We start from the raw sequence: 230,686 nt of genomic DNA on the forward strand, positions 1-230,686 counted from the left end.
CCGGTTATTCCATGGACGATGTGAGAGTCCATTACAATTCAGATAAGCCAGCTCAATTACAAGCTCATGCTTATGCTCAGGGTACTGACATCCATTTGGCCCCTGGACAGGAAAAACATCTACCTCATGAAGCATGGCATGTTGTTCAACAGATGCAAGGAAGAGTAAGGCCGACTATGCAAATGAAAGTCAAACTAAATGTGAACGATGATGCTGGTTTGGAAAAAGAGGCTGATGTTATGGGGGCAAAAGCATACGCGGAAAATCAAACCGGCTTTGTTCAAAGAAAATTAAACAGGACAGTAAAACAGTCAACGACTGTGTTGGGTCAGTGGGTTATACAACGCTTAAAACATGGATTTGACCTATTAAATAAAAGCGATGAAGAATTTAAAAAAATATTCATTGATTGGGTGAAAAATGAGTACACTTTGAGCGAATATACCATTACCTATTACGACTATTACCTTGTGCTAAAGCGAGCGGAAAAACTTGATTTCAACGAAAACGAGATTAACCCGTCCAGTTCCAAGCAGGAATTACTTTCTAAGTTTAGTTCCATTTCTGGGTTTCGTGATGAACCTGTCCACGCCGTACAGGAGGACGTAAGGGGAATACGACACAATAAACGAAAAAAAAACAACGAAAAACGAACTGCATTACTTGGTACCTATGTAGGGAAGGGGAATCGAAAAAATCATGTACCGAGAACATTAGGCGCATTTGTGGAAGAAGCTCCCAACCAAGAAAAAATCGACAGCCGAAAAGAAAAATGGTTGCGCGTTCCGGATGAAGATTGGTCTTCTCTTGTCAATGCCGAATGGGTGAATGCCATGGCGTCACATGGACACAACTTTAAAATTGCATCGCCGCTGTCCGAAGAACAGATGGAGTTGATCCGTACTGCGTTTAAATCCGCGCAGAACGGATCAACTTTCCTGACCGCGTTACGCACTAAATATTATGATAAACAGGTTCGAAAATCCAAAAATCCTCTGTGGGACGATACCCGAGAGGATCATGAAGCCGATGCACCATCAACATTGGCATATGAGATAGCAGGACTCCTGGATGAAGGCAAGTATGAGCTTGACCCCTTGTATGAAGACCGGAAGGGGATGTTAAAAATCCGAAAACGGCAGCATGGTAAAAATGAGGCGAGAAAGCAACAAATGGAGGCCATTTACCACAAGGACTTTTTGGCAATACAGGAATTCAATCAGTTTTGCATTACAAAAATTGAGTCCTTAATAGAGCGGCGATCAAATGGAGACCTGAAGGTATACAATACAGTGAAGGCGGTCCGTACCCAACATTACTCGCAACTGCGCGATCAATGGGTCGCAGCTGCTAAAGTAGCACGGGAAAATAATTTTAAAATCTTTCTGAAAAAACGCAAAATATTGCGAGCATCTTTGATGGCATGGAAGAAGGCTCTAGATATTATACTACTCACAGAGCCTAATGTAAAATCAAAACACAAAAATTTCTTTCATAGATTGCTTTCGGATGCGAAAAAAGAATTGGATAGTTTCGATACCTCAAAGTGGACAAGGTTCTTGAATTCATAAATTGACAGGATAAGTTGAACTATAATACAAGGAGATGTTCCAAATACTTTTAGGACATGCTATAAATGATCTGTATGCATTACAATTCTCTAAAACACTCAAATTGAATCCAATTATATCAATGCTGCTTACAGAAATGCCTTTAATCGAGGTACTGTCTTAAAAAGCAAGTAATTAAATAGGATTTTTCTTATATTCCGGAAGCGAAAAGAGGACTTCAGGCGATTCGTTGCACGGGAGTTTTATCTTGTGTAGCCCCGGCATTAGTTGGGGCTACTGGTATATAGTCTCCTTTGTGTCCAAGCGAAATGAGGAGCTTAGGTTCATCATTGGCTGGAAGTATTGCTTTTGTTCCAAATCTGGATCATAGACTTCATTTTTACGCCAGAGCGTCCAGATCAATATTAGTAATTTTCGTTGGACAGCTACATACGCCTGCATTTTTGTTTTTCCCCGAGCTATCAACCGCTCGTAAAGAGAACTAAAGGGCATTAGCTGGTGTCTAACTACACCAAAAGCGGGCATATGCATAGCCCTTCTTATATGAGCATTTCCCCCACTGGTCGTAGGTTAAGCGCAGCGGTCCTAAGACCTATCATGTGCAAGAGCGTATGCTCGGAATAAGATAAGCAGATGTCTGAAGATACAATGTGCTATTAGTATTTCATGACACCATTTTGTGCTTAAAGAAATGAATTTGAGCGGATGCTACGACCAATTATGAAAAGCAGGCTTTCATACACCCATTAACCAATAAAAACCGTCATTCCTGAATTATGAAGCATAGCGCAATGATATCAGGAATCTCATTGATCAGATAGTACTATCTGAAAAGCCAGATCCCTGCTCTTCACTTCGTTGCGGCCGGGATGACGGTTTGATGATGGTTTATGTTAAAGAATACGCAGTATTTGCTAATTTAAAGAAGTGCAACTAAGCCATCTCTAAGTTACTTTTGCTCCCCAGCCTAGCTTGCTTTCAGTAGCCTCGACATTACTTCGTTATATCTTCTTTGTAATTACTAGGTAGGGAGGTTTCGATTCTAACCATCCAGTCAGCCTCAGCTCGTCTAAGGGTAGACGCTCAGGACTGATTGATGATCTATTTTCCTCAGACAGTAACCTTAATGAAAAAGGGCATCATCCAGAATGTTAAAGTTGCAAAAATAGCTGTTACTATCAGCTCTTAACTTTCAACTAAAGACCATTTTATTATATGAAATAAATATTTCATTTTGATTACATGTAAAATATATAATTATAATAGATTAATGGAGTGGTGAATATAATTGGTAGCACGCTCCGCTACACCCCATCATAATTCCTATTTGATCAGAGCTCATGAAATATACAAATCAGAAAGTGCCATTTTCTCTCATGTTATACTTCTTTTTACTGGCATTAGGTTGTCAAGGCCAGCATTCTAAAGAAGAGAAGTTGTCAGGTTTTAGGTAGTTAATTACTGCAGATAGCTATCCTAATATTGATGCTATCATTGTTTCTCAAAATAATCAGATACTAATTGAAGAGCATTTCAATGTACTGTTCGCATCCGGTAATAGCGGACAGTACATGATGATATTGGAAGAATATAATGCCGTGGTCACTTTTACAGAGAGTAACTATGGTAACTGGAAAGGGAAATTACCGTTAAATATTCCTTTGAAGCATGTTATTCCATTATTAGAAAAAGAAGTATAATACCGCTAATCCTCTGAGGCTTATCGTTATTAACTTTAACTGTTAACATATTAGTAAGGAAAATACAGACAGATCAATATGAGCAAGCATCCTTTACGAACTCAAATAGAAGAAATTGTAGAATTGACTGATAATGAATTTGAATTTGTGCTTAGTCATTTCCAAAAAAAAGTATTCAAAAAGCACCAAATCGTATTGCATGAAGGAGATTTTGCCAGATATGACTTTTTTGTAATTAAAGGACTCATGCGAGTTACTAAGCTGGACACAGAAGGTAAAGAGCATATTTTGCAATTTGGTATGGAAAATTGGTGGATTACTGATGCTGAGGCATTTCACCATAAGACCAAATCCACCTTAGTGGTAGACTGCCTGGAAAATACAGAAGCATATTCATTAACTTTAGAAAACAAGGAGAAACTGAGCCAAGAGCTGTCAAAAATGCAAACCTTTTTTTTGAAGAAAACAACTAATGGGTATATCGCTTTGCAAAAGCGCATTTTATGCTTTTTAACTAGTAATGCTAATGATCGTTATCATAATCTCATTACGCTCTATCCTGGTCTCATGCAGCGGGTACCCAAAGCTATGATAGCATCTTATCTTGGTGTTACACGAGAAACCTTAAGTAGACTTACTAAAGTTGAAGCTTAAAATGTGACATACCTCACCCCAGATTTTTGACAATTGTCCTCTCTATTCAAATTTACTCTTTAGAACTTTGTCGTATGGAAAATCATAATATGATGGCCATTAATGAGCATATTATACTTTTTTAATGCTATGATCAATTTACCTGATGATTGTATGTCGGGCAGTTTTCGCTTGTTGTGATTGCCATCATAAGTTTTAATTAAAAGATAATTTGAGTTTAAAATCTATAATTATGGAATATAGAAATTTAGGTAGTTCAGGGTTAAAAGTGCCTGCCTTAAGTTTGGGTACAGCTACTTTTGGAGGTACTAATGAGTTTTTTCAGCGATGGGGACAAACGGAGGTCAAGGAGGCCACTCGGCTCATTGATATTTGTATTGAAAGAGGGGTTAACTTTTTTGATACAGCCAATGTCTATTCTCAGGGAGATTCAGAAAAAGTATTAGGTAAGGCACTAGAAGGTAAGCGCGATAAAGTGCTTATTTCTACAAAAGCAACCTTTCAAATGGGTGATCAGCCTAATGAAATGGGATCTTCCAGGTATCATTTAATGAACGCGCTAGACGAAAGTTTACAACGACTCAATACTGATTACATCGACTTGTATTTTATGCATGGGTTTGATAGTAATACGCCTATTGAAGAGGCCTTGCGAACTCTTGATGCTATGATTAGTAGTGGTAAAGTAAGGTATATTGGGTGTTCTAATTTTGCCGCATGGCAGTTAATGAAGTCACTGTCTATATCAGATAGGCTTAATCTGGAAAAATATGTTATTTATCAAGGCTATTATTCATTAATAGGTCGCGATTTTGAACAAGAATTGATGCCTCTAATAGAAGATCAAAACATGGGGCTTATGGTGTGGAGTCCTTTGGGGTGGGGAAGATTGACTGGAAAAATAAAGAGAGGGATGGAAACCAAAGATGGCCGAATTAAGTCAGGGGGAGATATAGGAGCACCTCCGGTGGAAGAAAATTTTCTTTTTGATGTGGTAGATTTATTGGAAAAAATAAGTGATGAAACAGGGAAATCAATTCCTCAAATAGCCATTAATTGGGTGCTTCAAAATAAAACGGTTTCTAATGTAGTAATCGGAGCAAGAAATGAAAAGCAGTTGATCTCTAACCTTGACTCAGTGGGCTGGAATTTATCAGAAGAACACCATGATTTACTTAACAAAGTATCAGAACGTACGCCCATTTATCCGCATTGGGTTGGAGCTAGGTAGGAGAGGGCATTGGAAATGAAGTAGCTTTTATATTATCAATCGACCAGGATGGAGAGACCAATTAAATCACATGGCAGGTTAAGTTTATCATTGGCTTTATCCGCTTGGTCTTAAGTCTAGCTATGTGATTTTAATTTTAAACTAAATGAAGTGTTTCTCAGATCGGTAAGCTCTAATGACTTATCATAAATTTCTCTACATACTTATGCCCATCGGTGTAAATATGTAAAAAGCATAGCCCTGATTTAAATTGAGATATTGGCAAACTGGATTCGTAACCTTGTTGTTTGAAGACTGAAGATCCATTGCTATCATAGATTTCAAAAGTGGTGCTGCTCTCGATTAAGGATTGCGGGTATACTTTTATAAAGTCATATGCGGGTGAAGGAAAAAGCTTAACAATGTCTTGTGTTGGAGATACAGATTGCAAATGAGAATAGGCGTATTTTTGATCAAAATCAACTTGTTTTAGTCTGTAAAATACTCGGCTAGGTAGTAATGTAGGGTCAGTATAGCTGTATTCCACTAGTACATTGCTATTACCTTGTCCCTTAATTTTAGCTATGGTCGTGAAGCCTGTTCCATTAAAAGATCTTTGAACTTCAAAATACGCATTATTGAGTTCAGAAAGCGTAGCCCACTCCAGCCTTACACCCTCTTTAGTTTGACTGGCGTTGAAATAGTATAATTCTACAGGAAGAGGATCTATAGTGGCATAATTATACATGATAGGGTTTTCTGTAGAAAGATCATTTTCACTCTTAATAGAGTTTCCCGTAGGAGTTATGCTGCCGCCACGATTTACGGGTGCAGTATAAGCATAGATAAGATTGGAGTAGTTTTCAATATCACCTGCATAGCCAAGAGTGCTTTTAATGATGCTGATTCCATTATTTGTAAATGATGCATTATTGCCTACTTCTAAATCACCTGTTACTACTAATACACCATTTACCAGTAGCGTAAAACTACCATTAAGGTCTAGGTCACCATTTACCCATAAAGTATCTTGAATGATAAGGTCAGAAGTACCACCCATTGATAAATTTCCTTCATTGACTACAGAGCCATTTATTTCAATTTGAATATTACCTGTTACTGAAGTAGTGGGAGGTGTTCCTCCTTGCCAAGTAGCTTCCTCGGACCAAAGACCTGTTTGGTTATTGACTGAACTAAAGGTCTGGCTATAAGTGATGCATGGAGTTAAAAAGAGTAGAATAAAGAAGAGGCGTTTCATGATCTAAATGTGGTTATATAAACTAATAATATAAATATAATTAATTATTAGTTTAAAAATTAAATTATTACAATCCGATTTTACTTCAAGATGCCATTGATGAACTTTAGGGTAGTATCCTGCAAGATGTTATTCTCTTTTGTGTAGTATGGGGCTAAAAATTTAAGTCTTAATTAGACAAACCATAGTCGGTTTGAAAAGCGGCCAGAAGGGAATTTTTAATTGATTGAAGTTGATTTTTAAAGGCATTATACTCTTAAAACTATGATAAAATATAGTTTATAGGGTTATAATTCATTAAATAATTTATATATTGATAATTAATATAGACTATGAATTCAGCATAGGAGTATTAGCTAAACCTAAACCACGTATTACAACATGAAGGATTATCTGTTTATTATTTTAAATGAATATTTGAAAGGGGAAGGTATTTATTTAAATAGTTCCGAGTTAGAATTACAGATCATTAGCCACCCTTCTTACCCCAGTTTACACTCTTTAACTAGTGTTTTGGATCACTTCAACATTGATAATGTCGCTGTTGAGGTGCCCTTAACTATAGAAGTCTTTAATAAATTGCCTCAATCCTTTATAACTTTAATCAAAGTTGATGGAGGACAAGGGTTTGCTATAGTTTCAAAATATAAAGCAGATTTAGTTAAAGTAAGGTATAGCAAGAAGAAAAAGTCTATAGTAAAAATTCACGAATTTCTTGATATCTGGAGTGGAATCGTTGTGGCGGCAGAAACCCATTCTAAACAAGAGGAGAAAAGAAAAAAAATTAAAATTGTCAGGTATTTATAACTTTCTTTTGATTACCTGTGGGGCTCTTATCCTTTCTTTGTTTATGTGGTCAGTTCCTACCTTGGCTCAAGCAACTCACTTTCTTTTATCTGTATTTGGTCTTTTCATAAGTGTTATTGTGGTAAGACAAGAATTGGGATTTATTTCTCAAACCATAAGTAAATTCTGTTCATCTTACAATTCTACCAGTTGTCAGGCAGTGATCAACTCTAGGGGAGCACGAATTTTTAATTATTTCAAACTAAGTGATCTATCTCTTTCTTATTTTGGAGGCGTAACCTTGGCTTGGTTGCTCACCGTACTGTTTGACAACAACGATTCAATACTATTTCTGCTTTCTTTTTTATCTCTCCCAATTACATTTTATTCCATTTATTATCAATATTCTAAAGTAAAGAAATGGTGTTTGTTATGCTTAGGAATTGTTTTGGTGCTATGGTTGCAATCTGTAGTTGCGGTACTTGAAAATATCAATATTTCATTAACCGAGATTAAAGTTGATAACTTACATATTCTTTTGATATCAGCATTTTTATTTACCTCTCTATGGCTTTTATTGAAGCCACTTTTGAAGACATATGTAGATTACAAAAGTTTACAATTGCAATTTTTTAAATTCAAAAGAAATTTTGACTTATTCTACACACAGTATTCTAAAGGTTTACTTATTGATACAGGGATTTTTCACCCATCAGAGATTACCTTAGGGAATGAAAATGCGCCTTTGCAAATAATTTTGGTTACAAATCCAAGATGCCACTTTTGTAAGTCTGCTCATACAGAAGTTAGGAAGATTTTGCAGCAAAATTCAAAAAATATCAGGTTGATAATCAGGTTTAATTTAGGTTCTTTTGATACTACTGATAGTGGATATAAGGTAGCCAGCAGATTGATAGAGTTATATAATAAGGGAGATATTCCTTTATTTTTTGAAGCAATAGATGAAGCCTACGCAGAGGATTCCAGATTGGATGAATGGTTAGGTAAGTGGGGTGGAGCTGTGGATGAAATTGGTATAAGGGTTTTAAACTATCACCAATCTTGGTGCGAAGATAACCTCATCAACTTTACCCCAGCCTTATTTATTAACGGTAGACAATTCCCTAAAGAGTATGATAAAAGTGATCTTTCCTATTTCATAGAAGATCTCATTGAGTGTGAACAAAATAATTCGGTTTTAAGTGAGGGATAATTACAACAATATCTTAGTACTTGATTTAAACCTTAATTAAACTGAAAACTGTAAGATATTTTGGATAAATTTCCTCATTATTCGCAAACAGAAGCTAAAGATTGTGGGCCTACAGCTATTAAAATAATAGCGAAGTATTACGGTAAAACTATCAATACACAACAGTTACGTTCCCTTAGTGAAACAACAAGAGAGGGTAGTAGTCTTCTTGGATTGAGTGAGGCGGTAGAAAATATAGGCTTTCGTTCGATAGGCATAAAACTTTCATTTGATAAACTAAAGGAAGCACCACTACCATGTATTTTACATTGGAACAAAAATCATTATGTAGTTCTATATAAAATCAAAAATCAAACACTATATATTTCTGATCCGGCACATGGTAAATTAAAGTATAGTAAAGAGGATTTTTTAAAACATTGGATAGGTAATAATTCTAATGAATTGACCCAAGAGGGAATTGCCTTAATGGTAGAGCCTACACCTCAATTCTATAAATCAGAATTTAGGGAAGATCAGAAATTTGGATTCAATTTTGTTTTTAAATACCTGATTAAATACAAGAGGTTAGTGATTCAGTTAATTATTGGGTTATTGGCTGGTAGCTTGCTTCAGCTTATTATTCCATTTTTAACTCAAAGTATTGTAGATGTAGGTATTAAGAATAGTAATCTTAATTTTATTTATCTCATTTTAGTGGCACAGCTATTCCTCTTTATGGGTAGAGCTGGTTTGGAGGTGATTAGAGGTTGGATTTTGCTGCATTTGAGTACTCGGATTAATATATCATTAATATCCGATTTCTTCATTAAACTAATGAAATTACCTATTTCTTATTTTGATGTTAGAATGACAGGTGACCTTTTGCAAAGAATTAATGATCATAAGCGAATTGAAAATATTCTAACCACCTCTTCTCTGAACATTCTTTTTTCATTATTTAACCTCATCATTTTTAGTTTTATTCTTGGCTATTACAGCTTACAAATACTAGCTGTTTTTGTATTAGGAAGCTTTTTTTACTTTATCTGGGTTATATTCTTCTTCAAGAAACGAAAGGAATTAGATTATAAAAGATTTTCTGAAATAAGTACAGAGCAGAGCAAAATGATAGAGTTAATTAATGGGATGCAGGAAATTAAGTTACACAATGCGGAAAGGTCTATGAGGTGGGGGTGGGAATATGTTCAGGCCCGTTTATTTAATGTTGCCACAAGAAGCCTCGTTTTAGAGCAAACTCAAAAAGTAGGATCTAATTTAATTAATGAGCTTAAAAATGTTTTAATAACTGTATTGTCAGCTAAATTAGTTATTGACGGAGACATCACATTGGGAATGATGTTAGCTATAAGCTATATTATAGGACAATTGAATGCTCCTATAGCCCTGCTTATAAGTTTTATGAGGGAAGTTCAGGATGCTAAAATTTCATTAGATAGACTGGGAGAAATTCATAATAAAGAAAATGAGGAAGTTGAAAGAGATCAGAAAGTAATTTCAATTCCAGAAAACTCAAATATTTACCTTAAAAATCTATCGTTTAGATATACAGGAGGGGTTAAGCCAGTATTGAAGGATTTGTCATTGGAAATTCCTGCTAATAAAACAACGGCAATAGTAGGTGTATCAGGAAGTGGAAAAACAACCTTGATGAAATTACTACTCCATTTTTACAAACCAGAAACGGGCAAGATCTTAATTGATGATGTGAATTTAGATAATGTCTCTCAAAAGATATGGCGGAGTCATTGTGGTGTTGTAATGCAAGAGGGGTATATATTTAATAATACGATAGCTGGTAACATTGCTGTAGGTGAAGAGGTAGTTGATAAAGAGAAATTGAAGCATGCTACTCAAGTAGCTAATATAACAGATTTTATAGAAGAATTGCCGCTGAATTATAACACCAATATAGGAAATGAAGGTGTTGGACTAAGTACTGGTCAAAAACAAAGGTTACTTATAGCAAGAGCTGTTTATAAAGATCCTAAATTTCTATTTTTTGATGAAGCTACTTCAGCTCTAGATGCTAATAATGAGAAAGTGATCATGGAAAATCTTACTAATTTTTTTGCAAATAAGACAGTTGTAGTCATAGCTCATCGGCTCAGTACAGTCAAAAATGCACATCAAATAGTAGTACTTGATCAGGGAAGGATTGTTGAGCGAGGCAATCATGATCAGCTAGTTAAAAGGAAAGGGAACTATTATAATTTAATTAAGAATCAATTAGATATTGGAGGTTGATTTAGTTGATATTTTGATTAATTAAAAATATATTGTTATACAAATCTTTGTGTCCTCTTATGAGGAAGACATATGCCTTGAGTGTCTTAAAATGTTTAGGGTACTGTATAACACTAACTAATTAATTATGAAGGATTTGTTAAACCTAGGTAAAGTTCTTAGTAAAGAGGAGAAAAAAACAATAACTGGAGGAAGACCGGTATGTTGTTATGATTTTTCACAATGTCCTCCTGTAAATATGGAGGTTTGTTTCATAATATCGGGAGAATGTAATTATTCAGGCGGTTCTGGTCCTGCTTGCTAAAAAGGTTTTACCTATTATTTAAAGCATAGAATTGCCTAATTCTATGCTTTGTTTTTTAATGCTTATTTCTGGAATAAATATATAACTTTTTGATTATCAAGTTCTTTAAATAACTATTAATTTAATGTCAAAAAACGATGATGACATAAACTTAAGAAGTGAGGAAGTACAAGCTATTTTAACAAAGGTCCCCAATTGGATGGTGCTTTGGGGAAATGTTGTTTTTTTAACTATAATTTTACTGCTTCTGATATTTTCTTGGTTTATAAAGTATCCTAATGTTATTAGGGTAGAGGCATTAATAACTACTCAGAGTCCTGTTAATGAATTATACGCTCGATCTTCAGGAAGACTTGATTCTATTCTGGTAAAAGAGGGAGGTATAGTAAGAAAGAATCAGGTCATTGCTGTTATTGAAAATAGTTCTAATTATCTGGATGTTATTAAGTTAAGATCAATAATTGATACTGTAAAAATAAAGAATCAGTCTTTCTCATTTCCAATTGAGCGACTTGAAGATATCTCATTAGGAGATTTGCAATCTAGCTATGCCTTATTTGAGAATATCTACATGCAATATTTGCTGAGCAAAAATTCATATTTTCAACTTGATGAATACTTCTCTGAACATGATCATAAACGTATACAAAATTTATTATCCAGAAAAGAAGATAAACAACCGGAATATTCAAACCATGAAGAGGTTGATCAAATTGAACTTCAATTAAAACTATTGAAAGATGTTATAGAAGCATTTGATAAGCTCAAAAGAGACGTTAAAGAATGGGAATATACATACTTGTTTAAATCTGGAATAAAGGGTAAGATAGTTCATCTAAATTATAATAAAGGCAGTAATGTAGTGAAAACCGGAGACTTATTTTGTAATATCATTCCCTTAGATAATTCAGGATATCTGATCTCACTTAAAGTTCCAGCTTCAGAATTGAACAGTATTGAAGAAGGACAATTAGTAAAGGTCCATTTAACAGGGTATTCTGAAAATGAATATGGCAAAGTAACAGGAAAAGTAATAAGCAATTCTCCAATGCCTGATAAAGAAGGTTATTATGAAGTCTTAGCGACTCTATCAGATTCTAAGGAGATAATAACAACTAAAAATAGGGAAATCAATTATGCACGGGATTTACAAGGTTACGCAGAAATAGTGACCGAAGATTTGAGACTGTCTGATCGTCTCTTCTTCAAGGTAAAGAAGATTCTCAATTGAAAATTTAGGTTTAATTTTAGTTATTCTAATACAGGATCTTACATAATCTTCAATCTAATACACAAAATAAAATAGGGTTAGTAGGTGATTTTATTTGGCAAATTCATAAATTCCATTTTTTTAAGTGTGGTAATTAGGTAGGCGGGGTTCTGGCTGTTAATACCTGAAGGGTAGGGCTAGAGGGGATTTTTAAACTAACTCCTGAATAGAATATGAATATTCCTGCTGATAAGTCCACTAAGCATAAAGGGCAAACTGCTTCAGTATCAGTAGCTCAACAGGGCATCAGGAGTGTACCCACTTTTCAATTGGTAGACAAACGACCTGAAGCAATAGCTCAAAGAAAGATGCAATCTAAGGTCAACGATAGTGCGTTGGTTCAAAAAGCTGTTCAATTTCAGGAAAAGGCCAATAGCAATACTACCTTACAAACACCCCTTCAAAGGAAGGTCAACAAAACAGGGCTACCAGATAACCTAAAATCAGGTATAGAAAGCTTGTCGGGCCATTCTCTGGATGATGTAAAGGTGCATTATAATTCGGGCAAGCCAGCCCAGCTCAATGCACATGCCTATGCTCAGGGCACTGATATTCACTTAGCTTCCGGACAAGAAAGGCATCTACCTCATGAGGCCTGGCACGTGGTGCAGCAAAAGCAGGGCAGAGTGAAACCCACCATGTAAATGAAGAGTGGAGTACCGGTTAATGATGATCAGGCCTTGGAGAAGGAGGCAGATGTGATGGGGCAAAGAGCTCTACAAGCTAAAAGCACCCGTGCGGCTGTTCAGATAGGACCTTTGCAGGTGCAATCTCATTATTCTGTCTCTCCACTGGCGGAGTTAGAATCCGCAGCCATGCTAACCACTAACATGGCTTGGGGGTTGGTTAAAAGTGTGTTGAGACATGAAATGGCTAATGCATCATATTCCACCATAATTAATTCGCTTTTAAAAGCTGGAGATAGTTTCGTGTCTAATAAAATTGTGTCCTGGAGCGGTTTATCAAGCCTGGCTCCGGGTATTAACATGATGATTGTGGCCTCCAAAGCTGCTCTTGCCATGTGGGATAGTCTTTCTGATAATATAAAAACAGGTTTACTCTACGTAATGGGTGTAATGGCGGCTAAAGCTCCAATAATTCGTAGCTATAAAAGCTTGCAGGGTTTTATTGTAAGTGCTGATCAGGGCGAGGTGAGAGGGCAAGTGCAAGGTTGGGTAAATACCGCTCAGACGGGTATGAAATACTTTACGGCACCATTGACATCTTTTTATCAATATCTCACAGGTTCATCTAAAGAAGAGCCTCAACCGGAGGCTGAGGCTGTTAACGATGAGACTGCTCAGGCAGACGATGCTGAAAAATTGATTAACCTTAATTTGCAGGTGATCACACTCATGATTAATAACCTGAAATTGGGTTATGATAAAAAATCTGAATTAGAACAAGAGCAGGGTCAAGGAACGCAGCAGCAAGATCCGGGACTCATTGTTGAGTTTTTTGTGCAGTTAAAATTATTCGGTAGCAATATTCCTGAACGAGCAGGTCAGGAAATGGATCAGCTGTTTTTCCCATTCTCAGGAGAATTTAAATATACGGCTGGCTCACCTATTATCATCAATAATTCGGATAGAACATTATTGGGTAATACACTCGGCCCGGTAAGTATTTATCCTTTGGTAGTGGCCAAAAGTGGAGTGAAAAGTGCTGGACTTAACATTGATAAGTTAATTGTTGGCAATGGAATAGTGATTTTAACTAATGCCAAAGGAGCCATTCAAGATAAATTACTTTCATTAAGTACTGATGCAGAACTGAATATTGGCGGCTATCAACTTAGTGGTTCTATGAGCTTGTTAATGAATGATGGTGCGTTTGAGTCATTATCTATAACCAATGTTAATGAAGCTGGTAATTTTAAACTCAAGGCCTTTAATATTGATAAATCCTATAACGGAGATGCGGCTATTCAAATAGATCAGTTGGATATTATAAAGGATACCTTATCGGTGGCTAATGTTCAAGCTTCAGCAAGTGTGGCACACAAGAAATTTAGCAGTTTTGATTTTTCTATTGAAACCTTCCTTTTGAACCTCTCGGGTAGTAGTATTAATGTGACTGGAGCTTATTTGTCTTATGTTAGGGCTGATCCTGCGCAAGAGATAGATGAAAACATAAAAGGAGGTGCTGCTGAAATTAATGCTAACATAAATGGGGTTAATGTCATCCTTCAGAACCTTTTGGTTGATAAAAATGCCGGGATATATGAGTTTTCTAGTGGGTTAGTCAGATTCCCTGATTTTGATATTTTGGTGGAGCAGGCAGCCCTCAAGAATGGAGGAATAGAGATTACTAAGGCCGCTTTATCAATCCCTAAATATCAACTTGAAGGATCGGTAAACACCTTTACCTGGAATAAGGATGGCCTTGATTTCGAATCAATATCTCTGGCCTTTCCTGGTAAAACGCTGTCACCCATGGAGTCTGTTGTTTTGAGCAACATGAGCATAGAGTTGAAGAAAGGAGGCGGTTATGAACTCATTTTAACTTCAGATATTGCTTTATCACCAGCGGGAGGAGCGCAGGTGATAGGAGCTCAAGGAGTGGCGTTAAATCTATCAAAAGAAGGAATTTCAGGTACTCTCAGTGAGTTAAATGTAAACACCTCTATGTTTGATGTTTTGATAAAAGAGGCTGAATTTAATAAGGAGAGGATTGGAGCCGCTGAAGCAGGGATCAAATTCAAGTCGAAAGAAGAGGGGGGAGAATATGGTAAAATCATGCCTATTTTCGATACTGGCTTGCTGGATTTTCTTAACCTGGGGACCGAACTGAAAGTAAAAAATGCTTATTTCTATAAAGGCAAAGGATTTTCAATTGATGGAGTTTACCCTAACCTAAAGGCGCTAAAATTCAAGCTTTTTGGTTTTGAAGCTACTGCAGACCCTGAAAACAGGTCAATTGCTGTTAAAGGATCGTTAGATTTTCCTGGAACAGGACATCCATTTTGGCCTTTTTCACAAGATATTGCATTTCCTATTTTTATTGGTGTGGCCGGCCATTTTGGTTTGGAGCTGGGAGGATACTTGACCTTAGATATAGATACTACAGTACAGCGAGAAAAAGGTCAGAATAAACCTTATAACTTTAGTGCTACTCCTTCATTTGCAGGAGATCTTTATTTTAAGGTAAGTGCAGGAGCCGAATTAGGTGCAAGGCTGGCTGTAGCTCTACAAGCTAATATTTTCGCTCAAACTAACCTGAGCATCCAGAGTAAAGCAGAACTTCTTGGCTCTTTCATATATGTAGATCGTAAATTTACTCAAGAGAAACCTGTGGAAATGTCATATGAACTGAAAAATATGATTACAGCGGTAGTAGGTGGTGAATTAAAACTAAAGGCATTTCTTTTCTATGATAAACAGTTAACTCAGGTCAAATTCAAAGACTGGGAGCTTGGTGAGTGGGTTAAATCAGGTAAAATAGGATCGTCTGCAGAAGGTGCAAAACTAGAAGATAAGGAGCGTGGAAAGTTCACAAATTCTAGTAATGATTTAATTATAGAAAAGGAAATTATAGAGGGGGCAAGGGCACAAGAGCTCTTGCAGGAGGCTAATTTACAAATTATAGGCAGTGGTGAGGAAAGGGAAAGAATGATTACTAAGCTTACTGTGGATATGTCTAAAGTAGCTCATCAGCTTTTGGTGAAACAAAAGAAGGCTAAACAAGAGTTAATAATAAGTGAAAGTAGGCTGAAGAAAATTCATGGTAAAAATAAAAACATAAATGAAGCAGCATTAAAGAAGCAAGAAGAGATAGACCAGCGAAAAAAGAACGTTGCGAACCATGAAAAAGAACTCAATAAGGTATTAAGTTTAATGAACAATGTAGTGGCTGGCTTGGAAGCAAAGGCTCTGGAGCAGGGAACAGGAAATACAATGAAGAGGATAGAGAGTATCCAGAACGACATTGAAAATATTGATCAGTCAATAAATGAGCCTCATTCTCTGAAAAGCTCAGCGGACATATCAGAAAGACAAGAGACAGAGGCTGAGGATAGTGCTTTAAAGCCAACGCTTTCTTCAATAGTTGTTACCCCAAAAAGATGGGTTGAAATATCTTCTTCTAAATCCATGGGCTTCACTTCAAAACAATCCAAAAGAAATAGAATAATAGTCGTAGACAGGGCTTTGGAGGCATATGAGCAGGTGAGGAATGAGTCGCCCGATAAGCAGCTACCTAAATTGGAAGCTCTACTGTATAAAGTGAATACCTATTTGAAGTCCAGATTTTCTAGTCGCATTCATGCGGCTCAGCTCCTTCAATACCAGGTGGAGCAAGCGATTAAAATGGCTAATGAGAGTAGGTCTAAAAGAACGCACTTGATGGTCTAACTAGTTGTATTTGTCTATTAAATGATGAGTCAGAGGCAAAAGCATAATTGTAGGCAAAACTTTTATGAATGAGCATTAGAATTATAAAAAATATTTATTTAATTAAAATTACATTATATTGTTTGCCACTAACATCTATTCAAATTATTAATGTATAAACATTCTTCTATGCAATTTTATCGAAAACCATACCTGATCTGCTTGATATTTGTTCCTTTGGTGATAGCACTTGGCATTATTGCTGGGAAAAAGACTTTAGATGTTCAGCTCTTTTATACATATTATGTATTAAATAATGTTTATGTTACCATATTGGCATTACTGCTTTTAGTATTTTCAGCAGTCATATATGTCTCGATAATTAAGCATAATTTTAACATCTATACCAAGCTTCACTTGAGTCTTATAATCCCCGGTATATTGTTAATTATGATTCTCATTTCCTTTTTGGCATTGGTAACCGATGGTAGTAATTCTTTAATAGATATTAATACGGGCTACACATTTATTTTATTAGGTGTAATCTCTTTGCTATCAATACTGTTTGGGAATGCACTGTTATTTATTAACTTCATCAAATCTATTAGTAATAGAAATTAGCTTTTCTTAATGCCAAAGGATTCAATTTACAGCCCTCAATTTGTAAGTGAGTTATTTGACTCGATGTCTTCAACTTATGGTTTGACTAACTACATTTCATCCTTTGGATTTACAGATAGATGGAGAAAACAGTGTGTTCAAAAAATAGAATTAAACTCCGGTTCAGGTGTTATTTTTGATTTAACCCGGATTATTCATTAGAATAATCAAAAGGAGGACTAGTAGACGATATGTTCAAGAATATTCCCTCCATCCAGGGTCTTCTTTTGGAGGGTAATGAGATTTTTAAAACCTTTTTATTAGCATGGTTTGCTGTCCAGGCTCCTAATGCAAAGCAATAGGATCTGAGGGTTGATAGGGTTGCTTTTCGATGATGGTTCAACGCAAAATGCCTGAATAAACTCATCAAATTGTAAGCCACCATGATAAAGCGAAAGGAGGCTTCTGTTGCCCAAAAATCTTGTAAACAAAAATTTTCAAGCCCAAAATCTTGTTTCAATTCCTTAATTCTGTTCTCACAATCGGCGCGGGTGTTGTACATGTTCCAAATCTGATCCAGAGGTAAATCCATATTGGTCACATAGCAACTATATCGATAGCCAGGCTGATCTTCAAAAAGTTCCTTGCCTCCTGCATGTGGCCTGATGTCAACTTGCTTTTTTACAATAATGTATCGTCTTGGCTTACCGTTTTCATGACTGAAAACCATCTCGTTCAGCTCTATTCCCTTTGCCAGTTTGACCCAATCTTTAAGCCCCCAAACTTCGCTTTTTACATTGGGGTACATGCGTACAGCCATAATGTAATTGAGGAGTTCTTCATCTAGATATGACATGATTTCTTCGTTGTAAAAACCACTATCGGCCCTTACCAGACCTACTTTTTGTCCTGCCAAGGCGTGCTTAAAGGTTTCTTCCATGAACTCCCTGCAACTACTACTGGCCGCTGTGTTGCCTGGCCTGAGCCATGCATTGGCCACCATTCTGGTTTGACTCACAAAGGCCATCAAGGGGTGATGTGAATTTCTCCCTCTTTTGTTGGGGTTATAACCTTTACTACTCCCTTGTTGATCTCCATATCGAGTGATCACAGTACTATCAAAATCAATGGTGAGTGCTCCTAAACGGAGCTGGTCAAAGAACCATTGTTGAAGCTCTGGAAATACTTCGTTGTTTAGGGATTGAGAGAATTTTCCAAAAAAACGACTGTAGGTACTTTGGCTAGGCATACCATCCCATCCAAAAATTGACTGTAAAACAGTATCATATCTCAACCAGTCACAATGGATGTATCTACTAGCCCCTGTCCAGATACTCAGCCAAAAACTCTCTACGATTTGCTTGGGGTCATACCCTCGGTTAGAACCAGGAGATGGAAGTGCCAGTTCGGCTAATTTTTCTCGTATCCCTACCTGATCGATAAATCGTTTCATTAAACTCATCCCTCCAAAGGGTGTCACTGGCTTGGAGGAATATTCAATGGGTAAAGACCCTATATTTTGAGTAACCATTCTGGTGATTTTTATACCTCATCAAAATCGATCTTTTTACACAATTATCGAAGGATTTTCTAAACTTTTAGTTTTCTAATGCATAATCAGGGTTCAATGGGTAAAGACCCTATATTTTGAGTAACCATTCTGGTGATTTTTATACCTCATCAAAATCGATCTTTTTACACAATTATCGAAGGATTTTATAAACTTTTAGTTTTCTAATGCATAATCAGGGTTTAATGAGTGGCATGGGGGAGCTATGGTCCTCTATTAATAAGTCCTCAATAGATGTCATCGAGATAAATGCTGTTGACATTTCTCCTAAAATGACAAGCATAGCAAAAGGCAACCTTAGTAGAACAAATGGTAAGATTAATTTATTACAGCAGGATGTTTTAAATAATTCTATATCCTCCAATACAGCTGATATTGTAGTTTCATCTTTTGGTCTTAAGACTTTTAACCTGGAGCAACTCACTAAATTAGCCAAAGAAATTAGTAGGATTTTAAAGCCCGGAGCATCATTCTCTTTTGTTGAAATTTCAGTACCTCCCAATCCTTTTTTGCGGTTGTTTTACATGTTCTATTTGAAAGTTATAATTCCTATTATAGGCTTTTTATTTCAAGGTAACTCAGGGGATTATAGGATGTTGGGTATTTATACTTCTAAGTTTAATAACTGTAAAAATTTCCAAAGGGAACTAACTCAGGCAGGACTTGAAGCCAACTATCAAGCACTCTTCTTTGGTTGCGCTACAGTTACTTGGGGTAAGAAAAGTGGAAAGGTTACTGAACCAATTTCTAGTTAGATAGGATTAATATTTCAAAAAATGATAAACAAAAAATCCCCTCCGAACCTGGTTCTGAAGGGGATTTTTGTTGTCTATAGTTGGCTTTAATTGATACTAAGGTAATGCCTTAACTTGAATAGCGGAAGCCTATATCTTTTTGTGCTGATTTAGGTCGTTGAGTAGCGGAATTAGGCGTTAAAGTGTATTGCATGGTCGCGCTTCAACAGACATATTGGCGCAGGATAAGGACATTTGCTGTAATATATTAACTTAAGAGGAGAGGAAATGCAGTAGTGAACCGGCCGATTTAATTGCCAATGCTAGCTGTATATTTAATGAGAGTCCCATTTTTATAGCGATATTTATGCTCAATCACCACTATGAAATGAGCCAAAAAACCTTTAGATTGATCCCCGAAATATAAATAAGTAGCTGGTTTAAGTTTCTTATATGTATGGTTGATGTAAACAGTTGAATGAAAAAATTAAAAATACTATTTTTTGTTCTTCTTCTAATAGAATTAAACGTTCCAACATATGCTCAAAAAGGGTTTGGCGTAATTCTTAAGGCAGGACAGAAATATGAAGATGGGCAGTATAAAAAAGCTTTAAAACTATTAGCCAAAGCTGAAAGAATGGATTATGGATTTTGTGGGAATGCTTGGGAGGGATCTGAAAGGGCAATTAACCTTTTAAGGACAAAGATTTATATTAATCAGGAAAACTATCAATTAGCTCGAAAATGTTTAAATTCCATTGGATTAGAGTATAAGGGAGATAACTTGGATTCTATCCGAATACGAACCTATCAAATGGAATATGGAAAAGACTCTTTGAGCAATATGATTGACCTTTCCTTTAATAATACTAAAGTGGTCTGTCGGGAAAATGATTTTTTTGTAATTATCCCTTTAACCAATGGAGAAAAGATAGAGTTGAAAATCAATCCAATATTCAATTTTGACTTAATTCATATGGATGATGAAAATGAGAAAGTGGCAAAATGGATTGGCAGTTTTAAGGAGTCTGAAAACTACAAATTGATCCAAGAAAGAGACCTACACAGAAGCTCGGTTAAGCCTCATGACGACAATTATTGAAGCTCTGGTCAGTTTGGACCAGATGTAATAAAATTTAAATTATGGCTTCAGACTTTATCTGGTCATTAGCTGTAACTAATAAAATCAATGGCAAAATCAATTGAACAGTTTGAAAAGGAAATCTTCTCAGAAGTTAAAAGTGAAATAATTGCAGATTGGCCCAATAATTTTGTCGTCATTGCTGATTCTGGAGCAGATCCTTATTGTATAGATATAAGTAGTAGCCAAGGAGCTATTTACACCAGTATGCATGGAACAGGAGCATGGGAATTTGAGCAATGTGCTGAGTCTTTTAAAGATTTTCTAAAAGAAATAGTTAAATAGAGTTTTAATTAAAAAGAACGGTCATAGACTGATGTAAGGATGAAGGAAAAATTAAAATGGATGTTCATTACCCAACCTAAGTTGACATACCTTTGAAGTAACTTAAATGCCCAAATAGCCCTAGGTTAAGCTATCGGTTTTGATGGTTTACAAGAGCTATTTGTTTTCAAAGCGATAAAACGCTGGCGCAAGTGTCCACTTATGCCGTTCTAGTAAACAATAAATATCTACATTTTAAATGCAGCCGCGATGCATTTGTTTTGTAGTTTTGTATCGCTATTCATCATGTGAGAAATACGAGCCTTCTTTATGAAATATTTACCCATTGATTTCAATTTAAAATACGGCGCTTTATTAATCTTTTTTCTGGCTTCTTGTACCAGTAAGGAAGAGTATCAGCGCTCTTATACCTGGTCTTCAGTGCAAGTAGACTCTGCCATTGAGGAGTCTGATCACCTGGAAGAGATTATAGCTCCATATAGGGTGAGATTAGACTCTATGATGAATGAAGTAATCGGCTATGCATCTCATGACTTGACGGCAGAAGGACAATACGAATCAGATTTGGGTACATTTGTCACTCAGGTAATATTAAACCAGTCAAGATCTTCCTATAATAAAGACGTTGATTTGTCCATCATGAATCATCATGGTGGCCTTAGAGCGTCTATCAATAAAGGTCCCGTGGAGCTGGGAGAGGTGTATGAAGTAATGCCTTTTGAGAATGAAATGCTACTGTTAGAGGTGCCAGGAGACAGTTTAGTAAAGTTGGTAGAGTTTGTGGGGCAGTCTCATAGTAGTATGATATGGCCCGTGAGCTTTGAAGTGACTAATTCAGGCGTAAAAAACATTAAAGTAAACGGCGAAAAGATCAATTTAGACAAGAATTATACTTTGGCCGTGAGTGACTATCAGGCTAATGGAGGCAGTGGATTTAGTATGTTAAAGCCACTTAAAAGAATAGAAGTAGAGCCAGTAAAACTCAGAGATATGCTAGTGAAGGAAATTAGAGATCTTACCGCTCAGGGCGACACTGTAAAAACTGAAGTGGCTCACCTTATAACTGTTACTAACCCATGAAAAGAAGGCAATTTATTATTCGATCATTGGCGGCTTCGGCCTTAGTTTCTCCTTTTGCTTTAGGTAGTTGTAATTTTGGTTTGAAGGGAAAGAAGCTGACCATACTTCATACTAATGATATGCATTCTCATGTAGATCCGTTTGATGAAGGCAAATACAAAGGGCTGGGAGGGATGGCTGCCCGGGCTACAGCTATTAATAAAATCAGAGCTGCTGAAGACAATGTGATGTTGCTGGATGTTGGCGATGTTTTTCAGGGAACTCCTTACTTCAATATGTTTGGTGGTGAGCTTGAGCTTAAATTAATGAGTGAAATGGGTTATGATGCTACTACCATCGGTAATCATGAGTTTGATAATGGCGTTGATAGCCTCCACACGGTAATGCAGTATGCGGATTTCCCTTATCTGTGTGCTAACTATGATTTTTCGAGAAATAGCATAGGCAAAAGTGTACAGCCTTATAAAATATTTGATAAGCAGGGGTTTAAAGTCGGAGTTTTTGGATTGGGTATAGAGCTGGAAGGACTAGTGAATTCCTCTATGTATGGAAACACGGTATATGAAGACCCCATAGCTGTGGCTAAAGAGATGGTGCAGGAGCTTAAAAAAGCAAAATGTGATTTAATTATATGTCTTTCTCATCTGGGGTATGACTATGGTTCATCACCAAAACCATCAGATAAAGTATTGGCTCAGGAAGTCAGTGAGATAGATGTGATTTTAGGAGGGCATACCCATACATTTATGGAAAAACCTTTGTTACTTACTAACGCCGATGGTTTTACCACTATCATCAATCAAGTAGGTTGGGCAGGGATCAATCTTGGTAGAATTGATGTTGAATTTACCCCCAAAGGAAAAGAGCTGGTGGCATTTTCACCCATTACACTATCTAATAAAATGGTTTAATGGGCTATTTGCTTTATAATAGTAAAAATTCGTGCTAAAGATTCTGATAAAATAGTAATTCTTTCTTTGAATTGATCTTTGGTCAACAGATTCTTCAATAACCTCTCATGGATAAATTAGTTACTATTATATTTTTCTTATTAATTACTTCAATTGGTAACGCTCAAATAGAAGTGAAGGGAACGGTGGTTTCTAACGAGGAGGAAGAGGGTTTAGGTTTGCCTGGAGTGAACGTGGTTGAACTAGGTACACAGAATGGCACTACCACTGATAAGGATGGAAACTTTATTCTTACAGTGACAGATCCAAATGCAACACTAGAAATTTCATTTGTAGGATTCATTACCCAACAGCTTCATTTAAATGGAAAGGATTCAATATTCATTAAGTTAAAGATTGATTGTATCAGAGATTTCTTAGATGCACGTAGTATAAGTGTATATGCCTTATCTGGTATATTCAATACCCCATTGGGTGGGAAATTAGATTTTGCTTTACCATATTTTAGCAAGGGGACTTTAATAACTGGCTTTTCTTATCAGTCGGATCTTGAAGATCTAACTTTCATTAACGGGAAACTTGAATATAAACATTACATTTTCAACTGTGACCTTGATTTTGACTTAAACTGGTATTACAGACACTTAAATCTTATTGACTTCAAGTCTTCTACTAACTCTTTTGAAACCAATTTCAACTATGAGAACTTTAGGTTAATCGTAGGATACAGTCACCTAAACATTGACAATCGAATTACAGATGAAGTCAGGAGCTTTTCAGCGCCTGTGGTTGGTTTAGGAACATGGTTTAATACTGCTCCTTTTCAACTTTTGTTAACAGGTAAAGTGGCTTTATTTGGAAATAGAACTGAAGTGATAGGGCAAGCGACATTTTACACCAAGTACGTTGAATTCTTTGTAAACTATTATCAACTCGATTCGTTTTCCGAACTGACAATTGGAATAGGGAAGGAATTTGCATATTAGCAAATCCATAAAGATCAATATGTCGCTATATAGGGCGCATGTTGTAACCTTACATTTAATGAAACAGAGAACCAAAGCTTTTATAATCCCACTATTTGTAATTCTAATTATACAAGGCTTCTTCTATTTAGTATTAGATATACTTTTTTTATTCGATACAATTGCTGTTAGATTCCAGATCCCAGCATCTATATTACATTTGGCAGCTACATTTATAGTGTATTGGCTCCTTATAAGAGGAAAAAATAGAGAGAGATCCTCTTATTGGATTGTTAGTGGAATAGCAATAATATTCATTTGTCTGAATGCAATTCCGATAAAATTTGATTTTAATATGCCTGATAATGGATTTATTCCTATGTATACTCAGGTGTATCAGACCATTTTAGGATGGCCATTTCCTGTTTTGAGATTATTTTCAGCTGCCATAGAGATTTTTCATAAAGATATGGGACATTATTTAATACATTTTGACCACTTTTTTCTCAATCTTTATTTATTGTCAGTTATAATCGCAATTGCCATTTACGTTATCAATAGATTTAGCAAAAGTCAGCTTTAAAACTTTAGTAGAATTACTTGTAGAGAATACCACTTTTGGGTGTATGCTTGAGCCATTTAATCCTTAGCTAGTACGTACTAAGTGGCACTCTACCGGTAAAAACGTACAATCAGTTATAGTGAATAATGTCTCTTAACCCTTCCTTAAACTCTATTCACCAATAAACTCTCGCATACTTTTTGGCTTAGTACTTCGTTTTCATGACTATCGTATCTAACGGTCATGTTGCCATCAAATGATTCTTTAGCTACTATTTCCAGTTTGGTGCCAAGGAAGAGGGAGCGGTTGTTGAGGTATTCCAATAGGTCCTTTTTTGAATCTAATAATGCACTTAGTGTGTAGTGTTGTCCCTCAGAGCAATCGCTGAGTTTTATTAAATTTTGCTCAACTATTTTGCCGTTTTTATCAGGTATGGGGGAGCCATGCGGATCGAATTTTGGAAAACCCAAAAGCTCATCCATCCGATCGAAGAAGGCTTCTGATTTTACGTGTTCTACCTGTTCGGCTATTTCATGCACGTTTTCCCAGCTAAATCCCATCTGCTCTACCAAATACATTTCTGTCAATCGGTGCTTTCTAATGATCATAGAGGCCATTTTTTTGCCTTTAGGGGTAATGGTAATGGGCTTGTATTTTTCATATTTAAGCCAGCCTCTGGAGTGCATTTTCTTTACCATACTGTTGGCTGTAGGTACACTTACTTTAAGCATAGAGCTTAAATCTGATACCCCAACATTCCCTTTATCATCCGAAAGCTTATATAGCGCCTTTAAATAGTTCTCTTCCGTTTGCGAACCCATTCTCTATATTTTTTGCCAAATGTACGAAATTTGAAAAAATTAATTTGTTAGACTTGTCTAACTTATTATGTTTGTATTATCGATATAAAATTACGTTATGGTTCTAAAAATATTGACAACCACATTAATCCTATGTTTAACTACTTTCTGCTGGTTGCATGTAGCCGCTCAACAGAGAGGGACAATAAGTGGTAAGGTGGTGTCTGAGGCTGGTGCTCCGCTAGAATTTGTTAACGTGGGGCTGGAGGGGACTACTTTAGGCAGCGTGACTGATAAAAATGGGCGTTTCCGTATAGAAAAAGTACCCCAAGGGAAATATAAAGTGCAGGCATCTATGGTGGGGTTTAAGACGGAATCAAAGGATATAGTGCTGTCTGCGGCTGTTTCCATTAATTTTACCATGCAAGAAACCACCCAGGCGCTGGATGAAGTAGTGGTGGTATCGGGCACCATGAAAGAGGTCTCTAAATTGGAGAGTCCCGTGCCGGTAGAAGTATACAGCAAGAAGTTTTTCAAAGCTAATCCTACACCTTCAGTATTTGAGTCATTACAAAATGTGAATGGTGTAAGGCCACAAATTAACTGTAATGTTTGCAATACAGGAGACATTCACATCAATGGTTTAGAAGGGCCATATACCATGGTGCTGATTGATGGTATGCCCATAGTCAGCGGACTTTCTACGGTGTATGGGTTAACTGGTATTCCGCAGTCGCTAATAGAAAGGGTAGAAGTGGTGAAAGGGCCGGCTTCTACGCTGTATGGGTCTGAGGCTGTGGGTGGTTTAATCAACATCATTACTAAAAAGCCAGCCACGGCTCCACGGTTTTCGGCAGATGTGTTTGGCACGACTTGGGGTGAAGTGAATACTGATTTGGGCTTACGCTATTCTCTTTCTGAGAAAACTAATGGGCTATTGGGAGTCAACTATTTTAACTATCAGAATCCTATTGATAATAATAATGATGGGTTTACAGATGTAACGCTTCAAAACAGGATATCTATTTTCAATAAGCTTGATTTTAATAGAAAAAGCAATAAAACATTTTCATTGGCTGGTCGCTATGTTTATGAAGACCGCTGGGGAGGAGAAATGGACTGGGATAAGCAATACCGTGGCGGAAATGAGGTATATGGAGAAAGTATCTATACAAGTAGATGGGAAGTTTTAGGAACTTATCAGCTTCCTGTTTCTGAAATAATAAACTTGCAAATAAGTGCCAATGGTCATAATCAAAACTCTGTTTATGGAGATACCAAATACCTGGCAGACCAATACATCGGGTTTGGTCAGCTGACCTGGAACAAACCCTGAAAGGACATGATATTTTGGTAGGCTTAGCTTATCGTTATACTTATTTTGATGATAATACGACAGCCACGGCTAATAATGCAAGTAGTAATGATCCTTCGATCACCCACTTACCCGGTGTTTTTGTGCAAGATGAAATCATACTAAATGACTACAATAAGCTGCTTTTAGGAGCTCGGTATGATTATAATAGCATTCATGGAAATATATTTTCGCCAAGAATTAATTACAAATGGAATTCTGCAAATAAGAGAAATATTATCAGGCTAAGTGCAGGTAATGGCTACCGTGTGGCCAACGTGTTTACTGAAGATCATGCAGCGCTTACAGGAGCTCGGATGGTGGTGTTTGAAGAGGAACTAAAGCCTGAAACTTCATGGAATGTAAACCTCAATTTGGTGAAGAAAGTGTATACTACTAATCATATTTACATAGGTCTGGATGCCAGTGGCTTTTATACTTATTTCAATAATGCCATTTTACCCGATTATGAAACTAACCCTAACGAGATTATTTATGGCAACTTAGATGGACATGCAGTGTCCAAGGGCGTGTCTTTAAACCTTGATGTGAATTGGACCAATGGCCTGCAAATAAATGCAGGAGGTACACTTATGGATGTTTCAGTTACTAACGATGAAGAAACTTACAGGCAGCTATTCACCGAACGGTTCAGTGGTGTATGGAGCATAGGTTATACTTTTCGAGAATTTGGTTTAACCCTAGATTATACTGGTAATGTGTATGGCCCTATGAGATTACCACTACTGGGTGAGCGAGATGATAGGCCAGAATATTCTGAATGGTATAGCCTACAAAATATTCAGATTACTAAAAGTTATGATAGATGGGAGCTATATGGAGGGGTGAAGAATCTGCTTAATTATACTCCGCCGGCTAATAGTATTGCGCGTTCATTTGATCCTTTTGATAAGGGAGTGGAATTTAATGCAGAAGGGCAGGTGATTCCTACTCCTAGCAACCCCAATGCGTTAACTTTTGATCCATCTTATGTTTACGCGCCAAATCAAGGTATTCGTGGCTTTTTTGGAGTTAGATATACCATCAATTAATGCATGCTGAGAAGTATAGCCATAGCGTTCTGGTTTTCACTTGGTCTTACCTCTGCGGCGCCAGCGCAATCTGTACAATGGACTGCCTTTGAATACCTAGAAGACAGCCTGAGAGCGGAGAAAAGGCCTTTATTGATTTTTATTCATGCAGAATGGTGCAAATATTGCGCTATGCAGGAAAACACTACTTTTAGTGATGAGGCATTGGCAAGTGTGCTTAAAGAAAGCTTTTATTGTTTAAAGTTAGATGCTGAAATTACCGAAGAAATCACATTTTTAGGACGTAAATATCAGTTTCAATCCTCCAGAGGCTATCATCAGTTGGCTGAAATGCTCGGTAGAAAAGAGGGACCTTTAATATTTCCATCTACAATAATCATGAACCAGCAATTGCAAATTATTTATCAGCTGCAGGGCTTGCAGAAAGCTGAAAACCTGCTGGAAGTTGTAGAGACTGTAAGGTAGCATGTATTTAATTGAATTTCAGTGGTTTAATCCTGTTGTTCTGTGCAATAGGGAGTCATTTTAGAGGAATAACCAAGGAGGCTGTATTTATGATGGAAGTATAATCATAAATACAGCCTCTTTTTTAAATTTTGGTGTTACAGCTTTATTTTAATACCTCCATTCATAACAAAACCATCTACCGGAGCATAAATATCTCTGAAAGTGGGGTTGTCTATAGAGCCAGTGTATATGGTGTCAAAAGCAGTTTGGCGAGTGTCCAAGAAGTTTTCAAAGTTCAAGAAAATGGAAAAATGATCACCAATGGTTTTTTCGCTCATTAAGCCAACTATCCAGTAAGATTGGCCGGTGTCACCATCACTTAGCTTTTGAGGACTGTAATAATATGCCTCCACACCTATCCAGAAGTTTTCTTCTTTTTCATACATTAAAACATTGTTCAGCCTATGTTTAGCTACCAGCGGAACCTGTTGCGAATTGTTGTTTTCATGTACGTTAACATCAGCATAAGTATAACCGATAAAGAGCTTAAAATCATGATAAGACAGTCTTATATTAACTTCTACTCCTTTGGTATCAATATACCCCGGAGATTGCTCAAAAGTATACAAGTCTGATCCGGTGGGCTCCAATTGTATGGGATCATTAATGCGAGTATAAAATAATAATAGATTGGTGTTTAGGTCTAGTTCTGATGTAATAGCTGTTTTGTAATTAATGTCAAGATTACTTCCTACGGAGCGTTCAGCATCCAGTTCATTGTTATCGATGGGCATTACATTCTTAAACTGAATGCGTTCAGCCTCTTCTGCAAATATGGTAGGTGTTTTGTAACCTAATCCACCTCCCAGTCTCATGGTTAGCTTATTAATAGGAGTGTACATGATTGAAATCCTTGGTAAAATAAACAGGCCATAATCCGTTTGGTAGTCAGTCCTTAGACCAGTTTCAATAGCTAATTGAGCAAGCGGATTCCAGGTGTTTTGAGCAAAAGCGCCCCACGTGGTTTGTGTGTAATCCAGCGGTTCACCTGTGGTAACATCATTTTGAGTGAACCTATCGGTCCATAGGTTGAGCCCTAAAATCCATTCTGATTTGTCTTGCCACTGATTGTAGTTTATTTCGCTAAAAGAACTGAATTGGGTGCCATCAAAACTATAGGTAGGTACGTTAATAGTTCTATCATAATAATTCAGGCTGTTCTTTACATTTAATTGACTCGCAGGAGAGAATTGATGGCTAAAATGTATTTGGGAAGACACTCTGTCTGTTAAGTTTTCTTCAAAGTATGCATCATCTGAGTTATCTCCTTCTACATAATCCATGTTACCGCCCAGCCTGTCTTCGGTAATGTAATTGAGGCCTATGTTTAGTTCAGTATCATCATTGAGATATAAAAACAACTTGGGGTTGAACGTAAAACGATCAAATTTAGGAATGGCAGTGAGCCCTATATTAGCGGGATCATAGGGTGTGCCTTTGTTATAAGAAGAAAATATAGTGGTTCCTATTTTATCATTCTTTTTGGAGTAAAAGCCGCTTACATCAAGTCCCAAAGCGGAAGTACCATTGGCCATAAAGCTGAGCTCTCTTTCCTCAGTGGGTGTTTTAGAAATCAAGTTAACCAGGCCGGCTATGGCACCACCACCATACAAGGTAGAGCTAGAGCCCTTAATCACCTCTACTTGTTTCAGGTCTAATGGTGCTATTTGCATAAGACTTAACCCTCCTGAAAAACCAGAATAGAGAGGCATGCCATCGCGTAATAATTGGGTGTATTTACCATCTAAGCCTTGTATTCTAATGCTAGAATTATAGCTGGTGGCTGAGGTCTGCTGGGTTTGTATACCAGTACTTTCGTTGAGTAGCATGCGTATATCCCCAGGTTTCATATTGCCTTTTTCAGAGAGTTCTTCACCAGCTATAAACTCCACACGAGTGGGAATATCCTCGATAGTTCTGCTGGAGCGTGTAGAGGAAATGGTGATTTCTTCCATCTCATGAGCTGATGGCGATAGTGATATGGTGTAATCGTTTAATGAATCAGGAATAGGAAAGCTAACTGTGGTAGTTAACGTTTTGTAACCGATATAACTGATTCTAATGTTTTGATTTCCATTAGGAATATCTCTGAATACCACTCTGCCATCGTGGTTGGTGGTGCTTCCTTTAGAAAGATCAGGAAAAAACACAGAAGCTCCAGGTAATGGTTCTTGGTTTTCTTTGTCCTTTACCACTGCCGTGAAGTTATTTTGGGCATAGGTAGATATACAGATAGTACAGAGGAGTACTACAGAAATGATATGGCGTATCATAGTATGGAATTTTTAATAGTAGATAATAAAGGGTAATAGAGTATATTACCTGATTTAAAAGAATGAACGATCTATTATTTAAACCTTGGGAGGCCTGCTGAGTGGTGAGATAAATACTGGAGTGATGTCAGTAAAATAAACCACTTTATGCTCAATTTTCTCTATGTATTGATCAGATAATGAGTGCGATTGACTATTTAAAGTAAAGCCTAAGCATGAACCACAGGTTAAAAATGGAGAGCAAGCAGACTTATCTGCATCTGTTGAGTGTGAGCAATCGTTTACGTGAGAAGTAGAGGGGCAGCATTCATCCTCCTCAGAGCAGCAAGGAAATACTGACAACGAGAGCACGAGTATCACTAATACGTAAAGCATTGATTTCACCTTACAAATATAAAATGGATTTTTAATGAGTCTAATAATTATGACAATTAATGCCATGCAAAAATATATATACAGAGGTTGGTGATAGGAAGAGTAATACAAATGAAATTCCTAGTTATATAATTGATTTTGTTAAAATATACGAAGTATGGTTAAAAAGAATCCTGCTTCAAGAGAGGCGCTAATCATCATTTATGGATATCAAATAGATGAAATGTATCTTCTTATAGATACATTATGTTTCAAATGTCTGGCACAAAAGCTGAATAAAGAGGATTATTGTGCTGATAAATTTATTGAAACCCTATGGAAGAATTAATCAAGTCTGAATACCCTGAAGCAGCCACAGGTGAATATGTAACTAAGAAGTACTTAAATTTTTTAGCTGATGAATATAAATCAGACCTCTCTAAAATGCTCTTTGCCACTTCTTTATGCTCAGATGATATTAATGTATCTACTGATTTCAGAAAGGTATTAACGCGGCCATTTTCTATGGGTGGCATGGGCGGTTTGCCTTACGCTGGTTTTACTGGTATGGTGGCTTATGCCCATCATATTCCTGATAATGGAGATGCATTTATATTTTACGGTCCGCACATAGGTATTACTGATGAAGGGCAGTTAGGCAAAATGAGAAGACCAGGACAAAAAGGGCTTACGAACAGCTGTGGCGCGCTCATGCTGGCCTTAGAGAGAATGCAGCAAACTAATGAAGTGTATATGCCGCATGTGGTGGAGCATGATTACCAGCAAGCGGTATTAGAAAACACTTTGATGCCATTTAAACAAGATATAGTAACGGCAGCTGACCCTAAAAAGGAGATAACAGAAAAGGCCTATTATGTGATCGATAAGCAGATCCACCATCTGGTGAAAATGTCTAAAGGAGAGTTTAAATGTGAAAGGATATTTTTATTAGGAGGTATTATAATTAACACCAGCCCTGAATATTCAGACTATGTAGATATAAGAAATTTTGTGGTATATAACGTAGCCGATTTAGAACAGGTTGACCCCACCTCAATACTTAAGTCAGAGGCCTTTAAGGCATTATGATATCAGCAAAAGGTTGGATTATTTAAGCTGTAAAGTGAGCGTAGCGACAAAAAAAGTGATTATGGAAATTCCTCAATAGATAATATGGATATTGTGGAAATGCCAGTAGATGGTTTTGAATATAATAGTTACTCCCCAAGAAAAAATAGTTATCATGACATTAGCTGAAAGAAAGAACATATTTTTTGGAGTATTAACTCCATATTTAGAAAAGATAGGATACAATTCATACTTAACGGGAGGTGATCCATCATATAACAATAAAGTAAATGAGTATTTAGTTGTTCACTTTTTTTTTAATTTTTACACAAATGGTGGAATAGGATCAAGTGCTTTATTTTTAACTAACTATGACGTAGAAGATCATATTTTAAGTACTGGTATACCAACAAATGAATTAATTCAACAGAGAAAGAAAACAAAGTATCATTTACCAACTGTTGCCTTCAGAGATTTACCAAGTAGCTTAGAAGAAAAGTCGTTAGAAAGTAAAGAAGAGCTAGAAGAATATGCCCATTCTTATATTACCTATTTAGAAAATGAAGGACAGGCCTTTATTGAGAAGTACAGCTACTTACCCAATATTCTTAAGGAAATGGATCGTTTGGAGGCAGAGGGTAAGTATTGGAAGGAAATTTTATCAGGTGGTCCGGAGTATTTATTTAGAGGAGTAATAATATCCAAGTTATGTAATGACCCGAAGTTTGAGGATAAGCAATTATTTGTTGACTCTCTTTTAGGCGATTTAGATGAATGGCAACCCTATTGGCAAAAGTTAAAGGGTATATTGCCTACTATAGAGCCAAAATATAGTCTATAAGGTGTGGGAAGCAAGCCAGTGAATGAAAAACTTGGTGCCTTCTCTGTTGATTTGCGAATATTTATACTTTTAAATCAACTTATAGAAATGCAGGTCATTACAGTTTTGCTGCTGAATAATTTAAAGTGGTCGCGAGACTGCCCCGTAGTCACAGCAACACCCGTGCATCCTAAATTTATAACACCTAAGCAATAAATTAAAAAAGCACTACTCACTTTATCTTTAGTTTGTCTCTTCACCTTCGCAGTAATAAGCAGTATACAGACATTTTATGATGTCTTTGTTTTACAGTTGCTCGGCTGTAATAGCGGCCAAGCTAGATCAATACTGATTGAAGTCAAACAAATATTCAGAGTAACCAAACTAAGGTAATCTCTCAGCTTCAAATTACTAGTCTCATAATGAAATTGTCATTCAAGGTAAAAAAAAACCTCCTTCTATTTCAATATAGAAGGAGGTTTGGATTCAACTCAGTTAATATAATCTATAAGCTGATTAGATGCTATTCAACCAAAAGCTTAAGTGATTTGGTCGCTGTATTAGGGCTCGTAATTTTGATGAAGTAAAGACCTTTTTTCATGTCAGAAACATCAATTACCTCATTCAATGTATTTCCCTGAATGGTGAGAGATTTGACATACTTACCTGACATATCAGTGATGTTAATAACACTGCCTATAAGGTTCTTATTTGCTCTGATAGCTACCGAAGTAGAGGCAGGGTTCGGGTACATTTCATACTTTAACGCACCTGAGGCTTCCAGATCAAAAGAAGATTGATTACCACAAGTAGTAATGTTTTTAGTCAAATCATTGAAACTGTTAGAGCTTCTGGCGCTGGAAGAACCATCATCACAACTTGGCGTATCTGATGAGTTGCTAAAGTAAATGGTATGAGCCTGATCAGTCGAGACGAGTACAAAGTTAGTCCCATCCATTATGGCGTAATAGGAGCCATCCAGCCCATCAAATCCAGAACCAGAAATGGTTATTTGAGGTTCTTCCGCATTAAAGCTTTGAGAAGAAGCAGGGAGTAAGTCTACATACCAGCTCGGTATACCGTTGTTGGTGTTAAATGAGAACTGATATAATCCATTATTAACCAATGACCAGTTGATCATGAACACGGTTATATTGTCAAGATTGGGGCCTCCTTCACCCAGCACATGTACATTTTCATAAGTTCCGATTATAGGAGGTAAAGGATCATCCAGAGGTGCTCCAAAAGTACAATTGTTAGCATTGCAATCCGGATCTTCCTCAAGATTGATGGTTGCAGATACTTCGGTACTTAATTCACCATCGCTTACTGTTAGGGTAACGTTAGCAAAATCCAGATCACTGTAAATATGTGAAACTATCACTCCACTGCCTGTGGTGCCATCACCAAAGTCCCAAGTGTAGGTCAATTCATCCCCATTAGGATCATATGTTTCGGAAGCATCAAAGTCAACTTCAGACCCACCGCAGCGGCCATTGTCACTTTCAAATGAAGGAACTGGAGGAAGGTTAATACCAGTATCAGTACCAAAATCCACATCACTGGTAGAATAAAAGGCTTCTGCGCTTAACGATCGTTGCCAAATGGAATAAATGACGTGTTTACCTGTTCTCACTGGTAGTACCACATCTATATTATCTATAGCAGAAGCACTTCTGGGGCCAGTACGTACCAGAAGCTCCAGACTGTTCCATGTCAGTGGCTGATCCGGAGTCCAGTCTGCTTTTGTGATATACACCTCATAATAGAGGGTTTCATGTGGTGCTGTGTTGGTCCAAGTGACAGTAAATGGTCCTGGAGAGACAGGTGTAGCAATCCAGTCATCCCGGACCTGATCTAGCCCTCCATACTTATCTGGTCGACCAGCACTGGCTAGCTGACCATCAGGGATGATTTGCCGATGCATACCATTGGCATCCATTCTGGCTACTTCATTCCAATCATAAAAGGCCTGAGTGCCATATTCTTCAATAGAAGCAATGCAAGCGGGTGAATCAGGGCTTTGCGGATCTTCTTGATAGCAAATCCACACCCGACTAGCAGGAGAGGTGACCGTACCATGCGCTAAAATATATTGCAATGGTAAGGATACGAGAATCAATAGAATAACAGTGAATACGTTTGTAGTAGTTTTCATATTCTGAGGGTTTAGGTGACGTATAATTATCTTAATATAAGATAGTAATATATCGCTTCTTTAAAAAGTGAAAAAGCTAATTTATCTTGCATTGACCTCTTCCTGATTAGAGCGCTGCGGTAGAGTGCAGCCACCAAAAAAATCCTGCTGATGAGTAAATTGAAAGCCCACTCACTGACACCACTAGCTCGCGAAGCGGCAGTAATACACAGGCTATACTATTGGTTCGCGTAAGCACATGTTGGCAAGCCGTGTTTTACCGCGAGTCTATGACTGTAAAAAACAGTAAGAGCTGACAATGCTTATCTTGCTCATGCCAACATCATAACACTTAATAAAAATTCCTATTCCCAATTTGAATTATTCAAGAAGTATATAAATTTGCGCACCTAACGCTTTACCCAAGGCACATGAATAATTCTTCTTCTGATTTAGAGCAATTAAAGGCTTTTTTTAATTCTATAGCGCCTCTTCCTGATGACGTTTTCGCTGAGGTAATCAAATATGTGAAGAAGAAAGCTTATGAAAAGGGTGAAGCTATTCTCAGTTCAGGTCAGATAGAAACTAGGTCAAATTTTGTTCTTAAAGGGGTGGTGATTCAAAGTATTTTTGATGAAGGAATACCCATTACTCTAAATATTACGTCGGCAGGGCTCGCCTTTAACAGCTTAAAAAGCTATCTGGAAAATGTTCCTTCCGAGGAAACTCATGAGGCTATAACACCTGTAGAGGTACTCTATATTTTGAAGTCTGATCTTGAAATGCTAGCAAAGGCCCATCATGAGTTTTGCTATTTTTTGTTCAAGCTCCATGAAGTGATTTTATTAGACCGGGAAAATCGTATGTTTCTGCTTCAGCATAGACAACCAGGTAAAAGGCTTTTTTTGTTTATGCAAAATGTGGAAAGGGCTAATTATATCCTGGCAGAAACCCCTGATAAATATGTGGCTAGCTATCTTAATATGACCCCTCAGCAATACAGCAAGGAGAAAAAGAAATATTACAGGCAGTTGCATAATGATTAGGGAAGGAAAAGATAATTATAGAGAAGAAGGAGACTTCTAAAAGTAGCTTCCTTTGTTATCTGGAGGTAACTTTTTTGTTTTATAAACTTCGTTTTTTTGTTCGCAAATTGAAGCTTTTACAAAAAACGATGAAACCAACTCTTCTATATTTCATTCTTATAATAAGTGCGTTCACAGCGTTTGGTCAAGCTGAAGAAGTGAGTCCTTTCCTTTTGGATTTACAAAGGCCAGGTAAATTGCCGCAATCTTTGGGGCCTTCCCAACAAGCCTATTTTACATCTGAACAAACGGAAATTCATCAGCTAGATAGTTTGATAACTTACGGTTTAGATGAGCCTGATGGCGAATGGGCTATCCCGTTAAACAGACAGGTATTTGAATATAATGAGGAGCATCAGATAATCTCTAAGGAGCTCTGGAATTGGGATGATAGTAGGAGAGAGGAATATCTAGTAAGCAAAACAGCGTATGCATATTATGATGATGGCTCAGTATCTGAAATCATCTATTCTCTAGCAGCTATTGAAGCAGATGGCTGGATGCCGTCAGAACAAGAAATTTATTACTATAAAGAAGATGGTACCTTAAAAGAATCCCTACAAAAGAACTATGATATCACAGAGGGGTGGATGCTAGTCAATAAAACGGTTTATTTTTATGAAAATGGTCATTTAGGAAGTGAAATTATATATGTCCCAGGTCAGGAGCCCGAAGAAATGGTGGCACATTCAGCCTATCAATATGATTATAGAAGGGAGTATCTTGAGCAAGTCCTTGCCTATAGGTATATTGGTGAAATTTCTATTCCTCTAATGCGCCAAACCTATAATTACGACTATTTTAACAAGCTATTCATGGTTAGAGAGAAGTATTATGACGAAATCTCTGACAGTTGGATCCCTTCTTCTGTAAAAGGCTATTCATATGACGATAATGATGACTTTGTCAGTCATTCTATTGTCAACTACGATCGAGGCAGGGTGCAAGATATGTATAGATCACGGTACCACTTCAATAAAGAAGTATCTTATGATCAGTTGATCATTCCTGATCTTGATCCTATTGAACTTATGGCATTCCATCACTTGGTAACGGATAAAGATGTGTATAAACGAGATCTGAATTCTCAGGAAGAAGTAAAAATCTCAGAGGTGCAATATTTTTATTCCGATCTCACGGCAGAGGACCCCACTGATCCCGTCGACCCAAAGCCTGTCACTGGTCTCTCAGATTCAGTAGACGCCATTGAGGTATTTCCTAATCCTGCATCAGACTATCTACATTTTAACCTACCTACAAATCATAAAGCTTTTTTAAGATTATTGGATAACCATGGCAACCAAGTGCTAAGACAGGAGATTAAAAAGGAGCGGATAGATATCAACCACTTAATTCCTGGTATTTATTTCTATTCTATTTACTGTGGTCATGAAGCCTTAAGAGGGAAGCTGATAAAGCAATAAGGTAGATTAATAATACTTAGCCCCTTACTTCAAGACATATGAAGGCTGTACTAGCTTCATGTAATGTATAAATGCTGAGCTAATTTTGAGATCGAATAAATAGAAATAGAAAGTCAAAACCAAGAACACCCCGAAGCCCTTGAAACATTGAAGAAACTATTGTCTTAGACTGTGATGTTTTGATGAGTATGATAAACATGATTTCAAAAAACTTTTTATATGATTGATCATCAATACAAGTATTCTGAACTTACCGGACAAATTATTGGAGCAGCTATGGAGGTGCACAGTGCCTTGGGAAATGGCTTTCAGGAGGTGATTTATCAACGGGCACTTTCTTATGAGATGGAATTACGCAGGATACTGCATGCACGCGAAGTAGAAATGAGCGTTGTTTACAAAGGATTGCAAGTGGGTACTCGACGAGTAGATTTTTTGGTTAATGAAAAAATCAGTGTTGAAATAAAGGCCCTTACCAAACTAGAAGATGTACATCTAGCCCAAGCCATCAATTATTTAGAAGCCTACAATCTCCAGATAGGGCTACTGATCAACTTTGGTGAGAAAAGATTAAAATTTCTCCGATTAGAAAATAAGAAATATAAACCGTGATAATCTTAAACTGTGATTACCGTGATGACTGTGATGAACATGATAGGAGCTGCAAATCATCACATGACTCCCACAAATCATATACATCATAGTTAAAGACAGTAACGTGTAGAATATCTTAAACTGTGATTCCCGTGATGATTATGATGGCCATGATAGGAGCTGAAAATAATCACATCAATCACACAAATCATATAAATCACAGTTAAGATAGTAACGTGAAGAAAATCTTAAACTGTGATTTCCGAGATGATTGTGATGGCCATGATAGGAACTGCAAATCATCACATGAATCACACCAATCACATACATCACAGTTAAGACAGTAACGAGCAGCATATCTCAAACTATGATTCCCATGATGATTATGATGGCCATGATAGGAACAGCAAATCATCACATGAATCACACAAATCATCTACATCACAGTTAACACAGTAACGTACAGAAAATCTTAAACCATGATTACCGTGATGATTATGATGGCCATGATAGGAACAGCAAATCATCACATGAATCACACCAATCATATACATCACAGTTAAGACAGTAACGAGCAGCATATCTCAAACTATGATTCCCATGATGATTATGATGGCCATGATAGGAACAGCAAATCATCACATGAATCACACAAATCATCTACATCACAGTTAACACAGTAACGTACAGAAAATCTTAAACCATGATTACCGTGATGATTATGATGGCCATGATAGGAACAGCAAATCATCACATGAATCACACCAATCATATACATCACAGTTAACACAGTAACGTACAGAAAATCTTAAACTATGATTACTGTGATTATTATGATGACCATGATAGGAACTGCAAATCATTACATCAATCACACCAATCACATACATCACAGTTAAAGACAGTAACGTACAGAAAATCTTTACCTGTGATTACCGTGATGATTATGATGGCCATGATAGGAGCTGCAAATCATCACATCAATCACACCAATCACATACATCACAGTTAAGACAGTAACGTGAAGAAAATCTTAAACTATGATTTCCGTGATGATTATGATGGCCATGATAGGAGCTGCAAATCATAACATGAATCACACCAATCACATACATCACAGTTAAAGACAAAAACGAGCAGAATATCCTAAACTATCATAATACCCAAAAGCCTGTACATCCTGCATATCCCAAAAATCATGTTCCAGACTTATAAGCTTGCATACCACCTCCAAAAAAGCTAGTTTAAAGGATTTTTTAGGATTATATGAGTAATTTTCATTTTTTAAAGGAGGAATGGCCTTCGGTTTTCAGCAAGATGAAACTGGCTGAAGAGCGAGTTTATAGTGAGCCAGATTCTACGGGTATCAAGTGTCGAGCCGTGTTAGAGCATTGTCTGCTCACCATTTTTCAGCTGGAGCGTATTCGTCTTCCTTATGATCCTACCATTCATAACCTGCTTACCGAACCAGATTTCAAAGCTGAGATTTCTGATCGTTTAATGCTCGATGGGCTGTTTTACGTTAAAAAAATAGGTAATGCCGCTGCGCATGCTCGCTTAGTGAGTAAAGAAGAGGCTAAAAACACCATTCAGTATATGTTTGCCTTCCTGAAATGGTTTGCTCGTAATTATAGTTATCTGGAACCTGACACCCCTGATAATTTTAATTGGAGCTACGTGCCTAAAGCGGGGGCTGAAGACCGTCGTTTAAAGGAGCTCAAAGAGCAAGTGCTGCGTGAAGCTGCCGCTGAAATGGCAGAAATGAAAAAACGGCTGCAGGAATTAGAAGCCAGTGAAGAAGCGGCTCGTGAAGAAGCTGAGGAGAGTGAAGCGGCTTATGAGCTTTTAAAAGCGCAAAGTGAAAAGGCCTTGGCCCAACTCAAGGCCCAAAAGCAAGAAAGACAAGTAACGGTAGATCCGCCTTTTAATGAAGCTCGTACCCGTAAACATTTAATAGATGCTGATTTAAAAGAAGCAGGCTGGGATAACCTGCAAGAAGGTCGAGACCTGGAATTTCCTGTCACTGGCATGCCTATTAATTCACAAAATCCCAAAGGCAATGGTTTTGTAGATTATGTGCTGTGGGATGATAACGGAAAGCCAATGGCTATTATCGAAGCCAAGCGCACGGCCAAACAAGCGGAAGCAGGAAGGCATCAGGCCTTTTTGTATGCCAATTGCCTAGAAAATATGTACGGACAAAGGCCTGTTATTTTCTACACTAACGGTTATGAAACCTACCTGTGGGACGACACCTTTTACAGTGCTCAACGCAGGATTTACGGCTTGTACGATAAGGAAGAGCTACAATGGCTCATTCAGCAACGCAACACAAGAAAAGACATTCGACAGGCCAACATAAATACCGCCATAGCGGGGCGCCCTTACCAAACTGAGGCCCTACAGCGAGTAGCAGAAAATTTTGTTACTGACGGCAAGCATGGCATCCGTGGTGCCAGGCGCAGGGCTTTGCTGGTAATGGCCACCGGTAGTGGTAAAACACGTACAGCAGCTGCTCTGGTAGAGTTACTTATGAAAAATAATTGGGCTAGAAGAATTTTGTTTCTGGCCGATAGAAATGCGTTAGTTACGCAAGCCAAAAAGAGCTTTAATGAACATTTGCCTAATGTTTCGGCCATTGACCTCACCAAAGAAAAGGAAAACGATACCACCCGTTTGGTTTTCAGTACCTACCAAAGCATGATTGTGCGGATAGACAATGCCGTGGAAGGAGAGGAGCGCTTTTATGGCGTCGGCCATTTCGATCTTATCATTTTGGATGAAGCCCACCGCTCTATATATAATCGATATCAGGCCATTTTCGATTATTTCGATGCCTTGATTGTCGGTCTAACTGCTACGCCTAAAAAGCATGTAGATACCAACACCTATGAAATGTTTGGTTGCGAAGATGAAGATCCTACTTTTGAATTCAGCCTGGAGGAAGCCACGCCTACTTATCTTTGTCCATTCAAAGTGAAAGATGTAGGTACCAGATTCCTGAAGGAAGGAGTAAAATACGAGAACCTGTCAGGAGAAGAGCAGAAGCATTATGAAGAGACCTTTACCCATCCGGTAACGGGTCAAATGCCCAGTGAGGCATACTTAGACAGAGCTACGTCTTCTATCACCGAAGAGCAAAAGAAATGGCTTTTTAATAAACACACCGTCAATGAAGTGCTGGATGTGCTCATGACCCAGGGCCTTAAAATTGAAGGAGGAGATAAAATAGGCAGAACAATCATTTTTGCGCTCAATCAAAACCATGCTGATTTTATTGTGAAATGTTTTGAAGAGCGTTACCCAGAAAAACCAGCCGGATTCATTAACACTATTTACAATGGCATTTCGCATGTGCAAACCCTAATTGATAGCTTTTGCGATCCGCACAAAGAAAACTTACCACAGATTGCTGTTTCAGTAGATATGATGGACACCGAAATAGATGCTCCTCGCATACTAAATCTGGTTTTCTTCATGCCTGTAAAATCCTACGCCAAGTTCTGGCAAATGATAGGGCGCGGCACCAGAAAATGTCCAAATATATTCGGTCCCGGTGAAGACAAAACCGAGTTTCTGATTTTTGATATCTGTGATAATTTTGAATTCTTTGGTGAAAACCCTGATGGCATTGAAAGCGGCACGGTGAAGCCCATTACTCAACAAATATTTGAAAGCCGCTTACAGCTTAGTCAGGTGCTGCTTTATAATCCTAGCGATGAGCACATGGAGCTGTCTAAAGCGCTATTAGATATTTTGCATGGCACAATCTTCAGCCTTAACCGTAAACGCTTTCAGGTAGATATGAAATTGCGCTATGTTACGGAGTTTGAAACCAGAGACCGTTGGAATAACCTATCGGACAATGATTTGCACATTATAGAGGAGCATTTGTCAGCCTTGCCCGTGTCTGATGAAGCCAAAGAAGCCACTAAACGTTTTGATTTGCTCATACTGAAGATGCAAATAGCTAACATCAACAAACCCACAGCCGAGGCCTTTTATCACGATCGCTTAATGAAAATAGCACAAAAGCTGAGTCAACTATATGGTGTACCGCAAGTACTAAGAGCTAAGCCGATCATTGAAAAAATGAAACATCCTGATTTCTACAAAGGCCTTACCCAAAAGCGAATGGAGAAGCTGCGGGTGGAAATCAGAGAGTTGGTAAGTCTACTGGAAAACGAAGACGTAAAACCAGTTTATGTCAACTATCAAGACAGTGATCTGCGCGTGGCTGACATTGATGTTTCTAATATTTATAGCGAGGGCTCTACCATGTATAAAATGCGGGTAGAGCGGTTTATTCGTGAGAATAAAACCAATCTAACCATCTCTAAATTAGCCAATAATAAAACTATTACGCAGGCAGAACTTCATGAATTAGAACGTATCTTATTTGACGGATCGGAGCGTGGCAACAAAGAAGATTTCAAGAATATATACGGAGAGCAGCCTTTGGGTAATTTCATTAGGAGCATTATAGGCTTAGATGAGGCGGCAGCCCGAGCCGCCTTTGCTGACTTTTTGCGAGCCGGTACGTTACGGGCTGACCAAATGACCTTCATCAATCAGATCATTAAATACCTTACCGTAAATGGCACCATTGACAAAAAGATGCTTTTTGAGCCACCCTTTACCAATGTCAATGATCAGGGCCTAATTGGTGTGTTTGACGATGGTGAGGCCACCAAAATCATTAGCATTATTAACGAGGTGAATGGTAATGCGGGCGCTGAAGATGGTGCACTAGGAGGGGCGTGATAACCCGCGAGAAAATGTCTTCGGTTGTGGCATGTCTACTATTAGGTATTGAAACTATTATTAGCGAAGTAAAAGGAGGAAGGTTCTTAAGTAACTATAAGTCTTATGAAATTTGAATTGTAGAGCCAAATTTTCGGATTTAGCTGGTTATGAAGATTTGAATGAGATAGCAAAATTGATGTTTTGAATTAGGTGATGACTAGGCGAAGGGTAAATTTTTCCGTGCCACATGCTTCGCTTCCAGGCACGTCCTGAGCGCGTAGAGGACTTTCACCTCTTGGAACACTCATTTTCTTGAGTTATATTCACCATTCCAAGTACGCACAAAACCTGTCAGCATGCGGGTGGATAGTGCTAATAAGAAACGATAGAACTATTAACAAACTTTCGGCTTGGTAGACAGGATAGTGCATCTAAAGCTCGCCTGCGCATAGCCAAGCTGTTGGGTATAATTTCAAGCAATATCAATCAAATGACAAAATTTTTAAAAGTATTAAAGTTTATACTCATACTCTTTTTGAGTATAATTTTTCTAGGATTAATTTTTAATTACGGCTTCCAACTCAAAGAGTATTTTATTGGAAAAGACTATGTGAAATATTGGGAAAACCACCCAAATCAGATAGAACAGGTTGAGCAAAATAAGGAATTTGATTTCAAATTATTAGAGAAAATCGCTTACGACAATGACTTAATCTTATTTGGAGAATCTCATGGAACAAAAGAGGCTCAAAAAATAGACCTTCAGCTAATTAAATACCTAAGTCGAACTGTTGGAATGAAATATCACGTTGTCGAACTGGACTTTAGTCAAGCATATTTTATGAACGAATATTTGAAAACAGGAAATGACTCGTTGGTAAACTATGTTTTAAAAAATTGGAGTGTAGTTGCTGGAAGAAATAATAAAGACTATTATGACAAATGGTATAATTTATTCAAAATCAATCAAGCATTACCTGATACCCAAAAAATTCAAGTAATTGGGGTAGACCAAATAAACGATTTTGTCATTACAAAAGATCATTTGACACGAATATTTGAAAACCTGAAAATCAATAGCGAAATACCTATAGAAAAGAAAAAAATCGTGGAATGGTCAAAAGAGGAACTGCCAAACATCATCGAGAAAAATAAGGATTCTATAGATTCGCTGACTTTAAGCAGCCTTGAGCATATAAAATTCAACTTACAAGAATATTTTGAGAAAACTCGCCCAGAACTAATGTTTGCCAATTTTGAAAAACAATTTGAAAGTCGTGAACTTCAAAATCAAAAAATATACGGTTATTTCGGAATGGCACACGTACTACAAAGCGAAATGAACGGATATGACGATTTTGCGGCAATACTTAAAAAGTCGGAGCTCCCAGTAAAAAATAAAGTATTTTCAATCGTAACTATGTTTTCAGACAGTAAATGGGGCATCCCATCAGAATATTTGCCTGCACCAATACAAGGAGAGAAGAGATTAACAAAAATCCCCATTTCTTATGATAGTCCTACGCTAATGTATTTTTATGGTGTAAACGACCTGAAAAATGTAACCAAAGAAAACACCAACACATTATTTGTTCTCAATAACAAAAAATCGCCATATTCTCAATCATTGAGACTTGTTGACAATTTCGGACTGATCCCAAGAGGAATGGAAATCACATTGAACGAATCCGTTACAACTGATTATTTTGATGCTGTATTTTTAATTCGAAATTCTGATTGGGCAGAACCAAACTGATAAAAAATTATGCCTAGTAGAGTGGCCGGCTCTGACTCCAATTGAGTCAGAGTGCGCCTCTCACTACTCAAAGCATAAGGATCAAAACTTGTTTAATATCTATTCATGAAGCTTAGCATTTCTTTAGTTCCATCACTACCGATGACAACCTTGCACTCCATTTACTTCGATTCCAGGCATGACCCTGGCGCGTAAAGGACTTTCACCTCTTGTAACACTCAAATTCTTGAGCTATATTCACCATTCAAGGCGCATAAAAAATGTAAGTAGCATTAAAACGGTTGCTTACACAGATCGTTGTAGCGCATAAGTACATTAATTTAAATATGAAGCCATTCCTCTTATTTTACCTTTTACTACTGTCAACATCAAGTTTGTGTCAAACCACTATTACAGCAAGAGTGGTGGATAAAACCAACCAAGCGCCAATTAACAAAGCCACCATTGTTTTACTGGGAACAACTACAGGTAGTGTATCAAATTATTTAGGATACTTTCAACTAGATGTTCAACCAGGGGATAAATTAATGATTTCTCATCCAAGTTATGTTCTTAGTGAAATGGCCATACCTGAGAGTGATGCTTTCCTTATTTTGCTTGATCGAAAATACTATAATCTGGGATCTTTATCAATAGATCAATTTTCCATTGATCCATCAAAAACCAAATTAATTGTAGATAGTGAAATAAAAGTGTCTGAAGATTTCGCCCAATATCCATTAGGGTGGCAAAGGTTTTACAGTGACTTTGGAAATTCAATTGTTAGTAATCCACAATTCACAAAACTAGACAGCACTTTCAATTTACATGTGTTGTTTACTGTTACAGAAAAAGGCAACGTTCAAAAGGTTGAAACTCTCAATTCAGATAATGATACAACTGCATTATCAATAATTAAAACATCATTAAAGAAGTTCGATGATTGGATTCCTGCTAAAATACAAGGTATTTCTGTGCCTCAATATTTTGAAATAAACATTTCAAGAAATAAAGAAATTTTTATGATCGTGGAGGAACCGGCAATGCCTATTGGGGGCTTCCAGTCTTTCTATGATTATATAAGATCTAATTTAAACTACCCTTCAGAAGCAATGAGGCTGGGAATTGAAGGCAAAGTGATGATACAATTTGTGGTTGACAAAACGGGAGACTTAACAGAAATTGAAGTTGTTAAAGGCATTGGGGTGGGATGTGACGAGGAAGCTATTAGATTGATTAAAAATAGTCCACATTGGTATCCACCGTATCAAAGAGGGACTGCCGTTAAACAAAGAATAATATTACCAATCACATTTAATCCTGATACTAACAGCCCAAAGAAACGAATATCATTTAATGACTTTATTAATTCACGAATTAGGTATCCCCGTAAAGCTAGGCAAATGAATATTGAGAGCACAGTATATGTTTCATTCAAAATAGATGAGGAGGCAGATGAAATTATTGATGTCACTCCACTGAACGATATCGATGCAGAATTTATGAGCGAAATTAAAGCAGTTTTCAAATCGGTGCCTTCTGACCTAATTAATGAAGAATTGAAATCTTCTCAAATATATATCTTGCCAATAGCCTTTAGGCTTAAAGAATATAACAAAAATAACGAGCCAATAACTCTGCCTGCCGGAAAGCTGTTGTGCGAAATAATTGTAATAGCCAAAGATTCCTATATTCCACCAACTCCAACTTTAAATCTTAACACTAGTTCACAGGAGTATATTAGCGTTGATCAAGCTTTATTCCATAATCCAAATGCACGCAGATTGTCTTTGACTAACAAAGGATTGAATAATCTAAGTGAGAAAATAAAAGAATTCGAAAAACTTGTTTTCTTGGACTTAGAGGGGAACAACCTCACTAATTTACCAGATGAAATTGTACACCTTGATAAACTTGAAGAGTTGTACGTCCCAAATAATAAATTAAATTCCCTGCCCAATCAATTTGATCTGCTCTCCTCATTAAAAGTCATTGGCCTAGCCTATAATAATCTATCTCAGTTTCCAATATCTCTGACTCAGCTTTCTAAACTTGAAGCACTTGATTTAAGTGGAAACAACATAACCTATATTCCACCAGAAATTATCAATCTTAAAAAGTTGAAGATATTGGTTCTTAATCGCAATAACATTACTGAATTGCCCGAGGAAATTTACTCCTTAAAACACTTAGAAAAAGTGTTTCTTGCAGATAACGAATTGACTCAGGAACAATTAGATATAATAAAAGGTAAGTTCAAAAAAACAGAAATTATAATCAATTAGTACGCGCTACAACAAGCGCTAGCAGCCACGTGTCGTACTGCGTTCTGCGGGGTGGTAAAACTCACTCCGCTCACCTATTCATTCTGTAAAGACATCAAATCTTATTTCTGCCACAGTTCTGGTGAGCGATGTGTGCAGCGTAGTTCTTCTTAAATACTAGTGTGAGTTGGGCAGGTTCGCTACTTTAGTGCTATTAGGCTCGGTTCTGGCATACATCTGCTAGCCGGGCGTTAGTGTGCCACGAAGTGGTACAAATCCAATAGGTGAAAATCCTATCAGGGCAATTGTCTGTTCACCCTGAAGAATTATGGACAGTTAGTAATGTGAGTTACTCGCTGAAGCTTCATAATTCAAATAATCAAGCCGTAATGCGGAAGCGTGAACCCGTAATAGCTCCGAGATGGCTAACCTGCAGACTTGGGGAGGGTGTTGACGATCTCGAACCCTGCTATACTGAAAGGATCAACAGTCGAAAGAATTTCAGTAAACTGCCGGAGTAATAGGGATGGCGTGATTATAGATGGATTTGTATTAAACGTGGGAGATCTTCTTAACCCAAGGTTGGCGACCTTAAATGTCCGGATATAAGTATTACGAAGTTTCGGATAGGAAAAGAAGAAGTCGGAGGAGCCCATAGTACCGGTGATGTTTGAGACAACATAACTCAGATTAGGGAAGGGGCTCTACTTTAGCAAAGCTTATAATGGAAAACAGAACTACATGTATTGATGAAAATCTATTAGCACGTCCCTCAGAAAAGGAGGAGCGAGTTCGTGTTTTACAAAGGAAGCTATATGTTCGAGCCAAGAGAGAGAAAGGCTTTAAGGGATATAGTCTTTATGATAAGATTTATCAAGATTATTTTCTAGTTACAGCCTATCATCGAGTTAAAAGCAACTATTCAAAAGGAGTAGGGGTAGATGGCCAAAGCTGTACTTCCATAGAAGAGTCAGGATTAGAGGCCTTTCTACAGGAAATACAGCAGGCATTACAAACCCGTAGTTACCGCAGTAGTGCAGTTCGGCAGGTATTGATACCTAAAGCAGCCAGAGGAGAATATCGAAAATTAGGTATCCCAACGATTAGAGATCGGGTAGTTCAAATGGCCGTGAAAATGGCAATAGAACCCCTATGGGAAGCCGATTTTAGTGAGACGTCCTATGGTTTTCGTCCCAAGAGAAGTGCCAAAGATGCCATAAAGCAAGTAAAGAATAATATCTATGCAGGTCATAAATTCATTTATGATGCAGATCTATCAAACTACTTTGATACGATTCCGCATGGTAAGTTATTCAAGCTACTAAAGCATCGGGTCACAGACAGAGGGATATTAAACCTGTTACAGCAATGGCTGACAGCACCGGTGGAGTTACCGGACGGCACACTACAAAGCAACAAAGAAGGCACACCTCAAGGAGGTGTAATCTCTCCATTGCTATCTAATATTTACCTCCATGCCTTTGATAAGATTGTTAACCATCCGAAAGGAAAGTTTGTCAGGTCAGGCATCCGCATGGTTCGCTATGCAGACGACTGGTTACTGATGGGGAAATGGTACTTCAATGCAGAAATCCTGAGGTACATAGACCAGATTATGATCAATATGGGATTAAGGTTAAATAAGGAAAAAACCAGACTACTTCATATCAATAAAAGTAGTCTGTTCTTCCTGGGTTTCGAATTCCGCAGCATTCCCTCAAAGTTTGCGTGGAATCATCGTAACTATACCAATATACGGCCCAGTATAAAATCCAGAAGTAAGCTGTTTAGAGTACTTAAAGAGTTATTCAGAAGGCGTAAACACTGGACCATACCGTGGATTGTATGGAAGCTTAATCCCTTGCTGCGAGGGTGGTTAAATTACTTCTCTATCAGTAAAGTGAGTCATATCTGGGATACTATCCGAGTGATCAAAGAGCATCTGTCTTACAAGCTGTACAAATGGATGAAAGGCAAAGGTCGGAAAGCGCATAGGAAGCTTCGCCAGCGACCGTATGAAAATCTGGTAAAGTTTTATGGCTTGCTTGATATGGATAAATATGCGCGCATGAAGACCCTCTCGAAAGCTGAATGAAGAATGCTATCGGTAAGCCGTGTGAGGGAAAACTTCATGCACGGTTTGATGAAGGGGGCGCTGATTGTTCTATTTTACTATATTTATAGAAAATTAGAGCTATCAGGCTCTACTCTACGCAACAATGTAAGCACCCCCAAATTAGGACTGTGTAAATGTATAGATTTCTAACAATTATTATTATTGAAATCAGGTGTTAATTGTGGGTAACTCGATAGAGTTATCCACTGTTAACGCCCTCTGTGCATACAGCACCGGACTCAAGTCATTCAGACTTTCATGAGGCCTGAAAAAGTTATAGTCATTCATCCACTTTTCAGTAGCTTCACGCACTTCATTTATATCATCAAAAATATACACATCCAATACATTTCTTCTGAAGGTGCCATTCAGCCTTTCTATGTAGGCATTTTGAGTGGGCTTACCTGGTTGTATATAAATGAAGTCGATTTCGTGCATTTGGCTCCATTCCTTAGTTAATGTTGCAATAAATTCAGGGCCATTATCCATCCTGATCCGCTCAGGTTTGCCTCGACGTTTAATTAAATGGTTTAAAACCCATACTATTTTATTGCTCTTAAGAGAATAGTCAATCTCTATATGTAGCGCTTCCCTGTTAAAATCATCCATTACATTGAAAGATCGAAACTTTCTGCCGTTCAATAGAGCATCACTCATAAAGTCAATAGACCAAGTATGATTGATTACAGGCGGTATCTCCAAAGGCTCTTTCACTCTTGCGGGCAGTCTTTTTTTTGTCTTTCTACGCATACTTAATCCCATGGATTTATAGACTCTATGCACTTTCTTATGATTCCATTGATGCCCCTCATTGCGAAGTCGCCTGAAAGCTTTCCAAAAACCTTCTCTGGGAAACTGCTCTGCTTTTTCTTTTAAAGCAGCCATAATAGGCTCATCATTTTTAATAGATGAATAATAATAGACGGATTTGGCAAGATTTAAAACCCGGCACGCCCTGCTGATGCTGATCGCGTAATTAAATTCCCTTTTTTATTTCCGTAACTAGCTGCTTTTTCTGGCAGGGCTTTAAAGCTTTTTTTCGATGATCTCTTTAGCAAGCTTAAGATCAAGGGCTAATTCCGCATACATGTGTTTAAGCCTGCGATTTTCCTCTTCAAGTTCTTTTAGCTTCCGTAACTCTGAAGCATCCATGCCTCCAAATCGCTGGCGCCACTTGTAGAAGGCTGCCTGACTAACGCCATGCTCACGGCTGATCTCAGCCGCGGTCTTACCTGCATCAAATTCCTTCAAGATGCTGGCAATCTGTTGGGGTGAAAATTTCTTTCGTTTCATAGTGAACAGTTTAAATTTAATTAAATTTTTCTACTTTTAAACTGTCCTATTTTTAGGGGGCCTTACAATTTCTATACTTTTGAATTAAGCTCATGGCCTGAGCTAATAGCGGTATTTCAGCAGTGGTTTTAGTTTTCTGCCTTTTAATTTTTAGCCAAGGCTTATTGTTGATATAATGAATGTTATCAGGAGATAAGTTAACAAAGTCAATATAAGATAAGCCTGTATAGCAGCTGAATAGAAAATAATCCTTCACTACTTCAACTCGCTCTATAGTGAATATATGTTGATGTAGAGTCTGTAGCTCTTTCATTGAAAGAACTTCCCTCTTAGGCCATTGAAAATGGCATTTAAAAGAGGAGAGGGGGTTGCTCTTGATCCAGTCTCTGCGTACAGCATCATTGAGCACTTTCTTAAGCATTCTAATGTATTTCATGGCTGTGTTTGAGCTCAGTTTATGGTTATTACGCAGGTATTGTTCAAAATTGACAGCAAATTGATAATTGATTTCATTAAGACTTAAATTAGATTTTTTGTTATGCAAGAGGAATTTACTCACCTTTTTCTCAAGTACGCAATATTTTGAATATGTGGCCTGGCTTATGCTAGTCCCTATGCAATTTTTCATATCACTATTATGTAGAGTAATTAACTGTTTTAACTCATTCTTTTGTGGTGAGTCATTGTTGCAGAACTTGTTTTTAATATCATGAGGAGTGAGTATTTCATTCTGGATGCTCATTTCTTGATATATTCTAAAAAGCTTAGCTCTCACTTCATCCAGATAATGGTTAATTCTTTGGGCCTTGATGTCATTCCCTTTTACTCTGCATGCTGATTTATTCCACTGAGTAGGATTCACTTTTGTTTTTAAAGAAATTTCAGTTCTTCTACCATTTACAGTGATTCTTGCATATAGAGGCAAATCAGCACAAGCTTTATTTTTTCTGGCCTTGTTGGGCCAAATAAGAATTGAGAATGTTTGAGGTCTTTTCATCGCGTTTGAAATGTTGTAGTGAACAATAAAATATGTCCATTTAGAGCTCAAATTTTAACGGTTATAATTAATTGATATACAGTTAATTATAGCTAATTCGGTTAACAAAAATAAATAAAAAAACTGTTAACCGAATTGTTAACCGAATCAGATGAAAAGGAATGTGTTTCGATGATAGCTTAAAAAGCAAAAAGCCGCTTAAATCATACAATTTAAGCGGCTTTAGTATTATTAGACTCTCGTCTTGCGGTCTGGACGGGACTCGAACCCGCGACCTCCTGCGTGACAGGCAGGCATTCTAACCAGCTGAACTACCAGACCATTTTTTATTTCAAGAAAAAGTCTTAACTTTCTCTTTTGTTTCGTCCCTTTCGTTTAAGGTGTTGCAAATGTATAGTGACCAATCATTATATGCAACATCTGTCGTGAATTTTTTTGTAAAAAATATTGCAATTGTGTTTAATCTATTGATTTTCAGTTAATTAAAATTGAAAATTTATTAGAGGGGGAGAAATAGTGCTTAATAGGCTTTTATATAAGTATATTCCAAAAAGCGTTGGGTTTATCTTGTATTTGAGCTTTTCAGTTATATTTTTGTGCCTTAATTAAAATAATTATGCTGTTGGATTTCGAAAAACCTATCGCAGAACTAGAGGCTAAATTGGAGGGTATGAAAAAAATTGCTCTTGAGAGTGATGTAGATGTAAGTGATGCCGTAAAGTCTCTGGAAACGAAAATAAAGAATCTGAAAAAAGAGACATTCAGTAATTTAACTCGCTGGCAGAGGGTACAGCTATCGCGTCATCCAGATCGCCCGTATACCCTTGACTATATCTATGAAATAGCCGATGACTTTGTAGAATTGCACGGAGATAGAACTGTAAAGGACGATAAGGCTATTGTAGGTGGTTTTGGCTCAGTAAATAAGCAGACATACATGTTTATTGGTCAGCAAAAAGGCCGTAATACCAAACAAAGGCAGTTGAGAAACTTTGGTATGGCTAACCCTGAAGGTTATAGAAAGGCCTTAAGGTTAATGAAGCTGGCTGAGAAATTTAATAAACCTATAGTTACGTTTATAGATACTCCCGGAGCATTTCCTGGTTTAGAGGCTGAGGAGAGAGGTCAGGGCGAGGCTATTGCCAGAAACCTTAAAGAAATGTTTATGCTTAAGGTGCCTGTAATCTGTATAGTAATAGGTGAGGGAGCTTCAGGTGGAGCTTTAGGTATCGCTATTGGTGATAAAGTATTAATGCTGGAAAATACCTGGTATTCTGTAATCTCACCAGAAAACTGCTCTACTATTTTATGGAGAAGCTGGGATTATAAAGAAACAGCGGCTGAGGCAATGCGTGTAAGCTCATATGATATGCTTGATCTTCAGTTGATTGACGGTATTATCAATGAACCTTTGGGCGGAGCTCATGTAGACATGCAAGCTATGGCTAAAGAAGTGAAAAAAGTGATTTTACAACTGACTAAAGAACTATCAGAAATGTCTGATGAAGACAGAATTTCAAAACGTATAGATAAGTTCTGTAGTATGGGCGTAGTAAAGGAATAAAGTATTAAAAATTCCATAAATTTAAAGCCACAGATCAATCAGGTCTGTGGCTTTTGTTTTTTATAAATTTTTAAAATTATGAACCTTCATATAATAGATACCGGATTTTTTAAGCTCGATGGTGGAGCCATGTTTGGAGTAGTGCCTAAAACCTTATGGCAGCGGACTAATCCGGCAGATGAGAACAACCTTTGCAACTGGGCTATGAGGTGTTTACTCATTGAAGATGGAGATAGACTGATACTAATTGATAATGGTATTGGAGATAAGCAAGATGCGAAGTTTTTCAGTCATTATTATTTAAGTGGAGATGCTAGTCTTGACTCTTCTTTAAAAGCTGCTGGCTTTAATCAAAATGATATCACAGATATGTTTTTGACTCACTTGCATTTTGATCATTGTGGTGGTGGTGTAAAATATGATAGTGCCGGTAAGCCTGAATTGGTATTTCCTAATGCCAAATATTGGAGTAATAAAGATCATTGGGAGTGGGCTGTGAAGCCAAATGCCAGAGAAAAGGCCTCTTTCCTTAAAGAAAACCTTTTGCCGATGGAAGAAAGTGGTCATCTGGACTTTGTTGATTTACAAAACCCATCTCAGTTTCCTCAGTTTGATGTACTTACCGCTGATGGACATACTGATAAGCAGATGATACCTAAAATCAAGTATAAAGGGCATACTATTGTTTTTGCTGCTGATTTATTACCATCAATTGGGCATATTCCACTGCCTTATGTTATGGGATATGACACCAGACCATTATTAACTTTAAAAGAAAAAGAAGCCTTTTTAAATGAGGCGGCTGATAATGAATATATTATTTTTATGGAGCATGATCCTGTAAATGAGTGCTGCACCGTGAAGCATACTGAAAAAGGAGTGCGACTGGATAAAACATTTTCTTTAAAAGAGATTCTATAATACAATGAAAGTAGGCCTTGTTCTGTCAGGAGGTGGTGCTAGAGGAATAGCTCACCTTGGTGTAATAAAAGCCCTGGAAGAGGCTGAAATCAATATAGACTTTATAAGTGGAAGTAGCGCCGGCGCCATAGTCGGTGCTATGTACACTTACGGATATCAGGTAGAGCGAATACTGGAGATTGTAAAGAGTATTAAGACTTTCAAGTTTTTGCAGCCCGCCCTTAGCTGGACCGGTATTTTGAAGATGGATGTCATTCGAAAATTTCTTGAACTACATTTAAAAGACGATTTTGAGCATCTAAAAAAGCCATTGTATATAGCCGCAACTAATGTTAATACAGGTAAGACAGAATATTTTAACAAAGGACCATTGTTGAGTGCTATTTGTGCCTCGTCATGTATTCCTGTTTTGTTTGATCCTGTGCTGCATAATAATAAGCTATATATAGATGGAGGTATTTTAAATAACCTGCCTGTAGAGCCCTTGGAAGGAAAGTGTGATATTATTATCGGCTCACATTGTAATCCTATTGATCATGATTTTGACCCTAAAAATGCTAAGCTGGTAATGGAGCGAGCGTTAATGCTGGCTATTACTTGTAATGCCTATAGCAGAAGAAGTGCCTGCGATTATTTTATTGAGCCAAAAGGATTGGAGTCATATAAAGTGCTAGATCTATCAAATATAGATGCGATCTATAAAATAGGTTATGAATGTGCGAAAGAAAAAATTGAGAAAATAAAAACTAAGCTGAAAGAATGAATTTTAAAGAGCAAATTTTAACGGGCATCCCATCAGAATTACCTTCTCCAAAAGGATATGATCCTCAGGTTAATCACGCCCCTAAAAGAAAAGATATTCTTTCAGTAGAAGAAAAAAAGCTCGCCTTAAAAAATGCCTTAAGATATTTTAAACAAGAACATCATAAGGAGTTAATTCCTGAATTTAAGGAAGAGCTGGAAACGTACGGACGAATATATATGTATCGCTTTCGACCTGACTATGATATGTATGCTCGCCCATTAAACGAATACCCTTTTCAATCTGAGCAAGCAGGTGCCATCATGCTCATGATTCAGAATAATCTGAACCCCGCAGTGGCACAACATCCGCATGAGTTAATTACCTATGGTGGTAATGGTGCTGTTTTTCAAAATTGGGCTCAGTATTTATTAACCATGCAGTATCTCGCTACTATGACTGACGAGCAGACCTTGCATATGTATTCTGGGCATCCTATGGGGCTGTTTCCATCTTCAAAAGACGCTCCGCGCGTAGTAGTTACTAATGGCATGATGATTCCTAATTATTCTAAACCAGATGATTGGGAAAAGTATAATGCTCTAGGTGTAACACAATACGGTCAAATGACTGCGGGTTCTTATATGTACATTGGTCCTCAGGGAATTGTGCATGGTACTACCATTACTATTTTAAATGCAGGAAGAAAAATTGCAAAAGATGGATTAGCTGGTAAACTCTTTGTTTCGGCTGGGCTAGGAGGGATGAGTGGTGCTCAGCCTAAAGCAGGTAATATAGCAGGCTGTATATCTGTGGTGGCTGAAGTAAATGAAAAAGCTATTAATACGCGCCATAGTCAGGGTTGGGTAGATGAGAAAGTGTCTGATATTCAGGTTTTAATAGATAGAGTGAGGAAAGTCAAGCAGGGCAAAGAAGTGGTATCCATAGCTTACCACGGGAATATTGTGGAAGTGTGGGAAGCTTTTGCTGAAGCAGATATTCATATCGAGCTGGGTTCTGATCAAACTTCATTGCATAACCCCTGGGCTGGAGGTTATTATCCTGTGGAGTTGTCTTTTGAAGAGGCGAATCAATTAATGTCGGAGAAGCCTGAAGTGTTTAAAATTAAAGTTCAGGAATCACTTAGAAGGCAAGTGGCAGCTATCAATAAGCATACTGCCAATGGCACCTATTTCTTTGATTATGGTAATGCCTTTTTGTTGGAGGCAGCCAGAGCTGGTGCTGATATTATGAAGAACGATCAGGAGTTTAAATACCCATCTTATGTGCAGGATATTATGGGTCCCATGTGTTTTGATTATGGTTTTGGTCCTTTTAGGTGGGTATGCACCTCTGGTAAGCCAGAAGACCTGGAAGTTACCGATAAGCTGGCCTGTGAAGTGCTGGAGGAAATGAGGAAGACGGCTCCAGAAGAAATTCAGCAGCAAATGGCTGATAATATTCAATGGATCAAAGGAGCCGCTGAAAATAAATTGGTCGTTGGTTCGCAAGCTAGAATATTGTATGCCGATGCTGAAGGCAGAATAAAAATAGCTACTGCTTTTAATAAAGCGGTGAAAGAAGGGAAAATTGGTTCGGTAGTTCTGGGCAGAGATCATCATGATGTGTCAGGAACGGACAGTCCATACCGCGAAACTTCTAATATTTATGATGGATCGCAGTTTACTGCTGATATGGCTATACAGAATGTTATTGGAGACTCTTTTAGAGGAGCCACTTGGGTTTCAATCCATAATGGTGGTGGTGTAGGCTGGGGCGAAGTGATGAACGGAGGCTTCGGTATGTTGCTCGATGGTAGTGAAGAGGCACAGCAAAGGTTAGAAAATATGCTTTTCTATGATGTTAATAATGGTATTGCTCGAAGAAGCTGGGCGAGGAATAATGAAGCGATTTTTGCAGCTAAAAGAGCCATGAGTCACAATCCAAATTTAAAAATCACATTGCCAGAGATAGTGGATGATTCCTTATTATAAGGTGCTAAATATTTAAACAAACAATAATTGGTATTATACTTTTATGGCATGAGTGATTCTTATGCCTATTTTTTAAATCAAATATGAAAAGATTTTTTACTGTTCTATTATTTTTATTCTTTTTTAAAAGCGCTCATGCGCAAGTTAAATTTGGTGTACAAGCTGGTTTTAATGTATCTAAAATCGCTTTTCATAATTATGATACTTATACCGATCAAAAACAGAGGCTATCCCCGAAATTGGGCATATATGCAGACTTTGAAATATCTCAATCATTCTTAATAAGACCGGGTGTTTTCTATTCAGGAAAAGGTACGGAATATGACTTTGGCGGAAGTGATAATGATGTAGCTATTTCAGAGTATGCTGAGATTCCTGTTAATGCTGTTTTAAAATTGCATAAAGTAGAAATTTTTGCGGGTTTATATGGAGCTGTTTTGTTGAAGAAGCGTTTTAAGCCGGGGGCAGAAGGCATGGATCGTCTATATGTAGATGGAATGTATCTGCCAAGATATGTTCCTGAAGACAAAGGGTTGAGGAGGGCTGACTTTGGATTTCAAATGGGGGTTGGCTATAACTTTCAGCCTATGAGAGTTAGCGCTGGTTTTTCTAGAGGTTTTTATAATTTATTTCAAAAGGCCTCTAATTATGACGGATCAAAATCCACGGCATTTAATAAAGTTTTTAATGTCTCAATAGCCTATAGTCTTGCAAAATAAGCTCAAGAATATGCTAAGTATTTTAAAAACCTGTGAAGCTACTTCGCAGGATTTTTTTTGCTAGGGAAGTCATGACAGTTAATAGTTTTATTATTTAATAACCAAATTCTTTGTTTGATTTTAATAAATAGGTGTTAAATTATATTAATAAGCTTGTTCAATGAGGATATTAATAATTAAGCCATGAAAAGAATTTTGATAATTTTAGCACTTATGCTTATAAATGGGCACGTAATCTCGCAGGTCAAATTTGGAGTGCAGGCAGGAGCTAACTTCGCAACGGTGATTGAACATTTTGAAGAATCCGAGTTTGAATCAAAAAAGATGTTCAGAATGGCACCAAGACTCGGTGTATGTGCTGATTTTGAGCTGCAAAATTGGTTAACACTCAGGCCGGGACTTTTCTATTCAGGTAAGGGTACTGCATGGTCTGGTTTTGATATGCAAAGTGGAGATTATATTAGGTCTATTTTGCATTATGTTGAATTACCTGTAAATGTAGTGTTCAAAAAGGGTCATTTAGAATTCTTCGGAGGGCCTTACTTTGCTGTAGCCATATCTGGAGAAGCTAAAGTTAAAATAGATGGAGATAAGATTAGTACAGAATACTCATTTAAGAATGAGTTAGATACTGATGATTTATATGGGGATGATAATTATCTAAAGGGAACTGATTTTGGCTTTCAATTAGGAGTTGGTTATAATTTCGATCCTTTTATAATAAGTGCCTCATGTGCAAAAGGATTAACAAATATCAATCCGGATATCGAAGGTTTTGATATGGATGATAATAGAATCTCTAACCTTATTATTAATGTATCTCTTGCATATTACTTTGGTGGATAAATTATCCAGATAAAATATTGTAAATTTTACCTTTATAAATTTAAAAATAATAAGTTTGCCCTGTTATTAATTTTAATTTTTATACTATGAAAAGATTTTTTACTATTTTATCATTATTGCTCGTTTTTGGAGCATCACAAGCACAAGTTAAATTTGGTGTGCAGGCTGGAGCTAATTTAGCTACTATTACTGAAGATTATGATTATGGAGATGAGTCAGATAAGGCCTTTAGACTAGCTCCAAGAGTTGGAGTATATGTTGATTTCGAGATGGCTGACTGGTTTGCTCTTAGGCCAGGTGTATTTTACGCAGGAAAAGGTACTTCTTGGGATTATGATGGTGTAGAAAGCATAGATTATGCTAGAACCTCTTTGCATTATATTGAGGTGCCTGTTAATGCAGTTTTTAAAGCCGGTCAGGTAGAATTTTATGTTGGGCCTTATGTAGCCGTGGCAATTTCAGGGCAGGATAAGTTGAAAATAGATGGAGACAAGGTAAGTGACGATTATTCTTTTAAAAATTCTTTAGATGAGGGTGATTATAATAGTGACGATATGTATTTAAAAGCTACAGATTTTGGTTTTCAATTAGGTGTAGGTTATAATTTTGATCCAATCATATTAAGCGCTACTTTTTCTAAAGGTCTTTCAAATATGATTCCCGATGTTGATGGGATTGATCTTGGAGATGATAAGGTTTCTAATACAGTACTTAATATTTCCGTTGCTTATACATTCGGGCAATAATCCCCACAAGAGATAAAACATTTTTAAAATCCTGTGAAGCTACTTCATAGGATTTTTTTTGTTTTATAAATGGCTGGTAAATAACTATTTAGGTTAGGTTATGAGATAAAAATTAAAAATAATCCGATTTTATTATGGAATAAGTTTGAACGCTGCATCCTTTCATAAAACAGTTAAAATTATGAAAAGACAATTTAAACTTTCCGTTTCCAGACCTTGTAATCAGATCTGGTCAGATTTTACCCCAACTCAAATGGGTGGCTTTTGTCATTCTTGCCAAATGGAGGTAATTGATTTTACTCAAATGACTGATGATGAGATTAAAGGCCATTTCACTTCATTGGCATCAGGTAAAAAAGTCTGTGGCAGGCTTAAAACTTCCCAACTAAAATCTACATATACTCATAAGCTTCCGACAACCGGCATAAGCTCTTATGTGAAGGCTGCAGCTGTAGGTTTAATGGTATTGGCATCCGCCAGCATCGCCATGGCTCAGGCTCCATTTGTTAATGACAATTTGAAAACAAAAACTACCATTGTTCGTCCTCCGGTGAGTAATGTTGATGTTATTGCAGTAGAAAAGCAGGTGGTGAAAGGAATAGTGAAAGACGGTGAAGGGGAGGTGATGCCTGGGGTAAATATAGTGTTGAAAGGCACTGAAATCGGTACGGTTACAGACATTAATGGCTACTTCGAATTTCCTCAGAAGCTAGATAAAGGAGATATTTTGCTATTCTCTTTTTTGGGTTATGAAACGGTTGCATATAACGTTCCTGAGCAGGTGAATAATAACCTTGAGATTAATCTAACTATGGCGTCTTTGGTTATGCTAGGTGAAATAGCGGTTGATGGCGTGTATGAAGAGCCGTCGGCCATAGAGAAAATGTGGAATAAGGTGAAGTCAATCTTCTGATTATGAGATTTTGTGTATTAGCATTGATGTGGTGCCTGGCCTTTGTAGGACAGGCACAAAGTCTAGAAAGAGGCAGTGTAAAATATCAAAAGGCGGATAGTATTGCGGCTTTATACCCCAAATATTCATTGGATGATACCAGAGCGCTGTCTCTTTTACTTACTAGTTCCTTAAAAGATGATGAACAGAAGTTTCGGGCTATTTACAAGTGGGTTTGCTTAAATATAAAAAATGATGTGCATCTGTTTCTCTTAAATGAAAAGAAACGACATCGATTTAAAGATAAGTCAGAAAAGCTGAGTCAATGGAATGAAGGTTTTGTGAAGATGGTCTTTCGCAAGATGAAGAAAAATCATAGCACGGTCTGTACTGGCTATGCATACCTACTTAAAGAACTCTGTTATCATGCTGGAATTACCTGTAGAGTGGTGCATGGTTATGGGAAAACGGCCATTTCTAACTCTGAATCTATGGTGCCTAACCATTCATGGAATGCGGTTATGATTAATGATCGCTGGTATTTGTGTGATGCTACCTGGTCTAGTGGGATAGTGAATATGGCTGAGCACTCTTTTAAACCGAGCTTTAGTGAGGGGTACTTCCTGACATCACCAGATCTGTTTGCTAAAAATCACTATCCGCTAGATACGGCATGGCTGTTAATGAATGATAAACCTTCATTTCAGGATTTCGCTAAAGGGCCATTGTTATATAAAGATGCTTTTAATATGAAGATAGTCCCAGAAAGTCCTGCCGTATTTAATAATGAACTGATACAAGGAGAGGCTTTTGAAGTTATTTTGAAAATGGATTCTGCCAAAATGATTGACAAAGAACTGATTATGTGTCAATCTATACGTAATGGTAGTGTTAATCTTTTTGAACCTAAAATTTCGTTTGAAGAAAATGATCTGGTGAGATTGTCAGGAGATTTCTCTTCAAGGGGTAATTATGTTTTGCATATTCTTTATGCAGGACAATATGTGGCTACTTACCGGTATAAGGTGATGAAAGCTGATTTGGCTGAAAAACGATAGTCTATTTCTTGTGGTAGGGTATTGAAAAATCTAAAATTAGCTGTCTATTCAAGTTGATAGTGCTAACTTGGCTCAAAGTCATTAAAAAGGCTGGAGTATTCAACTAAAAATTTAAAAGGCAGATAATGAAAGACGATAAATTGGCCGTGCTAATAGATGCAGATAATGTGCCTTATGCTCATGTAAAGGAAATGTTGGGGGAAATTGCTAAATATGGAAATCCTACCATTAAGCGAATTTATGCCGACTGGACCAAGCCAACGGTAGTAGGGTGGAAGAATGTGCTTTTAGAGAATGCAATTACTCCTATACAGCAATACAGTTATACTACTGGCAAAAATTCCAGCGATAGTGCGTTGATTATCGATGCCATGGATTTGCTTTATTCTCAAAAGGTCAATGGCTTTTGTATAGTTTCTAGTGATAGTGATTTTACCAGGCTGGCCACCAGGCTGCGCGAAGCGGGGATGTTTGTAATGGGTTTTGGAGAAAAGAAAACACCACAACCATTTATTACGGCTTGCGATAAGTTTGTCTATCTAGAAATTCTTAAAAATGAAAAAGAGACCGATGAGAAATCAGTAGTTAAAAATAAGAATACTAAAGATCAATCTCTCAATAAAATTGATAAGCAATTAATAAAGCTAATTGCAGATAGCATTGAAGAAGTGTCAGATGACAATGGCTGGGCATTTCTTGGTGCGTTAGGTAATCACCTAATTAAAAAGAGAACTGATTTTGATCCCAGAAACTATGGCTTTTCAAAGCTATATCCGCTAATTAAAAAAATAGGCAAGTTCGAAATAGACGAAAGAGAAAGTGGAGAGAAGAATATCAAGCATATCTATTTAAGGAATAAGTAGAAAAAGCATAATGCAGTTTAGTGTATGACTCAGGAGAATCTCCGTCCAGTGGTCATTTCGAGACCTGATATTTGTTTCAGCCGCACCAGGAAGTGTGATATATCATTGGTTTACAAGGATGCATTAATCTATACTTTTAAGTTAGACATTTCAAATACCATCCAATTGGGATTATCTAGTCTTTACGTTCCATAGTTGAGGTTTCTTACTTTTTTGCTGTGAGGTCTTCCGCTCCCTGAAGCATTTCATAGTCATGAACTGCCACTAAGGACTAGAGAAAAGCCTGTTTTTTAATCCTATTTCACCTCACGACGGTACAGCAAGATGAAACCGCAGCCGTGTCGAAATGTAGACGACCGGTTACGGGTTCATGATTTAAATAGACCTCAATTGTTTTGATCTTTTCATATTGCTTGCTATTTGCTTATACTGTCATTGGAACGAAAGGAGAAATCTATTAATTTCGGAGCCCAACAATACAAAACCTGAAGTTCTTCATTGAGAAAATCCCAATATTGGTGGTGCTTAATAAGTCTTAGGTTGAATACTGCATCCAATGGGTAATCTAATAAGCTTTATCTGCGTTAATATTTCAAGTGTATGAGGGCGCTGTGCCTTCTGTGGAATATAAACTAGCAAGATAAATGAATGTGAAGAAATTGATAATGGGGAGCTTGCTGCTTCTCTTTTTTGCTGTAGCCTGCCAGGATGATGACCTTGAAACAGTAGTAGATGATTCTGATGACGACTCTGAAGAAACTGTCAATAGTGAGTTCTTTAGCACCTCTATTTCCGAAGCTATGGAAGCTAATCAAGCGAGTCATGAAGCGGATGATGATAATAGTTGGGATGAAGAAGGTGCTACTATAATTCAGCTAAATGAAACTGCAATAGATGTTGATGGTGATGGCGTTTTATTGGATGGCACCACGGCTACAATTTCAACTGCCGGAACCTATATAGTGAAAGGCACTTTGTTAGATGGTCAGTTGGCTGTTGACACTGAGGATGAAGAGTCTGTTAAAATCATTTTTGAAGAAGCTTCTATTACTAATTCTACTAATGCGCCCTTTAATGTTATTAGCGCTGAAAAGGTGATTGTATTTATCCCGGAAGCCACTGAAAGCACATTTACTGATGCTGCTGATTACATCTATGCAAGTGCTGATGAAGATGAGCCCAACGCTGCCTTTTTTAGTAAGGCGGATTTATCCATTTATAGTGCAGGAACACTGACTATTAATGCTAATTATAATGATGGGCTTTCTAGTAAAGATGGTCTACTAATAGAAGGTGGGAGTTACAGCATTACCAGTGCTGATGATGGTGTTAGGGGAAAAGATTACTTAATTGTAAGAGAGGCGACTTTTACCATTGAGTCTGTGGGAGATGCTTTTAAATCAGATAATGATGATGACGATGATAGAGGATATATGCTCATTGAAAGTGGTGATTTTCATATAACTACTACCGAAGGCGATGGATTTCAGGCTGAGACAGATCTGTTAGTAGCGGAAGGTAACTTTGATATCACCACTGGAGGAGGAAGTTCTTACTATGATGAAGATGTTTCTGCCAAAGCTCTAAAAGCTGGTGTCAACAATATTGTTGAAGCGGGAGTTTTCACTATTAACTCAGCCGATGATGCTATACACTGTGATGGTAATCTGGTTATTCATGATGGCGATTTTACAATAGCAACTGGTGATGATGGTATTCATGCTGATGAGGAGCTTACCATTAACGGAGGTGTTATAGAAATAACAGAGTCTTATGAAGGGCTGGAGAGTAATACATTAACCATTAATGGTGGGGATATCAATTTGGTTGCTTCTGATGATGGTATTAATGCTGCCGGGGGTAATGATTCCTCAGAGGGAAGACCGGGTGATTCCTTTGGCTCAGGAGGTGATAGTTACATGTATTTTCAAGGCGGCTATATAGTAGTGAATGCTGGCGGTGATGGTATAGATGCTAACGGCTCTATAGTAATGTCTTCAGGTACCCTGATTATCAACGGGCCGCAAAGTGGGGCGAATGGACCAATTGACTATGATGGTTCATTTGAAATTTCAGGAGGTACGCTCATAGCAGTAGGAACTTCGAATATGGCTCAAGCTCCAGGTAATTCTTCATCGCAAAATGCGGTACTGGTATATCTGAGTCAGCAAAGTGCAGGCACTCCGTTTGTAATACAAAATAGTGAAGGTGAAAATATAGTGGCCTTTGAATCTGCTAAAGCATTTGAGTCAGTTGTCTTTTCAAGTCCAAATTTAGAGGATGATGTTGAATACAATATTTACACAGGAGGAGTGATTTCGGGTACTGCTCAAGATGGACTTTACTCTGAAGTAGACGACTATACAGGTGGTAGTTTACTAGAGGGTTTTACTACTTCATCTGTTATTACAACTGTGAATAGGTAACGAAAAAAATCAAAGAAAATCCGTTCCCTTTTTTGAAGCTCAGGCCGGAAGGCTTGGGCTTTTCTTTTGTTTTTATTGTGATAGATATTCTCTATGAGGGCGGATGATTTGTGACTTTTGTGTATTTTATGGAATGCATAACTACCTATTATATAGCATTATATAAATGCTAAACTCAAGTAAATTGTAGGATGGATCATGCCGAACAATTGCTGTTGAAATGCGTTAATATTCTCAGTTTAATATATTTTGATTTTACTTTGTGTTCAGTGTATGTATGATGAAAATGCTGTAGTTCTAAAGACGTTTAAGGGTGTCACCTTTTCTGAGCATGAAGAGAATTTCATCCTGGCCAGGTTTCAAAAAAGGCAGTTGGTTAAAGGGGAACATCTCTTACGTTTTGGTGAAAAGGTGGAGAGTCAATACTTTATTTCTGAAGGCTGTCTTAGAACTTACTTTGTAGATGATGCAGGCAAGGAGCATACTTTGCAATTCGCTATTAATGACTGGTGGATTAGTGACTATACCGCTTTCTTTAGTGAGGAAATAGCCACTTTAAATATAGAGTGTGTGCAAGATGCAGAAGTATTTGAGATCACTAAAGTCTCCATGGATCAGTTGTATGCTGAGATTCCCCAGTTAGAAGGGTTTATTAGGAGGAAGTTGGAACGAGCTTTTGCTAGTTTTCAGAAACGTATCTTGTGGAATCTGGCGCTTTCAGCCAAAGAGAGGTATAAGAATTTTATCAGCACTTATCCGGAAATAGAGCAGAGTGTTAAAAACTATCATATTGCTTCTTATCTAGGTATCACCACAGAGAGCTTAAGTAGAATTCGTAAAGAAATAATGGCCAACAAGTAGTTTCTTATCATAGATCAATTTTTAATAAACCAGCTTGCTTTAGTTTTGTGTCGGTAATTCTTGTTTAAAGAATGATAGTGTTGACTTAAAGAGTAAAAAGATGAGAACGATAAAAATATTATTTGTATTAACTAGTCATGATCAGCTGGGAGATACTGGAGAGAAAACAGGTTTTTGGATTGAGGAATTTGCAGCACCTTTTTATTATTTAAAAGATAGGGGAGTTGATATTGTTTTGGCGTCTCCGAAGGGAGGTCAACCGCCAATTGATCCTAAAAGTGCTTCTGCTGAATTTCAGACGCTAGATACAGAGCGTTTTAATCAGGATATAGAAACGCAGGAACTGCTTGCTAAAACGCTTAAATTATCTGAGGTAGATGCAGCTGACTATGATGCTGTATTTTATCCGGGAGGGCATGGTCCGCTTTGGGATTTATCTAAAGATTTACATTCTATCAATCTGATTGAATCTTTTTATAATCACGAGAAGCCAATTGCTGCTGTTTGCCATGCACCAGGAGTATTTAGGTTGGTAAAAAAACCAGATCTTACTCCATTGGTAGAAGGTAGTAAGGTTACGGGATTCACTAATGGTGAGGAAGAAGGAGTGCAACTTACTGATGTGGTTCCTTTCCTGGTTGAAGATATGCTTAAAGCAAACGGAGGTATTTATTCTAAAGCTGAAGATTGGGCGCCATATGCTGTCGAAGATGGCTTGTTGATTACTGGTCAAAATCCCGCTTCTTCTGAGAAGGTGGCAGAGCTGCTTTGGAACAGACTTAACTAAGGTAATAATTGAAAGTTAAAAGGGGAAAGCAACTGGCGGAAGCTAGTTGCTTTTTTTATTGCCTGGATCTCCAAAATTGATCATCAAATTTCCGGGGAAATGGAATGGCTGTGTGCTTGCTCCTGTAAGGTGCTAATTCATACCAGGTGTTGAATCCGGCGGCTGTAAAAATCCGTTCAGCATGGTGATAGTAATCTGCTGGGTTTTCATGCTGAAGTAGGGTTGTGGTCTCGTCCTCTATGGGTTGATCGGTGACGACAAGAATCTCTGGAGTTGCACCTTCTAGCATTGCCATATCTTTAGCGTGATCAATCAATACTTGAACCTCTTCTTGGTTTGAGGAATGGACTACTAGCCAATATTTATTGCATAACTTTCTGTTATATAGTATATTGCGATTGTTTAACTCAAGTGAAGGTTTTGATTTCTTCATGTTACCTGAGTGTGCGAGTAAGTATTTTTGATGCTCCTTTTCTAATTCTTCAAAGACGAAGCAGGTGGAATAATGCAGAGGCTCTTGTATTAATTTTTCATAAACATTCCACTTCAATCTTCTGCATAGCAGGTTCAAATTAATGTCATTAAACAGATCCTGGGTAAGCTCTCCAAATAGTCCTGAAGGGAAGGTGTCAATGTAAAAATCGGTGATATTTTCTTTCTCAATAATGGAGCTAATCCATTGCTTTATTTGTGACTTAGTAAATAATAAGTCTGAGGGTGGCCATTTTATATTTTCTCTTGGGAAAAGCTGTGTCGCGGCAGTGTTACTGGTTAGTACTAAGTAGGGTTCATTAATCTGCTGCGACTGAATGAATCTGCTTATCCTGGTGAGGTGACCGAAGCCACCTCCAAAGCCATAAAAGGCAATCATTTGTTTAGCTTAAGAATTTCAGCGCAAATGATGAATTTCTCAGTTTCAGACATTCCGGAAATCATAAGTACACCAGATGCCATGGAATGCTTAAAGTTTCGTAAAAAGTATTGATTATCCACTTTTAAAAACTCATCATTACGATCAAAACGAATGGCATTTAATTCTTCTTCGCCTTTTTTAACTTTTATACGCTCGTCATCATAAAGTCTGATATCAAAGGCTTCATTCATTTCTTCATTATTGGCAATGCTGATCTTGCTATCTTTGATCTTAACCTTCCATAAGAGTTCCTCATCACTGTTTCTCAATTTAAAGCCTTCTGAGCTCTTGTATTTCACTGAGTAGTGGTGTTGGTCGGCTTGATCATAATACTTCCTCTTATCGCTTCTCTTAAGCTCTCCGAATAAAGTTTGGTCTCCTATATGGAGTGTTATGTCAGAATCTTGAATATTGATCGTGGCCAAAGAGATGTTTTCCTTGCTATTGATGTAGTATTCTTGAGATTGACTCTCTGGAGTATCAACATTGATAGGAGTAGAGGAGATAGTTGTTTCTGATTGATCTTTTTCCTCAGACTTATTGGAGCTTTCGCAGCCAATAATAAGTAGCATGGCAATCACGCTAAAGCAGAAGTTTCTTATAATTATCAATTTCATGATCTACTGTGTATTTTGTTTCTATGGTTCTTTTTAGGTTTTCACCCAACGCTTTTTGTTGGTCTTCAGGCATTCTGAAAAACTGGTATAAGGTTCTTTTGCAGTCGTCTTCATTTCCAGGTTCGAAGAGTAGGCCATCTTCGTTATTGGTAATCACATCAGCCATTCCATCTACTCTGGCCCCAATTACTGGGATTGCTAAGGCTCCGGCTTCAAGTAATACATTAGGCATTCCATCGTAAAAAGACGGTATTACTATAGCGTTGCAGCAAAGGTAATATTTCATTAATTCATATCGGTCATGAAAAGGCAGTATCGAATAAGTCAGATCTGTGCTATCCAGCAAATTTTCCAGATGCTCTTCGGTTTCTCCGATAAGAAGTAGATGAGCATTGGTGCTCCAACTGGTTCTTTTTATTGATTCCAGAAAAAAATCAAGGCCTTTTTTCGCTTTTAGTTGACCAAATATTCCCAAAACGGTCTTCTTTTCGGGAAGATTGGTCTTCCTCCACTCCATAGCAAACTGCTTTTCGCTATGGGTAGGTTGCCATTCATTTAAATCTATTCCATTGGCTACGAACTGTGCATTAGCATGGTTGAGCCATTTAGTAATTTTATCAGCTTTATCACTACTGACGGTGCATACAAGCTGAGATTGGCGTAAGGCATCTTCCAAAATTCCTCTCTTGCGTGGGGTGAATATGCCTGCATCCAGGTCATTTCCACGGATTAAAGTAACTAAGCGAGTATTAAGCCATTGGCTGTAAATGGGCGCGCCCGTCATGGAGATGTAGCCTCCAAAGCACACAATAAAGTCAAATGGAGGCAATGTTTTGATGTGATTCCATGCTACATTCAGCACATGGGCTTCGCTGTTAGAGAAGGGGATGGAGGTGTAGCTACCATTTTGTTGCTGCTGCTTTTTGGCCTTTCCTTCTTTGCTGGTAAAGTGGATAATGTCTATTTCTACACCTGCTTGCCTTAATCCATTGATAATTCTATCGCAAGACTGAGCCATGCCACCACGTTGTGGGGGGTAGTTATCTGTGAGCCAGAGGCATCTGCTATTCATTAAATGTGTGTTTTTTAGCTATCGAAGGCGGTTACAGAGTCATCATCCATGGCATAATCGCCAGAGTCAGCATAGTCAAAACTATCATAGTCGTAGTTATCAAACCGGCTGTCATACCACATATATGGAATGGCCATCATGGCAAAATCATCATCGTAGTCCTCTCTTGGTGCGGTGGCTCCGGTCTGTGGTTGAGCAGGCTCCTGCTTGGGCTCTTGATAAGGTGCGGGGTTAAGTGGCTCAAACTGGTTGTAAATAGCCTGCATAGTCTCCATAAATACTTTTACATCGAGCACCTGATCTTGGCCTACTTTTTTGATTTTAATCTTTGATTTAGCTAAATAATCGCCATTATGTTCAGTTATAGTAATGGCTGGATTGGTCCCTTGCTTTAACCGGTATTCAGATTTTGGGAGCGTTAATTTTATGAAGCAATAGTGAATGCACTTGGTCTTACGCTTAATTTTAGTTTTGCCACTGGCAGATCTTTTAGTCCAGCGGAAGTCTTTTATGTCATCAGCTATAACAAACTCTAACGCGGCGCCATCTAGCATACTTAGTTTGCCTAGAATATACTTTGGAGAATACATTTTCATGTTTCTACCTCTTACTTTTCCGGTTACTGGTTTTAGCGCTTTTCTGGGATCTCTAAAATCAAGATTGGCAGACAATTTAGCTTCTCCACCAGCTTTAGATTTCAATACATGCAGTACAGGAATGAAGAACAGCCGCAAGTAGTTATTCATATCATTCTTCTTGAGCTTGTTTCTGTATAGCAGTAGGGCGGTGGCTACTGCAGCAAAACTGAATATCAGGTAGGCTGCGGAACCTCCTAAAAAAGCAAGCGTGAATATGGAAAGGAACGTAAGTACATAAAAAGCAATGCAAAAATTTAAGAGCTTCTTTATGATAGCATCATTCCGTTTATCAAACTTCGATATTTTGGTTAAAAGTGAAAGCCATTTCTCTATTTTCATAGTGGTACTCACTTTCTTTTCATTTACAAATGCCTGCTGTGCGGGAGATAGGTTTTTGTATTTTTCCTGGTATTTCGAGTCAGTCACTTTTCAATCATTTCTTTGAGCTGCCAATTTAAAAAATATTCATTTTAACGAGATGATTTTTAGAGGAAAGCTTAGTAATCAATGGTTTAAATTATTGAGCTGGCTTAGTGTAAAAACCATGACAAAGCGTCATGTCTTGTTTTAGGCTTGTCTAAAAATTCTTAATAAGAAGTCATGAGACACTAGGTTGGATATTAGAAATCAATTCAATTTTTCTGGAAATCAAAAGTCTTTACGTGCTTTATAAATTAAAAAACCAATTTAAAAATGTTGTCGTAAATTGCTGACAGGGTGCTGTTTATATGATCCCAAGTGTAATTGCTAATAATTTTAGCGAAAGCATTTTTACTTAGCTCATTTCTTAAGTCAGGATAATCCGCCAGCAGCCTTATGCACCGGGCCAGATCGGCTGGTCTACCGGGGCGGCATAACTTAGCTTCCTTATCTGCAGCAAGTATTTCTCTTACCACTGGCAGGTCACTTGCTACTATCGGTGTTTTGCAGGCCATACTTTCAAAGATCTTCAGCGGGGAGCAACCTTGCTCCAAGTTACGACTACATTCGGTAAGAGGAGCCACTGTGCACATAGCATGCTGTATTACTTCATGCAGTTCATCTTTATGCAATTGATACTTCCATAGAATCTGATCATTTACGGATAGCTTTTCTGCCAACTTAATAAACGGCCTCGCAAATTTGGGCTTGTGAGATGAACAGATTACTAGTTTTAACTCAGGTTTGTCCTGCAAATATTGCATGGCTTTGAGTAGCACATCTACACCTTGCCAGGGCTGTAAAGCACCGAAGTACACCAGGTATTCATCAGGTAAACCAACCGGCTTATTCAGAGGTGCCGGGATGTCCGCTCCATTAGAAACCACATGGATTTTTTCGGCCAACACCTTCCTTTTAATCAAATGCTTTTTAATAGTCTCTGAAGGACAAATAATCAGTTGACATTTATGAAGACATTCATCTTCCAGGACTTTGATCTTTTCTATAGTGCTTTCGCCAATGTAAGGATATCTGCTTGGTAGCTCTATACTGGGCAGACCGTTCACTTCGAAAATGCTGGTAATATGTGGTCTTTTCAAAATAGGGATGCCACTCCAAACATCTCTGAAATGACCTACTTCCAGTTGATGTTCTTTTTCCAGGATATCATCAAGCCATGCAGAATAAGCTTGAGCTCTCTTCAAATAATTCGATTCCTCCATTTCAAATTCCAGGTGCTGCAAGCCTGGCGCCAGAGGTTTATCAGTGTGCTTTTTCAGGCTTACCACTAAAGTTTTTGGAAACTTAGAGGCCATAAGCTCAGTAACTTTTTCAATATGAATGGCCGAACCCTTATAAGATGGATAAGGATCGAAGGTGGCGAATATGGCATTACTTCCTGTTTTCACAATAGTGCAAAAGTAAAATAAAAATCAGAAGGTTAAAGCAATGCCTTAAGTAGCCTACGTATGAAGTTGGGGTTAGTGATAACCATATAATTTTACTCTATATGACCATAGGTTTTTTAAATCAATAATACTGGCTTCCAGGTAGATAAATGAGTAATTTCATGATATCATTTAAACTGAAGTTCAATCATAAATATTTCTAAATCTAATACTACACTTATGGATAGCTACGAAAACAAAAATGGTTCTGATAGTCCTGTATGGGATACTAATGAAACCAGTCGGTGTCCGTTTATGAATGGATCGCTGCATTACACTGCAGGTACCGGCACTAAAAATCGCGATTGGTGGCCTAACCAGCTTAACTTACAAATTTTGCATCAGAATTCTCATCTATCTAATCCTATGGATGAGGATTTTGATTATGCTGAAGCTTTTAAAAGCCTTGACCTCAAGGCAGTGAAAGAAGACTTATTTCAGCTGATGACTGATTCACAAGAATGGTGGCCGGCTGATTATGGTCATTATGGGCCTTTTTTCATTCGTATGGCTTGGCATAGTGCCGGAACCTATAGAATTGCAGATGGTCGTGGTGGTGCCTCTTCAGGTAGTCAGCGGTTTGCACCCTTAAATAGTTGGCCTGATAATGCTAACTTGGATAAAGCTCGCTTACTCTTGTGGCCTATTAAACAAAAATATGGAAACAAAATCTCTTGGGCTGACCTTATGATTTTAGCAGGTAACTGCGCTCTTGAGTCTATGGGGTTACCTACTTTTGGCTTTGCTGGTGGTAGAGAAGATGTCTGGGAGCCTGAAGATGATATTTACTGGGGTGCAGAAACCGAATGGATGGGTAATGAGAAAAGGTACGAAGATGGTAGCCTTGAAAATCCATTAGCAGCTTCACATATGGGGCTTATTTATGTTAACCCTGAAGGCCCAAATGGTAATCCTGATCCTGTAGCTGCAGCGGATCATATCCGTGAGACTTTTGGGCGTATGGCCATGAATGATGAAGAAACGGTAGCCTTGATAGCAGGTGGCCATACTTTTGGTAAAACACATGGTGCGGCTGATCCCGGTGAATATGTAGGCCTGGAGCCCGCAGGAGCCAGCATAGAAGAGCAAGGCTTGGGCTGGAAGAACTCTTTCGGTACCGGTAATGCAGGCTCCACTATTACCAGTGGCCTGGAAGGTGCCTGGACTACTACACCTACACAATGGAGTAATAACTTCTTCGAGAATCTATTCGGCTTTGAGTGGGAATTGAGTAAAAGCCCTGCAGGAGCGCACCAATGGAAGCCTAAAAATGGGGCAGGGGCTGGCACTGTTCCTGATGCTCATGATCCGAGTGTGAAGCATGCACCTTTTATGCTTACTACTGATTTGGCACTGAAGGAAGATCCGGCTTACGAGAAAATATCAAGGCATTATTATGAAAACCCTAAGGAATTTGCTGATGCATTTGCCAGAGCATGGTTTAAGCTTACGCACAGAGACATGGGACCGCTATCCAGATATCTTGGTCCTGAGGTGCCAGAAGAAGAACTGCTATGGCAAGACCCTGTTCCTGCAGTGGATCACCCGCTGATTGATGATAATGATATTGCTAGCCTGAAATCTAAAATATTGGATTCTGGTCTTACTGTTTCGGAGCTGGTAACTACGGCCTGGGCTTCAGCCTTTACCTTCCGAAATTCAGATAAACGAGGCGGTGCCAATGGTGCTCGCATCAGACTAGCTCCTATGAAAGACTGGGAAGTGAACAACCCTCAGCAGCTAGCTAAAGTATTGCAGAAATATGAAGCTATTCAAAAGGAGTTTAATGCGGCTCAATCTGGCGGCAAGAAGGTGTCTATGGCTGACTTAATAGTACTTGGTGGTGCTGCTGCGGTAGAAAAGGCTGCTAAAGATTCTGGCTATGAGGTGAAAGTGCCTTTCTCACCAGGAAGAACAGATGCCACGCAGGAACAAACTGATGAGGAAGCATTCGCCATATTGGAGCCTAACGCTGATGGTTTTAGAAACTATTTCAGGAATCAGGATCATATATCTACTTCAGCAGAAGAAATGTTGGTAGATAAGGCTCAGTTGTTAGGCCTTACTGCACCACAAATGACAGTATTAGTAGGAGGTATGAGAGCTCTTGGAGCCAATTATGATGGTTCTAAGAGAGGCATTTTTACTGATAAGCCGGGGCAACTTACCAATGACTTTTTTGTGAATTTGCTCAACATGAAAAATACCTGGGCTAAGACATCTGATGCCGAATTAGAGTTTGAAGGTAAAGATAGAGTAACTGGTGAAGTGAAGTGGACTGGTAGTCGGGTTGATCTTATATTCGGATCTAATTCTGAATTAAGAGCAGTAGCTGAAGCATATGCTTGTGCAGACTCTCAAGAGAAGTTTGTTAAAGATTTTGTTAAAGCATGGCATAAAGTAATGAACGCAGATAGGTTTGACCTGAAATAAGAAACTGTTTCTGGCTTGACCTAAGAAGAGATGATTCTTAATAAGTAAAGAATCCTTTTAATAGATTTGAAAAGGCACTCTAACGGGGTGTCTTTTCTTTTTAAAATACTTTTTCAATTTGTGTAAACCATTAAGGTTGTCGGTATTGTGATATTCATTGGCGGGATAGGAGTAGTGCTCTGAAGATGAGCCTATTAATTTTGCATGATCAAAAACTAACTCCTATTGCAATAATGAAAAATGTTTATTTGGATAATATCATTAAAGTGATCATTATCTTGTTGATTTTGGGTATTGGAGCATTGCCCACTTACCTGGAAGGTGCAGATAATAGCGGGCTGCCTCAGGTGATTCATACTCACTCAGCCTCTCCGCACCTTGAAAAAGAAGAAGCAGAAAAGCCAAGCCGTCACTTTGATTATGAGTCAGCCCATTTTTTGAAATGAGATACCTTCTTTTTGCTAACAGTGATAGCTTCTTCCACCGCAGGAGCTACTGATATGAATAAACGGCCATTGAAGTAATTTTCTATTTCTTTAATGGCCGATCTCGACATTAAAAACTGTCTGTTTACACGGTAAAATTGACTGGGATCCAATTCTTCTTCCAGTTGGTCTAAATAGTAATCTACCAAATACTCCTGATCACTATGCGTTACCAGAAAGGTGCCTTTCTCTTTCACATAGCAATAGGCGACTTCATTTACATCTATTAGCAGCATTTTGCTTTTATAATTCACCAGAAAGCTCGATTTGTAAGCTTTTGGTACAAAAGAACTTACTATGGCTCTGATTTCGTCTAGTTCATATTTCTTACTTTTTTGTCTTAGCTTAAGAAAGTTTTGAATGGCTCCGTCCAGCTCCTTTTCTATAACAGGCTTCACTAAATAATCGAGGCCATTGACTTTAATTGCCTGCAATACATAATGATCATATGAAGAGGTGAAAATGACAGGTGTTGAAAGATCAAACTGTTTGAAAAGGTCAAAGCTGGTGCCATCAGGAAGCTGAATATCAAGGAAAGCCAGGTCTATATCAGGTTCACTATTAAAGTATTCAACAGCACCTTTAAGGCTGTTAATTTCATTTTTAACCTCAAAATTAACCAGGGTACACTTATTGAGTAACGATTTTAAGTGCTCCAGCTCTTCAAAGTTGTCTTCAATAATCGATACTTTCAGTGTGTTCATGTTTCTTTGCTGGTCGGTTAATTATTAATTGGTTAAAAGATAATGAAATAGTGGTTCCCACTCCGAGGTGGCTGCCAATATGTAGTTCGCCCTCATTTCTTTGTACAAACTCCACAATCAGACGCATACCAAGCCCAACGCCTTTTTCATTTCTGGTACCCGCGATAGGAGTAGCTTTAAGTTCACGTAACTCATCCAGTTTTTCTATGCTCATGCCTACACCTTGATCGGCTATTTCAATAATCACCTTATTATTAGTAGTACAAGCTTTCACATTGATGGCTTTACCTGGTTCGCTAAACTTAAGGGCATTGTTCACTATATTTCTAAAAGCGGTCTTTAGCCCATTTTCATCACCACGTATATATAGATCAGGTTCTGTCTGAAATTTGATGCTAATGCTTTTGTTTTCAGCTGAGGTCTTGAATAACTCTACGGTCTCTGTGAGTATATCGTTAAGAGCTACTCGGTTTTTTTTGAGGGGAAATTTATATTCTTTAGTGAGCGACCAATGCAGTAGGTTATCAAGCAGATGAAGCATATTTTGCGAAGAGCGCTTCATATTACTTCCCAAGTCTAATATCTGATCCATTTTTTTGGTTTTGGTATAATGAAGCAAAATTCCACTAATACTTATGAAATCTAATACAAAGCCTCTTAAATCATGAGATACTATTGAAAAGAAGCGGTTATTGATGGAAAGTGCCTTATCCAGATCTTCTTTCTGCTTAAGCAATACTTCATTTTTCTTAAACTTATCTAATAGTAAGTAGGCCAGAATGCCGGCCAAGACCACTATAATGAAAATAACCAGAAACAGCCACTGTCTTCGATCTTTCTCTTGTTGTATTTCTGATTCATAGGCCATTTGTTCACGCTGTCTTTCAAAATTCAACGAATCCTTTTCTCTTTGAAAGGCGTAACTGGCCTCTATACGACTGGTTTTTCTTATTATTTCATCACTAAAGATGCTGTCTTTAAGAATTACATGGTTTTGAAGCGAAGCATAGGCATTTTTATAATCTCCCTTTTGCATATACACTTCAGACAGCAACTTATGGCATTTGCTTTCTAGTTCCTTAAGGTGTTCCTGTTGAGCAAAGTGTAAACTCTTTTTCAGGTAATTAAGAGCCTTTATATAGTTATTTGATTTTTGATAATATTCGCCTATGGCAAAATTAGCTTCAGCACCTAATGATTGTAGACCTACCTCTTGAGATAACGAGAGGCTTTTCTGAAGAAAGTAGAAGGCTGAATCCATTTTATCAGTAATCAGGTAGAGTTTTCCCGTTCTTAGATAGGTTTCTATAGCCTTGGTTTTATTGCCAATTTTTTGGTTTAAAACCAGTGCTTTTTTAAAGGCATTTTGTGACTTTTTATATTGCTTATTATCATAGAAAAACTCTCCTAAAGAATTATACACAGAGGCCTGGCCATCTAAATCTCCAATGGTCTTTCTAAGTTGGAGCGACTTATCATAATAACTGAAAGCCATGGAGTCATCTTTCCATTCTTTAAATAATAGGCCAAGATTATAATAGCTGGTGGCCAAGCCGGCTGAATCTTGCATTTCTTTTCTCATCTGTACGGCTTTTAGATAGAACTCTAGCGAGGCGGGGTAATTGGCTCGTTCCTGAGCTATAATTCCCAGATTAGCCAGGCAGAAAGCCATGGTGGGTTTATTGTCATTAGCTTCGGCCAAAGCCAGGGACTCTTCAAAGTCGGCAGTGGCTTTATCATAGTTGCCTAGTCGCCAGTATATGAGTCCACGATTATTTATAGCAGCAGCATAATATGTGTTGTTATTAAGACTGGAGGCTATATCCGTGGCTGACTTAAACTGTGAAAGAGCATTCTTAAAATCGCCTTTTTTATAATATGCACCGCCTAAGTTGATTTGAGCTCCGGCTATGTCCAGAGAGTCGCTTAGCTTATTTTGACTGGTTAGAGCCGCTTGGTAATATATAATGGCCGAATCTAATTGTCCTAACCGGTAGTAGCTAATACCTGTTATGTTAGAAATGGAGGCGAGGGCTTTAAAGTCATCTAGGGCATCGGCCAAAATATATGCTTGCCTTAGTGATGCTAATGCTTCTTTAAAACTGCCCACTTTGTTTAAAACCTCTCCGTTTTTTGATAAAGAACTAATTAGTCCTTTCATGTATTGGTGTGTTTTCGCTGTATTTATAGCACGGCTACATAATTCCAGCGCTTCTTCATATCGACCTTTTTTCTGTAGGTAGGTGGCTTTTAGTATTTGAGCATCAACCAGTCCTTCAGTGTACTCATAGGTGTCAGATAATAAAATAGCTCTTTCATTGGCTGATAGGAAGGTGAGACTATCTGAGCCAAGCGTTTCTTCAGAAAGCCGATTGAGTGTTTTTATGCGTTGTGTTGAGGAGAGGGTATCTTGCTGTAATACAAGATCTAGAGAATCTGTTACAGACTGAGCATGAAGGGGTAAAGTGTAAGAAAGTAGAATGAAAATAAGTAAATCACGCACTTGAATTGTTTAAAAATGGATATGAAATAATGCCCTAAATTATATATGCTTCAAAAATAGACAAGGTTACTAATATTCCCTAGCCATTCTAACCTATTTCCATACAGCTGAAAACAAACTTAAAATAGAGATATTTTGATGTATAATTAAACAAAAGATAATAAACTTTACTTGAGTTAATTAATTTAGCTAAACTTTCAGTTGTAAATAATCTCTTCCAACCTTGAATATTACACCTTGAGCTATTTATTCATTGCCATTTCCTACCTCTCCATCTACATTCAAGACTTTTTAATACCAACTAAATCTGTTTTATGCTTAGCTCATTTTTTGATTCTAATACCTCAGAAGCCCAATCTTATAATCATACCTATTCAGAGTTTGGTTCTAGCAGAAAGCCGGCTACACAATACACCAAAAGTGGCAGAATAAACATTGCCTACCAGGTATTTGGTACAGGTTCGGTTGATCTGGTATATATTCCCGGGTGGGTATCTAACATTGATTGGATGTGGGCTTGTCCGGAGTTGGTTAATTTCCTTACCGAACTCGGCAAAATGTATAGAGTAGTATTGTTTGACAAGCGAGGCACCGGCTTATCAGACAGGGTAGTAGAGCTCTCTACTTTGGAAGAACGAATGGATGACATACGAGCGGTTATGGATGCCATAGGATCAGAAAAGGCCGTTTTATTTGGACATTCCGAGGGTGGTTCTGTCTCCGCACTCTTTGCAGCTACCTATCCTCAAAGAACCCTGGCACTGATCACCTTTGGCGTGTTTGCTAAGCGAAGATATGCACCTGAATATCCGTGGGCACCCACTGATGAAGAGCGTCAAAAAGTATATGACATGATTGAAACCAGCTGGGGAAGCGGTGGTATGTATTTAGATTCCCTGGCACCGTCAAGGGCTAATGATATGGCCTTCATGGAATGGTTGGCTAACTATTTTAGGTCAGGAGCCAGTCCAAGTGCAGCTATGGTGCTCACTAAAATGAATACTGATGTCGATATTATTGATATTCTGGATTCTATCAAGGTACCTACTTTACTCATGCAAAGAACACATGATATAGATGTAAAAATAGAAGAGGGCCGGTTTATAGCTAATAGAATAAAAGGGGCGAAGCTGGTAGAGTTTGAAGGTAATGATCATCTGTTCTGGGCAGGAAATACCCGCGAAATCCTTAGAGAAATGTACACCTTTATGGGTGAACTTAATACAGGCCTTAACTACGAAGAGCGCCTATTTACCATAGTAGCTGCTCACTATAGTTGTCCGCCAGATCTAAAAACTCAGATGGAAAGTGCTATTAGTCAGATAGTGAGTCGATACAGAGGGAATATTATTGATTTTGGTGAAGAGGCCTTTGTGGCTACTTTCGATGGACCAAGTAAAGGCACCCACTGCAGTCTGGCCATAATGGAAGCAATGAGAGGTATTGGTGTTAAATTGGCTATTGGCATTCATATTAAAGAGGCCGCTGTAAATGAAGCGTTATTTTTAAGTGGAAAAACTCAGTCTTTTATAGAGCTTGTATTGCAACAGGCTCTACCTAATCAAATTTTAATTACTCAGGCCGTGAAATTTTTGCTGTCAGGAGCCGGTTTGCACTTCGCGCCTTACAAAACCATACATAGAAATGATCTTCAAGATCAGCTCTCATTGTACATGATTACTGATCAGCCTGGAATAAGAAACTCACAAGTTCAAAAGCAAACTCAGGTAAATGCACAAAATGAATCTCTGCTAGAGGATGTTCTGGAGACTATTGATACCCACCTGAGCAATGAGCAGTTTGGTGTAGAGATGCTATGTAGAGAAGTAGGCATTAGCGAAAGACAACTTCAGCGTAAGCTCAAAGCCATCACTAATAAATCTCCCAATCAGCTCATATCTTCAGTAAGGCTACATAGAGCTAAAGAGCTAATGATGCTCCATGAAGATAATATTGCTGAGATAGCTTATAAAACAGGATTTTCGAATCCATCGTATTTTTCTAAATGCTTTAAAAAGGAATTTGGCATGTGCCCATCAGAGTTACAGGACACCTCTGAAGTAGCTTTTTAGTAAATTAAGGCTTCTTCTATTGGATTTACCTCCCGTAAGAACGAAGTTTTTACATTATATAAAAATATAGCCTCTAAACAAAACCTAAGGTCTTCTCGCCAGCGGGAGAGGTTTATTTGTTGGTTTAAGATAGGTTCTTCAAGCACCTTCTTGCTTTTATAATCTACTGTCTATATTCTATAGCTTGTGTTCCTTACTTTTTTACAATCGATCAAAAAAGTAACAAAAAAAGCTACATTACTTCTGAGTGCTGGCGTAGCTGTATTAGTATTTGAAATCCGTCATTCCTGAATCATGGAGCATAGCGCAATGATATCAGGAATCTCACCGTTCGGTTAGTGTTATCTGAACAGCGAGATCCCGGCTCTTCACTTCGTTGCGGCCGGGATGACGGTAAATGATGATAGTACTTATAATGGTAATTGCGAACGCAACGAAGTGCAGTGAAGCAATCTCGAAGTTGCTTCTGCTTTCCTGTGCAGCCTACTTTCCACAACTCCCAGATTACTTGGTCATATCTTCCTCGTAATTACCAGATAGGGAAGGTTTGGCTTCCAATATCGCTTACTGTTTCCAGTCTATTAAAATGCCTTTTTTAGCTTCAACTGCATTGACGGTAATTCCTTACCAACCACCTCTACCAGCTAATGGAGTAATAACGCAATCCTTCAACTGAATTCATCTAATAAACCATCAAAATCTTTAGCTTTGTAGTTTGCCAAAAGAGAACGACATGAATTTTGATGAATTTAAAATCAATAATCAGTTGCGCAATGCAATTGATGAATTAGGTTTTACGGAAGCAACTGAAATCCAGGAGAAGGCCTTTCCTGTAATTGCTGCAGGAAAAGATGTAGTAGGGGTTTCTCAAACGGGTACAGGTAAAACCTTGGCCTATCTGCTGCCGTTGCTTCAGGATTTAAAATTCTCAAAGAGTCCAAACCCAAGGGTGCTTATATTAGTGCCCACTCGTGAGCTGGTCACTCAGGTGGTTGCTGCCATTGAGAGCTTGACTACTTATATCACTATCAGAACATTAGGCATATTTGGTGAATCTAATATCAGGTTGCAGAAAGAAGCCTTAGCCGAAGGACAAGATGTAATTGTAGCTACTCCCGGTCGACTGTACGACCTCATGCTGGCTCGTGCGGTAAGCATGAAGGAGACAAAAAAACTGGTGATAGATGAGGTAGATGTGATGCTGGATATGGGCTTTAGAACACAGATTAACCGTTTGTTTGAACTACTGCCTTCTAAACGTCAGAATATTATGTTTTCAGCTACCATGACTGATGAAGTGGATGAGCTGATAAAGGATTTCTTCCATCTGCCAGAGCAATTAACCGTAGCTGTTAGTGGTACGCCCTTAGAGAACATTTCACAGACGTGTTATCGTGTTTTGAATTTTAACACAAAAATCAACTTATTATCCGACTTGCTGCATGATAAGGCAACTTATAGTAAAGTCCTTGTTTTTGTTTCCAGCAAGAGATTGGCCGATCTGTTACACGAAAAGCTGGGAGAAAATGTAGGGTCAGGCATTGGCGTTATTCATTCTAATAAAACACAAAATCATAGGCTCAGAACCGTAGAAGAGTTTGAAAGTGGGGCGTTGCGTGTACTAGTAGCTACTGACGTGATTGCGCGTGGATTGGATTTTCAGAAAGTGAGCCATGTGATTAATATGGATACGCCAAAATTCCCTGAGAACTACATGCATCGTATTGGTAGAACAGGTAGAGCTTCTGAAAAAGGAGAGGCCATACTTTTTTATACCGATCAGGAAATTACAGAAAAAGAAGCCATAGAACACCTGATGGGCTTAAGAATTGAAGAGTTAGAGTTTCCCGAAGAAGTAACCATTAATCATGAGCTAATACCTGAAGAGCGACCAAAAGAAAAACAAGGTAGCTATGGAAAGCACAATAAAATAAAGACTAAGGTAAAAGATGCTGAGAAGAAGCCTAAAAATATGAAAGTAAACTCAGGCAGTTCTTACAAAGCAAAAATAGCAGCTAAGTATAAGAAGCCTAAAACCAGAGGAGATAAAAATCAGAATAAGAAGAAGAGGTAGTGTTATTTGTAACAGCGTAAGCTTGGATTTAAACGCATCATTAGAATTAACTTAATCTCCTCCCTAAAATCCGGGGTCTTCTCATCGGTAGGAGAGATCTATTGATTGGTTTAAGGAAAGCTTTTCAAACAGCTGTTTGCTTGGTTAATCCACTGTCTACATTCTATAGCTTAGGTTCTTTACTTTTTTGCAATCGATCAAAAAAAGTAACAAAAAAGCTACATTACCTCTGAACTCAGGCGTGTCTGTAATAGCATTTGAAAGCCGTCATTCCTGAATCATGGAGCATAGCGCAATGATATCAGGAATCTCACTGTTCGGTTAGTGCTATCTGAACAGCGAGATCCCTGCTCTTCACTTCGTTTCGGCAGGGATGACGGTAAATGATGATAGTATTATAATGGTAATTGCGAACGAAACGAAGTGTAGTGAAGTAATCTCGAAGTAGCTTCTGCAGACCAGAGCAGTCCGCTTTCCATAGCTCCGAGATTACTTCGTCATATCTTCCTCGTAATTACCAGATAGGGAAGGTGACGATGCCACTGTAATGATTATAATCAAATTCCTTATTCCTGAAGCATAACCGCTTATTCTTAATAAGAAGAATATCAATTCATCAAATCTTATAGCGCAACTTTTTGTTATTTAGAATTCACAAACTAAATATTCACAAAAAATAGCTTACACTTGTTCTCTGTTTTAAAACCATACTGCTTTGCATGAACTGAAAACTATCAATTTATATCATATTCCATTTGAGGAAATATTTCTAAAAATCAGGAGTGGTTTCCCTCATTATGAATATGATTTCAAGAAGCACCTTATTCACCTCAAGGATGAAAATTTTGATAGAGTAGGCTTTGTTCGCTTGCCATTGCATCTTGTAATTAATGACCAATTACGAGTTTTAGATGAATTGGCTACGGTGCTTTATGTAAGTATAGAATCTGGCTATGCTGCCATTTGTATTATGGAAGGTAAGGAAAATGATTATCACACTACCTTTTCGGCATATATGACTCGGAAGAAGCAGGGCTTTAGTCAAATCAAATATTTAAATAAAAAGGGGAAATCAAGAGCAGGTTCACGTGTGCGGCTGGCGGCTACCACGGAGTTTTTTGAGAATATTAATATCACTCTTACAGACTTGTTTGAAGACTATGAATTTGATAGAATCGCCTTAAATTGTAATTCAACCCTGATTCCTTATCTCTATAATGCTAAAGAACCTTGCCCTTTTGATAAGAAAGATGAACGGCTTTATAAAATACCAGTGCATATTCCACAGTCTAACTATACTAACCTGGATGCAGCAATTAAAAAACTGATGGCTCCTATGCTTTTTTATGATGAAGAAGATAAAGATATGTTTGAGTTATTCATCTGATGGCACTTTCCCTGAATGTCTGCGCATTGACCATAAAAAATCATAACTTTGCGCCTCAATTCAGACATATCTATGCTTACTAATAACGATATACTTAAAAAACTAAGAGTAGCCCACAAACTAAGAGATGAACAAATTATTGAAATACTGGAAAAGGTAGATTTCAAAATAACTAAGGGGGCTCTGGGCGATATGTTTAGAAGTGAAGATCACCCGAAGTTTGTAGAAGCTGGCGACCAGATCTTAAGAAATTTTCTTGATGGCCTGATTATTCATTTAAGAGGAGAGAGGCCGAAAAAGGAAATTAAGAAAGGGGTGATCAGTAAAAAGAATTCATAATTAACTGAATATTAATATTTTAATGATTCGTTATTCAATGATTCTCTAATTCAAACCTTATTCTATATCTTGAATTAAGCCTTACTTAGTACTTTGTTAAGCAAGCAGCCTTCAACGATATCATCACCTCTACGATAGGAGTTGAGAATCTTAAACGAGCCTTGAGCCAGCTTCCTTCTCACAGCTCTTCTTTCACCTTTTACCCGGGCAATTTTCATATTATCATAGTTAGTGGTTTTATGGCGCATCCAGGCGATAACAGCTTTGCCAGCCCTTTCTTCTATAGGAATCATGGCGGTGCGAGCCACAGTGCCACTGCCTACAGGAATAGCATGTTCCGTAACCAAGTGGGCCATTTTTGATTCAAAGGCCTTATATTTAGAATGAAAATTCAGATGTTTTTTGACCGCTTGCTCAAATTCTAGTTTATAAGCCGCCTGCTTCTTGTCTCTCGACTTGGCAGCGCTTGCCTTTTTCTTTTCGTAATCAGGAGCAGCTCGCATGGCATCTACCGCTTTTTTGGCTTCAGCAATATGTTCAGCCGGAGCCCAAATTCCCAATGACTGTATTCGTCTGCCTTTCTTTACCTGTACCCTCCAGAAATCTCCTTTAGCAGTAACTTTTCGGGTTACAGCCGCATCGCCTGCAGGCAGAAATGTCCAGCCTTTGGGAGGTTGTTCTGGTAAACCAAATTCATTAATAACATTCCCATTTTCACCGGGACTCATGATTCTGGGGTTGGGCATAGAGATTAGTTTTTGAGGGCGCAAAGTTAGACAGAAAATCCTATGATAATATTAAAGATGTTAGTCAATCTTAGTACCCAATGAGGTCATTTTACTTGTGGAAGGAATGTATCCTGATATAATTCTATACGCATCAATGTTGCATTTACATAAAATTGAACTACTTTTGCACTTCCTTTTAGCAATACGCAACGAATTCGCTAAAATCATACTTTAATACAAATGGAAAGAGAATTAAAAAGCGGTGGTAGAATCTCTTCAATAGATATATTGAGAGGATTAGTGATGATGATTATGTTAGTAGATCATACTAGGGAACGCTTTTTCTTGCATCAGCAGGTGCTCGATCCTATGGATGTAGAAAGCACAGATCCGGGCTTATTTTTTACGCGCCTTTCCGCCCATTTGTGCGCACCAGTTTTTGTTTTTCTTACAGGTCTTTCTGCTTGGCTTTATGCGCACCCATTAAATAAAGAACCGCGTTCTGCCTCCTCATTTCTACTAAAAAGAGGCCTTTTTCTTATTTTAGTTGAGGTTACTGTAGTTAATTTCTCTTGGTTTGGAGCATATCACACGGTCTACTTGCAGGTTATTTGGGCCATTGGGCTGAGTATGATTGCGCTTTCCATTTTAAGTAAATTGCCAAGATGGTGTATTGGTTTGTTAGGTTTTATAATAGTGTTCGGACATAATGCACTTACTCATATTAATTTTCAACCAGAAGAAAGCGGCTATTTCCTATGGACTATTCTGCATGATAGAGGCTACTTGATTGCGGACGGGGCCGTGAATGTTAAAGTTTCATATCCTGTGTTACCATGGATAGGCGTTATAGCCTTAGGATACTTTGCAGGGCCATTATTTAACGCGGCTTTAAAACCGAAAAAAAGGCATCAATACCTCATAATGATTGGAACACTATTATTTGCTCTCCTTTTTATTTTGAGGGGCTTTAATCTTTATGGGGAAACTGAAGACTGGGTGATTCATGAGCGCTTCATGTTCACAGTCATGGACTTTCTTAATTATACCAAATATCCTCCTTCACTTGATTTTATACTGCTGACTTTGGGTATTGGTATGTTTCTTCTTCTGGGGTTTGAGAAAATGCATTCAAGCTCCAAGTGGTCTAAAATATTAAGGACATATGGATCAGCCCCTATGTTTTTCTATATTATTCATTTGTATGTATTGCTAATTATATATCAGATCTGTGTGGCCGTATTCGGTATAAATCATGGAAGCTACTTTGGTGTAGATCATGTATGGCAAGTATGGGTGATCAGTTTTATCTTGTTTGCACTGCTTTACTATCCAACAAAGAAGTTTGCTCAGTTCAAAAAAAGAAGTTCATCCCAATTATTAAAATATTTCTAGTTTTTTCATTAGATGATAGGTAGTCGTCAGTTTTCTATGCAGCATTTAGTGATTATTAACATTATTTAATGAACTGTTCTGTGGCTTTTTCGTATTTTAAGTTAGTTTTATGGAAAAATTAATGTTACAACAATGAATGTGAAAGCAGCAGTAATAAACGAGACAGGAGGTAGGTTTAACATTGAAGACATTCAATTAGATCAGCAACTTGGCCCTAACGATATTTTAGTAAAGGTAGTGGCCACGGGTATCTGTCATACCGATTTGATTATGCGTGATGACTATTTCCCTTTTCCTAAGCCAGCGGTATTTGGTCATGAAGGATCAGGAATAGTGGAGCAAGTAGGAAGCGCTGTTACCAAAGTAGAGGCAGGAGATCATGTAGTAATGGCTCCGGCTAGTTGCGGTAAATGTGAAAATTGTGTAGAAGGACACCCCGCTTATTGTCTGAACTTTATGGAGCTTAACTTTGGCGGACATAAGCATGATGGTAGCTGCCCATATCATAACCATGAAGGTAAAGAAATGGGATCAGGCTTCTTTGGCCAGTCATCTTTTGCTAATTACTCATTAGTTAAAGAAAATAATGTAGTAAAAGTAGATAAAGACGTGCCTATTGAGCTCCTTGGGCCTCTGGGTTGTGGATTCCAAACCGGTAGTGGTACAGTACTTAATTTCTTAAACGCAAGACCTGGAGATAGCATAGTGGTAGTAGGAGTAGGGGCTGTAGGTCTTAGTGCTATTATGGCGGCTAAGCTGGCAGGTTGTACCACCATTGTAGCTGCAGATATTCATGATAGCCGATTGGAACTGGCTAAAGAACTAGGCGCTACGCATACCATTAACAGTAAAGACCAGAAAATATCTGATTATGTGCTTTCAGAAATAGCTCCTAAAGGGCTTGATTATGGTTTAGACACCACCGGAAGAAACGCCGTGATCAGTGATGCCATGGGAGCCGTTAAGATTAAAGGTCACATGACTATAGTGCTGGTTGCAGCTGAAAAATTAGAACTCGATGCTCCGGTAATTCAAACAGGTAAGAGCATTTCATTTGTAAATGAAGGAGATAGTAATCCTGATGTTTACATACCGAAACTCATAGAACTATACAAAGCAGGGTTATTCCCTTTTGATAAACTCGTTAAATACTATGAGTTCGAAGAATTTAATAAGGCGGTAGAAGATGCTGAAAAAGGCACTACTATTAAAGCTATTATTAAAATGCCATCTTAATGGAGGCTTAATATCACCCATCATTTAAAAGCAGCTCACAAGGCTGCTTTTTGTGTTTTTTGCCCTTTGCTATTATTAATGATTTTACTTTATACTTATTTATGGTGATTTATTAGAGTAAGCGTATATCTAGTTTTGAGCTTTCTTATTAAAACAGAATAGGATGACTCAAGCAACATGTTTAAAGACTGGTACTGCTAATAGTAACGACGCTGCTCATGTCTTCCTTGTATTTGATTTACTTGAAAACCTAATTAAATGAGGAGACTTTACATTTTTTCGTTACTGGCATTTTTTCTATTTCTTTCCAATACCAGTTGGGCTCAGCAAAGGCCAGCCTTATCTACTTATACTTATAGCATGATGACCATCAACCCGGCATATAGCGGGTATTATGGAGTTACTGATGTCTCTTTAGGGGCAGGCTCATCTATTCCACATGTTGATGGAGCTCCGCAGTATATTAATGCTACGGTAAACGGATTACTGCCCGGTTATAGAAAAAACATGGGCTTAGGTGGCGGACTGGCTTATGATAAAATAGGAGTCACTTCTACCACTGATGTTTATGTGAGTTATGCTTATAAGCTGATTTCTCAAAACAAAAACTCGTATACTAGCAATGGCTTCTATCCTAAAGTATTGTCATTTGGCCTGCAAGCGGGTTTCAGCAATGTAAGAGAAGACCTGCTAAGCCTGGGCATGTATGATGATCCTAACTTCGCCAGCAATATTAATGAAACAGTACCGTACTTTGGCGTAGGTTTGTTTTTTAGTTGCAGAAATTTTTATTTGGGTATTTCCTCTCCAAGGTTATATCATTCCTTTTTCAGCGAAGGAGATTTAAACATGCAAAACCATTATTACCTGCAGGGAGGTTATAAAACAGCACTTAATCATAAGACATTTTTGAAAACGGCCCTTTTGGTGAGAAATGTAGAAGGAGCCCCTATGCAATTTGATACCAATGCCATAGTTGAATTTAACAACCTGTTTGAAATAGGCGCAGGCTACCAAACCGCCAAAGGGCTAAATTTCACCACAGCGCTGCACCTGGGTAAATCTATGCGATTAGTATATTATTTTGATTTAGGGCTCAATGAAAATCAACCAGAAGAACTTAATAATACCAGTGGTATCTTGTTAAGCATTAGGCCAGCAGGTGGTTTTAAGCATAATTAATCTAATAACTGATTTTCTACTGCATAACGAACCAGTCCTGCTGTATTTTTAACATTCAGCTTAGTAAGCAGATTTCTTCTATGCGTATTCACCGTATTTTGGCTGATAAAGATTTTATCGGCTATTTCCTGAGTGGTATACTCTTCGGCAATTAGGCGTAGTATTCCTATTTCCTTTTTGCTTAAACGAGGCTGCTCAGGAAGGCTTTTTCGCTCAAAGGCATTTTTAATATAAAGGTCTTTTACGTCCTTAGAGAAGTAGTTGCCTCCATTATGGATGGTTTCAATGGCCTTTATCAATTCGTCTTTAGCTGTATTTTTCAATAGATAGCCATCAACTTCATATTTTACTCCACGACTTATGGACTGAATATCACCATGAGAGCTGAGGATAAGCGTATTGGTATCAGGGTATTTTTTCTTAATAGCTACGCATAGATCCAGACCATTGATCTCAGGCATACTGATATCACAGATAACCAGGTTAATCTGATGCTCTTCTAACAATCTATAGGCCTCTTTGTCATTACCAGCGGTGCCTATAATCTCGAAATTAGGTACATCTTCTAATAAGGAGCTGATGCCTTCGAGAAATATTTTATGATCGTCTATGATGATTATGCTAATTTTTTCCATCCTAATTATTCTTATGTTTTGATAAAGGAATGTCTATATTAATGATAGTTCCACGCTTAGGGTAAGTATCTATATGTAAAGTTCCTTCAAGATTTTCTACTCGGTTTTTCATATTGCGCAGTCCTATGCCCATTGATTTTTCTCCTGGGTTGAATCCTACACCGTCATCTTCTATGATAAGGTTAACCAGTTCTTCACCCACCATCAGCTGAATTTCAAGGTTATCTGCATGGGCATGCTTGGAGGCATTTTGTATAGCTTCCTGAATAACCCTGTACAGCTCTATTTTCATACTATCAGTAAGTAATGAAATGTGTTGCTCTCCCTCAAAATAAAAGTTAAGCTCAAAGGGAGCTACATCCTCAATATTTTTTAAATAATGACTTATAAAATCAGTGTGTGAGCCAATGGTAGCCTTGTCAGGAGTTAAGTGATGCGAAATGGTTCGCACTTCGCTATATACGCTATCAATTTGAGGCAGGAGAGTGGCCAACTGATCATTATTAGTGAGCAGCTTTTGTACTCGCATTTTTATGGCAGCCAGGCTTCCGGCTATGTTATCGTGCAGTTCTTGAGCTACTCGCTTTTTTTCTCGTTCTTGTCCATCTACAAAGGCTTTAACTGTTTTCAGTTCATACTTTCTTAGAAGTTCCAGTGTTTCCTGTTTATTAAGTTCTTCATTTTTCAATGCCAGAGCCTCTTTATTCTTTACTTTTTGTCTGTAAATGCGGAAGGCTATAAAGGCTATTATAGCTATGATAGCGGAGCTTATAATTACGATATTGCGGATAATGTGCTGTCTTCTTATTTCATTTTGTCTGCTCTCTAACAAAGTGGCTTGTAACTCGCCTTCTTTTTTTAAGAGGCTGATCTCATGCTCCTTCTTATCAAATTCGTAATCGGCCAATAGCTTTTCTAGCTTAATTTGATCTTTTAAGGCCGAAATACTATCTTTTTTATGATGAAAGACCTTGTCGTACTTTAAGGCCAATTTATATTGGTTGGCATTTTCATAAGCCACAGACAAGTTGGCGTATAAATAAGGTATAAGCTCTGATTGAAGGCTGTCAGCTATGGCAATAGCCTTGTTAAAATACTCAACAGCACCTTTTATATTGCGTTTGCCATCATAAATAAGTCCTATGCGGTTATAAGTGATAAACAGTTCGTGCACCAGATTGCGCTCTTCCTGATAATCTCTGATGGACTTATTATAACTTAGTGCCTCATCAAATAGGTTTCGTTCTAAAGCTATTCCTGCAAATCCTTGCAGGGCTTGCATTTCACACTCGTGCTTATCTCCACTGAGTTTACCACAGTACTCCATGCTTTTATGGTAGTACTTTAGTGCTTCATCAAACTCCTCCATTTTTTGATATCCGAGGGCAATGTTAGCCATGGAAATGGCCTTGTCTCTCGGAGCCATAGTGTTATCTGCACTCTTTTTGAATGATTCAATGGCTTTGTCAAAATGATCGCTCTCCAGATAAAGAATACCTATATTATTCTCAATTCTATAGCTTTCATTATCTAATTGATGCTCTATGGCTATATCAAGGGCCTTTTTATAATAGCCCATGGCTTTTTCTCTTTCATTTAATGCTTTAGCGGCACTACCCAGCCATTTATAGCTGCTACACAAGCTCTTTGGAGAAGAGGAGCGGTTAATGCTTTTACCGCTTCTTTAAGTTTAGCAGTTGCCTTATCATAATCACCTATTTCATAGTAGCTGTAACCTACCATAAAAAGGGCATTAGCATAACTTTCAGCATCGCCTTGAGTCAGATAAAATTGCTCTATTTTTTGAGCCAATTTTAGAGCCGCATGTGGATTGGTTAGCTTAGATGAATCATACTGAGCCTGAATTTGAGCAATGTTTTCGTAAGTAAGACTAACAGTGGGAGTAGTTCCGTATGCTGTAACTGACAGAAGTATAGCAGAAAGTAATAAGAAGAATTGTGAGGGTATTCTTCTTTTAAAATTGATCAATAACATAATATGGTAATAGAACCTCATCAGATGAACGGACCTTATTGGCTACTCAAATTTATAGATTATTTTTTAGTTACGGCTAGGGTGAAAATCAGTTAAAACAATGTTATTACTATTTCTTTAAAAAATATTGCATAGTAGGAGGTGTAGTCCTTGGATTATCCTACTCAACATTCGGACTCTGTAATAATATTTATTATTATTGTTTTTATTTAAGGAGAGATAATTTTTTTGGTCATTTCTAAGGTTATGAGGTTAGTATCCATTTCCATACTGCTCTTGTGTTTTTTATCTATTTCTATTCAGGTAATAGGGCAGAATCAGTCAGCGTTAAAGTTCATTCAAAATAAAGGTCAATGGAATGATGATATTGATTTTCAGGCAGATGTGCCGGGAGGAAGAGTAGGGGTATCGGCAGAGGGTTTCTCTGTACAACTGTTAGATATGGCCAAAGCCGAAGAGCAGCACGTGGCCGGACATAAAGCTTATAGTGAAGCTACAGGAGAAATTGTTGATGAGCCAATTCCAGGTCATTTCTTCAAAATAAAATTGTTAGGGGCTAACCAACAAGCCAGAATAATTATAGGCGAGCCTTTGGACGGACATTATAACTATTTCATAGGCAGTGACTCTTGCCAATGGGCTGCTCATGTGCTTTCTTATGCGAGTATACTCTATGAAGATATTTATGAAGGAATAGATTTTCGTGTTTCTTCTCAAGGAAATAATCTTAAGTATGATTTTATAGTAGAGCCGGGAGCCGATCCTTCTCAGATAAAGCTTGAATATGATGGTTTAAATGATATTCAAAAGAAAAACCATAACCTGGAGCTGACTTCTTCAATAGGTACTTTATCAGAATTAAAACCTTTTACATATCAGCAGCAAGCCATTGAAAAGCAACATGTGGCCAGCGAATATCAATTAAACGGAAAAGTGGCTTCTTTTTCATTTCCTGATGGCTATGACGAATGCCAGGAATTGGTAATTGATCCTTTATTAATCTTTTCTACCTACTCCGGATCTACAGCTGATAACTGGGGAAGTACAGCTACTCCGGGTGAGCATGGTACGCTTTATTCAGCAGGAATTACTATCCAAGCAGTAGGACGGTCATTTCCTGCTACTACAGGCGCTTTTCAGACTTCTCATGGAGGTAGTTTTGATATGGCTATCATTAAATATGATTCTTTAGGAAGTCGTTTCTTGTACGCTACTTATTTAGGAGGCTCCGAAAATGATACGCCTACCAGTCTTTTGGTGGATGAAAATAGTGAAGAGCTTATCGTATTAGGCTTGTCTAGTTCTCCAGACTATCCTACCAGTTCAGGAGCTTTAAGTGAAACATTTAATGGGGGATCGACCATAACTAATGGTGTTCTTAACACTAGTGATCAATGGGATATTGTAATCACCAGGTTAACTTCTGAAGGTGATGTACTTGTAGGTTCAACTTTTTTAGGAGGAAGTGGTAATGACGGCTGGAATGTTAGAGAAAGTTATGGCGGGCCACTAACCGTTAACTATGGAGATGAGATGCGAGGTGATGTGATAACAGATACAGATGGAAATGTTTATGTCAGTTCAGTAACTACGTCGTCAGATTTTCCTATTATTCATGGTGTAGACAGTGTTTATGCAGGCGGCTCAGACGGTGTATTAGTGAAAATGGCCCCTGATTTAACTTCTATTATATGGTCTACCTATTTTAGGGGGATCTGGCTATGATGCGGCTTATTCTGTGAAACTGGATATTAATAATGAGGTGGTAATTGCAGGAGGTACCAGCAGTATTGATTTTCCGGTTACACCAAACGCATATCAGCCTGGTTTTAATGGTATTGTGGATGGTTGGATAGCCAGAATATCAAATGATGGTAGTGCCATTATTAATGCAACTTACACCGGTACAAATTCTTTTGATCAGATATATTTTGTGGATTTAAATGAAAATGGTGAAGTGTATTGCTATGGTCAAACCACTGGCCAGATGCCAGTAACAGCTGGTGCGTATGTTAATCCTAATAGCGGACAGTTTTTGCAGAAATTTAGTTCTGATTTGAGTGCATTAGAAATATCCACTGTATTTGGTTCAGGTTCTATTAATGGTTTTATCAGACCTAATATTTCACCTACAGCCTTTTTAGTAAATGAATGCGATAATATTTATTTAGCAGGCTGGGGTGGTGTTATTAATTCAGCGCATGGTTACTGGCCTACAAATACCAATAATATGCCCATTACTGAAGATGCTTATCAAGACCAGACTTCAGGTTCTGACTTTTACTTTATGGCGCTGAATGGAGATGCTTCCGAATTAGTCTATTCTACCTATTTGGGTGGTAACCAATCCAGGACTCACGTAGATGGAGGAACCTCACGCTTTGACAAATATGGCATTGTTTATCACTCCGTTTGCTCTGGCTGTGCAGCGAACAATGCCACTAATAATCCTACTTCTGATTTTCCTACCACACCTGGAGCACATTCAAGGTTTAATAGAAGTAATAATTGTAATAATGCCGCCTTTAAATTTGACCTTTCATCACTCAGAGCGCTTATGGAAACCAACAATACAGCCTTTGATACACCAGGCTTTAATAATGTTTGTTATCCTGATACCATTGTGTTTGAAAACCTCAGTGTTGGAGGAAAAGATATTCTCTGGGACTTTGGAGATGGCACAGTGGTAAAACAAACAGAAACAGATCGGAAATGGCTTTACCACCAATATGAAGATGAAGGGCAATACACAGTTAAACTGAGAATTACCGATCTGGCTACATGTAGTCAGGTGGATTCTACTTTTAAGGTAATTAATTATTTTAAAGCTGAAGGATATGCTGCTGACGATGACGACGTGTGTGAAGGAGCCACTTATCAGCTCAATGCCTATGGTGGAGAAGACTACTCCTGGACCAGTACTGATGAGACCTTTACTTCTACGGAGCAGTCGCCAGTAGTAGCACCTACCGATAATATTACTTCATACTTTGTAGAGATAACTGATGCAAATGGGTGCACCGTAAAGGATACCGTAGAATTAACCCTGATAAGAGATGTAAAAGCAGATTTTGAGTCATACAATGCTGACTCTACATTGCCAGGCTATGATAATATATGCTTTCCTGATTCTATTCGTTTAGAGAATTTAAGCACGAATGCAGTAAGTTATAAGTGGAATTATGGAGATGGCACCATAATAAATACTACTGAAAAGACGCCGCTTTATTACAGTTATGATAGTGAAGGCGAATACACCATAACCCTTACGGCCTATAACGATGAGACCTGTAATTTGCAGGATGTTGACACAAAAACCATTAGCTACTTTAAGAGTGACATCAACGTAGTAGATGACGGAGAAATATGTAATGGAGAAACCTTTACCTTATCGGCTTCAGGGGGAGACCAATATAATTGGTCAGGAGACTCCATCAGTTCTACCTCAGCTTCATTATCCGTAGAGCCAGATACCACTTCTCAGTATTTTGTTACAGTGATAGATGAAAACGGCTGTATCTATCAGGATACGGTAAATGTGCGAGTAGTAAGTGAGGTAAACCTACAATGGGAACATCAATTGATCAATAATTGCTTCGACAGATCATCTGTATTAGTGCGCAACCTCACGCCAGATGAAGATGCCCAATTCCGTTTTGAATTTGGAGATGGAACCTCGTCTACAGAGCCTGAAATAGAGCATATTTATGAAGCAGACGGCAACTATTCCTTGAAGTTTATAGCCCAAAGAGAATTTTGTGTATATGAAGAGATGATTCAGATACCATCATATTACATCATGATGCCCAATATCATAACACCAACAGCTACCCCCGGCTATAATGATGTGTTTCAGGTAGGAATGGGCGATGATTTAATCGCCTTCTCTGAAAATGATATAGTGGCAGAGCTACAAGTATTTAATCGCTGGGGTAAGCTTGTATACGAGTCCTCAGACTATCAAAACGACTGGAATGGTGCCGGCCTGGCCTCAGGAGTTTACTATGTACAACTTAAAGTAGGCGATTTGACCACCTGCGAGAGCTGGTTACATATTGTTAAGTGAGTAGGACCCGTTTATATTATTCAATTTCAGAAAAAAAATATTATCATTTCAAGCAAACAAGACATCTTAGAACAGGTTACTCGCATAAGTATTTTTTTACTTTTAAAGGAGCCATACTATTCACATATCTTCAGTTGTTTAAATAAAGAGGTAGTATCAGATCCGCATCCAATAACCACTATGGCTGTTGGCTGTCGTAAGCTTAATCATGTACTCTATATCAATAATGATTTTTGGAATAACGTCTTAACTTCAAAAGAGTATAGGCTGGGAGTAATTAAACATGAGGTGTTGCATATCATCTTTAAGCATACTTTGGTTAACCAAAAGAATTATGACTCTCATATTTTAAATATCGCTATGGATTTAGTGGTTAATCAAATGATTGAAAGGAATCAATTACCTGCTGAATCTATATTTTTAGATAATTTCCCCGAGCTGAACCTCGATGCTGAAATGGGATGGCAATACTATTACAGGCGGTTGATGGAGCTTCAGGAAAATCATAATGGTCAATTTTCTCACACAAAGGCCTATAAAAACCTACAATCAATAGATCGTAATTCTCATGGTTTGGAACGCCATGCTACCTGGTTTGAGATATTTCAACTACCAGAGTTAGATAAAAGTTTGTTAGAGTCTGGCATCGACTATCTTATAGTGCTGGCCCATGGAAAAATGTCTAATAAAGCGTGGGGCACTCTACCGGCTCACTTTAGAAGGTATCTTGAAGCTATTATTGTCCCCAAAGCTCCACAAGTAGATTGGAGGCGTGCTTTGAAGTTATTTACTGAGAGTTCAAGAAAAACATATATCAAGTCTACGCTTAAAAGACCATCACGCAGGTATGGAACTATACCCGGCGTAAAAGTCAGAAGAATACAAAAGCTATTGATTGCAATAGACACTTCCGGTAGTGTTTCAAAAAGTGAATTAACCAAATTTTTCCAAGAGCTTTACCACATTTATAGGAGTGGATCTGAAATTCAGGTAGTTGAATGTGATGCTAAAATTGGTAAAATTTATAATTATAAGGGAATCACTCCAGATTTTGTAACGGGAGGGGGTGGAACCAACTTTTCTCCACCAGTGGAATATGCCAACACGCAATATCACCCTGATGCTTTGATATATTTTACTGATGGAGTAGCACCTGCTCCTAACCAAAAATCAAGGTGCCCTATTATGTGGATTATAAGTGAAAATGGTCTGTCTTCCACTACTGAAAATTATAAAGAGCTGCCTGGAATAAAGGTGAAAATGATTAAAAAAGATTAAAACAAATGAATAAGAAAGATCAATTTGATTTTATTACCTATGGAGCCAAGGTAGATAGTGAAAGGGTAACAGAGCTGGTAAATCATATTATGCAGGTACAGCATGGTAGTAACAATACTACTCCGTTATGTATTTGGGGTACTCATGGCATAGGTAAAACGCAGTTGATAGAGAAAATAGCAACAGACTCAGGCCTACAGTTTGTATATATAGCACCAGCACAGTTCGAAGAGATGGGTGATTTGATAGGCATGCCGCATATTTCTCAAACTGAATCAGGAGAGGTGAGTCAATTTGCTCCGCCAGAGTGGGTTCCTAAAGAAGAGGGTCCAGGAATTTTATTGATAGATGATGTAAATCGGGCTGATGATCGAATACTTAGAGGGATAATGCAGCTCTTGCAAAACTATGAGTTAATTAGTTGGAAATTACCCCGCAAATGGATGATTGTGCTTACTGCCAATCCTGATGGAGGTGATTATTCTGTAACTACTATGGATGATGCCATGATTACACGAATGATCCATGTTACTATGGAGTTTAATGTTAAATCATGGGCTCGATGGGCAGAGCAAGCAGGAATAGATGCTAGAGGAATAGAGTTTGTATTAACTTATCCCGAAATTGTTACAGGCAACCGTACTACACCAAGAACTCTGGTTCAGTTTTTTGAATCTATTCAACCTATCAGTAATCTGTACGAAAACCTTGACTTAGTTAAAATGCTGGCTGATGGCTGTTTAGATGAAGAAACAGCTGTAGCGTTTATCAATTTTGTGAGAATGGATTTAGATAAAATTATATCGCCTGAGGAGATCCTTTCTTCAGGTCAGTTTAAAATTATTGCCGGCCAAATTAATGAATTGATAGGACAGCAACCTAAGCGGTTAGATATTCTTTCGGTAATGATGACGAGGTTGACTAATCATTTACTTTTCAATAAAGAGTCATTAGATAATAAGGAGTTTGATAACCTAAAATCATTTATTCTTTTAGACATCATTCCGAATGACCTTAGGCTCTCTATGGCTCAGGAGTTAGTGAATTCTAGCAAGACTCATCTTAAAAAGATGTATGCCATACCAGAGATAGGAAAACTTATTTTAACTAAAATGTAATTAACTAATAAATGTCTTCACTAAAAGGATATATAGAAATAACACCAGATACTTTAGAGTCTACCTTAACTCAAGATAGTTATGATCATATAATAGTAGTAACCGTTATTGATCTCGATGGTATTTGGAGTGATGGCTTGCCGGAGGGTATTCTAAGTAGGTTTCCGAATGTTGAAGGTTTGAAGCTTTTCGTTAAAAACCTTAGCTATTTACCCAAAGAGCTACCAACCTGCAAAAAACTTAAAACTCTAATTCTGAGAAAATCAAAAATAACTAATATACCAATATTACCTTCATTAGAATCTATTGAATTTGATAGTGGTGCGTCCCAAAAAATAGGTCCAATCATTAAAAACTTAAATGAACAGCCGCAACTAAAAAGTTTAAGTTTGGGTGATCATTATGGTAAGGCAGTTCCTAAAGAATTATCTAAACTAGACAATATATCAACATTAGTGTTGGGTTATGATTACTTTAAGAAGCGTGAATTATCTCAGCTTGTAGCCGTGGCTGCTGAGATGAATAACCTTAAAGTGTTGAAGATAGAGACCTGGAGAATTCAGGAACAAATAGATAAAAGCATACTTCAGCTAGATCATCTGGAGGTGCTAGATTTAAGGCTATATGAGCCCCTGCAGTCACTATCGCCTTATATTGCTGGCTTTGAACATTGCAAGCTTCATTCAGGTCTAGAAAAAATAGACAAATTTTTTGAGGAAATAGAGACATATCAATTATCTCAAGACCAGAAAGTAATGGCTTTTGCATGGTACACTGATAATTATAATGCTTTAGATACACTGCAAAAATTTGATTTTAATACGCAGCAAGCTTCAAAAATTCGTGTATGCTTATCAAATTCTATAAAAGGATGGACTAAAAAGAGCATTACTGAAAAACTGATGGGCGTGGGATGGGAGTTATCGTCCTCTTTAGAAGATAGCGATTTGGCAGTGGTTTCAAACAAAACGAAGCTGGAAGAATTTGTTTCTATTTTAAAAGGAGGATTTCAGTTTGTCACTGAGTCTGCTTTTAAGGAATTCTTAGAGACGAGTCAGAACAAATGGTTACTTGATGAAGCGGTAGAACCTGAAGTAGAAGGAAATGTATACCGTTTGTTAGCCAGCTATGATCCTGATAACCTTCGATTAGCCTTTGAAATAGTGAGTGGCGGTGGAATTAATAAAGAAGTATTATCCATGATAGCTGCCATAGCACTAAGCCATCCTGATAAACAATTATCAAAAGAGGCCGAAAAACTATATGTAACCAGAGCTTCAGATAGTCTATTCCAAACTCTTAAGAAGGATAGAGGGGTTAGCCTTAGAAGATCTTCAAATACGGCAAGAAAGGTAAATATACTTGCTAATGTTGCTGATGTCGATTTCCCTGCATTTGTATTGATGCACCATGTGATCGCTGGGAACAACCCGCAAATACGAGATGTTCAACTTGGCTATTTAGATCTAAAACCTTCAGTTTCTACTACTGTATCTCCACTTATTGTTTATTTTGATCAGATAAAAAGTATTAACCTTGATACCAGAAAGGATTTTGATTACGAGTCATTAGCTCAAGTGTTGCCAAAGCTTACTTTAGAGTCATTATCAATGGCAAATTGTCATTTTACCATTGGAGAAGAAATAGGTAAACAGACCCATTTGAAAAAATTGGTTCTATCTTATAATAAGCTAAAAGATACCGTTGATTTAAGTGGTTTATCTCAACTGAAAAATTTACATCTGGCCGGGGTAGAAGGCATTAGTCAGTTTAATTTCCTTAAAGGGCTTTCTAATCTTCAAGAACTGAATCTTGATGCCTTAAAGCTTCAAGAAATGCCTGAAGAGATCGATGCATTAACAAATTTGAGAATCCTTTCAATTAAGAAAAATAAGATCAAAAAGGTGGCAGGTAAGTTATCTCAAAATATGCTTCGTGAAATAGATCTATCTACCAATAAATTGGAAGAATTTCCTGAGCTAGCCTGTTTAAACCATCTTCAAAAGCTGAACTTGAGATCTAATTCAATTAGTAATTTCAGCATTAAAGAATCTCCCTTTCTGGGTAAGTATGAGTTGGCTTTAAGAGAGCTAAATTTAGGAAAAAACAAACTAAAGGAAATAAGCTTTGAGGGCATGAATATGCCCAATTTATTCAATCTAAATATCGAGAGTAATCAAATTAGCAAGATAGATAGGTCCGTAATAGAGCAAACGCAAATTACAGAGTTACAGGCCAGCAAAAATAATTTGAATGAGATACCCCGTGCTTTGAGTGCTAGAATGAGGTACAGGAAACTTAATCTAGCTCATAATAATATCCAGGTGTTACCTCAGTGGTTTGCCGCTATACACGTAGATAATTGTCAATTGAACAATAATGAGATTAATGAAGTGCACCCTGATTTTAACAATCAACCAGTAGAAAAGTATGCCAGGCTATATTGGAATGTAAAGAATAACCCTTTTAAACCTGAGACTAATCCATACGGCGATATATATTGGTAATCAGTTGTTTATGTTCATTATTGAAGTTTAATTCTTACTTACAAAGCTGGCTTATGAAGTCAGCTTTTTTTTTTGAATGGTAACGTACTGACTTAATGCAACATCAAACCCAAAGACACGCCCGTCCAGGTTTTGATGTGCTTGTTGAACAGGGTAGCATCGGTTATGAAGAGCGGGTTTTCTGGTTCGTAGTTACGACCCCAGGCTATTTTTTGGCCTACAGAGAGAAAGGCATTAACGCCTGACAACTTAGGAATAACTCTATGGCCTAAGATTATGTTAAAGCCTGAAACCAAAACCTTCATATCCTTTATTTCTATTTCATCTTTTTTGATCATTTTAAAATCAAAGGCGTACCCAAAAAACTTAGTTTCAGTCATATTTGGAGTATTAGATCTGTTGAAATATAGCTTTTTTAGGCTATAGCCAATTCCGTAAGAATGGTTTATACCAGGATCATGAGAATAGGATAGGGCATTGACAACATACTTGTTCCATTTTACCCTGATTGCCTTTCCATTTTTCATATTACCGGTAGATATTTCATAGTTAAGTCGAAACATTTCATCGGCATAGGCAGAAAGGCTTACAAAATCGCCTATATTAATCAAGCCTATAGCAGTGCCATCTAATGTATTGCCTTTGATAGGATTCGGTTTATATAGATTGATAAGGCCAATTTGCGTTCCTCCTGACTGCTGCGCTATATTAAAAAGGCCGATTTGGAAGCCAAATAGCTTAGTCGCTTTATTGATCATACCAATTTGTACACCTGATCGGTCTTTTACCGTACTGTTTTTACCTTCAATATTGTAGGCTTCGTTAAAAAGCCCTACTTGTAAACCAGACATTTCTGCACCTACCGTATTTTTACCCAAAGTAAGTTGTAAACCACTCAGGCCTAGCTGTGTTTTATTAGCTAAAGCACCGACCTGTGCTCCTAATGAGAAGCTACCTACATAATTGGCCAAACCTGCTAACTGTATACCCACCATTTCTTTTTCACTCATATTGAAAACAGAAGATATTTGTGCTCCGGAGACATCCCCACGAACCAGATTCACCAGTCCACCGATCTGTATTCCTTGCATATGTACTGTGCCCAATAAGCTCTCTTTATAATCTTTATCTATAGAAGCTAAATTAGCACCAGTAATATTGGCAATGCCTGCTATATGTAAACCGCGAGATAAGGTTCTGTTATTTCCATTAATACCACTCAGCTGCAGTAGGAGGGTACGGTCACTGTAACCAGAAAAGAGATTGATAGCTATTACGTTTCTCCGTTCATCATGATTTAAACCGGCAGTACCTAAACCAGGCACCAGATTAATGTCCAACGGAACTAATTGGGCCTTAGTAATATGAAAAAGTAGTAAGAATAGGGTGAATGCTAATGAATGTTTCAAAAACGGTTGGCGGTTGATTGTAAATGTTTCTAAATTATAAATATTGGTTTAATATTTATATTATTTAGTATGAAAATGGTAATAAACCGCCAAAACCGTATTGTCTACACAACTTTTGATATCCTACACCTTCCTCGCTATCAGTAAGGCATTAGTAGGAGGGTAAGGCAGTTCTTGCATATCAGGAGTAAATAGCTTCACCTTTTCTTCAAACCTGTTTTTGGTGATCCATGGGTTGGTGTAAGCATGAGAGTTTTTAGCCAGTTGAAAACCAGCCTTTTTGAGCTCAGCTTCCCAATCTTTAAAACTCCAGAAGCAAAAGCGCTCATGCATTTCGCTATACCAGTTATCAGTGAAATCCTTAGTCAGCATATATTCAGCAGCATCACGAAGCTTTAATACAATGTACTTTTGATGATCAATCTCTTTGATGTTGTAATCAATAGTCTCCTTTTTCTGTTTGTCTGAAATCCTTAGTGAAGCGCAGAAACCTACTATAAGTAGAAAGACCTTTGAGATGGGCCGAAAGCGCCTTACTATCCGTAAATTGCTGATCAAAGGCATCATTAGAGCCATCTTCCTCATTAAGTAGCATGTAGACTTCCTGATCACCGTTTTCCGGACCAATAACATCTCTGTTGATCCACACGCCGCCAGACACCAGTTCATCATAGCGGTTTTGAATGAAGCTCAACAAATCATTACGACTACCATAAGATTCTATTTCATGGGTAAGAGATGACGTGTGAATAGTATTCATAGCATTCTTTTCAAACACCAATGATGTTACGGCATTCTTCTGAGCAAAGAACACATTAGGGTTACTAAACTCCCCATTATGCTTGCGCTGATTACAGATGTCAAACAACTGACGGGCTACCTCAATACCATAGAAATCAGATTCCCGAAGCTTAGAGTCATCACTGGCCTGCTTAATCCATGAGCCTACAGCACAGCCAATGTCTCCAATTCGGCCAGGCAAAATATATGGACTGGTTTCCTTGAACTTAATTTCCGCGATTTCATCCATCTGCCGCACATAGGTATTGTAATCCCTGGAGGAAGTGATATCACCATCTTCACCGATAATAGGATCTGAAAGGATGTTTTTCACCTTCTCAGCCAAGCCGTAGGTTTGCCATATTTGCTGTGTAGAAGCGTGGATTTTAAGCGTAATATTGTCATCATGCTGCCATTGTGGTGAAGCTGCTATTTGTTCTACCATATCCCAGGGTAGCTCCGTTTCAAACACCTGCTTTTGGGCATCTTTCAGCTCTGCAGGCAGCACCTTGTAGCCCAACTCCTGATACATATTATGGACTGACGTAGAGCAGATTACATACGTGTTATTAGGATTTAGATCTAAGCTCAAATCACTCTGATGCCTGATCTGCTTCACAGTATACGCCGCAAAATTAGGCACATGCCCCACATCATCAATACCATATACATAGCAGGGCACCGTCAATTCCTTACAAAACTCCTGAATCATCATGGCCCGCAAGTAAAAAGGAATAGGATTACGCTTAGTACCACTATGATTAGCCGAAGTAACTGCAAAAACGACTCCCTCAATAGTATGCTGCTGATCTATAACCTCACCCTCAACATCCTGAGCCTGGTACAGGCCACTCTCAATAAGATTCTGAAGATAACTAAACTGAAAACTCGACATTAAATGATGACGCCCCGGAAATAATAAATACATAACTAATAATTAGACCACTAAGTAATTGAATTCCTCGGGATTTTGTGTGGTTGGGGGGGATTTAATGTTTGATTATGGGCAATTGAGATGGGTAGGAGGGAAATGCCTAAGGTTGGGTATTGAAACAAATTAAGTTCTTTCGTATTATGATATGAATTAAACTTTAGATGACAAAAAATAGCCAATCAGCAGTTTATAAACTATAAGGATCATTATTTCAATAAATTCTCAAAATGTTTAGTGGCAATAAGTTAATTTCAACCAATCAGTTTCTCGCAATTATTATCTTTTTTCTTATTAGCGGTTGCAAAAAAGAAGACTCTCCTGTTCCATTACCTGTTACTGCCAGTTTTTTAGTAAGCGATTCCATTACAGTTACCAATGATACTATACAGTTTACAAACAACAGTAGAGGGGCACCACAGCTATTGAAGTGGATTTTCGAGGGAGGCTCACCATCTTCATCTAAAGAAGAAAACCCGAAAGTAACATACACTAAAACAGGTAGGTATACAGTAAAATTGGTTGCCACCAGAGGCGAGTTAAGTGATGTAATAATTAAAAAACGTTATATAAATGTTCTTCAACCGCTTAGTGGCATGATTGCCCATTACAAAATTGATAATAGCTTTCGAGATGAAACCGGAAATCATGGCTTATTAGTTAACGCAGACTGGTATTATCCTAAGCTCGTCGATAATCGGTTTGGCAATCGACACTCTGCCGTTGACTTTAGTAAAAAGTACACAAGTGTCTTTTTCGAAAAATGTGAAGAAATGAATAATCTTGAATCTCTATCTTTTTCCTGCTGGTTAAAGATTGATTCTCTCATTGATAAATATAGATTTAATAGGCACATAATAAGTTCACAAGTTTATAATGATGATAGACGTCTTTACGATAATGGCTTCGTAATAGGCCTTAGCAATACAGGGGTTTACATGTCAATAGGGCATCAGTTTAATTCATTTGGCACCACTTTTATCTTCAATGAATGGGTACACTTAGTCTGTACATACCGAAATGAGGGAGCTATAGCCTCTATATACATTAACGGTAATTTGGCTAATTCAAGAGAATTGAGTTACGGTAGTTTGGCTTTATATTCCACCAACCCAAGGGTTACCATAGGTTATTCCGATAGAAATTTTGATGGTATATTAGATGATTTAAGAATATTTAACCGTGCTATCAATCAGTATGAAGTGGATTCATTATATAATTCAAAATAGGAGCACCTCACAAAACTTGTGCAGCCGTCTGTAAGGCCTGAACCTATACTCAAACATTAATTATCCAATAGAGCCCCCTGAATCCCAATTCTTTACCACCAGCAGCTTTCATTTTCTTAACATTCCTCAAGGCTGTTTTTAAGGATTTACTTATATTCGATCCTGATTGGTAAATGGATAGTGCAATATTAAAAATGCATTTAATCATATACTTGGTGAAAAGGATGAATTGATATTAATGGCTAAGAAAACAAGTAGTAAGAAAGAACAGTCCATTGAGGAGTCTCTATGGAACACTGCAAATAAGCTGAGAGGAAAGGTAGAGTCTTCAGAGTACAAACACGTAGTACTCGGACTGATCTTCTTAAAATTCGCTTCTGATAAGTTTGAAGGTCGCAGAGAAGAACTCATCCAAGAGGGAAAGGAGAAATACCTGGACATGAAGGAGTTCTACAACATGAAGAACATCTTCTTTCTGCCTGAAGAAGCCCGCTGGTCATACATCATGCAACATGCTAAGCAGGAAGATATTTCCTTGAAGATAGATACAGCTTTGCACACTGTCGAAAAGCACAATCCTTCACTGAAAGGAGCACTTCCCGATAACTACTTTTCCCGACTGGGAATGGATGGAAGCAAACTATCTGCTTTGCTCGATACCATCAATAACATTGACACCATTGCCGATGAAAAGGAAGATATCGTAGGCCGAGTGTATGAGTTTTTCCTGGGGCGCTTTGCTGCAGTAGAAGGAAAAGGTGGCGGAGAATTTTATACGCCTAAATGCGTTGTGAATCTCATTGCTGAAATGTTGGAGCCATTCAGAGGAAAGATCTATGATCCGTGCTGTGGGTCTGGAGGGATGTTTGTGCAGTCCATCAAGTTTGTGGAGAGCCACAACGGAAACAAAAAAGACATCTCTGTTTATGGACAAGAGTATACAGCTACTACTTATAAGCTAGCCAAAATGAACCTTGCCATTCGCGGAATCTCTGCGAATCTGGGAGAAGTACCAGCCGATACCTTTTTCAAAGACCAGCACCCGGATCTCAAGGCTGACTACATTATGGCCAATCCTCCTTTTAACCAAAGTGAATGGAGAGGCAAGAATGAACTGGTAGATGATCCGCGATGGAAAGGCTATGACGTGCCTCCTGTAGGCAATGCGAACTATGCCTGGATCATGCATATGCTCTCAAAGCTATCTGAGAATGGTACAGCAGGCTTTGTGCTGGCCAATGGCTCCATGAGCTCCAATACCAGTGGAGAAGGAGAACTCAGACGCAGCATGATCGAAAATGACTTGGTAGACTGTATGATTGCCTTACCGGGACAGCTTTTCTACACCACGCAGATACCAGTGTGCCTCTGGTTCATGACCAAAACTAAAAAAGAAGACAAGGAACATGGCTACCGCAACCGTGAAGGCGAAACGCTATTCATAGATGCTCGGGAAATGGGCACCATGATAGACAGGGTGCATAAGGAACTGACGGAAGAAGATCTGGCGAAAATAGCCCAGACTTATCACAGCTGGCGCAATGCTCCTCAAAAGCTCTCCTCCGTGGAAGGTGAAATACCCGAAGGGAACAACCCTCAAAAGCTCTCCTCCTTGGAAAGTGAAATACCCGAAGGGAACAACCCCCAAAAAGCTCTCCTCCGTGGAAGGTGAAATACCCGAAGGGAGCAACCCTCAAAAGCTCTCCTCCTTGGAAGGAGGAGTACCCGAAGGGGGAGGTGGTTCTAAACAAACTCCCGAATCGGAAAGTGGTTACCAAATCAATCACGCCGACCTACAACCACCTCTCCTTGAAAACGAGGGGGAGATAAGAGGAAGTATGAACCTTCCATACCTCAAAACCTTCCGAAAAAATCTAAGGAATAATAGCACTGCTGCAGAGGCTACTCTTTGGACTATGCTAAGTAAAAAACAACTGGAGGGTCGTAAGTTCAGACGACAGCATAGTGTGGAAAATTATATTCTGGATTTTTATTGTCCCTCGGAGCGATTGGCTATTGAGCTAGATGGTGAAGTTCACAATGATGTGATTCAGGCTGAATATGACCATGAGCGAGACTTGTTTTTAAAGCATGTTGGGATCAAAGTGCTTCGTTTCGAGAACAAGGAAGTTTTTGATCATGCTGAGAATGTTTTGGAAGCGGTCAAAAAGGAATTTGGTTGGTATAAAACAACCACCCCGGCCTACGGCCACCCTCAAAGAAATAGCCGCAAACGACTATGTGCTCACTCCTGGGCGCTATGTGGGCATGGCTAATGTGGAAGATGATGGGGTACCGTTTGAAGAAAAGATGGGAGCACTGACCCAACAATTATATCAGCAAATGAACCAGTCTAAAGCACTGGATCAGGCGATTAGGGAAAATTTAAAGCTGTTGGGGTATGATTGAGTTTAGAGAATATGAACTTCAAGATGTTGTTAATATTCTTGATTCAAAACGGAAACCTATAAAAAGTAGTGAAAGAGTTTCTGGACCATATCCATACTATGGGGCATCAGGAATAACAGATTATGTTGAAGGTTATTTGTTCGATGGTGATTACTTATTGTTATCTGAGGATGGTGATAATATAAGAACTCAAAATACACCGATTGCATTTATGGCAAAAGGGAAGTTTTGGGTGAATAATCATGCTCACATACTTGAGGGAAAAAATGGAAACATCACGCAATACATTTGTTATGCCTTACAAGTTGCTGATATCAATAGTTTTGTGTCTGGATCAACACGGCCTAAGATTACTCAGGGAGATTTAAAAAGAATAAAAGTTTTACTTCCTGATCCCAGTGCTCAAAGGTCTATAGTGAGAATTCTTGATTCACTAGACGACAAAATAGAACTCAACCGCCAGATGAATGAGACCTTGGAGGAGATGGCTAAGGCGTTGTTTAAGAGTTGGTTTGTGGACTTTGATCCGGTGATAGACAAAGCACTGGCAGCAGGCCATGACATCCCTGAGTCACTACAGCAAAAAGCCGAGAAGCGTAAAAAGCTCTCCTCCTTAGAAGGAGGAGTACCCGAAGGGGGAGGTGGTATTCTGGATTTATTCCCGGACAGCTTTACCTTCACCGAAGAGCTTGGCTGGATTCCTGAAGGGTGGGAGGTGACAGAAATTCGTGAGCTTGTATCCAAGGTTTCAAAAGGAACAACTCCGAGAAAAAACGAGATTATAGATCTTGACGAAGTGATTCCATTCTTAAAAGCTAGAGATATTTCTGATGATGGGACTATATCTTCTGAATTGGATATGATTCCAGAAGAAGTTCATTTATCATCTTTAAAAAGGTCAATATTAGAATCTGGAGATTTGCTAATTACTATAGCAGGAACCATAGGTAGAATAGCTCAACTTCCTGTTTCTTTAAATAATTCTAACTGCAATCAAGCTATTGCTTTCATAAGGCTAAAAGATAAAAGCCAATACAATAATTTGGTCCTATTCACTTTGAAATCTGACTTTACATTTAGATTTATTAGTGAGAAAATCGTTCAAGCTGTACAAGCAAATATTAGTTTGGAAACAGTAAATTCAATATTAGTCTGTATTCCTGAATATCACATTTTAAAACATTGGAATGCCCTTTCTGATCCAATTATGGATCGAATAAGAGCCAACAAAGAGGAAAATTCAGTACTCTCTTCTTTGCGAGACACCCTTCTTCCAAAACTCATTTCAGGAGAGCTCAGAGTGCCTGAAGCTGCACAAATCATTGCTGATCATGTCTAAGTTTAATGAATCATCGCTAGAGACTACTTTCATCGCCTTGCTGGAAGATCAGGGCATGGAGTTCCTTGCTGGAGCAGCCGTCAGGGCACAATCTGGCGTGCAAGAGCCGGAAGAAAAATATGGTCATGCCTTTAGTGCAGAGGTGCTTATCAAGTCAGACCTTACGGATTTCCTACTATCGCAATACAAAGACGAAGGAATCACTTTCGCTGAGGTCACGCGCATCATTCAGGACCTGGAGCGCTTACCCGCATCAGACCTCTATGATACCAACAAGGCCATAATGAAAAAGGTCTGTGATGGCTTTGTCTTCAAGCGAGATGACCACACCCAAAAGGACCTGTTCATTGAGCTGATCGATTACTCAGCAGCAGACAAGAATACCTATAAAGTGGTGAGTCAGTTGGCTATAGATGGCCTGGAGAAGCGCATACCCGATGTGATCGTTTACATCAATGGGTTGCCGCTGGTGGTGTTTGAGCTAAAGTCCACTTCCAGAGAAGAAGTGAACATCTATCAGGCATATCGCCAAATCACCAATCGGTATAGAAAAGACATTCCGGAGCTGTTTAAATACAATGCCTTCTGTGTGATCAGTGATGGCATCAATACCAAGGCAGGTTCCTTTTTTGCTCCTTATGAGTTTTTCTATTCCTGGAGGAAAATCACTGGAGATGAATCAATAGAGAAGGATGGAATAGACGGTACTTACACGCTCATTCAGGGCATGTTTGATCGCAAGCGGTTGCGAGACATTATCCGAAACTTCATTTTCATCCCTGATAGCAGTAAGAAAGAAGCGAAGATTCTTTGTCGGTATCCGCAGTATTATGCATCCAGAAAACTCTACGAAAACATCAAGGCACACATGAAGCCGGATGGAGATGGTAAAGGAGGTACTTATTTCGGTGCTACAGGTTGCGGCAAGAGTTTTACCATGCTATTCCTCACACGCTTACTGATGCGGAGCACTTTCTTTTCCAGCCCTACCATTGTGGTGATTACCGATCGTACTGATCTGGATGATCAGTTGTCAGAGCAGTTCGAAGGAGCCAAGGGCTACATTGGCGATCAGCTCGTCAAAAGTGTAGGCAGTAGACAGGAACTCAGGGAACTGCTGAGAGGCAGAAACTCTGGTGGCGTATTCCTTACCACTATTCATAAGTTTACCGAAGATACCGAGCTGCTCACCGAGCGCACCAACGTCATTTGCATTTCCGATGAAGCGCACAGAAGCCAAGTCAACCTGGATCAGAAAATTCGGGTAGCAGATGGTCAGGTCAAGCGCAGTTATGGTTTTGCCAAATACCTGCATGACAGCTTGCCTAATGCCACCTATGTTGGCTTTACAGGAACTCCGGTAGATGCTACACTGGATGTATTTGGTGCAGTGGTAGACTCCTACACCATGAAAGAGTCAGTGACGGATGAAATCACTGTGAGGATCGTTTATGAGGGTCGGGCCGCCAAGGTGCTGCTGGATCATGATAAGCTACAGGAGATCGAGCGCTATTACAAAGAAGCCGAGGAGGCTGGAGCTAGTGAATATCAGGTAGAGGAAAGCAAGAAGGCGACCACTCGGATGAATACGATTATTGGAGATCGAGATAGATTGCGAGCCATAGCCGAAGATTTCATTCGCCACTACGAAGAGCGTGTTAGTGAAGGCGCATCGGTGAAAGGTAAGGCCATGTTTGTATGCTCAGCCCGTGAGATTGCTTATGACCTGTATCAGGAAATTCTGGACATCCGACCAGAATGGGGAGAGGTCAAAGCTTGTGAGGAAGGCGCAGAACTCACTGATAAAGAAAAGAAAGAACTCAAGCCCATGGCCAAGATCAATATGGTCATGACCAGAGGCCAGGATGATACCAAGGCGCTTTACGATCTATTGGGCAACAAGGAATACAGAAAGGAACTAGACAGACAGTTTAAAGAACCCAAATCCAATTTTAAAATCGCCATGGTAGTGGATATGTGGCTGACCGGATTTGATGTGCCTTTTCTGGACACCATTTACATCGATAAACCCATTCAAAAACATACCTTAATCCAAACCATTTCCAGGGTAAACCGAAAGTTTGAAGGCAAGGACAAAGGGCTTGTAGTAGATTACATTGGCATCAAAAGACAGATGAACCAAGCCCTTGCGATGTACTCCAAGGAAGAGGAGCGAAGCATAGAGGAAGTGGGCCAATCCATCATTGTGGTAAAAGACATGCTGGATGTATTATCCAAATACTTCCATAAATTCGATACCTCAGACTTTTTCACTGGAGTACCGAAACAACAATACGATTGCCTCAATAGGGCCTCTGAGTTTGTGATGCTTACCCAGCAGCAGGAGCGCAGATTTGTAGACCTGGTGAAGCGCCTCAAAGCTTCTTATGATATCTGCTGCGGCAGTGAAGAGTTTACAGAGGATCATCGTGATCATATACACTTTTACCTCGCAGTGAAATCCATCGTGTTTAAGCTCACGAAAGGTGACGCTCCAGACACGGCTCAGATGAATGCCCGCGTGCGAGAAATGATACAGGAAGCCATCCGTAGTGATGGTGTGGAGGAGATCTTTAAGCTCGGAGATGACAAGCAAACACAAATCGATCTGTTTGACCCTGACTACCTGGATAAGATTGATCGCATCAAGTTACCGAACACAAAAATCAAACTACTCCAGCAGCTGCTGAAGCAAGCCATTGGTGAGCTGAAGAAAACCAACAAGACCCGAGGAGTGGACTTCTCTCATAAGTTTGAGCAGCTAGTCAATCAATATAACGAGCGTAAGGAACAAGATACGTTTGAAGGTCGCGTTTACGATGAAATGGCTGAAAGTCTCACAGATATGATTCTAGCCATTAAGAAGGCCTACTCAGAAGGCGAAGAGCTAGGCATCTCCTTTGAAGAAAAAGCCTTCTATGACATCTTAAATAACCTCGCTCATAAGTATGATTTCTCCTATCCAGAAGATAAACTCATCACCCTAGCAAAAGCGGTAAAGAACGTAGTAGATGACAAAGCCAAATACACCGATTGGAGCAAGCGAGACGATATCAAGGCCGAGCTTAAGGTGGATCTAATCCTACTACTCGGAGAGCACGATTACCCACCAGTAGATCGCGATGAAGTCTACCAGGAGATCTTCGATCAGGCTGAGAATTTTAAAAAGTATAGGGGGTGAGAAAGTCTGAATGAGGATTAGAGGATGTAAAAGTGTCTTAACCATGATTCAAAAGGATTAGAGGATTACATGATTAATTATTTGTAGGATGGAACATGTCTTAACCATGATTTTCATGATTTAAGGATGACTTGATTAAGTTTATAAAGTATGAAAAACTGTCAGAATCACGGATTAAAAAGATGACGCTGAAGACACGGATTTAAAAGTATGAAGTGCTTAATCTGTACAATCCTCTAATCCGGACAAATCCGTGGTTCTGACAAAGAGGATGATTAGATTATTGAAAACGGATTTTAAATGGCTGAACTGAAATATAAAGACATAACAGAGAAGATAATTGGTGCCGCTTTTGATGTGCATGGATTCTTGGGTAATGGATTTCAGGAAGTGATTTACCAACGTGCCTTGGCATGGGAAATGACTCAGCGTAAGCTTGAATTTGAACGTGAGATCGAACAAGACATATTTTATAAGGACCTGCCTGATCCTGTTGGTACGAGAAGAGCAGACTTTGTGGTAGAAGGAAAAGTTTTGGTAGAGCTCAAAGCTATTATAGAGCTCCAAGACGTACACCTGGCCCAAGCCTTGAATTATCTCAAAGCTTACAAACTTGAGGTAGGCCTGCTGATCAACTTTGGTAGTAAGAGTTTAACCTTTAAACGCCTTGTTTCATGAAACACTCCTTAATCCGTGTAATCTGTAAATCCGTGAGAATCAGTGATTCTGACAATGAAGGAGGCTTACAATTCGAGAAGGTATTTAACCCGAAGTACAACTCAAATCCTGACATCCTTAAATCCTGAAAATCATTATTCAGACAACTTCGGCTCAAAATCCCTTCAATTAAAACGGGTACACAATAAAAAAAAATCAAGTAATCAGGTAAATTATAAGAAATCAAGGTTTAGACAATAGAAATAATTAAATTATGCAAACGGATTTTAAATGGCTGAGCAAGTAAGTCTTAACCATGATTGAAAGGATTAAAGGATTACTTGATTAGGTATTTGCAGCATGGAACATCAGGAATTAACTCATTAAATAATTGGCGCCTGTATGGAGATTCATAAAGTATTAGGTAATGGATTTCAATAGGTAGTATAAGAACGAACATTCAGTATTGAATTGAACTTGAACAATATTTTACAAGAACGAGAATTGGAAATGCCACTAGAATTCAAAGGGCATGATGTTGGGGGCCGTCGGGTAGATTCCTTTATCAAAGAGGTTTTAATTTTGGAAATCAAAGACATTGAACACCTAGAAGGACTCCATAAGGCACAAGACATCAATTACTGTGAGTCATATAATTGGGATAATTTATTTCTTGCTTGTCAACGGTGTAACGAAAGAGAAAAGCTAGAATTGTTTTCTTTGGCAGCGGGATCTCCCCGAGCTATAAATCATCTTGATAGTATAGGAGATGAAAGACCATCTATGGATCCGAAATCACCTTTCTCCAGTATGATTGGTGAGAATGTTAAGAAGGGAATTTTGTAGAAAAAGTATTGATAGATCACAATAGAATATGACACCAAAAGATTTTGCGGAAAAACTCTATACATTCCTAGGGAACTTAATTCATGGTAAAAAAATCGATTCCTGGGAGTATGTTGGCATTGCTAATGTAGCTTTTGGAACACCGAATGGGGCTTGGGATAAAAGTAAATTTCCTGGATTCCAATTTAGAAAAAGTGAGTTGAGCATTGAGTTTATATTACGAGCTATTCCAGATACCGGAAATGGTAGTTGTTATATGGTAGTTGAGTCGATTGATATGGGCGCTCAGCTGGCCAATTTTCATTTGAATAAAAAGCTTAAGTCTAAAAATGGAAAAAATAGTTTAATTGAGAACTATTCGATGACTGTTGGGCTTGGAGCAAAACCAAAAGCGAAAGTAAAAGAACTTTTTATTAAGCATGGATTTAACTCTGAAGGTATTATTACTCAATTCGATGAAAACTTAGATTTAGATCTTGTTCTTTCTGATATATTGAAATGGGCGACCATCAGGAGACAAGTTAAAATCGAATTTCAACAAGGGGATTCTGATGTGAATGGAAATATGGTTCGTTCTATGATTAATATTGAAAATTCTCATTCTTTAAACCAAATCCTCTATGGCCCTCCCGGAACAGGAAAAACGTACAAGTTAAGTTCACAATTTTTTCCAAAGTTCACAGAATCTAAACCTGTAGAGACGGAGGTGGAAAAACTGCAAAAAATTGCCGCTAGATATTCATGGTGGCAAATTGTGGCAGCTGTAGTGGTGCAATTAGGTTCTGGAAGAGTTACTGATATTTTAAATGCACCTTTACTTAGAGCCAAGGATGAAATAAGCAACCAAAAGAATCCAAGAGCTATGATTTGGGCAATGCTACAGACCCATACTAAAGCCGATTGTAAGCACGTAAAATACTCAAAGCGAGCAGAACCTTTGTTTTTTTGGAAGAATGATAAGGGAATGTGGTCAATTGATCAAGCTGTAGTTGAAAGTGACTCTCCTGAAATTTTGGATATTCTTAAAGAAGTGAATCAAGGAACTCAAGAATCTCTGGAAATTAAGAGGTATTCTTTTTGTACGTTTCATCAATCAATGGCCTATGAAGATTTTGTAGAAGGTATAAAGCCTAAACTAGATGAAAGCGGAGAGATTGGCTATGAGATAAAAGATGGCATTTTCAAGGAAATAGTGGCTAAAGCAATCAAAGATCCAAACCATGATTATGCCCTGTTTATTGATGAAATTAATAGAGGCAACGTGTCATCCATTTTTGGTGAGTTAATTACTTTGATAGAGTCAGATAAACGTATAGGTCAACCAAATCACCTTTCGGTAATACTGCCGTATTCAAGAGAGGAGTTTTCTGTGCCGTCAAACCTTCACATCATTGGCACAATGAATACTGCAGATCGCAGTGTCGAAGCATTGGATGTGGCATTGAGACGTAGATTTAGTTTTGAGCATATCGTACCACAGTATAGTTTGCCATCACTCATGGAATCATCTGAGGCTCTTGGTGTTTCTGTTTCCAGGCTCCTCGAAACAATCAATGAACGAATTACATACTTAAAGGATGAAGACCACCAGATAGGTCATAGCTACTTCATAAACGTATTGAGTAAGGAAGAGCTGGCTGAGACTTTTAATAAGAACATTATCCCACTTCTGAAAGAGTATTTCTACAATGATTATGGAAAGATCAGGTTGATTTTGGGAGAAGAGTTTGTTGAGAAGGTGGAAAATGCTCCCAAAATGGCGGTTTATGATCAGGATGACTATTTACCAACCATCCGATATAAATTAACAGACCTAACTTCTGACAATATATTAGAAAAGGTGAAAACGATCATTGGTGACTAGGCAAGCAGATAAAATATTAGTTTATGAGTGGAGCTGGCTTACCTTAGGTCAAGAGGTGCAAGGCCTTCAATTCAAAAAGAAGCATCTGGATGCTCTGGCTAGGTACGAGCAAGCCAATCAAACCGGATTCTTTCAGGTCTTTTTCAATAAGGTTCGCTTCAATGAACATGTTGGAGTAATCAAAGTAGGCGACCTCACCATTGAGGTGCTGCCTAAGACAGACAAACATCAGCTAAACAAATCCGAGTGGCAACAAGTGTTATTAGATATGCTGCTCATAAGTCTGCAAGTAGAAGCGAAGACTACTACGCAAGCGAATATTCTAATACGTCAGCATAGTGTACTGGAAACTTATTTTCAGTTGTTCTTATCAGAAGCGGAACGACTTATCCATCAAGGATTGATCAAGAAATATCGAACGAATACCAGTAATCAGTCTGCCTTGAAGGGTAAACTATTGGTGCATCAGCAGATCACGAAAAATGCGGTGCATGCCGAACGCTTTTATGTGGCGCATACGGTTTATGATCAGGACAATGTCTTCAATTTCATTCTTAGAGCTGGTCTGGAGTGCGTGGCTAAGGTTGGTTCGGATGCTGTGAGAAGAAATGCGGAAGCTTTATTACTATTTTTTCCGGAATCTAAGAGTAGAGTGATCAATGAAAAGCTCTTTCGGACACTCGCCTATGAGCGAAAAACTGAAAGCTACAAAGGAGCCATTGAGCTGGCCAGAATCATTCTTCTCAATTATCACCCGGATATCAAAGGCGGCCCCAATGACATTCTAGCTATCATGTTTGACATGAACAAACTTTGGGAAAGCTTTATTTATTGGAGTTTGGTGAGGGCTGCATCTGGCAAAGGGGTGAAGGTGTTGGCTCAGCCATCTAAGGCCTTTTGGAAGCCAAATAATGGCTATTCTCGACCTCTTAAACCTGATTTAGTCATCGAACTCTCAGATGATAAAAAAAGTAGTGATCGATACCAAGTGGAAGTTTCAGTCTAAAGTTTCTTTGGAAGATCTTCGTCAGGTATATGCTTACCTCCATTACTTTGAATCAAATGAAGGTTATTTGCTTTATCCAGATCAAGTGAAAGACGCTGTGAGAAAAGAGGATGGTGATTTTCAAAATATCAGTAAAGACAAACTTAGCGATCTTTCCTGTGGATTGATGTTTGCGGATTTGATTATAGTACAAGAGAATAAAAAAGTTTTGAATCGAGAAATAGGTGAAGCTATTCTTAAAGCCATCCAACTGGATTCTGCTGAAAAGTCATCGCGTAAAAGTTAGATGTCTCTTCCTTTACTTTCAAATGCTCTAATATTTCCCAGAGCAATTGACAGGAAATTGGTATATTGATCTACTCCGGTTCAAAATCCCTTCATTTTAAACGGGTACACAATAACAAGAAAATCATGTAATCAGGTAAATCACGCGAAATCAAGGTTTAGACAACTTCTGAAGCAAAGCTTACAATTTAAGAAGATATTTACTCCGAAGTACAACTCAAATCCTGACATCCTTAAATCCTGAAAATCACTATTAAGACAACTCCGGTTCAAAATCCCTTCAATTTAAACGGGTACACAATAATAAAAAAATCATGCAATCAGGTAAATCATGAAAAATCAAGGTTTAGACAACTTCGGAGGCAAAAGCATACCATTTAAGAAGGTATCTAATCTGAAGTATAATTCAAATCCTGACATCCTTAAATCCTGAAAATCATAACTAAGACAATAGAAGAATTAATTAATTTTTTTAAAGACAATATTAGATCATAATCCATAGCTTTGACTCGCTATTGGTTTCATTCTCCTCTCAGGCTGCAATGAATTAAAATGGGAATTCGGTGAAAGTCCGGAGCTATCCCCGTAGCTGTAAGTTTCTGAAAGTTGTTTTACCTCTTGCCACTATTCTGTAGAATGGGAAGGCCAAAAACATTGGAAGCGAGCCAGAAGACCTGCCAGTGGCTTATATTTTAACGGCTTTCGGAGGAAGAGTCAGGAATAAGCTGATAAACCATGATCTATTACATTTCAGGAGGGGAAAGATCCGGAAAGAGTGGCTATGCGCAAAAACTGGCGCTGAGCTTATCGGATAACCCCATATATCTGGCCACTGCCCGCCAGTGGGACGGTGATTTTAAGAAAAGAGTAGCGCGCCATGTCGCCGATAGAGATGACCGCTGGACTACCATAGAGGAAGAAAAGCACCTCAGTAAACTGGATGTCTCTGGCAAGGTAGTGGTGCTGGACTGTATTACACTTTGGCTCACCAACTGGTATGTTGATACCAAGAACAATGTAGATGAATGCCTTGAAAAGGGTAAAGCAGAGCTCTCAGCGCTCTTTCAGCAGGAGGGAACCCTCATCATTATCTCTAATGAAATTGGGATGGGCATACACGCACAGACTGAAGTGGGCCGTAAATTCACAGAACTGCAAGGATGGATGAATGAATTCATAGCCAGCCAATCTGATAAGGCCTTTTTTATGGTTTCTGGCCTTCCTTTAACATTAAAATGACTTACTACATACCTGATTATTATTATTTCTAAAACTCAATCATGCTTCACTTTACTATCCAACCTGTTGCTGATCATCTGGATGATGCTATTCGCAGTAAAATAGACCTTAAGACTAAGCCCATTGGTGCACTGGGGCTTTTAGAAGACACCGCTTTTACCATTGCGCGTATTCAGCAAACGCTAACGCCATCGTTAAATGCACCCACTATTGCCGTATTTGCCGGTGATCATGGTATTGCTAAAACAGGTTTGGTTAATCCCTACCCGCAAGAGGTGACCTACCAAATGGTGATGAATTTTGTAAACGGTGGTGCGGCTATCAATGTGCTATCCAAGCAAAATAACATTGATATAAAGATCATTGATGCCGGTGTAAACTATGATTTCGGCCCTTTTGATAGCATTATAGATGCTAAAATAGCTTATGGAACGGCCAATTATCTGGAAGGTCCCGCCATGACTATTGCCCAATGTGAGCAAGCTATAGCCAAAGGGGCTGAGGTAGTTCAAGGCATTTTTAATAATGGCAGCAACGTTATTGGTTTTGGAGAAATGGGGATAGGTAACACATCATCGGCATCGCTATTAATGAGTGTTATTTGTGATAAGCCTGTAGCAGCCTGCGTGGGTAAAGGCACAGGGGCTAATCAGGAGCAACTAGCAGGGAAGATAAAAACATTGCAACAAGTATTGGAAAAGCACCAAGATCTGGATAAGAATGATCCCATAGCTGTACTCGCTAGTTTGGGTGGGTTTGAAATAGCTCAGATATGTGGTGGAATGCTCAAAGCGGCTGAATTAGGCATGATTATACTGGTAGACGGCTTTATTTGTACTGCTGCTTTGCTGGTGGCCCAAATGATAGAAAAGGCCATTTTAGGTTATTGTGTATTTACTCACCAATCTGAAGAACATGGCCATCAGATGATGCTAAAGACTTTTAACGCCAAACCATTGCTTAAGCTAGGCATGCGACTAGGCGAGGGGACAGGCTGTGCGGTGGCTTATCCTATTGTGCAGTCGGCTTGTACTTTTCTGAATGAAATGGCCAGCTTTGAAGGGGCAGGAGTAAGCCAGCAATCCACGATATGAAAGAACAAATCAGAGTATTTTTTACGGCTTTGATGTTTTATACGCGCATCCCATGCCCTAAATCGGTAGATCATAGCCCGGAATATATTAACAAATCCATTCGTTACTTTCCTTTGATCGGTTGGATAGTTGGTGGCATTGCTGCAGTAGCTTTTTTAATAGGAGCGTGGGCCGTGAATCCTGCGGTGGGTATTGTGCTAAGCATTATCGCTTCGGTGCTGACTACCGGAGCCTTTCATGAAGACGGTTTTGCTGATGTATGTGATGGCTTTGGTGGTGGCTGGACTAAAGAAAAGATTCTGGTTATTATGAAAGATAGCCGAATGGGAGCTTATGGCGTCATTGGCATGATTCTCATCCTGTTGCTAAAGACTAGTCTGTTAGTGGAAATAAGCAATTTGACCGATTTGTGGATTATACTGATGATTATGGTCAGTGCCCATGCCCTGAGTCGTTTTATGGCCGCGACCTTCATATTTACCCATGCTTATGTAAGAGATACAGACGACAGCAAGGCCAAGCCTGTGGCTCAGCAAGCGCATAGAGCTAACCTGATAATAGCTGCATTTTTAGGAGTTATTCCTTTGATAGCCTTGTGTTTGCTTTCCCATAATGCTTTTGTGTTGGCCCTCATTCCGATTTTATATGTTGTGAAGATGTGGTTGGCCAGGTACTTCACCAAATGGATAGGAGGCTATACCGGCGACTGCTTGGGGGCAACGCAACAAGTAACAGAAGTGGCTTTTTATCTATTTTTAATACTGATATGGAAGTTTACTTTATAAGACATACCACGCCGCAGGTGGCTAAAGGCATCTGCTATGGCCAGAGTGACCTTGACATTACTGACTCATTTGAAGCTGAATGCCGACAGCTCAAGCCACAGTTACCCGAGAAGTTCGATACGGTGTATAGCAGCCCTCTCAAACGCTGTACTATTTTAGCGCAGCAACTGACCAGCCAGGTCATAACCGATGACCGGCTCAAAGAAATGAATTTTGGTGATTGGGAAATGAAAAAGTGGGATGAAATTCCTAATGAACCATTAGACTATTGGATGGAGCACTTTGTGACAGCCAAAACCCCCAATGGTGAATCAATGGAAGGCCTTCATGCCCGCGTAAAAGAATGGTGGCAGTCTATTCAAGTAAATGATTCAAAGCAAAAGATTGCGGTAGTGACTCATGCCGGAGTAATAAGAATCATGCATGCGCACCTTAACAACATTCCTTTAAACAAAGCCTTTGAAAATTTCAATATAGGGTATGGGGAGGTTTGGAAATATGATGCCGTATAATTGCGGTCGAGTCATGCTGCCTGACTTGGAAGAGTTGATGCTTCCCGAGTCACTCTGATGCCTGGCAGAGTCGATGCAGCCCGAGTCACTCTGAGGTTCTCGAAAAGTAGACGGTGAAGTACTGATACAAGTGCATTAAGCGACAAACCATTTACTCCTAATCCAGTAGAAAGTCTCCTTCGAGTGCCTCAGGATGACTTTGGGAATGTATTATTACATTTCCTTTCATTGAACTCCATGGTTATTAGAATGAACGGGGTATTGAAGAGCCATTGAAGGCTTACAATCCATAATGTAATCACGATTGAGCCATGCTACCCGAGTCACTCTGAGGTTCTCGAAGAGTAGACGGTAAAGTTCTGATACAATTGCATTAAGAGTCAAACTATTTACTCCTAAGCCAGCAAAAAGTCTCCTTCGAGTGCCTCAGGATGACTTTGGGAATGTATTATTCCATTTCCTTTCATAAAACTCCATGATTAATAAAATAAACGATAGCATAACAGAATCATTGAAGGCTTATAATCCACAATATATTTCCGATTGAGCCAGCGTTCCGAGTCACTCTGAGGTTCTCGAAGAGTAGACGGTAAAGTAGGGAATGTATTATTACATTTTCTTTCATTGAAGTCCATGATTATTAGAATGAACGGTGGTATAGCAGAGCCATTGATAGTTACTATTGCAATATAATTGAGGTCGAGCCATGCAGTCCTAGTCACTCTGAGGTTCTCGAAGAGTAGACGGTAAAGTTCTAATACAATTGCATCAAGAGACAAACCATACGCTCCTAAGCAAGCAGAAAGTCTCCTTCGAGTGCCTCAGGATGAATTTGGGAATGTATTATTACATTTCCTTACATTAACTCCATGCTTATTAGAATGAATTGTGGTCTAGCAAAGCCATTGAAGGCTTATAATCCACAATGTAATCGCGATTGAGCCAGCGTTCCGAGTCACTCTGAGGTTCTCGAAGAGTAGACGGTGAAGTTCTGATGCAAGTGAATCAAGAGGCAGACCATACGCTCCTAAGTCAGCAGAAAGTCTCCTTCGAGTGCCTCAGGATGACTTTTGGGAAGGTATTTCTCGAAAGTACGCGGTAAATAATTAACACATTGATTTTTAAATAATTATATATCAATATCTCAAAAATGGTTGAGGCTTGATTAACTCTTTTTAGGATACAATTTCAAATGCTCATCATGCAGCTTTTGAGGATCTAATCCATCAAAATCGATATCAACTTTAACGGCAGCAGGGAGGTCTACTTTTTCTAGCACATCAGGAAGTTTAGCTTCTACTTGCCATCCTTTTCCCGAAAGGGTAATATAGACACCGCGCTCATGGTCATAGTAAACATCATAGTCTTTGAAATACACATAACGGGTTTTGGCTCTATACCCATGAGCTGGCGCCCAAGGTGGTGGTCCTTGTTGTTTACGCTTGCCCTTGTATTCCGATTTATACTCTTTTACGTATTCCTTATCTTTATTGTTGTTTTTATTTTTCCCTTTTCCTCTGCCTTGACCTAGCACATCACCGCTAGACATGAAGAAAAGAACCAACAACACCGCAGACGCTAAATAAACAAGTGATCTTTTCATTTAATTGATTATGAATTAGTTAAACATCGTAATGAAAACGTATCGTTTCCTTTCCATATATACGTTGATTGATACTAAAGTCACTCTCGGTGTCCTTCAAGGTTATTCTCCTATGTATTAAACACCCTTCACCCATTTCAGCACTTTCTCCACCGTTAAACCTTGCACAATGATACTGAATACTACTATAATGTAGGTTATGGCTACAATAAGTTCACGGTTCATTTCGTCTGTGAGGGAAAGGGCCAAAGCTATGGATATTCCACCCCTTAGGCCACCCCAGGTCATAATTAGGCCAGTTTTTGGCACAAAATCCATTTTATTTTTAAAGATTTGGATGGGGCCGGAAAGTGCGATGTACCTACAAATAAGTGCTACCGGAATTAAAATTAGTCCTGCTAAAATATAATTGCCTTCGAAGCTTAAAATTAATACTTCCAATCCAATTAACACGAAAAGAACAGCGTTAAGCAGAACGTCTAACAGTTCCCAGAATTTATCTACATAACGTTCCGTTCTTTCACTCATTGACGACTGTCTTCTGGTATCATTACCTATAAATAGCCCGGCGATTACCATAGCCAAAGGCCCAGAAAAATGGAGGCTACTGGCTAATAAATAACCACCCATCACCATTGCTAAGGTGATCATTACTTCGGTCTCATAGTTATCTATTGATTTCATCATCCAATAGGTCACATACCCCAAACCCAGGCCTAACAGTATGCCGCCACCAACTTCTTCTACAAATAATAATGTAATATGACTTACAGAAATATCGGCATCAGGACTTGCCGCCAATTGAAAGAGTGTCAGGAAGATAACTACACCAACTCCGTCATTAAAAAGGCTTTCGCCTACAATTTTGGTTTCCAACCTTTTAGGCGCTCCGGCTTGTTTCAAAATACCCAAAACCGCTATAGGATCAGTAGGGGAGATTAATGCGCCAAACAGTAGGGCTTGCAAATAGCTGATAGGCAAGTTCATAGCGTTAAGCAAATAATAGGCGATAGTACCAATAAGAAAAGTGGATACCAGCACGCCAAAGGTAGCAAACATGAGGATAGGCCCCCGTTGCGCTTTAATATCGGGCAGTTTGGTATGCAAGGCCCCCGCAAAAAGAAGGAAGCTCAACATTACATCAAGTAGCACTTCTTTAAAATCTATAGATCCTATGATATTCACGGCATTGTTAAGCAAAACATCCGTAAAAAGTGAAGAAATGGATATACCCAAGGTGAAAATCATGGCCATAATCATGAGCCCAATGGTAGTGGGTAACTTGAAAAACCGCACATTGATGTAACTAAAAAGTGCAGAGATAACAATTAACAAGGTGATAATTTGGAATATACTCATTTCAGGATTTTAAAAATATATAGCAAGAATTGGATTTGGAAAGAGCTCATCTGCATTTCAACACAACTTGGTTGATGACATTATACGACTATATCATAAACCAATTAAATACCTATCTCTGACAGTAACTCTTTTCTAGTCCCAAATCACTAGTGTCCGACTAAACTCTGGTCTAAGAAATTTTAGCGATTCTAAGCAAAAATAAAGTGGTTTTCTTCTAATCTGGAAAAGTGAGCCCTCTATGGACTAAATAAAGGGTATTGATTGGTTTTATATATTGTTTTTTGAAGTTCTAGGTCTGGATTGTTTAGAAAGCGGGTAAGGTGAACATAGGCCATCAAGTGAAACCTTACCAATGAGACCATATTAGAGAAGGCCCATCTTTTTTTGATCTGTTTTCGGACTACTTCCATCAATAATAGACAGATCAGGGCACTCCAAATTTGGATCTCAATAGCATTTTGGTTGTCCCCCAGAAAATATTTGAGAGGAAAGTTCTGCTTCAGCTTTTTAAATAAAAGCTCTATCTGCCATCGGTATTTATAAATGGCCGCTATTGTGGCTGCTTCCAACTCCATATTATTGGTCATAAACACTAATAATTTATTATTGAGGTCATCATAATAGGCTATTCTTCTATTTTGAAGCTCTTGCACTTGTCCATCAGTCTTGAAACTGATAACAACTTTTTCATCCTTAAGTACACAAAAGTCTTTATCTTCAGGCAGTTCTAGCTCATCTATTGATTGATATCTGGCATTTTCCTTCATTCTAGTAATGTAAAATATCCCTTGATGACTCCATTGTGCGTATTGTCTATAATCGATATACCCTTTATCCATCACCACATAGGATCCTTCTGGGAGTTGTAATTGCTTTAAAAATGTATGATCATGCTGACTTCCCTTGGTCAACCGTACTAAACATGGCATTAATTCTGCCGCATGAATCATTACATGAGCTTTAATGCCTCCCTTGCTTTTGCCATCTTTTCTAGGGCGTCCTGCTACCTTGAGAATATCTTTAAACAGACTAATAATCGTTGAATCAACAATATAAAGTTTATTGAGAACTTCCATTCTCAAGCGGCTGTCCGGCAAAAGGTGCCGATACTTTTTAAACAATTTCATGTAAATGTCTGCAAAGACTATACTACTGCGTTTTTTGTTGCTATCTGATAAAGTGGAACGTCTGGGTATAAATTGAATACCTAAATGGATCAGCTTGTTTTGGCAGGCCAAAAGCCCCGTAGTAAGCTCTCTGAGAGCACTTGCCCCACTGAAACAGCAGTATAACATGCTTACTAGGTGATGCCAAGTATTCAATTTCTTGTAATATCTGTCAGATTGGTGTTTTGATATTATTTGATTTAACACCGATTTATCTATCAGCGATAATAGTTGAGAAAAGATTGGCTGTCCGTAGAAATATGTATTTTTACTCATGTGTGATTTTTTGTTGTGGTAAACCGAAAATACACATTATGGGGCACTCTTGAAATTATTCAGAGGCCCCTATCTTTTTTCTCGGACACTAGTGGTCCCAAATATAATAATTTATCAAGGCTCCATTGGCATCAAAATATTCTACGTCAGGATCTTCCGTTTCTTTCACCTTAATCCCTTTATTCACGCTAAAATCACTCCCGGCATCAGTATCCTTAACTATGAGTTTACCCTTATAATCATCAAATTCGTTAATAAATGCATCTTCTCCGGCACCACCATATACGGTTATCTTAATGGTCGTTCTATGCTTACCAGTAAAATGAAAGCTATCATTACCCGCTAATCCTACCAGCTTAAGTTTTTTGGTTTCCTGTTGCTTAAAAGTTTTATCATAAAGCAGATGTCGTAATTCTCCATCCTTTTTAGTCTTGTAAATTTTCACCTTAACATCTCCATTATTGAGAGCTTCCAGCTCAAAACGCTCATGCTTATCAGTGCCATACACTACGGGTTCTTTCATGAGATAGAGGTAATAATCCATGATTTTATCTGGTAATTGATCTCTTCTGTTCTTTAACTTTTTGGCTATGGTAGCACCACTTAATTCATAGATTTCTTCAGGCATGGCATGCATGGCAGAATCAATCACTTCATCCGTTAATTGATCTTTTATGGTGTTCGACATGGCTACCCAGTCCTCTGAGTCTAAACCAGAAAGCAAAAGCATATCCAGCTTTTTACCACTGCGGTTGAGCTTTTTTAAATTCGGCAGGTCTTCATGAAACGAGCGGAAATGAGGTTTAAACAGGAACCTGATAATGTTAGGAAAGAAGCCATCCATATAATAGTAGGCATGATCACGGTCTCTGGGAACGGCTTTATAGAGTTCTCCTTTGTCTTTTTCATAAGAAGCCCACCGCCAGTTGCTCTCATGACGACTCCAATCGCCAATAAGCATGTCAAACAAACGTGATTTTAGAAAATTCTTCGTATCAACTTCAGAATCATTATCCTTGAACAAGTCATCCAGCATATTTTGACTGCCAATTACATTTTTAGAATTTCCCAGATAATCAAATTCCGATTGATCTTCATCTGGACGATGTTCAAGCATAGCGACCATACCGGGAAAATTATTGGAATATTGATTCAGCTCAGGATCTGGTTTAATGAGCACTACCTTTGGGTTGGTATGATAAATTCCTAAGGCATCTGACATAATGGGCAAAGTGAGAGGAGCGTAAGGATGCCCGGAAGAGACCTGGTCTTTCAGTGCTTCCCCCACAAAAGAATGCGCCAGAAAGGGCGACAGTACCTTGGTAGGCATTTTATCTATAGACCTCAGCACAAATTGATTACCTGCACTATCATAAACCTGCAAGTTAAATGACTGTCGTCCACCACTTACCTTACGGAAAGTGTAGCCCTGATTAAAAACATCTATAGTTTGCATCTTCACAGGCTGCGCCCACAAGTCGCGGTACTTACCACCAAAAAACACCTCGTGAACTTTACTTTTTCCATATTCAGGCCTGATCGCCACCACCACTTCTTCAGCATTAGCCATGTCCTGACCTTGAAGTTGTTCGCGTTGATGCACTTTATCTACCCATTGATTACTGCAGCCAAAGAGTAGGGGAAGAGTCAGGAAAAGTAGTGTATATATCCTTTTTAATTGAATAGATTTAAATAGTAGCTTGTTTAAATTCATATAAGATTATCCTGCTTAATATTCTAATGTTTCAATTAAAGTAACAGGAGAGAAGGCGCGATGGTTATGAGATTTGGAGGTATAGATAGTCTCTCGCTATAGTAAATAGTTTAAGCCATTAAGGTCCGAGATATTTAAAAATTATGTGTTTTGGATCTAGTATTTATGAAGCTTTATGAACCGTGTTGGCTTTTTTTATTCTTTTAGATGCCTTCTTTATGGCCAAATCTGCGATATCATAAGCACCATTCATTTTCAGATCCTGTAGGGTTGATCTCATGGCATCAAAATCATAAACACCATTATTGATCCTTTCGGCAATCAATTTACCTTGTTCGTATTCGCTAAGTTGCATCTCCTTTTCAGATAATGCCCATTGGGTGAATCCCTTCGCATTGGACCAGTTGGCATTATCAATTTCCTGAAGGCCAATAGGATAGAGGAGAAGGTAGGCGGTACCCGCACTAGTTACATCTCCGGGTTTGGCAATGCATGCCTTAGCATATTGCCTTACTTCTTCGAAGGCTTCAAGGGCAGTGCGCTTGTCTTCATGGTAGATGATAGTGTATTTCTCCGTATAGTAAAACGGTTCAGAGACTTCTGTGATTGTTGACTGGGCAATCAGCTTCTGATAAAACTCCTGATTGCTATGCGCAAAGACTACCATATTGTCATGCTCAATATGTTCTAATATGGCCAAAAGCAGGATTTGTTGTGCTCCAGCTCCGCCTAACTTTATTAGTAAGGTGCCGTCATCCTTTTTGTATGACGCGCTTTTGGGATGAGTAATGGTGCCCGTATTGAAAATGTTTGATTTTTTGGGTTTGATGGTCAACGCTGCTTCCTTACCCTTGGCAATCCTCTTTTTAAGCTTTTTTGATGATACTACGTAGGTAATGGGGCGTTTGCTTTCTTCAAAATAAAGATCGTGCGCATAGATATCAGGCAGTAATCTTATGATAGGTACCTCTTTAGCAATCTTTGCCACCTTGTCTATGGTAGGATAGGTAGAAATGATACAATCATATTCAAGCGCCGGTCCTTTAGCATTCAGTTTAGATATGACGTACTCAAACCATCCGGCCAGGTAGGAATTCTTACCGCTTGATATGAATTCGTTGATCTTCTGCAGCACCCTTGATTTTGAAGACATATTGTAGATACCCTCAAAGAACTTCATCGCCTTTTCTGCACTTGGGCTTAGCGCATGTGATTCATCCACTATCTCAGCCTCTACACCTCTTTCCTTAAGCGCGGCCTGGATGGCTATGGCCTTCATCCAATGGCCATTTCCCATGGAGCAAGTAGTTATCCCGATCCTCAATTTTTCTATCTCTCTCATCTATAATTTTAACAAGCCGGATTCCATTACCCGGTTTGCGCGGCAATAGTAAGCAAATAGGATTAAGATTGAGTTGTGAGGAAGTTAAGTTAGTGTGAAGGAATGTGTCCTGATTTTGTGTATTTCAAAATTTATGCCGGTATCAGACTGATAAAATAAAAATATATCAAATTCTTGAAATTTTGCTTTCATAACAAAAAGTACTTTCATTAACAACAGCGCAGCTGGCTGCCCTATGAAAAATAATTATTCATGTACATAAAATGCCAAACAAATTGATCCACGCTGCACTATCAGCTTTGACGTGAAGGCCAAATAGTCAATTTCATCTAATTGCCCGAGAGAACATTTATCTTACTTGAGTATTAACTTGCCTTGGTAATCATAAAATTGCACATGCTGGGCACCATCTAAAAATTTTCTTAAATAAAATGGACCTGGGTAGGTATTAACAATTAAAGGATTTCCTTCTTCCGGCCATTTTATTATTTCTTGCCCATTTTCGCTTATCCAATACGTTTGCTTATAACCTGTATATAAGTAACCAAAATCAATTTTCCTTGGCAAATGTGAACTTCTCTCAATTTGAAATGTCTGAACAACCATGCCTTTTTGATCAATAAGTACAAAGTCAGCAAAGGTCTTATAGTAAGTATCTCCAAGCATTTTTTGCAGCTCTGCCTTATGAAGTTTCACCACCGTATATTTTCCGTAAAACGGCATACCACCAGCATACTTCATTGGTATTTTCAAATTACCTGACTTGTCAATATAACCAAGATTGTAATCATCATCATAAACCGCCAACATCCCATTACTGAAAGTTCCGAGTATATATTTATATCTAGGCTCGACTGTAACTTTACCATCACTATCAATCACCCCATAATAATTTTCGGCACCAGCATCATCATAAAATTGCGCGGGGGCTGACCCCTCACTGAATTGTCCTATCGCGGCAAAGCATCTATTACTTTTCAACTTGCCATGCAAGTCATAAAAATAGAAGCATGAGTTTCCTGAAGTATTTGTATAACCAGTTACGCCAGCACCATTAAGCCTAAACTGCCTTAAAATTTCCTTGGCTTTTTTTATTTTTGAAGCTGCCTGCTTCGTAGATTTCTTTTCTTCTCTATTTATATCCGTATCTAAACAAACTACATCAATTTCATTATCGGAACTGGATGTTGTAGGTTCCTCAATTTTTCCTATTTCATTGCCATATATATCAATAATGAGTACTTTACTTTCGTACATTACCAACGCATGATTCATATAGAAAGGCCTAGCAGCATCATATTTTGGCTTAATTACAATATTACCTTTAGTATTTATAAACCCATATTTATCACCTGATTTGATAATACAACGTTCATTGGAAAAGACTGGTAGCGTATTGAAGGGGTGATACATATAATCATTGCGAAGATTCAAATACCAATCCGGATCAAAAGGGGGGCCAAAAGTTTCAATATCATTACGATAATCAACGATTAATTCACCTTGTTCATTTACAAAACCCCATTTATTGTCCTTTTGGACAGCCAGTAACCCCTCATAAAAATAACCCATCTTGTCGGCTTTAATACTTACCTGCGCCTCAACTGATGTAAAAAATACAATCCATAAGAAAAAAATAATTGTTGATCTAGCCATATCAGATATAATTTAACTATTTCAAATATACTTCAATTTGAGTTAAACCCTTTCTGAAAATAATTAAGAATGCACCGTATTTTGCTTTACCATAAAATCATTACCGTTACAACACTAAAGTGACAATAACTGATTTTAAATTAAACAGCGAGCTGTCGGCAAAACACTCTATTTGTTATATAATGTCCTGCGTTATGTTACTTGACTTGTGCTGATTTTTTAGTAAAAATTGAATTAGTTCTCAAATATATTCTACCTTCATTTGAAAATTACCTAGGAACGGTTATTGTTTTTTATTTAGTATTAACGTAAATATCCAATCAAATCAAGGCTCAATAATTTCAAGGATGAAAGTAAAACTCCCGCCAATCGAGACAGTAGAAAAAATTTCGAGTAAGAACCTTATTATAAATCATATTCAGTCAGCATTACAATTCGAGTCGGACGAAGTTGAATCAGGTGCCGGTTATTTAAAAGTGAAATACGGAGATTCATGGTATTTCTTTATATCAAAGATGGCATCAAAATCATAAACACCATTATTGATCCTTTCTGCAATCAATTTACCTTGTTCGTATTCGCTAAGTTGCATCTCCTTTTCAGATAATGCCCATTGGGTGAACCCCTTCTTATTGGACCAGTTGGCATTATCAATCTCCTGAAGGCCAATAGGATAGAGGAGAAGGTAGGCGGTACCCGCACTAGTTACATCTCAGGGTTTGGCGATGCATACCTTAGCATATTGCCTTACTTCTTCGAAGGCTTCAAGGGCAGTACGCTTGTCTTCATGGTAGATGATTGTGTGTTTCTCTGTATAGTAAAACGGTTCAGAGACTTCTGTGATTGTTGTCTGGGCAAGTAGCTTCTGATAAAATTCCTGATTGCTATGCGCAAAGACTACCATATTGTCATGCTCAATATGTTCTAATATGGCCAAAAGCAAGGTTTGCTGTGCGCCAGCTCCGCCTAACTTTAATAATAAAGTGCCGTCATCTTGTTTGAATGTCGCACTTTTAGGGTGGGTAATGGTTCCCGTATTGAAAATATTTGATTTTTTGGGTTTGATGGTCAATGCTGCTTCTTTACCCTTGGCTATTCTCTTTTTAAGCTTTTTTGACGATACCACGTAGGTAATAGGCCGCTTGCTTTCTTCAAAATAAAGGTCGTGCGCATAGATATCAGGCAGTAATCTTATGATAGGTACCTCTTTAGCAATCTTTGCCACTTTGTCTATGGTAGGATAGGTAGAAATGATGCAATCATATTCAAGCGCCGGTCCTTTAGCATTCAGTTTAGATATGACATACTCAAACCACCCTGCCAGGTAGGAATTCTTACCGCTTGATATGAATTCGTTGATCTTCTGCAGTAACCTTGATTTTGAAGCCATATTGTAAACACCCTCAAAGAACTTCATCGCCTTTTCGGCACCTGAGCTTAGCGCCTGTGATTCATCCACTATCTCAGCCTCTACACCTCTTTCTTTCAGCGCGGCCTGGATGGCTATGGCCTTCATCCAATGCCCATTTCCCATAGAGCAAGTAGTTATCCCAATCTTCAATTTTTCAATCTCTCTCATCTAAATATTAAACAAACCGGATTGCATCACCAGGTTTGCGCGGCAATAGTAAGCAAATAGGATTAAGATTGGGTTGTGAGGAGGTTAAGTTAGTGTGAAGGAATGGGTTATATGGGGTTTTATTGTTTTAGCTTTTAAACCGAATGAAAAAATGGGCATCTGTTTCAACTATGATCAGTGCAGTTACTGCAGACAGCAATTACTTATACCTCATTTGAGTGGCCACTCGTAGCAATGATTCTTTTTTTAAGATATATCTTTCAAAATCTTCTGGCATTGTTAAATGTTCATATTCCTCGTCATAAAAATGCAGCTCCAGGCTAAAGATAATAGTCTTAAGCTTGAGTATTTTAAATGAAAGTGATGCCTCTAATTCCATAGGAGCAATAATAATTTCAGCCTCTCCATTCAGATATCGCATCCAGCTACTTGTATAGTTCAAGTGATCTATTTCGCTAACATTATATAGCTTAAAGCCCGTAATAAAATCGGTTAAACTATCATACTCAGTGGCTATACTAACCTCATATGGCCCCTGATCATAACTTTGGTGCATTAGAAAAGTCCAAATACCCGTTTCTTCTGACCATCCGATCTGCATACCAGACAAGTTGGTAAAACGATTATTTTTATCATTGAGGAATTCTCTTAACTCCAGCTCAGAGATGTAGTTCATACCGGATATAACATTGATTTCAACACAAAATTAAGTATCCTGCATGACTATTTAATATAATTTGACAAATGCTCTTTTAGCAATGCAAAAAGTATTTGCCCGCTCGGCACGAGGGCATTGCGAACACCAATAAAAAATAGACGCCCCGTCAGCTATCTCAAACCATCCGGCCAGGTACGAGTTCTTACCGCTAGATATGAATTCGTTGATCTTCTGCAGCACCCTTGATTTTGAAGCCATATTGTAGATACCCTCAAAGAACTTCATCGCCTTTTCCGCACCTGGACTTAGTGCCTGTGATTCATCCACTATCTCAGCATCTACACCTCTTTCCTTCAGCGCGGCCCGGATGGCTATGGCCTTCATCCAATGGCCGTTTCCCATGGAGCAAGTAGTTATCCCGATCCTCAATTTTTCAATCTCTCTCATCTAAATTTTGAGCAAACCGGACTGCCTTACCCGGTTTGCGCGGCAATAGTAATAAAATAGGATTAAGATTGGGTTGTGAGGAGGTTAAGTTAGTGTGAAGGAATGGGTTGTTGGGGGTAATACTTTGTTTCTGGTTTCAGATAGACAGATCAAGAGGTTATTAGATTCTATCCGTTCTTGGAAGAGCTACTGTTACAGCAAGAGGTCGATTATACTTCCAGCAACAGTATGAGTTTAGGGTGGCTTTGTGTAGGTATTTCAATAGTAAAATGCCTAAGGTTGGGTATTGTGGATGACACATTTTAAATGAAAATTGAAAATAAAATTTATCAATACAATGAAAACATATCCAAAATTGTTTGGCTTAATTTTATTTATGATAATGAATATTTCTCAAGCCCAAGAGTTAGAGTTATACCAGCCAACAAATAAATCAGCATTTTTCCAACCTTATGACTCCGTTCCGGAGAAAAGTGCTACTATTGAGTTTGTTGGTCAGGGAAATCTGCAGGAATCTTTTACATCTCAATCAAAAATACCGGTAAATACCGGAATAGGTGTACAATTCAGGGAATACTTGGATCAGCAAGCATGGAATCAACATAATGGTTATCTCTTTCTCTATGGAATAGAAGTAGAAGTGATTATAAATGTTGCAAGTACGAGAGATTCACTTGTTGCAGAGTATGAAAATGATTCCACAATCTCCAATAATACCATTTTTGGTTCTTCTGTATTAACACCTTTAAATTCCGGAAGGTCTGGTGCCATTAATCTAAGAGGTTATTTTAGAGAAAAATTATGCTGGGGTATTCTATCAGGTTTTGAAACTCATTTCTTGGGCTCAAGTTTGGATTACTATTTAAAAGACTCGAAGCTTCAGGCTACAATAATTGATTATAATTTTAATCTATTTCATGAATTTATACCAATGGGAAAACGAGATCAGTATTCCATTACATTTGGCATTGGACTTAATGCCAGAAATATAGGAGGTGATATTAAATCCAAAGAAGATCAAAGAGAAATGATCTTTCATACTAAAGAACGATTTTTCATTGGCCCTCATGTTAAGGTCGGTTTAAGATTAAAAAACCTAAAGGCCGAATTGTATAATAATTGGCTTTATCCCAATGATAATGCAATAGGTTTAACCGGGAACCAGATTATAACTTCAATAAGTTTTACGGGAGGTTTTCCACTGAAATTAGAATAAAACAACTACTAGATTCCATCTTAATAAGGTCCTTTACAATTAATTAAAATACCCAAACCTGGGTATTGAACTATGTTAAAATAATTTCGATTTTGTTTAAAAAAATTCCATGGTAAAGCATTATATAATAACAAACCGACTCATTACCACCCATGGTGATCAGGAGAAATTTTATAAGGTAAATGATGAAGAATATTTGCGAATAGATGGCAGTGAACAAGCCAGAGATGAGATAAGGTATGGAACAATCTCTTTCAATAATGCGCAAAATACCAAGTTTACTATTGAAATATATAAAGACCCTAGTGAGAATGTAATGAAAAATTATATCATTAATCGTGACAGGCCTGAGCGTCCGAAACTAGGGTCTGAAGTAATGTTTAATGAGTTGTATGAATTAGGATGCGCCGCGGAAAAGCGGGAAGATATCTTGGTATTTATTCATGGTTACAAAACAGACCTTAATAATGCTCTTGAAACATTAAAACATCTGCATGATACTTATGTAGAGAATGAGGAAAGCCCTATAAAACATATTGTGTTATTTACTTGGCCCGCGAAGGAGAAAATTCTGGAATATCGTGATGACGTGAGAGATGCTGTGATATCTGGTTACGCATTGGCACGAGCTATTTCCAAGCTTAAAGACCTGTACTCAAAATATTTCTCGGCACCTTATGATATAAAACCTCTATTGGAACCCTGTGACCAAAAAGTTCATCTTATGTGCCATTCTATGGGCAATAGAGTCTTAGAGTCAATGTTTATGGAGATGGAATCAATGAAGAGCAAAATAAACAATCTCTGCGGGGAAATTTTTCTGATGGCTGCTGATATCGACTATGACGCTATTCATGAGCCTAAGCCACTAAGTCACGTGATAGATATGGCGGAACGAGTACATATTTATTACCATAATCATGACCGCGCCTTAGGAATTTCTGAGAAAACAAAGAATGCTTTTAACCGATTAGGCCGCTGGGGTGCAAAAAATTCCCTTAAACTACCTGATGGAGTATTTCAGTCTAACGTTACAGGAATAAGAGACGAAAAAGGATTAAAGTCCGATTTCGTTCATCACTGGTACTATATTGATAGTGTCAGTGTAGCGGAGGATATTATAGACGTTCTTAATGGTAAAACCTCCATTTTTAGTGCTGAATTCTGATACCATGATAGCGGATATACATAATCATAACCACTCCAGAGCATATTTTTGGTTAAAAGCTAAAGAAAAGCAATATCGTAAGCAAGATATGTTTAACCCCTGGACTATAGTGGCCTCCAATATGCGTAGTTTGGAGAAAGCCGGAATGGCTTCCGGATATGGTCAAGCAGACCTCGTCAAATTATTGAACGGCAAGGTGTCACTAACCTTTAACGCACTATACCCCATTGAAAAGGGATTCTTCGATTCAGAGGCTTTTAAAGGTGATCATTCTGGTACCGTTAAAGAGCGGCTAATCAGATTTCTTACTTCAAAAGAGCTTCCAATTAGGGATTTTTTGCAAATGTATGTTATGAGAATACCTGACCGCATTATTGACTATATCCAATCATCAGACTATACGTATTGGCAAGCACTCAATGATGAATATCAGTTTGCCATTATACGAGAGGGACTAAAAAGCCGTAGCAAAATTTTAATACCCGGTTTAAGACGAATATTTGAAAATGCAGAACGCAGAAGAAGCAAATATCCTCAGTTACTAGATGCCTCCGGAATATTTCGTATCCCTAAAAACCTTATAGCCCTGAAGGAATCTTTAAGCAATGACGCAGAAATCACTATGGTTCTTACTATTGAAGGAGGGCATTCACTGGGCACAGATCAAGGTACCATCATCGACTGGTTGAAAAACATTGAGTTCATAAAAAAGGAATGGAAGCATCCAATCTTTTTTATGACTTTAGCACATCATTTCAATAATCAACTGTGTGGGCATGCTCATAGTTTTCCGGATGTAGGTTCACTAATATTAAATCAAAAAACAAATCTGAATGGTAAATTTAACAATGATGGCTGGAAAGTAATAAGAAAACTGCTTGCCCTGACTGAAGACAATGAAAAAGATCCGTCGGAAGCCTACAGAATACTGATAGATGTAAAACACATGAGTGCCTGCTCCAGAAAAGAATATTATGAACAGATTATAAGGCCTTGTCAGGACAAGGGGATAAATATTCCGGTTATTGCCAGCCACTGTGGACACAGCGGAAGAAAAACCCTTGACGAGCTCATTTCTAATTATAATCAGGAAAAGGACGATAGTTTTGATCCAACCGATGTATTAAACAACTGGAATATCAATGTTTGCGATGAAGACATTAACATGATTTATGAGACGGCTGGATTATTGGGACTGTCATTAGATCAACGGATTATGGGGGTACCTAAAGAACAAAAAAAGACAGGAGGTAGAAATACTATCATAGCTTTCTGGCTGAACTTGAAGGCTACATTAGATGCGGTTTATAAACGTACAGATCTTACCTCAGAAGAAAAATTTATCATTTGGAATCGAATTACCCTGGGGTCAGATTTTGAGGGCTTTATTGACCCTATTAATGAATTCAAAACAGCCTTGGAATATAGAGGATTAAAAACTAAACTAATTCAACATATTGAAAATGAGCGCCTTAACACATCACAAGCATTTTATGGTTTACAAAGTTTTGGGGACGTAGAAAAAGTGGTTGAAAGACTCTTTGTAGAAAATGCCAAAGCCTTCGTTATTGAACATTATCCAATCCAATAAAAGAGCTCAATATCGTAGGCACCATTCATTTTCAGATCCTTAAGGGTTGATCTCATAGCATCAAAATCATAAACACCATTATTGATCCTTGGGCAATCAATTTACCTTGCTCGTATTCGCTAAGTTGCATCTCCTTTTCAGATAATGCCCATTGGGTGAATCCCTTCGTATTGGACCAGTTGGCATTATCAATTTCCTGAAGGCCAATAGGATAGAGGAGAAGGTAGGCGGTACCCGCACTAGTTACATCTCCGGGTTTTGCAATGCATGCCTTAGCATATTGCCTTACTTCTTCAAAAGCTTCAAGGGCAGTACGTTTGTCTTCATGGTAGATAATTGTGTATTTGTCTGTATAGTAAAACGGTTCGGAGACTACTGTAATATTTGTCTGGGCAATCAGCTTCTCGTAAAATTCCTGATTGCTATGCGCAAAGACTACCATATTATCATGCTCAATATGTTCTAATATGGCCAATAGCAAGGCTTGTTGCGCACCCGCGCCACCTAATTTTAATAGCAAGGTGCCGTCATCTTCTTTATATATCGCGCTTTTGGGATGAGTAATGGTGCCAGTATTGAAAATGTTTGATTTTTTGGGTTTGATGGTCAACGCTGCTTCCTTACCCTTGGCTATCCTCTTTTTAAGCTTTTTTGATGATACCACGTAGGTAATGGGGCGTTTGCTTTCTTCAAAATAAAGATCGTGCGCATAGATATCAGGCAGTAATCTTATGATAGGTACATCTTTGGCAATCTTTGCCACCTTGTCTATGGTAGGATAGGTAGAAATGATGCAATCATATTCAAGCGCCGGTCCTTTAGCATTCAGTTTAGATATCACGTACTCAAACCATCCGGCCAGGTAGGAATTCTTACCGCTAGATATGAATTCGTTGATCTTCTGCAGCACCCTTGATTTTGAAGCCATATTGTAGATACCCTCAAAGAACTTCATCGCCTTTTCGGCACCTGGGCTTAGCGCCTGTGATTCATCCACTATCTCAGCCTCTACACCTCTTTCTTTGAGCGCGGCCTGAATGGCTATGGCCTTCATCCAATGTCCATTTCCCATGGAGCAAGTAGTTATCCCGATCTTCAGTTTTTCTGTCTCTCTCATCAATAATTTGAACAAGCCGGATTCCATTACCCGGTTTGCGCGGCAATAGTAAGCAAATAGGATTAAGATTGGGTTGTGAGGAGGTTAAGTTAGTGTGAAAAAGGAAAGGTACTGTGGCCCCAACCTTATATTCTCTTTATTCTCATTTGCAGATACCTTCTTCTGCTGCTTTTTATATTTCTTTTTTGATGAATGGGTTAACACATCTTCATTGGCAGCAGCCTTGAACACAAAAGAGCCAATGACCTTGTTAAATTAAAAATTGATTTGGTTAAAAATTTTAGGCTAGTGCCTGACTGGATTAAATGGAAAGCGCGACTAGAAAAGATTATGGTTTGATATAGTAATTGTCAACTTGTTATATAATTTATATTATGTTAAATAGAGAATTAAGATCCTCATGCTCCAACCCTTTCCTCTCGAGTATATTTTCCCCACTATCTCCATAAATTAATTCCTCTACAGTTCAGATATCTGTCACAAACAAAAAAGCCCCTCCGATGATTATCGAAGAGGCTCTTAACAAAAGTTATTATCTAATCTTATTTAGCATTTACCGGCACTTTGCTTAATGCGCTCTTAGCTGTGCTGTTCATCACGGCTTTGTTGGCGGCTGATGTATCGTTCACATTTTCTTTGGCGTGGTGATCTTCAGGATGCATGAATTTGTCGTTAGCCATTTTTCTGTTGGCGTTATAAGCTTCTATGGTGTTCTTGTTGAGTTCAGCTTTCTTTTTCTCAGAGATAATTCCCAGTTTATAGGCCACCTTATTTAAGGTCATTCTGATATCTTTCACCGGCTTGCTTAAGCTAGTGTCTATATTTTTTAAGGTTTGCTTTCCACTACGTGGTGCTATTAATGTGGCGGTTAAATATCCTGCTGCTGCGCCGGCAATGGCTCCTGATATTATTTTTACTGATCTCATTTTCTAAAGTTTTTTGGTTCTGATATATCAAATGAAAATATCATACCATGACCCGAAAATGTGTTTATAGCTTCTATTTTGACTTATTTTTGCATGAAATTGTTGTGAAATGCGTATGAGGTGTGGAATTTTCGTCACGGTTAGCCCTACACTATTACTTTTTCCGCATAAAAAAAGGAGCTCCGAGAAGCTCCTAATATTTTGTAATCCGTTAGTGTTGCTTATTCAGCGTCACCCATAGATTCTAATTTTTCACTTACTTTTACAGCTTTCTCGTTTAATTTCAATTGGCTGTAGATGTATTGTAAAGACTCAAGTGCTGCTCTGTTTTCAGGCTCAAGATCTAAAACTTTTTCCCAGTAAGGCATAGCATCTTTTAATGCTTGTTGGATATCGCCTTCCATTGCTTTAGCTTTTTTCTGATCTTCAGAAGTAATACCTAAGTTATTCTTTTGCTTAATCAAGTCTACTGCTTTGTTGTAATAAAGCACAGCCAGGTTAAAGTTAGCGTTAAAGTTCTTAGTATCAAGCTCTACAGATTTAGCATAAGCTTCAATAGCTTTAGGTCTGTTCTCCAGCTCTTCGTACATTACTCCTAAAGTAAAGTACAAGTTACTGTTGTCTGGCTCCTTCGCTATAGCTGTCTCAATTTCGTTTCTAGCCTCATCAATTTTATCCATTTGGATCAGGTAATTGATTTCAGACTTAGCAAAGTCAGTGTTGTTAGGGAATGCTTCTTTTGCTTTTTTCACAAGCGCTAAAGCTTTCTCTTTGTCCTCGTTTATAGTACCTTCAATATAGATTAAAGAGTTATAAATGTCTTCGCTCTGATAATCAAGGTCATTAATAAGTGTGTAGTAGTTTTTAGCTGCAGTAGCATAGTCTTCACCAGACTGAGCTGCCAAACCAGCATAGATATAACCAGTAGTATCTTTAGGCTGTACTAACTGAGTTTTAGTGAAATATTTCACTGCCTGATCAGTTTTTTGTGCCTGATAACCTTCCACACCTTTGTTTAAGTAATATCCCCAAAGTGTTTGCATTTGCTGACTTTGAAGGATTGGCAAACCGTTGGCATCACTAATGTAATATTCGTTTTTACCACCTAGTTCTTCAGCTTTATCAAAAGCCTTCATTGCTTCTTTCAATGGATCGTTAGCCAGGTTCTGAAACTGAGGATTGCTAGTTGTATCTAAAGAAGCGTATATTAAGCCTCTGTAGTACCATGTTTTACCATCATCCTTAGTTTTTTCGTGTTCTATTGCTGCATCTATTATATCTTTTGCTTCACCTAAGTTACCCTCTTCACGTGCTTTTTCCGCCTGGTTGATCTTAGGCTTCTTTTGTCCAAAAGAATATCCGGCTATAGTAACTGCAGCCAGTAATAAAATCATTCTTTTCATAATCGGTGTTTCTATTCTTTGTTTAGTTTGCTTAAAGTTAATTATTCTTCATTATTATCATTAGATGTTTCCTGGTTGTCATCTGCTCCTTCCTGTCCTTCTTCCAGTTCATCATCTATTTCTTCAATCTCATCTATCTTCTCTATTTTCTCTACTGAAGAAATGGTATCGTTTTCATTTAATCTGATCAGCTTCACTCCTTGCGTAGCTCTACCCATCACACGTAAGTCTTTCACTTCCAGCCTGATAGTAATTCCTGATCGGTTGATAATCATCAGATCATCAGTATCTATTACTTCCTTAATTGCAACAAGCTTGCCAGTCTTCTCTGTAACGTTGATGGTCTTCACTCCTTTACCACCACGTTTCGTGATACGGTAATCTTCTACTAATGAGCGCTTTCCATAACCATTTTCTGATACTACCAGCAGGTTAGACTCTTCACGGTGTATGTTTACCATGCCCACTACCCTATCATCTTCGTCTTCCAGCGTTACACCTCTAACACCTGTAGCGGTACGTCCCATTGGTCTTACATCTGATTCATGGAAGTGAATGGCCTTACCATTTCGCTTGGCTATTACAATGTGGTCATCACCATTAGTAAGTCTTACAGAAAGTAAACGATCATCATCTCTGATGGTAATGGCGTTAATACCGTTAGCTCTTGGTTTAGAATATGCTTCCAAAGTAGTCTTTTTGATGGTACCTTTTACTGTACACATCATTAAGAAGTTATTTTTCACATAGTCTTCATCAGAAAGGCTTTCTACGTTTATTACCGCTCTTACGTTATCGTTAGGCTCTATATTGATCAGGTTCTGAATGGCTCGTCCTTTAGAAGTTTTGCTTCCTTCAGGTATGGCATATACTTTCTTCCAGAATACTTTACCGTTATCAGTAAAAATCAATAGATAGTTATGCGCACGGGCTATAAAGAGTAGTTCTGTAAAGTCATCATCTTTGGTAGATACTCCACGGCTACCTACTCCACCACGTCCTTGAGTACGGTAGTCAGTAAGAGCTGATCTTTTAATATATCCTTGGTGAGAAATAGTGATTACCATTTCATCATTAGGAATCATATCTTCTACTGTGATGTCATCAGCACTATGAACGATCTGCGTTCTTCTGTCATCTCCATATCTCTCTACCAGCTGATTAACCTCATCTTTAATGATCTCCATTCTACGTTCCTCTCTGGCCAAAATATCTTTCAAGTCATCGATTAAGGCTTTCACCTCTTCGTATTCCTTCAATATTTTGTCTCTTTCCATTCCGGTAAGCCTTTGGAGTCTCATTTCCAATATGGCTCTGGCCTGAATTTCTGAAAGTTCAAATTTCTCCATCAATCCTTGACGAGCACTGTCAGGATCTTGTGAGTTACGTATCAATGATATTACTTCGTCAAGATTATCTAAAGCAATAAGATAACCTTCCAATATGTGCGCTCTTTTCTCTGCTTCGTCAAGCTCATATTGCGTACGTCTGATCACTACCTCATGGCGGTGCTCTACATAGTATTTAATAAGATCTTTCAGATTCAGTGTTTCTGGTCTTCCTTTAACCAGGGCAATGTTATTAACCCCAAAAGAAGATTGAAGCTGCGTATATTTATAAAGGTAGTTAAGTACGATGTTAGGGATAGCATCCTTTTTAAGATCATACACTACTCTTAATCCGTTTCTATCAGATTCATCACGGATATCAGAGATACCTTCTATTTTTTTGTCGTTCACCAGGGCAGCAGTCTTTTCGATCATGCTGGCCTTATTTACCATGTATGGTATTTCTGTAACGATGATTTGTTCTCTTCCGGTGCTGGTAGTTTCAAACTCGGCTTTAGCACGCATTACCACGCGGCCTCTTCCTGTTTCAAAAGCTTGTTTTACACCAGTATAACCATATATGATACCTCCTGTAGGGAAATCTGGGGCCGTAACGTACTCCATAAGTTCTGGCACAGTGATATCATTATTTTCTATATAGGCGATGATACCTGCTCCTACCTCTCTAAGGTTATGCGGAGCCATGTTAGTAGCCATACCTACTGCGATACCTGATGAGCCGTTAAGTAACAGGTTAGGCAGCTTACCAGGCATTACAGAAGGCTCCTTTAGGGAGTCATCAAAGTTAGACTGGTAGTTAACGGTGTTTTTGTTGATGTCTGTAAGCATCTCCTCAGCGATACGCTTAAGGCGAGCCTCAGTATAACGCATGGCCGCAGCAGAGTCACCGTCTATGGAACCGAAGTTTCCCTGGCCATCTACCAATGGGTATCTCAAAGACCAGGGTTGAGCCATACGCACCATAGTGTCGTAAACGGCTGAGTCACCATGAGGGTGATACTTACCTAGTACCTCTCCTACGATCCTGGCAGATTTTTTATAAGATTTATTGTAATTAACACCCAATTCGAGCATACCATACAAAATCCTTCTATGTACAGGTTTTAAGCCATCTCTTACATCTGGTAGTGCCCTGGATATGATCACCGACATAGAATAATCTATGTAGGCTCCTCTCATCTCATCCTCAATATTGATGGGTATAATACCCTGTCTGCCTGCCGGCAGATTCTCATTAGATTCGTCAGCCATAGAGTAATTTAAAGGTCGTTTATTTGTAAAATCATGGCGAATTTACGCAAATAAGCTAGTAATTAACAGCCTTAACCAACAATTATTAGCTATTACGCATCAATAGTTATTAACTTATGATCCGCCGTACCAAGTATTATTTAAAAAAGCCAAATTATAAACAAAAAAGCAGGTTAATGCCGCCCTTTAATAAGCATTCAGTTTGTTCCTGTTCTTCTTTTTATACTTAATTAAAGTAGGGTAATTCTCACCGTGGTGAGGGTTTTGCTTTTTATAGATAGGATGCATTCTGCTCCTATACTCTCTTTCGCCGTGCTGGTGGTTTACCTGTGTGGTACATTGCTTTAAAAAGCATTTTGGCAGCTCGGGTATGCGGTAGGTAAATCCAAAGGTTAGATAGGCCGCATTCATACTTTGAGAAATGGAAAGGTTACTTTCCGGCATGTTGGTAGTAAAGCTCTTAATATCAAAAGAAGGCCTTACAAACAACTTAAAATATTCAGACATGTCACGTTCAAAGGTAGCTCCCAGGTTTACATACACTCCTTTGTCCATCACTTCTTTATTAAACTTTTTAGAGAGGTTGAAAGCCCCAATATTAGCATCTACAGAAATGCTGTATTCATAATAGCGATATACCCTTGCTCCGAGTATCAGGTAATATTTTTTATAGAAAGCACTACCAAAATCAGGCTCAAAGCTGCTGATCTGGTCTTCATAAACGGTAGGCTTAAAAGTACCCGGGCGATGGTATTCAAACATAACACCCCCTCCTATTTTATAGCGATCAAACTCCATATGCACGGTGAAGTTGAGCGGTATGCTGGTGCCTGGGGCTTTAAATCTAAGGTCTGTGGTGTCACTGCTTACGGTAAAATCATTAGGTCCGGCCGCGATGTTATTAGTGGTTTTTACATCATTAAACCAATAGTTATAGCCTATGCCTCCAGTTCCGCTGGGGTTAGCATCATAAATAACGGGGCCATTATCCTGCTGGTTCACCAAGGCAAAACCATCCAAATCTTGTCGGTAAAAGGTATGACCATAACCGGTAGAGAAGCTCCAATGAAATTTACTCAAAAAGGTTCTCAGGCCTCTTCCTTTAGGCTTAAGGTAAAAATGATCTAACGGAATAGACGCTTCCTCATCATCCTGCTCTACCTGTGCAGTAGCGGTATGGAATGAAAAAGCCACCAGGCCCATTACGACTGTGAAAATATAAAAAAGTACTTTAATCCTTTCTAAGATCATTTTATAATATCTAGCTGTGGGACTCAGGCTTCACTAACTCAATTAAACTGGTATCCGAAAAAAATGCCCACATCTCTTAAAACAGGCAAAATTAAAAAATATTATGTTCAGGACATCAGTTTTCTATCCTTATTTTACCTCAAAGGTTCTACAGAACGAGTCGAATACAGGTATTTGGTGAAGTCCCAATTTTTCTCCGATATCTATAATCTTCTCATATTCCACCTTAGAGATGCTTCTTTGCTCCACTATGTCTGATTCATCATTTAAAATAACAGTACTCAAAAACCGTACAAAAATATAAGGCACGGTCATCAGATCTCTGGCAAAGCGCTGCACAGGATCTATCATATCACTTGATTTCATGCTGAGCAGTTGCTCTTTATTAAAAGTATGCTCCATACAATGTTTGATCACCTCAAAGAAAGGCTGCTCCCAAGCGGCATAGTTTTTAATGAGATAATTCATAGCATGAGCTACCGGATCTATCTTCATGAAATAACCGCCTTTAGACATTTTTCTGGCCATTTTATTGAGCGCCAATTCTTCAAACAGACTGATGCTGCCATTAGCTAGCGCCACTCCTATAGCGGGAGTCATCATGATAAGTGAAAGGAAGTCATGGTTAGTGATTTCCAAAAGGCTTACTTCGCCTTCAATGAAAAGCTGCTTAGCTTCTAAAGTCACCTTTCTTATCTCTGGCATTTCTACCAAAGTGGCTATTTCATTTTCAGAAAACATGAATAATTAATTGATAAATAGTTTGATTAATAGTCAATATAATACTTTTTATGCTATAAAAAAGGCCCGCAATAACATTACGAGCCTTCCTTAATACATTCTGTTATATCAGGTCATACTGATTACTCAGCAGTTTCGCCTGTTACTTCAGCTTTAATAGCTGCATATTTTGTTTTTAGTTCTTCGTCAGAAGCTAGTTTAGATTTGATAGCGTTATATGCTTTACCTCCGTCAGGTAGCATTTTGGTAGCCAAGATTTTAACTACATCACCAATAGCCTCTTTTCTTTCTTCTACCATGTTGTTGATTTGATCCATGAACTTGTTTTCAAAGTCGCTAGCTGCTTCTCCTGATCCACTTTTCAATTCAGAATATCTTTTACCGTCTATTCCTTCTTGATTTTTAATCATGTCATTAAGAACCACACTAATTTCCGACTTCATGTCATCGATAACCTCTTCCATAATGGCATATCTTCTTAAATTTTCGTCAGTTAAATACTCATCATCCTGAGCCTGAGCTGTTCCGAAAACCATTACAGTAAAAAGTGTTGCCAAAATTAAATTGATCTTCCTCATTTATTCGTTTTGTTTTTATTTATAAATAATTGATTCCTTACATACAAAACCTCGAATAAAGGCTTTTTGATTTATTAATTCAACTTTTTCGCAAAAAAAAGCCTCAGTATCTGATAATTAGTGCTCAAGGATAAAGCTTTACTGCATAATCTAAAGAAGAAAAAGTCTGAAATATAGTTTCTCCTGATTTTACATTATAAACAAATTCCTCTTTCTGATCGCCTTTATTGCCTTTCATTTCTAAAGTAATGTGCTGCTCTCCTTTTTTTAAAGGTACACGCGTATAGTAAATGCTGTGCGGCAGCGTCTGCCAGTTACGTGTATCCGCCTTTTCTGTTATGGCATTGAAAAGGCTTACGGCAGCACCTAGACCATCCTTTTCATTTCGGGCGGCCTCTTCAGCGGCCTTTTTTAAAGCTACTCTAAGCAGGGCTTTGCCAAATTCTTTTAACATTCTATCTTTCAAGCTCTTAAAGGCTATTGCGTTAACATCTTCAGCCAGCTCTAACGGATATTGATTTCCATTAACACTCAGGTTAGCAGCTGAATATACCGTAGGTCTCTCTTTATATTTAGGGAAAGCTACCCTGAAAAACTCCAGGTCTTCAAGCCCGGACTTGCCTGTTTCTTTATCATAACTTACCGGGAAAGGAAAGTTAAAGCCATATTCATCATTAGTGAAGTTAACTACTCCGCCCTGGCCTTTTACCACGGCAAAATTGATGCTCCACTCTGTTTTAACCGGGCCAAGGCCGTTATGCCAGAAGAAGACCAAATCACCACCATCAGTGCGTTGGTATTTATAATTTTCCATACCAAACTCCTTTTTATAAAGATCATACTCTTGCTGAAACCCTGTGAGATAAGCTGTTCTGAGTATGTCTTCTTTAAGTTGGTCAGGCACGCTTACGCCAAACATATCAGCGTAATCGTTTTTATATATTTCTAAAGCGTTTCTATAAGCGATAAAGGCATTGTTATAATCATGCTGAGCATCATATATTATGCCCATTAAAGTATGAATAAAGGCATCTTTCTGATATTTCTTATCGCTTTTATATTTGTCACTAAGCTGATCGAGCCTAATGTTGAGTCTTTTACATTCTACCAGCGCATTGTCATACTGGCCCATGCGCAGATAATTCATGGCTTTGTAATAAAGCATCATGAGGTTTTCATGGTTCTCTCCTTTGTATGCTACAAAATTAGGGTTGGAGAGCATGGAAACGGCCTCATTGACATAGTTAGTTTGGTAGTCTTCTGTATATAGGTAGGCCTTTTCGAGGTAACGATTACTTTCTTCGTATTCGCCTAGCATAGAGAGCACTACTCCTCTATTGAGATAATATAAAAGCCTGTTTTTACTTTTTTCAAGCTTTTTGCTTTTTTTGGCAAGTGTCTGATTAGCAGCATTTAACTCCCCCTTCTCAAACTCATAGTTAAACTCCTGATTCACTTCATAGTAGGTGGCACATGAAGCAAAAACAGTTAATAGTATAACAACCTGAACTTTAAAACCCCTCATAGATCTTGAATGATACGGAAATGATATCTTAAAAAAATACCGACTCTCAATTACAATTAATTAAGAGCCGGTGAAAGCCATATTAGTTTTCTATATACTTTTTGATTTCCTCTTGTCCGTACCAAACTCTTTTGTTAGTCTCCAGGTCAGTAAGGTAAAGGGTGGTGATATAGTTCACTACTTTTTTCTTGTTATAAGTATCTGTTTCAGAAGTCATGGTTCCGAATAGCATAAGGTCTGCACCATATTCTTTTCCCCAGCTAGCAGCTGTTTCTGGTGAAGAGAACTCTTGTTGGTCTGCTCTTTCTTCTCTTAGTTTCTCTCTGAATTCAGCAGATTCTACTAGGTCAGCAAGGCCTGAGTTGAATATTTCCATCTCAAATTTCTTGATGTAGTTATCAGAATCAATATGCTCGCTGGTTTTATTTTTTATGTAACCTACAATAATAGCTGGAGTTTTGCCATTATCACTTGAATATTGCTGATATCTGGGGCTGTTCAGGAATTGCTGAACCATTTTATTTGCCACCATCTTTGAGTCAACATCATTCCAACGGCCGCTAAGATCAATCTGCTGATCAGGACTCACTCTTGTTACTGTTCTCTGAGAACACCCAAAAAGCACAGCAACCGAGAAAATGGCCACAACTAAGGTTTTTATAGAATTTTTCATAAATAATTGATTTAAAACAAACCTGACAAAATTAATAAGTGTTATAAGTAAGTACTATATTTTTACAGCAAATTTAACATTCAAAAACCTTGCCGATAATGTGTTAGGCACTGCAAATCGGTTATTAGAAACATCACTCACCCATGTATAAGATATAGGGTTAGAAGTACCTAAAAGGTTCAGTATTTCGGCACTAATTATCAATTGCCTTTCTTTTTTATACTTTTCTTCCTGTATAAAAATAATTTTCGAAAAGCCTACATCTAGTCTGCGGTATGAGCCACCGTTAAAAATATTTCGTCTTTCTAAATCTTGTGGCGGACCAAAAGGCAGACCAGTACCAAACAATAAGTTGAGACTAACCCTTACAGTAGGATTTGAAGGCAAATGATCCTGAAAGAAAACGGCCATGTTTACTCGCTGATCCGTTGGTCTTCTGATGTAGCTCTTACTATCTCCTGCTACATCTTCTCGCGTATTCAAAATGCCTAAGCTAAACCATGATTCTGTTCCAGGGATAAATTCACCACTCAGTCGCATATCAAGACCGGTAGCGTAGGCTTTGGTGTCATTATTGGCAAAATACCTTACTTTAACATTATCAATGTCATAGGCAATGGCATTTCTGATTCTCTTATAATAGAGCTCACTGATAAATTTAAAATCTCTGTCCCACCACTTAAAGCTATAGTTCATGCCTCCAATAATGTGCATAGAACGTTGAGCTTTAAGGTCCTCATTCAGCTCACCCTGATAATTTCTTAGCTCTCTGTAAAATGGCTGCTGCTGATAAACACCAACCGCAGCATTAAAGGTAATATCTCTCTCCCACTTCGGACTGTATGAGATCTGCGCTCTGGGGCTTACTAGAAACTGCTCATTTACATCCCAATAATTTACCCGAACACCATAAGTGGCAGAAAACTCCGCGTTAAAATAATGGGTATGCTGTACATAACCGGTGTAACGATTGCTTTCCAGTTTGTTCTCCGCTTCCAATGATTCTATATCAATTACATAATCAGAAGAGTCCCTGAAAGAATATTCATTGAGCTGATCCTCAATGTTTTGATAAGAATATCCTAAACCAAATTCCAATGTATTCTTGTCATCAATTTGATAGACGTTGCGATCTTCTGCGTTAATTATGTTGGCTTCCAAAGTGTTTCGGCCATAGTCATAATTAGACCCGATTCCTCTTATATATACACATTCGTTAAAAGAATTGCTACCCAGGTTCCGATCCACATCGCATAAACGATAAGCGCCTTCCACATCAGTATATTCTCGCTCAAGACCATAAACTCCAGACACAATTAACTTCGAAGTCCATCTGTCATTTATATGCTTGGTCAGCTTAATTCCACCCTGGTAAGTGTCATACTGGAGGATTTCCTGACCATCGAACCCCACAAACAGCCTAAAGGATTGATTGAAAGTACCAAAGTCCGTTTCTCTACTCTCAGGCTCAGTTAAATATCTATTTCTGGCGTAAGCGGCCAAAACACCAATTTCAGTGCTTTTATTAAGCTTATAATTAACAAAAGCCTGCATATCAGTAAATCGAGGTAAGTACTCACCTTCGGTTTCCAGCGTATTTAAAAGGTATTGTGCTGATTTGTGCCTCACACCAGCTACATATGAAAGCCTTTCGTCATTATTAGTGCCTTCTATGTGGGCCGAGCCACCTAATAAATGTAAGCTTGCTGAAGCTCCAAAAGAGTTAGTTTTTTTATAGTTGACATTGAGCACTGAAGATAGCTTATCACCATACTTGGGCTGCCAGCCACCAGCAGAGAACGACACATTTTCCACCATATCCGTATTCACAAAACTAAGTCCTTCCTGCTGGCCATTGCTCACTAAAAACGGCCTGTAAATGGGTATTTCATTAACATAAACCAGGTTTTCATCAAAGTTACCACCACGCACAGAGTAGGCTGATGAAAGTTCATTATTGCTCACCACACCTGGCAATGTGGTTAAAATCTTGTTAAAATCTCCAAAAGGAGTCACTAATGATTCAGCTGAAATGGGTTTGATATGGGTTACACTGACCTCTTCATCATTAGTTCTATAGTCTTCTACACTGATTTCATGAAGTACAGCGGCCTTTTCTTTAAGGTGATAGGCTCTTTCTAAAAACTGATTTGACCGCACTTTTATAGTATCGAAGACAGGGTTATAGCCCACATGCCTTAGTTCTATAATATAGGTGTCAGGTGCTAGCGTAAGTTTAAAAAGGCCATTAGCATTAGTAACGGTTCCTTTAGTGCTATTAGCTAATTGTATGCTTACTCCTTCTAAAGTATGTCCTTGTTCATCATGAACAGTGCCTTTTAAGCCACTTTGGCCGTATGAGAAAGAGTAGGTTAAGGTTAGGAAGAATAATAAGGTTGAAAATTTCATGTGAAGGTTAAACGTTTTTTAAATCCAGTATAGTACCTTTTGGGTCTTCTGATTTAAAAACAAAACTGCCTGCGACTAAAATATCTGCCCCCGCATTGAGTAATTTGCGAGCATTACCTTCCTTTACGCCTCCATCTATTTCAATCAGAGTATGAGCATTAGCATCTATAATTATCTCCTTGAGTTGTTTCACTTTTTTGTAAGTGTTCTCAATAAACTTTTGCCCTCCAAAGCCTGGATTGACTGACATTATTAATACAATGTCTATTTCTGAAATAATATCTTCCAGTAACTGCACATTGGTATGCGGATTCACAGCTACTCCCGCCTTTATACCTAGTTCTTTTATTTGCTGAATATTTCTATGCAAATGTGGACAAGCCTCATAATGAACGGTGATAGATGCAGCTCCGGCTTCATAAAATTCTTGCACATAATTTTCTGGTTGCTCAATCATTAGGTGAACATCCAGCGGCTTTTTAGCATGTCTGTTAATAGCTTCCGTTACCGGAATACCAAAGGAAATATTGGGCACAAAGCGGCCATCCATTATGTCTACATGAATCCAATCTGCATCGCTCTCATTGAGCATCTCTACTTCACTTTGAAGGTTAGCAAAGTCTGCAGCTAAAACTGAAGGTGCAATAAAAGGTTTACTCATGTCGCCAAAGATAGACAAATCAACTAGTATTTAACCACTTTGAAGTGGTAGCTTTTGCTATCAGCTTGAAGATGGAGGAAATAAATTCCTTTACTTAAGTTAACTTTCATTGAATTTTCGCTATTGAGGCCGAAATCAATGGTTTCTTGCAGTACTAATGATCCATCTTTCGAATAGAGCTTGAGTTGTGTTTTTCCAATAATACCTGTAGTGCTGATATGAATTTCATCACCAATAATAGGGTTGGGATAAACCGTAAAAGGACTTTCTTCTCCCTGCACATCCACTCCCGAAATGATGTATCTATAATTAGGAACTCCGTAGCCATGTACATTGTCAGGATTGCTGGAACGAGTAGCATTTTGCAGCATAAGACTGCGAATGTCCTGAGCACTCAGCTCTGGGGTTTGTTGCCATAAGCAAGCTGCAAAACCAGCCACCAAGGGAGTTGAATAAGAAGTACCTGAAGCCGAAGTGGTGCTTCCTGATTCTGAAACAATGCTGGTTCCTGAGCCCAAAGCCATTAATTCGGGTTTCAACCTTCCATCGGCAGTGGGACCACCTGAGCTAAAGAAACTGACACCGTAATCAATGCCAACTGCTCCAACGGACACTACACCTTCAGCATCGGCAGGTGAAGTGATATAATTCCAGCTGCTTCCTCCTTCATTTCCTGAACTTACTACCACTAAAATACCTCTTTGGGTGGCATAATCTGCTGCTTGGGCTACGATAGTGGTATGACCATCAAAGTCATCATAATCATAATTCATACTACTATCATCGAAATCAAAATAACCTAAAGAAGAACTTATAATGTCTACCCCAGCACTATCAGCTCTTTCTGCAGCAATGAGCCAGTTATATTCTTCAATGGTGTATTCGGTTTCACTATCTTCTGTAATAAAAAGCATATAATCAGAATTGTAGGCGCTGCCCACATATGAATCTTCAATAAACCCAGCAATGACCGATAAAACCCTGGTGCCATGGTTGCTACCAGCATCTATACTTTCATGGTTACTCACCATGTCATAAGTGTAAACAAGTCTACTAGAATCATATAAATGTTGGAAGGCTGCTATATCAGTAATTCCGGAAAAGCCGCCATCTAATACTGCTATAAACATACCATGGCCAGTAAAACCTTCTTCATGTAATAGGTTAAGCCCCATCATGCTTAGCTGGTCATCTGTGTTGGCATTTTCGGTCATGGCCTCTGATTCATTTTGAACTCGACTTGTTCCGCTAAGTTTACTGCCTGGAGCCAGCAATTTTACTGAATCTACAAAATCGAGAGCGGTAATGTCATTAAGTAAAGAGGACTCTGTTTGTATTAAAAGACCATTGAGCCAGCGTGACTCATAAAAAACATCGATGCCTAAGTCTCTAATTTCTTGAACATAGTCCGGGTTTACAGGCAAATCCTTTTCATTGATTTCTATTCCTGACCGAGATCTTCTATCAATGGCCTTCTGAGATAAAAATTGTGCAGGATCGTTAATAGAATACGGTGTGTTATCCTTATCAGATAAAAATACCATATATCGGTTCTGAGCATTCGCCGCTGAAAGGGCTATAATGGCAAATATGACAGCAAGGACAGGTTTAATTCTTGCCATAATCAATTAAATATTGTCGATATTCATACCCTTCAATCACTTGCTGCTGCCCGATACAGTCTGCATCAGTACAGTATTGTAGAGAGATATCTTCTTTATAAACCAACCCCACATTTCTGCCATAAATTTCATACCTACGATCGAGCTGTACCGTAAAATCCTGATTATCATTTTGAACTACGGTAACTGTTGAGTTAATAGTATCAGAAATGGAGGTTATATAGGAAGAATTGATACTATCCATTTCATAAATATCTTCTTCGTAAGTATTAGAAGCATTACCATCCCATTCTTTGCCATTTTCCACTGGCAAGCTCAGTTTTATGTAAGGAATATTGTCTTCAGTCTGTATGATCTGATAAGGCGTAATTCTTACTGGCCATGCAGAACGGAACTGCCACTCCATATTTTCATCAGCCCTTTCAGAACGATGTGTAATGTAAGTGAGCGTATTCGTTTGGTTATAAAAAGAATCTACCACTTCAACCTTTAATTCATAGCTGGTTTGTTCTACATCTCCAGAAATGCGATAATTAGTGTTATCTACATGGTAAATCTGAAAAGTCCCCACTTCTATCGGATAAAAATCAAGCCCCAGTCTGGATTCATCGGGCTCCGCATCTTCTGAACTACAGGCGGCAAAAAGTATAAATATTAAAAAAAGCTTCTTCATCAATATGGTCAAGTTAACTAAAGAACAGCAAATTTTAGAGACAATAAAACAAAAAAGCTCCAGACATTCGAACTATTGCTCAAAATACCTGAAGCTCAAAAGAACTTATATATTAGGATTATCTTTTAATTGATAGACTCTCTCACTTTACCAGTATATTCTCTAAGTGCAGTTTTAAAGTCTACATTATCGTCATTCATCTTGTTAATGATAAAAATAGCCGCAAAAATATGCGTAAGTTGCTCACCTTCATCATCTCCTTTTACTGTGATTGCTAATTCATTTTCATTAACCAAATCTTCTTCAGCTTGGATCAATTCTTCTAACTGATGATTTTCAACCAGTCTCTTAATTTCCGGAATCTTCATTGCTCAATTAGTTTAATTTACTTAATAATTCTACTACGCCATCCTCTTTACTAGTAGAAACGGTTCCTAGTAACTCACCTTCTTTAAAAACAGCAAAGAAAGGGAGGTTAGTCACTCCGGCTAGTTTTCTTGCTTCTGGATTATTCTCAGCATCTACATCTACAAATTTTATGTCAGAAAAACGCTCATCACCAGAAAGCCTTTTAAACTTAGGAGCAAATAGCCTGCAGCTACCACACCAACCTGCGAAATATTTTACTATTACTTTATCTTCTTCTTTTATGGTTGAAGAAAAATTATCGTCTGTTAAAACTTCTACTGCCATGTCTTTTAGTTTTATGCTAATTTATAAAATTTTCTCTTTTGTAGTCTAACGTCCTTCTCGAACAATTGTCATGCGAATCAAATTATTTTGCCTTAGTTTTGCCCGAATTTTTAATGGATTTTGCTGATCAGCTAATAAGAATTATCTATGGCGTTAAAAACATTTGTTAAAGTAAGCTCTGTAAATAACCTCTCTGATGCGCGTTATTGCGCTGGTATGGAAGTAAACCAGATAGGCTTTTCTTTAGAAGAAGGTAATGAAAGTTATATTTCCCCTGAAAAATTCAGTGAGCTCACTGAATGGTTATCAGGAGTTGAATATGTAGGTGAGTTTGAAAACTATTCTACTGATAAAATTAAAGAAGCCCTACAAAATTATGATGTAAGTTTTGTTCAAGTAATTGATGCTCAGCAGGTAAAAGAGCTAAGTAATGATTTTTCTGCACTTATACTTACTACTACGGCTAAAGAATTGATTGATATTGATAAAAATTTACCTATTGAATATTTATTGGTTAGTGGTAATGGAAATGAGTGGACAGAGGAAGAACTAGATATTATTCATCATTTTAAAGATACCTATCAGATTCTTTTGAGCTCAGGAGTAGATGAAAATAATATTGAAGAATTGCTCCAAAAAACGGGCGCGGCGGGCATTGCGCTTCAAGGCGGAAATGAATTAAGACCAGGCTATAAGGATTATGACGAACTGGCAGATATTTTAGAATCGCTCGAAATGGACGATTTGGACGTGTCTTAAAAGTATTTACAAAATTTATCAAAGTCACATTGAGGATCTCGGATTGTCTTCCTATTCAAAAATAAAGAAGAATTTGAGTGACCTCAATATGACTTAATGGTTATTTTCAAAACGGCTCTTATATTATTTACCGCCTTTTAATAGAACTCTTTCCTTTCTTACGTTCAGAAATTCGTGTATCCATTAAATAAGATACTCCTATTTTAAGAGCCATATTTTTACTTTCCATAGAATCCGTAAACAGAACAATATCCCTAAATTCAGCGGCATCGCCTTTTCCTAGATAGGAATGTCCCATTTCAAATCTAACATCTACAGCCAAAGAGGATACTCCCGGAAATTCGAAAACTAGCCCCCCTCCTACGTTAAGGCCTAATTGAAGCCTGTTAGGATCAGGAACCCCAAGTTCATCAGGAGCGGCTTCTGAATAGTCACTATCAAATTTCAATTTATAGTCAATTCCGTAAATACCTCTTTCTAGAAGTTCCACTGACGACACGGAACCATGACCACTTAACCAATAGCTAAGGGTAGGCCCAGCACCAATATACCATTTGAAGGCCTTGTCTTTTCCTACTTCTTTCTTAAAATCCACTCTATATAAAATAGGTAGCTGAATATGATCAGTATACATGGTATACTTTAAAGATGGGTCTATTTTACTTTCTACTTCTTTACCCATTCTTGAATAAAGTAAGTCAATTTCTAAGAAGAAACGATTTTTCACTCTAAAGGCGGTAGTGATGCCGGCAAAATAATTTAATACAGGGCTTACGCTGACTGAATCTCTATAATCTGCGTCAGAATATCTTACCCAAGTATATTGTACTCCTGCTCTTGGTCCAATTAATAATTGCGATTTGGCCGGAGAAATAGTCAAAAAATAGAATATAAAAGAAAAAAATATTATATTTAAAAGTCGGATTCCGAAGTTGTTCATGGGCTACGTCGATACATTTTTTGTCTTAAATTTTTTAAGCCAACTATTATTCATTTTTTTTGCACTTGTGAAGTAACCCAATTTATAATTTTTTTTACAGTGGGAATGTATTTATTTTGAGATAAATTTCAATTGATGTACTTTATGGGGTGGCTTTAAGGTATTTATGATTTTTTTATACCAGATTTTTCTGAATATAGGACTCCTTAATGAGTAAATATTTTTTTATAGTACTACTCTTTTTGGCATGGAAGGTTAATGCACAGCTTGCTCCAGTGTATAATCATTTCTATAATAACCCCTATTTGATAAATCCTGCCGAGGCAGGAATATCGGGTTATATGAGTTTTGATTTTAATCACAGGCAGCAGTGGAGAGGAATTGAAGGAGCTCCTGTAGTTTCTACTTTTACGTTTCAGACACCGTTCAGCTATAAAAAGGCTTCAGTAGGCGTAACCATACGTAATTTTGAAAGAGGGTTGTTAAATACAAATGACCTCTTGTTTACCTATAGCTATAGGGCATATTTAACGAAGATCACTACGTTGAACTTTGGTATTTCTGCAGGATTAACCTCTAATACCATTGATCTCAATGCTATTGATGATCCTGATGATCCTGTTCTTTTGGAATACACCAGCAATAATATGCAGCCGATTGCTAATGCAGGAATTAAGCTTACTTCAAAAAGTGGCCTTAATATTGGGATAAGTCTGCCCAGACTTTTTAGCCCTACCTATTTGAATCCGGATAGTTTCACCTCTTATGAGTTTTCTCCATTTGATGAAGTGCAGTTTGTTACCTACTTCAAAAAGCCATTAGAAAAGAAGATTGTAACTCGTAAATATGGTAGAATGAAACGGCGGGTAGAAATTGAAGACCCTTATGCTCCATTACAGTTATATTTCTTATACAAATACTCAAAGGTACAGGATCAACGAATTGAGGTTCTGGCTACACTTAACTTAACAGAAAACTTCTGGGTAGGTGGTGCTTATAGAATGAATTATGGAGCTTCTGCCCTATTAGGTTTCAAAATTAAAAGCTTCTTATTCAGTTATGCTTATGAACCGGCGTCAGAATATGTTGAAGGGCTGGCTCAGGGAACTCATGAAGTGCAGTTAACCCTTAGGATCGGTGAAAAGAAAAAAATGGAGCGTAGTAAACCAATACTTCGTACATTGGAGAAAACAGAGACGCATAGAGCACGTTTCTCTGCTGATGAGATATCTGAAGGTGGTGATGACCAGGGTGATGGCAATATGAAAAAGTATTATGTTGTTATAAAATCATTCAAAGATTTCAATTCTGCGGATGAATTCGTACGTAGAATGGCTGAGCGAGAATTGTATACCAACATTTTTTATAATAATATAGATAAGAAATACCATGTTTATAGCTTCCAGACCTATAAATTGAAAGAAGCCAATGAACAAAGAAGGGCTGTTCAGGAATTAACTAAATATAAAAGTGTTACCATCATTACAGTTCAGCAATAAATATAAAGGTCACTTGATGTTATGTTTACTATAAACTCAGACTATGCAAACTAAATCTTACCATGTAAGAAGAATCACTCTTCTATCCATATGTCTATTGTTGGTAAGTGGTGTTTTGTGGGCCCAAGTTCCTGATATTGCTTCCGTTTCTCCTGGATATGGATATGCCGGCCAGACAGTAACTATTACGGGTAGTAACTTTAGCGCCTCCTGTGTGGTAACATTTGGAGATGCCAGAGCTAATGTAATTTCTAGAACTTCACAGATTATACAGGTTGAAGTACCTGCTCATGCTACCTTTGAGCACGTTAAGGTAACTAATACTAATGGCAACTCTGCCTTTAGCCCCTACCCCTTCATTCTGAGTTTTGGAGGAGAAACCGGTTTATCAGCTAGTGATTTTAGCGCTGAGATTAATCAATCTACACAACCAACACCTTATGATCTTGTTATATCAGATTTCAATAATGATGGTAAAAATGATATTATAGTCACTAGTGCAGGAAGTAATTCAATTCAAATATTGCAAAACAATACTACAACTGTAGGCGCAGCCAGTCCGAGCTTTACGGCTTCCTCTTATAGTTTACCATCTACTGCAACTACCTTAAATATCACTTCAGCAGACTTAAATGGTGATAATAAACCTGAAGTGATTCTCTCAGAAGCCAATGAAACTGATCCTTCTAGTCGAGTTTTCATATTGACTAACAATAGTGGGGCAAGCATTGGTTTTGCTGCCGCACCATATATAGTAGATATAGCTTCTTCACAAACTAAATTAGTGGATATAAGTGATATTGATGGAGATGGTAAGCCTGATTTAATAGTTTCTGATCAGGCCGATAATGGAAAAATATATGTGCTGAGAAATACTTCTGGTGGCTCTGTCTCATTTGCAGCACCGGTATCCTTAAATTTGGGCAGTTCGTTGCAAACAGGCCCATTGTTAGTAGATGATTTAAACAATGATGGAAAGCCTGATATAGCCGCAAGTCTGTATTTTACAGATGGAGGTGGCCTATTTGTGTTCCGAAATAATAGCACACCTGGAAACATTCAATTCGGTACGGTGAGTGCCATAGCCGCTGCGGGTACAATTGTAAACTTAAGAGCCTCTGACATTAATAGAGATGGCAAGCTAGATTTAATAGCATCAAGATACCTCAGTAGTGATGTGGCATATTATTTAAACACGTCAAGTAATGGCGGCGCGCTTTCTTTTAATGTAAGTGCAAGTAATAGAGTTGCTGCAGGTAACCGCCCGTGGGGATTAGATTTAGGCGATATTGACGGAGATGGATTTGAAGACTTTGTTGTTGGCAATTCTAATGCCGCCGTTGTTTCTGTTTTATATCGATCAGCCGCATTGAGCTATCAAACATTAAACTTAGGGGTTTCTGACAGGACTAGAAATTTAAAAGTGGGTGACCTCAATATGGATGGAAAGCCAGATATTGTATTTACCATTTTTGCGCAGGCAAGAATAGGAATATTAATGAATAGAAAGTGTGTAACCCCTGTTTTGAATGAAGAAGGTCCGCTAACAGTCTGCTCTTCTAACCCTGTAGATCTAGAAACTCAGGAGATTCCAAATGCCACCTACACTTGGTTAATGGACGGGGCAGTACAACAAACAGGGGCTGACAATACCTATACGGCAAGCACCTCTGGTACTCATACTTACGAAGTAACACTTTCACAAGGAACATGTGCTGAAACCTCTGACCCAATCAGCATTGAGGTAGTTACTTCTTCAGCTGCCTCTTTCGCTATTACTCCAGTAGATCCAGTATGTATTGGCGGAACAGCCACTTTGCAAGTAACCGGTAATGTAAGCGGTAAAACTTTTGAGTGGTCGGGACCTGACAATTTTACTTCCACTTCAAACCCTGCACAAGTATCATCTTTTGCTGCAATAGATGTGGGTGAATATAGTGTGGACATTTATGATAATTCTGCAGGTTGTTTAATTGCCACAGAGACTGTGTCTGTTCAATCGGTTGATGTTCCAAGTTTTGCTGTTTCCGCGTCTGAAACAGCTTCTTGCCAAGGCAACCCAATTACTTTAACAGTAAGTCCATATAATACATCAGATTATTCTTATCAGTGGGCGAATGGATCTGGCAATATTTCAGGTGAAACTGGATCTACCCTTTCGGTAAATACACCAGGAACACAGGAATATTATGTTAAAATAACAGATTTAAACAATGGATCTTGTCCTGATATTGAATCTAATTCCCTTGAAATATCAATGCTATCAGAACCAACGGCTTCTTTTAGTGCTGCAGAAGATGCGTGCACCCAACAGAATGTGTTATTCACCAATAATAGTACGGTAGATGCTAATGCCACTGTCAATTATCGCTGGACTTTCGGTGATGGTGCCTTTTTGGAAGAGGAAGAAGTAGGTCACTCTTACGGGGTTCCAGGTACCTATGATGTAATATTGGAAGTAAGCTATGAGGGCTCTACTTGCTCTGATACTTTCACTAAAGAAATTGAAATTATAGATGATGGGCTTGATGTAGAAATAGAGGCATCTCAAAATCCCATGTGTTTTCAGGAAGAAGTAACTCTAACTCTTGCTAACGTATCAGACAATTATCAAATTGAATGGAGTACGGGTGAAACTAGTAATGAAATTACAGTATCTGAAGCCGGTAACTACTCAGTTATGCTTGTAAACACTGATAATGGTTGTGATAACCTGGGTAATATCACCTTGGATGAATATCCAGAAACCGTAGTTAATATCACTTCTGACAGTGTCACAGTATCTCCGGGAAGCAATGTACAATTAAATGCTACAGGTCTCGCTAATTACTTATGGTCTCCTGGCAGCTCACTTAATGACTCAACAATTGCTAACCCAATAGCTACTGTAAATCAATCTGAAACCTATACAGTGGAAGGGACAGATAATAATGGGTGCTATGGCATGGCCAGTATCGATCTTTTCATTGCTACAGATATGGTGGGTAACATAATCAAACCAAAGAACTTCTTCTCTCCTAATTCAGGAGATAATATAAACGACTTATGGGTCATTGAGAAGATTGAACAATTTCCAGAATGTGCAGTAACTATAATCGATCAATCCGGAAATCTATTATATGAGGCTCAGCCTTATAATAATGACTGGGATGGCACTTCTAACGGACAAATGTTGGCCGATGGTGTGTATTATTATGTGATCAAATGTGATGGCTCAAAAGTGACAAAATCAGGAAGCATAACCATTCTTAGATAAGAATATGTCGCTTCATCGGCAATAATTGTCAACTCGTCTTTAATATGCTATCTTTGTATCACTTTTTTACGATTTAGCAGTTACAAAACCCCTTCAAATCCTATCAATGACCAGGGATAAAGTGTAAAACGCATTGCTTATGAAAAAATTGGTCATTTTATTGTCACTCCTACTGGCTGCTATTAGTGGCTTTGCTCAGGAAGTGTGTAATAACGGAATAGACGATGACGGTGATGGCTTCATTGATTGCTATGATCCGGATTGCTCTGAAAGCGAAGATTGTAACGGATTTTATTTTGGAAATGACGCTACTTGTGAGTATAAACCAGACAATTTTGCTGATTTCACAATGGAGCTAGATTTCCAATCTGATAACCGAACCGCAGATCATTTAGGTAGATTGGCTGTTGGTGATTTAGATGGAGATGGAATACCTGAAATAGTTACTAAAAGTAGAAGAGGTAGAAGAATAACCATACTAAATGGTCAAACTGGAGAAGTGAAAAAGAGTGACTAACACACCTCGTGACCTCATGTGGTACCTAGCAATAGGTAATGTTCCCAATCCCAATGGATCATATCCTGAATCTTGTGGAGAAATTTTTTCAGTAGAAACTGGTTACTATATTACTGCATATAATTGCCAGTTGCAAGAATTATGGAGAACCGAAAGATTCAGCAGAGATCCGGTTCATCCTAGCTTAGCCGATTTTAATGGAGATGGTCAAGTAGAAATTTACTACAAAAATGAGATTAGAAATGCCTCTACAGGTCAAGTCTTAGTAGCAGGCACACCAAATGATTGGGATAACCTAAACGGGGGGCCTGTTGCAGTTGATATGTTGGGAGATGAGGATCTAGAGTTAGTAGTAGGTGATAAAATTTATTCTGTAGATTTAGTTGCAGGTACGCTAACGTTAGAAAGGCAGATGCCCGGTTTCTATAGGCCAAAAATTAGAGAAGCCGCAACAAGTATTGCTGATTATAACCAAGATGGTTATTTAGACGTCATTATGACTGGTAAAATGGCTCTTGGTGGTGGTGGTCATGGAGACTATACCACAGTGTACTTTTGGGATGTTCATAATAATATAGTAAGGACATATCAAGACCCCAGCTATAACTGGAAAAATGGCACAGGAAGACTAAACATTGGTGACCTTGATGGAGACGGAAAATTAAATGTTTCTTATGTGACTGGTCAATATTTATATGCATTAAATGAAAATTTCGAGTATTTATGGAAGAAGTCAATTAAAGAACAAACCTCTGGATATACGGGCTGTACATTATTTGATTTCAATGGTGATGGCAAAATGGAGATTGTCTACAGAGATGAAGAGTATCTCTATATTATTAACGGTGATGATGGCTCAGATAATACTACTATAAAGTGCATATCACGAACTAATGTGGACTATCCTATAGTGGCAGACGTTGATGCAGATGGCTCAACAGAAATTTGTGTTGCCTGTGCTACCAATGATAATATGTCATCAGGAGAATTTAATAATGATGCCAATTGGGAAAATGGTCAGGTTCGAGTATACAAATCAGCAACAGAGCCTTGGGTTCCAGCAAGAAGACTATGGAATCAGCATACATATTTTAATGTTAACGTTAATAATGACCTAACTATACCGAGAAGACAGCAAAAACACCACCTTATTTGGTCTGAGGAAACTTGTACTGACGGTGAAAATAGACCTTTAAATGGATTCTTAAATCAGTCCCCTTATTTAAACTCCTACGGTTGCCCTACTTATGCACGTCCTAATCTAGGAATTGTAGAGGGGTCACTTACGGTTGAGCCACCACACTGCCCTGAAATGGATTTTACGGTATCTTTTCAGGTTACAAATACAGGTGATAAAGATCTCACAGGTGAACTTCCAATAACATTTTATCAGAATCATCCTCAATCAGATTCTACTGTAAGGCTTTCGACAGAATATTTTACTTTCAATAACTTTGATGTGGGCGATGTTTATGAAGTGACGGATATCACAGTGACAGGCCCAGGATCTGCTTTTACTTTATATATTGTTTTAAATGACAATGGAACAACAGTACCGTTACCAGATCCGTATAAGGGGAATACCGATTTTATTGAGTGTGATTATGATGATATAGCATCAGCTGATGTTGTTCCTATTCCGTTTGAAATCTCAGTAGCCACTACGCCTGATATAAGATGTACCACTGATGCCTCTCCTAATGGAACAGCAAGAGCCTTTAGACTTATTGATGGCAATGAGGTGACTTCAAATTATGATTTTTATTGGTTTAACCCAGGCAATGACGTTACAGGAACCCCAGATTATGAAGGTGCTGTATATTCAGGTATACCATCAGGTACCTATTCTGTGTATGCTGTGCATAAGACGGCACAGTGTAATTCGGAAGCGGTGGGTGTGGTAACAGTAGGTTCTGAACAAAAACCTATAGTAGCCCAAATACATGAGAACCGTGGTGATAATAGCTGTACGAAACCTAATGGCAGGTTAACAGTAAGTGTTTTTGATGAAGATGGCAATCTGCAACCAAATGGTAAATATACTTTTGAGTGGTACCTTGGTGACTTAACTTCAGGGGAAGTTTTAAACACTAGCCCTACAGTCAATAATTTAACCGGAGGTTTGAGTTATACAGTTATCGTAACCGAGAAATTGACTGGATGTTCTACTATTGAAAGTATGAACGTAACCGATAACCGCGTAACGAGCACTGTAACAGCAACAGCGACAGACATCAACTGTTCTAATGCGAATTCAGGTACAGTTTCAGCCAATGTTGGAGGTAATACTTCAGACTATGATTTTGAATGGTATTTTGCAGCAACTCCGTTACCTACAGTAAGCGCAACAGGAGCTACTTTGGATAATTTACCAGAAGGAGATTATACCGTAATTGCTTTTGCTAAAAATAGTGGGTGTTCTTCAGATACTGTTACTGTAACTATTAACCAAACAGTACCTCCAGTAGCTACTGCAGTTAAAATATCAGATAATTATTCTTGTGATGATGACCAACCTTTAGGTACAGCTCAGGCTTCTGCTACTGGTGGTGCCGCTCCATATACTTATGAGTGGTATTTAGGTCAAAACACTACTGGGACAGTTTTAGCGAGTACAGCCACTGTAAATAACTTTGCAAAGGGTATCTACACTGTTAAAGTTATTGATGCAAATGGTTGTTTTGATACCGCTGAAGTAACCATAGATAACGATAGGATAATTCCTGAAATATCAATAGATAGTAAAACCAATGTTACTCAATGCTCACCTTTTAACGGTAGTATCACTGTTGGAGTAGATGAAGATGGGAATGCTGGGGATGTTTCTGATTACACTTTTTACTACTATTTTGGGGCATCAGTACAACCTAGTCCAGACTTCACCGAAACGTCGAACACTCTTTCAAATTTAGCAGCTGGTACTTATACGGTAAGAGCAGTTAATAACGTTTCCTTCTGCGAGGCCTCTAACATTGAAACCGTTACTATTGATGGTCCGCAAATAAGAATTCAATTAAATGCCTCTGCATCTAGCTTCCCTAATGATTGTAGTGAAGATAGCGGAGTATTGGCTATTAACGTATCTCCGAGTTCAGCAGATTATGATATCTATTGGTATCAGGGCAATGTAGATCCAGCTACCGCTACCCCATTCTTAGAAGGAACTAATGTATTTACCGCCGCTTCCTTAACAGCTGGTAACTATACTGTACTAGCCAGAAACCTTACTACTCATTGTGAAGAGAGTGCAGTATTCTATATGCCACAAAATGATGGACATCAGTTAGACTTAAATACGGTGCAGACGGCATCATATTGTAGTGATGATAATGGGAAGATTCAGGTATCTTTAAATCCTACCACTATAGACCCTTTTGATGAGAGTTACTATGAGATCATTATATATGAAGGAGACGATGTAACAGGACAACCTTTGGATAGTCGTTATGGCGTGAAAGATCAAACTGTTTATGAATTCACTAATTTACCTAGTGGAAACTATTCGATAACAGCACGTCCTACTGATCCGGTTATTGCTGTATGTCAAGATCCAATTGTAAGAGCAGAAATAGAACTTATAGTTGAGTATCCTTCAATTACTGTAACGACCAATAATGATAATACCTATTGTACTGACACAGGTGGAGACGGTAATGGTGAAATAATAATAGAGATAGATGGAGGTGCCAGACCACTTTCAGAGTTCGATATTGTGTGGTATGAAGGAGAAAATAATGCTACACCTATCGACCTCTATCATGTCAGCAGTAATGATCATTTAATAAACCTAAGTCCTGGTTACTATACAGTAGAAGTGGAAGATAACACTCAATTTAGGAGATGTTTGACTACACGTACTTTTAGAATATATGATGACCGCCCTACTATTTCAGTACCAAGAGCTGATATTGCAATTACTAACATTGTTAGTTGTGACCCAAGCCATAATGGTAGTGTTATTACAATTACGAATATCCTTGAGGATGGTGCTCCTGCAAATTTGGCAGATTACACTTTCCAATGGTTTGATCCTAATTCAATCCTTTTAGGTGATACTGATAGCCAGATAGAAGATGTTCAACAACCCGGCACATATTCTGTAATTGTGACACATGATGACAGTCATTGTAAAACCGCAAGTATAGAATTTACTATTGAGGATGAAACTATTGATAATCCTAGCATAACATTGACTGACTTTTCAAATCCATCACAATGTGTGTTTCCTGAGCAAGTAGGAATGCTCGAAGTAGAAGCTTCTGGCTCAAGTACATCTGGATATACGTATGAATGGTTTCATGGTACCACTACATCAGATCCTCCTTTGAATGCAGCTAATGTTTCAGGGACAAATGGAGAAATAGCCACTGATCTAGATGGGTATAATTTCTACACTGTTAGGGTAACTAATAATGATAGTTATTGTACAACCAATGCTACTTACCAAATGGATTTAGATACTAAGGTAATTGAAGTAAGTCCGGATTCTGTTATGGTAACTAACTGTGCAACATTGAGCAATGGTGCTGTGTCAGCAAGTGTAATTCGAAATGGTTCTAACAATGATTATTCCTTTTCTTGGAGTAATAATGATTTAGGTACATATATCGGTCAGATATGGAATCAAATTCCTCAAGGGGAATATACTGTTATTGCTACTAGCAATATTGATCCAAGTTGTGTTTCTGCACCTGAAACCGTAACAGTCATCAATGATTTAGTAATGCCTGAACCAGTGGTTGAAGCCTTTGCGCCTATGACTGTTTGTGATGAGGAATATGCAGACGGTGCAGCCAGGGTATCAGTTGATGGTACTATTATAGGATATATGTTCCAATGGTTTGAAGGTACCGAAATCACTTCTCCTGTATTTACAGGATCAGAGGTTTCTAAGTTGAAAGCTAGTATTCCATATACAGTTATGGCTACTGATAATACTACGCAATGTACAGGAACAGATGAAGTGCAAGTAGAAATTAGTCAACCAGCAGCTTTTGTGCCTACTATTGAAATAGAGGCTCATGATATTGGATGTTATGAAGTTCCAAGAGGTATTTTATCAACTTCTGTAGAAGGAAGTACTGTAGGTTACACCTTCACGTGGTATGAAGGATCTGAACCAACAGGTTCTCCGATTGGAACAGGTGAAAGAATCAGGAATTTGGCTGAAGGTTTTTATACTGTAGTGGCTAAGAACAATGTTTCTCATTGTACAGGTATAGCGACTGCTGAAATTCTTCATGAAGAGTCATACCCTGAATTTACATTCTCATTTGTAAGTCCTGACTGTAGTACTCCAAATGGCGCTATTACACTCGTGCCAACTAATGATGTAAATATTGCCAGAGTAATCTGGACAGTTCAGGGTGGTGATCCTGCTGATGAACTTTACAGAGGATTTGTTTTGGGAGATGTTCCTGAAGGTATATATACAGCTCATGTTTATTCTAGTGCCCAGTGTTATGTGAGTGAAGATGTTGAAATACTATCAAATCCTACACCACATAGGGGTATATCCAGGCATAGTGGTTCTCAAAATGATAAGTTTTATATAGATTGTATTGAGAATTTCGAGGAAAGTATTGTCAAAATATTTAACCGTGCTGGAACACTTGTTTATGAGACTGAAGGCTACAATAATGAAAGTAATTTCTTTGATGGAGTCTCTAACAAAGGATTAAGTGTAATGGGAACCGACTTACCTGATGGAACCTATTTCTACATCATAGATAAACGAGATGGTACTAAACCATTAGCAGGATACTTAGAAATTGTAAACTGATACTAGTATGAAGTTATTTTTTAACCTTAATAGAAATTGTCTGGCTCTTGTTGTTGTACTTGTTTTTATGTCAGCTATAAAAACACAAGCCCAGCAATATCCAGTTTACTCGCAATACATTTTTAACCCGTTAGTGATCAATCCGGCAGTAGCAGGTAGCCACGTACAAGTGAGCGCTACTGCCATGTATCGAAACCAATGGGTTAACTTTGACGGAGCACCCAAGACCTTTTCCTTTAGTGCGCATACATCATTACTAAAGAATAAAATTGGTGTAGGCATGTTAGTGGCAAATGACCAGATAGGTAGCTATAATAACAATAGCGTTTTTGGTAGTTATGCCTTCATCATTAGATCAGGAATGGGAACATTTTCTATGGGTTTACAAGCAGGTTTTAACTTAACCTCTGCAGATTTTAGTGACTTAAATTTAGTGGATCCGGGGGATGCTTCATTCTCCACTTTTGATAATAAGTTTAAGCCTAACTTTGGAGCTGGTGTATACTATAGTAATGATTTATTCTTTGCTGGTTTTTCGGTTCCTTTCATTCTTACTAATAGTGTGGATCTAACAGATACTGAAGACCTCGTTAATGGAGTTAAAGAAGCAAGGTATTATTATTTACACGGTGGTATGATGCTTCCATTAAGCAGAATGAAAACTGTAGTGTTTAACCCTGCCATATTGGTTCGAGCACAAGAAGGTCAGCCATTAAGTATGGATTTGAATGCTGGTTTTATATTTTATGATGTATTTAGTGTAGGAGCTTCTTATAGAAATGTAGATGCTATAGTCACTTACATTCAACTAAAGATCAGTGATTCTTTAAATTTCGGTTATTCATACGACTGGACTTCGTCAGATATCAATCAGTATTCTGCTGGTACACATGAATTTTCTTTGAACTATAGGTTCCGAATTAGAAAGATTCATGGTAACGTGGAATGTCCTAGTGTGTTTAAATTCTAGAGAAGAATAAAGAATAATAAAAAAAGGCCTTTGAAGTTTAAATTTTCAAAGGCCTTTTTATTTATTCAGTCACAATATTGATTTTAATATTTTAGTGAGTCAACATTAATGGCAGTACTGTCCTTTTCTTCAGTTTGTTGGTTTATTAACCTTTCCTTCAACTGTGGTTTTGATCCAGGAAAAGTAGTTCGAGAGGAAATATCATAACCGATATACACCATTATTGCAAAAAAGACTAGTGCTACTATCAGGAATACCTTTTTAGACTTGTTCATTATAGTTTTGGTTCAAGCCACAAATATCCAGCAGATAATATTAAGAGGCAAAATAGTAGCCAATAATTAGCCTCTTTCCATTTGATATTAGACTCAGCTACCAATTTATTATCTATTTTATTGGTAAAATAGGATTTGTTCGTTTGCCTGGTTTTATAGGCATTCAATGAAGACCATGATTCATCCTCAACATAATAATTTATGGCTGTAGAGTCATTAATTGCTAAATAATTCCATCCTTCACTCTCTGGTCTTAATTCAGTATACCATGTATGAGTGTAAACATCCTTTTGTAAAGGAAAATGAAGTTTATTGATCAAATAAGAAGAATCAGTACCGCTAGCGATAACCATCTGGTAAGGTGTGTTAGTTTTGAATACCGGAATAGGATTTTTCAAATCAATCCATTGATCATTGGTTTCGGATATAACTCCTGAAACTATTTTATTCCAAAGTTGCTTATAGTCATCCTTCTGCCCAGAAAGCCAAAGTGAATAAGTATTTCTTAGTAGTGAAGTACCTATATTTCCTTTTCCTAATTTACTTGTAGCTGCAACATTTCTATTTCCCTGAGACTTGATAATAGAAGTAGTTAATAAGTTTTTACTTATGCCATATGGCGAAATTTCTATTTTTGGATATAGCTTTAATTTTGGTGCTTCTTTCAAAGGAGTGAATATGAAGGCATCCCAAATTCTGGTAGGTTTTCTTGTAGTGTAATTTTCATCAGGTATTATAAACAGGCCCATCCCCTTTTCTGAAACAGCCGCTTTTAAAGAGACCAATTCACTATTAGAAAATTTATCCAATGATTTTGAGTCTATTACTACTAAATCAATAGTATTTAACAGAGTTTCAGTAATGTATCTTAGGTTCTTTGCCGCCGTGTTATAATATTCAAATTTAAATTTGTTAGATGAGAGTTCATTTCTAACCAATATTTGATGCCCCTCTTCTGATAAATAGTTCTTCAAATATTTCAGTTCGAAGGTTGGGAATTGATTAATAAAAAGGATCTTTTTCAATTTTTCATCATCGACTGCCACAGGAAGTGGACCTGTAGAGATAACATGGCTCATACTATCTTTCAATACAATGGAAAAGAGAAATTTCCCAGCAGCTTTCACTGTTGTTTTTAGTTTAAAGGCATGATTGTTTCCCGTCACTTTAGCAGAGTCTAAAACAAGACCATCTAATTCCAGAAATAACTTATTGGTACTTCCCTCCTGCGCATTGAATCTACCATTGATGTTTAGAGTCTCTCCTATGGTGAGAAATTTATTGTAGTCTAGTTTAATAATTCCATTTAATGGTTTACCCTCCAGATATTGAAATGAGGCCGCATTCATTTTCCCCAAATTATAGGCTGGAATCCCATCACCAAGGATAAAACCAGCTTTGTCGAGTATATCCTGCGGTATTTGATCAGTTACTTTGGTTTTCTCTAATTTGGGATAATGCACTTGCAGACTATCTAATTGAGATTCGTTATAGCCAGGGGTTAATATGGCCACGTAATTATCTGAATAGCTGCCTTTTTCCTGGATTTTTAATATTAACAGCGATGTAGAAATTATAAATACAAAAGAGCAGAATATTCGAATGATTAAGTGCTGCTTATTCTTTCTTGTTACTTCTTTAATCAAAAGGCCTACAAATAGGAAAATGGAAACCATGAGTACAGGCCAAAGCCATTCTGTATGCAATATTTTATAACTATCGATCATATTGCTGTTGCTTTAGCTCTTCAAACATTAATACATTCCAATCAGAAGTAGATCTACTCTTAGATTGTATTGGAGTCTGAGAATGGGGTAATACAGTAATTAAATCTTTCAAAATGATTTGGAATACCCTCTTTTCATAATTCATTGGTTCTTTTTTCTGTGAGATTCGCTTAAGAGCTTGTAGAGAATGTAGGTATTTACCTGGATGAAATAGTGCTTCTTGAGCCAATTCTTCAGAAGCTTTTTTTAGTACTAGCTTTTCATTTTTATTAAGTGTAGCTTTTTCTTTATCTATAAACTCATGAATTATAGGTAGAGCCATTCTGATATGCTTATATGAATCTGATTTGTGGAAATCACTATTCACCGAATGACTATTAACCTGATCAATATCCCCCGTAAGTCTGCTTTTTTCTTTAATTGGAGGTGGATCAAATCCAATACGATGCACGTATATTCGAGCATCATTCTTAATTTCTTTAATGAGCTTTAAGGCCTTATATTGGTAAGGCAAAGATTTTTCAGGTTCCGATAGTCTTAAGTACAATTCTGCATTCCACATTTCACTAAGTGCTTGTTTCAGCTTGCTCTTAACTGAAACAGTATAAAAAGTGGCCTCTTCAGAATTATCATGGTTATGAGTATAGGCTTCCAGATTATTTTGAGAATGTTCATGATCCGAATGTGATTGGCCGTGATCTTTAACCTCTACTTCTCTCTCTCCTTCTCCCCCATCATGATCATGCATGTAGGCAGCTAAAGGGTCATCTTCACTGTCATTTTGCATCATGATCTCAACTTGTTCTTCTGGTGATACGTCTATACCCGATTCAGCCTCTTCACCAAGAAACTGACCATATTTCAACCTTAATGCCTTTTGGTCAAAGGCAAGACTATTACTCCGATCTTTAAATGTCTTGTCAGGTATATTTCCAGATTCATTTAACAGCTTTTCAGAATCTATAATGATCTGCCTTTGGCTTCGGAAATACTCAGGCATTACATCTGCTCCAAGAGAAGCATCCATAGTATATTCATAAGTAGTGGTATCTTGGATAACAACAAAATAGGTTTCACTTCTGGAATTCTGAGAAACAGGTCGCTTGTTATCGATTGCTTCTACATAAAAGTATAGCTCATCTCCAGGGTGTATATCCAGCTGATCTAGGTTAATGGTTTTCTTGAGGATAGCATCCTTCTTTCCTTTAACCAGTTCATTATCAAAACTTAACCTCTCTTCTCTAAACTTAACTGATTCACCGCTGCCTTGACTTACCGTGGCAATGATGAAAGCCTCACTGATCCCATAATCGTCCTGAATTACTGATTTGAATGACACTTTTTTATTACTGTCAAATTCTAAAGCAGTATACTGATTAATACCTTCGATCTCAATAACCGGCTCTTGATCTTTGACTATTTGTATGTTAAAGAGATCAGATAAAAATTCATCTCCTTCCTTATTTCTATAGGTAAAATTGTAGAACCCACTTTTGGCTGGCTCGAATGATCTATAGAACTCTCCATTCTTTTCAATCATAGGATAGGTTCTGTCATTCCAATCTAATGCCACCCTTGATACTTCTTCATTGAACGACAACTTCCAGGTGAGCCTGCTGCCTTCCAAGACCTCGGCATTCATCATCGTTTGTGATTGAGTAGGCCGCTTAGTATACGAAGGGTAATTAATAAAAAGCTCAGCAGAAGCTATCTTGACAGAATCAACCTTATTGTTCTCCGATTTTTGTATTGAATGAAAAGTAACATCCTTTTTAGTTTCTTCTGACTTTTTTACTATCGAAGCATTTGATTGATAATCCTTTAAAAAGAATGAAATACCCCAGCATGAAAGCACTATAATGAATGACAAGCCGATTACTTTGAACAAATGATGTGGTGGAGTAGGCTTTGCTTCTGATAGCTTAAGAGAAACTTTGTTTTGCTGTAATTGACCAATTAGTGTCAATTCTTCCTTTTTTCTGAGCAAAAGATCAGCACTATATTCTGCCTCCAAAAAATGATCATCAATATACTGAGCGGTTCTTACTGTTGTCACCCTCCAAGGCCTAATGACAAGCAAAAGAATAGCAATCGATAATACAAATCCCGCTATTGCAATAACCAAATCGAAAAGTAATAAATAGAAGCCAAATCCGACAGACAAACCTATGAGAATAACTTCAACCCAAAGTATTAATTGCCAATACCTAGCAAAATTGATTAATATGGTTTTTGGGGAATTCATTGTTTTCTCATCCAAGAAAGTCCTCTTTCTGTGATTAGTAAAATAACTAGTGCGATTGCCAACCAATTAGTTATCGGCTTAGAAGGAGTTTGTTTTGTCTTCGACTTTTTATTTGCAACTAACTTATCTGGTTTCCATTTTTCAATGGATAACACCCTTTGATCAAATTCAGTCTCATCGATTTCAAAAGGAATAATTAATGGAAGTAACGATTCTGTGAGCTGATAATTAATGACAGACTGAATGTTAAGCCTTTTCGTAATATGATAAATATTTGATTGCTCTTCCTGATGAATTAATTCTGTTGCTAATGAATCTGGTTGCATCATGATAAGTTTATCAATTCCACTTTTAGGATAAGCATCAGAACTCAGCCAAAAAATGATATTATAAATGCTATCCTGAACAAACGAGTTCGATTCTTGGCTTTCAATAGAAAGATTTAGCGGTATTTCCTTTTTTTAAGACGGACAAAGAAGCTTCAATAAAGCGAATGTCATCATAGTATTCCTGATCATATACCAGCTGAATTTTGATAGGTTTCATTTCCTTCAATTCTGTCCATGCATCTTGTTTAGAAATTCTAACCTTATCGCCTTTAATCATCAAGTTCTCAGGTGGATTACTGACCCATTGCAGCTTGCTGAAGGTGAGTGTTGAAGTATCACTATGAGCAATGTAGGCCGTGTTAAGGCTATCTATGAGATAGGCATAAGCCACCTTCGATATAGATTGACCTTTATTGACTTGTATCCAATGTGTACTTTTTGAAGTTTCTTCAATTCTTTTTCCCTTCAAACCTTGTAATCTTGCAGCTGTAAAAACCACTAAACTATCAGGCTGCACACTATTGAAATCTGATATCAGTTGCCAATAATCAGGTACTTCATGTTTCTCTCTATTGAATTTCCCCTCATATTGAGGGAAGCCTTCTTTAAAAAATCTTACTTCATTAGTTTGCGATAAGCTATCTGCAATAGTCTTGATAGATTTATCTGCCAAGAGTTCTTCTTCAAACAAATAGGCCAGTTGCTTGTCAGAAGACTGAGGGATTGGGAGCATTGGATCTGCCATTATCAGAACTACTAATGATATCATTAAAACTCTGATAATCAAAAGAATAACTTCATTCAGATAAACGGTTTTAGTCTGTTTGCTATCCACTTCACTCAACAGTTCGGTGCTACTTATTTTTATAATCTTCCCTTCCTGTTTATTCCAAAGATGGATAGTCAAAGGCACTGCAGCAGCAAGAAGCCCCCATAAGTAAGCAGGATTAAGAAATGTGAGATTAAACAAGCTTAGCCCTCCTTTTTAGGTAAGTAGTTAATGCTGTTTCTATTGGTCGGCCCATGATAAATTCCTCGTAGCTAATGCCTTGAAGAAGGAACTGCTCTTTGTATGTAACTATCTTATCCTGTAGGCTATTGATATATTTTTCCTTTAAGGATGATGTAGCTACTTTAACCTGCTTTCCAGATTCAAGATCTTCAAATACGACGGTTCCTGAATAGTCAAAAGTTAACTCTTGTTCACCCAAAATATGAAATACTACCACTTCATTTCTTGGTGATTTTAATTCACTGACAAGCTTAGATATTTCTTGATTTTGTTCGTATAAATCAGACAAAACCACTATTAGTTCACGTTCTTTTCGGCTATGAAGAGTAGCTGTATTTACTTTAATTGGCCATTTTCCGCCGGCTTGTATAGATAACAGACTATGTATAAACTTATTGAAATGCTGAGCCTGATGTGAAGGGAGCAGACTATAGGTTTCATTGTCGTTTATAGCAAAAAGGCCGATGCCATCTCCTTGGTTTTGAGCTAAATACGCTATGGAAGCTGCCAATATCTGCGCATAGATCAGTTTATTAAGCTCTTGCTCTGTATGTAACATGGAGGCAGAGGCATCAATAATAAATTTTACGGTGGTATGTGTTTCTCTTTCTGATTCTTTAATGAAATACTTACCAGATCTGGCCAACATCTTCCAATCTAACATTCTTAAATCATCACCCGGATCATAGCCTCTATATTGACTAAACTCCACCCCACTCCCTTTTTTTCTACTTGAGTTAAGGCCAGATAAATAGCTGTCTACCACCACTTTTGCGATGAGTGAAAGGCCCTTTATGCTACTAATTATTTCAGGCTTAAGAAGTGCAGTATAGTCTTGATTGCCTTTCATTAAATCAATTGGAGATTTTAATGTTGTCTAAAAGGAAACGGGTGAAATGATCTGAAATGATTCCTTCAGCTTCTGCTTTAAAAGTAGGTAAAACTCTATGCCGTAATACCGGAAAAGCCACATCTTGTATGTCTGCTGGGGTTACAGCCCACCGGCCTTGTTGCAATGCTCTCGCCTTAGCAGTAAGAATCATAGCCTGGCCTGCCCGCGGTCCTGCACCCCAACCAACATTCTCTTTAATGTAATCATAATTAGAGGTTTCAGGCCTGGTAGCTCTCACTATTTGCGCGACATACTTAATAAGACCATCACTTATGGGTACTTCTCGCACCAGTTGTTGAAGCCGAACGATATCCTCTCCACTGATTACACTTTCTACCTTTTGCTTGCTTGATCCCGTAGTGAATCTTAAGATGTCATTCTCCTCATTTTCAGTGGGATATCCTATTTTTATATACAGTAAAAAACGATCTTGCTGTGCTTCAGGAAGCGGGAATGTTCCCGACTGCTCTATTGGATTTTGGGTGGCCAGGATAAAGAATGGTTTATCTAATGCATAGGTTTTTCCTGAGTAGGTCACTTCAAACTCCTGCATAGCCTCCAAGAGTGCCGATTGTGTTTTAGGAGGAGTTCTATTGATTTCATCAGCTAATACAATATTGGCAAAAATAGGCCCTTGGTTAAACTGAAAGAACTTTTTACCTGTAGTATGGTTTTCTTCCAAAATCTCAGTACCGATAATGTCAGAAGGCATAAGATCCGGCGTGAATTGTATTCTTCTAAACTTTAGATCTATGGCTTGTGCCAGTGTCCTGATCATGAGGGTTTTTGCAAGGCCGGGTACACCTTCCAATAAAGCATGGCCGCCGGCTAAAAAACCAATTAATAGCTGATCTATAGTTTCTTCCTGACCTATAATAACCTTACCTATTTCTTCTTTGAGTTTCTTGAGCTTATCAGTAAGGGCTGTTATCTCCTTTTCTATTTGCATAAGTTCATCATCCATAAATATAATATTATGAGGTTAAAGCGTACATAATTATATTAACGCTAAACCTGGTGTTATCAATTTTGTACCAGCGCTTGTTTCGGAAATCATAGTCCCATTCACAGCCATAGTCTTTGTTGCTATATAAAACGACTATTCTTCCGTCTACTTCAATAGCTTTTAAATAATCATGCACAAGGTCATCTCCCCAGCCGTTGAGCTCCTGGGAAGTGGTAGGTGGCCCATCATCAAAGTCAAAGAAGGAATGGTAAATATCATGATTAGAAGGAATCTTCTTTAAAGCTTTTTCACCAAAAATATCAGCCATTTCGCGTTCAAAAGATTTAGCAAAAAGGCCATCGATATCATGGTTGCAGTCATCTACAAATATAAAACCTCCATTATTCACGTATTTTTCAAAATTGGCTCTTTCCTCTTTTGTAAACTGCACTAACTTATGCCCTGACAGATAACAAAACGGACAATTGAATATCTCTTCACTGGCTAATTGAATTATATTCTCACGCGTATCTACCTTTAATGTAGTATACTCTACCAAAGAATTAAGCACATTTGAGGGCATTCGTTGGTCTACATCCCAGTCTCCTGATTCATATTGAAGCCTGGTAAAAAAGAATGCATTATAGTCATTCATAAATAGCAATCCCTAAAGCCATGTTTGGTGACAGTTTAAAAAATTCAGAAAAGTAGCTGTCTTTATGAAGTAAGACAGCTGCTTAATATTCATTAATTACACAGCATCTGATAAGCTGGTAAAAGTAAAGTCTCTGATTTTCATGTATGGAATTAGGCTACCATTTACCCGTACCTGTTGTCCTAAAGTCTCAAGATTATTGAGCATAATAATAGGACTTTCATTAAACCTAAAGTTCTTTACAGGGTGTTTGATTCGTCCATTTTCAATATAAAAAGTACCATCTCTGGTTAGTCCGGTATAAAGTAATGTCTGCGGATCTACGGTTCTGATATACCAAAAACGAGTCACTAATATTCCCTTTTTTAGTATCCTTTATCATGTCTTCTAACGATGCACTGCCACCTTGCATAATAGCATTACGCGCGAACGGCACCGGCTCTACACCCTGCTTTTCGGCCCAATATCTTGAATAAGCCAAGTTTTTAGCCACACCATTTTCTATCCAGCTGGTTTTAGTAACTGGCAAACCGTCACCATTCCAGGTAGCACTGGGTACTAGTGGATTTAAAGGATCAGACCAAATATTTACTCTTTCATCTACTATCTGTTGTCCTAACTTGGTGCCTCCACCTTCTTTAGACATGAAACTACGACCTTCATCAGCTGTACGGGCATTAAGGGCATAGAAAAGATTACCGAGCAAGTCTTCAGAAGCCGCAGGTTCTAATATAACCGTATATTTACCCGGTTCTATAGCTTTGGCCTCACGAGACATCAGAGCTTTTTCTATAGCTATTTGAGAGGCTTCAGCAGCATCAAATTTATTAACATCATTATAATCTCTGGTAACCCAGCCAGAACCAGTACCATCATTTGTACGCATGGTAACGGTAAAATCCAGGTTAGTAGACTGGTTATAGGCAAACAGACCTTTGGAGTTCATAAGTGCACTGAAACCATAGCTATCATCTAAAAAGCCGGCCGCTGTAACGTCCTTTTTCATAGCTGGGGTAATGCTTTTTTCAGCGACTCCCGCTCTATATTCAGGTGTAATTTTAGCGGTAGATTCTTTATACGTAATGCTATCTGCGTATTGTTGTGGGCCCAGAGGCTCCATAAATTCAGGATTTTCAGGAGATAGCTTAGCTAATTCTTCCGCTCTTTTCACTACTCGCTCTAAAGCGGCATCAGTAAACTCATCTATGGTAGCAGTACCCGATTTTTTGCCGAAGCTGGCCTGCACCACCAAAGTCTGATTAGAACGATGACCAGAGGTAGAAACCGTATTTCTGGCATAACGTATATTGCCACTCTCGCTGCCGCCCATATTTATTTCGCAGCTATCAGCCGTAGAAAAACTCAGTGCCTTTTCCATGATCTGCCTAGCTTCTTCTTTTGTAAATATTGCCATTGTATTTAATGTCTAGATTGAAAAATGATTAAATGTTTCTACCGGTGTTGATTACGTTTACATTATCAAACCGTGAGGTAGAACAACCATGTGAAACGGCACTCACTTGTGGTGGCTGACCTTTGCCATCAAAGAAGGATCCGAACATGCGGTAATCATCCTTGTCGCATATTTTAGTACAAGAATTCCAGAACTCCTGTGTGTTAGACTGATAAGCGACATCGTTTAGCATCTCTCCTATTTTTCCATCTTTAATCTCATAAAATACCGTACCTCCAAACTGGAAGTTATATCTCTGCTGATCAATAGAATAAGATCCTCTTCCGGCAATATAGATGCCTTTTTCTACATCTTTAATCATATCATTTACCGAACATTTTTCCTTTCCGGGCTCTAATGATACATTGGGCATTCTTTGAAACTGAACGTCATTCCAGCTCTGAGCGTAGCAGCAGCCATGAGACTCTTTTTGATCCAACATATGAACCTGATCTCTTATGGCTTCATAGTTTACCAAAACGCCATTTCTGATCAAATCCCATTTTTTGGTTTTTACTCCTTCATCATCATAACCCACGGCGCCTAAAGAGTGGGGCTGTGTTTTATCAGCTACTATATTGACTAACTTGCTACCATATTCAAAGTCTTTCGATTTCCATTTGTCTAAAGTGGCAAAGCTGGTACCTGCATAATTGGCTTCATAACCTAAAACCCTATCCAGTTCAAGCGGGTGACCGACAGACTCATGAATGGTTAAACCTAAATGATTTGGGTCTAATACCATAGTATATTTGCCAGGATCTACTGACTTGGCTGTAAGCATTTCTTTAGCTTGTTTTGCGGCAGCAATGGCATCATCCACAATATCATAACTATACCTGTAGAATTGAAGATCCCCGGGACCCGCTATTTTCTCAGAAGCCAGTCCATCCATATACTCATATCCCATGCCCATAGGCGCGCTAAGTGCCTGCCTAGACTTGAATTTACCTTTAGCCTGGTCTACGGCTGTAACGCCGAAGGTAGGCCATATGCGGTGAATGTCCTGATCAATGTATGATCCTTCCGTAGAAGCAAAGTACTTTTGTTCGTTAACCATAAAAAGGGCAGAATTAACGAAACTGGCACCATTTTCCATAGCTGCAGCATTTGCTTTAAGCAACAAATCTACTTTTTCAGAAACAGGAACATCTTTGAAGTCCTTCTCTATTGGCGTTTTCCAGCTTACTTCTCCATAGCTACTAACCGGCGCTAGCACTACTGGCTCCTTTTGAATTTTAGAATTGGCCTTAGCAATAGCTACTGCTTGCTCAGTGGCCTTTTTAATTCCTTCCGGAGAGACATCATTAGTAGATGCAAAACCCCAGGTACCTTGAGCTATCACTCTTATGCCCATACCAAAAGACTCTGTGTTAACCACATTTTGTACTTTGTCTTCTCTGGTAAACACATACTGATTGAGATACCTGCCTATTCTGCTATCGGCGTAGGTTGCACCGAGTGATTTGGCTGTATTTAGAGCTACATCTGCTAATTTTTTCTTACTGGCTACATCCAGGCCCGGATCCATGAGTGCCTCTACGGGAATTTCCTTTCCCCACATAGAGGTAGGTATCATCATGGCTCCTGTGCCCAAACCGGCCAGTTGCATAAAATCTCTTCGTTTCAAATTTCCTCCTTTTTTTGGTTGATTGAATGATTTAACTTAAACCTTATTTAAGCTGGTAGTGTAATATCTATAGGAATTCATTAAAATCACACGTCAATTATTTAAGCGGTAAATAATACCAAGTGACCAGACACCATGCGAAAAATCATTCATATAGACATGGATGCTTTCTATGCCTCTGTAGAACAGCGAGATAACCCCGAGTTGAAAGGCAAGGCTGTAGCGGTAGGTGGTAGTTCTCGCCGTGGAGTAGTGGCCGCTGCCAGCTATGAAGCGCGGAAATTTGGTGTAAGGTCTGCTATGCCTTCTAAACTAGCAGCAGTAAAATGTCCTGATATCATATTTATTAAACCCAGGTTTGAGGCCTACAAAGAGGTCTCTCAGCAGATACGTAACATCTTTTACGACTACACTGATTTGGTGGAACCACTCTCATTAGATGAAGCCTATTTAGATGTGACTACTAACAAAAAGGACATGCCATCAGCTACTCTTATAGCTCAGGAGATAAGGAAACGCATTTTAGAAGAAACCAACCTTACTGCTTCAGCCGGTATTTCTATTAATAAATTCTTAGCAAAAACCGCTTCTGATGTTAATAAACCGAATGGTTTTTTCCTTATTGCACCAGATGAGGCAGAAAAATTTGTAGAAACCCTACCCATTGCCCGGTTCTTCGGAATTGGTAAAGTAACAGCTGATAAAATGAAGCGGATGGGGATTCAAAATGGTGCCGACCTAAAAAAGTATGCCGAAGCGGATTTAGTAAGCAGGTTTGGCAAGGCTGGCCGGTATTATTACCGAATAGCCAGAGGAGTAGATGATCGTGAAGTAACTCCTAACAGAATAAGGAAATCATTAGGAGCAGAAAATACTTTTGAAGATGATCTCACCACAGTGGCTGAATTAAAAGAGCAACTCAATAAAATAACACAGATACTTATTGGCCGAATGGAAAAATCTGGCACTAAAGGTAAAACTCTAACTTTAAAAGTGAAGTTCCATGATTTTCAGCAGATTACCAGAAGTAAAACCATAGCCAAGTGGATTGAAAACACGGAGCAAATCACAGCACTATATGAAGAACTTTTAGATACCTTTGATAAAGAAGATGTGAAGATACGGTTGTTAGGACTGTCCGTTTCTAACCTTAATCATGAGATAAAAGAAGAGCCAATTGGTCAGCAACTAACCCTTAAGTTTTAACAAAAAAGGCTGTTTCAAAAGCAACTTAAATCATTAAATACTTTTGAAACAGCCCCTCAATTATCACTTTACACAATGCTTATTTTAATTCAGCTTCCACTATTATGGGAAAGTGATCTGAAATAAACCTTTTACCACGCTGGCCATCCATCACCTGATAGGTTAAAATGGTTATTTTACCATTAAAGAATATGTAATCAATCCTATCTCTATTAGTGTCAGGCTCTAATTCAAAGCCATTGAAGGTATAAGAAGGGCCATATTTCTTAGCCGCCTCATCATAAGTATCCTTCATTTTATTTTTACCTGACGTCAGCTCTTGATAAGGAGCATTGGCAGGAGGTACATTAAAATCGCCTGTTACGAAAGCGGGCAACTTGCCGGCCACTTCGGCTACCTTTTCTTTAATCATTGCAGCACTTTGCTTTCTTGCTTCTTGCCCCACATGGTCAAAGTGGGTATTGAAGAAATAGAACTCTTCTCCAGTTTCTTTGCTTTTAAAGCGAGCCCAAGTTACAATTCTAGGCAGAGCGGCATCCCAACCTTTGGAGCCTACCTCATTAGGTGTAGGAGAAAGCCAGAAGGTTTCAGAACTCAGAACTTCATATTTATCTTTTTTGTAAAAGATCGGCGAAAATTCTCCTTTATTCTCTCCTTCTCTGCCTACCCCAATATGAGCATAATCCGGTAAACGATCCTGAATATCAGTAAGCTGTGAATACAGCACTTCCTGAGCTCCAAATATGTCTACACCTTCAAACTTTACGAAATCAGCATACCAGTCTCTGCGGTTATTCCAGTAGTTAATTCCATCTCCTTTTGAGGCCATTCTTATGTTAGAGGTCATCACTTTTATGTACTCCTTATTTTGGGCAAAAGAAGAAGTAGTAATAGAGCCGACCAATACAAAAACAATTAATATGGCCTTTAAAACATTTTTCATTATTGATTTCAATTTTAATTCCATCCAGGGTTTTGCTCTAAGTTAGAGTTTAGTTGTATTTCTATTCTAGGAATTGGATATAAATAGTCCCTATTTTCATTGAAAGCACGCCCATTAAAATCAGGATGCGGATCTATAAGGCCATTTTCATCTAATATGATATCACTTCCAAGCTGATAATACTGTATACCTTCTGTTTGATTTGCCGGAGGCTCATTTTCATATAAAACCACATCAATATTACCATCGGCATCTAAATCATATTCTCCCGCACCAGGAAAGTACAAACCTCTTAAAGGCTGAGTCAAGGTTTCTCCTGAGTGCCAACGAACTATGTCATCCCATCTGAAATTTTCCATGAAAAGCTCTATTCTTCTTTCCCTTCTAATCTCCAGTATAACCCCTTGATTAGACCCCTGCACATTAGGGTACTGAGCTGATAAATAAGGATCGGGATTGCCATTAGCATCTGCCATGGTTAATTCTGGCATAGCTACTCTTGCTCTCAACAGGTTTATAGATCGATCTAGATCTGCTTGGGTTAAGTTTCCTAATTCCGCTTTAGCTTCAGCATAGTTGAGCAACACTTCTCCAAATCTGAAGATAGGCAGGTCAGTGATAGATTGTTCATTGGTATCAAACTGAGGTTCTGTTACATATTTAATAATCTGATACCCCGTCATAGTAGCTCCTAAATTAGGCGCTAACTGCTGACTCTGCCCTACTCTGGTATAGCCGGGAGTACGTATGGTTTGAGCTAAACGTGGATCACGATCAGCCACTTCATCGGCGAAAGCCATTTGGTCATGATTAGGAACATCCGTAAATCTACTTCCATCACTGTTTAAATAAGTATCTATCAAATTTCTGGGAACTCCGGGAGTACCGTAAGAAGATGTGGTGGTATAATAATTAACGTTATGTGTTACATTAAGCTCAGTAGAATATTGCCTGCTTAGGATCATTTCCGTACTTATGGCATCATGCGAGTTAAATAGGTGTAGATAATCTTCATTAGGATTGCCTGTATTGTAAACTACATATGGCGAATTATTCATTAACTCTTCTGATGCATCAATGGAGGCATTGAGATAATCTTCATAGCCTTCCATATTCCTGTATTTTTCATAAGTACCTTCATATAACCCTACTCTTGACTTTAAAGCCAAAGCGGTATATTTTGTTAACAGATAAGTCTCTTGATTATCATCAATATTAGCAATGGCAGTGTCTAAATCTTGCAGTATTTTGTCTACTACAAACTGACGGTCATCTCTTGGCTTTTGTAATTCTTCTATGTCTTCCGGGTTCAGCGTTTGATCATACCAAGGCACATCTCCGAACCTTTTCACCTTTTGAAAGTAAAAATAGGCTCTGAAAAAATGTGCTATACCACCATAGTGCTTCTTGGCTTCTTCATCATCACACTTTCCATAATTTTCAAGAAAGAAGTTGATTTCTCGCAGATCACCCCAGTCCCAGCCACCACCAGTGGTAGGCACTATACGAGCACTTCTCATCTCTTCACTGAGTGTATTGGTAATAATATTATCCACTACCTGATCTCCATTATAGGTTTCAATGCCCGGGAACATCCTGTAAAATCCATTGGTATACAATTCCAGATCACTAGCCCGCTGGAAGAAATTGTCAGGCGTTACTTCTGATAATGGTTCTCTATCCAAATAATCATCACTACAGCTAAAAGCAAAAACGGTAAGCAGTAGTATAGATATGTTTCTTAAATATTTCATGTGTAGCATCATTTTAAAATTGTACAGATACTCCTAATGAATAGACCTCTGAGAATGGTACTGTTTGCGCTGTACCGCGATTAGAAGAGGTAGAAGGAGCATTTAAGTTAACCGAGTTACTGGCTGCTTCGGGATCTATATAATCTGTGAGTTTGGTGAAAGTCAACAAATTGTCTCCGCTGAAGTAGATTCTAAACTTATTAATGGGCAGTTTATCAATAATGCGCTTAGGCAAGGTATAACCTACAGTTAGGTTTTTAAGCCTGAGGTAAGCTACACTTTGTAAGTAACGATCATTTACAGCTCCCAATGATTCACTATCACCCAAAGCGGTGTAACCAAATAACCTGGGATAAAGCGCATCTCTGTTGTCTTCAGACCAAATGTTCTCCGCTAAATCTTTTCTGATAAATGAAACATAGGGTCTGGCGTACATACCCCAGAAAATTCTTGAATCAGTGCTGGGATACCAGTCTTGCTTGCCTACGCCTTGGAAGAAGGCAGAAATATCAAACCCTTTCCAGTTAGCACTTAGCCTGAAGCTATACAGATACTGTGGCGCTGTGTTACCTATCACTCTCTTATCTCCAGAATTGGCTAGTGTATTTTCTCCTTCATCTATCACACCATTGCCATCAAGATCTACATAGCGTACATCTCCGGGCTGTAAACCACCAGCTGCCACTATTCTGTTGGAAACTCTGGTTTGATCAGCATGTCCTTCTATTTCAGCTTCTGACTGAAATAGACCGTCTACATGATATCCCCATAATTCACCAATGGTCATGCCTTCATAATAATCTAGCAGGCTATTGTTAGGGTTGTTAAAACTGGTGATTTTAGTAACAGAGTTTGAAAGATTACCAACTATTGAAAAGTTCAAAGGCGAGCTGGCTACGTTAAATTCATGATTATACCCCAAAGATAATTCGAACCCTCTCGTTCTTAAATCTGCTGCATTTTCCTGTGGCGAAGAAGTACCTAAAACACTAGGTAAAGTAGCGCCTTGTGTCAGCATGCCATCAGTATCTCTTTGAAACCAATCAAACGTAATGTTAATGCTATTGTCTAGCAAGGTAATGTCTGTACCTAAATCCAGGGTCTTCACTTCTTCCCAGGTGATTTCCGTAGGATTGAGCGCCGGAGCGGTAATATAACCCAGCGTATTGCCATTAAGCGCATAACCATTATCAATGCTGTTACTCATGGTAGGGATATAGGCATAGTCAGCTATATTTTGGTTACCCAATGATCCATAAGATGCTCTTACTTTAAATAGGTTTACTGTATTAGAAAGTCCATCAAAAAAGGCCTCTTTATTAATGAGCCAGCCGGCAGAAACAGAAGGGAAAAAGCCCCAACGGTAATCAGAAGGAAAACGTGAAGAACCATCATAACGGCCATTGAACTCTACCAAGTACTTGCCTTTATAGTCATAAGCCAATCGATAGAAAAGCCCTTGAATGGCCCACTCTGAAGCACTTCCTGTGGCTTGCGGATTGCTGGTAGCCAGGCCTAATGAATTGAGGTCATTAGATATACTGTTTTGCTTAGAAGCTTCAATGGATTTGGTTAAATACTTCTCCTGGTTAAAGCCCAAAGTAGCTTTCAGGAAATGATCACCGAAGAAATGTTTATACTCTCCATAAATATTAAAGGCATCATAATTACTGGTGGTATTGTACTCTGTGATCTGATCCGTACCGAACGTATTAATTTCATTTGTATAAATAGAATAAGGAATGCGAGTAGATCTTTGGGTTTGATTGTAATTATTCCTTCTTATAGCGTAGCTGGCCGTAACATCCATTCCTGCAAAAGGCTTAATGTTAGCAGTGGCAATGTTAGAGTACTGGGAGTTGATAGTTTCCTGAATGGCTTTACCTTGTAACAGGGAAGCAAAAGCGCCATCACCAATAGTATAGTTGTTTAATTCCGTTCTCCAGGTTGCTGTTCCATCCGGGTTAGTGGGCATGTAGAAGGGCAAAGCATGCACATAGATATTACCACTAAAAGCAGGGTCCCACCCATACTGACTACCGCCATGCTCATAATTGTTAGAATTATTGTATTGCATGTTATTACTGAAAGTCAGCCACTCGTTAAACTTAATGTCAACCTTACCACGCAAGTTGTATTTTTTGTATACATCATCTTGCACTTTCAATATGCCGGTAGATTTATAATGTCTGTAAGAGAAATATCCCTTTACCTTATCAGAACCACCAGAAATAGATCCATTATAGATTTGAGAAGGATATGTTTTTCTGAAGAAACGATCCCACCAGTTAGTATTACCATAATACACATACTGCTCTCTTCCATTTCTTATGTCTGTAATTGTTCTGGCTCTTGAAGGATCTAAAGACACCTCTTGCAAGGCCTGATAATCTCTGTCATTATAACCGGTATAGCTATTACCTGTGGCCAATTGAAAAGATTGGTCCACCAGCTGTACTGCCTGATAGGGATCAGTCACAAAATCAGTATTAATAGTTGGTGTGCTAATAGCTGTAGTACTATTAAAGTTAATAGCCACATTGCCTTCCTTAGCCTTTTTAGTAGTTACTAAAACCACCCCGAAAGCTCCTCTGGCACCATAAATAGCTGATGCCCCAGCATCTTTCAACACACTTATAGATTCTATGTCATTAGGATTAAGACTGTTCAAATCTCCTTCTACCCCATCTATAATGATTAAAGGCTCACCTCCATTGATAGAAGTAAAACCTCTGATGTTAATAGTAGGATTTGACGAAGGAGCTCCGCTGGACTGCGTAATATTAAGTCCTGGGCTTAAACCTTGTAGACCAGAAACAGCATTAGAAATAGGTCTTTCAGTAATTTGCTCAGCATCTATAGGAGCTACTGCGTCAATAAGGCTTTCTTTACTGGTTTCTCCATAACCCACCACTACCACTTCATTTAAGGTAGAAGAATCTTCTTCCAGCACTATATTAAAGCTGGTTCTACCATTTACCTGAATAGTCTGGCTCTGATAACCAATGTAGGTAATAATGATCACTGCATCTTCTGGCACCTCAAGCTTAAACTCACCATTGAAATCAGAGACTGTTCCCGTACCGCTGCTCTCTACTATTACATTAGCACCGGGTAGTGGCGCTCCATTTTTATCCACTATCTTTCCTTTGATTTCAATTTTGTCTAATTGAGATACTGATGCATCGGCATTTCTTTTAACCAAGATTCCATTAGAACTCATTTTAAATTCTAATCCCCCTTTGGTTTTTAATAAGTCCAGCACTTGAGCAAGCTCCTGGTTATTGGCATTGATAGATATTCTCTTTTGAAAAATAACCTGATCAGATCTGTAGATGAATTTTTTGCCGGTTTGCCTTTCTATTAATTGTAAAACTTTGGCTATAGATACATCCTTTAAATTCAAATTGATTAATTCTGGTGCTGCCACTTCTGTTTTGCCTCTCGCTGTAGGACTAGCCGTGGCGTAGGTACTTATACCAATACTGATCATCAGCATGGTTAATATAATTTTCTTCATCAGTTGAGTTTCTTTTTTATTAATTTTTGAGCAATACTCTTCCACCCTACCCTTAGGTAAGTTTTAAAATTTGCCGATAAATTGATTTTAAAAACTTTGCTGCTTTAGCTTATTATTAATGCATTTTAAAGCTACGGCAACATGATTTTCTACTGTTCTGGGAGAAATTCCCATGATGTTAGATATCTCTTTATAACTAAACCCGTCTATCCTGCTCATCTCAAAGATCTGTCGCGACTTTTTGGGAATTTCGTTTAAAATCCTCAAAATGATCTTCTGATTCATTTCCTTCTGTTCACGGGTGATTACTTCATCCTCAAAGCTCTCTTCAATTAAAGAAAGTGAGTCATTATCCTGGTCATCTAATGATTGACGATTCTTTTCAAATAGGCTCTGCTTTTTTAGTCGGTTCCTGGCTATTACATATAAATATGATTTTGGGTTATCGATTTTATTTAGAGATTTTCGTTTGTTCCAAAGCAAGATGAAAACATCTGATATTTTCTCTTCTATAATGCTGCTGTCTGATTCATATATTCCACCAAATCGGCATAAGCTTGAATAATGGCGGTTAAAAAGCACGTCCATGGCCTCATATTGCCCTATGCTTATTCTGGCGAACAGCTCTGAATCTGTTTCTGCTTCTATGGCTACTCTTTGTTCACTCTTAGTCATGGTTAACAGGCTTTATAAGGTAGTTGTCATGGCTCTGCCGAACCACTTGTACATCGGTAATAAACTCAAGCGAACTAATAAACTCTTCCAGATTCTGATCCTGAAACACTCCAGTAATGCGTTGTTTTTCTATAGCCTCATTATCAATCTTGAAATTGACTCCATAAAATTGATTGATAGGTGCTAAAGCATTGCTAAAAGTGAGGTCATCTAGCATAAGGATGTTATCCTTCCAGGCCAGCTCTTTTTCAAGGTTGAAATTTCTCTTTACTGCTTCATGGGTATTGCTGTTCCAGATGAGCTGCTCTTGTGGAGCGAGGGTCACTTTGTCTTCTTTATTATTAAAAAGCACTTCTACTTTACCCTCAGCCAAAGAAATAGTATTGTCTGATATTTTATTATTGACGCTAAAAGAAGTGCCCAATACTTTTACATCTAACTCATTACTATGCACTATAAAAGGATGTTCTTTGTCTTTAGTCACTTCAAAGAAAGCTTCGCCCTGCAGTGTTACTTCTCTGGTATCTTCAAAAACGCTAGGGTATTCTATTCTCGAATCCCCATTCAGCATTACTTTACTGCTATCAGGCAAATAGATGGTCAATCGCTCTCCCTTGGCGGTAATTCTATGATTGGTATATTGTGTGGTATTGTTGAAGAAATAAAGACTCGCGGCAGTTATTATTATTACGGCTGCTGCCGACCAGTAGGCCACTCTTTGCCATTTCTGCCGTTTATTCTGCTGTAGGTCTTCTCTTAACTTTTCTGTGTAGTATGGATTATGATCATCTAGCTGAAGCAAATCATCAGTAGGGTAATTATTCCAGATGAATTGGTATTGCTCCAGCAGATCCTGTAATTCATAATCAAGTGTTAGCTCCAGTTCGAAGACGGAGCGGTCTTCCGGAGGCATCTCCTTGGTGAGGTATCTTACGCATTTTAACTCTTTTAGAGTATTGACTTCCATTGGTGTTTGTCCTTTTGCTACAAGGAGTCACCAAATGAGAAAAATCCCCTATAAATCTATGTCACTAAAATGTAAAATGTGTAACCGTAATTTTAACATTTATTTAACAGGCATTTGTGCACTTCATAACATGTGCCGTTCATGCTTGTTTTGAGGCTTTTGGCTCATCAAAAACAAAGCTTTTCTTTCTTACATAAACTATCTTGTCTACTTCTGTTACTATTTCTCCTTTGCTATTTTTTACTTCGCACAAAAAAGTATAATCCTTTTTACCTATTTCATCCAGTTCCTGTTTAATGGATTGCACCTGCTCAGTACTTACTTCAAACACACAGCTTAGCGTTCCTTTTCCAGGCCTTTTATATCTAATACTGGCTCCTTTATCCATCACCATATAATCGCTGCCCAGCAGATCTATTAAAATAAACATGTACCAGGGATCACACATAGAATACAGTGAGCCTCCGTAATGAATGCCCACCAGATTTCTGTTATACCATTTCATTTTCATCTCCACCTCATACCTTCTTCTATCTGCCGATACCCTCTTGAGACTTATGCCTGTACCAAGCATAGGAGGCCACCAGTTAATTAATTTCATTTTTTGTTGATAGGAGAGCATATTTAATTGCAGTTAAGTATCTTATAAATTGGTATTTTTGAAACGGGATTCTAACATAACAAAACAGAGATGAAAACTGCTGAAATAATTACAGAAAAAGGAACCATGAAAGTGCATTTTTACGAAGAAGATGCTCCTAACACTGTGCAAAACTTCGTGGACCTGGCTAACAAAGGTTTCTATGATGGTCTTACTTTTCATAGAATGATACCGAACTTCGTAATACAAACCGGCTGTCCTGATGGTACTGGCTATGGTAATCCGGGCTATAGAATTAAGTGCGAGACTGATGGTGGTAATCAATATCATGAAAGAGGCGTACTTTCTATGGCTCATGCTGGCAGAAATACAGGTGGTAGCCAGTTCTTTATATGTCATAGCAGAGATAATACTTCTCAGCTAGACGGAAAGCACACTTGTTTTGGCAAAGTTGTTGATGGATTAGACGTGATTGATGACATCAGAAAAGGAGATATCATTAAAAAAATCACAATTCATGAAGATTAAATCACTTAGCTGTGTGGCGCTGGTATTGATGCTTATCAATATCAGCTGTGCACAAAAAACCGTTGTTCAAACTGATCCTAACATTTCATTAAAGGTAGATCGTAATAGCGATATCAGCTCTTCTGACCAAAAAGGCCTATTACTAGAATCAGGAGATTATGCCGTGGTAAGACTCAAGTTTGTAGGTCCTGGCGATAAGCGAATAGATGCCGGAATGGACAGGACCTTAATCATTAAAATGCCAGAAACTGATGAGTTAACCATAACTGACTGGAACACTTCTGAAGGATACATTGAAATTAGTGGATGTCGATGCCTCAACCGAGGTCTTAATCCTATTGAGTCAGGTACAGTGAAGCTTAAAAAGCTCAAGAATAATATCTGGCAAATAGAGGCTAATGTTACTGCCAAGGGGCGTGATAATGGTAATGAACTTAACCTTGAGTGGCAGGGTAAGGTGCAAGAGTAAAAGAAACCGCTGCGTTCAAAATAAATATTAAATGCAATTAGGTACTCGAAATCTTCACTATTATCAATAGAGGCTATTTCGAGTACTTAAAGTAGACAATCGCTGAGTCACATCACTTTTAGATAGCTACTAACTCATTGATATTTTATTGGCAATACTGTCCCAGAGTTTTATACGCATGCTCAGCGCTTGCTTAGCAGTTTCTCTGCACTCCTCCCATTTTGTCTGATCACTTCCACATAGAGCTGCTATCATTTTTAATGACAACGGGCCGTGTTCATCACCGTCGAGCTCAATATGTCTATTCAAGTAGTATGTAAGTTTGTTATAACTTACCTGATTTTCCTTTTCTGATTTTTTTATTATTTCAATAAACATATCAGGGATAAGATCTTCTCTACCAAAGGTAAATGCAGAAGCTATCAAATGAGGCTTTTTAGAATTGATAATGTCAAAAGTAAAGCGAACAAAATCCTGAACAGCTTTCTCTTCTATATTATTAATAGCCTGATCTACGCCATTTTCTACAATGCTATTCAAGAAATTTCTTATCTCAGAAGTATCAGCATTTACTTGTTCCATCGCTTCCAGATACATCTCATAATGACTCATAGGCTCACCGTTTTCGCCCAGGTCACTCTCCTCTCCCAGTACTATTTCATTGATGAATCTGGCGATATTAGGATCTGCTGCAGGTAGCCAGGGCACATTTACACAGGTTAAATCTCGTTGTAATGCCTTTAAAAGTGACATAAAATCCCACACAGCATATACATGCTGGCTCATAAAAGCACGGATATCATCTAAAGTTGACAATTGCCCATACATTTTATGGGTAGTAAGTTGTTTTCTCAAAGGCAAAATAGCCTCTTCTATCTTGTCTATCTCTGCGTTCATGGCGCAAAGGTAATCCATTTTCGTTATTGAGCCTTATGCTGTCCCTTAATGCACAGCAATTGAATTCCTGCGTCTGTAATCTTCGCCATTCTCCATGTGTAACGACACTAAAAATCAATTAATTATCTCAAAAAATAACTTTGTGATAATTAAGCCAATTTATACTTTCTAAATACCCAATTCCTTTTCAGGAAGCCCCATTTCTTTGGCCGTGAACTTAAATATTTGTAGTACTTCGTTATACGTTAATAGCTTAGTTTCAATATGAAGGATTTCCTTCTCTTCAGCCCATCCCTTTCTATCTCTCACTTCTTTAATATTTTCGTGTATACCAATCAGCACGTTATTCAGGTAATCTTTCAATTCATCTTTTGTCATATTGCTTTCCTTTTGTTTTTAATCTCATTATAGTTTTACGAATTCAATGATAGAAGGGTTAGTTAGGTAGCGCCGAACCATTTAGAATCATCTTACAGATACCAATCATCAAAAAATAGAGCAATAGGTTAAATTTTAACCCTATTCCATCAATCTATGTGTAACTTTGACACGTAATAGCATTTTTTAAGCCTCCTATTAAGAATATTGAGACCTATTACTCACCATATTTTCAGAAAAAGTAGAGGCTTGATCAACCTAAAGGTTACATTTTTCGTAAAACAATGTTTAAACATAAAAGCGGCGTATGAAATTAGGTACAGTATCCTGGACTTTCGGTATTGAGGATTTGGAGGAATTGTTTAAAACAGTCAAGTCACTTGGTTATGAAGCCATACAGTTTTGTGGTGACTTCAGAACTTACCCTGCTCCTCAGGTGGCTGAGATAGCTGAGAAGTATGAAATAGAAATCACTGGTTATGACATAATCAACTGCCAGCCTAGAAACGAGACTGACGCCACTCTGGCTCATTCTGTCTCATTTTACAAGCAGGTTATAAACTATGCCAGCCAGATAGGAACGGATATGGTTACTGTACAAGGATTGTCTTTCTGGACCACCGATGCTCAAAATTATCAAGAGGCTTTTGATCAAATAGTAGAGGCCGTACGTCAGCTAGCTAACTATGCGGCAGAAAAAGACATAACCCTCACTTATGAAGCTTGTAACCACTATGAAGTGCCCTGGATACATACTGCTGAAGAACTTATCAAATTAAAACGTGAAAGTGCAGCCGATAATCTTAAGCTGGTATTGGATAGCTTTCATATGAATATCAATGAAAAAGATGCCGAAGCTAGCATAGAGAAGGTTGGAGTAAATGATCTATTCAGCTATCATGTGTCAGATTCTGGTCGTGGAGGTATAGGCACAGGGCATATCAATTTTAAAGCACACTATGATAAATTAAAGGCCATTGGTTTTGATGGTCTGATATGTTTTGAAATAGTAGTGCCTGAATGCCGGCCAGATAAACTCCCCATGAATGACGCTCAGATGGATGAATTTCTACAACAACACCAGCACAGCCTAGCTACCTGGAAGGATTACCTCAACTAACTATTTTATATTTATAATTTAAAAAGCCATATTTGAAAATTTCATCAAGGGCTTAATTTATATACAATGAAGGCAAAGCATATTTTTTTTTACTTATTAGGCATAGGACTTTTGATTTTTGGTAATCGTGACCTGTGGGATGAGCTGCAAGAAGCACGAGAACTAGAAAAGAAGCAGAAAGCCTTGGCAGAAGCAAATAAAGATGTTGGTGAAAATTTTGAGACTCAAAAGCTTCAGTATGACTCTGCAAATCATACCTGGAAAAATGACGCTTACTATTTCCAAATAGTGAATCTTGGTAATGTAAATTATAAGGCTTTAAGAAAAAAAGGCAGAACGCATGTAGAAACAGATGATGATGAAAATGTCTCAGACAGCCAGTAAATTATACATATCACAAACCAGAGAGCTTTACCATTGCCATATCAAGATTAAAATTCCGATGGAGTATGGCGAGGAGCTGTTAGAAGATTGCTTTGCTTTATTAGAAGTCATAGACAAAACCTACAACAGTTATCAGGAGGGCTCTTATTTTCATAATATCAATGCGGAAGCTGGTAATTGGGTAAATACTGATCAGCCAACAATAGAAATGATTAGTCTCAGTAAAAAGATTTCTGAAATCATGCATGGCACTTATGATATTACTTCAATGCCGCTGATCAGACTTTGGGGGTTTTATCAGGAGAATAATACAGCCATCCCTGAAGCTGAAGACATTAGAAAAACGCTTGCCCAAGTGGATTATGAAAAGATAAAAATTCATGAAAACAAAGTAAAAATAGAGGCTAACCAGGAAATTATAACAGGTTCCTTCATTAAATCTTATGCCGTTGACTGTGTAGTAGAAAAGCTTAAAGCTGCTGGGGTTACTGATGCCATCATCAACGCCGGCGGCATCACCATTTATGCTCTTAATGACGAATCGCACCCTCAGTGGCATGTCAATATTCCTCATTATAGTGATAATAAAGAAACTCTTTCAAGAATCGCCTTATCTAATTCATGCTTTTCACTGTCTGCCAGAAAGAGTAACTACATAGAAATTGACGGTAAACAATATGGCCATATTTTAAATGCTAAAACAGGTTTGCCTTCAGCTAATCTACAGGTTGGGGTGCTCTCTCCTACTACTTTTATAGGCGATATGCTCTCAACGGCATTATTTGCTCATACCGCTAATGCGTTCGCTATTAACGCCAGCAACCTGAGGCATCATTTCGATTTTCAGGCTTACCTCATAGACGAAAACGCTCATTTTCAACATTTGGATTTTAACCTCTTTGAATCATGATCAGTTTGATGAACATACCCTCTTTAAAATCTAAAACCAAGAAGCTGCCAATAAAGGAGATTCCTGCTACTGAGTATTTTATGCTATCATTGAAAGGGTATGGCAGCGTTATGAAACCTTTAGTTAATCAAGGAGATGAGGTGAAGAAATATCAGCTTCTGGCAGAAAACAATAATGGTTTTTACTCTTGCCTTCATGCACCAGCTTCTGGTGTTATTGAGAGTATACAAGAGATTGAGGGAGAAGCATACATTAAACTTCGTAACGATTTTAAAGACACTGAAACCATATTAGCAGAATTACATATTGAAAACATGGCTCCTGAAGATATTCTAAATGTCATTAAATATTATGGCATTGAAGGTAGCGGCGGAGCCAGGTTCCCTACTTATACCAAGTATAATACTTTGGACAGTTCTATTGATACCTTCATTATTAATGGAGCCGAGTGCGAGCCTTATCTCAGTGCTGATTATGCGCTAATGAACCATGAGACCGAATCACTTTTTAAGGCGGTTGAGATTATTCAAAAAGTAATTGGAGCCAGCCGTATCGTTATTGGAATTGAGCACCAGCATAAAAAGCTAAAAAGCAATCTGGAGCAATCAGCCCAAGCATTCCATCTGCCTTTTGAGGTAAAAATTCTCCCAGATCAGTACCCACAAGGAGGCGAGTTGCAGCTCATACGATCAGTAACCGGAAAGGAACTGCCAAAGGGTAGCATTCCTGCTCAGCATGGCATTATGGTCAGTAACGTAGGCACAATTCATGCAATTTATGAAGCTTTTTATAACAACAGGCCATATACCGAACGTACAATAACCGTTTCCGGAGAAAATAGCTCAGAACCAGGCAACTACAAAGTAAGTATTGGTACGCCCATCAAGCATATTTTGGAGCATTTGGGAGGAAGCTGGAATCCTAAACAACAAACAGTAGTGCTGGGCGGACCTATGATGGGGAAAGCCGTGCATCATGCAGATACTGCCATACACAAAGGATCAGGTGGTGTTTTAGTTATCCCGCATCCTAAAAATAACCGGCACAACTGTATTCAATGCGGATATTGCTCTGACGTATGCCCGCAGCACCTCATGCCCATGGAGTTTGCCAGGTATACTAATGAAAATAACCCGCAAAAACTGCAAGACTTCCATTTACCTGATTGCATAGAATGCGGAGCCTGTGCTTATATCTGCCCTAGTGATGTGCCACTAATGAAAAGCATATTCAACGGAAAAGAAATGATTAAAAACTTGCACCCATAAGTAATATGAATCTTAACCCTTACATAAAACCAAAGCGCGGAAACACCTCTATGGTTATGCTGGATGTGGTTATTGCGCTGCTGCCCCTTGTGGTTGCCGGGTATCTGGCCTACGGCATGCATGCACTGACCTTAATAGCGGTTTCTATACTTACGGCATTGGTTACAGAATTGATATTTTCCAGCCTATATCTAAAGAACTATCGAGCTATTTTTGATGGCTCTGCCGTGGTTACTGCTTTATTATTGGTGTTTACACTTTCGCCAGCCACACCTTGGTATATGGTATCCTTTGGGGCTGCCGCAGCTATTATATTTGGCAAAATAGTCTGGGGCGGATTAGGTAAGAATCGTTTTAATCCCGCGCTAGTAGGTCGTGAATTTATGACCACCTTCTTCCCTGCTGTTATGACATCCGCCGCTATATGGGATACTAAAAACATAATAAATGTAGAAGCCACTAACCTCTTTCCGGGAATTGACAGCCCCTATGTTTCCAGCTATTTAAGTGGCCTTTTTTATAAAACCACAGGTGCACTGGGTGAATATTCCATATTACTAATAGTCCTTGGAGGTCTTTATTTACTAGTGAGAAAGCGTATCTCCTGGCATATTCCTCTGGCATTGTTGGCTGTATTCTTTGCCGCTTTCTGGTTTGTAGAAGATGGTGATGACCTCCATTTTTCAATAGCGGGGGTACTTTTAGGCACCATTTACATGGCTACTGATATGCCTTCCAGCCCTACTAATCCTTACGGGAAACTCTATTATGGAGCTATGATTGGGCTTGTGACTTTTATCCTGATTTTGGGAGGTGTGAGTTATGAATACATGTCATTTTCTATACTTATTCTTAATGGCTTCTCTCGCAAAATCAGCGAAACCTTTGCCCCAAGAGTTTGGGGACAATCATTAAACTGGAAAGACCGTACTGAAAAGGTGCTTATGCTTTCACTATCTGTACTGGTGGTGGCTCTGGCAGTTATATCACTGCATTATTACCATTTCACTCAGTATTTGGTGTATCTGTACATCGCTTACATTATTATCAAATTCAACTATTCGTTCATTAAAAAAATATCGAACCCTATTTAATATTATTCATATGAAAAAATTATTGCTTTTTGCTACCCTGGCTGTGATGATGGCTTGCTCAGAAAAGAAAGAAGAAAGAGTAGTATATAATGGCTCTCAAAAACAGGCTATATTCGATAATTTGCTTACTCGTAGATCTATAAGAAAATATACTGACGAGCAGGTGTCTAAAGATGAGATTGATTCTATCATGCAATGTGCCATATTTGCTCCCAGTGCACTAAATAAGCAGCCTTGGGAAGTGAGGGTAATACAAAACCCTGAACTATTAAATGAAATCAATAACCGATTTTTGAATTATGCTGAAGGTAAAGAATTTCAAGGTAGTGCTGCGCATTATAAAGAACCCGGCTTTAGCATTTTTCATAGCGCACCTACCCTAATTGTAATCGCCAGAGACAAGAGCAGAGACATTAGTTATCTTGATTGCGGCATTATTTTACAGAATATTTTACTAAGTGCTCATGCTCTGGATCTTGGTACCTGTCCATTAGGCACATTAGTTCCGGTACTTAATAGAAGAGAAAACAAAGACATTTTAGACCTGTTAAACATACCTAAAGGCTATGAAGTAGCCATTAATGTAGCTCTGGGACACCCGGCAGAAAGCCCTGTAGCTCCTAAGCGCTATGCAGAAAAAGTGAAGATTATAGAATAAGAAGAACGAATATGAAGAGATACTTTTTAATAGCCCTATTGTATGTCATTACAATAAGCAGCAACCAAGCACAGCAATATCACAGTGATAAACTTATGCCAGTAGCTTCTTTTGGAAAAAGCATGGCTATTGGGTTGAGTGTATCTTCTGATAACAGAGTTTTTGTGGCCTTTCCTAATTATAATGGTGATGGCAAATACACACTAACGGAAGAAAAGAATGGAGAACTCTCCCCTTATCCTAATGTTGAGTGGAATACCAATGGAGATTATAAATCACATCTTTTGCGAGTTCAGGATTTATATGTTGATGCTAATGATTATCTATGGGTTTTAGATTCTAAACCTGCCTCCAAAGGTTCTATTTTTGGCGATGATGGCAAGAGTGAAGAAGGAAAATTCAAGCTGGTTAAAATTAACACCAAAAATGATCAAGTAGAAAAAACTTATCTTTTTGAAGACCTTGATAAAACCGTTTCTGGTTTAAACGATATAAGAGTAGACACAGAAAAGGAACTGGCTTACCTGTCTGATCCTGGTCAGGCAGCTATTGTGGTGTTAGATCTTAAAACAGGCAAAAGCAGAAGTGTACTTGTAAAAACCAAGTTTACCCTGGCTGATGACGATTTGATACTGGATTACGGAGGCAATAAAATGGTTGACAAAAACGGGAAGCCTTTTTCCTCACATGTCAATGGAATAGCGCTTACAAAGGATTTTAAATACCTTTATTTCAAGCCTATCAACCAGCTTAACCTGTACAGAATAGAAACTAAATACTTAGCCAAGGCTGATCTTTCTGACAAGCAATTAAAAAAGCATGTAGAAGATATGGGAGAAGTAGGCATTACCCATGGTTTAGTTGCTGATGCTAAAGGCAATATATTCCTAACTACCTCTATCAATTACACCATTACCTACTTATCTCCTGATGGTCAGCTGCATACTTTAGTACAAGATTCTAGGCTTATTTGGCCAGATTCTTTAGGCACAGGCAGTGATGGATACCTTTATTTTACTTGCGCACAATTACAACGTCTTCCGCAGTGGAATAATGGAGGAGATAAGACCGAATATCCCTACACTATGTATAAGGTGAAACTACCATAGCAAAAAATCAATGAACATGCGACCAACAAACTCAAGGGTCGCATGTTTTATTATAAACTGATTGCTATGAAAAAGAACAACATCATATTTGCTGCAGGAGCAGTAGTGGCCTTCGGAGCCATTGCTCTTTTTAAACCAAAAAAATATATACCAGAAGGCATAGAACCGATCAAGGCTTTCGATAAAGAAAGATACTTAGGTAAATGGTATGAAATAGCCCGGTTTGACTTTCGATTTGAAAAAGGACTGAGCAACGTTACAGCAGAATATTCTCTTAATGACAATGGCTCTATTAAAGTAGTGAATAGAGGCTATGCTGATAAAAAAGGGAAGTTTAAAGAATCCGTTGGTAAAGCCAAGTTTGTACAAGATGACCAAACGGCACAGCTAAAAGTTTCTTTCTTCGGTCCATTCTACGCTGGTTATAATGTTATAGCCATAGACCCTGACTATAAAAACGCATTAGTAGTTGGTGAAAGTAGAGATTACATGTGGCTGCTCTCAAGAGACACCACCATGCCTGAAGATATTAAAAAGGCCTATTTAGATTTGGCTGAGAAACATGGCTTCGATACCTCACAGTTGGTCTGGACTGAACATGATCCTGATAAAGTCTAAATGATATGATCACTATGAAATTGTAAAAGAAATTTTGTTCATATTACTCAGAAGGATAATTTTACTAGTAATAATACATGTAGATCCAAAGATCCTTCTTTACTATGATTCAGAATTTCTTTTCCTGTCTTTTTACCGCTTTATTGTTTTCCGGGTCACTTCTGGCCCAAACTCCACCTAAAGAGCTCGAGATAGAGCTTCATCCTGAGCAAAAATATCAAACTATTCACAGTTTTGGCGCTTCCGGTTGTTGGTTTGGAGAACCTATTGGTGCCAATTGGCCAGATCAAAAGAAGGAGCATATAGCAGAACTTCTGTTTAGTACAGAGAACACTGAAAACGGAAGTCCTAAAGGCCTTGGCCTTAGTGCATGGCGCTTCAATATAGGAGGTGGCACAGCCGAGCAAGGAGATAGCAGCGGCATAGTAGAACCTAACCATCGGGTAGAATCTTTCCTTGATGAAAATGGTAACTATGATTGGAGCAAGCAGCCGGGCTCTCAATATTTATTTAAAAAGGCCACTGACTACAAAGTCCCCAACCTGATAGCTTTCGTTAATTCTCCCCCTGTTTTCTTCAACAAAAACGGCCTGGGCTTTTTGCAAACCAAAGGGCACACTACCAACCTAAAGTCAGAGCACTATAAAGATTTTGCTCAGTTCCTGGCCACAGTGGTAGAACACTTTGATAATGAAGGATACCATTTTAATTATCTGAGCCCCATTAATGAGCCGCAGTGGGACTGGTACGGTGAGTTTGGTAACGCGAAGCAAGAAGGCACTCCTTACAGTAATGAAGAGATGTTTGAAGTAATTACCGAAGTAAACAAAGCGTTGAAAAAGAATAAATCTGAAACTAAAATAGTGATGCCAGAGGCTGCCATGCTTACTTACCTGACTGGTGGTAATGGCCCAAGCTCTAATCAGATCAATGCTTTTTGGGATAAGAAGAGTAAACTATACCTTGGCAATTTAAGTCATTTGGCACCGCATGTGGCGGGGCATAGCTATTTTACTGATGGCAGTAACGAGCAGATCATCTCCGTAAGGGAAAAAGTAAAAGAAAGTACCATTAAATATGGTTTAGATTACTGGCAGAGTGAATACAGTTTGTTGGGGAATGGCTATCGTGAAGGAGAAGAAAGCAGGTCTACCCTGGATTGTGGCTTATTTTTAGCCAAAATGATCCATCATGATCTGGTAGTGGGCAATGCTACCGCCTGGCATTACTGGAACAGTTTCGAGCCAGGAGACTGGAAAAAAGACACCCGCTATTACCTTATAGCTATTGAACCTAATGAAGACTGGACTGACGGAGCCTATGCAGTAACTGGTAATTTCTATGCTCTAGGCCATTATAGCCGATTTGTAAGGCCCGGCATGCAGAGAATCGGACTTACCAGATCAGATGAGGCTACTACTATGCAAGCCGCTGAGGGAGTGATGATCTCTGCTTACCAGGACCCAAAAACCAATGAAACGGTGTTAGTGGCCATTAACTACACAGAAGATTACTATACGCTTAAAATCAAGGGTGACGGTGCAGAATGGTATAACCAATATATCACTAACCGCTCTAACCGATTTAAATATCGTGGTGATGTGCAAAATAGCTATATTCAACTCATGCCTCGCTCTATTTACACACTTGTATCTGATTAATATTACTACTTCTCATGAATAAATAAAACGTACTACTATGAATAAAAACCTCTACTTCGCTGCCTTATTGTTAATTCTGAGTTTGGCGTGCACCAAACATAATCGGGATTATCAAAGGCCTCGTATTGATCTTTCTGGTACCTGGCAATTTGCCTTAGATACCGCATCGAAAGGAGAAGAAAACCATTGGTTCCTTTCAGATTTACAAGATTCATTACAACTGCCTGGCACTACTGACACTAATAAAAAAGGCTTCGTTAATAATGATACCACTACCATGCACCTCAATAGGAAATATAAATACGAGGGAGCAGCATGGTATAGAAAGGAAGTGACTATACCTGAAAGCTTTAAAGACCAATACCTGGAACTGATACTGGAACGCTCCAAAACCTCAAAAGTATGGGTTGATAGCACTTACATTGGCCAATCGGGTCTATTGCAATCTGCGCAAAAATTTGATGTATCGCAGGCGCTAACTCCCGGAAAGCACACCATTTCGGTAATGGTGAATAATGACGTATCATTGACACCTTACGGCAATGTTCATATCTACTCTGATGACACCCAAACTAACTGGAATGGAATTTTGGGTGAAATGTATATTGAGGCTTCCGCCAAAACCAGAATATCAGGCATTAAAGTGTATCCTGATCTTGCTAACCAACAAATTGAAGTGCACCTGAGTCTTGATAATCAGTTGAAATGGGATTCTGTTGATATTCACCTAATGGTTGAGCGCAGTGATTCAACATCTAGTCCATTGGAGCCTGTTACAAGCCATGTTAAAGCTGATAATGAGATAGTTTTAAGCTATAAACTTGGTGAGGCCATGGCTTTGTGGGATGAGTATAAACAACCTTTATATCAGCTAACAGCTATGCTTACTCATGGTGAAGTGAGAGATGCTGCTTCTGTAAGTTTCGGTATGCGAAATTTCACCACCCAAGGTACTCAATTCGCCATAAATGGAAGAAAAACTTTTTTGCGTGGTAAACATGAGGCTGCTGTATTTCCTAAAACCGGCTTCCCTCCAATGGATGTAGATTCCTGGAGAAGGGTGTATCAGATCGCTAAGGAATACGGTATTAATCATTACCGTTTCCATACTTACTGTCCTCCAGAAGCAGCATTTATCGCAGCTGATATGGAAGGAATATACCTGCAGGCTGAGCTCCCTTTCTGGGGCGGCATGGAAGCCGACAGCATAGCTGAAGCTCAGCGCATAGAAGGCAAAGCCATGCTCGATGCTTATGCTAATCACCCCTCATTTGTCATGTTTTCTCCTGGTAATGAGATTTGGAGTGGCCATGATCGCGTGGAAGCCTATATTAAAGAGTTAAAAGCTTATGATGATCGTCCGCTTTATACCATGGGTAGCAATAATAGCATAGGCTACTCTCCACCAAGAGAGGTGTCAGAGTTTTTTGTGGCAGCACGAACTCCTTATGCTCATGATTCGGTGCTTACTCACACCAGGCTAACCCATGCTTTTGCAGACTCACGAGATGGTGGAATTCTCAACACGCAAACACCTGCTACAGACGTGCACTTTGATTATGCAGTAAAATCAATCTCAGTTCCTATTGTAAGTCATGAAATAGGCCAGTATCAGATCTACCCAAATTATAATGAGATTAACAAGTATGATGGCGTACTTGAAGCGCGTAACCTACAAGTATTTCAACAAAGATTGAAAAAGGCTGGCATGGGAGAAATGGATAGTATCTTTCAAAAGGCCTCTGGTGCCTGGTCGGCGCTATGCTATAAAGCAGAAATGGAAGCTGCCATTGGCACAGAAGGATTCGCTGGTTTTCAGCTTTTAGACTTACAGGACTTTCCCGGGCAGGGCACGGCTTTGGTGGGTATATTAGATGCCTTTATGGATAGCAAGGAGGTAATAAGCGCAGAAAAATGGAAAGCATCATGTAATGATGTAGTGATCCTAATGGAGATGCCAAAATACTGTTATACTAACCAGGAAAGCTTTGATGCAAAAGTTAAGGTAGCGAATTTTTCTAATAGAGATTTAGCTGATAAGTTAACCTGGACTATAGCCACAGATAACGACAATATTGTGAAAAACGGGACATTTGATTCAGCCAATATACCTAATGAAGGCATCACTGACCTCGGTAACATTTCCGTGGATCTGGCTTCAGTAAAGTCCCCAAAAAAGTTAGATGTTACCTTAAAGCTAGAAGGTACAGGCTATAAGCATACCTATTCTATCTGGGTCTATCCTACTCCTAAAAAACTATCACCACAAGAAGATATTCTGGTAAGCAAAGCTTTAGATGCAAGCACATCTGCCGCCTTGCAATCAGGCAAAAAAGTATTGTTATTTCCCAAAGTTGATGAGAATAAAAGCTTTGCAGGGCATTTTCCTCCGGAATTTTGGAATTATGGTATGTTCAAAGGAATCAGTGAATGGGCCAAAAAGCCTGTATCTCCTGGCACACTGGGGCTTTTAATGGATCCTGAGCACCCTATTTTCAATAAATTTCCTACTGACTTTCATACTAACTGGCAATGGTTTTCTATTATAAAGGGTAGCAGATCATTGATTTTAGACAGTACGTCCAATGATTATTTGCCTACCGTTCGGGTAATAGATAACCTGGAAAGGAATCATAAACTGGGGCTCATTTTTGAATTCAAAGTGGGTGAAGGTAAGCTTTTGATCTGCATGTCTGATTTACCTGCCTTAAAAGACAAACCAGAAGCGGCTCAGCTATACAAATCCATTATAAGTTATATGGAATCAGCAGAATTTAACCCTGACTATGAAGTGGATGATGTGATGCTGAAATCACTACTATGATACCTGGTTTGAATATGAAATGGGAGTTTAATCTTTAGCCGTAAGAAACTGAATAGCAGACTCTTCATCTGCAAAAATCTTAAAGGGCAGATTAAACTTGTTAACGGCATTCAAAAGGATGTTAAGGTAATACCTTTTAAAAACATTGCCGCTGGATATAACAGCGGCCCTTTTGAGTCCACCTTTGATAGCTGCAGGCACCATTTCATATTCAAACCATTTCCTGTTTTCAGGAGATACCACGCCCTGATCTCTGGTATCTGATAGAAAAAGGGCGACTGTTTTACCACTGTTAGACCAATCTAGCAAAGCTTGAAATGGCTTTTGGTATTGTTCAGTGGTAAGGCTTTTATCTTCCTGCCAAATGATCTTGCCTAACTTTAGGTTTTCATCATACAGCACTTTTACATACTTCTCTTCTAAAACTTCAGTTAACACATCCATAATTATAGGAAATAGCTTTACTGAAAATAGAAATATTTTATTAAATATAAAAGTAATTACATTACTATATAGCAACCTACTTCCGCAGTTCATTGCCGTGATGTGATGATTTTCCTATTTGCCAATTAACATTTCATTACTTCTAATAGATTTTGATTAAAATTATTTACTTTGTCACTTTTAATAAGAAAAACACTATGGCTTCAGGATTTTTTGCACTCTTAGATGATGTCGCCTCACTTATGGATGATGTGGCAACTATGGGCAAAGTGGCGGGTAAAAAGACCGCTGGTATTTTAGGTGATGACCTTGCTGTAAATGCAGAAAAGGCATCAGGATTTATGTCCTCAAGAGAACTGCCGGTACTTTGGGCCATTACCAAAGGCTCTTTACTTAATAAGTTAATCATTCTACCCATTGCGTTTTTGCTTAGTGCGTTCGTTCCTACAGCCATCATAGTTATACTGGTTATTGGTGGATTATACCTGGCATATGAAGGAGCCGAAAAAATATATGAATTCCTGGTTCCCCACGCCCATGATCATGAATCTGTAGTAGCTAAAAATCTTACAGAAGAAGAAGTTATGGCTCAGGAAAAAGCGAAAGTAAAATCTGCTATCATCACTGATTTTATTCTATCTGTGGAGATCGTAATTATCGCTTTGGGCGAAGTGTCTCAGGAGCCGTTGCAAATACAAATTCCAGTAGTATCTATCATAGCTTTGGTGGCCACTATTGGCGTATATGGAATAGTTGCTCTAATAGTGCGTATGGACGAAATGGGACTTAAACTCATCAATCTCAATGAAGAGGACAACTCATTTTCTGATAAAGTAGGGCGTTTATTGGTGGCTGCGCTACCTAAAATTATAAAAGGCCTTTCAGTAGTAGGTACTATTGCTCTTATGCTGGTTTCAGGTGGTATTTTCGTCCACTATTTACCTTTTGTTCATCACCTTGAAGAAACCATTGCTATTCCGGGAATAATCTTTGAATTTTTGGCCGGACTCATCATCGGAGCCATTGTGCTATTAATAGTTATGGGAGGCAAAAAGCTTTGGACCTCCATTAAGAAATAAATCATTATTAAATAAGAATATCGGTGTCATTCATTATCCGTGAGAAAGATAGCGAAAGACACCGATATGCAGAACGTCTAATATGTAAAAACTAATAATGCTTTTTCCTGACTAATTGTTTAGGTGTAAACTAAACTTCTGCGCCTGCTTCTGTATAAAGTACTCCTTCATAACAAGCATTATAAATCGCCTTTAACTCTTCGAGCGTAGGAACACGAGGATTAAAGCTGGTGCAAGGATCAGCTAAAGCATTTTTTGTTATATAATCCAGATTTTTGTCCCAGTCTTCTTTAGAAATGCCAAACTCTTTAATTGAAGAGATATTACCTACCTTCTCTCGCAAACCTTCTATGGAAACAGCCAGATCCTCAGCAGAATTACCACCTACAACCTTAGCCAAAGCAGGAAATTTATCAGTAGCTAACTCATTATATCTAATTACGTTAGGCAAGAAAATGGCATTAGAACAACCGTGAGGAATTCCATATAACGCACCTACCTGATGTGACAGTGAATGTACTATTCCTAACCAAGCATTGTTAAACGCTAAGCCGGCCATAAAAGATGCATCATGCATGTTTTGTCTAGCCTGAATATTATCAGGGTTGTTAACCGCTTCTTCCAGGTTATCAAACACTATTTCTAACCCCCCTTTAGACAATACGTCAGCATAATTATCATCAATATTAGAAACAAATGCTTCAACACAATGAGTAAGGGCATCTAGACCTGTATTAGAGGTAACGTGAGCTGGCATGGAGGCACAAATTTCACCATCTACAATGGCTATATCAGGAGTAAGCTCATAAGAAACAATAGGATATTTCACTCCTTTATCTCTATCAGTGATTACTGCCAGACCCGTAGTTTCTGTACCAGTACCACTAGTAGAAGGAATGGCTATAAACTTAGCTTTATCTCTCAGTACAGGCACACTAAAAGGTTTGATAAGATCATCAAAATTGGTTTCCGGATATTCATAAAAAATCCACATGGTTTTAGCGGCATCTATAGCAGAACAACCTCCTAAACCTATTATCCAATCTGGCTCAAAACTACGCATGGCTTCTGCACCCTTTAAACAAGTAGCTGATGATGGATCTTCTTCTACCCCATCGAAAACCATACTTTCAATTCCTGCTTCCTTTAAAAAGTCAATAGCCTTGTCTAAAGTGCCATTCCTTTTCATAGAACCGCCACCAATAACGAAAAATGCTCTTTTCCCCTTTATCTTTTTTAATTCAGAAAGGCTTCCTGCTCCATGAAAAACCTCTCCTGCAATGAATAATTTGCTCATGTTTTATATTTTTAATTACACTGCAAACATATCCGTCGCAGAAGGCGGAATAGTATAAATATGAGACTATGCGTTATACATTTGCTCCAGCTTTACTTGCAGCTCGGTAGGCGACTCTTTTAATTTTGCTTTCACAAATTTATGCAGAGCGGAAGGGGAACTAAAGCCTAAGTCTAGTGCTATCTGCTTATGAGACAAATCGGAATATAACATCTGCCGTTTTATCTCTGTAATGATCCTATTATGAATGGCATTAATAGCGGTTTCTCCACAGTGCTTCTTGGTCACAGCATTCAGTTTCTTAGTGCTTACGGCTAGCTTATCAGCATAGTGTTTTACCGTTCTATACTCTTTATAATGAGTGTTCAGTGCTTTTTTAAAATCAATATACAAATGCTTATCAGCATCATGCTGTAACATTGGAATTTCACCATGTAGCGTCTCAATAATGCTTAAAAGGAGTATTTTTATATGAAAACGGGCTTGTTCCTTTTTAATTAGGCTAGGTTTATTATAAATCCGCTCAATAGCTTTGGTATGTTCCTGTATATGATCAAAATCGTCATCGCTCAACTGCACACACCTTAACCTAGCAGAAAGATTTACATTATAGGCGCTAAGCTCATTGTTTAATATATCTGAACAAAAAAGTACCTCATCAAAAAGTAAAACCTGACCCGCTACATCTGAGCTATACTCTTTAACAAACTGGATTTGATTTGGGAATATCACTGAAACTTTACCAGGTTTGAGCACATGAACATCATCTTCTATCTGTACCTTGAGTTTGCCGTGAGTAAGAAAGATCAAACTGAAATGATCCCTTTTATGTGGCTTTAGATATGCCTGTAGACTGTCATCAGATAAATCAAAAATTCGAAAAGACAAATTGTGATCATCCGTCTTACTAATCAACTGCTCTAACAATAATCTCTTTACCTCCATCTTTCTAACCTTCAGATATTTTCCCTCTTTCGATTGTGCTTCAAAGTTATGGCATCAGCTTCTTTTTAAGAAAGTTTTGTTAACTGAAGGTAGAGTTTGCTTGTATCACTTAATTTATTGGGACATGGTTACTGCTCTTCAACATAGACCATCATCAAACCGTCATCCCGGCCGCAACGAAGTGAAGAGCCGGGATCTGGCTGTTCAGATAGCACTATCTGATCAGTGAGATTCCTGATATCATTGCGCTATGCTTCATGATTCAGGAATGACGGTTTTTTCTCTACTATTTGATCAACTGCAAAAAAGTAAGGGGCTTATGCTATAAAAGGCAGGCTTTAGATTAGCTTGGTAAGAAGCTGTTTGCAAACCTCTACTAAATGAATACATAGATGTCTCCTTACGTACCAATGACAGTATAAGTAATTTGTAGGTAATATGAAAAACTCAACACAGTTGAGATGTAATTAAATCATAAATCAGTACCGATCGTCTACATCTCGACACGGCTCAATGTGACTCGGCTGCGGTTTCATCTTGCTGTACCGTCGTGAGGTGAAATAATATTGAAAAGCAGGCTTTTCTCTAGTTCTTAGTGACAGTTCTTGGCTATGAAGTGTAGGTAGTAATTTGATCTCTCCTTCCCTCATGATGCCCTTAGATTACAGAAAGTAAGTTATGCTATTACTATTTGTATGCTTGGGTACCAACTGCTTAAACTCAAGGCGACAACTCGTGTGTCATTTCCCTCCTTCTAAAAGAAATCTTCAGAATAATATCCTTCACTCTTTATCTTTGTTAACTACTTATGGAGGATTCTATTTTTAATAGTCAACGGTATCTTGATTTTCATACGCATAGTATGCGGCACGTAGAGGATGATAATGTCATGGAGATTGTCTCTATTCATCTGGGTAAAGACAAGGAAAAGAGATTTTTCACCATAGGCATGCATCCTTGGTGGACTGAACAACCTATTGGCCACAGGCAAAAGCAAGAGCTTAGCCAATGGCTGCAAAATGAACATTGTCTGGCGATGGGAGAAATGGGATTAGATAACCTAAAGGGTCCTGAAATGTCTCAGCAAATGGATATTTTAAGAAGTCAGCTGGAGGTAGCACAGGAATTGAATAAGCCTGTTATCATTCATTGTGTAAGGGCCTATGATCAGCTCATTCATATAAAAAAGGAATTCCCTAATATTGAAAAATGGTGTGTTCATGGTTATGGCAGGCATGCTATTTTAGCTCAGCAACTAATAGATCACGGCTTTTATCTTTCTATAATGCCTACTGTTAAGCCAGAACGTTATGATAGTCTGTTTAAGGAATTACCTCACAGTAAATTGTTTTTAGAAACGGATAGCATGCCCAATGTATCTATAAAGGACGTATATTCGCAGTTATCAAAAATTACTGGTATGGATGAGTCTGATCTATGCCGGCAAATGAATAGTAACGCAAAGGAATTTTTTAGTAGATGAGTCATTGGTTAGAGCGTACGGAGTTATTAATAGGTACGGAATCATTAGAGAAATTAAAGAATGCCAATTTATTGGTAGTGGGATTAGGTGGCGTAGGTAGTTATGCTGCGGAAACACTGGTAAGAGCGGGTGTGGGTAAAATCACTATTATTGATGGTGATGAGGTAGACCCCACTAACAAAAACCGACAACTGCAAGCATTGGACTCCACTGTTGGCAAACAAAAAGCACATGTTTTGAAGGATCGATTTTTAGACATCAATCCGAAGTTACAAGTGCAGGTGGTAGATAACTTTATGGAGCCTGAGGTCATGGCTTCTTTTCTTAAAGAAAATCAATTTGATTTTGCTCTGGATTGTATAGATAGCTTTGTACCCAAAATGTCTATGATTTTAACCTTACGCAAGATGAAATGTAAGTTTATATCATCTATGGGAGCTGGCGGCAAACTAGATCCATCAAAAATAAAAGTAGCTGATATTAGCAAAACCAGAGAATGTAAATTTGCCCAGCAGCTTCGGAAAATACTCAAAAGCAAAGGAGTTACTAAAAGAGTATTATGTGTGTATTCAGAAGAAATTCAGATGAAAGATTCATTAAAGCTTACTGATGGCTCTAACTATAAAAAATCATTCTACGGCACCATTTCATATATGCCCGCAATCTTCGGTATGACCATGGCCGCCGAAGTAATTAAAAGGTTAACGAAATAGGTTTACACCTCTATTCAAAGATAATTACAAAGCCCCACCTCAATCTATAAACTATAGCTAAGGTGGGGCTTCTTTATGTAGTTTAATATAGTTGGTTGTCAGTTTATCTTATTGCTGTACTCTACCAAATCTTAATTCTCTCCTCTTCTGGTTTGTAGTTTTTATCGCCAGGCTGAACATTAAAGGCTTCATAGAATGGTGTGAAATTCATTAAAGGGCCATTTACTCTCCACATGGCTGGTGAGTGAGGGTTTGTTTTTATGTAGTTGCGCAGAAACTCATCTCTTGTTTTCACTCTCCATATTCTGGCAATAGATAAGAAGAAGCGCTGATCAGGCGTAAAACCATCAATTTTAGTAGAATCCTGACCTTGGTCTGTCATCTTAAAAGCTTCATAGGCAATGGCTATTCCCCCATTATCGGCCATATTTTCTCCAACAGTGAGCGCACCTTGCACATGTACACTATCTAAAACGGTGTACGTGCTATAGCGATCTATCACCATCTTACTATTCTCTTTAAACTCTTCATAATCTTCTGCTGTCCACCAATTTTTAACATTTCCATCTTTATCAAACTGGCTTCCCTGGTCATCAAAAGCATGGGTTATTTCATGGCCAATCACCATACCAATGCCGCCATAATTGATAGCATCATCAGCATCTACATCAAAGTACGGATATTGAAGAATACCGGCAGGAATCACTATTTCATTAGCCGAAGGATTGTAATAAGCTGTAACGGTTGGCGGCGTAGTAAACCATTCATCTTTGTTTGGGGCTTTATTCAAATATTTCACCGCGTACAAAAAGGCTTCTTTGCGCAAAGCCAATACATTTTCAAAGTACTTATCTTTGGCTATTTCCACATCATATTCTCTCCATTTGTCAGGATATCCTACTTTTTTGGGTTATGGCCTGGAGCTTTTCCTTAGCTTTTATTTTAGTGCTGTCACTCATCCACTCCAGCTTTGTAATTCTGTGGTCTAGTGATTTTTTAATATTCTCAACCAACTCTAAAGCCCTTTTTTTAGCTTCTTCACTAAAGTATTTCTCTACATACAATTGTCCTAAAGCAAAGCCTAACATTCTATCTGTTTTCTCTACCATACGCTGCTTTAAAGGCTTCTGTGTAGACTGTCCGGAGATTACCTTGCTGTATGAAAAAGCTGCGTTTTCAAAGGGCTCACTCAATATATTAGCATATTCTGATAAGGTGTGAGCCTTTAAATAAGTTTTCCATCCTGATAAAGAAACTGATGGCAACATGGAGTTCAGCTTTTCAAAATATTCAAGTTGAGCCATATCTATGGTATCTGTTTCCAGCTCCAAATCTTGTAGAATTTTGGCTAAAGCCAGATTAGGATATTTAGCATCTGCCTCGGCCACAGTCATGTTATGATAGTTAGACTTTATTTCTCTACGCTCTATTCTGGTCTTATGAGCAGCGGCTAGTTCTTTTTCAATGCCATACACTTCATCGGCTTGCTTTTTAGCCACATCAGCATCACTTCCTGTTAATTCAAAAAGCGTTTTGATGTACTCCTTATAAGCACTCTGTATTTCTATGGTGGAAGAATCAGTTTTGAAATAGTAATCTCTATCTGGTAGCCCAAGTCCTGATTGACCGAAATGAAGAATGTTGATGCTACTATTTTCTGTATTAGGATAAACACCAAATCTGATAATTGATGAATTTCCCGTCTTGATCTCTTTTGCTACAAAAGTGAGAAGTTCTGATTCATTTTGAATGCTTTCAATATCATCTAATATAGGCTGAATGGGCTGATACCCTCTCTTGTTAATTACCGTAGTGTCCATACCCGAAGCATAGAAATCGCCTACTTTTTGCTCTACACTACCTTCAGGATATTCATGTGATGACACATCTTCTAAAATCCCTTCAAGCCTTTTCTTTTGTGGAATATTTAAGAACATATAAGACCCCACTCCTACCTGGTCATCTGCTATTTGCGCGGTGTCATACCAAATACCATTGACATACCTAAAGAAATTGTCGCCCGGTTTAATAGAGTTATCAATGCCATCTACGGCTACAAATTGTTTTTTGACCTCAGTTATCTCTTTTGGATCTTGCTTACCGCAGCTCAAAAGCGTACCGACAATAACAGAAGCATATACGATCTTTTTCATCTATCTATAATTTTACTTAAAGATATTGCTTATCATAACGCAAGCAACACCAATTACATAACCACACTCTGCATCTTATTAAGTGGAAATATGCTCGATTAAATGGCTTTTGCTGTTTAGATGAATGCCGTTGAAGCAGCTATTATAAAGGAGATTACAGATATTACTTCACAGTTTTTTAAATGAAGGTTTTTGCACTTGTATTTCTATGCAATTGGACTAATTTTGCTTTACAATTTTAACATTAACATGACAGACAGCTCAGAATCTCTTAATTTTATAGAACAAATTGTTGCAGAAGATTTGGCCAACGGACTGCCAAAAGAAAACCTTCGCTTTCGTTTCCCGCCGGAGCCCAATGGCTATTTACATATAGGCCATGCCGCTTCTATTTGCCTTAATTTTGGAATGGGAAATAAGTTTAACGCACCAGTAAACCTTCGTTTTGATGATACTAACCCTACTAAAGAAGAGCAGGAATATGTAGATGCCATCAAAAACGATATCCAGTGGTTAGGTTTTCAATGGGCACAGGAATGCTACTCTTCTGATTATTTCCAACAGTTATATGACTGGGCTATTGAGTTAATTAAAAAGGGCAAAGCCTATGTAGACCCTCAGTCTGCCGAAAAAATGGCTGAGCAAAAAGGCACGCCAACCTCGCCCGGCACACCTAGTCCTTACCGTGATTTGAGCGTAGAGGAAAACCTTGAGATCTTCGATAAAATGAAAAACGGAGAATACGAGGCTGGTGCTTACGTGCTAAGAGCTAAAATAGATATGGCTTCTCCTAATATGCTTATGAGAGACCCTTTACTCTATCGTATAGTAAACAAGCCGCACCACCGCACAGGTAGTGAATGGTGTATTTACCCTATGTATGACTGGGCTCATGGCGAATCTGACTATATTGAGCAAATATCTCATTCTATCTGTACCCTGGAGTTTAAACCTCACCGTGAGCTTTATGATTGGTTCCTGGATCAGATTTATGATGAAAATAAACAAAGACCTAAGCAACGTGAGTTTGCCAGACGCAATCTGAGCTATACCGTAATGAGCAAGCGCAAGCTGTTGCAATTAGTAGAGAGCAAAACCGTTTCTGGCTGGGATGATCCCCGAATGCCTACTATCTCAGGCCTTAGAAGAAGAGGATATACCCCTGAATCTATAAGAAAATTTAGCGAAGTATCAGGTATCACCAAACGTGACAGCGTTACTGATGTGTCTTTACTTGAATTTTGCATCCGTGAAGATTTAAACAAAACGGCTACACGTGTTATGGCCGTATTAGATCCGGTGAAGCTGGTACTCACCAATTATCCTGAGGATAAAGTGGAAATGCTGGAAGCCGAAAATAACCCGGAAGATCCTAATGCAGGAAATCATGAGGTACCTTTCTCAAGAGAGCTTTACATAGAGCGTGAAGATTTTAAAGAGGAGGCCAATAGCAAATACTTCAGATTGACATTAGGTAAAGAAGTACGATTAAAAAGTGCTTATATCATCAAAGGTGAGTCTGTGGTGAAAGATGAAAATGGAAATATCACAGAGATCCATTGTACTTGCGACCTTGATTCGCGCTCAGGAAGTGGCACTGAAGCTAGTATGAGAAAAGTAAAAGGTACGCTACACTGGGTATCTATTGCTCATGCAGTGAAGGCTGAAGTTCGTGAGTATGACCGTCTGTTTTTAGATGAAGCTCCGGATAGCCATGAGGGCAAAGATTTTATGGAATTTGTAAACCCTGATTCTCTTAATATAATCAAAGAAGCCTATTTAGAGCCATTTTTGAAAGAAGCACAATTAGAAGATAAATTTCAGTTCCAGAGATTGGGCTATTTTACATTAGATAAAAATGCCACTGCGGAACAACTTATTTTCAATAAAACAGTGGGGTTAAGAGATTCCTGGGCTAAGCAACAGCCAGAGAAAAAAGCTCAAAACCAACCTCAGCCCAAGACGAATAAAAACCAGCCTCAAGCACAAAGAAGTTCTTTAAGTGAGATCCAGAAGATCAGCAAGAAGTATACTAATTTATCTGGCGCTAAGCTGGAAGCTGCCCGAGCTGACATAGAAAAGCTTGCTGAAGAGATTACTTATGATGAATTAGAACCTTTATTCAACACCGCAGCCAAAAAGGTCGGTACCAGAATAGGTTTAATGATCAGCTTAGGCGTTTTACTTAAAAATGGCCAGGAGCGTAATGACAGCATTAATGAATTCATCAGCAAAGGAGCTGAAGATAGCAACGAGCTGTTAGCTGAAGAGGCTAATAAGCTAGTATAATAAGTTATAAAACATTAATAAAGAGGCTATTTCATATTCATTGAGATAGCCTCTTTTGTTTTTTTACTCCACCTTCCCCCCTAACATACTACTTACCAATGGCATTACTGCAGCTACTCCTGCCAGTAAGCTTAAGAACGTACTGAAGTCTTCTACAAAGCTCGGTTCACCGATAAATAAGAAAACGGCTATTGCGGCAATAACTATATAAAGGATCATTTTTATGGAGCTCCATGAGCCTTGCTCTTTAATCTTTTCACTCATTTTATTGATCTCCCGCTTTTGCACAGAATTCATAATATGATTTCTAAAGCTATTATTAAACAGGCATGGCCTATCGTTAAATTTAACTATGCCTTTCTTCATTAAACTGTATAAGGCCTTATCATTTTTCAGATTCACAAATCCATCTGCAGCTATGTCATACACCAGAAACTTTTCTCTTTGCTCCAGCGAATTCCAAATAGAATTATAATAACCATACGCCAGACTATCTACAGTAATAATGAGCTGATTATAATCTATTTCTCCGTCTTTAAGAGACATTTCTAAGACTGGTGTGGTGAGTGATGGCAAGAAATTACCACAGCCCAATTCATCAATCAACTCCTTTAAAACGGCTTTCCGCCTTTCGGCACTTAATTGATAATTACCTTTATCATAAGCCTGGATTACCCACCTGGCATTATTCTTTAAAGGCTTAATAATTTCTGAAAAGGAACCTAGCAAATATTTCCAGGTAGCATGCTGATGAATCAGCTCTTCATTATGCTTATCCGCTTCAATTTGTTCTGTATAGAAATCTAAGATCTGTTTAGGGTATATGCTGGAGATAATGATAATATGCTTTCGGGCTTCTATTAGTGTTTTTAAAAGTATCAGTTTCTTTTTATTCAGCTCCATTGATTTATAGCCATACTCAAAATTACTGATGATAAAAGCCTCATAATTCTCCCACCTTTCATTAGGTTCATCAATTACCAAGCTTGAAATATCATCAACTGAATCAGATTCTTCTTTTTCGGCTTTAAGCTTAAGCATAGAAAGCTCCAATTTCTTTTTACCCTGAGCCAAGTCTTCGCTGATAAGCCGTTTGCCAGCATAATGCACACCAATAAGAATTATGTTCCTTGAAATGAGTCCTTTGTTTTTATTAGCTTCAATATTACTCTTTAAGCTTTGTAGCAGTGAAATGCCAAATATTTGCTGTACAAAAAAGGTGATGATAGCATAGAGTAAAATGAGCAGCAAACACCAAAAGATTAAGAAAAAGCCAAATATTGGCCATATAAAACCCTCCGAAGTATGTACTCCGGGTATAAATGAGCTCATATAAAGATAATTGCCATCATAATAATCGGCTTTGAATTTATCTGGGGCTCTCATTTTATAACGAAATTGAAGGTTATCACCTCGCTCCTTCCACCTCCAGGCCGCATTATCGGCTTCTAAAAACACAAAGGGCTGTGTGGCTGCAATAAGATTACTATAAATGGGCCTATATTGAAATAGCACTTTTCTGAAATCGCTTTTCTCCAATTTAGTATTGTCTTGCGGCCACTCTTCAGATGACAAAAAGCCGTTATCATCCCGCACAAAATATACGGCATCTGTAACATGTTCAAAATGAGTTATATTTCTACTGCTGAGGTCATGAAGCTTGGCATTAAAAGCTTGTGCCATTTGCACCTGAGCGTATTTACTCCAAATGATATTCTCAATTTGTCGCGCTTTAATGAAATATATAAAAGCAGGAAATATAGAAGTAAAAATGAGCCATACAAAAAGGAAATTGATATAGCAGTTATGATATTGGCCTATTTGAAAACGTGAAGTACACCTCTTGATAAGATCTATTAAATACGATTTTTTAGCTGAAACTAACCATAAAATAACTAGGAAGACCGCTTGCAGGGCAACCAATTTAAATGAATAAGTTAAGAAGAGGTTAATTAACACTATCACAAGCAGCAACAGTGCTTTGGTTCCCCTTTTCTGAGGCACTAATATTTGATATACCACACCGTAACCCCAAACCATCAGCAGCATATTACCAATTAATACGGAGGATGGTTTGAGCCCTCCTCCCATAAATAAAAAGGCCACCAATATCAGCATGAATAGAATAAAAAGTAGCGTTATCAATGTATAATCATACTTTTCACAGGCTTGGGGTTCTAAAAAGTAAAAGCTAAACAACTTATACTTAAAAGCATTGTATTTGTTTTGTCTTACAATAGTTATTACCGTAACTATTCCTGTTACTAAAAAGGCACAAAGAATGGCCATACTGCCCAGGCTCAGAATCTCGGATACCCGATACCGAAGAAATTCAACGTCATACATAGTAATAACGAAAAGAGGACATCTTTTGAGAGGAATAATCCGCATCAAATAGTTCTTTCCTTGATAATTGATCAGATGCTCGGCCTCAATATTTCCAGTCATAGAGGCTTTGAGCAGGTCATGATCTCGGGTTTCTTGCAAAAAATATTCTAGTGAACTTCGGCCCTTTTCAGAATGATGCCACACCCCTCCCTCTTGATCAATAATCATAAAATTATAGCCAGGAGGCAAAATGGTAGTATGTACTGAAGGCATTTCGACACTGGCCACCAATGGATTTCCTTTCCTATTGAGTATAAACACCAATTCTTCAGCATTTTTTTCAAGAGAAATTACAGGCCTCACTACATATTCAAGCTCCAGGTCAGCTACTGCTTTTTTCCAAAACTTATTTTGAGAATATACCTTATAATACTCTCTTTGACTCAAGTCAGAATACTCTTTTGTAGTAGATTCATTCAAGGCAAAATTATGGACGCCATGTATCAGTCCTGAAGAGGGATCTAAATGAGAAATGTTTTTAAAATAGCTTACGTATTGATCTCTCACCTGCTTTTGGTCTATCTGAGGCTCTATCCCTTCAAAGTCATTGAGTTTTAAAAGAACGCTATCTACATCGTTATTGAAATTTTGCTCCACCTTGTCTGCCAGGTTCAAAAGGGAGTTGGAAATGCCAAAATAATATTGGTTGATATAATAAAATCCATTGAGGAACAAAGTCACCAGAATAGGCGCTCCCAGAATAACAGAAATTCCCACCAGTACTACATCGCTCCGCTTGAGCTTTTCAATATCATTAATAAACAATAGTTTGATAAGCGGAAAACCTAATATAATCAAGCAAAGGACCGCCAGCAAAATGAGCAAAATCCATATATCAAGCCTTTTTGTTTCGGTTTCAAACCTATGTTCACTAACTAGGCCTACCACATGCCAAGCCTGATCATTACCATTAAAATTGACTGTAAAAGGGTGAATAAATGTATAGTAGGACTTGTCATGAATAGTTACTTGCTCTAAATTTTCATTAATAGCAATAAATGTAGAATCATTGCTGGTAATAGTATTGACATTAATTTTTGTTTCTATTGACTGAAAAACAGGAGTATTATCTTTTATGATAATAAAATCATCAAAAGTCAGATCCCAGTTTAGCTTTTCAGCTGAAGTCTGAATAGGAAATTTAGAAAACTCGATAACCGGAGGCCTATTATCTGCTTGTGATTTCTCTCTTATGCTTTTCACTTCATTGGGTTGATAACCAGCCGCGAGACTATTTTCATAGTTATCAATCATCTTACGCCATTTTTTAGAGATAGTGCTGAGACGATGAAACCTATAATCCTTAAATGCTGCTTCTTCCTTTTTTACATGAAAATAGTAAACAGTGCCAAGGCCTATGAGTAGAATCAATAATATGATTACCATAGTCGTGTATTTGCCTTTGGGCAACGGTAATTTAGCCTGCAATTCTTTAGCAGATATAGTTTTAATAGCTTTCATTGATTAGGTGTAGTCGGTTCAGGTTAATTAGATATAGCTATCGTAAACATTGCCAGCGAAGAACTTTCCAAAAACAAACTGAGCTTTTAAGCTTTCGGCAGTGTTAGATGTATTGAGTGCTTTAATGGTGGTAAGCTGACTTTTAAAATCAGAAAGAGCAATCTTTAGTATTCCCTTACCAAGCAATTGATCTTCTTCATACAGGTTTATAAACAGTGTTGTTGTATCTTTCCAAACATCAATTCCTTTGTCATTATAAATGTCTTTAAAACCTTCAAACCGATACTCCTTCCCTTCCTGTGTGAATAGGTTACAAGTGTAAAGCATTTTCTTGCGCTTTGAATCATTCACGTCTTCAACAAAAAGGTTGAAAACACCATTATACGCCAATATGGGTTCAGCAGAAAGAAAGGGAATAGACATAGTGCCCAACATGGCTCCTTCATGATTTTTATCTTCCACAAAATCATAAACATCATCTACCTGAATGGTAAGTGTAAATTCAAAGGCCTCATTTCTTTTCTTCCCTTCTTCATAGGCCTTCTCATAGCTTTCAGTTTCTCCAGGAAGGAAGTAGCCCGTCATGGTTTCTGTAAACTGAACCCCTGATTCCTCTTCATCATCAGCAAATTGATCATCAGCAATGGGAGGAAAATTATAGGCAAGAGTTTTACCTGAGTCTTGAACCATTAAAGCAGCATTCCGCTCAGCCAGGCCACTAATAGTTAACAACGGATTAGTCCCAACAGAACGAGGCAAAATGGCTCCATCCATCACATAAAGCCCCTCATATACCTCTGTTCCGCTTTTAGCTTTATACACTTGTCCCTTATGGTTTACTACACCTGAGCTGCTATCTTCACCCATTACGCACCCCCCTAATGGGTGCACAGTTACCAAATCAAAGTTCATCAGTTTACTCCAGGTTGGGTTCTTTACATAATATCCGCCTAAGGCTTTACTCACCTTATTGACCTGATTACTAATCTTCTCAAAGATCTTTTGTCGCCCCACCTTTGGCCAATTGATAACCACTTCATTATTATATAATTGCATAGATCCAAGTCCATCATCATTGGCCATTACCAAATACACCTGAGTATGGTTAACGGCTCCTTTATACACGCCAAGTATCATGCTTTTAAACTCTCTCCACTTTTCTTTCAGGAAATCCCAAAAACCACGGTCTGTATCCTTTCCTGATAATCTTGAAAACATGAAAAGTGTGGGCGTCATCAGGTTTTTGATAGGGCTGGGTATAGAACCTTCTTCTATAGTCATGCCTTCTTCCAAAGGAGAATCTTTACGAGTATCTATTACGCTGGTAATGCATGGGCCTATTTCATCTATTTCAGCTCCATTTGATGAATCCGGCCTGCCAATACCATTAATTCTGATATCATTATTATAACCAAACGCCAGAAAATCACCATTACCACTAAACCGCTGACCAACCATATCTGACAGCTCTAAACCTTTTTTTGCGGATCTCAGTAAAATCTCGGTACTACCTAAGGCTCCGGCTCCTAATACCACCTTATCAGCGGTGATAAACATTAAAGGAGCCTTAAATCCTTCTCTACCGGTATTATAAGCCATGATATGCACCAACCATTGCCCATTTTTATATTGCAAATGGTCTACTCCTATCTCTGTGAAAATTTCTGCTCCATGATTATATGCATCGGGCAAATAATTCATGGCAGTGGTATTTTTAGCTCCCTGATTACAGCCGGTAACACAATCGCCACAATTTTTACACCTTGGCTGATAAACCCCAACATGATTTTTTCCGGCTTCAAAATTCACATTGATATCCAGCATTCTAAACTCACCATCCATACCTTGTGATGACACCCTCATCGCCTCTGTTTTAGGAAGAACAGGATAACCATTTTTACCTTCAGGATAAGGATTAGGCTTGAGCATTTCACGCGCATGCGTTATTCCTTCCTTTAATGAGGTAAGATCATTTCTTATTTCTTTAGGCCAGCATTCGTCTAAAAACACCCGTGGATCCGCTTCAATAGATACATTAGCATTCACAAGGCTGGTGCCGCCTAATCCACAGCCTTTAAAAACCGAAATATCATCACCCAAAACGAAATCATAGAGCCCATTTTGAGAGCCTAACTGCAGCTTTTTCTTATTAAACTGCATTTCCTTTTTAGCCTGTTTATAACTATTAGGGAAAGTACCGGGCGTAAACTCCTTCCCTTTTTCTAACAAACAAACCTTCATTCCTGCTCTTGCTAAACGAGAAGCGGCTATACTACCTCCATAGCCAGAACCTACTACTACTGCTTCATAATGAGGTTTTAATTCCGTTAATGGTTTAGATAATCTTTTCATATTCGTATAGGTTTAGTTATAAGGCTTAAGTCATTAAGAATTGATATTAAATGGTTTTTCAATCAGCTGAGCTTTTATGGGGCCTCCTTCGAAACAAGGCTTTTCTGAGGCGCCTGCATTTTTCCAGTTAGTAGGAACTTGCTTTACCCCAATAGCATATATCTGCGCACCGTCTTTCGTTATTTTTATCCGGAGAAAGTTTTTATAGCCTTCCCACCGGAAAGATGAAAAGGCCTCTGTAGGATGATTTTTGATTATGAGTGTACTGAATAATAGATACTTACCGAAAATAAAAGCACTGATAAGCCCAACTCCTAGTATCATTAAAATGCAAAACAAGGTATACATCACTCCTGTAGTGTCAGGCCAATAAATCTGGGTTAGATAAGCATATAGCCATACTACGGCATAAAAATGAAGCACCTGAACCAGACCATGAATAAAGCCCACCACCATATTCAATGAGCCTTTGCCAGTAGCGGTATCAGTAAAAAAGGTAAGACCAAGCAGTAATATGAGATTGATAATTACTACCGGAGGATTATATGCCAACTGACTTAAAAACAATTCCGATATCTCAGACATGCCGCCTGCCATACCTAGCTTATTAACCAAATCAGTACCGTAATGTCCAAAAGAAAGTAGAAGCCAAAACGTAAGAAAATGAAGTACACTAAATAGAGCAACCATGTGAGGACTATAGAAAGGAAAAGCCAGATTCCACCAGGCCAGTCTTTTAGATTGCTTCTTAGATGGAAATGGCTCACTGATCAATTTTCTAGTCACCTCCTGATCTTCATAATCTTTTAAAAAGTGTGTAGGGTGCGTAAAAGCCCCGCCACCGCCAGCGGTAATCAAATGACATAGCTGACCACTCACCTTTTCCTCTTCCAAATAATGAGAGTAATGATGCATGTCACCCGTGAGAATGGCCACTACTTTTACATCATCAGGTTGTCTACCATAGTACTTCTTTGATTTCCCAAAAATGACCGTATCAATAAAAAACCGCATACGATCATCTGAAGTGTTTTTCATAGACCAGGCCTTGTAAACCCATGAAGGCTCCGCAGTGCAGAGAATTATTTTATCTCCTTTCTTCACTTCTTCTTCAGAAATCTTGCAAAAGTATTTAAGCTGCGGCTCATCAATATCTGCATGTAGCTGAATATCAACAGCAAACACCCAATAATTAAAAGGCAGCTTTAAGGCAAAATAACTTCTCTTCTGATGGGTTTTCCAGTTACCAATACTCCTGTCCTGACAGAAAACTTTCATGAAATTAGTGAGTCCATCATACCAATCATGATTACCGGGAATGACATAGAGATCTGTTTTAATGGCTTCATTCCATGGGAAAGCAGCGAAATAAGGCCCTTTCAACCGGTTGTCATATTCATGCTTCTCAGGTGTGGGATACACCTCATCTCCGCCCATTATTAATACACTGCCTCTTTTGGTTTTGAAATTATGAACCTCAAGTTCTTCCTGCGCCATAAGGTGAGCCATGCTGTAGGTAGGGTTAAATCCATCACCAAGGTCTGAGATATAATCTAGCCAAAACTCCTCTTTATCATGAGCAGAATAATCAAACAGCTTTTCATCACGCGCTGATGCAGCCTGAAACTCTCTTTTATCGGCGAAATTGCCAAATACTCCAGAAATCAGAGTTTTTACTCCTGTAGAAGCTAACTGTTTCAGGTCATACCAATTGACCATAGGCTTTTTTGAAAATTTCATACGCGTAATAGTTGATTTAACATCTTGTACTTTGTCTTTAATGAGCCATGCCTTCCATCAGCAGTTAGCACATTCATTCTTAAGCAGTTTTTAAGTCTATGACTAATTGACTGTTTTAATTCGCCCTCATAGCACTTCTGTTCATTTGCCAGTTTGATCTCAGCCGTTTTAAAAGCGAGCCCAATGAGAGGATCAATGGAGCTTATGACAGGCAATTTAATGGTGAAATTATGCTGGACTGAATGGATATATAACAGCGCCTCAGTTACTAAAAAAAGGCCTTCATTTTCCAATTTAAGATTGGTTGACGTGTTGAAGAGCGGGTATTCTTCCTCTTCTAATTTTATGCTTGCGAAAAGGGTAATTATAGTTTCGGCTTCATTAATAATTGAATATCGATAATAACAGAACAATTGGATGTCCTGCCTATCATTTTCCCTCTCAATGGCACCTTGAAAAACACAGTGGATATGTAACCGATCGCCTGGTTCTCTCATCTTGGTCGCGGCTGCATCCATCGGTACACCCTCTGATTTTATATTTCCAAGGTAGTTCTTAGCATCAGCATAGCCCATATTAATTAGTGACCGGGTATCTATTTTATTGAAGAACAGATCCGGATCTAACGGCAATGGATAATCTGGTTTAATTACATGTAGTGATAGGTTGAGTTGTGGATCAAATTTCATCTGTTCAAACTCCTGAAGAAGGGCTCCTCCAGCACTCATTTCAATCATATGAACATACTGATTAAAAGCACCATCCAAGTAATTATGGTTATTCCCTATGGCCCAAACCAACCATATCTCGGCTACACCTTTACTACTGGCATCTATCAGGTTAGCATCTTTGATCCAAACCGCATCTGTATACCATTCATTTTTAATTTTTAGAGCAGGCATGAGTATGGGTAATGAAACACCAGCCAAAAGATGATCTTCCATGACTTTCTCATTAGGAATAGGCTCTATAGCTTTATTAGAGAAATTACAGATATTGAAAGTGTATGAATCAGTATTTCGGTTAATCCTATCTACAGCAATACCCATATGCCGAAAAACCTTATGCTTAATATTATCGGTATCAGCATAACCTTTCATTCTAAATGGATGCAGATAATTTTTAAATTTTCTTAGCGAGCTAAACCACATCACATTCAAGCTTCTCCACCTTTCGGCAATGCTTCTAACTTTAACCCCGGAAGCGAGCATAGCAGTATTGAAAATACCTCCAGAAGTACCATCTACATGTTTAAATAGATAATTCCCTTCCTCCAGAGCCAATAAAACTCCTGCCTGGTAAGCAACACGCATACCACCTCCTGCCAGTACTAATGCACGATCTGCCTTATGATTAATTATGCTACTCATATTTAATATGAGTCCGTTTTAAATTGCCTTTGGTATATAAGAATATGATGATCACCCCTAATAGCTCATAAGTCATAAAAAAGAGGAATAATCTTCCTGGAATTCCATCAAATAAAATGGCTATAAACCTAGCAACTACACCTGAAAGCATAATTCCCAGAAAAAGACGATTGAAGAGCTTGTGTTTAAATATCTGTTCAAAAAATATGATTGAGAAAATTCCATATCCCAACTCCAAAGCCCTTAAAAATCTATACTGACTAAGAAGATCTGTTCTTTGATTTTCTGGTATCTGCCAAAGATTAAAGTCAAATAAAAAGCGAAAATCATAATAGGGATTAATAAATGCACCCCAAAAGCCAGCCACAACCACCAGCCCTACATAGGTATAAAACAAAAAATAGCTAAGCCCTTTCATCTTATTTTTTTGTAATAGTATAAAAAGAGTATACCTGAAAAGAGATCAAAAAGAGCCACGCTTAGAGCCAACCATGAAAATATGCCTATAGTTATGCCTATTCCTACCCCAAGGAAAGCTCCCAACTTCTGTAAAGCAGCCCATAACACGGCTATTGTACCAGATTCTTCACTATAAATAGTGTGAAGCATCAATCCGCCAAACAAAAACATAAACATGCCCACAATCCTGAAAAAGTGAGCTGAAGCAGCAGTGATATCTGCTTCTATTAGGTTCATTATAACGGCGGGAGCTATCATTTGAAATAGACCAGAAGCAAGAGTCGCCAGAGATATTAATACTATTAAAATATTGAGCCATTTATTCATCTTCTAAGAATTTTCAGGTCTACTTTAAGGTAATAAATCATCATAGTTAGCCACTGTAAGGTCCATAGACATACTCTTATAACATTGAGTCGCATCCATTTATTAAGTGTTGTCTTTAACTCTTCAGGATTAGTAATATGAGAGGCCATTTTTTCATTGTACTCAAATATGAATTGTGTAGTGAGTAAGGTGGCCACAACAACCAATAGTAATACAACTATTGGATACCACTTACGAGCAGACCGCCATTCGGAAATAATGAAGACCAAGCAGCAGACCATCATTACGATGGTCATATAGGTGAAAAACTCCGTTGCAGCTTGTACCTGAGGTACAAACTGATTATAATAATTATCTGTAGTTAAACTTGGAGCTATTGGAAATGAAAATAATACAAGAGACCAGCCAGTACCAAAATACATGGAAACACATGCCATTAGCAAGAATCGATTGAATGCATAAATCATTTTCATATCCCAAATTTTTGATAATCAGTTACTGATGGTGCTTCCAACCACTCCTCACTTAGCCCCAAGTCGTAAACGCTTTCAAAACCTTCCGGCATTTTCTCTGGTGGCGTATCATATGTCATAAACCAGCAATCAAAGTGGTCATCCAATACCCCATTGGCTTTAGGCATGTACATGGTAAAGAAAGGATCAGGATTGATGTCAATATCTTTGAGAAATGATACATTAGGATGATCCCCGATGTAGAGACGCCCCTTAGCCTTTTTGAAAAGATTGATGCCTGCCTTACTTTCAAAATAGATGTAAGAGGCCATAAGCATATTTCTATATCTACAATAGTTGGTGGTGCCTATTTTGAGTTTAAAAGAGGGGCTTTTAGGCTTGTCAATTTCCACTCTAAAGGCAAATTGTCCATCTTTTTCATACTGACTACTCACCATATTGGCCTCATCTTTAAAGTCCAGATTAGCCTGGTGTTTAGGCATTCCCCAAATGCCCTTCCCTCCTTTTACTGACACCTCTGAGCTTACTGGTAAATCCAGGATATATTGACCTGTGCCATAAGTCTTCATCATAGCTACATTCAGCAATCTGGGAGCAGGTTTGCTGCCGTGAGTGCAACCAATAGCAATAATATATTCTATGTATTTGCCAATACTGGTGTGCAAATAGTTGATCACCGTGATAAGCAGCACGGCTTTACCATTAGGCAGTTTTAAAGCATGCACTTCATTGCCAGGCAGTAAGGCATTGGCTTTTTCCCAGTCGCAGGAAAACCCGGCCATCAGTGCAGGAGAATCTTTAGCGAAAATGGGCATGGTATAAGGTATTCCATCTACCAGCGCATATCTGTTTTTATATTTCTTAATTCTTTTTGGAGGCATACTACTGAGCGTTTAGTTCTTTAAACATGAGAGGAAAAACATCTTTATGGGCATTCTTACCAAAGAAGACATCCAGATGACTGTATTCATCTAGCACATACAGGCTATGCTTGCCAGGGTTAACTTTATTCAGGTAGTTATAGGTATTCAACTGACTATCAGAACAGAAGCATTTATTTTTAGCGCCCGCAAAAAGTATAATACGAGCATCAGTATTTAGTTTTGAAGGCGCATAAGAAGTAGTTTCATCATTATTAGACACCAGATGTCCAGCTCGCATACAACGCCTCATATGGTGAAAGAATGAGAGCGGTACAGCGGCAAACTCTTCCTTTATCCAGTTTTTGGTGGCATCATTTAGGTTCTCTAACTCCCACAAAGCAGGCCAGCCAGCACCATAGACAAAACTCACAAATTTGCCTACCATGGTATCATTTTCTCTATGGAAAGTCTTTACAATTAGCTTCAATAATTTTGTTTTCGCATCAGGAGCATGCTTTCCCCACTGGGGGTTTAGGTAAGTAAAGAATGGACTCACTGCGGGCACATATACATTCATTTTAAAGACCGAATATTTAGGCACTACGGGGTGAAGAGATACTGCATTACTCACTATCACTGTAACTTCAGGTATTAGGCCCAAAACCGCCGAAATCATGAAGCTGGTACTGCCCTGGCAATGGATTATGGCCTTAATGGTTTTACTTCCTGTGAGTTCTACTATCTTTTGCACTGCAGCCGGATGATCATTTATAGCTGCCTGATCCAAGTCCCATTCACTTGCAGGTAGGTCAATGCTCGCACGCCAGTTTTCAAGCCACACATCATAGCCCTGAGCCAAAGCATATTGGATGATGTTAGTAGTAGTGGGAGAATTAAAGATATTAGCTCTTACACCTGCACCGTGTACCAATAAAAGAGGGCCTTTATCAGGAACTTGATCAGAAATGGCATGAAGCAGGTTACAACACATGCCATCACGAGAGGTGAAAGGTAGCGTCTCCAATCTCATAAAGCTGGTTCAGGTTGTTAAAAAATCTATTTAATTATAATAATAACAGGTTATATATAATAATAACAGGGTATTTTTCCCCATAATGGCATTGGGGTACTTTAACATTATCTAAGTCCGTAAATCCTTAGGGTATAGATAATTATTAATCGTATTCATTACATGCCAATGGTCACACCCCTGACTATTGACGGTTTTACTCATTGATTATCATGGTTCACATTGCCATATGCTTTGATACTCCTTTAGAGTCATTAAACTGCCTAAAGACACCCCATTTTGATTTATAGGCACTTCATAACCTACTTTATTATCATCACTGTCGACAATCCATGTGTAAGGCAATTTTTCTACCCTTTCGGGAAGTTTAGTAGAGTCATTTGCTAAAGATGTATCATAGCCATAATAGCTTTGCGTATGATCAAGAATATAGTTATAAGAATTTTTGATTTTAGCCTGATCACATACGTTGTATAAGCTATCATCAGTGAATTGAGAATAGTACCGGCTATATTCTACTATTCTTAATGAATCAGTTATTTGATCATAAATACCATCTTTAGTGATCTCATATTGCAGGGCCAATTCAGGGGACCAGGTTTCGAAAGTAGTTTGATCAATGACTATTTTTGGCTTTGGGTATAACTTATTTCGTCCTGTAATATGATTTAGGAATTCACGCTTCGCCTTTTCCATGTTTTCAGATTGTACTCCTGAAATCTCTTTCTTCCTGAACAAATGATGGATAAGTATCAGTTCTTCACCAGTTAAAACGGAGTCGGCCAGAATGTTATTAGCAGTATATTCCAGTTCATTATCATAAAACTCTACGCTAACCACATCATCATCCAAAATCAAACTAAAAAAGGCCTTTAATGACACTTTAGCATTCTCCAGCGCCTTAGTAAGAATTTCTCTCTCATTAGCCTTGCGCACCAACTCATCAAGACAACGCTGTTTTACCATTTGCACTACTTTATAATCGCGCTTCACCTTTCGTTCTACTATTAAAAATTCGAAGCCCTCTACTCCTTTTTCAGGAATAAACCACGGATTAATAGTTGCTGAAATAATTTGTGGCTGCAGCCCAATGACATAAAGCCGCTTAGTTTCACTGATATATCTAAAGTTATCGTTATTAAAATCGACAAAGTTAAAACCAGCCTTTACCCAGCCACGCCCTAACATGACCAGATTAGTATTTCTCCGCTTGGTTTTGCCTTCCTTTTTTAATTCCACATCATAGGTAGCAATTAGATTATCAATAAAATTGGCTTTCTTTAAAGCATTATATGATTCCTCATTCTTATCTGTAATTAGTTCTTTGATCAGCTTTTTATGTCTCCTACTACTAAGCTGATCATCTAAATGCTTTGATTTATATTGCTTGCCCGTTAACCTTCGATATACATAATTAATATAAACCTCATACTGCTGAGATGACAGCAAACTATCGCCCATGCTTTCTACAAATTCATCATAAGCTTTTGTTCTTCTAAACGCATCCGTTGAATAAGCATTTTTTAACCATTGGATAGTCGTTACAAAATCAGCATGAAGCTCAGATATCTCAGAAGTCATTTGCTCAATTTCTTCCGTATATAGCTCATTTAATTCATGTACATATGAACTCACCACTTCACCATAATACTCTGCGGTAATAAGCTCTCCAATGTCTTTGATACTCTGCACATCTACCGGCGTATTTTTTAGTTTAGGCTTAGCCTCCATGAGATTAAAAGGATCTAAATAAGCGAACAATACCACTGCAGCTATCACTATAATAATCTGTATTACAAATGGTATGGCCTTGATTATATTAGTAATAAACATCACTTTGGGTCCTCCATTATGATAGGTTGAAAAAGCGCTTCTGTAGGAGAAAATTCTATAAACACAGCCTCATAACCCAGATTTTTGAGCAAGCTTTGAAATAATGTTCGAGTTCTGTTTTGGGTTGCCTCAATGATGCCTGTATACTGAAGTTGATTTCTAATATCCACTTCCGCTTGGCGGTAAAACTCTTCATAATCAAGTATATCGAACCGATTTACCCATGAATCTCTCAAAATGGTGCTGTCTATTTCAAATTTTTGAAAAGGGTAAGAGAAATCAAGCACCTCTACGGGTGGAAGATGAATGGATATTTCCTTTTCATTAATTTCAATATCATCCTTTGTAAGCTTATTAAGGTCAATACCTGTTTTTACGGTAGCTTCGGTATAAGCCACAAAATTGGCTTCATTGAGTTTTATAAGGCCTAGTAACCTTTTGGTTTTGGTGCCTACCACTGTTTTATCAATCACCGTTTCTGTAGTAGCCAATTTAGAGGCCGCCTGTATCTTACTGATTACCAGTGTCCTTTTGTCTTGCTTACAGCTGTATATTGTAAGCGAAATCATTAATATGGAAATGAACCTGCTCATAAGCTTAACCTACAGCTCCTGATTTGTTAAAGTCATTATCATCAGGTAATGGCTCATTTTCGGTATCTGCCATATCATCATTCAAAATATGCCTGGCCGTTGACCCTTCGGTGCTGGCTGGTTCAGGTGGTGGAGCTATCTGCTGCGAAGGGTTGTTGCTATCCGCACTTTTTACGGTGTTAGACCCATCATTAAGGTACTGTAATGACTTATTACCAAAATAGAAGGCAATCATCATCAAAAAGGCCGTTTTAAAGAATTCAAAAACATCTATAAACAGCATATTAACAGGCATTCTATCTTCCATACCAAGAGAAGCCATAAGCATGCTCAGGGCACCTACGGCAAGTGTAAGCGCTAGAGTACCCCGCACGGTGCCTTCAGGCAGCCCCAGTGTTTGATCTTTATGAGGGTTTTCATTGACAACCTCTGTCTCCAGGCCTAACTCCTGCTGTCTTCTGATTCGGGCCCAGTCTTCATTCGTTAAACCAAAATTGATATTGTAGTGATAAACCGCCCAGCTATAATAACCGATCACCACACCCAGCCATAATAAAACAAGATCCATGGCCATAACACTGAAAATATCGATCTCATCGTCTTTTTTAGGGTATTGGAAAAAGGTAACATAAACCATTAAGCCTAATAGTATCAATTCTACCAAGCCTATACCGAATAGCAACAGCCGATTCAGTTTACTGATTGACGCTCGTGCTTCTTTAACAGAAATATCGTTTTGAATAGATTCCATAAATTTTACGCGGTTAGGTGGGCAAACCAGTTTTCATCCTTTATAACCAACCTCACCTGAATGCCTTGTTCTATATTAGATTTTAGATATAAATAGAGTCTTTTAAATGTTTCTCTTGAATTGCTTAGATAAGTGCTTTTGGATGATACGCTCAGACTATCAGACACCAGAATGCAGCCACTGGTATCTTTGTGCGTACCACCGTTATGAATATATATTCCGGTAAACTGAGGCACGTTTTGAACTTCCAGATGGTAATCAAACCAATCAGGAAACCGATCTCTATACTTTTTAGTAAGGTTGGTTTCTAACCTTCTGAAAGCAACTTGATAAGTGCCTGCAGGAATGCGGGTTTGGTTGGCAATTTTTTTACTTCTAAAAGTATCTTCTAAGGTATAACAATAGTACTGGCCATTGAGGTAAAGTAAACCTACCGTGGTTTCCTTATCATCAGAATATCGGAGCAAAGTGATGGTAAGTCCTTGAAAATCATCTTCAACAATTCCTTTAATGACTTTATAATCTAATGGCTTATTACTAACGGACTTCTTACCATTTACCCTTTCCTTTCCTATATTTAACAATTTGGATGTCAATTCTTTAACTACTCCTATTAAACCTATAATCCAAAGCCAGATGTCTTCAAAAACATCAGGATTCTTAATAAAATAGATGATAGCCAGAGTTACAAGCGCTATGGTTATTAATAGGCCAAGCTTTTTCATGGCTAGATTATTTTTTAATCTCAATAAAATCCTTGCTCACCCACCCTTCAATAGAAGTTTTCACCTTGTACCAATCACCACTTTCTTCTAAAATCTCTACTTCGGTGTTCCTTATTAAAGGCTGTGCCACCTTATCAAAATTGGTACCAGCTCCAGCTCGGATATTCAGCATGCTGGCACTCACCACGCCAGATTCACCTTCATCAGAGCGATTTTTGAGTACATCATTTCTTAATTGTCTGATGTCAAACGCAGGTCCTGGGTCCTGCTTTCTATCCGGAGCGATCTCATCATGGCCTAATATTTCTTTTATTCCATAAAGCTCATACAATAGCTGACAAATTTCTGTCACAGTTTCTATCTGGCTATCAGTGAATCTTTCCCAATATTGGTAATGCACGTTAGGGTTAAAATGCGGACATTGAACAATCTGATCTTGAGTAAATGACTTTCCCAGCTTATGTCTACTGAAAGTGCCATCTTCCATTTTATTAAGCCAGCCTACATTATCTATTTCAATACCAATAGAATAGCTATTATATCCACTTCTACCATTATATTGACTCTTTCCTGCATGCCAGGTGCGAAAGTTAAAATTAGATAGCTGTACTATCTCGCCTTGTTTGCCTATTACCAAATGTGCTGAAGCATTACCTTTTTCATATTTAGTGGTAAGCACCTTAACCGCTCCTTCTACAGAAGTCATGGCTGTGTAGTGAATTACTATAGCATCAGGAAGACCTGAAGAGGTTCTAAAAGGAGGATTATAGTAATTAGGTGTTGGCTGATATGTGACCTTTTCTCCTTGAAGCTGATGGTCAATTATTTTCATATTCATTTTTAGGTTTAGATGATCTTTTTAAGTGTTAATAATCCACAACTCTCTTGGTAAAAGCGTTTGAAAATACTTTACTCGGGTTAAACTTCTTTATTATTTCCATAAATAGGCCATATTTTGGATAAAGTCTTTCTGTATCTGTTTTGTCCATCTGAAAGTTAAGCTTACCCCAATGTAGCCTGGCACCTCGTTTCAGTGCGAACTTTTGAATCTTATTTAGCAGCACTTCTCTACCATAAATGTGTTTCAAAACAGGAGTATCGATATAACAAACATCATAACCCTGCTCTGCTGTGAGCAAGGCCTCTGAAGCTTTCACAAATCGAAGACCTAAGGGAGAGGTAATATGCACCTGAAACTGATCATGTAAGTAAACCAAATAAGTGATGAGTTCATCAATAAAATTCAGGTACTTACCATCGTTATCCATTCTAATTACTATTTCACAATCATAGGCACGCTCCTTCACGTAATCTAACCCCTGATACATGACTTTATGTCCTTTGTTAATATATGACTCATCTTTTTGCGACTTAATCGCGGTATCTACAAAACGAGGCACATAATCAGGATACTTGTTAATGCGCCAGATCATGATGTAAACAAAGTAAGGAAATACACTAGCCAGCACATAAGATAGTGATCTGGTCATCCGCTTGATATTATCTCCTATTTTATGTTTCACTTTTTGCATGAACAAGCTTTTGTCTGTATGCATAAAGCGCTCATGGGTAAGCACCAAAGCCTTGTTAGGCTTGTCTTTTACCTGATAAGGGTTAATCTGCACCAGTACACTTTGAAACCCCACGAATATCTTCTTATTTTTTAATTCAGGCTTCACCTGATCCCAGGTAGTTACTTTTCGGCATTCATTGAGGTAATACATCGGCTCTACTTCCATTACATAAGAATAGATCACTCCCATAAGCCCAAAGCAAACTACGGCGGCATTAAAAATATCATCATTAAGTATGAGCTCCGGCCCAGCATAGTGCTCTGCATCAGTAACCGGATTACTGGCTGGCTCTATCCGGTAAGTCTTTACTTTACAACTATTTTTCTGATCATGAGTTACCACTACAATGGATTTCACCATTTTAGACATGCCGCCCAATAAATGAGAGCTCCCATGCGTACCTGTTGATATGGCTCCTGCAATACTTTGATGGTCTATACCACCCATAGTAGGAATACACAGATTAAGGTTTTCAAGCTTTTCATTTAGATCATGTAGCTTGTGATGCCTCCTTGTACTTCTATATAATTAGGATTCCCAGCGTAGGGATAAGTTTCTACTTTATTGAGATGATCAGTACTGACTAAAATGCCCTGAGATTCTGGCGCGGTAGAAAATGAATGCCCAGCCCCTACTGCCCTTACCGGAATATCCTCTGTTATTCCTTTTTGAACCATGTCTTCTAACTCCTCGAGACTCTTAGGCTCCAGAAAAAGTAAAGGCTCAACTTTTAAAGTTTTGGTGCTGTTCTGCCATACAGGCCGACCGAAAAACAGCCTTTTGTTCTTGAGATGTTTTTTTGACATAGGTGGTAGTTTTTTGATCAAGAGCATGGTCTGAAGCCAGCTATTGAAAGGTTTAGTCTATGCATTATAACCAATAGAACGTATAATTTACCACATATAACTAGTAAAAACCAACATTAACAGATGGGTATTTTTCCCCATTTTAACTGTTGGTTACTACCTGATCATACAAAAAAGATTACGTTATAAACTTATTAAATGTGATAATAGATTAATCCACCTCAGCTCCTTGTAATACTGGAGTGACTTATTTCTATTTGCCGCAATATAAGCTTCTTGAAAGGTGTGTTTAGTGAGAGAAATCTGGTTTACTCGCCAGTAACTGTAACACTTCTGAAGTAGCCAGATGCTTAGAACTCTTCTTATAAAACCGTACTTCTTGGGTGCCATTCGGTAATAAAGTTATAAGTCCTTTATTGGTCAGCTCGGCCTGTAGATTTAAATAATAATCAGTGAGTGTATTCAGCTTTTCACTATTATCCATTGTTCTTCTTATGTGTTTCCAATCATAACGAAGTTAAACAATAGAAATTGAATGACTGAGAAGAAACCTTTATATTATCTGGTGATTCTCAGTCATTTATTACCTTTCAATTTTATTATAAAGAGGGTTTCACCACAAAAAACTGTCCGTTAGCTCCACCTTCACCAAGCACATTACCGCGTGTTTTATTATCATTATTAAAATAGTATAATGGGTTTCCTTTAAATGTTACCTGGTAGCCCAGTTCATCTTCTCTTTGGAAAGAATCAAAATCATTTGCACTTAATATAGAAGGCAATATCATGTCTTCTGTATTGAATGGAGGCCAGGCTTCTGCACAACCACCTGAGCAGTTACTTACATTTGCCTCATCATTAGTGAAGTCATACAAGCTAACACCTAAGCCATCTACAATATATGCGGTCTGATCGTCTCCTCCATTGATTGTTTGTCTGCCCAGCATAATAGTATAGTCTGGTTTAGCCACAAAGAAAGCTCCTCCTTTCCCGTCACCCTGGATGTCTCCAGTTGGTTCCAAAACCCCGTCACCTTCCGGTGAAAAATAATATAGTGGCCAGCCTTTAACCCTGATTATGCATTAGAAAACTAAAAGTTTAGAAAATCCTTCGATAATTGTGTAAAAAGATCGATTTTGATGAGGTATAAAAATCACCAGAATGGTTACTCAAAATATAGGGTCTTTACCCATTGAATATTCCTCCAAGCCAGTGACACCCTTTGGAGGGATGAGTTTAATGAAACGATTTATCGATCAGGTAGGGATACGAGAAAAATTAGCCGAACTGGCACTTCCATCTCCTGGTTCTAACCGAGGGTATGACCCCAAGCAAATCGTAGAGAGTTTTTGGCTGAGTATCTGGACAGGGGCTAGTAGATACATCCATTGTGACTGGTTGAGATATGATACTGTTTTACAGTCAATTTTTGGATGGGATGGTATGCCTAGCCAAAGTACCTACAGTCGTTTTTTTGGAAAATTCTCTCAATCCCTAAACAACGAAGTATTTCCAGAGCTTCAACAATGGTTCTTTGACCAGCTCCGTTTAGGAGCACTCACCATTGATTTTGATAGTACTGTGATCACTCGATATGGAGATCAACAAGGGAGTAGTAAAGGTTATAACCCCAACAAAAGAGGGAGAAATTCACATCACCCCTTGATGGCCTTTGTGAGTCAAACCAGAATGGTGGCCAATGCATGGCTCAGGCCAGGCAACACAGCGGCCAGTAGTAGTTGCAGGGAGTTCATGGAAGAAACCTTTAAGCACGCCTTGGCAGGACAAAAAGTAGGTCTGGTAAGGGCCGATAGTGGTTTTTACAACGAAGAAATCATGTCATATCTAGATGAAGAACTCCTCAATTACATTATGGCTGTACGCATGTACCCCAATGTAAAAAGCGAAGTTTGGGGGCTTAAAGATTGGGTCAAACTGGCAAAGGGAATAGAGCTGAACGAGATGGTTTTCAGTCATGAAAACGGTAAGCCAAGACGATACATTATTGTAAAAAAGCAAGTTGACATCAGGCCACATGCAGGAGGCAAGGAACTTTTTGAAGATCAGCCTGGCTATCGATATAGTTGCTATGTGACCAATATGGATTTACCTCTGGATCAGATTTGGAACATGTACAACACCCGCGCCGATTGTGAGAACAGAATTAAGGAATTGA

General features: G+C 38.2%; 187 protein-coding genes, 1 tRNA gene, 1 pseudogene and 1 riboswitch (2 of these 190 running past the window's edge). Of the genes and pseudogenes, 99 read left to right on the top strand and 90 right to left on the bottom strand.

Features of this window, described 5'->3' with window-relative positions:
• The 4 genes from LVD15_RS21290 to LVD15_RS21300 all read left to right on the top strand — a co-directional run.
• Positions 1–1,571: the 3' portion of an eCIS core domain-containing protein gene (locus LVD15_RS21290; RefSeq protein WP_233777216.1), read on the top strand. The gene continues 292 nt to the left of window position 1, outside the view; 1,571 of the gene's 1,863 nt are visible here — the last part of the coding sequence; its start codon lies beyond the left edge, outside the window; the stop codon is at positions 1,569–1,571.
• A 1,571-nt stretch (positions 1,572–3,142) separates the two neighbouring features.
• Positions 3,143–3,271: a hypothetical protein gene (locus tag LVD15_RS26935; RefSeq protein ID WP_255763310.1), complete on the top strand. Its 129-nt coding sequence runs from the start codon at positions 3,143–3,145 to the stop codon at positions 3,269–3,271.
• Between the two features lie 78 nt (positions 3,272–3,349).
• Positions 3,350–3,925 carry a Crp/Fnr family transcriptional regulator gene (locus LVD15_RS21295; protein ID WP_233777217.1) on the top strand — a complete coding sequence of 192 codons (576 nt, stop codon included), beginning with the start codon at positions 3,350–3,352 and terminating at the stop codon, positions 3,923–3,925.
• A 232-nt stretch (positions 3,926–4,157) separates the two neighbouring features.
• On the top strand, positions 4,158–5,156 hold the full coding sequence (locus LVD15_RS21300; protein ID WP_233777218.1) for an aldo/keto reductase: 999 nt from the start codon (positions 4,158–4,160) through the stop codon (positions 5,154–5,156).
• 172 nt (positions 5,157–5,328) lie between these two features.
• Here LVD15_RS21300 and LVD15_RS21305 read toward each other — a convergent pair whose 3' ends face one another.
• Complete coding sequence (locus LVD15_RS21305; RefSeq protein ID WP_233777219.1) at positions 5,329–6,393, bottom strand: T9SS type A sorting domain-containing protein; 1,065 nt, start codon at positions 6,391–6,393, stop codon at positions 5,329–5,331.
• Positions 6,394–6,774: 381 nt separating this feature from the next.
• Here LVD15_RS21305 and LVD15_RS21310 point away from each other — a divergent pair, with 381 nt between their 5' ends.
• The 6 genes from LVD15_RS21310 to LVD15_RS21335 all read left to right on the top strand — a co-directional run bounded on the left by LVD15_RS21310 (position 6,775) and on the right by LVD15_RS21335 (position 16,565).
• Positions 6,775–7,200 carry a cysteine peptidase family C39 domain-containing protein gene (locus LVD15_RS21310; RefSeq protein WP_233777220.1) on the top strand — a complete coding sequence of 142 codons (426 nt, stop codon included), beginning with the start codon at positions 6,775–6,777 and terminating at the stop codon, positions 7,198–7,200.
• 43 nt (positions 7,201–7,243) lie between these two features.
• Positions 7,244–8,392, top strand: coding sequence for a vitamin K epoxide reductase family protein (locus LVD15_RS21315; protein WP_233777221.1), 1,149 nt, complete (start codon positions 7,244–7,246; stop codon positions 8,390–8,392).
• A gap of 60 nt (positions 8,393–8,452) precedes the next feature.
• Positions 8,453–10,639 (top strand): peptidase domain-containing ABC transporter, encoded by a 2,187-nt coding sequence (locus tag LVD15_RS21320; RefSeq protein WP_233777222.1) that lies wholly within the window; start codon positions 8,453–8,455, stop codon positions 10,637–10,639.
• A 428-nt stretch (positions 10,640–11,067) separates the two neighbouring features.
• Positions 11,068–12,174, top strand: coding sequence for an HlyD family secretion protein (locus LVD15_RS21325; RefSeq protein WP_233777223.1), 1,107 nt, complete (start codon positions 11,068–11,070; stop codon positions 12,172–12,174).
• Positions 12,175–12,386: 212 nt separating this feature from the next.
• Entirely contained in the window at positions 12,387–12,857 is a 471-nt protein-coding gene (locus tag LVD15_RS21330; protein ID WP_233777224.1) for an eCIS core domain-containing protein, read from the top strand.
• Entirely contained in the window at positions 12,858–16,565 is a 3,708-nt protein-coding gene (locus LVD15_RS21335; protein ID WP_233777225.1) for an AAA family ATPase, read from the top strand.
• Positions 16,566–17,355: 790 nt separating this feature from the next.
• Here LVD15_RS21335 and LVD15_RS21340 read toward each other — a convergent pair.
• Complete coding sequence (locus LVD15_RS21340) at positions 17,356–18,675, bottom strand: IS1380 family transposase (protein WP_233776077.1); 1,320 nt, start codon at positions 18,673–18,675, stop codon at positions 17,356–17,358.
• 206 nt (positions 18,676–18,881) lie between these two features.
• Between LVD15_RS21340 and LVD15_RS21345 the strand changes: the two genes are divergently transcribed.
• The 7 genes from LVD15_RS21345 to LVD15_RS21375 all read left to right on the top strand — a co-directional run bounded on the left by LVD15_RS21345 (position 18,882) and on the right by LVD15_RS21375 (position 24,413).
• The gene (locus tag LVD15_RS21345; protein ID WP_233777226.1) at positions 18,882–19,469 is read left to right on the top strand and encodes a class I SAM-dependent methyltransferase; all 588 of its coding nucleotides are present in this window, start codon (positions 18,882–18,884) and stop codon (positions 19,467–19,469) included.
• Between the two features lie 457 nt (positions 19,470–19,926).
• Complete coding sequence (locus tag LVD15_RS21350) at positions 19,927–20,550, top strand: hypothetical protein (protein WP_233777227.1); 624 nt, start codon at positions 19,927–19,929, stop codon at positions 20,548–20,550.
• A gap of 87 nt (positions 20,551–20,637) precedes the next feature.
• Positions 20,638–20,874, top strand: a complete 237-nt coding sequence (locus LVD15_RS21355; protein WP_233777228.1) for an SMI1/KNR4 family protein — start codon at positions 20,638–20,640, stop codon at positions 20,872–20,874.
• Between the two features lie 309 nt (positions 20,875–21,183).
• Complete coding sequence (locus LVD15_RS21360; protein WP_233777229.1) at positions 21,184–21,954, top strand: 5'-nucleotidase C-terminal domain-containing protein; 771 nt, start codon at positions 21,184–21,186, stop codon at positions 21,952–21,954.
• Positions 21,951–22,865 carry a bifunctional metallophosphatase/5'-nucleotidase gene (locus tag LVD15_RS21365; RefSeq protein ID WP_233777230.1) on the top strand — a complete coding sequence of 305 codons (915 nt, stop codon included), beginning with the start codon at positions 21,951–21,953 and terminating at the stop codon, positions 22,863–22,865. The genes LVD15_RS21360 and LVD15_RS21365 overlap by 4 nt, the downstream gene beginning before the upstream one ends.
• Before the next feature lie 107 nt (positions 22,866–22,972).
• Positions 22,973–23,851, top strand: a complete 879-nt coding sequence (locus LVD15_RS21370; protein ID WP_233777231.1) for a carboxypeptidase-like regulatory domain-containing protein — start codon at positions 22,973–22,975, stop codon at positions 23,849–23,851.
• 58 nt (positions 23,852–23,909) lie between these two features.
• Positions 23,910–24,413, top strand: a complete 504-nt coding sequence (locus tag LVD15_RS21375) for a hypothetical protein (protein ID WP_233777232.1) — start codon at positions 23,910–23,912, stop codon at positions 24,411–24,413.
• 143 nt (positions 24,414–24,556) lie between these two features.
• On the opposite strand, the gene LVD15_RS21380 is transcribed toward LVD15_RS21375, so the two are convergent.
• Positions 24,557–25,213 (bottom strand): metal-dependent transcriptional regulator, encoded by a 657-nt coding sequence (locus tag LVD15_RS21380; RefSeq protein WP_233777233.1) that lies wholly within the window; start codon positions 25,211–25,213, stop codon positions 24,557–24,559.
• 112 nt (positions 25,214–25,325) lie between these two features.
• Here LVD15_RS21380 and LVD15_RS27160 point away from each other — a divergent pair, with 112 nt between their 5' ends.
• From LVD15_RS27160 to LVD15_RS21400, 3 genes are read left to right on the top strand one after another with little or no spacing between them, the layout of a single operon-like run.
• Positions 25,326–26,528 carry a TonB-dependent receptor gene (locus tag LVD15_RS27160; protein ID WP_306416742.1) on the top strand — a complete coding sequence of 401 codons (1,203 nt, stop codon included), beginning with the start codon at positions 25,326–25,328 and terminating at the stop codon, positions 26,526–26,528.
• Between the two features lie 14 nt (positions 26,529–26,542).
• A complete protein-coding gene (locus LVD15_RS27165; protein WP_233777234.1) occupies positions 26,543–27,598 on the top strand; it encodes a TonB-dependent receptor plug domain-containing protein in 1,056 nt (351 codons plus the stop codon).
• Between the two features lie 3 nt (positions 27,599–27,601).
• Positions 27,602–28,063, top strand: coding sequence for a thioredoxin family protein (locus LVD15_RS21400; RefSeq protein ID WP_233777235.1), 462 nt, complete (start codon positions 27,602–27,604; stop codon positions 28,061–28,063).
• A gap of 137 nt (positions 28,064–28,200) precedes the next feature.
• On the opposite strand, the gene LVD15_RS21405 is transcribed toward LVD15_RS21400, so the two are convergent.
• On the bottom strand, positions 28,201–30,378 hold the full coding sequence (locus tag LVD15_RS21405) for a TonB-dependent receptor (RefSeq protein WP_233777236.1): 2,178 nt from the start codon (positions 30,376–30,378) through the stop codon (positions 28,201–28,203).
• Positions 30,379–30,910: 532 nt separating this feature from the next.
• On the opposite strand from LVD15_RS21405, the gene LVD15_RS21410 reads away from it, so the two are divergent.
• The 3 genes from LVD15_RS21410 (at position 30,911) to LVD15_RS21420 (ending at position 32,641) form a co-directional block, all read left to right on the top strand.
• Positions 30,911–31,081 (top strand): hypothetical protein, encoded by a 171-nt coding sequence (locus LVD15_RS21410; protein WP_233777237.1) that lies wholly within the window; start codon positions 30,911–30,913, stop codon positions 31,079–31,081.
• Positions 31,069–31,821, top strand: a complete 753-nt coding sequence (locus LVD15_RS21415) for an LCIB family protein (RefSeq protein WP_233777238.1) — start codon at positions 31,069–31,071, stop codon at positions 31,819–31,821. Before LVD15_RS21410 ends, LVD15_RS21415 begins: the two co-directional genes overlap by 13 nt.
• Before the next feature lie 154 nt (positions 31,822–31,975).
• Positions 31,976–32,641 carry a hypothetical protein gene (locus LVD15_RS21420; RefSeq protein WP_233777239.1) on the top strand — a complete coding sequence of 222 codons (666 nt, stop codon included), beginning with the start codon at positions 31,976–31,978 and terminating at the stop codon, positions 32,639–32,641.
• A gap of 502 nt (positions 32,642–33,143) precedes the next feature.
• Here LVD15_RS21420 and LVD15_RS21425 read toward each other — a convergent pair.
• Positions 33,144–34,778, bottom strand: a complete 1,635-nt coding sequence (locus tag LVD15_RS21425) for a lytic polysaccharide monooxygenase (RefSeq protein WP_233777240.1) — start codon at positions 34,776–34,778, stop codon at positions 33,144–33,146.
• Positions 34,779–35,188: 410 nt separating this feature from the next.
• Here LVD15_RS21425 and LVD15_RS21430 point away from each other — a divergent pair, with 410 nt between their 5' ends.
• The 7 genes from LVD15_RS21430 to ltrA all read left to right on the top strand — a co-directional run bounded on the left by LVD15_RS21430 (position 35,189) and on the right by ltrA (position 48,700).
• Positions 35,189–35,803: a Crp/Fnr family transcriptional regulator gene (locus tag LVD15_RS21430; protein ID WP_233777241.1), complete on the top strand. Its 615-nt coding sequence runs from the start codon at positions 35,189–35,191 to the stop codon at positions 35,801–35,803.
• Between the two features lie 128 nt (positions 35,804–35,931).
• A complete protein-coding gene (locus tag LVD15_RS21435; RefSeq protein WP_233777242.1) occupies positions 35,932–37,266 on the top strand; it encodes a T9SS type A sorting domain-containing protein in 1,335 nt (444 codons plus the stop codon).
• Positions 37,267–37,485: 219 nt separating this feature from the next.
• On the top strand, positions 37,486–37,878 hold the full coding sequence (locus LVD15_RS21440) for a GxxExxY protein (protein WP_233777243.1): 393 nt from the start codon (positions 37,486–37,488) through the stop codon (positions 37,876–37,878).
• A gap of 1,248 nt (positions 37,879–39,126) precedes the next feature.
• Complete coding sequence (locus LVD15_RS21445) at positions 39,127–42,624, top strand: type I restriction endonuclease subunit R (protein ID WP_233777244.1); 3,498 nt, start codon at positions 39,127–39,129, stop codon at positions 42,622–42,624.
• 472 nt (positions 42,625–43,096) lie between these two features.
• Positions 43,097–44,362: a TraB/GumN family protein gene (locus tag LVD15_RS21450; RefSeq protein WP_233777245.1), complete on the top strand. Its 1,266-nt coding sequence runs from the start codon at positions 43,097–43,099 to the stop codon at positions 44,360–44,362.
• 404 nt (positions 44,363–44,766) lie between these two features.
• On the top strand, positions 44,767–46,626 hold the full coding sequence (locus LVD15_RS21455) for a TonB family protein (protein WP_233777246.1): 1,860 nt from the start codon (positions 44,767–44,769) through the stop codon (positions 46,624–46,626).
• 703 nt (positions 46,627–47,329) lie between these two features.
• Positions 47,330–48,700 (top strand): group II intron reverse transcriptase/maturase, encoded by a 1,371-nt coding sequence (gene ltrA / locus LVD15_RS21460; RefSeq protein ID WP_233777247.1) that lies wholly within the window; start codon positions 47,330–47,332, stop codon positions 48,698–48,700.
• 189 nt (positions 48,701–48,889) lie between these two features.
• Here ltrA and LVD15_RS21465 read toward each other — a convergent pair.
• From LVD15_RS21465 to LVD15_RS21475, 3 genes and pseudogenes are all read right to left on the bottom strand, one after another.
• Positions 48,890–50,014 (bottom strand): annotated as a pseudogene (locus LVD15_RS21465) (IS3 family transposase).
• Positions 50,015–50,066: 52 nt separating this feature from the next.
• The gene (locus LVD15_RS21470) at positions 50,067–51,011 is read right to left on the bottom strand and encodes a site-specific integrase (protein ID WP_233777248.1); all 945 of its coding nucleotides are present in this window, start codon (positions 51,009–51,011) and stop codon (positions 50,067–50,069) included.
• A 247-nt stretch (positions 51,012–51,258) separates the two neighbouring features.
• Positions 51,259–51,332 (bottom strand) — tRNA-Asp (locus LVD15_RS21475).
• 295 nt (positions 51,333–51,627) lie between these two features.
• On the opposite strand from LVD15_RS21475, the gene LVD15_RS21480 reads away from it, so the two are divergent.
• The 13 genes from LVD15_RS21480 to LVD15_RS21540 all read left to right on the top strand — a co-directional run bounded on the left by LVD15_RS21480 (position 51,628) and on the right by LVD15_RS21540 (position 65,430).
• Complete coding sequence (locus LVD15_RS21480) at positions 51,628–52,575, top strand: acetyl-CoA carboxylase carboxyltransferase subunit alpha (protein ID WP_233777249.1); 948 nt, start codon at positions 51,628–51,630, stop codon at positions 52,573–52,575.
• 78 nt (positions 52,576–52,653) lie between these two features.
• The gene (locus LVD15_RS21485; protein ID WP_233777250.1) at positions 52,654–53,496 is read left to right on the top strand and encodes an MBL fold metallo-hydrolase; all 843 of its coding nucleotides are present in this window, start codon (positions 52,654–52,656) and stop codon (positions 53,494–53,496) included.
• Between the two features lie 4 nt (positions 53,497–53,500).
• Positions 53,501–54,259 carry a patatin-like phospholipase family protein gene (locus tag LVD15_RS21490; protein WP_233777251.1) on the top strand — a complete coding sequence of 253 codons (759 nt, stop codon included), beginning with the start codon at positions 53,501–53,503 and terminating at the stop codon, positions 54,257–54,259.
• Positions 54,256–56,232: a urocanate hydratase gene (gene hutU, locus LVD15_RS21495; RefSeq protein ID WP_233777252.1), complete on the top strand. Its 1,977-nt coding sequence runs from the start codon at positions 54,256–54,258 to the stop codon at positions 56,230–56,232. Before LVD15_RS21490 ends, hutU begins: the two co-directional genes overlap by 4 nt.
• Positions 56,233–56,315: 83 nt before the next feature.
• A complete protein-coding gene (locus LVD15_RS21500; RefSeq protein WP_233777253.1) occupies positions 56,316–56,951 on the top strand; it encodes an outer membrane beta-barrel protein in 636 nt (211 codons plus the stop codon).
• 183 nt (positions 56,952–57,134) lie between these two features.
• Complete coding sequence (locus LVD15_RS21505) at positions 57,135–57,797, top strand: outer membrane beta-barrel protein (protein WP_233777254.1); 663 nt, start codon at positions 57,135–57,137, stop codon at positions 57,795–57,797.
• 86 nt (positions 57,798–57,883) lie between these two features.
• Entirely contained in the window at positions 57,884–58,543 is a 660-nt protein-coding gene (locus LVD15_RS21510; protein ID WP_233777255.1) for a porin family protein, read from the top strand.
• A gap of 181 nt (positions 58,544–58,724) precedes the next feature.
• Positions 58,725–59,456 carry a carboxypeptidase-like regulatory domain-containing protein gene (locus tag LVD15_RS21515; protein WP_233777256.1) on the top strand — a complete coding sequence of 244 codons (732 nt, stop codon included), beginning with the start codon at positions 58,725–58,727 and terminating at the stop codon, positions 59,454–59,456.
• 2 nt (positions 59,457–59,458) lie between these two features.
• The gene (locus LVD15_RS21520; protein WP_233777257.1) at positions 59,459–60,493 is read left to right on the top strand and encodes a transglutaminase domain-containing protein; all 1,035 of its coding nucleotides are present in this window, start codon (positions 59,459–59,461) and stop codon (positions 60,491–60,493) included.
• A gap of 125 nt (positions 60,494–60,618) precedes the next feature.
• Positions 60,619–61,356 carry an NYN domain-containing protein gene (locus LVD15_RS21525; protein ID WP_233777258.1) on the top strand — a complete coding sequence of 246 codons (738 nt, stop codon included), beginning with the start codon at positions 60,619–60,621 and terminating at the stop codon, positions 61,354–61,356.
• Between the two features lie 650 nt (positions 61,357–62,006).
• Positions 62,007–63,782 (top strand): carbohydrate-binding domain-containing protein, encoded by a 1,776-nt coding sequence (locus tag LVD15_RS21530; RefSeq protein WP_233777259.1) that lies wholly within the window; start codon positions 62,007–62,009, stop codon positions 63,780–63,782.
• A gap of 273 nt (positions 63,783–64,055) precedes the next feature.
• A complete protein-coding gene (locus tag LVD15_RS21535; RefSeq protein WP_233777260.1) occupies positions 64,056–64,643 on the top strand; it encodes a Crp/Fnr family transcriptional regulator in 588 nt (195 codons plus the stop codon).
• Positions 64,644–64,743: 100 nt separating this feature from the next.
• Entirely contained in the window at positions 64,744–65,430 is a 687-nt protein-coding gene (locus LVD15_RS21540; protein ID WP_233777261.1) for a type 1 glutamine amidotransferase domain-containing protein, read from the top strand.
• Between the two features lie 55 nt (positions 65,431–65,485).
• Here the strand turns inward: LVD15_RS21540 and LVD15_RS21545 are convergent, their stop codons facing one another.
• From LVD15_RS21545 to LVD15_RS21565, 5 genes are all read right to left on the bottom strand, one after another.
• Positions 65,486–66,301, bottom strand: a complete 816-nt coding sequence (locus LVD15_RS21545; RefSeq protein WP_233777262.1) for a hypothetical protein — start codon at positions 66,299–66,301, stop codon at positions 65,486–65,488.
• Positions 66,298–66,960, bottom strand: coding sequence for a hypothetical protein (locus LVD15_RS21550; protein WP_233777263.1), 663 nt, complete (start codon positions 66,958–66,960; stop codon positions 66,298–66,300). The genes LVD15_RS21545 and LVD15_RS21550 overlap by 4 nt, the downstream gene beginning before the upstream one ends.
• Positions 66,926–68,032, bottom strand: coding sequence for a glycosyltransferase family 4 protein (locus tag LVD15_RS21555; RefSeq protein ID WP_233777264.1), 1,107 nt, complete (start codon positions 68,030–68,032; stop codon positions 66,926–66,928). The genes LVD15_RS21550 and LVD15_RS21555 overlap by 35 nt, the downstream gene beginning before the upstream one ends.
• A 14-nt stretch (positions 68,033–68,046) precedes the next feature.
• Positions 68,047–69,096: a hypothetical protein gene (locus LVD15_RS21560; RefSeq protein WP_233777265.1), complete on the bottom strand. Its 1,050-nt coding sequence runs from the start codon at positions 69,094–69,096 to the stop codon at positions 68,047–68,049.
• Between the two features lie 248 nt (positions 69,097–69,344).
• On the bottom strand, positions 69,345–70,499 hold the full coding sequence (locus LVD15_RS21565) for a glycosyltransferase family 4 protein (RefSeq protein WP_233777266.1): 1,155 nt from the start codon (positions 70,497–70,499) through the stop codon (positions 69,345–69,347).
• Positions 70,500–70,718: 219 nt separating this feature from the next.
• Between LVD15_RS21565 and katG the strand changes: the two genes are divergently transcribed.
• Together katG and LVD15_RS21575 are read left to right on the top strand one after the other, a co-directional pair.
• Positions 70,719–72,971 carry a catalase/peroxidase HPI gene (gene katG, locus LVD15_RS21570; RefSeq protein ID WP_305038974.1) on the top strand — a complete coding sequence of 751 codons (2,253 nt, stop codon included), beginning with the start codon at positions 70,719–70,721 and terminating at the stop codon, positions 72,969–72,971.
• 233 nt (positions 72,972–73,204) lie between these two features.
• Complete coding sequence (locus LVD15_RS21575) at positions 73,205–73,417, top strand: hypothetical protein (protein WP_233777267.1); 213 nt, start codon at positions 73,205–73,207, stop codon at positions 73,415–73,417.
• Here LVD15_RS21575 and LVD15_RS21580 read toward each other — a convergent pair.
• Both LVD15_RS21580 and LVD15_RS21585 read right to left on the bottom strand, forming a co-directional pair.
• Positions 73,390–74,160 (bottom strand): LytR/AlgR family response regulator transcription factor, encoded by a 771-nt coding sequence (locus LVD15_RS21580; RefSeq protein WP_233777268.1) that lies wholly within the window; start codon positions 74,158–74,160, stop codon positions 73,390–73,392. The two genes, LVD15_RS21575 and LVD15_RS21580, sit on opposite strands and share 28 nt — an antisense overlap.
• Positions 74,132–76,663, bottom strand: coding sequence for a tetratricopeptide repeat protein (locus LVD15_RS21585; RefSeq protein ID WP_233777269.1), 2,532 nt, complete (start codon positions 76,661–76,663; stop codon positions 74,132–74,134). Before LVD15_RS21585 ends, LVD15_RS21580 begins: the two co-directional genes overlap by 29 nt.
• Positions 76,664–76,977: 314 nt before the next feature.
• On the opposite strand from LVD15_RS21585, the gene LVD15_RS21590 reads away from it, so the two are divergent.
• The 4 genes from LVD15_RS21590 (at position 76,978) to LVD15_RS21605 (ending at position 82,535) form a co-directional block, all read left to right on the top strand.
• Positions 76,978–78,735, top strand: a complete 1,758-nt coding sequence (locus LVD15_RS21590; protein ID WP_233777270.1) for an alpha/beta fold hydrolase — start codon at positions 76,978–76,980, stop codon at positions 78,733–78,735.
• Between the two features lie 733 nt (positions 78,736–79,468).
• Entirely contained in the window at positions 79,469–80,809 is a 1,341-nt protein-coding gene (locus LVD15_RS21595) for a DEAD/DEAH box helicase (RefSeq protein WP_233777271.1), read from the top strand.
• 715 nt (positions 80,810–81,524) lie between these two features.
• Positions 81,525–82,196, top strand: coding sequence for a VLRF1 family release factor (locus LVD15_RS21600; RefSeq protein WP_233777272.1), 672 nt, complete (start codon positions 81,525–81,527; stop codon positions 82,194–82,196).
• A gap of 48 nt (positions 82,197–82,244) precedes the next feature.
• A complete protein-coding gene (locus tag LVD15_RS21605; RefSeq protein WP_233777273.1) occupies positions 82,245–82,535 on the top strand; it encodes a DUF1456 family protein in 291 nt (96 codons plus the stop codon).
• 74 nt (positions 82,536–82,609) lie between these two features.
• Here LVD15_RS21605 and LVD15_RS21610 read toward each other — a convergent pair whose 3' ends face one another.
• A complete protein-coding gene (locus LVD15_RS21610; protein ID WP_233777274.1) occupies positions 82,610–83,281 on the bottom strand; it encodes a DUF2293 domain-containing protein in 672 nt (223 codons plus the stop codon).
• A gap of 222 nt (positions 83,282–83,503) precedes the next feature.
• Between LVD15_RS21610 and LVD15_RS21615 the strand changes: the two genes are divergently transcribed.
• The 3 genes from LVD15_RS21615 (at position 83,504) to LVD15_RS21625 (ending at position 87,076) form a co-directional block, all read left to right on the top strand.
• Positions 83,504–84,658: an acetyltransferase domain-containing protein gene (locus LVD15_RS21615; RefSeq protein ID WP_233777275.1), complete on the top strand. Its 1,155-nt coding sequence runs from the start codon at positions 83,504–83,506 to the stop codon at positions 84,656–84,658.
• Between the two features lie 132 nt (positions 84,659–84,790).
• The gene (locus LVD15_RS21620; protein ID WP_233777276.1) at positions 84,791–85,894 is read left to right on the top strand and encodes an NAD(P)-dependent alcohol dehydrogenase; all 1,104 of its coding nucleotides are present in this window, start codon (positions 84,791–84,793) and stop codon (positions 85,892–85,894) included.
• Between the two features lie 258 nt (positions 85,895–86,152).
• The gene (locus LVD15_RS21625) at positions 86,153–87,076 is read left to right on the top strand and encodes a PorP/SprF family type IX secretion system membrane protein (RefSeq protein WP_233777277.1); all 924 of its coding nucleotides are present in this window, start codon (positions 86,153–86,155) and stop codon (positions 87,074–87,076) included.
• Here the strand turns inward: LVD15_RS21625 and LVD15_RS21630 are convergent.
• Genes LVD15_RS21630 through LVD15_RS21640 form a run of 3 tightly spaced genes read right to left on the bottom strand, consistent with a single transcriptional unit; the run spans position 87,073 to position 89,706 of the window.
• Complete coding sequence (locus tag LVD15_RS21630; protein WP_233777278.1) at positions 87,073–87,711, bottom strand: response regulator transcription factor; 639 nt, start codon at positions 87,709–87,711, stop codon at positions 87,073–87,075. The genes LVD15_RS21625 and LVD15_RS21630 overlap by 4 nt on opposite strands.
• A 1-nt stretch (position 87,712) precedes the next feature.
• Positions 87,713–89,353 (bottom strand): tetratricopeptide repeat-containing sensor histidine kinase, encoded by a 1,641-nt coding sequence (locus LVD15_RS21635; RefSeq protein WP_233777279.1) that lies wholly within the window; start codon positions 89,351–89,353, stop codon positions 87,713–87,715.
• A complete protein-coding gene (locus LVD15_RS21640) occupies positions 89,308–89,706 on the bottom strand; it encodes an outer membrane protein assembly factor BamD (RefSeq protein ID WP_233777280.1) in 399 nt (132 codons plus the stop codon). The genes LVD15_RS21635 and LVD15_RS21640 overlap by 46 nt, the downstream gene beginning before the upstream one ends.
• A 246-nt stretch (positions 89,707–89,952) precedes the next feature.
• Between LVD15_RS21640 and LVD15_RS21645 the strand changes: the two genes are divergently transcribed.
• The 5 genes from LVD15_RS21645 to LVD15_RS21665 all read left to right on the top strand — a co-directional run bounded on the left by LVD15_RS21645 (position 89,953) and on the right by LVD15_RS21665 (position 98,675).
• A complete protein-coding gene (locus tag LVD15_RS21645; protein ID WP_233777281.1) occupies positions 89,953–91,431 on the top strand; it encodes a DUF7948 domain-containing protein in 1,479 nt (492 codons plus the stop codon).
• Between the two features lie 13 nt (positions 91,432–91,444).
• Positions 91,445–93,772, top strand: a complete 2,328-nt coding sequence (locus LVD15_RS21650) for a PKD domain-containing protein (protein ID WP_233777282.1) — start codon at positions 91,445–91,447, stop codon at positions 93,770–93,772.
• A 180-nt stretch (positions 93,773–93,952) separates the two neighbouring features.
• Positions 93,953–95,050, top strand: a complete 1,098-nt coding sequence (locus tag LVD15_RS21655; protein ID WP_233777283.1) for a vWA domain-containing protein — start codon at positions 93,953–93,955, stop codon at positions 95,048–95,050.
• 5 nt (positions 95,051–95,055) lie between these two features.
• Positions 95,056–96,168, top strand: a complete 1,113-nt coding sequence (locus tag LVD15_RS21660; RefSeq protein WP_233777284.1) for an ATP-binding protein — start codon at positions 95,056–95,058, stop codon at positions 96,166–96,168.
• An 11-nt stretch (positions 96,169–96,179) separates the two neighbouring features.
• Complete coding sequence (locus LVD15_RS21665; protein ID WP_233777285.1) at positions 96,180–98,675, top strand: leucine-rich repeat domain-containing protein; 2,496 nt, start codon at positions 96,180–96,182, stop codon at positions 98,673–98,675.
• A 92-nt stretch (positions 98,676–98,767) separates the two neighbouring features.
• On the opposite strand, the gene LVD15_RS21670 is transcribed toward LVD15_RS21665, so the two are convergent.
• The 3 genes from LVD15_RS21670 to LVD15_RS21680 form a co-directional block, all read right to left on the bottom strand.
• Complete coding sequence (locus LVD15_RS21670) at positions 98,768–100,084, bottom strand: LA_2272 family surface repeat-containing protein (protein WP_233777286.1); 1,317 nt, start codon at positions 100,082–100,084, stop codon at positions 98,768–98,770.
• 123 nt (positions 100,085–100,207) lie between these two features.
• The gene (locus LVD15_RS21675) at positions 100,208–100,456 is read right to left on the bottom strand and encodes a hypothetical protein (RefSeq protein ID WP_233777287.1); all 249 of its coding nucleotides are present in this window, start codon (positions 100,454–100,456) and stop codon (positions 100,208–100,210) included.
• A gap of 67 nt (positions 100,457–100,523) precedes the next feature.
• The gene (locus tag LVD15_RS21680; protein WP_233777288.1) at positions 100,524–101,792 is read right to left on the bottom strand and encodes a class I SAM-dependent methyltransferase; all 1,269 of its coding nucleotides are present in this window, start codon (positions 101,790–101,792) and stop codon (positions 100,524–100,526) included.
• 233 nt (positions 101,793–102,025) lie between these two features.
• Here LVD15_RS21680 and LVD15_RS21685 point away from each other — a divergent pair, with 233 nt between their 5' ends.
• The 15 genes from LVD15_RS21685 (at position 102,026) to cobC (ending at position 118,241) form a co-directional block, all read left to right on the top strand.
• On the top strand, positions 102,026–103,024 hold the full coding sequence (locus tag LVD15_RS21685) for a LamG-like jellyroll fold domain-containing protein (protein WP_233777289.1): 999 nt from the start codon (positions 102,026–102,028) through the stop codon (positions 103,022–103,024).
• A gap of 238 nt (positions 103,025–103,262) precedes the next feature.
• A complete protein-coding gene (locus LVD15_RS21690) occupies positions 103,263–104,696 on the top strand; it encodes a type I restriction-modification system subunit M (protein ID WP_233777290.1) in 1,434 nt (477 codons plus the stop codon).
• Positions 104,686–105,300 carry an endonuclease domain-containing protein gene (locus tag LVD15_RS21695; RefSeq protein ID WP_233777291.1) on the top strand — a complete coding sequence of 205 codons (615 nt, stop codon included), beginning with the start codon at positions 104,686–104,688 and terminating at the stop codon, positions 105,298–105,300. The genes LVD15_RS21690 and LVD15_RS21695 overlap by 11 nt, the downstream gene beginning before the upstream one ends.
• On the top strand, positions 105,293–105,433 hold the full coding sequence (locus LVD15_RS21700) for a hypothetical protein (protein WP_233777292.1): 141 nt from the start codon (positions 105,293–105,295) through the stop codon (positions 105,431–105,433). The genes LVD15_RS21695 and LVD15_RS21700 overlap by 8 nt, the downstream gene beginning before the upstream one ends.
• Entirely contained in the window at positions 105,426–106,772 is a 1,347-nt protein-coding gene (locus LVD15_RS21705) for a restriction endonuclease subunit S (protein WP_233777293.1), read from the top strand. The genes LVD15_RS21700 and LVD15_RS21705 overlap by 8 nt, the downstream gene beginning before the upstream one ends.
• Positions 106,765–109,953 carry a type I restriction endonuclease subunit R gene (locus LVD15_RS21710; protein ID WP_233777294.1) on the top strand — a complete coding sequence of 1,063 codons (3,189 nt, stop codon included), beginning with the start codon at positions 106,765–106,767 and terminating at the stop codon, positions 109,951–109,953. The genes LVD15_RS21705 and LVD15_RS21710 overlap by 8 nt, the downstream gene beginning before the upstream one ends.
• 300 nt (positions 109,954–110,253) lie before the next feature.
• Positions 110,254–110,631: a GxxExxY protein gene (locus tag LVD15_RS21715; protein WP_233777295.1), complete on the top strand. Its 378-nt coding sequence runs from the start codon at positions 110,254–110,256 to the stop codon at positions 110,629–110,631.
• Positions 110,632–111,075: 444 nt separating this feature from the next.
• Entirely contained in the window at positions 111,076–111,456 is a 381-nt protein-coding gene (locus LVD15_RS21720; protein ID WP_370687434.1) for a GxxExxY protein, read from the top strand.
• A 28-nt stretch (positions 111,457–111,484) separates the two neighbouring features.
• Positions 111,485–113,320: an McrB family protein gene (locus LVD15_RS21725; RefSeq protein WP_233777297.1), complete on the top strand. Its 1,836-nt coding sequence runs from the start codon at positions 111,485–111,487 to the stop codon at positions 113,318–113,320.
• Positions 113,313–114,326 carry an McrC family protein gene (locus LVD15_RS26940; protein ID WP_255763312.1) on the top strand — a complete coding sequence of 338 codons (1,014 nt, stop codon included), beginning with the start codon at positions 113,313–113,315 and terminating at the stop codon, positions 114,324–114,326. Before LVD15_RS21725 ends, LVD15_RS26940 begins: the two co-directional genes overlap by 8 nt.
• The gene (locus LVD15_RS26945) at positions 114,280–114,612 is read left to right on the top strand and encodes a 5-methylcytosine restriction system specificity protein McrC (RefSeq protein ID WP_255763313.1); all 333 of its coding nucleotides are present in this window, start codon (positions 114,280–114,282) and stop codon (positions 114,610–114,612) included. Before LVD15_RS26940 ends, LVD15_RS26945 begins: the two co-directional genes overlap by 47 nt.
• A 498-nt stretch (positions 114,613–115,110) precedes the next feature.
• A riboswitch (cobalamin riboswitch) is annotated at positions 115,111–115,307 on the top strand.
• 39 nt (positions 115,308–115,346) lie between these two features.
• A complete protein-coding gene (locus LVD15_RS21735) occupies positions 115,347–115,850 on the top strand; it encodes a bifunctional adenosylcobinamide kinase/adenosylcobinamide-phosphate guanylyltransferase (protein WP_233777298.1) in 504 nt (167 codons plus the stop codon).
• A 41-nt stretch (positions 115,851–115,891) separates the two neighbouring features.
• Positions 115,892–116,944 carry a nicotinate-nucleotide--dimethylbenzimidazole phosphoribosyltransferase gene (gene cobT / locus LVD15_RS21740; protein ID WP_233777299.1) on the top strand — a complete coding sequence of 351 codons (1,053 nt, stop codon included), beginning with the start codon at positions 115,892–115,894 and terminating at the stop codon, positions 116,942–116,944.
• On the top strand, positions 116,941–117,729 hold the full coding sequence (locus tag LVD15_RS21745; RefSeq protein WP_233777300.1) for an adenosylcobinamide-GDP ribazoletransferase: 789 nt from the start codon (positions 116,941–116,943) through the stop codon (positions 117,727–117,729). Before cobT ends, LVD15_RS21745 begins: the two co-directional genes overlap by 4 nt.
• Positions 117,711–118,241 carry an alpha-ribazole phosphatase gene (cobC, locus tag LVD15_RS21750; RefSeq protein WP_233777301.1) on the top strand — a complete coding sequence of 177 codons (531 nt, stop codon included), beginning with the start codon at positions 117,711–117,713 and terminating at the stop codon, positions 118,239–118,241. Before LVD15_RS21745 ends, cobC begins: the two co-directional genes overlap by 19 nt.
• A gap of 1,165 nt (positions 118,242–119,406) precedes the next feature.
• On the opposite strand, the gene LVD15_RS21755 is transcribed toward cobC, so the two are convergent.
• From LVD15_RS21755 to LVD15_RS21795, 10 genes are all read right to left on the bottom strand, one after another.
• Positions 119,407–119,844, bottom strand: coding sequence for a hypothetical protein (locus tag LVD15_RS21755; RefSeq protein ID WP_233777302.1), 438 nt, complete (start codon positions 119,842–119,844; stop codon positions 119,407–119,409).
• A 117-nt stretch (positions 119,845–119,961) separates the two neighbouring features.
• Complete coding sequence (locus LVD15_RS21760) at positions 119,962–121,203, bottom strand: cation:proton antiporter (protein WP_233777303.1); 1,242 nt, start codon at positions 121,201–121,203, stop codon at positions 119,962–119,964.
• A gap of 239 nt (positions 121,204–121,442) precedes the next feature.
• Positions 121,443–122,648 carry an IS4 family transposase gene (locus LVD15_RS21765; RefSeq protein ID WP_233777304.1) on the bottom strand — a complete coding sequence of 402 codons (1,206 nt, stop codon included), beginning with the start codon at positions 122,646–122,648 and terminating at the stop codon, positions 121,443–121,445.
• A gap of 88 nt (positions 122,649–122,736) precedes the next feature.
• On the bottom strand, positions 122,737–124,362 hold the full coding sequence (locus LVD15_RS21770) for a hypothetical protein (RefSeq protein WP_233777305.1): 1,626 nt from the start codon (positions 124,360–124,362) through the stop codon (positions 122,737–122,739).
• Positions 124,363–124,525: 163 nt separating this feature from the next.
• Entirely contained in the window at positions 124,526–125,704 is a 1,179-nt protein-coding gene (locus LVD15_RS21775; RefSeq protein ID WP_233777306.1) for a glycosyltransferase family protein, read from the bottom strand.
• A 354-nt stretch (positions 125,705–126,058) separates the two neighbouring features.
• The gene (locus tag LVD15_RS21780; protein WP_233777307.1) at positions 126,059–127,360 is read right to left on the bottom strand and encodes a WG repeat-containing protein; all 1,302 of its coding nucleotides are present in this window, start codon (positions 127,358–127,360) and stop codon (positions 126,059–126,061) included.
• A gap of 466 nt (positions 127,361–127,826) precedes the next feature.
• The gene (locus tag LVD15_RS26950; protein WP_255763314.1) at positions 127,827–127,952 is read right to left on the bottom strand and encodes a hypothetical protein; all 126 of its coding nucleotides are present in this window, start codon (positions 127,950–127,952) and stop codon (positions 127,827–127,829) included.
• A 120-nt stretch (positions 127,953–128,072) separates the two neighbouring features.
• Positions 128,073–128,894, bottom strand: a complete 822-nt coding sequence (locus LVD15_RS21785) for a glycosyltransferase family protein (RefSeq protein WP_233777308.1) — start codon at positions 128,892–128,894, stop codon at positions 128,073–128,075.
• Between the two features lie 244 nt (positions 128,895–129,138).
• Positions 129,139–129,615: a hypothetical protein gene (locus LVD15_RS21790; protein ID WP_202245069.1), complete on the bottom strand. Its 477-nt coding sequence runs from the start codon at positions 129,613–129,615 to the stop codon at positions 129,139–129,141.
• 51 nt (positions 129,616–129,666) lie between these two features.
• Positions 129,667–129,999 (bottom strand): hypothetical protein, encoded by a 333-nt coding sequence (locus tag LVD15_RS21795; RefSeq protein WP_233777309.1) that lies wholly within the window; start codon positions 129,997–129,999, stop codon positions 129,667–129,669.
• A 382-nt stretch (positions 130,000–130,381) separates the two neighbouring features.
• On the opposite strand from LVD15_RS21795, the gene LVD15_RS21800 reads away from it, so the two are divergent.
• The 3 genes from LVD15_RS21800 to LVD15_RS21810 all read left to right on the top strand — a co-directional run bounded on the left by LVD15_RS21800 (position 130,382) and on the right by LVD15_RS21810 (position 134,019).
• Positions 130,382–131,260 carry a hypothetical protein gene (locus tag LVD15_RS21800; protein ID WP_233777310.1) on the top strand — a complete coding sequence of 293 codons (879 nt, stop codon included), beginning with the start codon at positions 130,382–130,384 and terminating at the stop codon, positions 131,258–131,260.
• 109 nt (positions 131,261–131,369) lie between these two features.
• The gene (locus tag LVD15_RS21805; RefSeq protein ID WP_233777311.1) at positions 131,370–132,428 is read left to right on the top strand and encodes an alpha/beta hydrolase; all 1,059 of its coding nucleotides are present in this window, start codon (positions 131,370–131,372) and stop codon (positions 132,426–132,428) included.
• Between the two features lie 4 nt (positions 132,429–132,432).
• Positions 132,433–134,019: an amidohydrolase family protein gene (locus LVD15_RS21810; protein ID WP_233777312.1), complete on the top strand. Its 1,587-nt coding sequence runs from the start codon at positions 132,433–132,435 to the stop codon at positions 134,017–134,019.
• Positions 134,020–134,071: 52 nt separating this feature from the next.
• Here LVD15_RS21810 and LVD15_RS21815 read toward each other — a convergent pair whose 3' ends face one another.
• From LVD15_RS21815 to LVD15_RS21885, 15 genes are all read right to left on the bottom strand, one after another.
• Positions 134,072–135,136, bottom strand: a complete 1,065-nt coding sequence (locus LVD15_RS21815) for a glycosyltransferase family protein (protein ID WP_233777313.1) — start codon at positions 135,134–135,136, stop codon at positions 134,072–134,074.
• Between the two features lie 542 nt (positions 135,137–135,678).
• Positions 135,679–136,062: a hypothetical protein gene (locus LVD15_RS21820; RefSeq protein ID WP_233777314.1), complete on the bottom strand. Its 384-nt coding sequence runs from the start codon at positions 136,060–136,062 to the stop codon at positions 135,679–135,681.
• A gap of 221 nt (positions 136,063–136,283) precedes the next feature.
• Positions 136,284–137,465: a tetratricopeptide repeat protein gene (locus tag LVD15_RS21825; RefSeq protein ID WP_233777315.1), complete on the bottom strand. Its 1,182-nt coding sequence runs from the start codon at positions 137,463–137,465 to the stop codon at positions 136,284–136,286.
• A 41-nt stretch (positions 137,466–137,506) separates the two neighbouring features.
• Entirely contained in the window at positions 137,507–140,065 is a 2,559-nt protein-coding gene (gene gyrA, locus LVD15_RS21830; RefSeq protein WP_233777316.1) for a DNA gyrase subunit A, read from the bottom strand.
• 186 nt (positions 140,066–140,251) lie between these two features.
• Positions 140,252–141,316 (bottom strand): hypothetical protein, encoded by a 1,065-nt coding sequence (locus tag LVD15_RS21835; protein ID WP_233777317.1) that lies wholly within the window; start codon positions 141,314–141,316, stop codon positions 140,252–140,254.
• A gap of 129 nt (positions 141,317–141,445) precedes the next feature.
• A complete protein-coding gene (locus LVD15_RS21840; RefSeq protein ID WP_233777318.1) occupies positions 141,446–142,057 on the bottom strand; it encodes a hypothetical protein in 612 nt (203 codons plus the stop codon).
• A 122-nt stretch (positions 142,058–142,179) separates the two neighbouring features.
• Positions 142,180–142,635, bottom strand: coding sequence for a hypothetical protein (locus LVD15_RS21845; RefSeq protein WP_233777319.1), 456 nt, complete (start codon positions 142,633–142,635; stop codon positions 142,180–142,182).
• Between the two features lie 124 nt (positions 142,636–142,759).
• Positions 142,760–144,160, bottom strand: coding sequence for a COG3014 family protein (locus LVD15_RS21850; RefSeq protein ID WP_233777320.1), 1,401 nt, complete (start codon positions 144,158–144,160; stop codon positions 142,760–142,762).
• Between the two features lie 82 nt (positions 144,161–144,242).
• The gene (locus LVD15_RS21855) at positions 144,243–144,833 is read right to left on the bottom strand and encodes a penicillin-binding protein activator LpoB (protein ID WP_233777321.1); all 591 of its coding nucleotides are present in this window, start codon (positions 144,831–144,833) and stop codon (positions 144,243–144,245) included.
• Between the two features lie 54 nt (positions 144,834–144,887).
• Positions 144,888–147,242, bottom strand: a complete 2,355-nt coding sequence (locus LVD15_RS21860; RefSeq protein ID WP_233777322.1) for a TonB-dependent receptor — start codon at positions 147,240–147,242, stop codon at positions 144,888–144,890.
• Positions 147,243–147,249: 7 nt separating this feature from the next.
• The gene (rpe, locus tag LVD15_RS21865; RefSeq protein WP_233777323.1) at positions 147,250–147,903 is read right to left on the bottom strand and encodes a ribulose-phosphate 3-epimerase; all 654 of its coding nucleotides are present in this window, start codon (positions 147,901–147,903) and stop codon (positions 147,250–147,252) included.
• Positions 147,904–147,926: 23 nt separating this feature from the next.
• Complete coding sequence (locus LVD15_RS21870; RefSeq protein ID WP_233777324.1) at positions 147,927–149,525, bottom strand: S8 family peptidase; 1,599 nt, start codon at positions 149,523–149,525, stop codon at positions 147,927–147,929.
• On the bottom strand, positions 149,512–150,198 hold the full coding sequence (locus tag LVD15_RS21875; protein ID WP_233777325.1) for a hypothetical protein: 687 nt from the start codon (positions 150,196–150,198) through the stop codon (positions 149,512–149,514). The genes LVD15_RS21870 and LVD15_RS21875 overlap by 14 nt, the downstream gene beginning before the upstream one ends.
• A 125-nt stretch (positions 150,199–150,323) precedes the next feature.
• Positions 150,324–150,566, bottom strand: coding sequence for a DUF6952 family protein (locus tag LVD15_RS21880; protein ID WP_233777326.1), 243 nt, complete (start codon positions 150,564–150,566; stop codon positions 150,324–150,326).
• Between the two features lie 7 nt (positions 150,567–150,573).
• On the bottom strand, positions 150,574–150,891 hold the full coding sequence (locus LVD15_RS21885; RefSeq protein WP_233777327.1) for a thioredoxin family protein: 318 nt from the start codon (positions 150,889–150,891) through the stop codon (positions 150,574–150,576).
• A gap of 147 nt (positions 150,892–151,038) precedes the next feature.
• Here LVD15_RS21885 and trpF point away from each other — a divergent pair, with 147 nt between their 5' ends.
• Positions 151,039–151,650 carry a phosphoribosylanthranilate isomerase gene (trpF, locus tag LVD15_RS21890; RefSeq protein WP_233777328.1) on the top strand — a complete coding sequence of 204 codons (612 nt, stop codon included), beginning with the start codon at positions 151,039–151,041 and terminating at the stop codon, positions 151,648–151,650.
• A 127-nt stretch (positions 151,651–151,777) separates the two neighbouring features.
• Here the strand turns inward: trpF and LVD15_RS21895 are convergent, their stop codons facing one another.
• Positions 151,778–152,530: a porin family protein gene (locus tag LVD15_RS21895; RefSeq protein ID WP_233777329.1), complete on the bottom strand. Its 753-nt coding sequence runs from the start codon at positions 152,528–152,530 to the stop codon at positions 151,778–151,780.
• A 269-nt stretch (positions 152,531–152,799) separates the two neighbouring features.
• On the opposite strand from LVD15_RS21895, the gene LVD15_RS21900 reads away from it, so the two are divergent.
• From LVD15_RS21900 to LVD15_RS21920, 5 genes are all read left to right on the top strand, one after another.
• The gene (locus tag LVD15_RS21900; RefSeq protein WP_233777330.1) at positions 152,800–154,089 is read left to right on the top strand and encodes a PorP/SprF family type IX secretion system membrane protein; all 1,290 of its coding nucleotides are present in this window, start codon (positions 152,800–152,802) and stop codon (positions 154,087–154,089) included.
• A gap of 43 nt (positions 154,090–154,132) precedes the next feature.
• On the top strand, positions 154,133–157,345 hold the full coding sequence (locus LVD15_RS21905; RefSeq protein ID WP_233777331.1) for an FG-GAP-like repeat-containing protein: 3,213 nt from the start codon (positions 154,133–154,135) through the stop codon (positions 157,343–157,345).
• A gap of 139 nt (positions 157,346–157,484) precedes the next feature.
• On the top strand, positions 157,485–157,862 hold the full coding sequence (locus LVD15_RS21910) for a hypothetical protein (RefSeq protein WP_233777332.1): 378 nt from the start codon (positions 157,485–157,487) through the stop codon (positions 157,860–157,862).
• Positions 157,863–157,878: 16 nt separating this feature from the next.
• The gene (locus tag LVD15_RS21915) at positions 157,879–163,644 is read left to right on the top strand and encodes a T9SS type B sorting domain-containing protein (RefSeq protein WP_233777333.1); all 5,766 of its coding nucleotides are present in this window, start codon (positions 157,879–157,881) and stop codon (positions 163,642–163,644) included.
• Between the two features lie 7 nt (positions 163,645–163,651).
• Complete coding sequence (locus LVD15_RS21920) at positions 163,652–164,614, top strand: PorP/SprF family type IX secretion system membrane protein (RefSeq protein ID WP_233777334.1); 963 nt, start codon at positions 163,652–163,654, stop codon at positions 164,612–164,614.
• Between the two features lie 83 nt (positions 164,615–164,697).
• Here the strand turns inward: LVD15_RS21920 and LVD15_RS21925 are convergent, their stop codons facing one another.
• The 11 genes from LVD15_RS21925 to LVD15_RS21975 all read right to left on the bottom strand — a co-directional run bounded on the left by LVD15_RS21925 (position 164,698) and on the right by LVD15_RS21975 (position 175,778).
• Positions 164,698–164,889: a hypothetical protein gene (locus LVD15_RS21925; protein WP_233777335.1), complete on the bottom strand. Its 192-nt coding sequence runs from the start codon at positions 164,887–164,889 to the stop codon at positions 164,698–164,700.
• Positions 164,889–166,616 carry a hypothetical protein gene (locus LVD15_RS21930; RefSeq protein WP_233777336.1) on the bottom strand — a complete coding sequence of 576 codons (1,728 nt, stop codon included), beginning with the start codon at positions 166,614–166,616 and terminating at the stop codon, positions 164,889–164,891. Before LVD15_RS21930 ends, LVD15_RS21925 begins: the two co-directional genes overlap by 1 nt.
• Complete coding sequence (locus LVD15_RS21935) at positions 166,606–168,672, bottom strand: hypothetical protein (RefSeq protein WP_233777337.1); 2,067 nt, start codon at positions 168,670–168,672, stop codon at positions 166,606–166,608. Before LVD15_RS21935 ends, LVD15_RS21930 begins: the two co-directional genes overlap by 11 nt.
• A 185-nt stretch (positions 168,673–168,857) precedes the next feature.
• The gene (locus tag LVD15_RS21940; protein ID WP_233777338.1) at positions 168,858–169,190 is read right to left on the bottom strand and encodes a hypothetical protein; all 333 of its coding nucleotides are present in this window, start codon (positions 169,188–169,190) and stop codon (positions 168,858–168,860) included.
• Positions 169,191–169,290: 100 nt separating this feature from the next.
• Positions 169,291–170,160, bottom strand: coding sequence for a BatA domain-containing protein (locus LVD15_RS21945; protein WP_233777339.1), 870 nt, complete (start codon positions 170,158–170,160; stop codon positions 169,291–169,293).
• On the bottom strand, positions 170,153–171,052 hold the full coding sequence (locus LVD15_RS21950) for a DUF58 domain-containing protein (RefSeq protein WP_233777340.1): 900 nt from the start codon (positions 171,050–171,052) through the stop codon (positions 170,153–170,155). The genes LVD15_RS21945 and LVD15_RS21950 overlap by 8 nt, the downstream gene beginning before the upstream one ends.
• A 4-nt stretch (positions 171,053–171,056) precedes the next feature.
• Entirely contained in the window at positions 171,057–172,058 is a 1,002-nt protein-coding gene (locus tag LVD15_RS21955) for an AAA family ATPase (RefSeq protein WP_233777341.1), read from the bottom strand.
• 10 nt (positions 172,059–172,068) lie between these two features.
• The gene (locus LVD15_RS21960) at positions 172,069–172,695 is read right to left on the bottom strand and encodes a DUF4159 domain-containing protein (RefSeq protein WP_233777342.1); all 627 of its coding nucleotides are present in this window, start codon (positions 172,693–172,695) and stop codon (positions 172,069–172,071) included.
• 96 nt (positions 172,696–172,791) lie between these two features.
• On the bottom strand, positions 172,792–173,046 hold the full coding sequence (locus LVD15_RS21965) for a metallopeptidase TldD-related protein (RefSeq protein ID WP_233777343.1): 255 nt from the start codon (positions 173,044–173,046) through the stop codon (positions 172,792–172,794).
• Complete coding sequence (locus LVD15_RS21970) at positions 172,961–174,109, bottom strand: TldD/PmbA family protein (RefSeq protein WP_233777344.1); 1,149 nt, start codon at positions 174,107–174,109, stop codon at positions 172,961–172,963. The genes LVD15_RS21965 and LVD15_RS21970 overlap by 86 nt, the downstream gene beginning before the upstream one ends.
• A 28-nt stretch (positions 174,110–174,137) precedes the next feature.
• Complete coding sequence (locus LVD15_RS21975) at positions 174,138–175,778, bottom strand: TldD/PmbA family protein (RefSeq protein WP_233777345.1); 1,641 nt, start codon at positions 175,776–175,778, stop codon at positions 174,138–174,140.
• 135 nt (positions 175,779–175,913) lie between these two features.
• Between LVD15_RS21975 and dinB the strand changes: the two genes are divergently transcribed.
• Positions 175,914–176,984, top strand: a complete 1,071-nt coding sequence (dinB, locus tag LVD15_RS21980; RefSeq protein WP_233777346.1) for a DNA polymerase IV — start codon at positions 175,914–175,916, stop codon at positions 176,982–176,984.
• Positions 176,985–177,063: 79 nt separating this feature from the next.
• Here dinB and LVD15_RS21985 read toward each other — a convergent pair whose 3' ends face one another.
• The 6 genes from LVD15_RS21985 to LVD15_RS22010 form a co-directional block, all read right to left on the bottom strand.
• Complete coding sequence (locus LVD15_RS21985; RefSeq protein WP_233777347.1) at positions 177,064–177,927, bottom strand: endonuclease/exonuclease/phosphatase family protein; 864 nt, start codon at positions 177,925–177,927, stop codon at positions 177,064–177,066.
• 14 nt (positions 177,928–177,941) lie between these two features.
• Positions 177,942–179,681: a RagB/SusD family nutrient uptake outer membrane protein gene (locus LVD15_RS21990; RefSeq protein WP_233777348.1), complete on the bottom strand. Its 1,740-nt coding sequence runs from the start codon at positions 179,679–179,681 to the stop codon at positions 177,942–177,944.
• Between the two features lie 13 nt (positions 179,682–179,694).
• A complete protein-coding gene (locus LVD15_RS21995) occupies positions 179,695–183,201 on the bottom strand; it encodes a SusC/RagA family TonB-linked outer membrane protein (protein ID WP_233777349.1) in 3,507 nt (1,168 codons plus the stop codon).
• An 87-nt stretch (positions 183,202–183,288) separates the two neighbouring features.
• Positions 183,289–183,876 (bottom strand): RNA polymerase sigma factor, encoded by a 588-nt coding sequence (locus LVD15_RS22000; protein WP_233777350.1) that lies wholly within the window; start codon positions 183,874–183,876, stop codon positions 183,289–183,291.
• Positions 183,869–184,843 (bottom strand): FecR family protein, encoded by a 975-nt coding sequence (locus LVD15_RS22005; RefSeq protein WP_233777351.1) that lies wholly within the window; start codon positions 184,841–184,843, stop codon positions 183,869–183,871. Before LVD15_RS22005 ends, LVD15_RS22000 begins: the two co-directional genes overlap by 8 nt.
• A gap of 139 nt (positions 184,844–184,982) precedes the next feature.
• On the bottom strand, positions 184,983–185,444 hold the full coding sequence (locus LVD15_RS22010; RefSeq protein WP_233777352.1) for a DUF4442 domain-containing protein: 462 nt from the start codon (positions 185,442–185,444) through the stop codon (positions 184,983–184,985).
• A 90-nt stretch (positions 185,445–185,534) separates the two neighbouring features.
• On the opposite strand from LVD15_RS22010, the gene LVD15_RS22015 reads away from it, so the two are divergent.
• A complete protein-coding gene (locus LVD15_RS22015) occupies positions 185,535–185,972 on the top strand; it encodes a peptidylprolyl isomerase (RefSeq protein WP_233777353.1) in 438 nt (145 codons plus the stop codon).
• A complete protein-coding gene (locus LVD15_RS22020; RefSeq protein ID WP_233777354.1) occupies positions 185,962–186,441 on the top strand; it encodes a hypothetical protein in 480 nt (159 codons plus the stop codon). The genes LVD15_RS22015 and LVD15_RS22020 overlap by 11 nt, the downstream gene beginning before the upstream one ends.
• Positions 186,442–186,570: 129 nt before the next feature.
• On the opposite strand, the gene LVD15_RS22025 is transcribed toward LVD15_RS22020, so the two are convergent.
• Entirely contained in the window at positions 186,571–187,338 is a 768-nt protein-coding gene (locus tag LVD15_RS22025) for a DUF3050 domain-containing protein (RefSeq protein WP_233777355.1), read from the bottom strand.
• A 168-nt stretch (positions 187,339–187,506) separates the two neighbouring features.
• Positions 187,507–187,716: a hypothetical protein gene (locus LVD15_RS22030; protein ID WP_233777356.1), complete on the bottom strand. Its 210-nt coding sequence runs from the start codon at positions 187,714–187,716 to the stop codon at positions 187,507–187,509.
• Between the two features lie 307 nt (positions 187,717–188,023).
• Here LVD15_RS22030 and LVD15_RS22035 point away from each other — a divergent pair, with 307 nt between their 5' ends.
• The 10 genes from LVD15_RS22035 (at position 188,024) to LVD15_RS22080 (ending at position 199,362) form a co-directional block, all read left to right on the top strand.
• Positions 188,024–188,836 (top strand): sugar phosphate isomerase/epimerase family protein, encoded by an 813-nt coding sequence (locus LVD15_RS22035; protein ID WP_233777357.1) that lies wholly within the window; start codon positions 188,024–188,026, stop codon positions 188,834–188,836.
• A gap of 66 nt (positions 188,837–188,902) precedes the next feature.
• Positions 188,903–189,220, top strand: coding sequence for a hypothetical protein (locus LVD15_RS22040; protein WP_233777358.1), 318 nt, complete (start codon positions 188,903–188,905; stop codon positions 189,218–189,220).
• The gene (locus LVD15_RS22045; RefSeq protein ID WP_233777359.1) at positions 189,201–190,130 is read left to right on the top strand and encodes an FAD:protein FMN transferase; all 930 of its coding nucleotides are present in this window, start codon (positions 189,201–189,203) and stop codon (positions 190,128–190,130) included. The genes LVD15_RS22040 and LVD15_RS22045 overlap by 20 nt, the downstream gene beginning before the upstream one ends.
• The gene (rsxC, locus tag LVD15_RS22050; protein WP_233777360.1) at positions 190,127–191,398 is read left to right on the top strand and encodes an electron transport complex subunit RsxC; all 1,272 of its coding nucleotides are present in this window, start codon (positions 190,127–190,129) and stop codon (positions 191,396–191,398) included. The genes LVD15_RS22045 and rsxC overlap by 4 nt, the downstream gene beginning before the upstream one ends.
• Positions 191,399–191,403: 5 nt before the next feature.
• Positions 191,404–192,492, top strand: a complete 1,089-nt coding sequence (locus tag LVD15_RS22055) for an RnfABCDGE type electron transport complex subunit D (protein ID WP_233777361.1) — start codon at positions 191,404–191,406, stop codon at positions 192,490–192,492.
• A 10-nt stretch (positions 192,493–192,502) separates the two neighbouring features.
• The gene (locus tag LVD15_RS22060) at positions 192,503–193,150 is read left to right on the top strand and encodes a nitroreductase family protein (RefSeq protein WP_233777362.1); all 648 of its coding nucleotides are present in this window, start codon (positions 192,503–192,505) and stop codon (positions 193,148–193,150) included.
• Positions 193,151–193,161: 11 nt separating this feature from the next.
• Positions 193,162–194,259 (top strand): L-dopachrome tautomerase-related protein, encoded by a 1,098-nt coding sequence (locus LVD15_RS22065; RefSeq protein WP_233777363.1) that lies wholly within the window; start codon positions 193,162–193,164, stop codon positions 194,257–194,259.
• A 66-nt stretch (positions 194,260–194,325) separates the two neighbouring features.
• Positions 194,326–194,877, top strand: coding sequence for a lipocalin family protein (locus tag LVD15_RS22070; protein ID WP_233777364.1), 552 nt, complete (start codon positions 194,326–194,328; stop codon positions 194,875–194,877).
• 104 nt (positions 194,878–194,981) lie between these two features.
• A complete protein-coding gene (locus tag LVD15_RS22075) occupies positions 194,982–196,538 on the top strand; it encodes a glycoside hydrolase (RefSeq protein ID WP_233777365.1) in 1,557 nt (518 codons plus the stop codon).
• 37 nt (positions 196,539–196,575) lie between these two features.
• On the top strand, positions 196,576–199,362 hold the full coding sequence (locus tag LVD15_RS22080; protein ID WP_233777366.1) for a DUF8487 domain-containing protein: 2,787 nt from the start codon (positions 196,576–196,578) through the stop codon (positions 199,360–199,362).
• Positions 199,363–199,389: 27 nt separating this feature from the next.
• Here the strand turns inward: LVD15_RS22080 and LVD15_RS22085 are convergent, their stop codons facing one another.
• Positions 199,390–199,806: a hypothetical protein gene (locus tag LVD15_RS22085; RefSeq protein WP_233777367.1), complete on the bottom strand. Its 417-nt coding sequence runs from the start codon at positions 199,804–199,806 to the stop codon at positions 199,390–199,392.
• 197 nt (positions 199,807–200,003) lie between these two features.
• Between LVD15_RS22085 and LVD15_RS22090 the strand changes: the two genes are divergently transcribed.
• Positions 200,004–200,885, top strand: coding sequence for a DUF808 domain-containing protein (locus LVD15_RS22090; protein ID WP_233777368.1), 882 nt, complete (start codon positions 200,004–200,006; stop codon positions 200,883–200,885).
• Between the two features lie 130 nt (positions 200,886–201,015).
• Here the strand turns inward: LVD15_RS22090 and LVD15_RS22095 are convergent, their stop codons facing one another.
• Positions 201,016–202,182: an iron-containing alcohol dehydrogenase gene (locus LVD15_RS22095; protein WP_233777369.1), complete on the bottom strand. Its 1,167-nt coding sequence runs from the start codon at positions 202,180–202,182 to the stop codon at positions 201,016–201,018.
• A 66-nt stretch (positions 202,183–202,248) separates the two neighbouring features.
• Positions 202,249–203,127 (bottom strand): AraC family transcriptional regulator, encoded by an 879-nt coding sequence (locus LVD15_RS22100; RefSeq protein WP_233777370.1) that lies wholly within the window; start codon positions 203,125–203,127, stop codon positions 202,249–202,251.
• Positions 203,128–203,935: 808 nt separating this feature from the next.
• On the opposite strand from LVD15_RS22100, the gene LVD15_RS22105 reads away from it, so the two are divergent.
• The gene (locus LVD15_RS22105; protein ID WP_233777371.1) at positions 203,936–204,610 is read left to right on the top strand and encodes a TatD family hydrolase; all 675 of its coding nucleotides are present in this window, start codon (positions 203,936–203,938) and stop codon (positions 204,608–204,610) included.
• Positions 204,607–205,323, top strand: a complete 717-nt coding sequence (locus LVD15_RS22110) for a tRNA threonylcarbamoyladenosine dehydratase (protein ID WP_233777372.1) — start codon at positions 204,607–204,609, stop codon at positions 205,321–205,323. The genes LVD15_RS22105 and LVD15_RS22110 overlap by 4 nt, the downstream gene beginning before the upstream one ends.
• Positions 205,324–205,444: 121 nt before the next feature.
• Here LVD15_RS22110 and LVD15_RS22115 read toward each other — a convergent pair whose 3' ends face one another.
• On the bottom strand, positions 205,445–206,191 hold the full coding sequence (locus tag LVD15_RS22115) for a M13-type metalloendopeptidase (RefSeq protein WP_233777373.1): 747 nt from the start codon (positions 206,189–206,191) through the stop codon (positions 205,445–205,447).
• Between the two features lie 19 nt (positions 206,192–206,210).
• Positions 206,211–207,476, bottom strand: coding sequence for a M13 family metallopeptidase (locus tag LVD15_RS22120; protein WP_233777374.1), 1,266 nt, complete (start codon positions 207,474–207,476; stop codon positions 206,211–206,213).
• 249 nt (positions 207,477–207,725) lie between these two features.
• Between LVD15_RS22120 and LVD15_RS22125 the strand changes: the two genes are divergently transcribed.
• Positions 207,726–209,765, top strand: a complete 2,040-nt coding sequence (locus LVD15_RS22125; RefSeq protein WP_233777375.1) for a glutamine--tRNA ligase/YqeY domain fusion protein — start codon at positions 207,726–207,728, stop codon at positions 209,763–209,765.
• A 63-nt stretch (positions 209,766–209,828) separates the two neighbouring features.
• On the opposite strand, the gene LVD15_RS22130 is transcribed toward LVD15_RS22125, so the two are convergent.
• The 18 genes from LVD15_RS22130 to LVD15_RS22215 all read right to left on the bottom strand — a co-directional run bounded on the left by LVD15_RS22130 (position 209,829) and on the right by LVD15_RS22215 (position 229,532).
• Positions 209,829–213,614 carry a hypothetical protein gene (locus tag LVD15_RS22130; RefSeq protein WP_233777376.1) on the bottom strand — a complete coding sequence of 1,262 codons (3,786 nt, stop codon included), beginning with the start codon at positions 213,612–213,614 and terminating at the stop codon, positions 209,829–209,831.
• 27 nt (positions 213,615–213,641) lie between these two features.
• Positions 213,642–215,966, bottom strand: a complete 2,325-nt coding sequence (locus LVD15_RS22135; RefSeq protein WP_233777377.1) for a GMC family oxidoreductase — start codon at positions 215,964–215,966, stop codon at positions 213,642–213,644.
• Between the two features lie 33 nt (positions 215,967–215,999).
• Positions 216,000–217,706 carry a metallophosphoesterase gene (locus LVD15_RS22140; RefSeq protein WP_233777378.1) on the bottom strand — a complete coding sequence of 569 codons (1,707 nt, stop codon included), beginning with the start codon at positions 217,704–217,706 and terminating at the stop codon, positions 216,000–216,002.
• Complete coding sequence (locus LVD15_RS22145; RefSeq protein WP_233777379.1) at positions 217,703–219,076, bottom strand: patatin-like phospholipase family protein; 1,374 nt, start codon at positions 219,074–219,076, stop codon at positions 217,703–217,705. The genes LVD15_RS22140 and LVD15_RS22145 overlap by 4 nt, the downstream gene beginning before the upstream one ends.
• Positions 219,069–219,494, bottom strand: coding sequence for a DUF4345 family protein (locus tag LVD15_RS22150; protein WP_233777380.1), 426 nt, complete (start codon positions 219,492–219,494; stop codon positions 219,069–219,071). The genes LVD15_RS22145 and LVD15_RS22150 overlap by 8 nt, the downstream gene beginning before the upstream one ends.
• The gene (locus LVD15_RS22155; protein WP_233777381.1) at positions 219,491–219,862 is read right to left on the bottom strand and encodes a patatin; all 372 of its coding nucleotides are present in this window, start codon (positions 219,860–219,862) and stop codon (positions 219,491–219,493) included. The genes LVD15_RS22150 and LVD15_RS22155 overlap by 4 nt, the downstream gene beginning before the upstream one ends.
• Positions 219,859–220,335, bottom strand: coding sequence for a DUF1772 domain-containing protein (locus tag LVD15_RS22160; protein ID WP_233777382.1), 477 nt, complete (start codon positions 220,333–220,335; stop codon positions 219,859–219,861). Before LVD15_RS22160 ends, LVD15_RS22155 begins: the two co-directional genes overlap by 4 nt.
• Complete coding sequence (locus tag LVD15_RS22165) at positions 220,332–221,216, bottom strand: acetoacetate decarboxylase family protein (RefSeq protein ID WP_233777383.1); 885 nt, start codon at positions 221,214–221,216, stop codon at positions 220,332–220,334. The genes LVD15_RS22160 and LVD15_RS22165 overlap by 4 nt, the downstream gene beginning before the upstream one ends.
• Position 221,217: 1 nt before the next feature.
• A complete protein-coding gene (locus LVD15_RS22170) occupies positions 221,218–222,228 on the bottom strand; it encodes an alpha/beta fold hydrolase (RefSeq protein ID WP_233777384.1) in 1,011 nt (336 codons plus the stop codon).
• Positions 222,229–222,438: 210 nt separating this feature from the next.
• Entirely contained in the window at positions 222,439–224,061 is a 1,623-nt protein-coding gene (locus tag LVD15_RS22175) for a hypothetical protein (RefSeq protein ID WP_233777385.1), read from the bottom strand.
• Positions 224,061–224,654: a DUF4230 domain-containing protein gene (locus LVD15_RS22180; protein WP_233777386.1), complete on the bottom strand. Its 594-nt coding sequence runs from the start codon at positions 224,652–224,654 to the stop codon at positions 224,061–224,063. The genes LVD15_RS22175 and LVD15_RS22180 overlap by 1 nt, the downstream gene beginning before the upstream one ends.
• Positions 224,655–224,658: 4 nt before the next feature.
• The gene (locus tag LVD15_RS22185; RefSeq protein ID WP_233777387.1) at positions 224,659–225,405 is read right to left on the bottom strand and encodes a hypothetical protein; all 747 of its coding nucleotides are present in this window, start codon (positions 225,403–225,405) and stop codon (positions 224,659–224,661) included.
• A gap of 5 nt (positions 225,406–225,410) precedes the next feature.
• Positions 225,411–226,130, bottom strand: a complete 720-nt coding sequence (locus tag LVD15_RS22190) for a DUF5675 family protein (RefSeq protein WP_233777388.1) — start codon at positions 226,128–226,130, stop codon at positions 225,411–225,413.
• A 7-nt stretch (positions 226,131–226,137) separates the two neighbouring features.
• Complete coding sequence (locus LVD15_RS22195) at positions 226,138–226,962, bottom strand: N-acetylmuramoyl-L-alanine amidase (RefSeq protein WP_233777389.1); 825 nt, start codon at positions 226,960–226,962, stop codon at positions 226,138–226,140.
• Between the two features lie 34 nt (positions 226,963–226,996).
• Positions 226,997–228,151, bottom strand: coding sequence for a D-arabinono-1,4-lactone oxidase (locus LVD15_RS22200; protein WP_233777390.1), 1,155 nt, complete (start codon positions 228,149–228,151; stop codon positions 226,997–226,999).
• 38 nt (positions 228,152–228,189) lie between these two features.
• A complete protein-coding gene (locus LVD15_RS22205) occupies positions 228,190–228,510 on the bottom strand; it encodes an FAD-binding protein (protein ID WP_233777391.1) in 321 nt (106 codons plus the stop codon).
• A 289-nt stretch (positions 228,511–228,799) separates the two neighbouring features.
• Complete coding sequence (locus LVD15_RS22210) at positions 228,800–228,994, bottom strand: hypothetical protein (protein ID WP_233777392.1); 195 nt, start codon at positions 228,992–228,994, stop codon at positions 228,800–228,802.
• Positions 228,995–229,109: 115 nt separating this feature from the next.
• On the bottom strand, positions 229,110–229,532 hold the full coding sequence (locus LVD15_RS22215) for a COG4315 family predicted lipoprotein (protein WP_233777393.1): 423 nt from the start codon (positions 229,530–229,532) through the stop codon (positions 229,110–229,112).
• 139 nt (positions 229,533–229,671) lie between these two features.
• Here LVD15_RS22215 and LVD15_RS22220 point away from each other — a divergent pair, with 139 nt between their 5' ends.
• Positions 229,672–230,686, top strand: the 5' portion of a protein-coding gene (locus LVD15_RS22220) for an IS1380 family transposase (protein WP_233776077.1). It continues 305 nt past the right edge of the window; the window shows 1,015 of its 1,320 coding nt (coding positions 1–1,015); the start codon lies at positions 229,672–229,674; its stop codon lies off the right edge, out of view.

It is taken from the genome of Fulvivirga maritima (genome assembly GCF_021389955.1).
Lineage (GTDB): Bacteria > Bacteroidota > Bacteroidia > Cytophagales > Cyclobacteriaceae > Fulvivirga > Fulvivirga maritima.

Coding starts and splice junctions, on each gene's coding strand:
- LVD15_RS26935 (WP_255763310.1), top strand. CDS start 3,143: ATGATGATATTGGAAGAATATAATGCCGTGGTCACTTTTACAGAGAGT.
- LVD15_RS21295 (WP_233777217.1), top strand. CDS start 3,350: ATGAGCAAGCATCCTTTACGAACTCAAATAGAAGAAATTGTAGAATTG.
- LVD15_RS21300 (WP_233777218.1), top strand. CDS start 4,158: ATGGAATATAGAAATTTAGGTAGTTCAGGGTTAAAAGTGCCTGCCTTA.
- LVD15_RS21305 (WP_233777219.1), bottom strand. CDS start 6,393: ATGAAACGCCTCTTCTTTATTCTACTCTTTTTAACTCCATGCATCACT.
- LVD15_RS21310 (WP_233777220.1), top strand. CDS start 6,775: ATGAAGGATTATCTGTTTATTATTTTAAATGAATATTTGAAAGGGGAA.
- LVD15_RS21315 (WP_233777221.1), top strand. CDS start 7,244: ATGTGGTCAGTTCCTACCTTGGCTCAAGCAACTCACTTTCTTTTATCT.
- LVD15_RS21325 (WP_233777223.1), top strand. CDS start 11,068: ATGTCAAAAAACGATGATGACATAAACTTAAGAAGTGAGGAAGTACAA.
- LVD15_RS21330 (WP_233777224.1), top strand. CDS start 12,387: ATGAATATTCCTGCTGATAAGTCCACTAAGCATAAAGGGCAAACTGCT.
- LVD15_RS21335 (WP_233777225.1), top strand. CDS start 12,858: ATGAAGAGTGGAGTACCGGTTAATGATGATCAGGCCTTGGAGAAGGAG.
- LVD15_RS21340 (WP_233776077.1), bottom strand. CDS start 18,675: ATGGTTACTCAAAATATAGGGTCTTTACCCATTGAATATTCCTCCAAG.
- LVD15_RS21345 (WP_233777226.1), top strand. CDS start 18,882: ATGCATAATCAGGGTTTAATGAGTGGCATGGGGGAGCTATGGTCCTCT.
- LVD15_RS21350 (WP_233777227.1), top strand. CDS start 19,927: ATGAAAAAATTAAAAATACTATTTTTTGTTCTTCTTCTAATAGAATTA.
- LVD15_RS21355 (WP_233777228.1), top strand. CDS start 20,638: ATGGCAAAATCAATTGAACAGTTTGAAAAGGAAATCTTCTCAGAAGTT.
- LVD15_RS21360 (WP_233777229.1), top strand. CDS start 21,184: ATGAAATATTTACCCATTGATTTCAATTTAAAATACGGCGCTTTATTA.
- LVD15_RS21365 (WP_233777230.1), top strand. CDS start 21,951: ATGAAAAGAAGGCAATTTATTATTCGATCATTGGCGGCTTCGGCCTTA.
- LVD15_RS21370 (WP_233777231.1), top strand. CDS start 22,973: ATGGATAAATTAGTTACTATTATATTTTTCTTATTAATTACTTCAATT.
- LVD15_RS21375 (WP_233777232.1), top strand. CDS start 23,910: ATGAAACAGAGAACCAAAGCTTTTATAATCCCACTATTTGTAATTCTA.
- LVD15_RS21380 (WP_233777233.1), bottom strand. CDS start 25,213: ATGGGTTCGCAAACGGAAGAGAACTATTTAAAGGCGCTATATAAGCTT.
- LVD15_RS21400 (WP_233777235.1), top strand. CDS start 27,602: ATGCTGAGAAGTATAGCCATAGCGTTCTGGTTTTCACTTGGTCTTACC.
- LVD15_RS21405 (WP_233777236.1), bottom strand. CDS start 30,378: ATGATACGCCATATCATTTCTGTAGTACTCCTCTGTACTATCTGTATA.
- LVD15_RS21410 (WP_233777237.1), top strand. CDS start 30,911: ATGGTTAAAAAGAATCCTGCTTCAAGAGAGGCGCTAATCATCATTTAT.
- LVD15_RS21415 (WP_233777238.1), top strand. CDS start 31,069: ATGGAAGAATTAATCAAGTCTGAATACCCTGAAGCAGCCACAGGTGAA.
- LVD15_RS21420 (WP_233777239.1), top strand. CDS start 31,976: ATGACATTAGCTGAAAGAAAGAACATATTTTTTGGAGTATTAACTCCA.
- LVD15_RS21425 (WP_233777240.1), bottom strand. CDS start 34,778: ATGAAAACTACTACAAACGTATTCACTGTTATTCTATTGATTCTCGTA.
- LVD15_RS21430 (WP_233777241.1), top strand. CDS start 35,189: ATGAATAATTCTTCTTCTGATTTAGAGCAATTAAAGGCTTTTTTTAAT.
- LVD15_RS21435 (WP_233777242.1), top strand. CDS start 35,932: ATGAAACCAACTCTTCTATATTTCATTCTTATAATAAGTGCGTTCACA.
- LVD15_RS21440 (WP_233777243.1), top strand. CDS start 37,486: ATGATTGATCATCAATACAAGTATTCTGAACTTACCGGACAAATTATT.
- LVD15_RS21445 (WP_233777244.1), top strand. CDS start 39,127: ATGAGTAATTTTCATTTTTTAAAGGAGGAATGGCCTTCGGTTTTCAGC.
- LVD15_RS21450 (WP_233777245.1), top strand. CDS start 43,097: ATGACAAAATTTTTAAAAGTATTAAAGTTTATACTCATACTCTTTTTG.
- ltrA (WP_233777247.1), top strand. CDS start 47,330: ATGGAAAACAGAACTACATGTATTGATGAAAATCTATTAGCACGTCCC.
- LVD15_RS21470 (WP_233777248.1), bottom strand. CDS start 51,011: ATGAAAAGACCTCAAACATTCTCAATTCTTATTTGGCCCAACAAGGCC.
- LVD15_RS21480 (WP_233777249.1), top strand. CDS start 51,628: ATGCTGTTGGATTTCGAAAAACCTATCGCAGAACTAGAGGCTAAATTG.
- LVD15_RS21485 (WP_233777250.1), top strand. CDS start 52,654: ATGAACCTTCATATAATAGATACCGGATTTTTTAAGCTCGATGGTGGA.
- LVD15_RS21490 (WP_233777251.1), top strand. CDS start 53,501: ATGAAAGTAGGCCTTGTTCTGTCAGGAGGTGGTGCTAGAGGAATAGCT.
- hutU (WP_233777252.1), top strand. CDS start 54,256: ATGAATTTTAAAGAGCAAATTTTAACGGGCATCCCATCAGAATTACCT.
- LVD15_RS21500 (WP_233777253.1), top strand. CDS start 56,316: ATGAAAAGATTTTTTACTGTTCTATTATTTTTATTCTTTTTTAAAAGC.
- LVD15_RS21505 (WP_233777254.1), top strand. CDS start 57,135: ATGAAAAGAATTTTGATAATTTTAGCACTTATGCTTATAAATGGGCAC.
- LVD15_RS21510 (WP_233777255.1), top strand. CDS start 57,884: ATGAAAAGATTTTTTACTATTTTATCATTATTGCTCGTTTTTGGAGCA.
- LVD15_RS21515 (WP_233777256.1), top strand. CDS start 58,725: ATGAAAAGACAATTTAAACTTTCCGTTTCCAGACCTTGTAATCAGATC.
- LVD15_RS21520 (WP_233777257.1), top strand. CDS start 59,459: ATGAGATTTTGTGTATTAGCATTGATGTGGTGCCTGGCCTTTGTAGGA.
- LVD15_RS21525 (WP_233777258.1), top strand. CDS start 60,619: ATGAAAGACGATAAATTGGCCGTGCTAATAGATGCAGATAATGTGCCT.
- LVD15_RS21535 (WP_233777260.1), top strand. CDS start 64,056: ATGTATGATGAAAATGCTGTAGTTCTAAAGACGTTTAAGGGTGTCACC.
- LVD15_RS21540 (WP_233777261.1), top strand. CDS start 64,744: ATGAGAACGATAAAAATATTATTTGTATTAACTAGTCATGATCAGCTG.
- LVD15_RS21545 (WP_233777262.1), bottom strand. CDS start 66,301: ATGATTGCCTTTTATGGCTTTGGAGGTGGCTTCGGTCACCTCACCAGG.
- LVD15_RS21550 (WP_233777263.1), bottom strand. CDS start 66,960: ATGAAATTGATAATTATAAGAAACTTCTGCTTTAGCGTGATTGCCATG.
- LVD15_RS21555 (WP_233777264.1), bottom strand. CDS start 68,032: ATGAATAGCAGATGCCTCTGGCTCACAGATAACTACCCCCCACAACGT.
- katG (WP_305038974.1), top strand. CDS start 70,719: ATGGATAGCTACGAAAACAAAAATGGTTCTGATAGTCCTGTATGGGAT.
- LVD15_RS21575 (WP_233777267.1), top strand. CDS start 73,205: ATGAAAAATGTTTATTTGGATAATATCATTAAAGTGATCATTATCTTG.
- LVD15_RS21580 (WP_233777268.1), bottom strand. CDS start 74,160: ATGAACACACTGAAAGTATCGATTATTGAAGACAACTTTGAAGAGCTG.
- LVD15_RS21590 (WP_233777270.1), top strand. CDS start 76,978: ATGCTTAGCTCATTTTTTGATTCTAATACCTCAGAAGCCCAATCTTAT.
- LVD15_RS21595 (WP_233777271.1), top strand. CDS start 79,469: ATGAATTTTGATGAATTTAAAATCAATAATCAGTTGCGCAATGCAATT.
- LVD15_RS21610 (WP_233777274.1), bottom strand. CDS start 83,281: ATGCCCAACCCCAGAATCATGAGTCCCGGTGAAAATGGGAATGTTATT.
- LVD15_RS21615 (WP_233777275.1), top strand. CDS start 83,504: ATGGAAAGAGAATTAAAAAGCGGTGGTAGAATCTCTTCAATAGATATA.
- LVD15_RS21620 (WP_233777276.1), top strand. CDS start 84,791: ATGAATGTGAAAGCAGCAGTAATAAACGAGACAGGAGGTAGGTTTAAC.
- LVD15_RS21625 (WP_233777277.1), top strand. CDS start 86,153: ATGAGGAGACTTTACATTTTTTCGTTACTGGCATTTTTTCTATTTCTT.
- LVD15_RS21630 (WP_233777278.1), bottom strand. CDS start 87,711: ATGGAAAAAATTAGCATAATCATCATAGACGATCATAAAATATTTCTC.
- LVD15_RS21640 (WP_233777280.1), bottom strand. CDS start 89,706: ATGTTATTGATCAATTTTAAAAGAAGAATACCCTCACAATTCTTCTTA.
- LVD15_RS21645 (WP_233777281.1), top strand. CDS start 89,953: ATGAGGTTAGTATCCATTTCCATACTGCTCTTGTGTTTTTTATCTATT.
- LVD15_RS21655 (WP_233777283.1), top strand. CDS start 93,953: ATGGCTGTTGGCTGTCGTAAGCTTAATCATGTACTCTATATCAATAAT.
- LVD15_RS21660 (WP_233777284.1), top strand. CDS start 95,056: ATGAATAAGAAAGATCAATTTGATTTTATTACCTATGGAGCCAAGGTA.
- LVD15_RS21665 (WP_233777285.1), top strand. CDS start 96,180: ATGTCTTCACTAAAAGGATATATAGAAATAACACCAGATACTTTAGAG.
- LVD15_RS21675 (WP_233777287.1), bottom strand. CDS start 100,456: ATGCTGACTAAGGATTTCACTGATAACTGGTATAGCGAAATGCATGAG.
- LVD15_RS21680 (WP_233777288.1), bottom strand. CDS start 101,792: ATGTATTTATTATTTCCGGGGCGTCATCATTTAATGTCGAGTTTTCAG.
- LVD15_RS21685 (WP_233777289.1), top strand. CDS start 102,026: ATGTTTAGTGGCAATAAGTTAATTTCAACCAATCAGTTTCTCGCAATT.
- LVD15_RS21690 (WP_233777290.1), top strand. CDS start 103,263: ATGGCTAAGAAAACAAGTAGTAAGAAAGAACAGTCCATTGAGGAGTCT.
- LVD15_RS21700 (WP_233777292.1), top strand. CDS start 105,293: ATGGCTAATGTGGAAGATGATGGGGTACCGTTTGAAGAAAAGATGGGA.
- LVD15_RS21705 (WP_233777293.1), top strand. CDS start 105,426: ATGATTGAGTTTAGAGAATATGAACTTCAAGATGTTGTTAATATTCTT.
- LVD15_RS21710 (WP_233777294.1), top strand. CDS start 106,765: ATGTCTAAGTTTAATGAATCATCGCTAGAGACTACTTTCATCGCCTTG.
- LVD15_RS21715 (WP_233777295.1), top strand. CDS start 110,254: ATGGCTGAACTGAAATATAAAGACATAACAGAGAAGATAATTGGTGCC.
- LVD15_RS21725 (WP_233777297.1), top strand. CDS start 111,485: ATGACACCAAAAGATTTTGCGGAAAAACTCTATACATTCCTAGGGAAC.
- LVD15_RS26945 (WP_255763313.1), top strand. CDS start 114,280: ATGATAAAAAAAGTAGTGATCGATACCAAGTGGAAGTTTCAGTCTAAA.
- LVD15_RS21735 (WP_233777298.1), top strand. CDS start 115,347: ATGATCTATTACATTTCAGGAGGGGAAAGATCCGGAAAGAGTGGCTAT.
- cobT (WP_233777299.1), top strand. CDS start 115,892: ATGCTTCACTTTACTATCCAACCTGTTGCTGATCATCTGGATGATGCT.
- LVD15_RS21745 (WP_233777300.1), top strand. CDS start 116,941: ATGAAAGAACAAATCAGAGTATTTTTTACGGCTTTGATGTTTTATACG.
- cobC (WP_233777301.1), top strand. CDS start 117,711: ATGGAAGTTTACTTTATAAGACATACCACGCCGCAGGTGGCTAAAGGC.
- LVD15_RS21755 (WP_233777302.1), bottom strand. CDS start 119,844: ATGAAAAGATCACTTGTTTATTTAGCGTCTGCGGTGTTGTTGGTTCTT.
- LVD15_RS21760 (WP_233777303.1), bottom strand. CDS start 121,203: ATGAGTATATTCCAAATTATCACCTTGTTAATTGTTATCTCTGCACTT.
- LVD15_RS21765 (WP_233777304.1), bottom strand. CDS start 122,648: ATGAGTAAAAATACATATTTCTACGGACAGCCAATCTTTTCTCAACTA.
- LVD15_RS21770 (WP_233777305.1), bottom strand. CDS start 124,362: ATGAATTTAAACAAGCTACTATTTAAATCTATTCAATTAAAAAGGATA.
- LVD15_RS21775 (WP_233777306.1), bottom strand. CDS start 125,704: ATGAGAGAGATAGAAAAATTGAGGATCGGGATAACTACTTGCTCCATG.
- LVD15_RS21780 (WP_233777307.1), bottom strand. CDS start 127,360: ATGGCTAGATCAACAATTATTTTTTTCTTATGGATTGTATTTTTTACA.
- LVD15_RS26950 (WP_255763314.1), bottom strand. CDS start 127,952: ATGCAACTTAGCGAATACGAACAAGGTAAATTGATTGCAGAAAGGATC.
- LVD15_RS21785 (WP_233777308.1), bottom strand. CDS start 128,894: ATGGGAAATGGGCATTGGATGAAGGCCATAGCCATCCAGGCCGCGCTG.
- LVD15_RS21790 (WP_202245069.1), bottom strand. CDS start 129,615: ATGAACTACATCTCTGAGCTGGAGTTAAGAGAATTCCTCAATGATAAA.
- LVD15_RS21795 (WP_233777309.1), bottom strand. CDS start 129,999: ATGGGAAACGGCCATTGGATGAAGGCCATAGCCATCCGGGCCGCGCTG.
- LVD15_RS21800 (WP_233777310.1), top strand. CDS start 130,382: ATGAAAACATATCCAAAATTGTTTGGCTTAATTTTATTTATGATAATG.
- LVD15_RS21805 (WP_233777311.1), top strand. CDS start 131,370: ATGGTAAAGCATTATATAATAACAAACCGACTCATTACCACCCATGGT.
- LVD15_RS21810 (WP_233777312.1), top strand. CDS start 132,433: ATGATAGCGGATATACATAATCATAACCACTCCAGAGCATATTTTTGG.
- LVD15_RS21815 (WP_233777313.1), bottom strand. CDS start 135,136: ATGAGAGAGACAGAAAAACTGAAGATCGGGATAACTACTTGCTCCATG.
- LVD15_RS21820 (WP_233777314.1), bottom strand. CDS start 136,062: ATGAGATCAGTAAAAATAATATCAGGAGCCATTGCCGGCGCAGCAGCA.
- LVD15_RS21825 (WP_233777315.1), bottom strand. CDS start 137,465: ATGAAAAGAATGATTTTATTACTGGCTGCAGTTACTATAGCCGGATAT.
- gyrA (WP_233777316.1), bottom strand. CDS start 140,065: ATGGCTGACGAATCTAATGAGAATCTGCCGGCAGGCAGACAGGGTATT.
- LVD15_RS21835 (WP_233777317.1), bottom strand. CDS start 141,316: ATGATCTTAGAAAGGATTAAAGTACTTTTTTATATTTTCACAGTCGTA.
- LVD15_RS21840 (WP_233777318.1), bottom strand. CDS start 142,057: ATGTTTTCTGAAAATGAAATAGCCACTTTGGTAGAAATGCCAGAGATA.
- LVD15_RS21845 (WP_233777319.1), bottom strand. CDS start 142,635: ATGAGGAAGATCAATTTAATTTTGGCAACACTTTTTACTGTAATGGTT.
- LVD15_RS21850 (WP_233777320.1), bottom strand. CDS start 144,160: ATGAGGGGTTTTAAAGTTCAGGTTGTTATACTATTAACTGTTTTTGCT.
- LVD15_RS21855 (WP_233777321.1), bottom strand. CDS start 144,833: ATGAAAAATTCTATAAAAACCTTAGTTGTGGCCATTTTCTCGGTTGCT.
- LVD15_RS21860 (WP_233777322.1), bottom strand. CDS start 147,242: ATGAAATTTTCAACCTTATTATTCTTCCTAACCTTAACCTACTCTTTC.
- rpe (WP_233777323.1), bottom strand. CDS start 147,903: ATGAGTAAACCTTTTATTGCACCTTCAGTTTTAGCTGCAGACTTTGCT.
- LVD15_RS21870 (WP_233777324.1), bottom strand. CDS start 149,525: ATGGCAAGAATTAAACCTGTCCTTGCTGTCATATTTGCCATTATAGCC.
- LVD15_RS21875 (WP_233777325.1), bottom strand. CDS start 150,198: ATGAAGAAGCTTTTTTTAATATTTATACTTTTTGCCGCCTGTAGTTCA.
- LVD15_RS21880 (WP_233777326.1), bottom strand. CDS start 150,566: ATGAAGATTCCGGAAATTAAGAGACTGGTTGAAAATCATCAGTTAGAA.
- LVD15_RS21885 (WP_233777327.1), bottom strand. CDS start 150,891: ATGGCAGTAGAAGTTTTAACAGACGATAATTTTTCTTCAACCATAAAA.
- trpF (WP_233777328.1), top strand. CDS start 151,039: ATGGCGTTAAAAACATTTGTTAAAGTAAGCTCTGTAAATAACCTCTCT.
- LVD15_RS21900 (WP_233777330.1), top strand. CDS start 152,800: ATGAGTAAATATTTTTTTATAGTACTACTCTTTTTGGCATGGAAGGTT.
- LVD15_RS21905 (WP_233777331.1), top strand. CDS start 154,133: ATGCAAACTAAATCTTACCATGTAAGAAGAATCACTCTTCTATCCATA.
- LVD15_RS21910 (WP_233777332.1), top strand. CDS start 157,485: ATGAAAAAATTGGTCATTTTATTGTCACTCCTACTGGCTGCTATTAGT.
- LVD15_RS21915 (WP_233777333.1), top strand. CDS start 157,879: ATGTGGTACCTAGCAATAGGTAATGTTCCCAATCCCAATGGATCATAT.
- LVD15_RS21920 (WP_233777334.1), top strand. CDS start 163,652: ATGAAGTTATTTTTTAACCTTAATAGAAATTGTCTGGCTCTTGTTGTT.
- LVD15_RS21925 (WP_233777335.1), bottom strand. CDS start 164,889: ATGAACAAGTCTAAAAAGGTATTCCTGATAGTAGCACTAGTCTTTTTT.
- LVD15_RS21930 (WP_233777336.1), bottom strand. CDS start 166,616: ATGATCGATAGTTATAAAATATTGCATACAGAATGGCTTTGGCCTGTA.
- LVD15_RS21940 (WP_233777338.1), bottom strand. CDS start 169,190: ATGATGCAACCAGATTCATTAGCAACAGAATTAATTCATCAGGAAGAG.
- LVD15_RS21950 (WP_233777340.1), bottom strand. CDS start 171,052: ATGAAAGGCAATCAAGACTATACTGCACTTCTTAAGCCTGAAATAATT.
- LVD15_RS21955 (WP_233777341.1), bottom strand. CDS start 172,058: ATGGATGATGAACTTATGCAAATAGAAAAGGAGATAACAGCCCTTACT.
- LVD15_RS21960 (WP_233777342.1), bottom strand. CDS start 172,695: ATGAATGACTATAATGCATTCTTTTTTACCAGGCTTCAATATGAATCA.
- LVD15_RS21970 (WP_233777344.1), bottom strand. CDS start 174,109: ATGGCAATATTTACAAAAGAAGAAGCTAGGCAGATCATGGAAAAGGCA.
- dinB (WP_233777346.1), top strand. CDS start 175,914: ATGCGAAAAATCATTCATATAGACATGGATGCTTTCTATGCCTCTGTA.
- LVD15_RS21985 (WP_233777347.1), bottom strand. CDS start 177,927: ATGAAAAATGTTTTAAAGGCCATATTAATTGTTTTTGTATTGGTCGGC.
- LVD15_RS21990 (WP_233777348.1), bottom strand. CDS start 179,681: ATGAAATATTTAAGAAACATATCTATACTACTGCTTACCGTTTTTGCT.
- LVD15_RS21995 (WP_233777349.1), bottom strand. CDS start 183,201: ATGAAGAAAATTATATTAACCATGCTGATGATCAGTATTGGTATAAGT.
- LVD15_RS22000 (WP_233777350.1), bottom strand. CDS start 183,876: ATGACTAAGAGTGAACAAAGAGTAGCCATAGAAGCAGAAACAGATTCA.
- LVD15_RS22005 (WP_233777351.1), bottom strand. CDS start 184,843: ATGGAAGTCAATACTCTAAAAGAGTTAAAATGCGTAAGATACCTCACC.
- LVD15_RS22010 (WP_233777352.1), bottom strand. CDS start 185,444: ATGAAATTAATTAACTGGTGGCCTCCTATGCTTGGTACAGGCATAAGT.
- LVD15_RS22015 (WP_233777353.1), top strand. CDS start 185,535: ATGAAAACTGCTGAAATAATTACAGAAAAAGGAACCATGAAAGTGCAT.
- LVD15_RS22020 (WP_233777354.1), top strand. CDS start 185,962: ATGAAGATTAAATCACTTAGCTGTGTGGCGCTGGTATTGATGCTTATC.
- LVD15_RS22025 (WP_233777355.1), bottom strand. CDS start 187,338: ATGAACGCAGAGATAGACAAGATAGAAGAGGCTATTTTGCCTTTGAGA.
- LVD15_RS22030 (WP_233777356.1), bottom strand. CDS start 187,716: ATGACAAAAGATGAATTGAAAGATTACCTGAATAACGTGCTGATTGGT.
- LVD15_RS22035 (WP_233777357.1), top strand. CDS start 188,024: ATGAAATTAGGTACAGTATCCTGGACTTTCGGTATTGAGGATTTGGAG.
- LVD15_RS22040 (WP_233777358.1), top strand. CDS start 188,903: ATGAAGGCAAAGCATATTTTTTTTTACTTATTAGGCATAGGACTTTTG.
- LVD15_RS22045 (WP_233777359.1), top strand. CDS start 189,201: ATGTCTCAGACAGCCAGTAAATTATACATATCACAAACCAGAGAGCTT.
- rsxC (WP_233777360.1), top strand. CDS start 190,127: ATGATCAGTTTGATGAACATACCCTCTTTAAAATCTAAAACCAAGAAG.
- LVD15_RS22055 (WP_233777361.1), top strand. CDS start 191,404: ATGAATCTTAACCCTTACATAAAACCAAAGCGCGGAAACACCTCTATG.
- LVD15_RS22060 (WP_233777362.1), top strand. CDS start 192,503: ATGAAAAAATTATTGCTTTTTGCTACCCTGGCTGTGATGATGGCTTGC.
- LVD15_RS22065 (WP_233777363.1), top strand. CDS start 193,162: ATGAAGAGATACTTTTTAATAGCCCTATTGTATGTCATTACAATAAGC.
- LVD15_RS22070 (WP_233777364.1), top strand. CDS start 194,326: ATGAAAAAGAACAACATCATATTTGCTGCAGGAGCAGTAGTGGCCTTC.
- LVD15_RS22075 (WP_233777365.1), top strand. CDS start 194,982: ATGATTCAGAATTTCTTTTCCTGTCTTTTTACCGCTTTATTGTTTTCC.
- LVD15_RS22080 (WP_233777366.1), top strand. CDS start 196,576: ATGAATAAAAACCTCTACTTCGCTGCCTTATTGTTAATTCTGAGTTTG.
- LVD15_RS22085 (WP_233777367.1), bottom strand. CDS start 199,806: ATGGATGTGTTAACTGAAGTTTTAGAAGAGAAGTATGTAAAAGTGCTG.
- LVD15_RS22090 (WP_233777368.1), top strand. CDS start 200,004: ATGGCTTCAGGATTTTTTGCACTCTTAGATGATGTCGCCTCACTTATG.
- LVD15_RS22095 (WP_233777369.1), bottom strand. CDS start 202,182: ATGAGCAAATTATTCATTGCAGGAGAGGTTTTTCATGGAGCAGGAAGC.
- LVD15_RS22100 (WP_233777370.1), bottom strand. CDS start 203,127: ATGGAGGTAAAGAGATTATTGTTAGAGCAGTTGATTAGTAAGACGGAT.
- LVD15_RS22105 (WP_233777371.1), top strand. CDS start 203,936: ATGGAGGATTCTATTTTTAATAGTCAACGGTATCTTGATTTTCATACG.
- LVD15_RS22110 (WP_233777372.1), top strand. CDS start 204,607: ATGAGTCATTGGTTAGAGCGTACGGAGTTATTAATAGGTACGGAATCA.
- LVD15_RS22120 (WP_233777374.1), bottom strand. CDS start 207,476: ATGAAAAAGATCGTATATGCTTCTGTTATTGTCGGTACGCTTTTGAGC.
- LVD15_RS22125 (WP_233777375.1), top strand. CDS start 207,726: ATGACAGACAGCTCAGAATCTCTTAATTTTATAGAACAAATTGTTGCA.
- LVD15_RS22130 (WP_233777376.1), bottom strand. CDS start 213,614: ATGAAAGCTATTAAAACTATATCTGCTAAAGAATTGCAGGCTAAATTA.
- LVD15_RS22135 (WP_233777377.1), bottom strand. CDS start 215,966: ATGAAAAGATTATCTAAACCATTAACGGAATTAAAACCTCATTATGAA.
- LVD15_RS22140 (WP_233777378.1), bottom strand. CDS start 217,706: ATGAAATTTTCAAAAAAGCCTATGGTCAATTGGTATGACCTGAAACAG.
- LVD15_RS22145 (WP_233777379.1), bottom strand. CDS start 219,076: ATGAGTAGCATAATTAATCATAAGGCAGATCGTGCATTAGTACTGGCA.
- LVD15_RS22150 (WP_233777380.1), bottom strand. CDS start 219,494: ATGAAAGGGCTTAGCTATTTTTTGTTTTATACCTATGTAGGGCTGGTG.
- LVD15_RS22155 (WP_233777381.1), bottom strand. CDS start 219,862: ATGAATAAATGGCTCAATATTTTAATAGTATTAATATCTCTGGCGACT.
- LVD15_RS22160 (WP_233777382.1), bottom strand. CDS start 220,335: ATGAAAATGATTTATGCATTCAATCGATTCTTGCTAATGGCATGTGTT.
- LVD15_RS22165 (WP_233777383.1), bottom strand. CDS start 221,216: ATGCCTCCAAAAAGAATTAAGAAATATAAAAACAGATATGCGCTGGTA.
- LVD15_RS22170 (WP_233777384.1), bottom strand. CDS start 222,228: ATGAGATTGGAGACGCTACCTTTCACCTCTCGTGATGGCATGTGTTGT.
- LVD15_RS22175 (WP_233777385.1), bottom strand. CDS start 224,061: ATGTTTATTACTAATATAATCAAGGCCATACCATTTGTAATACAGATT.
- LVD15_RS22180 (WP_233777386.1), bottom strand. CDS start 224,654: ATGAGCAGGTTCATTTCCATATTAATGATTTCGCTTACAATATACAGC.
- LVD15_RS22185 (WP_233777387.1), bottom strand. CDS start 225,405: ATGGAATCTATTCAAAACGATATTTCTGTTAAAGAAGCACGAGCGTCA.
- LVD15_RS22190 (WP_233777388.1), bottom strand. CDS start 226,130: ATGAAAAAGCTTGGCCTATTAATAACCATAGCGCTTGTAACTCTGGCT.
- LVD15_RS22195 (WP_233777389.1), bottom strand. CDS start 226,962: ATGAAAATAATTGACCATCAGCTTCAAGGAGAAAAGGTCACATATCAG.
- LVD15_RS22200 (WP_233777390.1), bottom strand. CDS start 228,151: ATGGGTGGTATAGACCATCAAAGTATTGCAGGAGCCATATCAACAGGT.
- LVD15_RS22205 (WP_233777391.1), bottom strand. CDS start 228,510: ATGTCAAAAAAACATCTCAAGAACAAAAGGCTGTTTTTCGGTCGGCCT.
- LVD15_RS22210 (WP_233777392.1), bottom strand. CDS start 228,994: ATGGATAATAGTGAAAAGCTGAATACACTCACTGATTATTATTTAAAT.